At 50.2% G+C, this 222,782-nt stretch carries 246 protein-coding genes, 2 tRNA genes, 1 rRNA gene, 20 pseudogenes and 1 other annotated feature (2 of these 270 cut by a window edge); of the genes and pseudogenes, 130 read left to right on the forward strand and 139 right to left on the reverse strand.

The features are described from left to right. The 4 genes in view from JVX88_RS25100 to JVX88_RS25115 are tightly spaced (at most 53 nt apart) and all read right to left on the reverse strand, a layout consistent with a single transcriptional unit that may run on beyond the window. Positions 1 to 460, reverse strand: partial view of an S-adenosyl-l-methionine hydroxide adenosyltransferase family protein gene (locus JVX88_RS25100; protein ID WP_211621303.1) — the 5' portion only. The gene continues 329 nt to the left of window position 1, outside the view; the window shows 460 of its 789 coding nt (coding positions 1-460); it begins with the start codon at positions 458 to 460; the stop codon falls past the left edge of the window. 34 nt (positions 461 to 494) lie between these two features. After that, positions 495 to 1,280 carry a carbohydrate ABC transporter permease gene (locus tag JVX88_RS25105; protein WP_211621305.1) on the reverse strand — a complete coding sequence of 262 codons (786 nt, stop codon included), beginning with the start codon at positions 1,278 to 1,280 and terminating at the stop codon, positions 495 to 497. A 45-nt stretch (positions 1,281 to 1,325) separates the two neighbouring features. After that, complete coding sequence (locus JVX88_RS25110) at positions 1,326 to 2,246, reverse strand: carbohydrate ABC transporter permease (protein WP_211621306.1); 921 nt, start codon at positions 2,244 to 2,246, stop codon at positions 1,326 to 1,328. Positions 2,247 to 2,299: 53 nt separating this feature from the next. After that, complete coding sequence (locus JVX88_RS25115; protein WP_211621308.1) at positions 2,300 to 2,584, reverse strand: hypothetical protein; 285 nt, start codon at positions 2,582 to 2,584, stop codon at positions 2,300 to 2,302. Positions 2,585 to 3,786: 1,202 nt separating this feature from the next. On the opposite strand from JVX88_RS25115, the gene JVX88_RS25120 reads away from it, so the two are divergent. Further along, positions 3,787 to 4,227: a sigma-70 factor domain-containing protein gene (locus tag JVX88_RS25120; RefSeq protein WP_211621310.1), complete on the forward strand. Its 441-nt coding sequence runs from the start codon at positions 3,787 to 3,789 to the stop codon at positions 4,225 to 4,227. On the opposite strand, the gene JVX88_RS25125 is transcribed toward JVX88_RS25120, so the two are convergent. Together JVX88_RS25125 and JVX88_RS25130 are read right to left on the reverse strand one after the other, a co-directional pair. Beyond that, complete coding sequence (locus tag JVX88_RS25125; protein WP_211621312.1) at positions 4,160 to 4,633, reverse strand: DUF937 domain-containing protein; 474 nt, start codon at positions 4,631 to 4,633, stop codon at positions 4,160 to 4,162. The two genes, JVX88_RS25120 and JVX88_RS25125, sit on opposite strands and share 68 nt — an antisense overlap. Positions 4,634 to 4,952: 319 nt before the next feature. Further along, complete coding sequence (locus JVX88_RS25130) at positions 4,953 to 5,213, reverse strand: hypothetical protein (RefSeq protein WP_211621314.1); 261 nt, start codon at positions 5,211 to 5,213, stop codon at positions 4,953 to 4,955. A gap of 819 nt (positions 5,214 to 6,032) precedes the next feature. On the opposite strand from JVX88_RS25130, the gene JVX88_RS25135 reads away from it, so the two are divergent. Then, a complete protein-coding gene (locus JVX88_RS25135) occupies positions 6,033 to 7,151 on the forward strand; it encodes a GNAT family N-acetyltransferase (protein ID WP_225931718.1) in 1,119 nt (372 codons plus the stop codon). Positions 7,152 to 7,305: 154 nt separating this feature from the next. Beyond that, the gene (locus tag JVX88_RS25140; RefSeq protein ID WP_211621319.1) at positions 7,306 to 7,863 is read left to right on the forward strand and encodes a hypothetical protein; all 558 of its coding nucleotides are present in this window, start codon (positions 7,306 to 7,308) and stop codon (positions 7,861 to 7,863) included. Between the two features lie 17 nt (positions 7,864 to 7,880). Here the strand turns inward: JVX88_RS25140 and JVX88_RS25145 are convergent, their stop codons facing one another. Further along, positions 7,881 to 8,087 (reverse strand): hypothetical protein, encoded by a 207-nt coding sequence (locus tag JVX88_RS25145; RefSeq protein ID WP_211621320.1) that lies wholly within the window; start codon positions 8,085 to 8,087, stop codon positions 7,881 to 7,883. 298 nt (positions 8,088 to 8,385) lie between these two features. On the opposite strand from JVX88_RS25145, the gene JVX88_RS25150 reads away from it, so the two are divergent. The 3 genes and pseudogenes from JVX88_RS25150 to JVX88_RS39065 all read left to right on the forward strand — a co-directional run. Continuing rightward, entirely contained in the window at positions 8,386 to 9,759 is a 1,374-nt protein-coding gene (locus tag JVX88_RS25150; protein WP_211621322.1) for a hypothetical protein, read from the forward strand. Further along, positions 9,710 to 11,662, forward strand: a complete 1,953-nt coding sequence (locus JVX88_RS25155) for an ATP-binding protein (protein WP_225931170.1) — start codon at positions 9,710 to 9,712, stop codon at positions 11,660 to 11,662. Before JVX88_RS25150 ends, JVX88_RS25155 begins: the two co-directional genes overlap by 50 nt. After that, a pseudogene (locus JVX88_RS39065) lies at positions 11,610 to 13,262 on the forward strand (pentapeptide repeat-containing protein); the annotation flags it as partial. The gene JVX88_RS25155 and the pseudogene JVX88_RS39065, both read left to right, overlap by 53 nt. Here the strand turns inward: JVX88_RS39065 and lipB are convergent. Beyond that, complete coding sequence (lipB, locus tag JVX88_RS25175; protein WP_211621324.1) at positions 13,242 to 14,003, reverse strand: lipoyl(octanoyl) transferase LipB; 762 nt, start codon at positions 14,001 to 14,003, stop codon at positions 13,242 to 13,244. The pseudogene JVX88_RS39065 and the gene lipB overlap by 21 nt on opposite strands. 200 nt (positions 14,004 to 14,203) lie before the next feature. Between lipB and hpf the strand changes: the two genes are divergently transcribed. Both hpf and JVX88_RS25185 read left to right on the forward strand, forming a co-directional pair. Further along, complete coding sequence (hpf, locus tag JVX88_RS25180) at positions 14,204 to 14,851, forward strand: ribosome hibernation-promoting factor, HPF/YfiA family (RefSeq protein WP_035997412.1); 648 nt, start codon at positions 14,204 to 14,206, stop codon at positions 14,849 to 14,851. A 225-nt stretch (positions 14,852 to 15,076) separates the two neighbouring features. Continuing rightward, positions 15,077 to 17,032 (forward strand): NACHT domain-containing protein, encoded by a 1,956-nt coding sequence (locus tag JVX88_RS25185; protein WP_211621326.1) that lies wholly within the window; start codon positions 15,077 to 15,079, stop codon positions 17,030 to 17,032. Here the strand turns inward: JVX88_RS25185 and JVX88_RS44395 are convergent. From JVX88_RS44395 to JVX88_RS41040, 3 genes are all read right to left on the reverse strand, one after another. Beyond that, positions 16,964 to 17,158 (reverse strand): Arc family DNA-binding protein, encoded by a 195-nt coding sequence (locus JVX88_RS44395; RefSeq protein ID WP_225931719.1) that lies wholly within the window; start codon positions 17,156 to 17,158, stop codon positions 16,964 to 16,966. The two genes, JVX88_RS25185 and JVX88_RS44395, sit on opposite strands and share 69 nt — an antisense overlap. A gap of 169 nt (positions 17,159 to 17,327) precedes the next feature. Continuing rightward, the gene (locus tag JVX88_RS25195) at positions 17,328 to 17,534 is read right to left on the reverse strand and encodes a hypothetical protein (protein WP_211621330.1); all 207 of its coding nucleotides are present in this window, start codon (positions 17,532 to 17,534) and stop codon (positions 17,328 to 17,330) included. Next, positions 17,535 to 17,663 (reverse strand): hypothetical protein, encoded by a 129-nt coding sequence (locus JVX88_RS41040; RefSeq protein WP_263975242.1) that lies wholly within the window; start codon positions 17,661 to 17,663, stop codon positions 17,535 to 17,537. It abuts the gene before it with no gap. 78 nt (positions 17,664 to 17,741) lie between these two features. Here JVX88_RS41040 and JVX88_RS25200 point away from each other — a divergent pair, with 78 nt between their 5' ends. The 3 genes from JVX88_RS25200 to JVX88_RS25210 are packed head-to-tail and all read left to right on the forward strand — an operon-like array spanning position 17,742 to position 18,682. Then, a complete protein-coding gene (locus JVX88_RS25200; RefSeq protein ID WP_211621332.1) occupies positions 17,742 to 17,960 on the forward strand; it encodes a hypothetical protein in 219 nt (72 codons plus the stop codon). A 21-nt stretch (positions 17,961 to 17,981) separates the two neighbouring features. Further along, positions 17,982 to 18,317 carry a DUF5674 family protein gene (locus tag JVX88_RS25205; protein WP_211621334.1) on the forward strand — a complete coding sequence of 112 codons (336 nt, stop codon included), beginning with the start codon at positions 17,982 to 17,984 and terminating at the stop codon, positions 18,315 to 18,317. Beyond that, complete coding sequence (locus JVX88_RS25210) at positions 18,317 to 18,682, forward strand: hypothetical protein (protein ID WP_211621337.1); 366 nt, start codon at positions 18,317 to 18,319, stop codon at positions 18,680 to 18,682. Before JVX88_RS25205 ends, JVX88_RS25210 begins: the two co-directional genes overlap by 1 nt. 83 nt (positions 18,683 to 18,765) lie before the next feature. Here the strand turns inward: JVX88_RS25210 and JVX88_RS25215 are convergent, their stop codons facing one another. The 3 genes from JVX88_RS25215 to JVX88_RS25225 form a co-directional block, all read right to left on the reverse strand. After that, the gene (locus JVX88_RS25215; protein WP_211621339.1) at positions 18,766 to 20,649 is read right to left on the reverse strand and encodes a DUF1156 domain-containing protein; all 1,884 of its coding nucleotides are present in this window, start codon (positions 20,647 to 20,649) and stop codon (positions 18,766 to 18,768) included. A gap of 201 nt (positions 20,650 to 20,850) precedes the next feature. Continuing rightward, entirely contained in the window at positions 20,851 to 21,921 is a 1,071-nt protein-coding gene (locus JVX88_RS25220) for a putative bifunctional diguanylate cyclase/phosphodiesterase (protein WP_211621341.1), read from the reverse strand. Positions 21,922 to 22,314: 393 nt separating this feature from the next. Beyond that, complete coding sequence (locus tag JVX88_RS25225) at positions 22,315 to 22,527, reverse strand: hypothetical protein (protein ID WP_211621343.1); 213 nt, start codon at positions 22,525 to 22,527, stop codon at positions 22,315 to 22,317. A gap of 36 nt (positions 22,528 to 22,563) precedes the next feature. Between JVX88_RS25225 and JVX88_RS25230 the strand changes: the two genes are divergently transcribed. Further along, positions 22,564 to 23,802, forward strand: a complete 1,239-nt coding sequence (locus JVX88_RS25230; RefSeq protein WP_211621345.1) for an ABC transporter permease — start codon at positions 22,564 to 22,566, stop codon at positions 23,800 to 23,802. 17 nt (positions 23,803 to 23,819) lie between these two features. Here JVX88_RS25230 and JVX88_RS41045 read toward each other — a convergent pair whose 3' ends face one another. Continuing rightward, the gene (locus tag JVX88_RS41045; RefSeq protein WP_211629104.1) at positions 23,820 to 24,044 is read right to left on the reverse strand and encodes a hypothetical protein; all 225 of its coding nucleotides are present in this window, start codon (positions 24,042 to 24,044) and stop codon (positions 23,820 to 23,822) included. On the opposite strand from JVX88_RS41045, the pseudogene JVX88_RS44400 reads away from it, so the two are divergent. Continuing rightward, positions 23,962 to 24,171 (forward strand): annotated as a pseudogene (locus JVX88_RS44400) (hypothetical protein); the annotation flags it as partial. The gene JVX88_RS41045 and the pseudogene JVX88_RS44400 sit on opposite strands and share 83 nt — an antisense overlap. A gap of 63 nt (positions 24,172 to 24,234) precedes the next feature. Here JVX88_RS44400 and JVX88_RS25240 read toward each other — a convergent pair. After that, a complete protein-coding gene (locus tag JVX88_RS25240; RefSeq protein ID WP_211621347.1) occupies positions 24,235 to 24,972 on the reverse strand; it encodes a M20 family metallopeptidase in 738 nt (245 codons plus the stop codon). Positions 24,973 to 25,131: 159 nt separating this feature from the next. On the opposite strand from JVX88_RS25240, the gene JVX88_RS25245 reads away from it, so the two are divergent. After that, entirely contained in the window at positions 25,132 to 25,800 is a 669-nt protein-coding gene (locus JVX88_RS25245; RefSeq protein ID WP_211621348.1) for a GNAT family N-acetyltransferase, read from the forward strand. Positions 25,801 to 26,068: 268 nt separating this feature from the next. On the opposite strand, the gene JVX88_RS25250 is transcribed toward JVX88_RS25245, so the two are convergent. After that, positions 26,069 to 27,883, reverse strand: coding sequence for an ABC transporter ATP-binding protein (locus JVX88_RS25250; protein ID WP_211621350.1), 1,815 nt, complete (start codon positions 27,881 to 27,883; stop codon positions 26,069 to 26,071). Position 27,884: 1 nt separating this feature from the next. Next, entirely contained in the window at positions 27,885 to 28,853 is a 969-nt protein-coding gene (locus tag JVX88_RS25255) for a metal ABC transporter solute-binding protein, Zn/Mn family (protein WP_211621352.1), read from the reverse strand. 133 nt (positions 28,854 to 28,986) lie between these two features. On the opposite strand from JVX88_RS25255, the gene JVX88_RS25260 reads away from it, so the two are divergent. Genes JVX88_RS25260 through JVX88_RS25270 form a run of 3 tightly spaced genes read left to right on the forward strand, consistent with a single transcriptional unit; the run spans position 28,987 to position 31,553 of the window. Continuing rightward, positions 28,987 to 29,727: a metal ABC transporter ATP-binding protein gene (locus JVX88_RS25260; RefSeq protein WP_211621354.1), complete on the forward strand. Its 741-nt coding sequence runs from the start codon at positions 28,987 to 28,989 to the stop codon at positions 29,725 to 29,727. Between the two features lie 30 nt (positions 29,728 to 29,757). Then, positions 29,758 to 30,081 carry a hypothetical protein gene (locus tag JVX88_RS25265; protein ID WP_211621355.1) on the forward strand — a complete coding sequence of 108 codons (324 nt, stop codon included), beginning with the start codon at positions 29,758 to 29,760 and terminating at the stop codon, positions 30,079 to 30,081. Between the two features lie 47 nt (positions 30,082 to 30,128). Continuing rightward, entirely contained in the window at positions 30,129 to 31,553 is a 1,425-nt protein-coding gene (locus JVX88_RS25270; RefSeq protein ID WP_211621357.1) for an S-layer family protein, read from the forward strand. Here the strand turns inward: JVX88_RS25270 and JVX88_RS25275 are convergent. Continuing rightward, positions 31,550 to 32,119 carry a thioredoxin family protein gene (locus tag JVX88_RS25275; RefSeq protein WP_211621358.1) on the reverse strand — a complete coding sequence of 190 codons (570 nt, stop codon included), beginning with the start codon at positions 32,117 to 32,119 and terminating at the stop codon, positions 31,550 to 31,552. The two genes, JVX88_RS25270 and JVX88_RS25275, sit on opposite strands and share 4 nt — an antisense overlap. Positions 32,120 to 32,288: 169 nt before the next feature. On the opposite strand from JVX88_RS25275, the gene JVX88_RS25280 reads away from it, so the two are divergent. The 7 genes from JVX88_RS25280 (at position 32,289) to JVX88_RS25310 (ending at position 36,919) form a co-directional block, all read left to right on the forward strand. Beyond that, positions 32,289 to 32,513, forward strand: a complete 225-nt coding sequence (locus tag JVX88_RS25280; protein WP_211621360.1) for a TPR end-of-group domain-containing protein — start codon at positions 32,289 to 32,291, stop codon at positions 32,511 to 32,513. A gap of 39 nt (positions 32,514 to 32,552) precedes the next feature. After that, positions 32,553 to 32,783 (forward strand): type II toxin-antitoxin system Phd/YefM family antitoxin, encoded by a 231-nt coding sequence (locus JVX88_RS25285; RefSeq protein ID WP_211621362.1) that lies wholly within the window; start codon positions 32,553 to 32,555, stop codon positions 32,781 to 32,783. Continuing rightward, positions 32,770 to 33,132, forward strand: coding sequence for a type II toxin-antitoxin system VapC family toxin (locus JVX88_RS25290; protein ID WP_211621364.1), 363 nt, complete (start codon positions 32,770 to 32,772; stop codon positions 33,130 to 33,132). Before JVX88_RS25285 ends, JVX88_RS25290 begins: the two co-directional genes overlap by 14 nt. Positions 33,133 to 33,136: 4 nt before the next feature. After that, positions 33,137 to 33,475: a hypothetical protein gene (locus JVX88_RS25295; RefSeq protein WP_211621366.1), complete on the forward strand. Its 339-nt coding sequence runs from the start codon at positions 33,137 to 33,139 to the stop codon at positions 33,473 to 33,475. A gap of 41 nt (positions 33,476 to 33,516) precedes the next feature. Continuing rightward, positions 33,517 to 33,849 carry a hypothetical protein gene (locus JVX88_RS25300; RefSeq protein WP_263975243.1) on the forward strand — a complete coding sequence of 111 codons (333 nt, stop codon included), beginning with the start codon at positions 33,517 to 33,519 and terminating at the stop codon, positions 33,847 to 33,849. Next, entirely contained in the window at positions 33,828 to 35,129 is a 1,302-nt protein-coding gene (locus JVX88_RS25305; protein ID WP_211621368.1) for a glutamate-5-semialdehyde dehydrogenase, read from the forward strand. The genes JVX88_RS25300 and JVX88_RS25305 overlap by 22 nt, the downstream gene beginning before the upstream one ends. 323 nt (positions 35,130 to 35,452) lie before the next feature. Beyond that, positions 35,453 to 36,919, forward strand: coding sequence for an NAD(P)/FAD-dependent oxidoreductase (locus JVX88_RS25310; protein WP_263975244.1), 1,467 nt, complete (start codon positions 35,453 to 35,455; stop codon positions 36,917 to 36,919). A gap of 34 nt (positions 36,920 to 36,953) precedes the next feature. Here JVX88_RS25310 and JVX88_RS25315 read toward each other — a convergent pair whose 3' ends face one another. Continuing rightward, the gene (locus JVX88_RS25315) at positions 36,954 to 38,441 is read right to left on the reverse strand and encodes a protoporphyrinogen/coproporphyrinogen oxidase (protein WP_211621370.1); all 1,488 of its coding nucleotides are present in this window, start codon (positions 38,439 to 38,441) and stop codon (positions 36,954 to 36,956) included. Between the two features lie 382 nt (positions 38,442 to 38,823). After that, positions 38,824 to 39,240: pseudogene (locus JVX88_RS25320) on the reverse strand (DNA recombination/repair protein RecA); the annotation flags it as partial. Positions 39,241 to 39,611: 371 nt separating this feature from the next. Between JVX88_RS25320 and xseA the strand changes: the two are divergent. The 3 genes from xseA to lysC all read left to right on the forward strand — a co-directional run bounded on the left by xseA (position 39,612) and on the right by lysC (position 42,362). Further along, entirely contained in the window at positions 39,612 to 40,649 is a 1,038-nt protein-coding gene (xseA, locus tag JVX88_RS25325) for an exodeoxyribonuclease VII large subunit (protein WP_211621372.1), read from the forward strand. A 4-nt stretch (positions 40,650 to 40,653) separates the two neighbouring features. Further along, positions 40,654 to 40,902: an SDR family NAD(P)-dependent oxidoreductase gene (locus tag JVX88_RS25330; protein WP_211621373.1), complete on the forward strand. Its 249-nt coding sequence runs from the start codon at positions 40,654 to 40,656 to the stop codon at positions 40,900 to 40,902. 71 nt (positions 40,903 to 40,973) lie between these two features. Then, positions 40,974 to 42,362 (forward strand): lysine-sensitive aspartokinase 3, encoded by a 1,389-nt coding sequence (gene lysC / locus JVX88_RS25335; RefSeq protein ID WP_211621375.1) that lies wholly within the window; start codon positions 40,974 to 40,976, stop codon positions 42,360 to 42,362. 98 nt (positions 42,363 to 42,460) lie between these two features. On the opposite strand, the gene JVX88_RS41050 is transcribed toward lysC, so the two are convergent. Then, positions 42,461 to 42,982 carry a SulP family inorganic anion transporter gene (locus JVX88_RS41050; RefSeq protein WP_211621377.1) on the reverse strand — a complete coding sequence of 174 codons (522 nt, stop codon included), beginning with the start codon at positions 42,980 to 42,982 and terminating at the stop codon, positions 42,461 to 42,463. 4 nt (positions 42,983 to 42,986) lie between these two features. Next, positions 42,987 to 43,889, reverse strand: coding sequence for a SulP family inorganic anion transporter (locus JVX88_RS41055; protein ID WP_211621379.1), 903 nt, complete (start codon positions 43,887 to 43,889; stop codon positions 42,987 to 42,989). A 534-nt stretch (positions 43,890 to 44,423) separates the two neighbouring features. On the opposite strand from JVX88_RS41055, the gene JVX88_RS25350 reads away from it, so the two are divergent. The 4 genes from JVX88_RS25350 to JVX88_RS25365 all read left to right on the forward strand — a co-directional run bounded on the left by JVX88_RS25350 (position 44,424) and on the right by JVX88_RS25365 (position 45,995). Further along, positions 44,424 to 45,089 carry a hypothetical protein gene (locus JVX88_RS25350; RefSeq protein WP_211621381.1) on the forward strand — a complete coding sequence of 222 codons (666 nt, stop codon included), beginning with the start codon at positions 44,424 to 44,426 and terminating at the stop codon, positions 45,087 to 45,089. Positions 45,090 to 45,160: 71 nt separating this feature from the next. Next, positions 45,161 to 45,259, forward strand: a complete 99-nt coding sequence (locus JVX88_RS44405) for an SHOCT domain-containing protein (protein ID WP_225931722.1) — start codon at positions 45,161 to 45,163, stop codon at positions 45,257 to 45,259. Positions 45,260 to 45,354: 95 nt separating this feature from the next. After that, on the forward strand, positions 45,355 to 45,630 hold the full coding sequence (locus JVX88_RS25360; RefSeq protein ID WP_211621385.1) for a hypothetical protein: 276 nt from the start codon (positions 45,355 to 45,357) through the stop codon (positions 45,628 to 45,630). Continuing rightward, a complete protein-coding gene (locus JVX88_RS25365; RefSeq protein ID WP_211621387.1) occupies positions 45,627 to 45,995 on the forward strand; it encodes a clan AA aspartic protease in 369 nt (122 codons plus the stop codon). Before JVX88_RS25360 ends, JVX88_RS25365 begins: the two co-directional genes overlap by 4 nt. A 53-nt stretch (positions 45,996 to 46,048) precedes the next feature. Here JVX88_RS25365 and JVX88_RS25370 read toward each other — a convergent pair whose 3' ends face one another. The 3 genes from JVX88_RS25370 to JVX88_RS25380 form a co-directional block, all read right to left on the reverse strand. After that, complete coding sequence (locus JVX88_RS25370) at positions 46,049 to 47,812, reverse strand: ATP-binding protein (protein WP_225931171.1); 1,764 nt, start codon at positions 47,810 to 47,812, stop codon at positions 46,049 to 46,051. A gap of 181 nt (positions 47,813 to 47,993) precedes the next feature. Continuing rightward, complete coding sequence (locus tag JVX88_RS25375) at positions 47,994 to 48,398, reverse strand: hypothetical protein (protein ID WP_211621392.1); 405 nt, start codon at positions 48,396 to 48,398, stop codon at positions 47,994 to 47,996. An 11-nt stretch (positions 48,399 to 48,409) separates the two neighbouring features. After that, on the reverse strand, positions 48,410 to 49,639 hold the full coding sequence (locus JVX88_RS25380; protein WP_225931172.1) for an ammonium transporter: 1,230 nt from the start codon (positions 49,637 to 49,639) through the stop codon (positions 48,410 to 48,412). 68 nt (positions 49,640 to 49,707) lie between these two features. Here JVX88_RS25380 and JVX88_RS25385 point away from each other — a divergent pair. Together JVX88_RS25385 and JVX88_RS25390 are read left to right on the forward strand one after the other, a co-directional pair. After that, positions 49,708 to 50,763 (forward strand): annotated as a pseudogene (locus JVX88_RS25385) (TonB-dependent receptor domain-containing protein); the annotation flags it as partial. A gap of 4 nt (positions 50,764 to 50,767) precedes the next feature. Next, complete coding sequence (locus JVX88_RS25390; protein ID WP_211621394.1) at positions 50,768 to 51,487, forward strand: aspartate/glutamate racemase family protein; 720 nt, start codon at positions 50,768 to 50,770, stop codon at positions 51,485 to 51,487. Positions 51,488 to 51,578: 91 nt separating this feature from the next. Here the strand turns inward: JVX88_RS25390 and JVX88_RS25395 are convergent, their stop codons facing one another. Both JVX88_RS25395 and JVX88_RS25400 read right to left on the reverse strand, forming a co-directional pair. After that, a complete protein-coding gene (locus JVX88_RS25395; RefSeq protein ID WP_211621396.1) occupies positions 51,579 to 53,279 on the reverse strand; it encodes a histidine kinase in 1,701 nt (566 codons plus the stop codon). Then, positions 53,200 to 53,985, reverse strand: coding sequence for a CHASE3 domain-containing protein (locus JVX88_RS25400; RefSeq protein ID WP_211621398.1), 786 nt, complete (start codon positions 53,983 to 53,985; stop codon positions 53,200 to 53,202). The genes JVX88_RS25395 and JVX88_RS25400 overlap by 80 nt, the downstream gene beginning before the upstream one ends. A 176-nt stretch (positions 53,986 to 54,161) precedes the next feature. Here JVX88_RS25400 and JVX88_RS25405 point away from each other — a divergent pair, with 176 nt between their 5' ends. Then, on the forward strand, positions 54,162 to 54,836 hold the full coding sequence (locus JVX88_RS25405; protein ID WP_211621400.1) for a response regulator transcription factor: 675 nt from the start codon (positions 54,162 to 54,164) through the stop codon (positions 54,834 to 54,836). Between the two features lie 182 nt (positions 54,837 to 55,018). Beyond that, positions 55,019 to 56,305, forward strand: coding sequence for a threonine--tRNA ligase (thrS, locus tag JVX88_RS25410; RefSeq protein WP_263975245.1), 1,287 nt, complete (start codon positions 55,019 to 55,021; stop codon positions 56,303 to 56,305). 189 nt (positions 56,306 to 56,494) lie between these two features. Here the strand turns inward: thrS and JVX88_RS25415 are convergent. Both JVX88_RS25415 and JVX88_RS25420 read right to left on the reverse strand, forming a co-directional pair. After that, positions 56,495 to 56,833: pseudogene (locus JVX88_RS25415) on the reverse strand (hypothetical protein); the annotation flags it as partial. Between the two features lie 59 nt (positions 56,834 to 56,892). Then, entirely contained in the window at positions 56,893 to 57,693 is an 801-nt protein-coding gene (locus JVX88_RS25420) for an FkbM family methyltransferase (protein WP_211621404.1), read from the reverse strand. Positions 57,694 to 58,115: 422 nt separating this feature from the next. On the opposite strand from JVX88_RS25420, the gene JVX88_RS25425 reads away from it, so the two are divergent. After that, positions 58,116 to 58,670 carry a DEAD/DEAH box helicase gene (locus JVX88_RS25425; protein WP_317134440.1) on the forward strand — a complete coding sequence of 185 codons (555 nt, stop codon included), beginning with the start codon at positions 58,116 to 58,118 and terminating at the stop codon, positions 58,668 to 58,670. Here the strand turns inward: JVX88_RS25425 and JVX88_RS25430 are convergent. Beyond that, on the reverse strand, positions 58,561 to 59,202 hold the full coding sequence (locus tag JVX88_RS25430) for a phosphate signaling complex PhoU family protein (protein WP_225931174.1): 642 nt from the start codon (positions 59,200 to 59,202) through the stop codon (positions 58,561 to 58,563). The genes JVX88_RS25425 and JVX88_RS25430 overlap by 110 nt on opposite strands. Positions 59,203 to 59,621: 419 nt before the next feature. On the opposite strand from JVX88_RS25430, the gene psaM reads away from it, so the two are divergent. Continuing rightward, a complete protein-coding gene (gene psaM, locus JVX88_RS25435; RefSeq protein ID WP_072009690.1) occupies positions 59,622 to 59,717 on the forward strand; it encodes a photosystem I reaction center subunit XII in 96 nt (31 codons plus the stop codon). An 839-nt stretch (positions 59,718 to 60,556) separates the two neighbouring features. Here the strand turns inward: psaM and mltG are convergent. Together mltG and JVX88_RS25445 are read right to left on the reverse strand one after the other, a co-directional pair. After that, entirely contained in the window at positions 60,557 to 61,678 is a 1,122-nt protein-coding gene (mltG, locus tag JVX88_RS25440) for an endolytic transglycosylase MltG (protein WP_211621406.1), read from the reverse strand. Positions 61,679 to 61,727: 49 nt separating this feature from the next. Next, entirely contained in the window at positions 61,728 to 62,228 is a 501-nt protein-coding gene (locus JVX88_RS25445) for a DUF3727 domain-containing protein (protein WP_211621408.1), read from the reverse strand. Position 62,229: 1 nt separating this feature from the next. On the opposite strand from JVX88_RS25445, the gene JVX88_RS25450 reads away from it, so the two are divergent. Beyond that, the gene (locus JVX88_RS25450) at positions 62,230 to 62,925 is read left to right on the forward strand and encodes a hypothetical protein (RefSeq protein ID WP_225931175.1); all 696 of its coding nucleotides are present in this window, start codon (positions 62,230 to 62,232) and stop codon (positions 62,923 to 62,925) included. A gap of 37 nt (positions 62,926 to 62,962) precedes the next feature. Continuing rightward, positions 62,963 to 63,379 (forward strand): cytochrome P450, encoded by a 417-nt coding sequence (locus tag JVX88_RS25455; RefSeq protein WP_211621411.1) that lies wholly within the window; start codon positions 62,963 to 62,965, stop codon positions 63,377 to 63,379. Between the two features lie 639 nt (positions 63,380 to 64,018). Here JVX88_RS25455 and JVX88_RS25460 read toward each other — a convergent pair. Beyond that, a complete protein-coding gene (locus tag JVX88_RS25460; protein WP_225931724.1) occupies positions 64,019 to 65,014 on the reverse strand; it encodes a DUF58 domain-containing protein in 996 nt (331 codons plus the stop codon). A 37-nt stretch (positions 65,015 to 65,051) separates the two neighbouring features. Further along, positions 65,052 to 65,807: an AAA family ATPase gene (locus JVX88_RS25465; protein ID WP_225931725.1), complete on the reverse strand. Its 756-nt coding sequence runs from the start codon at positions 65,805 to 65,807 to the stop codon at positions 65,052 to 65,054. Here JVX88_RS25465 and JVX88_RS25470 point away from each other — a divergent pair. From JVX88_RS25470 to JVX88_RS25485, 4 genes are all read left to right on the forward strand, one after another. After that, positions 65,788 to 66,423: an SDR family NAD(P)-dependent oxidoreductase gene (locus tag JVX88_RS25470; protein WP_263975246.1), complete on the forward strand. Its 636-nt coding sequence runs from the start codon at positions 65,788 to 65,790 to the stop codon at positions 66,421 to 66,423. The two genes, JVX88_RS25465 and JVX88_RS25470, sit on opposite strands and share 20 nt — an antisense overlap. A 55-nt stretch (positions 66,424 to 66,478) precedes the next feature. Beyond that, the gene (locus JVX88_RS25475; RefSeq protein ID WP_211621418.1) at positions 66,479 to 67,174 is read left to right on the forward strand and encodes an SRPBCC family protein; all 696 of its coding nucleotides are present in this window, start codon (positions 66,479 to 66,481) and stop codon (positions 67,172 to 67,174) included. A gap of 44 nt (positions 67,175 to 67,218) precedes the next feature. Continuing rightward, positions 67,219 to 67,998, forward strand: coding sequence for an alcohol dehydrogenase catalytic domain-containing protein (locus JVX88_RS43290; protein WP_211621420.1), 780 nt, complete (start codon positions 67,219 to 67,221; stop codon positions 67,996 to 67,998). Positions 67,999 to 68,146: 148 nt separating this feature from the next. Beyond that, positions 68,147 to 68,353, forward strand: a complete 207-nt coding sequence (locus tag JVX88_RS25485) for a hypothetical protein (RefSeq protein ID WP_211621422.1) — start codon at positions 68,147 to 68,149, stop codon at positions 68,351 to 68,353. 868 nt (positions 68,354 to 69,221) lie between these two features. Here JVX88_RS25485 and JVX88_RS25490 read toward each other — a convergent pair. Together JVX88_RS25490 and JVX88_RS25495 are read right to left on the reverse strand one after the other, a co-directional pair. Further along, positions 69,222 to 70,838 (reverse strand): 2-oxoacid:acceptor oxidoreductase family protein, encoded by a 1,617-nt coding sequence (locus tag JVX88_RS25490; RefSeq protein ID WP_211621424.1) that lies wholly within the window; start codon positions 70,836 to 70,838, stop codon positions 69,222 to 69,224. A gap of 18 nt (positions 70,839 to 70,856) precedes the next feature. Further along, on the reverse strand, positions 70,857 to 71,363 hold the full coding sequence (locus JVX88_RS25495; RefSeq protein ID WP_211621426.1) for a DUF2200 family protein: 507 nt from the start codon (positions 71,361 to 71,363) through the stop codon (positions 70,857 to 70,859). A gap of 519 nt (positions 71,364 to 71,882) precedes the next feature. Here JVX88_RS25495 and JVX88_RS25500 point away from each other — a divergent pair. Next, positions 71,883 to 73,064 carry a GAF domain-containing protein gene (locus JVX88_RS25500; RefSeq protein WP_211621428.1) on the forward strand — a complete coding sequence of 394 codons (1,182 nt, stop codon included), beginning with the start codon at positions 71,883 to 71,885 and terminating at the stop codon, positions 73,062 to 73,064. Here JVX88_RS25500 and JVX88_RS25505 read toward each other — a convergent pair. Next, entirely contained in the window at positions 72,954 to 74,753 is a 1,800-nt protein-coding gene (locus JVX88_RS25505; protein ID WP_211621430.1) for a Calx-beta domain-containing protein, read from the reverse strand. The two genes, JVX88_RS25500 and JVX88_RS25505, sit on opposite strands and share 111 nt — an antisense overlap. 26 nt (positions 74,754 to 74,779) lie before the next feature. Between JVX88_RS25505 and JVX88_RS25510 the strand changes: the two genes are divergently transcribed. Then, positions 74,780 to 75,334, forward strand: a complete 555-nt coding sequence (locus JVX88_RS25510; RefSeq protein ID WP_211621432.1) for a nitroreductase family protein — start codon at positions 74,780 to 74,782, stop codon at positions 75,332 to 75,334. A 14-nt stretch (positions 75,335 to 75,348) separates the two neighbouring features. Here JVX88_RS25510 and JVX88_RS25515 read toward each other — a convergent pair whose 3' ends face one another. Both JVX88_RS25515 and JVX88_RS25520 read right to left on the reverse strand, forming a co-directional pair. Further along, the gene (locus JVX88_RS25515; RefSeq protein WP_211621434.1) at positions 75,349 to 75,531 is read right to left on the reverse strand and encodes a hypothetical protein; all 183 of its coding nucleotides are present in this window, start codon (positions 75,529 to 75,531) and stop codon (positions 75,349 to 75,351) included. Positions 75,532 to 75,564: 33 nt separating this feature from the next. Then, entirely contained in the window at positions 75,565 to 75,777 is a 213-nt protein-coding gene (locus tag JVX88_RS25520; protein ID WP_211621436.1) for a hypothetical protein, read from the reverse strand. 204 nt (positions 75,778 to 75,981) lie between these two features. On the opposite strand from JVX88_RS25520, the pseudogene JVX88_RS25525 reads away from it, so the two are divergent. Continuing rightward, positions 75,982 to 76,560, forward strand: a pseudogene (locus tag JVX88_RS25525) (phosphate ABC transporter ATP-binding protein); the annotation flags it as partial. Here JVX88_RS25525 and JVX88_RS25530 read toward each other — a convergent pair. Beyond that, the gene (locus JVX88_RS25530) at positions 76,520 to 77,515 is read right to left on the reverse strand and encodes a hypothetical protein (RefSeq protein WP_211621441.1); all 996 of its coding nucleotides are present in this window, start codon (positions 77,513 to 77,515) and stop codon (positions 76,520 to 76,522) included. The pseudogene JVX88_RS25525 and the gene JVX88_RS25530 overlap by 41 nt on opposite strands. Before the next feature lie 91 nt (positions 77,516 to 77,606). Further along, the gene (locus JVX88_RS25535) at positions 77,607 to 78,449 is read right to left on the reverse strand and encodes a VWA domain-containing protein (RefSeq protein WP_211621443.1); all 843 of its coding nucleotides are present in this window, start codon (positions 78,447 to 78,449) and stop codon (positions 77,607 to 77,609) included. Between JVX88_RS25535 and JVX88_RS25540 the strand changes: the two genes are divergently transcribed. Then, the gene (locus tag JVX88_RS25540) at positions 78,436 to 79,467 is read left to right on the forward strand and encodes a VWA domain-containing protein (protein WP_211621445.1); all 1,032 of its coding nucleotides are present in this window, start codon (positions 78,436 to 78,438) and stop codon (positions 79,465 to 79,467) included. The genes JVX88_RS25535 and JVX88_RS25540 overlap by 14 nt on opposite strands. A gap of 55 nt (positions 79,468 to 79,522) precedes the next feature. On the opposite strand, the gene JVX88_RS25545 is transcribed toward JVX88_RS25540, so the two are convergent. Beyond that, the gene (locus JVX88_RS25545; protein WP_211621447.1) at positions 79,523 to 79,846 is read right to left on the reverse strand and encodes a BMC domain-containing protein; all 324 of its coding nucleotides are present in this window, start codon (positions 79,844 to 79,846) and stop codon (positions 79,523 to 79,525) included. A gap of 91 nt (positions 79,847 to 79,937) precedes the next feature. Then, positions 79,938 to 80,117, reverse strand: a complete 180-nt coding sequence (locus tag JVX88_RS25550) for a hypothetical protein (RefSeq protein ID WP_211629105.1) — start codon at positions 80,115 to 80,117, stop codon at positions 79,938 to 79,940. Between the two features lie 2 nt (positions 80,118 to 80,119). Here JVX88_RS25550 and JVX88_RS25555 point away from each other — a divergent pair, with 2 nt between their 5' ends. Next, a complete protein-coding gene (locus JVX88_RS25555; RefSeq protein ID WP_317134441.1) occupies positions 80,120 to 80,848 on the forward strand; it encodes a GTP-binding protein in 729 nt (242 codons plus the stop codon). Between the two features lie 41 nt (positions 80,849 to 80,889). Here the strand turns inward: JVX88_RS25555 and JVX88_RS43295 are convergent, their stop codons facing one another. Then, entirely contained in the window at positions 80,890 to 82,230 is a 1,341-nt protein-coding gene (locus JVX88_RS43295; protein WP_211621451.1) for a tetratricopeptide repeat protein, read from the reverse strand. Between the two features lie 368 nt (positions 82,231 to 82,598). Between JVX88_RS43295 and JVX88_RS25565 the strand changes: the two genes are divergently transcribed. From JVX88_RS25565 to JVX88_RS44410, 5 genes and pseudogenes are all read left to right on the forward strand, one after another. After that, entirely contained in the window at positions 82,599 to 83,705 is a 1,107-nt protein-coding gene (locus JVX88_RS25565; protein WP_211621453.1) for a PepSY-associated TM helix domain-containing protein, read from the forward strand. Next, entirely contained in the window at positions 83,686 to 84,708 is a 1,023-nt protein-coding gene (locus tag JVX88_RS25570; protein WP_211621455.1) for a hypothetical protein, read from the forward strand. The genes JVX88_RS25565 and JVX88_RS25570 overlap by 20 nt, the downstream gene beginning before the upstream one ends. 155 nt (positions 84,709 to 84,863) lie before the next feature. Beyond that, entirely contained in the window at positions 84,864 to 85,508 is a 645-nt protein-coding gene (locus JVX88_RS25575; protein WP_211621456.1) for a WD40 repeat domain-containing protein, read from the forward strand. Between the two features lie 206 nt (positions 85,509 to 85,714). Further along, positions 85,715 to 87,376, forward strand: a complete 1,662-nt coding sequence (locus tag JVX88_RS25580; protein ID WP_211621457.1) for a TonB-dependent receptor plug domain-containing protein — start codon at positions 85,715 to 85,717, stop codon at positions 87,374 to 87,376. Positions 87,377 to 88,556: 1,180 nt separating this feature from the next. Next, a pseudogene (locus JVX88_RS44410) lies at positions 88,557 to 89,024 on the forward strand (condensation domain-containing protein); the annotation flags it as partial. Between the two features lie 31 nt (positions 89,025 to 89,055). On the opposite strand, the gene JVX88_RS25585 reads toward JVX88_RS44410, so the two are convergent. From JVX88_RS25585 to JVX88_RS25610, 7 genes and pseudogenes are all read right to left on the reverse strand, one after another. Next, positions 89,056 to 89,583 carry a chemotaxis protein CheW gene (locus JVX88_RS25585; RefSeq protein ID WP_211621458.1) on the reverse strand — a complete coding sequence of 176 codons (528 nt, stop codon included), beginning with the start codon at positions 89,581 to 89,583 and terminating at the stop codon, positions 89,056 to 89,058. Between the two features lie 121 nt (positions 89,584 to 89,704). Beyond that, entirely contained in the window at positions 89,705 to 90,070 is a 366-nt protein-coding gene (locus JVX88_RS25590; protein WP_211621459.1) for a response regulator transcription factor, read from the reverse strand. A gap of 180 nt (positions 90,071 to 90,250) precedes the next feature. Beyond that, positions 90,251 to 90,670 (reverse strand): response regulator, encoded by a 420-nt coding sequence (locus JVX88_RS25595; protein ID WP_317134442.1) that lies wholly within the window; start codon positions 90,668 to 90,670, stop codon positions 90,251 to 90,253. Beyond that, positions 90,655 to 91,749, reverse strand: coding sequence for a hypothetical protein (locus JVX88_RS43300; RefSeq protein WP_263975247.1), 1,095 nt, complete (start codon positions 91,747 to 91,749; stop codon positions 90,655 to 90,657). The genes JVX88_RS25595 and JVX88_RS43300 overlap by 16 nt, the downstream gene beginning before the upstream one ends. Before the next feature lie 862 nt (positions 91,750 to 92,611). Continuing rightward, positions 92,612 to 93,523 (reverse strand): annotated as a pseudogene (locus JVX88_RS25600) (NAD(P)H-quinone oxidoreductase subunit H); the annotation flags it as partial. Between the two features lie 396 nt (positions 93,524 to 93,919). Continuing rightward, positions 93,920 to 94,300, reverse strand: coding sequence for a hypothetical protein (locus JVX88_RS25605; protein WP_211621460.1), 381 nt, complete (start codon positions 94,298 to 94,300; stop codon positions 93,920 to 93,922). 68 nt (positions 94,301 to 94,368) lie between these two features. After that, on the reverse strand, positions 94,369 to 94,929 hold the full coding sequence (locus tag JVX88_RS25610) for a phosphoenolpyruvate carboxylase (protein WP_211621461.1): 561 nt from the start codon (positions 94,927 to 94,929) through the stop codon (positions 94,369 to 94,371). A 599-nt stretch (positions 94,930 to 95,528) separates the two neighbouring features. On the opposite strand from JVX88_RS25610, the gene JVX88_RS25615 reads away from it, so the two are divergent. Beyond that, positions 95,529 to 96,482: a DegT/DnrJ/EryC1/StrS family aminotransferase gene (locus tag JVX88_RS25615; protein WP_211621462.1), complete on the forward strand. Its 954-nt coding sequence runs from the start codon at positions 95,529 to 95,531 to the stop codon at positions 96,480 to 96,482. A gap of 134 nt (positions 96,483 to 96,616) precedes the next feature. Here JVX88_RS25615 and JVX88_RS25620 read toward each other — a convergent pair whose 3' ends face one another. Further along, positions 96,617 to 97,009, reverse strand: a complete 393-nt coding sequence (locus tag JVX88_RS25620) for a hypothetical protein (protein ID WP_211621463.1) — start codon at positions 97,007 to 97,009, stop codon at positions 96,617 to 96,619. Between the two features lie 190 nt (positions 97,010 to 97,199). Here JVX88_RS25620 and JVX88_RS25625 point away from each other — a divergent pair, with 190 nt between their 5' ends. The 5 genes from JVX88_RS25625 to JVX88_RS25645 all read left to right on the forward strand — a co-directional run bounded on the left by JVX88_RS25625 (position 97,200) and on the right by JVX88_RS25645 (position 101,430). Continuing rightward, on the forward strand, positions 97,200 to 97,349 hold the full coding sequence (locus tag JVX88_RS25625; RefSeq protein ID WP_211621464.1) for a hypothetical protein: 150 nt from the start codon (positions 97,200 to 97,202) through the stop codon (positions 97,347 to 97,349). A gap of 164 nt (positions 97,350 to 97,513) precedes the next feature. After that, positions 97,514 to 98,068 (forward strand): hypothetical protein, encoded by a 555-nt coding sequence (locus JVX88_RS25630; RefSeq protein WP_211621465.1) that lies wholly within the window; start codon positions 97,514 to 97,516, stop codon positions 98,066 to 98,068. Then, positions 98,059 to 98,135: transfer RNA gene (locus JVX88_RS25635), tRNA-Ile, on the forward strand. The genes JVX88_RS25630 and JVX88_RS25635 overlap by 10 nt, the downstream gene beginning before the upstream one ends. 14 nt (positions 98,136 to 98,149) lie before the next feature. After that, positions 98,150 to 98,225, forward strand: a tRNA-Ala gene (locus JVX88_RS25640). 271 nt (positions 98,226 to 98,496) lie between these two features. Continuing rightward, positions 98,497 to 99,837 (forward strand) — a sequence feature (23S ribosomal RNA rRNA prediction is too short). An 87-nt stretch (positions 99,838 to 99,924) separates the two neighbouring features. Then, on the forward strand, positions 99,925 to 101,430 hold the full coding sequence (locus JVX88_RS25645; protein ID WP_211621466.1) for an ATP-binding protein: 1,506 nt from the start codon (positions 99,925 to 99,927) through the stop codon (positions 101,428 to 101,430). Positions 101,431 to 101,447: 17 nt separating this feature from the next. On the opposite strand, the gene JVX88_RS25650 is transcribed toward JVX88_RS25645, so the two are convergent. Together JVX88_RS25650 and rpmB are read right to left on the reverse strand one after the other, a co-directional pair. Beyond that, the gene (locus tag JVX88_RS25650) at positions 101,448 to 101,717 is read right to left on the reverse strand and encodes a hypothetical protein (RefSeq protein ID WP_211621467.1); all 270 of its coding nucleotides are present in this window, start codon (positions 101,715 to 101,717) and stop codon (positions 101,448 to 101,450) included. A 712-nt stretch (positions 101,718 to 102,429) separates the two neighbouring features. Continuing rightward, a complete protein-coding gene (gene rpmB / locus JVX88_RS25655; protein ID WP_036003890.1) occupies positions 102,430 to 102,666 on the reverse strand; it encodes a 50S ribosomal protein L28 in 237 nt (78 codons plus the stop codon). A 605-nt stretch (positions 102,667 to 103,271) separates the two neighbouring features. Here rpmB and JVX88_RS25660 point away from each other — a divergent pair. From JVX88_RS25660 to JVX88_RS25690, 7 genes are all read left to right on the forward strand, one after another. Beyond that, a complete protein-coding gene (locus JVX88_RS25660; protein WP_211621468.1) occupies positions 103,272 to 103,463 on the forward strand; it encodes a hypothetical protein in 192 nt (63 codons plus the stop codon). Between the two features lie 39 nt (positions 103,464 to 103,502). Continuing rightward, entirely contained in the window at positions 103,503 to 105,143 is a 1,641-nt protein-coding gene (locus tag JVX88_RS25665) for a UbiD family decarboxylase (protein WP_410503731.1), read from the forward strand. A gap of 462 nt (positions 105,144 to 105,605) precedes the next feature. Further along, positions 105,606 to 106,265, forward strand: a complete 660-nt coding sequence (locus JVX88_RS25670) for an NAD(P)H-dependent oxidoreductase (RefSeq protein WP_211621469.1) — start codon at positions 105,606 to 105,608, stop codon at positions 106,263 to 106,265. After that, positions 106,255 to 106,824, forward strand: coding sequence for a cation:proton antiporter (locus tag JVX88_RS25675; RefSeq protein ID WP_211621470.1), 570 nt, complete (start codon positions 106,255 to 106,257; stop codon positions 106,822 to 106,824). Before JVX88_RS25670 ends, JVX88_RS25675 begins: the two co-directional genes overlap by 11 nt. After that, positions 106,805 to 108,304 carry an ABC transporter ATP-binding protein/permease gene (locus tag JVX88_RS25680; RefSeq protein WP_211621471.1) on the forward strand — a complete coding sequence of 500 codons (1,500 nt, stop codon included), beginning with the start codon at positions 106,805 to 106,807 and terminating at the stop codon, positions 108,302 to 108,304. The genes JVX88_RS25675 and JVX88_RS25680 overlap by 20 nt, the downstream gene beginning before the upstream one ends. Before the next feature lie 27 nt (positions 108,305 to 108,331). After that, a complete protein-coding gene (locus JVX88_RS25685) occupies positions 108,332 to 108,655 on the forward strand; it encodes a hypothetical protein (RefSeq protein ID WP_211621472.1) in 324 nt (107 codons plus the stop codon). Positions 108,656 to 108,658: 3 nt separating this feature from the next. Further along, positions 108,659 to 109,093: a hypothetical protein gene (locus tag JVX88_RS25690; RefSeq protein WP_225931176.1), complete on the forward strand. Its 435-nt coding sequence runs from the start codon at positions 108,659 to 108,661 to the stop codon at positions 109,091 to 109,093. Here JVX88_RS25690 and JVX88_RS25695 read toward each other — a convergent pair. From JVX88_RS25695 to JVX88_RS25715, 5 genes are all read right to left on the reverse strand, one after another. Continuing rightward, on the reverse strand, positions 109,083 to 109,682 hold the full coding sequence (locus JVX88_RS25695; protein WP_211621473.1) for a TetR family transcriptional regulator: 600 nt from the start codon (positions 109,680 to 109,682) through the stop codon (positions 109,083 to 109,085). The genes JVX88_RS25690 and JVX88_RS25695 overlap by 11 nt on opposite strands. A 12-nt stretch (positions 109,683 to 109,694) precedes the next feature. Continuing rightward, positions 109,695 to 110,300 carry an aldo/keto reductase gene (locus tag JVX88_RS25700; protein ID WP_211621474.1) on the reverse strand — a complete coding sequence of 202 codons (606 nt, stop codon included), beginning with the start codon at positions 110,298 to 110,300 and terminating at the stop codon, positions 109,695 to 109,697. Then, on the reverse strand, positions 110,290 to 110,772 hold the full coding sequence (locus JVX88_RS25705) for a hypothetical protein (RefSeq protein WP_211621475.1): 483 nt from the start codon (positions 110,770 to 110,772) through the stop codon (positions 110,290 to 110,292). The genes JVX88_RS25700 and JVX88_RS25705 overlap by 11 nt, the downstream gene beginning before the upstream one ends. 64 nt (positions 110,773 to 110,836) lie before the next feature. Beyond that, entirely contained in the window at positions 110,837 to 111,811 is a 975-nt protein-coding gene (locus JVX88_RS25710; RefSeq protein ID WP_211621476.1) for a hypothetical protein, read from the reverse strand. Positions 111,812 to 112,061: 250 nt separating this feature from the next. Beyond that, positions 112,062 to 113,261 (reverse strand): hypothetical protein, encoded by a 1,200-nt coding sequence (locus JVX88_RS25715; RefSeq protein ID WP_211621477.1) that lies wholly within the window; start codon positions 113,259 to 113,261, stop codon positions 112,062 to 112,064. 822 nt (positions 113,262 to 114,083) lie between these two features. On the opposite strand from JVX88_RS25715, the gene JVX88_RS25720 reads away from it, so the two are divergent. Together JVX88_RS25720 and JVX88_RS25725 are read left to right on the forward strand one after the other, a co-directional pair. Next, on the forward strand, positions 114,084 to 115,163 hold the full coding sequence (locus JVX88_RS25720; protein WP_211621478.1) for a succinate dehydrogenase/fumarate reductase iron-sulfur subunit: 1,080 nt from the start codon (positions 114,084 to 114,086) through the stop codon (positions 115,161 to 115,163). Between the two features lie 114 nt (positions 115,164 to 115,277). After that, entirely contained in the window at positions 115,278 to 115,682 is a 405-nt protein-coding gene (locus JVX88_RS25725; RefSeq protein ID WP_211621479.1) for a hypothetical protein, read from the forward strand. A gap of 68 nt (positions 115,683 to 115,750) precedes the next feature. Here JVX88_RS25725 and JVX88_RS25730 read toward each other — a convergent pair whose 3' ends face one another. Next, a complete protein-coding gene (locus tag JVX88_RS25730) occupies positions 115,751 to 116,941 on the reverse strand; it encodes a hybrid sensor histidine kinase/response regulator (protein ID WP_211621480.1) in 1,191 nt (396 codons plus the stop codon). Next, positions 116,938 to 117,309, reverse strand: a complete 372-nt coding sequence (locus JVX88_RS25735; RefSeq protein ID WP_263975701.1) for a hypothetical protein — start codon at positions 117,307 to 117,309, stop codon at positions 116,938 to 116,940. Before JVX88_RS25735 ends, JVX88_RS25730 begins: the two co-directional genes overlap by 4 nt. A gap of 43 nt (positions 117,310 to 117,352) precedes the next feature. Between JVX88_RS25735 and JVX88_RS25740 the strand changes: the two genes are divergently transcribed. Continuing rightward, entirely contained in the window at positions 117,353 to 117,640 is a 288-nt protein-coding gene (locus JVX88_RS25740; protein ID WP_263975632.1) for a hypothetical protein, read from the forward strand. A gap of 40 nt (positions 117,641 to 117,680) precedes the next feature. Here JVX88_RS25740 and JVX88_RS25745 read toward each other — a convergent pair whose 3' ends face one another. After that, positions 117,681 to 118,082 carry a hypothetical protein gene (locus tag JVX88_RS25745; RefSeq protein ID WP_211621482.1) on the reverse strand — a complete coding sequence of 134 codons (402 nt, stop codon included), beginning with the start codon at positions 118,080 to 118,082 and terminating at the stop codon, positions 117,681 to 117,683. A gap of 759 nt (positions 118,083 to 118,841) precedes the next feature. Then, positions 118,842 to 119,174: pseudogene (locus tag JVX88_RS25750) on the reverse strand (elongation factor 4); the annotation flags it as partial. Positions 119,175 to 119,375: 201 nt separating this feature from the next. On the opposite strand from JVX88_RS25750, the gene JVX88_RS25755 reads away from it, so the two are divergent. The 8 genes and pseudogenes from JVX88_RS25755 to JVX88_RS25790 all read left to right on the forward strand — a co-directional run bounded on the left by JVX88_RS25755 (position 119,376) and on the right by JVX88_RS25790 (position 125,000). Continuing rightward, complete coding sequence (locus JVX88_RS25755; RefSeq protein WP_211621483.1) at positions 119,376 to 119,726, forward strand: hypothetical protein; 351 nt, start codon at positions 119,376 to 119,378, stop codon at positions 119,724 to 119,726. After that, positions 119,695 to 120,567 (forward strand): TonB-dependent siderophore receptor, encoded by an 873-nt coding sequence (locus tag JVX88_RS25760; RefSeq protein ID WP_211621484.1) that lies wholly within the window; start codon positions 119,695 to 119,697, stop codon positions 120,565 to 120,567. The genes JVX88_RS25755 and JVX88_RS25760 overlap by 32 nt, the downstream gene beginning before the upstream one ends. Before the next feature lie 146 nt (positions 120,568 to 120,713). Then, entirely contained in the window at positions 120,714 to 120,956 is a 243-nt protein-coding gene (locus JVX88_RS43305) for a TonB-dependent receptor domain-containing protein (protein ID WP_211628866.1), read from the forward strand. Positions 120,957 to 121,092: 136 nt separating this feature from the next. Next, positions 121,093 to 121,683, forward strand: coding sequence for a Uma2 family endonuclease (locus JVX88_RS25770; protein WP_211621485.1), 591 nt, complete (start codon positions 121,093 to 121,095; stop codon positions 121,681 to 121,683). Positions 121,684 to 121,856: 173 nt separating this feature from the next. After that, positions 121,857 to 122,834: a phosphodiester glycosidase family protein gene (locus JVX88_RS25775; protein WP_211621486.1), complete on the forward strand. Its 978-nt coding sequence runs from the start codon at positions 121,857 to 121,859 to the stop codon at positions 122,832 to 122,834. A gap of 293 nt (positions 122,835 to 123,127) precedes the next feature. Further along, a complete protein-coding gene (locus tag JVX88_RS25780; RefSeq protein WP_035998455.1) occupies positions 123,128 to 123,697 on the forward strand; it encodes a Fur family transcriptional regulator in 570 nt (189 codons plus the stop codon). Positions 123,698 to 124,126: 429 nt separating this feature from the next. Beyond that, positions 124,127 to 124,471: pseudogene (locus JVX88_RS25785) on the forward strand (chlorophyll a/b binding light-harvesting protein); the annotation flags it as partial. 130 nt (positions 124,472 to 124,601) lie between these two features. Beyond that, positions 124,602 to 125,000: a hypothetical protein gene (locus JVX88_RS25790; RefSeq protein ID WP_211621487.1), complete on the forward strand. Its 399-nt coding sequence runs from the start codon at positions 124,602 to 124,604 to the stop codon at positions 124,998 to 125,000. A 38-nt stretch (positions 125,001 to 125,038) separates the two neighbouring features. On the opposite strand, the gene JVX88_RS25795 is transcribed toward JVX88_RS25790, so the two are convergent. Continuing rightward, positions 125,039 to 126,374 (reverse strand): 16S ribosomal RNA (locus JVX88_RS25795). 669 nt (positions 126,375 to 127,043) lie between these two features. Between JVX88_RS25795 and JVX88_RS25800 the strand changes: the two genes are divergently transcribed. The 6 genes from JVX88_RS25800 to JVX88_RS25825 all read left to right on the forward strand — a co-directional run bounded on the left by JVX88_RS25800 (position 127,044) and on the right by JVX88_RS25825 (position 132,406). Beyond that, positions 127,044 to 127,754 carry a hypothetical protein gene (locus JVX88_RS25800; protein ID WP_211621488.1) on the forward strand — a complete coding sequence of 237 codons (711 nt, stop codon included), beginning with the start codon at positions 127,044 to 127,046 and terminating at the stop codon, positions 127,752 to 127,754. 284 nt (positions 127,755 to 128,038) lie between these two features. After that, positions 128,039 to 128,668, forward strand: coding sequence for a DUF928 domain-containing protein (locus JVX88_RS25805; protein ID WP_211621489.1), 630 nt, complete (start codon positions 128,039 to 128,041; stop codon positions 128,666 to 128,668). A gap of 352 nt (positions 128,669 to 129,020) precedes the next feature. Beyond that, the gene (locus tag JVX88_RS25810) at positions 129,021 to 129,809 is read left to right on the forward strand and encodes a filamentous hemagglutinin N-terminal domain-containing protein (protein WP_211621490.1); all 789 of its coding nucleotides are present in this window, start codon (positions 129,021 to 129,023) and stop codon (positions 129,807 to 129,809) included. Continuing rightward, a complete protein-coding gene (locus tag JVX88_RS25815; RefSeq protein WP_211621491.1) occupies positions 129,736 to 130,848 on the forward strand; it encodes a TonB-dependent siderophore receptor in 1,113 nt (370 codons plus the stop codon). Before JVX88_RS25810 ends, JVX88_RS25815 begins: the two co-directional genes overlap by 74 nt. A 94-nt stretch (positions 130,849 to 130,942) precedes the next feature. Then, positions 130,943 to 131,845, forward strand: coding sequence for a response regulator (locus JVX88_RS43310; protein ID WP_263975248.1), 903 nt, complete (start codon positions 130,943 to 130,945; stop codon positions 131,843 to 131,845). Positions 131,846 to 131,929: 84 nt separating this feature from the next. Then, positions 131,930 to 132,406 carry a chemotaxis protein CheW gene (locus JVX88_RS25825; RefSeq protein ID WP_211621492.1) on the forward strand — a complete coding sequence of 159 codons (477 nt, stop codon included), beginning with the start codon at positions 131,930 to 131,932 and terminating at the stop codon, positions 132,404 to 132,406. Between the two features lie 86 nt (positions 132,407 to 132,492). Here the strand turns inward: JVX88_RS25825 and JVX88_RS25830 are convergent, their stop codons facing one another. From JVX88_RS25830 to JVX88_RS25845, 4 genes and pseudogenes are all read right to left on the reverse strand, one after another. Next, on the reverse strand, positions 132,493 to 133,305 hold the full coding sequence (locus JVX88_RS25830; RefSeq protein ID WP_211628868.1) for a DUF3370 family protein: 813 nt from the start codon (positions 133,303 to 133,305) through the stop codon (positions 132,493 to 132,495). Between the two features lie 149 nt (positions 133,306 to 133,454). Then, the gene (locus tag JVX88_RS25835) at positions 133,455 to 133,823 is read right to left on the reverse strand and encodes a hypothetical protein (RefSeq protein ID WP_211621493.1); all 369 of its coding nucleotides are present in this window, start codon (positions 133,821 to 133,823) and stop codon (positions 133,455 to 133,457) included. Then, positions 133,778 to 134,270, reverse strand: a pseudogene (locus JVX88_RS25840) (transposase). The gene JVX88_RS25835 and the pseudogene JVX88_RS25840 overlap by 46 nt, the downstream one beginning before the upstream one ends. 49 nt (positions 134,271 to 134,319) lie before the next feature. Continuing rightward, positions 134,320 to 134,907 carry a DNA methyltransferase gene (locus JVX88_RS25845; RefSeq protein ID WP_211621494.1) on the reverse strand — a complete coding sequence of 196 codons (588 nt, stop codon included), beginning with the start codon at positions 134,905 to 134,907 and terminating at the stop codon, positions 134,320 to 134,322. A 20-nt stretch (positions 134,908 to 134,927) separates the two neighbouring features. On the opposite strand from JVX88_RS25845, the gene JVX88_RS25850 reads away from it, so the two are divergent. Genes JVX88_RS25850 through nifW form a run of 5 tightly spaced genes read left to right on the forward strand, consistent with a single transcriptional unit; the run spans position 134,928 to position 136,896 of the window. Beyond that, on the forward strand, positions 134,928 to 135,404 hold the full coding sequence (locus tag JVX88_RS25850) for a nitrogenase component 1 (RefSeq protein ID WP_263975249.1): 477 nt from the start codon (positions 134,928 to 134,930) through the stop codon (positions 135,402 to 135,404). 23 nt (positions 135,405 to 135,427) lie between these two features. Next, positions 135,428 to 135,838, forward strand: coding sequence for a nitrogen fixation protein NifX (nifX, locus tag JVX88_RS25855; RefSeq protein ID WP_211621495.1), 411 nt, complete (start codon positions 135,428 to 135,430; stop codon positions 135,836 to 135,838). Beyond that, the gene (locus JVX88_RS25860) at positions 135,835 to 136,320 is read left to right on the forward strand and encodes a NifX-associated nitrogen fixation protein (protein ID WP_211621496.1); all 486 of its coding nucleotides are present in this window, start codon (positions 135,835 to 135,837) and stop codon (positions 136,318 to 136,320) included. Before nifX ends, JVX88_RS25860 begins: the two co-directional genes overlap by 4 nt. Positions 136,321 to 136,330: 10 nt before the next feature. Beyond that, complete coding sequence (locus JVX88_RS25865) at positions 136,331 to 136,552, forward strand: CCE_0567 family metalloprotein (RefSeq protein ID WP_211621497.1); 222 nt, start codon at positions 136,331 to 136,333, stop codon at positions 136,550 to 136,552. Continuing rightward, on the forward strand, positions 136,549 to 136,896 hold the full coding sequence (nifW, locus tag JVX88_RS25870; RefSeq protein ID WP_211621498.1) for a nitrogenase-stabilizing/protective protein NifW: 348 nt from the start codon (positions 136,549 to 136,551) through the stop codon (positions 136,894 to 136,896). Before JVX88_RS25865 ends, nifW begins: the two co-directional genes overlap by 4 nt. Before the next feature lie 112 nt (positions 136,897 to 137,008). On the opposite strand, the gene JVX88_RS25875 is transcribed toward nifW, so the two are convergent. Then, positions 137,009 to 137,926: a LysR family transcriptional regulator gene (locus tag JVX88_RS25875; protein ID WP_211621499.1), complete on the reverse strand. Its 918-nt coding sequence runs from the start codon at positions 137,924 to 137,926 to the stop codon at positions 137,009 to 137,011. Between the two features lie 249 nt (positions 137,927 to 138,175). Here JVX88_RS25875 and JVX88_RS44415 point away from each other — a divergent pair, with 249 nt between their 5' ends. Then, on the forward strand, positions 138,176 to 138,628 hold the full coding sequence (locus tag JVX88_RS44415) for a BadF/BadG/BcrA/BcrD ATPase family protein (RefSeq protein ID WP_225931729.1): 453 nt from the start codon (positions 138,176 to 138,178) through the stop codon (positions 138,626 to 138,628). 617 nt (positions 138,629 to 139,245) lie between these two features. Here JVX88_RS44415 and JVX88_RS25885 read toward each other — a convergent pair. From JVX88_RS25885 to JVX88_RS25900, 4 genes are all read right to left on the reverse strand, one after another. After that, a complete protein-coding gene (locus JVX88_RS25885; protein ID WP_211621501.1) occupies positions 139,246 to 139,914 on the reverse strand; it encodes a hypothetical protein in 669 nt (222 codons plus the stop codon). Between the two features lie 57 nt (positions 139,915 to 139,971). After that, positions 139,972 to 140,277 carry a hypothetical protein gene (locus tag JVX88_RS25890; RefSeq protein WP_211628869.1) on the reverse strand — a complete coding sequence of 102 codons (306 nt, stop codon included), beginning with the start codon at positions 140,275 to 140,277 and terminating at the stop codon, positions 139,972 to 139,974. After that, positions 140,235 to 140,426: a hypothetical protein gene (locus tag JVX88_RS25895; protein ID WP_211629107.1), complete on the reverse strand. Its 192-nt coding sequence runs from the start codon at positions 140,424 to 140,426 to the stop codon at positions 140,235 to 140,237. The genes JVX88_RS25890 and JVX88_RS25895 overlap by 43 nt, the downstream gene beginning before the upstream one ends. A gap of 100 nt (positions 140,427 to 140,526) precedes the next feature. After that, positions 140,527 to 141,066, reverse strand: coding sequence for a GNAT family N-acetyltransferase (locus tag JVX88_RS25900; protein ID WP_211621502.1), 540 nt, complete (start codon positions 141,064 to 141,066; stop codon positions 140,527 to 140,529). Between the two features lie 188 nt (positions 141,067 to 141,254). Between JVX88_RS25900 and JVX88_RS25905 the strand changes: the two genes are divergently transcribed. The 3 genes from JVX88_RS25905 to JVX88_RS25915 all read left to right on the forward strand — a co-directional run bounded on the left by JVX88_RS25905 (position 141,255) and on the right by JVX88_RS25915 (position 143,854). Continuing rightward, on the forward strand, positions 141,255 to 141,437 hold the full coding sequence (locus JVX88_RS25905) for a PTPA-CTERM sorting domain-containing protein (protein ID WP_211621503.1): 183 nt from the start codon (positions 141,255 to 141,257) through the stop codon (positions 141,435 to 141,437). A 639-nt stretch (positions 141,438 to 142,076) separates the two neighbouring features. Then, the gene (locus JVX88_RS25910; protein WP_211621504.1) at positions 142,077 to 142,349 is read left to right on the forward strand and encodes a glycosyltransferase; all 273 of its coding nucleotides are present in this window, start codon (positions 142,077 to 142,079) and stop codon (positions 142,347 to 142,349) included. 173 nt (positions 142,350 to 142,522) lie between these two features. Then, the gene (locus JVX88_RS25915; protein WP_211621505.1) at positions 142,523 to 143,854 is read left to right on the forward strand and encodes an ABC transporter transmembrane domain-containing protein; all 1,332 of its coding nucleotides are present in this window, start codon (positions 142,523 to 142,525) and stop codon (positions 143,852 to 143,854) included. Here JVX88_RS25915 and JVX88_RS25920 read toward each other — a convergent pair. After that, positions 143,829 to 145,334 carry a sensor histidine kinase gene (locus JVX88_RS25920; RefSeq protein ID WP_317134444.1) on the reverse strand — a complete coding sequence of 502 codons (1,506 nt, stop codon included), beginning with the start codon at positions 145,332 to 145,334 and terminating at the stop codon, positions 143,829 to 143,831. The genes JVX88_RS25915 and JVX88_RS25920 overlap by 26 nt on opposite strands. A 182-nt stretch (positions 145,335 to 145,516) precedes the next feature. Continuing rightward, a complete protein-coding gene (locus JVX88_RS25925; RefSeq protein WP_211621506.1) occupies positions 145,517 to 145,699 on the reverse strand; it encodes a hypothetical protein in 183 nt (60 codons plus the stop codon). 506 nt (positions 145,700 to 146,205) lie between these two features. Between JVX88_RS25925 and JVX88_RS25930 the strand changes: the two genes are divergently transcribed. Beyond that, positions 146,206 to 146,655, forward strand: a complete 450-nt coding sequence (locus tag JVX88_RS25930; RefSeq protein WP_211621507.1) for a DUF29 domain-containing protein — start codon at positions 146,206 to 146,208, stop codon at positions 146,653 to 146,655. 67 nt (positions 146,656 to 146,722) lie between these two features. On the opposite strand, the gene JVX88_RS25935 is transcribed toward JVX88_RS25930, so the two are convergent. The 7 genes from JVX88_RS25935 to JVX88_RS25965 form a co-directional block, all read right to left on the reverse strand. Then, complete coding sequence (locus JVX88_RS25935) at positions 146,723 to 147,229, reverse strand: hypothetical protein (RefSeq protein ID WP_211621508.1); 507 nt, start codon at positions 147,227 to 147,229, stop codon at positions 146,723 to 146,725. A 95-nt stretch (positions 147,230 to 147,324) separates the two neighbouring features. Then, the gene (locus JVX88_RS25940) at positions 147,325 to 147,540 is read right to left on the reverse strand and encodes a DUF1995 family protein (RefSeq protein ID WP_211621509.1); all 216 of its coding nucleotides are present in this window, start codon (positions 147,538 to 147,540) and stop codon (positions 147,325 to 147,327) included. Positions 147,541 to 147,620: 80 nt separating this feature from the next. Then, positions 147,621 to 148,136 (reverse strand): hypothetical protein, encoded by a 516-nt coding sequence (locus JVX88_RS25945; RefSeq protein WP_211621510.1) that lies wholly within the window; start codon positions 148,134 to 148,136, stop codon positions 147,621 to 147,623. Between the two features lie 231 nt (positions 148,137 to 148,367). Then, positions 148,368 to 149,525 (reverse strand): RQC domain-containing protein, encoded by a 1,158-nt coding sequence (locus JVX88_RS42320; RefSeq protein WP_211621511.1) that lies wholly within the window; start codon positions 149,523 to 149,525, stop codon positions 148,368 to 148,370. Between the two features lie 103 nt (positions 149,526 to 149,628). Further along, positions 149,629 to 150,144, reverse strand: a complete 516-nt coding sequence (locus JVX88_RS25955) for a DNA methyltransferase (protein WP_211621512.1) — start codon at positions 150,142 to 150,144, stop codon at positions 149,629 to 149,631. Positions 150,145 to 150,291: 147 nt separating this feature from the next. Next, on the reverse strand, positions 150,292 to 150,504 hold the full coding sequence (locus JVX88_RS25960) for a DUF2283 domain-containing protein (RefSeq protein WP_211621513.1): 213 nt from the start codon (positions 150,502 to 150,504) through the stop codon (positions 150,292 to 150,294). Then, on the reverse strand, positions 150,492 to 150,842 hold the full coding sequence (locus JVX88_RS25965; protein ID WP_263975251.1) for a DUF4258 domain-containing protein: 351 nt from the start codon (positions 150,840 to 150,842) through the stop codon (positions 150,492 to 150,494). Before JVX88_RS25965 ends, JVX88_RS25960 begins: the two co-directional genes overlap by 13 nt. Before the next feature lie 128 nt (positions 150,843 to 150,970). On the opposite strand from JVX88_RS25965, the gene JVX88_RS25970 reads away from it, so the two are divergent. Continuing rightward, entirely contained in the window at positions 150,971 to 151,222 is a 252-nt protein-coding gene (locus tag JVX88_RS25970; protein ID WP_211621514.1) for a hypothetical protein, read from the forward strand. Positions 151,223 to 151,342: 120 nt separating this feature from the next. Then, positions 151,343 to 151,870, forward strand: a complete 528-nt coding sequence (locus tag JVX88_RS25975) for a hypothetical protein (RefSeq protein ID WP_211621515.1) — start codon at positions 151,343 to 151,345, stop codon at positions 151,868 to 151,870. Positions 151,871 to 152,039: 169 nt separating this feature from the next. Here the strand turns inward: JVX88_RS25975 and JVX88_RS25980 are convergent, their stop codons facing one another. The 5 genes from JVX88_RS25980 to JVX88_RS26000 all read right to left on the reverse strand — a co-directional run bounded on the left by JVX88_RS25980 (position 152,040) and on the right by JVX88_RS26000 (position 154,231). Further along, positions 152,040 to 152,225: a hypothetical protein gene (locus JVX88_RS25980; protein WP_211621516.1), complete on the reverse strand. Its 186-nt coding sequence runs from the start codon at positions 152,223 to 152,225 to the stop codon at positions 152,040 to 152,042. A gap of 22 nt (positions 152,226 to 152,247) precedes the next feature. Next, positions 152,248 to 152,676, reverse strand: a complete 429-nt coding sequence (locus JVX88_RS44420; protein WP_410503801.1) for a phage tail protein — start codon at positions 152,674 to 152,676, stop codon at positions 152,248 to 152,250. Next, positions 152,568 to 153,098: an NYN domain-containing protein gene (locus JVX88_RS25990; RefSeq protein WP_211621518.1), complete on the reverse strand. Its 531-nt coding sequence runs from the start codon at positions 153,096 to 153,098 to the stop codon at positions 152,568 to 152,570. The genes JVX88_RS44420 and JVX88_RS25990 overlap by 109 nt, the downstream gene beginning before the upstream one ends. A gap of 129 nt (positions 153,099 to 153,227) precedes the next feature. Then, on the reverse strand, positions 153,228 to 153,896 hold the full coding sequence (locus tag JVX88_RS25995) for an energy-coupling factor ABC transporter ATP-binding protein (protein ID WP_211621519.1): 669 nt from the start codon (positions 153,894 to 153,896) through the stop codon (positions 153,228 to 153,230). Between the two features lie 62 nt (positions 153,897 to 153,958). Continuing rightward, positions 153,959 to 154,231 carry a hypothetical protein gene (locus tag JVX88_RS26000; protein WP_211621520.1) on the reverse strand — a complete coding sequence of 91 codons (273 nt, stop codon included), beginning with the start codon at positions 154,229 to 154,231 and terminating at the stop codon, positions 153,959 to 153,961. Between the two features lie 152 nt (positions 154,232 to 154,383). Between JVX88_RS26000 and JVX88_RS26005 the strand changes: the two genes are divergently transcribed. Next, on the forward strand, positions 154,384 to 154,527 hold the full coding sequence (locus JVX88_RS26005; protein ID WP_317134445.1) for a hypothetical protein: 144 nt from the start codon (positions 154,384 to 154,386) through the stop codon (positions 154,525 to 154,527). An 80-nt stretch (positions 154,528 to 154,607) separates the two neighbouring features. Beyond that, a complete protein-coding gene (locus JVX88_RS26010; RefSeq protein WP_211621521.1) occupies positions 154,608 to 155,903 on the forward strand; it encodes an exonuclease SbcCD subunit D in 1,296 nt (431 codons plus the stop codon). A gap of 13 nt (positions 155,904 to 155,916) precedes the next feature. On the opposite strand, the gene JVX88_RS43315 is transcribed toward JVX88_RS26010, so the two are convergent. The 4 genes from JVX88_RS43315 to uvsE form a co-directional block, all read right to left on the reverse strand. Continuing rightward, positions 155,917 to 156,258 (reverse strand): hypothetical protein, encoded by a 342-nt coding sequence (locus tag JVX88_RS43315; RefSeq protein WP_211621522.1) that lies wholly within the window; start codon positions 156,256 to 156,258, stop codon positions 155,917 to 155,919. A 15-nt stretch (positions 156,259 to 156,273) separates the two neighbouring features. Further along, a complete protein-coding gene (locus JVX88_RS26020) occupies positions 156,274 to 157,404 on the reverse strand; it encodes a DNA methyltransferase (RefSeq protein WP_410503732.1) in 1,131 nt (376 codons plus the stop codon). A gap of 182 nt (positions 157,405 to 157,586) precedes the next feature. Beyond that, positions 157,587 to 157,955 (reverse strand): carboxymuconolactone decarboxylase family protein, encoded by a 369-nt coding sequence (locus tag JVX88_RS26025; RefSeq protein ID WP_211621524.1) that lies wholly within the window; start codon positions 157,953 to 157,955, stop codon positions 157,587 to 157,589. Between the two features lie 39 nt (positions 157,956 to 157,994). After that, entirely contained in the window at positions 157,995 to 160,595 is a 2,601-nt protein-coding gene (gene uvsE, locus JVX88_RS41090) for a UV DNA damage repair endonuclease UvsE (RefSeq protein ID WP_263975252.1), read from the reverse strand. A gap of 170 nt (positions 160,596 to 160,765) precedes the next feature. On the opposite strand from uvsE, the gene JVX88_RS26045 reads away from it, so the two are divergent. Both JVX88_RS26045 and JVX88_RS26050 read left to right on the forward strand, forming a co-directional pair. Then, complete coding sequence (locus tag JVX88_RS26045; protein WP_211621525.1) at positions 160,766 to 161,059, forward strand: hypothetical protein; 294 nt, start codon at positions 160,766 to 160,768, stop codon at positions 161,057 to 161,059. After that, positions 161,059 to 161,379: a DUF4258 domain-containing protein gene (locus tag JVX88_RS26050; protein WP_211621526.1), complete on the forward strand. Its 321-nt coding sequence runs from the start codon at positions 161,059 to 161,061 to the stop codon at positions 161,377 to 161,379. Before JVX88_RS26045 ends, JVX88_RS26050 begins: the two co-directional genes overlap by 1 nt. Positions 161,380 to 161,789: 410 nt before the next feature. On the opposite strand, the gene JVX88_RS26055 is transcribed toward JVX88_RS26050, so the two are convergent. Both JVX88_RS26055 and JVX88_RS26060 read right to left on the reverse strand, forming a co-directional pair. Further along, positions 161,790 to 163,013, reverse strand: coding sequence for a DUF790 family protein (locus JVX88_RS26055; RefSeq protein WP_211621527.1), 1,224 nt, complete (start codon positions 163,011 to 163,013; stop codon positions 161,790 to 161,792). 76 nt (positions 163,014 to 163,089) lie between these two features. Further along, positions 163,090 to 163,836 (reverse strand): glutathione S-transferase family protein, encoded by a 747-nt coding sequence (locus JVX88_RS26060; protein WP_211621528.1) that lies wholly within the window; start codon positions 163,834 to 163,836, stop codon positions 163,090 to 163,092. Positions 163,837 to 164,125: 289 nt separating this feature from the next. On the opposite strand from JVX88_RS26060, the gene JVX88_RS26065 reads away from it, so the two are divergent. Then, positions 164,126 to 164,833, forward strand: a complete 708-nt coding sequence (locus tag JVX88_RS26065) for a fasciclin domain-containing protein (RefSeq protein WP_225931177.1) — start codon at positions 164,126 to 164,128, stop codon at positions 164,831 to 164,833. A 33-nt stretch (positions 164,834 to 164,866) separates the two neighbouring features. On the opposite strand, the gene JVX88_RS26070 is transcribed toward JVX88_RS26065, so the two are convergent. Then, complete coding sequence (locus JVX88_RS26070; protein WP_225931178.1) at positions 164,867 to 166,561, reverse strand: transglycosylase domain-containing protein; 1,695 nt, start codon at positions 166,559 to 166,561, stop codon at positions 164,867 to 164,869. Here JVX88_RS26070 and JVX88_RS26075 point away from each other — a divergent pair. From JVX88_RS26075 to JVX88_RS26095, 5 genes and pseudogenes are all read left to right on the forward strand, one after another. After that, complete coding sequence (locus JVX88_RS26075; RefSeq protein ID WP_211621529.1) at positions 166,516 to 168,396, forward strand: pre-peptidase C-terminal domain-containing protein; 1,881 nt, start codon at positions 166,516 to 166,518, stop codon at positions 168,394 to 168,396. The two genes, JVX88_RS26070 and JVX88_RS26075, sit on opposite strands and share 46 nt — an antisense overlap. Before the next feature lie 93 nt (positions 168,397 to 168,489). Further along, positions 168,490 to 168,951 carry a 50S ribosomal protein L9 gene (gene rplI / locus JVX88_RS26080; RefSeq protein WP_036003376.1) on the forward strand — a complete coding sequence of 154 codons (462 nt, stop codon included), beginning with the start codon at positions 168,490 to 168,492 and terminating at the stop codon, positions 168,949 to 168,951. A gap of 126 nt (positions 168,952 to 169,077) precedes the next feature. Beyond that, positions 169,078 to 170,151, forward strand: coding sequence for a replicative DNA helicase (gene dnaB / locus JVX88_RS26085; RefSeq protein WP_225931179.1), 1,074 nt, complete (start codon positions 169,078 to 169,080; stop codon positions 170,149 to 170,151). Then, on the forward strand, positions 170,135 to 170,851 hold the full coding sequence (locus JVX88_RS26090) for a TatD family hydrolase (protein WP_317134446.1): 717 nt from the start codon (positions 170,135 to 170,137) through the stop codon (positions 170,849 to 170,851). Before dnaB ends, JVX88_RS26090 begins: the two co-directional genes overlap by 17 nt. Before the next feature lie 444 nt (positions 170,852 to 171,295). Beyond that, positions 171,296 to 171,844, forward strand: a pseudogene (locus tag JVX88_RS26095) (DNA-directed RNA polymerase subunit beta); the annotation flags it as partial. A 171-nt stretch (positions 171,845 to 172,015) separates the two neighbouring features. Here the strand turns inward: JVX88_RS26095 and JVX88_RS26100 are convergent. The 5 genes from JVX88_RS26100 to JVX88_RS26120 all read right to left on the reverse strand — a co-directional run bounded on the left by JVX88_RS26100 (position 172,016) and on the right by JVX88_RS26120 (position 177,049). Beyond that, positions 172,016 to 172,774: a hypothetical protein gene (locus JVX88_RS26100; RefSeq protein WP_211621531.1), complete on the reverse strand. Its 759-nt coding sequence runs from the start codon at positions 172,772 to 172,774 to the stop codon at positions 172,016 to 172,018. Between the two features lie 784 nt (positions 172,775 to 173,558). Continuing rightward, the gene (locus JVX88_RS26105) at positions 173,559 to 174,635 is read right to left on the reverse strand and encodes an AarF/ABC1/UbiB kinase family protein (RefSeq protein ID WP_317134447.1); all 1,077 of its coding nucleotides are present in this window, start codon (positions 174,633 to 174,635) and stop codon (positions 173,559 to 173,561) included. Positions 174,636 to 174,699: 64 nt separating this feature from the next. Next, positions 174,700 to 175,035, reverse strand: coding sequence for a DUF6825 family protein (locus JVX88_RS26110; RefSeq protein ID WP_036003571.1), 336 nt, complete (start codon positions 175,033 to 175,035; stop codon positions 174,700 to 174,702). A 333-nt stretch (positions 175,036 to 175,368) separates the two neighbouring features. After that, a complete protein-coding gene (locus JVX88_RS26115) occupies positions 175,369 to 176,601 on the reverse strand; it encodes a glycosyltransferase (protein WP_263975253.1) in 1,233 nt (410 codons plus the stop codon). Between the two features lie 88 nt (positions 176,602 to 176,689). Beyond that, complete coding sequence (locus tag JVX88_RS26120) at positions 176,690 to 177,049, reverse strand: hypothetical protein (RefSeq protein ID WP_211621533.1); 360 nt, start codon at positions 177,047 to 177,049, stop codon at positions 176,690 to 176,692. A gap of 31 nt (positions 177,050 to 177,080) precedes the next feature. Here JVX88_RS26120 and JVX88_RS26125 point away from each other — a divergent pair, with 31 nt between their 5' ends. The 6 genes from JVX88_RS26125 to JVX88_RS26150 all read left to right on the forward strand — a co-directional run bounded on the left by JVX88_RS26125 (position 177,081) and on the right by JVX88_RS26150 (position 182,336). After that, entirely contained in the window at positions 177,081 to 177,419 is a 339-nt protein-coding gene (locus JVX88_RS26125; protein ID WP_211621534.1) for a tetratricopeptide repeat protein, read from the forward strand. A 147-nt stretch (positions 177,420 to 177,566) separates the two neighbouring features. Beyond that, a complete protein-coding gene (locus JVX88_RS26130; RefSeq protein ID WP_225931180.1) occupies positions 177,567 to 178,127 on the forward strand; it encodes a class I SAM-dependent methyltransferase in 561 nt (186 codons plus the stop codon). A gap of 35 nt (positions 178,128 to 178,162) precedes the next feature. After that, positions 178,163 to 180,082 (forward strand): UDP-N-acetylmuramoyl-tripeptide--D-alanyl-D-alanine ligase, encoded by a 1,920-nt coding sequence (locus JVX88_RS26135; RefSeq protein ID WP_211621535.1) that lies wholly within the window; start codon positions 178,163 to 178,165, stop codon positions 180,080 to 180,082. Between the two features lie 51 nt (positions 180,083 to 180,133). Beyond that, positions 180,134 to 180,592 carry a hypothetical protein gene (locus JVX88_RS26140; protein ID WP_211621536.1) on the forward strand — a complete coding sequence of 153 codons (459 nt, stop codon included), beginning with the start codon at positions 180,134 to 180,136 and terminating at the stop codon, positions 180,590 to 180,592. A gap of 14 nt (positions 180,593 to 180,606) precedes the next feature. Next, on the forward strand, positions 180,607 to 181,323 hold the full coding sequence (locus JVX88_RS26145) for a hypothetical protein (RefSeq protein ID WP_211621537.1): 717 nt from the start codon (positions 180,607 to 180,609) through the stop codon (positions 181,321 to 181,323). A 347-nt stretch (positions 181,324 to 181,670) separates the two neighbouring features. Next, positions 181,671 to 182,336, forward strand: a complete 666-nt coding sequence (locus JVX88_RS26150; protein ID WP_211621538.1) for a BTAD domain-containing putative transcriptional regulator — start codon at positions 181,671 to 181,673, stop codon at positions 182,334 to 182,336. Here the strand turns inward: JVX88_RS26150 and JVX88_RS26155 are convergent. The 4 genes from JVX88_RS26155 to JVX88_RS26170 are packed head-to-tail and all read right to left on the reverse strand — an operon-like array spanning position 182,235 to position 184,187. Beyond that, positions 182,235 to 183,086 (reverse strand): archaemetzincin, encoded by an 852-nt coding sequence (locus JVX88_RS26155; RefSeq protein ID WP_211621539.1) that lies wholly within the window; start codon positions 183,084 to 183,086, stop codon positions 182,235 to 182,237. The two genes, JVX88_RS26150 and JVX88_RS26155, sit on opposite strands and share 102 nt — an antisense overlap. Positions 183,087 to 183,089: 3 nt before the next feature. Next, the gene (gene tsaE, locus JVX88_RS26160; protein WP_211621540.1) at positions 183,090 to 183,524 is read right to left on the reverse strand and encodes a tRNA (adenosine(37)-N6)-threonylcarbamoyltransferase complex ATPase subunit type 1 TsaE; all 435 of its coding nucleotides are present in this window, start codon (positions 183,522 to 183,524) and stop codon (positions 183,090 to 183,092) included. Between the two features lie 34 nt (positions 183,525 to 183,558). Then, positions 183,559 to 183,975 carry an NAD(P)H-hydrate dehydratase gene (locus tag JVX88_RS26165; RefSeq protein ID WP_225931732.1) on the reverse strand — a complete coding sequence of 139 codons (417 nt, stop codon included), beginning with the start codon at positions 183,973 to 183,975 and terminating at the stop codon, positions 183,559 to 183,561. A 14-nt stretch (positions 183,976 to 183,989) separates the two neighbouring features. Further along, a complete protein-coding gene (locus tag JVX88_RS26170) occupies positions 183,990 to 184,187 on the reverse strand; it encodes a hypothetical protein (protein ID WP_211621542.1) in 198 nt (65 codons plus the stop codon). 48 nt (positions 184,188 to 184,235) lie between these two features. Between JVX88_RS26170 and JVX88_RS26175 the strand changes: the two genes are divergently transcribed. Together JVX88_RS26175 and JVX88_RS41095 are read left to right on the forward strand one after the other, a co-directional pair. Beyond that, on the forward strand, positions 184,236 to 184,394 hold the full coding sequence (locus tag JVX88_RS26175) for a hypothetical protein (protein ID WP_211621543.1): 159 nt from the start codon (positions 184,236 to 184,238) through the stop codon (positions 184,392 to 184,394). Positions 184,395 to 184,466: 72 nt separating this feature from the next. Next, positions 184,467 to 185,930: a DNA repair protein RecN gene (locus JVX88_RS41095; RefSeq protein ID WP_263975254.1), complete on the forward strand. Its 1,464-nt coding sequence runs from the start codon at positions 184,467 to 184,469 to the stop codon at positions 185,928 to 185,930. Here JVX88_RS41095 and nei read toward each other — a convergent pair. Further along, positions 185,823 to 186,521 (reverse strand): annotated as a pseudogene (gene nei / locus JVX88_RS26180) (endonuclease VIII); the annotation flags it as partial. The gene JVX88_RS41095 and the pseudogene nei sit on opposite strands and share 108 nt — an antisense overlap. Positions 186,522 to 186,887: 366 nt before the next feature. Between nei and JVX88_RS26185 the strand changes: the two are divergent. Next, complete coding sequence (locus tag JVX88_RS26185; RefSeq protein WP_211621544.1) at positions 186,888 to 187,523, forward strand: cation:proton antiporter; 636 nt, start codon at positions 186,888 to 186,890, stop codon at positions 187,521 to 187,523. Positions 187,524 to 187,744: 221 nt separating this feature from the next. Here the strand turns inward: JVX88_RS26185 and JVX88_RS26190 are convergent, their stop codons facing one another. From JVX88_RS26190 to JVX88_RS26210, 5 genes and pseudogenes are all read right to left on the reverse strand, one after another. Then, positions 187,745 to 188,644 carry a hypothetical protein gene (locus JVX88_RS26190; RefSeq protein WP_211621545.1) on the reverse strand — a complete coding sequence of 300 codons (900 nt, stop codon included), beginning with the start codon at positions 188,642 to 188,644 and terminating at the stop codon, positions 187,745 to 187,747. A 67-nt stretch (positions 188,645 to 188,711) separates the two neighbouring features. Beyond that, a complete protein-coding gene (locus tag JVX88_RS26195; protein WP_211621546.1) occupies positions 188,712 to 188,966 on the reverse strand; it encodes a hypothetical protein in 255 nt (84 codons plus the stop codon). A gap of 271 nt (positions 188,967 to 189,237) precedes the next feature. Next, positions 189,238 to 189,531, reverse strand: coding sequence for an RNA recognition motif domain-containing protein (locus tag JVX88_RS26200; RefSeq protein ID WP_211621547.1), 294 nt, complete (start codon positions 189,529 to 189,531; stop codon positions 189,238 to 189,240). 203 nt (positions 189,532 to 189,734) lie between these two features. Next, positions 189,735 to 190,223, reverse strand: a complete 489-nt coding sequence (locus JVX88_RS26205; RefSeq protein ID WP_211621548.1) for a hypothetical protein — start codon at positions 190,221 to 190,223, stop codon at positions 189,735 to 189,737. Positions 190,224 to 190,302: 79 nt separating this feature from the next. Then, a pseudogene (locus JVX88_RS26210) lies at positions 190,303 to 190,953 on the reverse strand (neutral zinc metallopeptidase); the annotation flags it as partial. A 34-nt stretch (positions 190,954 to 190,987) separates the two neighbouring features. Here JVX88_RS26210 and JVX88_RS26215 point away from each other — a divergent pair. Then, entirely contained in the window at positions 190,988 to 191,578 is a 591-nt protein-coding gene (locus JVX88_RS26215; protein ID WP_211621550.1) for a glycosyltransferase family protein, read from the forward strand. A 56-nt stretch (positions 191,579 to 191,634) separates the two neighbouring features. On the opposite strand, the gene JVX88_RS41100 is transcribed toward JVX88_RS26215, so the two are convergent. Further along, entirely contained in the window at positions 191,635 to 191,826 is a 192-nt protein-coding gene (locus JVX88_RS41100) for a hypothetical protein (RefSeq protein WP_263975255.1), read from the reverse strand. A 360-nt stretch (positions 191,827 to 192,186) separates the two neighbouring features. On the opposite strand from JVX88_RS41100, the pseudogene JVX88_RS41105 reads away from it, so the two are divergent. Further along, positions 192,187 to 192,627: pseudogene (locus JVX88_RS41105) on the forward strand (glycosyltransferase); the annotation flags it as partial. Here JVX88_RS41105 and JVX88_RS26225 read toward each other — a convergent pair. Then, positions 192,515 to 193,393, reverse strand: a complete 879-nt coding sequence (locus JVX88_RS26225) for a deoxyribodipyrimidine photo-lyase (protein WP_263975256.1) — start codon at positions 193,391 to 193,393, stop codon at positions 192,515 to 192,517. The pseudogene JVX88_RS41105 and the gene JVX88_RS26225 overlap by 113 nt on opposite strands. On the opposite strand from JVX88_RS26225, the gene JVX88_RS26230 reads away from it, so the two are divergent. Then, positions 193,392 to 193,559, forward strand: a complete 168-nt coding sequence (locus JVX88_RS26230; protein ID WP_211621551.1) for a hypothetical protein — start codon at positions 193,392 to 193,394, stop codon at positions 193,557 to 193,559. The genes JVX88_RS26225 and JVX88_RS26230 overlap by 2 nt on opposite strands. A 31-nt stretch (positions 193,560 to 193,590) precedes the next feature. Further along, entirely contained in the window at positions 193,591 to 194,496 is a 906-nt protein-coding gene (locus JVX88_RS26235) for a cache domain-containing protein (protein ID WP_211621552.1), read from the forward strand. Positions 194,497 to 194,516: 20 nt separating this feature from the next. Here the strand turns inward: JVX88_RS26235 and JVX88_RS26240 are convergent. From JVX88_RS26240 to JVX88_RS26250, 3 genes and pseudogenes are all read right to left on the reverse strand, one after another. Next, positions 194,517 to 195,095 (reverse strand): annotated as a pseudogene (locus JVX88_RS26240) (segregation/condensation protein A); the annotation flags it as partial. A gap of 143 nt (positions 195,096 to 195,238) precedes the next feature. Beyond that, positions 195,239 to 195,451, reverse strand: coding sequence for a hypothetical protein (locus JVX88_RS26245; RefSeq protein WP_211621553.1), 213 nt, complete (start codon positions 195,449 to 195,451; stop codon positions 195,239 to 195,241). Positions 195,452 to 195,849: 398 nt separating this feature from the next. Next, positions 195,850 to 196,227: a carbohydrate ABC transporter permease gene (locus JVX88_RS26250; protein ID WP_211621554.1), complete on the reverse strand. Its 378-nt coding sequence runs from the start codon at positions 196,225 to 196,227 to the stop codon at positions 195,850 to 195,852. Between JVX88_RS26250 and JVX88_RS26255 the strand changes: the two genes are divergently transcribed. Continuing rightward, entirely contained in the window at positions 196,195 to 197,346 is a 1,152-nt protein-coding gene (locus JVX88_RS26255; RefSeq protein ID WP_211621555.1) for a CHASE2 domain-containing protein, read from the forward strand. The two genes, JVX88_RS26250 and JVX88_RS26255, sit on opposite strands and share 33 nt — an antisense overlap. A gap of 35 nt (positions 197,347 to 197,381) precedes the next feature. After that, complete coding sequence (locus JVX88_RS26260; protein ID WP_211621556.1) at positions 197,382 to 197,915, forward strand: DUF928 domain-containing protein; 534 nt, start codon at positions 197,382 to 197,384, stop codon at positions 197,913 to 197,915. Here the strand turns inward: JVX88_RS26260 and JVX88_RS26265 are convergent. The 5 genes and pseudogenes from JVX88_RS26265 to JVX88_RS26285 form a co-directional block, all read right to left on the reverse strand. Next, positions 197,903 to 199,276 (reverse strand): calcium-binding protein, encoded by a 1,374-nt coding sequence (locus JVX88_RS26265; protein ID WP_211621557.1) that lies wholly within the window; start codon positions 199,274 to 199,276, stop codon positions 197,903 to 197,905. The two genes, JVX88_RS26260 and JVX88_RS26265, sit on opposite strands and share 13 nt — an antisense overlap. Positions 199,277 to 199,474: 198 nt before the next feature. Then, positions 199,475 to 200,560, reverse strand: a complete 1,086-nt coding sequence (locus JVX88_RS26270) for an MSMEG_0568 family radical SAM protein (protein ID WP_211621558.1) — start codon at positions 200,558 to 200,560, stop codon at positions 199,475 to 199,477. 39 nt (positions 200,561 to 200,599) lie between these two features. Beyond that, a pseudogene (locus JVX88_RS26275) lies at positions 200,600 to 201,358 on the reverse strand (nitrilase-related carbon-nitrogen hydrolase); the annotation flags it as partial. A 54-nt stretch (positions 201,359 to 201,412) separates the two neighbouring features. Beyond that, positions 201,413 to 201,640 (reverse strand): hypothetical protein, encoded by a 228-nt coding sequence (locus tag JVX88_RS26280; protein WP_211621559.1) that lies wholly within the window; start codon positions 201,638 to 201,640, stop codon positions 201,413 to 201,415. A 246-nt stretch (positions 201,641 to 201,886) separates the two neighbouring features. Then, positions 201,887 to 202,660 carry a GUN4 domain-containing protein gene (locus JVX88_RS26285; protein ID WP_211621560.1) on the reverse strand — a complete coding sequence of 258 codons (774 nt, stop codon included), beginning with the start codon at positions 202,658 to 202,660 and terminating at the stop codon, positions 201,887 to 201,889. Positions 202,661 to 202,790: 130 nt separating this feature from the next. Here JVX88_RS26285 and JVX88_RS26290 point away from each other — a divergent pair, with 130 nt between their 5' ends. Beyond that, positions 202,791 to 202,991 (forward strand): hypothetical protein, encoded by a 201-nt coding sequence (locus tag JVX88_RS26290; RefSeq protein ID WP_211621561.1) that lies wholly within the window; start codon positions 202,791 to 202,793, stop codon positions 202,989 to 202,991. Between the two features lie 102 nt (positions 202,992 to 203,093). Here JVX88_RS26290 and JVX88_RS26295 read toward each other — a convergent pair whose 3' ends face one another. The 4 genes from JVX88_RS26295 to JVX88_RS26310 all read right to left on the reverse strand — a co-directional run bounded on the left by JVX88_RS26295 (position 203,094) and on the right by JVX88_RS26310 (position 205,163). Further along, positions 203,094 to 203,903, reverse strand: coding sequence for a glycosyltransferase family 2 protein (locus tag JVX88_RS26295; RefSeq protein WP_211621562.1), 810 nt, complete (start codon positions 203,901 to 203,903; stop codon positions 203,094 to 203,096). 149 nt (positions 203,904 to 204,052) lie between these two features. Next, positions 204,053 to 204,289 carry a Uma2 family endonuclease gene (locus JVX88_RS26300; protein WP_211621563.1) on the reverse strand — a complete coding sequence of 79 codons (237 nt, stop codon included), beginning with the start codon at positions 204,287 to 204,289 and terminating at the stop codon, positions 204,053 to 204,055. Positions 204,290 to 204,406: 117 nt separating this feature from the next. Beyond that, positions 204,407 to 204,763: a hypothetical protein gene (locus JVX88_RS26305; RefSeq protein ID WP_263975257.1), complete on the reverse strand. Its 357-nt coding sequence runs from the start codon at positions 204,761 to 204,763 to the stop codon at positions 204,407 to 204,409. After that, positions 204,723 to 205,163 carry a glycosyltransferase family 2 protein gene (locus JVX88_RS26310; protein ID WP_211621565.1) on the reverse strand — a complete coding sequence of 147 codons (441 nt, stop codon included), beginning with the start codon at positions 205,161 to 205,163 and terminating at the stop codon, positions 204,723 to 204,725. The genes JVX88_RS26305 and JVX88_RS26310 overlap by 41 nt, the downstream gene beginning before the upstream one ends. Before the next feature lie 1,097 nt (positions 205,164 to 206,260). Here JVX88_RS26310 and JVX88_RS26315 point away from each other — a divergent pair. Together JVX88_RS26315 and JVX88_RS26320 are read left to right on the forward strand one after the other, a co-directional pair. Continuing rightward, on the forward strand, positions 206,261 to 206,596 hold the full coding sequence (locus tag JVX88_RS26315; RefSeq protein ID WP_211621566.1) for a hypothetical protein: 336 nt from the start codon (positions 206,261 to 206,263) through the stop codon (positions 206,594 to 206,596). A 270-nt stretch (positions 206,597 to 206,866) separates the two neighbouring features. Continuing rightward, positions 206,867 to 207,070 (forward strand): DUF2949 domain-containing protein, encoded by a 204-nt coding sequence (locus JVX88_RS26320; RefSeq protein ID WP_036003425.1) that lies wholly within the window; start codon positions 206,867 to 206,869, stop codon positions 207,068 to 207,070. 229 nt (positions 207,071 to 207,299) lie between these two features. Here the strand turns inward: JVX88_RS26320 and JVX88_RS26325 are convergent, their stop codons facing one another. Next, positions 207,300 to 208,259 carry a CoA transferase gene (locus JVX88_RS26325; RefSeq protein ID WP_211621567.1) on the reverse strand — a complete coding sequence of 320 codons (960 nt, stop codon included), beginning with the start codon at positions 208,257 to 208,259 and terminating at the stop codon, positions 207,300 to 207,302. Positions 208,260 to 208,725: 466 nt separating this feature from the next. On the opposite strand from JVX88_RS26325, the gene JVX88_RS26330 reads away from it, so the two are divergent. Together JVX88_RS26330 and JVX88_RS26335 are read left to right on the forward strand one after the other, a co-directional pair. Then, positions 208,726 to 209,091 carry a rhodanese-like domain-containing protein gene (locus JVX88_RS26330; protein ID WP_211621568.1) on the forward strand — a complete coding sequence of 122 codons (366 nt, stop codon included), beginning with the start codon at positions 208,726 to 208,728 and terminating at the stop codon, positions 209,089 to 209,091. A gap of 33 nt (positions 209,092 to 209,124) precedes the next feature. Continuing rightward, positions 209,125 to 210,021, forward strand: a complete 897-nt coding sequence (locus JVX88_RS26335; RefSeq protein ID WP_211621569.1) for an ABC transporter substrate-binding protein — start codon at positions 209,125 to 209,127, stop codon at positions 210,019 to 210,021. 92 nt (positions 210,022 to 210,113) lie between these two features. Here JVX88_RS26335 and JVX88_RS26340 read toward each other — a convergent pair whose 3' ends face one another. The 7 genes and pseudogenes from JVX88_RS26340 to JVX88_RS43320 form a co-directional block, all read right to left on the reverse strand. Further along, complete coding sequence (locus tag JVX88_RS26340) at positions 210,114 to 210,806, reverse strand: HAD family hydrolase (protein ID WP_211621570.1); 693 nt, start codon at positions 210,804 to 210,806, stop codon at positions 210,114 to 210,116. After that, positions 210,803 to 211,753: an FAD-binding oxidoreductase gene (locus tag JVX88_RS26345; protein ID WP_211621571.1), complete on the reverse strand. Its 951-nt coding sequence runs from the start codon at positions 211,751 to 211,753 to the stop codon at positions 210,803 to 210,805. Before JVX88_RS26345 ends, JVX88_RS26340 begins: the two co-directional genes overlap by 4 nt. Before the next feature lie 126 nt (positions 211,754 to 211,879). Next, positions 211,880 to 212,140 carry a DUF6887 family protein gene (locus tag JVX88_RS26350; protein WP_211621572.1) on the reverse strand — a complete coding sequence of 87 codons (261 nt, stop codon included), beginning with the start codon at positions 212,138 to 212,140 and terminating at the stop codon, positions 211,880 to 211,882. Continuing rightward, on the reverse strand, positions 212,137 to 212,313 hold the full coding sequence (locus JVX88_RS44425; RefSeq protein WP_410503802.1) for a DUF6888 family protein: 177 nt from the start codon (positions 212,311 to 212,313) through the stop codon (positions 212,137 to 212,139). The genes JVX88_RS26350 and JVX88_RS44425 overlap by 4 nt, the downstream gene beginning before the upstream one ends. 166 nt (positions 212,314 to 212,479) lie before the next feature. Further along, a complete protein-coding gene (locus tag JVX88_RS26355; protein ID WP_211621573.1) occupies positions 212,480 to 212,728 on the reverse strand; it encodes a hypothetical protein in 249 nt (82 codons plus the stop codon). Positions 212,729 to 212,821: 93 nt separating this feature from the next. Then, positions 212,822 to 213,295 (reverse strand): 6-carboxytetrahydropterin synthase, encoded by a 474-nt coding sequence (locus tag JVX88_RS26360; RefSeq protein WP_317134668.1) that lies wholly within the window; start codon positions 213,293 to 213,295, stop codon positions 212,822 to 212,824. Between the two features lie 18 nt (positions 213,296 to 213,313). Further along, positions 213,314 to 213,454, reverse strand: a pseudogene (locus JVX88_RS43320) (6-pyruvoyl trahydropterin synthase family protein); the annotation flags it as partial. A gap of 19 nt (positions 213,455 to 213,473) precedes the next feature. On the opposite strand from JVX88_RS43320, the gene JVX88_RS26365 reads away from it, so the two are divergent. From JVX88_RS26365 to JVX88_RS26375, 3 genes are all read left to right on the forward strand, one after another. Beyond that, entirely contained in the window at positions 213,474 to 213,917 is a 444-nt protein-coding gene (locus JVX88_RS26365; RefSeq protein ID WP_211621574.1) for a sporulation protein, read from the forward strand. After that, on the forward strand, positions 213,910 to 214,137 hold the full coding sequence (locus JVX88_RS41110) for a sporulation protein (RefSeq protein WP_211621575.1): 228 nt from the start codon (positions 213,910 to 213,912) through the stop codon (positions 214,135 to 214,137). The genes JVX88_RS26365 and JVX88_RS41110 overlap by 8 nt, the downstream gene beginning before the upstream one ends. 264 nt (positions 214,138 to 214,401) lie before the next feature. Continuing rightward, entirely contained in the window at positions 214,402 to 215,208 is an 807-nt protein-coding gene (locus tag JVX88_RS26375) for a tetratricopeptide repeat protein (protein ID WP_211621576.1), read from the forward strand. On the opposite strand, the gene carB is transcribed toward JVX88_RS26375, so the two are convergent. The 6 genes and pseudogenes from carB to JVX88_RS26400 all read right to left on the reverse strand — a co-directional run bounded on the left by carB (position 215,165) and on the right by JVX88_RS26400 (position 218,925). Then, complete coding sequence (gene carB, locus JVX88_RS26380; protein ID WP_317134448.1) at positions 215,165 to 216,253, reverse strand: carbamoyl-phosphate synthase large subunit; 1,089 nt, start codon at positions 216,251 to 216,253, stop codon at positions 215,165 to 215,167. The genes JVX88_RS26375 and carB overlap by 44 nt on opposite strands. Before the next feature lie 460 nt (positions 216,254 to 216,713). Beyond that, complete coding sequence (locus JVX88_RS26385; protein WP_211621577.1) at positions 216,714 to 216,866, reverse strand: hypothetical protein; 153 nt, start codon at positions 216,864 to 216,866, stop codon at positions 216,714 to 216,716. Continuing rightward, on the reverse strand, positions 216,835 to 217,479 hold the full coding sequence (locus JVX88_RS26390; protein ID WP_263975258.1) for an aminotransferase class V-fold PLP-dependent enzyme: 645 nt from the start codon (positions 217,477 to 217,479) through the stop codon (positions 216,835 to 216,837). Before JVX88_RS26390 ends, JVX88_RS26385 begins: the two co-directional genes overlap by 32 nt. Before the next feature lie 121 nt (positions 217,480 to 217,600). Continuing rightward, positions 217,601 to 217,735 (reverse strand): hypothetical protein, encoded by a 135-nt coding sequence (locus JVX88_RS41115; protein ID WP_263975702.1) that lies wholly within the window; start codon positions 217,733 to 217,735, stop codon positions 217,601 to 217,603. A gap of 22 nt (positions 217,736 to 217,757) precedes the next feature. Beyond that, positions 217,758 to 217,868, reverse strand: a pseudogene (locus JVX88_RS39120) (4Fe-4S binding protein); the annotation flags it as partial. Between the two features lie 70 nt (positions 217,869 to 217,938). Then, positions 217,939 to 218,925, reverse strand: a complete 987-nt coding sequence (locus tag JVX88_RS26400; RefSeq protein WP_263975259.1) for a NifB/NifX family molybdenum-iron cluster-binding protein — start codon at positions 218,923 to 218,925, stop codon at positions 217,939 to 217,941. A 647-nt stretch (positions 218,926 to 219,572) separates the two neighbouring features. On the opposite strand from JVX88_RS26400, the pseudogene acsF reads away from it, so the two are divergent. Both acsF and JVX88_RS26415 read left to right on the forward strand, forming a co-directional pair. Further along, positions 219,573 to 220,352 (forward strand): annotated as a pseudogene (acsF, locus tag JVX88_RS26410) (magnesium-protoporphyrin IX monomethyl ester (oxidative) cyclase); the annotation flags it as partial. Positions 220,353 to 220,413: 61 nt separating this feature from the next. Further along, complete coding sequence (locus JVX88_RS26415; protein WP_211621579.1) at positions 220,414 to 222,105, forward strand: WD40 repeat domain-containing protein; 1,692 nt, start codon at positions 220,414 to 220,416, stop codon at positions 222,103 to 222,105. Here the strand turns inward: JVX88_RS26415 and JVX88_RS26420 are convergent. Beyond that, on the reverse strand, positions 222,062 to 222,782 hold the end of the coding sequence (locus JVX88_RS26420; RefSeq protein ID WP_211621580.1) for a cysteine peptidase family C39 domain-containing protein. 803 nt of this gene lie beyond the right edge of the window; only the last 721 of its 1,524 coding nucleotides appear in the window; its start codon lies off the right edge, out of view — the gene reads right to left on this strand; the stop codon is at positions 222,062 to 222,064. The genes JVX88_RS26415 and JVX88_RS26420 overlap by 44 nt on opposite strands.

Genomic DNA, 222,782 nt, shown 5'->3' on the forward strand with positions numbered 1-222,782 from the left:
GTTCAATCGGATTACCTAGCAGAGACAAATCGTTATGGGCAATAGCGGCGGCGGCTGGAGGAAAAACATCCCGAGAGCGGAACTGGGAACCACCACGCGAGACGTTAACTGTATAGATTTCTTTGGCGTAGTTTTTGATAAAGGAAAGCGTATATCCAGCGTTAACGCCGACCACCTTGATGCCGTTAGTGAGGAGCGCATAGGTCAACCCTTCTCCCTCATTGTTGCGTCGAGCTTCTGGATCATCCTGTCGAGGAGCGCAATTGTGATAAATCAGACGCTCTGCTGGACCTGGATTCAACCCTAGCTGCGCAATCCAGAAACCAGTAGCCAAGGTACTGAAGGGCGGCACAGAGAGTTCATGAATCTGGGCTTGAGGGATGCCCAACAGCAATTGCTGTTTCACTTCCGCAAAGGCGGGATCTCCGATACCGTAGTCCGCAATCAACGAAATGAACATGGAATAAGCTCAAGAGAAAAAATGTGCAAACATGCTAGCGGCAGCCTAACCTATTTTGATGGGTTTCGCTAGCGGCTAGCAGTGTGGATGCAGCGGACAATTTTGCCCAGAATAAGCCCTGGGGACTGGAGAAGGAAGCAATAAAGGCTGTGAGTGGAGCGGCATCAAATGTGGTCAAGTTGAGGCTCCAGAAGGCTTCATTCCAGGACAAAATGATCGACAGCAGGGCAGTAGAAGCAATGCCTGGCAGCGCGAGGGGTAGCAAGACATGACGCAGTTCTTGTTGGGTACTGGCACCATCCATCCGATCGGCTTCCAAAATCTCTTTGGGAACTTCTTTGAAAAAGCTGTAGATCATCCAAACGACAATTGGTAGGTTGATCAGCGTATAGATAATAATCAGACCAATGCGAGAATCCAATAACCCCGCTTCCCGACACAAAATATAGACCGGAACCAACACCCCAACCGAGGGCAGCATTTTGGTGGACAGCATCCACATCAACGTTCCCTTCGTGCGTTTAGTTGGAAAGAATGCCATTGCATAGGCGGCAGGGATGGCAAGCAGCAGTGCCAGGAAGGTTGATCCTAGCGAAACAGCAATACTATTCAGCGCATAGTTGAAATAGTTCGCCCGGTCTTGAATTGCCACATAGTTCTCCAACGTGGGCCGGAAAAATAACTGCGGGGGTGTGGCAACCGCCGCGACTTCCGTTTTAAAACTGGTGAGAAACATCCAGAAAATCGGGAAAAACAGGAGGACAGCTACTAACCAGCCCAGCACTGCCCATAGCCATTGACGAGAGTTTTTACGTGCCATTTCAAGTGTCCTTTAAGTCCCTATTAAGTCCCTATTGAGTTCCCGTTAAGTATCCAAATTACGAGCTACACTCCGCATCAAAAAGATTGCGACGATGTTTGCTAAAATTACGGCAATCAAACCACCGGCTGAAGCACCACCCACATCAAATTCCAGCAGCGCTTTCAGGAAGATGTAATAGGCAAGGTTTGTGGTTGCCAATCCAGGGCCACCTCCGGTCGTAACAAAAATCTCCGCAAAAATGGTGAGGAAGAAGATCGTTTCAATCATCGCCACCACGGCGATCGCGCGGCTAAGGTGGGGCAGCATTACAAACCGGAACAAGGCGATGGGCTTGGCTCCATCCATGCGAGCTGCTTCGATCTGTTCGTGATCTAGCGATTGAATGGCTGTCAACAAAATCAGCAGCGCAAAGGGCAGCCATTCCCACGACACAATGATGATGATCGCCAGTAGCGGCAAATTAGCGAACCAGTCAATTGCCCCTAGACCCAAGCCTCTTGTAATTTGAGCAATCAACCCGTTCACCGGGTGCATCAGCATGTTTTTCCAGATCAGCGCACTGACGGTAGGCATGACAAAGAAAGGAGAAATTGCCAGCACTCGCGCAATTCCTTGACCGGGAAACTCCTGATCGAACAGAATAGCAAGTAATGTACCCAGTCCAATCGTGATCACTAGAACTGAGACAACCAGAATGATGGTGATGCCAATCGAAATCCAAAAGCCCGGATCACTCAGGATGAACGTGAAATTACCCAGCCCGATGAATTCTCGCGCATCTGGATTCAGTAAGTTATACCGCTGAAACGAAAACCCGATTGTCATTGCCAGTGGCACAATCATCCACAACAGCAAGGCAATCACCGAAGGAGCCACCAGCGGCAACGTTGAAACCTGACGGCGAGTGCGTCGCTCAGGCGGTCGAGTTTCAGGATGACGGTCTACAGCTAATGAAGAGGACATAATTTAATAACTGTAAATGGAATTGCCTCGGAATTCTATTTGCAAGGGTGCAGTCAGGCAGGTATTTCTAATGGATGTGAAGATTGTTCACCGAATATGTCTCTACCTGATATACCCCGTGTGTGTAACTGATCGATCCAGCGAATCGCAATTGCGCCAACCTGTTGCACCCCAAACGGCACACTCAAGACATCACCTGCTTGCACTGGCAGATCCGGCGGTACCGAGTAGGTGTATAACCCCTGCGCGCCCGGACAATCGACCAAGACTTCGATCCACCGTTGCGGCAGGGATGTATCAGAGTAACTTAAGTGGGACTCAGCTACGGCGAATATCATAGCAGTGCAGGCAGCGTGTTTAAGTACATTTATACTACTATTAAACCGGAATCAAACCGAATCAGAACTGAGGAAGGATTAAAGCATATCCGATTGCCTGAATAATGACTGAGATAAAACTTGGCAATTTTATACTTAAGTTGATCTTTTGTTTCATTCATTTAAGGACTTTAAATTTCTTAAGCTGAACAAGCTGAAGTGGGCGAGGCAGCGATGGCCCTAAACGCTAGACAAGCCAATGGCCCATCCCAGATTGATTTCACAAATTATTAGATTACTGTTTTATTACAAAAAGCGTTGCAGTCACTGAGTTGCACGGATTGCACTGCCCGACTCAACCGATTTTTTGCAAAAAATTTGGGTTGGGTACTTGATATCAGACGAGAGACTGCTATATTAGACTCACCTTCAGCCAAGTTCTAAGGTTGGGGTGCTTCAAGCAGTTAGGGGCGTTTTCCGAAGTTGCAAAGATGCTGTTACACAGCAGTTTGCCAATGTTGGTTAATCCATTTGCATTTAGGAGCGGAATCCATTACCCTGTAGCTGTATTTTTTGGAGGGCTGAGTTCTTAGCAAATAGCAGCGTTGATTTAAATCTCTCTGAAGTTAGGCTTGACACTGGGGAAAAGTCCTGTAGATTAGCCTTAAGTTGAAATCATTAGTTGGGCAGACATTATTTCGTTTCTGGTAATCAGTTCGATAGAGTCTTCAGAAAGTTTTTTGCCGCTGTTTCGCTAGGCGATTGTTGTTCTTGCAGCTATCTCTCAATAGCTTCTCAAAACCTTGAATTTAGGTGATTGCTCAACAGCGAGTTGCACTGTTGGAGTTTATTCCTAGGTTTATTGTCCCGATTTGGTTTACCTAGTTTGGTGATTGGATCGATTCAAGTAATTGATTTAGTTATACCGAACGAAATCGAATGAAATCGAACGAATTTGGCTTATGGAGAATGGGGTTGCGTTTGCTAATGGCAGGCTAATGCCAAGGAAATGAATAACCGATGAGAACCGCTTTATTTAATTGGTTTGATTGAAATTGGTTGCATCTGACAGCAGGCATTTTCTCACGAGGTTTAGCTACTGCTGCATTCCTTGATTAGGTTGATCAAACTTGGTTACGCACCGTTACCCTGTTGGCCCCAATCGACCCAAACAGTTGACCCACAAAACTACGACGGCGTTATTCAATTACAACTTACAGATAATGAGCAATTCCATTCTTAATTCAACGGATCCATTACGGCTAGCTGATTTGGGCGATGCCTATTTAAGTGAGACAGAAACAGATATAGTTCAGTCTATGGACATTTCTGAAGCTGCGCGTGCTGTCGAAGGCAGTGAAATGGCCGCCATCATTGGTTTTGGTTCAGAAGAAGACCTCGAAGATCTGATGGCTAGCCGCGCTTCGGGATATCGCAAAACCATCTCGGACGATGCAGTCGGAGCGTTCTTCAAAGAAATGGCTCGCTATCCGCTGCTGAAGCCCAACGAAGAGGTAGAACTGGCTCGCCGCGTTAAGTTTTTAGGCGAAGTCGAAGAGTTGCGGCAACAATTGCAAGATGAACTAGGGCGGATGCCTACCAAAGCAGATGTCGCAGCCAAATTAGAGCTAACCGAACGCCGCCACCCGTTCCAGTCGTTTTAGCTCCCATACCGAGGAGACTTAGCACAGCTGGAATCAGAAGCGGCAGAATACTCCGTAGAATATTGGGGCTTATGCCAGTTTTCTGGGCAATGGTTTGAATCATTTGCTGCTGCATCTGGGGTGGAAACAAAGCTGAGACAGTAGATGCACTAGCCGTGGTTGTGCCAGTGCCAAAGCGACCGAGTAACGTTTCTAGTTGATTTTTTCCCATCATAGATTGCTGTTGTTGCAGGGCCGGTTGGAGAAAGCTGCCCAATGCCGATACCAGAGATTGGGTTGTGCCTGCATCGATGCCTTGATTACTTGTCGCTTGCTGAACTGAGCGAGTAATGGATTCAAGTTGCGAAACGCTTCCTTGCTGATTAGGATTATTGATTGCCTGCAAAACATCAAAGAATAGTCCCATCGGTTTACCTCATGATTATCAGTGAATTAAAATCAGGTAAAGATTGAGTTAGGTCAGATCGATTTAAGGCACTACGAATCAACAAATTCCTGAACTAATCAATGAATGAATGTAGGAGTTTAACCTCAACTCTTTCTACCTGTAACGCCGAACCTCGTATGCCGTAGCAACTGTTGGTAACAGCTCAGAGTTTAGAACTGCCCCCTTGCAACTTACAGCATCTGGCCATGTAACTCAGGCATTCAGTTTAGACAAAACAGAAAATGTACGCGTGCTCATAGCTAGGTAACCAGGGCATATGGGCCGCTTGTGTCTCCGCTTAGCGATTCACTAGCTTATAACCATCTCTATATCCACGAGCATACTGCGCTTCGAGTGCTTTCCGATCAGTCACCTGCAAATTTGGCTGAAAGTCCTTGAGAGCCATCGCATCCGCCTTACCTTGCTGATAGCCTTGAATGTAATAACGATGGGCTGTCTTCTGCAAAGAATCTGATCTGGCCGACCATTCGGGTAACAGTCCGAAAATTGCAGCGGATATGGTCAGCACTAAGAAAATTACCAACCTGTTCAACTTCACAGGAATCACCTTCTTAAGCACCCTACAATTCAGCTGGAAATACTTTTGGAAGCTTTGAGTAGTTTAGGGAACCTGCTCCCTCAGAATCACCAAACGGTGAAGCGGAGGGAACAGGAATACAGTTCTGACTTGGTTCTGTCTGATTAGGCTTCCTCGCTTCAAAGCATAGGGGGAATTCATAAAGCAGAACATCCGCCATGCTAGTGATCTAGCTCAAACTAAAAATTTGCAAAAATTCAGCCATTTTTTGCCATGAGATTGCAAGTTATGGCGCTTGACAGGAAAAGGAAGTCATGCATTGAAAAGACGAATGAATGGAATGAATCGGCAGGTGCTTGAGTTTTAGTACTCATCTATGATGTTCTAACCGCTAGCTGAGTTCCCAGGCTGGTTCTCAGGCTGGTTCCTGGCCTGATTTATAAATCAGTTTCTGAATCGGTTTCTGAGTGAGTTTCTGGGCAGGTTGCCAAGCGAGTATCAGCCTCAATTTAGCCTCAGCCGGTGCTTTGCCCCAAGCTTGGCTACTATTTGACTAATAGCGAATCGGCATTTACTGAATCTACTTGATCGTTGTTTTCCTAATTCAGCGGACCTGAAGTAAAACTTAATTTTGTAATTTCCTAAAATGCGGATTGACTCCTGCGAAATGTGAAAGCACAATGTGGAGTGGCTGTAACTTGACTGTAACTTTGAGGTGCATCCTCTTATTCAACATACATTCGGCATAACAATCCTAATTAAATGATGAAATTTCAGGTTGTAGAGCGATCAAAGTTCTATAATTCTGAATTCACAACCTGAATTTACAGCCAATTTGGAATTCCCCAAGCCGAATGGGATGCCTTAGCTCTGCCGCTGAAGATGCCGTTCCTGGAATGGGAGTGGCTCAACAACATGGAAACCTCCGGTAGTGTCAGCGCCAAAGCAGGCTGGTTGCCCAATCACCTGACGGTCTGGCAAGATCGGACCTTAATAGCGGCGGCTCCTCTGTACCTCAAAGGCCATAGCTACGGCGAGTTTGTGTTTGATCATCAGTGGGCGGATCTGGCTCACCGGCTCGGGATTCAGTACTATCCCAAACTGCTGGGCATGTCGCCTTTCACGCCTGCCGAAGGCTATCGCTTTTTGATCGCGCCGGGCGAAGATGAAGATGAACTGACCGACCTGATGATTGGGGCCATCGATCACTTTTGCGTGCGCCATCGAATTTCAGGCTGTAATTTCCTCTATGCGGATCCGGACTGGCGATTGTTGATGGAGCGGCACGGCTTTATCAGCTGGCTGCACCATAGCTACATTTGGTCGAATCAGGGCTTTCAAAGTTTCGATGATTACTTAGCGGCCTTTAATGCTAATCAGCGGCGTAACATTAAGCGAGAGCGCAAAGCGGTGACTCAAGCTGGGTTGCAGCTCCAATCCTTAACTGGCGAAGCAATTTCCAAATCCCTGCTCTCTCGCATGTATGACTTCTATAGCGATACGTGCGACAAGTTTGGTTGGTGGGGCAGCAAGTACCTTACCCGCAGATTTTTTGAGCAGCTTTATCCCAACTACTGCGACCGAGTCGGACTGTTTGCCGTTTATGCTGAGCAGAATCCCCATCCGATTGGCATGTCGTTTTGCCTGACCAAGGGCGATCAGCTCTATGGACGCTACTGGGGCGCAACGCAAGATTTTGACAATCTGCACTTTGATACCTGCTACTACACGCCTATCGAGTGGGCAATTCAGCACCAGATTCAAACCTTTGATCCGGGAGCAGGGGGTCGGCACAAGAAGCGGCGGGGGTTTCCGGCCACTCCCAACTATTCGCTACACCGCTTCTACGATGCTCGGTTTGCTAAAATCCTGCGCTCCTATATTAGTGAAGTCAACGCGATGGAGCAGCAAGAGATCGAAGCAATCAACCAAGATCTGCCGTTTAAGCAGCAAGGTTGAGGCGAACCCATAGAGGCGAAATCATGGAGGCGAAAATCAGCCTCAATTAGCAATCAATTGATAATCGATACAGAGCCAGGGATATCTCGCTGCCACTCTTGTCGATAATAAGAGGGCAATAAGAGGGCATTTGCGCTGGAGTAGCACCCCCGCTATGGTTCGGTCAATTCAATCTGCGTTTCGATCTAGGCTGATCTACATTCTCAAGCGTCTACCGCTGCGAGTCGTTCTCAGTATTCCATTTATTGTGCAAATTGTCGTAATTGTGGGATTGGTGGGTTACCTTTCCCATATCAACGGACAGCAGGCCGTGAATAACCTGGCACAACAGCTAATGAGCGAAGTGCAGAACCGAGTCCAGCAGCATTTGCAAGCCTATACAGGACTGCCGCAACAAATCGTCAAACTGGTGGCCGATGATATTGAGTTGGGGCTAATCAACTTAGAGACCCAGAATTTGCAAGCGCTGGATGCCTATTTTCTGGACCGGATCCAGACCTTTGATACGGTCAGCTTTATTTACGTGGGTGACCAGCAGGGTAAGTTTATTGGTGCGGGACCTGTCCACAAAAACGGTGAGGTTTCGTACCTGATTGAAGTGACTGATGGCACCACTGACCGGCACTACATTTCCTATGCCGTGAATAAATCTGGCCAACGCACTCGCCCCTTGAATGCAGTGCCTAATTACGATCCACGCCAGCGCCCTTAGTTCGACTGACCCCAATCCTACGGGCGAGGCATGGTAAAAAAGTTGACGAATTCGCTGGCTTCCCGCTTAATTTTGCCGCTATAAATTGCTTGATGAAGTTCTTCTAGCACAGATAAATCAGCTGTTTGATAGCCACGCACGGCAATTACCTGGCGAATCAAACCTTCAGACTCAACACTGAGGTAGCCAGTCTGGAAAGCGGATTGAACAAGGCGGTTGATCATGGAGGGCGACATGGCAATGATGAACCCTGAGCAACATCTACTCCTCAATTGTTGTTGATCGGTTTGCGGCCTAGATTGATTGAGATCGATCGAATGATGTGATCTAGAATTTCTCCTCATGTGAGAAAGGTCACTGGCCTAGTCCTACAAGTGGCATTTTTCCATTGATTCAAGCTGCATTTTTCTTTGAGTAAGCCAAAATGAATTGCTTGGGTTATCTTTGACAAATGATTTTTGGCTTAGAACATAGAAGCCTTATTTAAGCAGAGCAGCTTGTGAGCCGAGAGGAGTGAAGTGAATGACCAATTTAGACAGTACCTGGCAAGCTTCTGTAATCAAACTGGCCCAGTCAGGCAATTCCCGCGCCATTGCGTTTTGGCTGAATCGCTACCTGGTTCCCCAGGGAATTTGTGCTCAGGTGGAGACCCATCCATCCGACGGTCTGATGCTGCGGGTGGTCTGTCGTCAGGTTCCTGATGGAGATCGGTTGGTGCGTTTTATTTGCCACCGGCTCTGTAAGCTGGATTCTCCAGCAATTCAGAGGGTGCAGATTACGGCTCAAATGGTGGGATCTCCCCAAATTCTTTGGCAAAAGTCGGCCCGGATTATTCCCCCCTCAGAGCGGCAAAATCGACAGCAATCAACTGGGAATGTCTATGCGTTTCCCCAATCGGCTCAGGCCCCTACAACAACATCTACGCTTCCTACTGCTCCTACTGTAAGTCCTGAGCACACCTCCCAACCTGCTCGCTCAGATCGCAATTCCCAATTCGGCGTGCCGTTCCGCTGCCTACCCACCGATTGGGCCAACATTTCCCGCTTTTGGCAAAAATCTGGGCAAAAATCTGGGCAACCAGCGACGTCGATCAAATTCAGCTTCAGCAACCTACAAACCACCGCGCTGGACCTGACCGACCGCTCGATTCATTGGTTTATCCAGCAGAAATCGACAACTCGTGCTTTGATGCTAGGGGGTTCCGCCGTTGCGGCTTTCTTGTTGGGCTGTAGCTTTGAGCTAGCCGGATACTATGCCAACCCCAGCGCCTTCCAGCAGTCGAAAGCAACCTTAACCCGGATGCTACGTTCTAGCGCGGTGCTAACTGGGTCGGTAAAAACCTCCTCCGAGCGGATTCCGGTGATTCAACAACCTGTATTGAATCCCGATGACCCAACCGTGAGCTTGATTTTTACCAACAGCGCCACCCTGACTCGTGTCCCCACCAGTCAACTCACCCCCGCTCCAGGTAGCCCCAGCCCAGTCCCGCTCGTGACAACGATCGAAAGCTATCGGTTAGCCGACATGATTGTGACAAATTTGAATAATCCGCTTGGCCCAACTGCATCAGAGCAGCAGCCTGCTGAGCAAAAAAGTCAGACTGGAGGACAAACCAGCCAAACCGAGTCGCAACCGAAAGCTACTGAAGAGAGTGAGGCATTGTCTGCTGATGCTGAGCCTAACATGAGAGCCAATCCAGAGGATGATGGCCTTGCCCCGACCGACGAAATGGTACTAACGGGTTTACCAGAAGACGACACGACAGATGGTTTGACCGGCAGCGATAGCGAAATTGAGCGAGCCAAGTACGCAACCGAAAATTCCGACCGTAACCCTAAGAGCAGAATTGGGAGCAGAATCTCAGAACTTGACCGCCGAACCTCAGAACTTGGCTGACGAATCTCAGAACGTGGCTGGCGAGCCTCAGAGTTTGACCGCCGAATCTCAGACTTTGGCTCCTGAAGCTCAAGCATTCACTTCTGAATCTCAGACTTTGGCTGCCGAACTTAAAACGTCAGGCTCAGAACCTGAGAGTGCGATCTTCGCTCCTCAGCGCTTGACATCACAACCTCATGTCATTTTCGAAATCCGCGATACCGGAACGGGAATTGCTCCCGAACACCTGCCCCATCTGTTTGAGCGGTTCTATCAAGTGCGAGGCACCCAGGCACGAACTCATGAAGGATCAGGAATCGGTCTTGCCTTGGTCCATGAACTAGTGCGACTGCAGGGTGGCACTCTCGATGTGAGCAGCACGGTAGGACAAGGAACCTGCTTTACGATAAGCCTGCCATTTGGAACAGAACACTTGCCTTACGATCGCCTTCAAGATGAAGGCGATCGTATTCTACCCACCCGCACTTTAGCATCCACTGCAATGAGTGCCACCGCTTATGTGGAAGAAGCTGAGCGATGGCTTCCCACCAATCCCCCCCAGATCTCCTTGATAGGGGGGGAGAATTCCGGCAAAGTCCCCCTCATTAAGGAGCATTTAGGCGGATCTCCGGAATCACAAACAGAAATCATTCTGCGTTCTTCTAAAGTTCTCATTGTTGATGACAATGCCGATATGCGAGAGTATTTGACCCATGTCTTAGGCGAACATGTTCAAGTCGAAGCTGTGCCAGATGGAGTAACGGCTCTGGCAGTCGCTCAAGAACAGGTGCCCGATCTCATTCTGAGTGATGTCATGATGCCGGGGCTAGATGGATTTGAATTGCTGGGGGCATTGCGAGCCGACTCGCGTACTAAAGAAGTGCCGATCATCCTGCTCTCGGCTCGTGCTGGCGAAGAAGCGATCGTGGAAGGGCTGGAATCGGGTGCAGATGATTACTTGATCAAACCCTTCTCAGCGCAAGAACTCGTCTCTCGTGTCATTGCCCATCTCCAGATGGCACAGCTACGGGGAGAAGCCCTTCAACAGGCACGAACGATGAATCGTCAAAAAGATGAATTTATCTCGGTTGTCTCCCATGAACTGAATACCCCGCTGGTATCTATTCTCGGCTGGACGCGCATGTTACGGAGTAGTCTGCCCAATCCAGTGATGCTGAACAAAGCCTTGGGCCCGATCGAGCGTAATGCCACACTGCAAGCCAAACTGGTGCAAGATCTCCTTGATCTCTCCCGCATTACCGCAGGCAAATTCCGTCTGAATCCTCAGCCAATCAAACTCAAGCCTGGGATTCAAACCACGATCGCAACGGTAACTCAAACCGCAGCAGACAAAGGCATTCATTTAACCTGGCAGGAAAATGTTACAGAACCCGTTGTCGTGATGGCAGACAGCGATCGCCTCAGTCAAGTTTTCACCAACCTCCTGACTAATGCGATTAAGTTTACTCCAACAGCTGGCAGTGTTACCCTTGAGCTGTCGGTGACGAACAGTGATCATGCTTCAGATCCTGCCAATGCCGAAGTTCGGGTTACGGATACAGGAAGTGGGATCGCGGCTGATTTTCTTCCCTATGTTTTCGATCGCTTCCGCCAAGCTGAAGGGGTACATTCCGCCAAGGGACTGGGGCTGGGATTAGCGATCGCCCGTCACATTGTTGAACTTCATCACGGCACCATTCATGCTGAAAGTGCAGGAGAAGGGCAAGGGGCAACCTTTACCGTCAGATTACCGCTTTTCCGAGGTGGCGATGACCTCATGTGTTTCGCCCGTGCCGCCCGCTTCGCTGCTGCAATCCCATGCCCTGATCAAAGCTCAAGACAAAGATTACATTCGAGAGAGTCAAATTCGGGTGATTTTGCTGCCGCTGATTGCCCGCCTGCTCAGTCAGTTGGGTTCCAATAAGGAGATTGAATATCAGCTCAAGCAGATCCTATCTCGGCTGCAAACGGAGTTTCCCAATCAGGCTGGCTATGCAGGTGGCAACATTATTAATCTATTGCGCCAGCTTCAGGTCGATTTGAGCGACTATGACTTCTCGTATCTCAGCCTCTGGCAAGCCGATCTGCAAAATATTAATTTGCATCGAGTCAATTTTTACAAGTCCGATCTGAGTAAATCTGTATTTACGCAACCGTTGGAATGTGCTTTGTCGGTTACATTTAGTCCAGAGGGCAAATGCTTGGCTCGCTCCGACACGAATGGTCAAGTCTATCTTTGGGATATTGCTCAGGAACAGCCGCTTTTAACCTTGAGAGGGCATCGTAACTGGGTCTGGTCAGTGGTTTTTAGTCCAGATGGGCTAATTTTAGCGAGCGGTAGCGAAGACCAAACGATTCGCTTATGGGAGCGAGCCACAGGAGCCTGTTTGCATGTTCTGCAAGGGCACAGCGATTGGGTCAGGTCAGTAGTTTTTAGCCCAAACAGAAACCTGCTGGCTAGTTGCAGTGATGATTGCACCGTGCGACTCTGGAATCCAATTACGGGTGCGCTGATCACGACGCTACAGGGACACCAAAGCCGTGTGTTCTGTCTCTGCTTTAGCCCAGATGGTGAATACTTGGCGAGCGGTAGTGCCGATCAAACCATCCGCTTATGGAATGTAGAAACGGGCAAATGTTTGACAGTTTTGCAAGGGCATACACAGGCAGTATCTTCAGTCGCTTTTAGCCCAGATGGTCAACTCTTAGCCAGTGGTAGCCATGACGCAACTATTCATCTTTGGAGTCTCCTTACCGGGGAATTGATGCATAGCCTGCAAGGGCATACCAATCGAGTTCTGTCGGTTGCTTTTGCCTCTCAGCAATTAACTGAAGTTTTCACAGAATCATCAACTAGGACAGCAACTCAAACATCTGCCACTCAAGAAACTGGATATATCTTAGCCAGCAGCAGCGAAGATCAAACGATTCGTCTGTGGAGCAGCACGGGACAACTGTTGCGTACTTTATCAGATCACACTAAACCTGTCACTTCTATTGCCTTCAGCCCCGATCACCAAACGCTCGCCAGCGGCAGTTTCGACCGCACCGTGCGACTCTGGAATGTCACCAGCGGACAAGTCACCAAAATTCTGCGTGGCTATACGGGTGGAGTACAAGCCGTAGCCTGTGCGCCTTCATCCAGCAGCAGATTTAATTTGGCCAGCGGTGGGTTGGATCATCTGGTGCGGCTCTGGGATGTCAGTACAGGTCGCGTTTCACGCCTGTTTTCAGGCCATACTGATTGGGTACGAGGCATCGCCTTTAGTCCGGAAGGGCAAAAGTTGGTAACCGGTAGCTATGACCGCACCGTGCGGATATGGGATGTGAACACAGGTCAACTGCTGCATCTGCTGCGCGGGCATAGCGATCGGGTGCGGGCTGTGGCTTTTAGCTCAGATGGCCGGCTGATTGCCAGTAGTGGAGACGATAACCTTATCTGTCTTTGGGATGCAGTAACAGGTCGATTGCTCCATACGCTACAGGGACACCACAGAGACGTGTCAACGGTGGTTTTCAGCCCCGATCAGCAAATCCTGGCCAACAGCAGCGACGACAATACGATTCGGCTCTGGAATGTGGCAACAGGAGAACTGTGGATGGTTTCCATAAGCCAAAGATTCTTCAACCAACTCCACCTGAAACACTTCAGCAAAGCAGCTTGCCACCTGCTGGCGCACTTGCTCGATGACAACATCCGGCACAAACTGCGCTAGACTGCCTACTGGTTTATCGGCAATGCCACAGGGCACAATTTGCTCGAAGCCGCTCAGATCAGGGCAAACATTCAGCGCAAAGCCATGCATCGTGATCCAACGGCTGACCTTGATGCCAATCGCCGCCACCTTGCATCCTTCCACCCAAACACCAGTCAGACCCGGAATTCGCTCGCCAGTTAGCCCATAGAAGGCCAAAACCCGAATTAGCACTTCTTCTAGCTGCCGCAAGTACCAGTGCAAATCTTGCCGGTAGTGACGTAAATTCAGAATTGGATAGCCAACTAGCTGCCCCGGACAATGGTAGGTGACTTCTCCACCGCGTTCGGTGCGGTAGAGCAAATGTAACGTTTTGTCTAGATCAAATTTTAAGAAATCTAAACTCGCACCCTGCCCTAGCGTGTAAACAGGTGGATGTTCTAATAGCAGCAATACATCATCCAAGTCAGCAGTCTGGCGACGTTCGGCTACAAAGGATTGCTGCCAGTTCCAGGCCGTTTCATAGGGCACTAATCCGTAGTGATAAAATAAACAGCGACGAGTAGACATAGCAAACTGTACCTAACCTAGAAGACAGGACTGACGCTGGATTGGCGGGATCAAGCGTGGGATAACCTAACTTTTTCAGCGACATTAGAGTTCTAATCAAGAAATATCAACGGATGCAAAAGATCTTTAACGAGTCTGTTGTCCAGAATACAAGGTGCTAGGGTGTAGATATGACCCAACTCTACAAGGGAGGAAGCTTTATGAAGCTTGTTATCCAGGGCAAAAACATTGAGATCACCGATGCGATTCATGAGTATGTACATCAAAAGATTGAAAAGGCGGTCAGTCACTATCAAACCCTAACGACGGAAGTTGATGTACACCTGTCGGTTGCTCGTAATCCCCGGATTAATCCCAAACAAACGGCTGAGGTCACGATTTATGCCAACGGTACCGTTGTGCGAGCTGAAGAAAGCAGTGAAAACCTCTATGCCAGCATTGATTTAGTTGCCAACAAAATTGCCCGTCAACTGCGCAAATACAAGGAGAAACGCCACGAGAAGAAACATGCTCCGGTGAAAACCGTCGAAGCCCTGAGTCAACAGCCCGTTGCACCATCCCTGATCAACGATCAACGCTCGCCTAGCCTGCCAGAACAAGTGGTGCGGATGAAGTATTTTGCTATGCCTCCCATGACGGTTGAGCAGGCGCTAGAGCAGCTAGAACTGGTTGATCACGATTTCTATATGTTCCGCAATGCGGAAACCGGTGAAATTAACGTGATTTACGAGCGCAATCATGGCGGCTATGGGGTTATTCAGCCCCGCAATGGCAATGGCCACACCAACGGCAAGTTCGCTGAAATTGCCCATGCGGCTAAGGCCACCGAAGCAGCTCGTCAGCGCTAGGTTGCCAGTCCGAGCCAACTGAAACTCATATTAAGCCACAATTCGGTGCTTAATGTTTGGTGCTCCTGAATACTCGCCTTGCTCAGCCTTTTGCCAGTCAAGCTCAGGCTGGGCATTTTGTTCTTTTTGACTGTGATTTTGTCTTCAGCTTGCTAGTTGCACTAGCGAATATGTAACAATTTCTAACGAGGGTCACAGGTCTTCCTATACGGACTTTAGCGGTCGATGTATACCTATGCCTTTCTGTTGAATGGGGATCGCCCCTTAGAGCTGCCCGAAGGAATTTGGGGGCCGCTGGAGCTTGTTAGCCTTGCCGAATTTGTCGATGCTCTGCTCGCTGCTCATGGTGGTAAACCTCTATCCCCCTTGCAAATTGCGCTCTTGCAGTCGGCTTGGTCAACTCAGCGGCAAGACTATCGTCAGATCGCCAAGCGCTTCGGCTATTCGGAAAACTATTTGAAGTTTGATGCCGCCCCCAAACTGTGGCGATTGCTCTCTGAGTTGTTTCAAGAAAAAGTACGGAAAGCCAACCTCCAGACCGTGGTGGAGCGGCAATATCGACAGCAAGCAATCTTGCCACCAGTCGCATCCAAACCTTGCATCCAACCAGAACAACCCGATTTCAATGGTGCAGCTTTTCCCAGCTCTCGGTTCAATCAGTTCGATCAATTTATTGATGTACCCATTGATGTATCCCTCTTTTACGGACGGGTGGAAGAGTTAACCCAACTTCAGGCTTGGATCGAGCAGCACTGCCGGATCTTGGTACTAGTTGGGATGGGAGGAATTGGCAAAACGGCTTTGGCGGCAAAACTAACGCAACGGCTAACGCAGCAGGATCGGTTTGAGGTCATCCTCTGGCGCTCGCTGGCCCATGCGCCCCAACTCAATGACTGCCTGAGGGATCTGATTAATGCGATCGAACCAGCTTCGGTCGAAGTTAGAGATATCACCACGCAACTGCTGGTTTGTCTAAAACAGAAACGCTGTCTTATTGTTTTAGATGGCGTTGATCATCTATTTCAGGACAGCGCTCCCGATGGGGCCAGATTTGATGGGGCTGGTCACTACCGCGATGGCTACCATAATTACGGCCAATGGCTGCGGCACATGAGCGAGACGTTGCATCAAAGCTGCTTACTGCTCACAAGTCGTGAAACTCCGCGGGAAATAGCTCAGCTTGAAGGAACAAGCGTGCGGATTCTACCCTTAGCTGGCTTAGGATTCGCTGATATGCAATCCAGTCCGGCGATCAAAGGCACGCTTGTTGGTAGCGATCAGGATTGGCAAGAGTTGCATCGCCGCTGTGCGGGCAATCCTTTGGTAATCAAATACGCCGTATCTGCAATCCAACGCTTATTTGCAGGCAATCTTCGCTTGTGTTTACAGGGAACGCTGGTGTTTGGCGCGGTGCGAGACTTACTCGATCAACAGTTCAATCGCTTATCTCCACTAGAGACAGAGTTAATTTATTGGCTAGCAATCCATATCGAGCCAGTGTCTCTGCCAGAATTACAAACTGATTTACTCTCTAGTGTTCCACAATCGGCATTACTAGAAGCCATAGATTCCCTACTGCGTCGCTCGTTGATTGAACTGGCGTTTCCAGCATTAGTCGCTAAGCAATCGCCCTTATTCACGTTGTCAGCCTTGATGATGGAGTATTTGGGCGAGCAGTTGGTGAGGCAAATCTATCAGGAAATTATTAATCAATCGCTGCAAGTATTTCACAGCCATTCTCTGATCAAAGCTCAAACCAAAGACTACATTCGGGAAATGCAAACACAACGGTTTTTGCGACCCTTGGTTGATTTACTCCACCATCATTTTCAGACTAAACCGCGTCTAGAGCACCATTTGCGCCAATTAATTCCCCTGCTGCATCAGGAGGCTAAACCAGGCTATGCAGCGGGAAATCTGCTCAATATCTTGACTTATTTACAAATTGATTTGACCGGGTCCGATTTTTCCAATCTCACTATCTGGCAAGCTGATCTTCAGGGCGTTCATCTTCAAGAAATTAACTTTAGCAGAGCCGATTTGTCTCGCTCGACCTTCACCAAACCATTAGGAGGTGCATTATCTGTAGCATTCAGTCCTGATGGTAAACAGTTAGCAACGAGTGATATCAATGGCACGATTCGGCTCTTCGGCCAGTTCAGCGGAATTTTGAACGAGTGAAGCAAGCAGCAGGGCGACAATCTCACTACTAACGGACTGTCCGTGTATCTGTGCCCGTTGAGCAATCGCTTGGTATAGCTCGATCGGTAAGGCGATTTGAGTATTAATTGTTTCAGCAGTATTCATAACCTGATCAGGACGATTAGCCACATTATGGTGCGAGATTGTCTGACAGCCCCACGCTTCACAAACTCTAATCAGCTATTAAGATTCTAGTGCGGTTTTCCAATGAAATCCCATGCCAACGAACAAACGACCCGCAAACTGAGGCAGATACCTTTCACAGTCGTAGCAGCTAGCTTAAATTTCTCAGCTCTCTGACAATCTCCTGCGCTAGATTTCTAGACCACAACGAATCAAAAGGACAGAGAATTTGCCGATTCTCTGGAGACAGCCACAGCAAGGCGTCTTCTACGTCGGCTAATCGATAGGTTTCGTTTAGCAGAATGCAGGTGAGCAAGCGATGCACCACAATCGCCTGTTCGTCGGTGAGCACAATCATTCAATTTCCTCCTCGGTCGCTCTTGGACAGAATTACTAACGCTTTGTCGATGTCGCGAACCTTGATCGCCCGGAGAGCAGTCAGCAGGGAGCGGAGCAGGACAACTTCGTCATCAGAGAGGGTAATCATAGAGCAAAATCCTAAATCTGCGTTCTCATCATATACCTATAGTCACTTAAGCACAAGTGCCTAAATCTGTGTGGGATTATGAGTAGGTATGCCTTTATGCTTCTTATGCCTGCCGACAAGAAGAGCCTCAGAATCTATCTAACTTCAGACATTGAGAAAATTCTGAGGGTTCTTAGTGCTATCAAGAATCAGAGTATTAGTGAAACGGTGCAGATTGCATTAGAAGAGCATTTTGCTAAACCTGACAATCAAGATTTGATCGATCGTCACAAAATTGATGAAATCGAGGAAAATTGAGTCTTTGCGATTATTCCTCTGATGATCCACATTATTCACAAACGAGCGACACCAGAGCAGATGCAACAAATGCTAGAAGTTTTGGGGATCTACATTAAACTAGCAGTAGATATACAGCGAGGCATTCTAGCAGGAGGAGGGGAATTGCATTCTGACTGTGAACAGGTCTTACTGGAAGACGGCAGTGAGCAAGCCCATATTTGGGGAGCAGATTGGTATCCCCTTCAACAGAAAGTAGGTTATGAATCTTTAATCAACCTTCGTCCCAGTGTTGGCAATCGCTCAATGGAAATCCAAGATTCTGCAGTTCGTGAACAGATTAACCGCATTGTTCAGAATCTTTTAGGAGGTGTGTAATGGCAATAAATTTGGATATTCTCAAGGCTCAGTATCTGCAACACGACACTTCAACTCAGATTGAGCGGTTAGCTGCAAATCTGGCTCAAATTAAAGCCTTAGCTCAAACAGGTATGGAAGAGCAGCTTGCCCAAGAGTTGATTCGAGAAAGTCAATTTTTGATTGAGTGGGCAGTGCCTAGCCTGAACCTGGAGACAAAATTAGAGTTAGCGACTGAACTAGTTGAATTGCAACGCCAGCTTAGTCGATGGAAACTCCACTGGTCAACGCTGTGGTCAAATTCAAACGATCGCTTACAAATTGCCAAACACGCTAAGGAATGGAGCGACCGTCTGCTTACTTTTTCTGGATTGCTGGCAAGTTAGCCGCTCCAAACCAAAATCTCCAATTCTGAAACAACAGGTGAACAAGCAGCATTCTCTCGAAGGAGTCTACCTAGAATTTTGTGTCAGTCTAACCTACCGCTTCGTGTTTCTCTCACCCGTAGATCAATCGCGGGCTGGTGATCGGCCTTGCTAGCGACCGCGGCCAGAACTTTGGACGCGCCTGTGTCGCCCTCGGTCTGGTAGGCCCGGATGAGTTGATGCAGCGCCTCCCATACCGGAAGGCGGCTGTCGGATCGAGCGTCCCAGTCGGTGGGATAGTCTCTCCAGCGGAGCAGGCGGACGTTGCCACCGCCGGCCTCGACCACCCCGGACTGTTTCACGCCATCGACGCTCGTGCCTTTTGCACGAGCGAGCGTGTCGGCCTCTCCAAACTTCCCGGTTTCCCATCCGTGCTGATCGAACCAGTGCAAACAGAACTGCGTGTCGGCGTCGAAGTCATCCTCGGCAAGGAATCGGTTGATGAGCTGCAGCGCGGTCTTCACGGACATCGGCGTGCCATCGGCTTCGAGCACTGCTTCGTACCGGCTAAAGATCGCCATACCCGGCCCGATGATTGCCTGCGAGAGGTCGACTGGGGCAACAGGGGAATGCTCGCCTTCACTCTCTCGCGTCATTGCATCCAGCGCGAGCGGGAGTGACTCGTTGAGCATCCGAACAAACTGGCGTCGTGAGACAGTGCCTGCTTTGGTGCCGCGAGGGCGACAGACCAGCACGATCGAGGACGCGAGTGCGTTGGCACCCATTCCGACTTGGCGGATTGCCTGCTCGCTTCGAAGCGGCCAGGTTCCCGAGATGCAAAACCCAGCCCGCAGCACAGCAGCCAGAAACGTCTCCCATCCTGCACTATTGGTACCGGCTTCACCGGTCTCAGACTGTTTGAAAGCGTAATAAATCGTAACCGGCGCGGATGGGTTAGCCATCTCCGCCAGCCCTTTCATGGCTCGCGTCATGCCCTCCAGAAAAAACTGCTCTGCAGCATCGCTGCTTCCGTGGCGGGTTGGAGTGGCGACCAATTCTTCAGCCTTTGGAACGGCGATAGTCGCCAATAGCTCCGGGTAGACCGTTCGCAGCGACCTGCGCAGCCACACGTAGAAGAAGTCGGAGAGATCTGCATACCCAATGTTGTCGTAGTAGGGAGGGTCAGTCGAAACGATCTTCTGATCAGACAACCGCTGCGACTGTGCATCGGCCTGAACGCTTGCCCCCACTCCCTCAGCGGGGACCAGCGTCAAGCACTCTGACTGATATTCGCAGACTGTAACGAAGCCACCCACTGTGTCCAGCAACAAGTTCGCTTCGGGGAAATCCCAGACCATGCCGATCGCCTGCTTGGCGAATAGATTCATCACCTTCTGGTTTCCCGGGACCCACCGCGTAACCGCATTTGAAAAGTCTGCGGTGCGGTCCACTGCGAACGCCAAGTAGAGGCTGACAGCCTCTGCATATGCACGAGAGCCGATCCCACCCGCGTGCAGCGAGACGTCCTTGCCGTCGAAGCTCAAGGCGGCAGCATCCTGCCGAATCCGTTCTCTCGCCTCGCCGATCAGATCGCAAAGCGTGTCGAGGGCGACCAACTGTCGATCAGTGAAAATGTCGCCGACATTATTCATGCCATAGACGGGAGGTTGAAAATTGCGGTGCTTCTTGGGCAACTCACAGTCAGGTCGCCAGTTGGGCCGTGCTGAACGGGCGATTTGCTCATGCGACTCAACTGGCGGAAGGTACACGCGTCCGCGAGCGCCCTCGGCAACGATTGCCATCAGCCTCTGTCCCATCCTGCCAGCTTTGCCTTCAGCCCGCAGGTAGTCGTAGCCCATCGGAGCGTCGGATAGCAGGCAGCGGAAACCTTGTCGCTTTCCTGCAGATGTGCCGAGTTTTGCTTCCTCGGGCGGCTTTCCAAGCCGAATCGTGAACTCGAACCGGTCCTTTCGGATGACCGGTTGCACTCCTAGCTTTGGGAGAGGAGGGCTGGGGAGGTGAGGGCAAATATAGTTGCACATAACGTAATAAAACGCTAATACTAAACGCCAATACTAAGCGCTAATACTAAGCGCCTACTAATGATACCTGTTAATAATATCTAAAGATGATAGCTGAAATAGTATCAAATTCGATGGCGTCCAAAATATCTTAAATCAATCTCAATTTCAAGATAATTGAACTGGTAAATTGCAAATTAAACCAGGCACTGTGCTGCCATCTAGGGGTCTAGCAAAAAAGTACCCTTGGCCTCGTTGGCAGCCGAGCGACTGTAGCTTCAGAGCCTGTTCCTCGGTTTCAACGCCTTCGGCAATCACGTCAATGCCCAGGCTATGGGCTAAATTGGTAATTGCTTTGACCAGGGATTCGCCCCGTTCGCACGAAAGCTGCTGCACGAATGACCGATCAATCTTCAGAACATCGAGCGGCAATTCCAACAAACGGCTCAGCGACGAATAGCCCGTACCAAAGTCGTCGATATAAAGCTGAACGCCCAATACTTTTAATTGGCTTAGCACCAGTTCAATCACTTCTGTATCGCTCATGATTGAGCTTTCGGTAATTTCCAACTTTAGGCTCTGAGCAGCCAAACCCGTATCTTGCAGAATTTGCTCAATTTGTTGTGGCAGATTGGCACAGGCGATTTGTTGGCAGGACAGATTGACGCTGATTGTTAATGGTTTGAACTGGTCTGGAAATTGCTGTTGCCAAGATTGGAGCTGGTGGCAAGCTTCCCGGATCACCCATGCGCCAATGTCGATAATCGATCCGGTTTTTTCGGCAATAGGAATAAATTGGATCGGGGAAATGGTGCCTAGGGTTGGGTGATGCCAGCGCGAGAGCACCTCAAAGCCTGTAATTGTGCCATTATCTAGGGTGACAATTGGCTGATATTGCAATCGCAGTTGTTGATACGGGAGGGCAAGCTGCAAATCTCGCTCCATCCGCAGTCGGGCCAACTCTTCCGCAGATACCAGGCTAATCAGCCCTTCCGATTCCTGCTCGATGGCCGTAGTCAACCGCATCAATCGCTCCACATTATTGGCCGCTATTTTGACCATCCGCTGGCCTTTAGCCGACAGTACGCCCAATCTGCCACTATCTAATAGATCGAGAGCGCCCTGAATTACCGTTAGAGGAGTGCGCAACTCATGGCTGATATCGAGGGTTCTTTCAGTGGGTGAAACGCCATAGCAGGAACCCAGTGTGTTATGAGTAAAAAGCTTGTTCGTCGTCATGCCTAATGCACTACTACTGACCTACAGTCAGAGAAATCAGGGTCGATGGCTGAGTGACCCACTCTAGTGAAGCAGCTTGTTAATTGTAAGTGCCCTACCCGATTTTTCTAACCCTAATCAATGCGCTGTCCTGCTGAGAGCGCTCTTTCAGCCTCATGAAGTTCAAATAGCCGTTGGGAGTCCAGGTAGCGGTCTGTCTTTTCTGACACAGGTCAGTCGTTCAAACAGCGATGGAAAAATCAAACAGCCAGATAGAACTCAAGCAACCATCAGCAATCATAGATTGAAATGGTGAAAAAGTCGGGCAAACAGGCGAAAGTAGCATAGTAAAGCTAAAAGCTAAAAAATACAGCTAAAGATTTAACAATTTGTGGAAGGTTAGAAGCGTCAGCACTAGGAATTCCAGCCTAAGACTTCTAGAAGTTGGTGGGCCAATTTGGCGGGTTTAAAGGGTTTAGCAATCATTGCTTTCACCCCTAATTCGGCAAATCGACGCTGGTCGGACATTTGAACTTTAGCGGTCAGTAAGATGACTGGAATATGACGAGTCTTTATAAGATCGCGACGAACAAGACCAATTGAGCTGACATCTAACTTTTTTGCCACCTATCACGTATCATATACGAGAACTTTAGGATTCGAATGAACATTGCCGAAACCCTGAAATTAGCCTTTGCCTCGATAATGGCCCATAAGCTCCGGTCATTCCTTACGTTGCTTGGAATGATCATAGGAATGACGGCGTTTATGGTGGTATTGTCGTTGTTGCAGGGTTTTAACGGCTACGTTGATGAAAAGATCGCAGGCATTGGCTCAAATTCATTCACGGTTCAACGCTTCAACCCGTTCGAAGACTTCAAAGACACCGACACAATCGCCGCGGCTCAACGACGAAATAAAGAATTAAGCTTTGACGAACTGGATTTTATAAAGGAGCGAGCATTCTTGATCGATAAAATCGGAGCTCGTGCCGGGAACACGACCCGCAGCATCCGCGTTGGGAGCGAATCGCTCGAAGATGTCTCGATAACCGGCGTCGAACCGATCATTGGCGAGATAGAGAACGTAGATGTTGCCTACGGCCGATATTTTACGGAAGCAGAGAATAACAATTCAATGCGCGTTGCTTACATAGGTGCGGACATTGCTTCAAAGCTCTTTCCGGCCGGGAACGCGCTTGGCGGAGAGATCTCGATGTCCGGAATACCTTACCGCATCATTGGTATCGCTGCCGTAAAAGGCACGGTTTTTGGAATTCCGCAGGACAACTTCGTTCAGATACCTATTAAAACGTTCGCCGCTAACTTCGGGGGCTTACGCTGGAATCGTGCACCGGTTTTTGTTGTTACCGCTCGCGACGGCGTGAAAATGGCCGATGCAGTCGAAGAGGTCCGAATGCTGATGCGGATAAAACGAAAGCTTCCACCCGGTGAAAAAGACAATTTCGGCATTGTTACACCGGATGCCATCAGCGGCCTTCGCGAAAGTCTATTCGGTACGATCTCTGTGGTGATCCTATTTGTCCCAGCCATAGCACTTGTTGTTGGAGCGATCGTCATTATGAACATAATGCTTGTCGCGGTTACAGAACGGACGAAAGAGATCGGTATTCGAAAATCTATTGGAGCGAAGCAAACAGACATACTAAGGCAATTCCTCTTTGAATCAGGGATGCTTGCTGCTATAGGTGGGATCATCGGCCTGATACTCGCTTTGATCATTGGCCAGATCATAACGGCAATGGTCTTTCCGACGCGCATCCCGTGGTGGGCAGCAGTAATTGCGATCGGAGTTTCCGCGGGCGTAGGGATTCTCGCGGGTCTTTTCCCTGCATGGAAAGCAGCAAGGCTCGATCCTATAGAGGCCTTACGAGCAGATTGATCGGTCCGCATAGAGGCCTAATTTTTATATTGGTAACTGATGAAGGTTGCAACAGCGAGATTTCTTGAGAATCTAAAGATGGCTTTCGACACGCTCCGAAGCCATAAACTGCGCTCTTTCCTAACGGTGATCGGTGTGGTGGTCGGCGTTATCACCGTAATGCTCATCTCATCGATCATTTCCGGTATTGGAATGGCCGTCGAGGAACAGGTCAAATCATTCGGCACGCGGTCGATATTCATTTATAAGATGGATATCGGCATAAGATTCGGGCGTCCCTCGAGCGAGGAAAGGATGCGGCCTCCGCTTACATATGATGATGCCATTGCTCTACGTTCCCTTCCCGACGTTGATACCGCTGTACCTTTTCTCAATGTCTCAAGCGGATTTTTCGGCAATCGCACGATAGTTTCTGCCAAGGGAAAACAGACCTCAAACATTCAGCTGAGCGGTACCCTTCCCGAGATCGAACGCGCCGAAACAGAAGTCCACCTGCGCACCGATGACAATCACATCTATGGTCTGGTGCGGCATCGCTCCGTGGCCGCCTCTGCCCTGTATTACCAGATCAAAAACTTCGACTGCTGCCATTAGCGCCCCGTCTCGGATACCAACCGTACCCAACGGCAAGTTGTTCCACAGATGCAGGCCAATAATCGCGTCTACCTCTGGATGGTGTAGCACCTCCGCCTCGATCATTGGTTTAGCGCCGCCCGGCCCTTCCTCTGCGGGTTGAAAGATAATTTTTACCGTGCCGCTAAAACAGTCGGGATGGTGAGCCAAGTAGTAAGCGGTCCCCAGCGCAATCGTGGTGTGTCCATCGTGACCACAGGCATGCATCCGCCCCTCGTGCAGGGAACGGTAAGGGACTGGGTTCGCTTCCTGGATCGGCAGCGCATCCATATCGGCCCGAATAGCCAAAACCGGACCGGGCTGCTTACCTGCAATCACAGCAACAACGCCTGTGCCGGCAATGCCGGTTTGATGTTTGATGCCCCACGCTTGCAGTTTGTGCGCTACAAATTCAGCCGTCAGATGCTCCTGAAATCCCAATTCTGGACGTTGATGCAGATAGCGTCGCCACTCCACTAACTGCGATTGCAGCGCCTGGATCTCTGCTCGAATGCGGGAATGGTCAATTGAGAACGGCGCCAGAGACGTTGAAACCATGATGATCAGTCGCTATAGAAAGGGTAAGGACAGGTGTTTGAAACATCAAACTCAGTCGAATCAAACAGTCCTATAACTTAAAGTGCTTCTTTACCTAAGGTAGCGGATTGTCTGCCCGAATCGCTCCTGATCGGATGATGTGATATACGATTCAACTCCATGACTAATCACACTGTCCCACGGCTAGCAAAACCAGAGGCGTTTTGGCAGCACCATTTTCGTCCGGCGTTACCCCGTGATCGACGACAAATCCGCGTGTTGCTGCGTAGCTACGACGACCAAGCGGCCAACCTAGCTCGCGGCTGGCAATTGGGGCACTATTTGGGTTTGGGTTTGGTACTGGCCTTGATACTGCACGGGCTAATAGCGGTGGGCGGGATCCAGCTTCTGCTGTATGGGACGCTGGGTTTGGGCACGGTGATGCTGGTCGGCTGGCTGAATTCCTGGCTGTTTGCAGATTGGCAAAATTATTGGGTGATCGAACAGAACCAGCAGTTGATTGCCTGCGCTAGACGGACTGGCTACAACTCCTACGCGATGCTGTGTGATGTGGTTGTAGCACCAGAATATCGCCATCACGGTGTGGGAACCCTGCTGATTGCCGCAATGACGCGCATGGAAACTCAACCGCTCTACCTAGCTTGCTGCCCCAAGCTGATTCCGTTCTACCGGCGCTTTCAGTTTATGGTGATCAATCCGCGTTCGCTGACGGCTTACCTAAAACGAGAACTAGGACTAGAGCAAAATCCAGCGTTGGTGGTACTGTGCTACAGCCCCTCCAATGTGAAGGATCAACCGATCGGGTGCTACACACCAGACGACACTTAAAATCTTGTAGAAAACAAATCGTTTGCTTCTATTGGCTGTTAGTGATTGAACTAGAAATACGCCATGTGCAACTATATTTGCCCTCACCTCCCCAGCCCTCCTCTCCCAAAGCTAGGAGAGGAGGGAGTTTGAGCAAATTCTTACCCCCTTCTCCAAGGTTGGGAGAAGGGCAGGGGATGAGGGCGATGCAGCACCGATCGGGGTTTTAAGTAAGTTGCACATCGCGTTATATAGCTGTCCTAGATGAGGAGTGAAATTGATTGAGGAGTCAGGAGTCAGAAGCCAGGAGCATGTTTTCTATGGGATTGCTTAGAAGACTCTGGTGAGTTCCTTCTTCAACAATTTGACCATTTTTTAGAACTAGAATCCGATCTGCCATACTCACTGAGGCAAGACGATGAGTAATAATAAGCGTAATTTTATTCTGAGCTAATTCTACAAACTTCTGATAGATTTCAAACTCACTTCGAGGATCAAGAGCGGCAGTAGGTTCATCCAGGATCAGTAGCTCAGAATCTCCTCGCGTAAAAGAGCGCGCAAGTGCTATTTTTTGCCACTGTCCGCCCGAAAGCTCTGTACCACCAAACTGTTTACTTAAAAGGGTGTGATATCCGTTTGGCAAACTATCAGCTAATTCTGTTAAGCCAGCTTTTCGTCCTGCTTCTTTAATTGGCTCAAGCTGATCCAACAGATTAAGATTACCTAGCGCAATGTTTTCATGTAATGTAAGGGAATAATGTCCAAAATCTTGAAATACTACGGCGATTTGTTGTCGCCACGATTCTAGATCTAAGCTTTTAAGATCCCTATCATCAACCTTAATTACCCCCGCTGTCGGATCATATAGTCGCGTAAGCAGTTTTACTATCGTGCTTTTACCAGCTCCATTTTCCCCAACCAGTGCTACCGTCTCTCCAGGACGTAAAGAGAAAGAAATATTTTTCAAAGCAGGACGCCCATCTGAATAATAGAAGAATACCTCATTGAACGTAATTCCTGATTGAATAGGTTTTGGTGTAGATACAGTAGGATAATGGTTTATCAACTCTGGTTTTTTTTCGAGAAAATTCAGAAGACGTTCTAAATAAAGTAGACTTTGATAACAATGTCCAGTATAGTTGACAAGCTGAGGAATAGATTGTTGGATAAAAGCCAATGCCTGTACAACCAGCAAAATACTACCTAGGCTAAGATTTCCCCGAAATGCTTGTTGAACTACCCAATAAAATGTAAAAGTAATTCCTACAACATCCAGCAAAGCTAAACCAGTAGATAAGAAAGTCTCTCTGTTGCGAAAGCGTCGCAAGGTTTTGTGTAATTCTTGAAAAACTTTTTGGTACCGCTCTATAAAAAAAGGTTGTAGATGAAATAGGCGAACTTCCTTTGCATAAGTGTCAGTGAGCATTACGGATGTGCAATACTGCATCCATCTAGACTGCATGCTTCTCCCAAGAGCAATTTCTAGTGCTTTCTCTTCCATACGAAGAGTAGCTAGCGCCTGAGGTAGAGTCGTTACTAACAACAAGATTGGAATCCAGAAGCCTATAGGCACTAATAATGCTAATAAGGGAATCACAGTGAAAAGTTGACGTCCCACGGCGGATAGAGAAGTGAGTAAGTTAAAAGGTTGAAAGCTAGCTTGCTCTTGAATCAGCTTCAATTCATCATAAAATTGAGGGTCTTCAAACTGGCTTAAATCCGGAAAGCTTCCTGCCTTACGCATTAGGAGAACATTGAGATGAGCAGTTAGCTTTTCGTTAAGATTACTTTGAGTAGCTTTGATCCAGGGAGCCAAAAGACTATCTACTAAGATAGCCCCAACCCACAGCAGAACTAGTGTAGTTAAAAAGTGAGAACCTGCTGTATTTCCTGAATTCAGTGCAATTGCTACAGTATCAACTACTTGCTTAGATAGCCAGACAGTTATTGCTGGGATACATCCTTGTACCAACAGAGCAACTATAAGAAAGAAAGTTTCTTTTGCTGCCGATTCCCATAAGAACGACAAAGAATGAAGAAAAACAGCTCCATAGTGGCCGATCAGATTTAGCGCTCTTTCGACTTTAGGCTTTAATCTAAGCATCTTAGTACCGGACAAAAGCTTGCAAAAGGAGTAGGAATGAGGGTTTCTTCGTGGTGGTTTCCACGAATATGGTAGGGACTTCGGCGGCCTTGAGTTGCTCCACTAGGCTAGTAATCCGGGCTGCGGAGGGTTTTTCCTCGGTGCTAAAGCCCTCAATCGCGCCTTCCAGCTCAAAGCCGTAGGCATCGGCGTAGTAACCTAGCGCTTCGTGGGTCGTCACCAGCTTGCGGTTAGTTTCTGGAATGGTGGCGACCTGAGCTTTGATCCAGCTGTCAATCTCGTTTAGCTGTTGCGAAATGGTGGTGGCATTTTGCTGATACAGTTCGGCCTGCTCAGGAACTAGCTTGGCTAAATTTTCCTGAACCGTTGCGACAATCTGCACTCCGTTCTGGGCGTTATGCCAAACATGGGGATCGGGAGCTAACTCGGCGGATGCTTCCTCACCGTGGTCGTGGCCGTGGTCGTGGCCAGCAGCTTCCTCACCGTGGTCGTGGTCGTGATCTTCTTCTACGGTAGCCCCGGTTGCTTCGGTTGATTCAGCGGTGCCTTCCTCGTGATGATGGTGTTCTCCCATCAGAGGCTTGGGAACGGCTGCTTCATAAACGGCTACTTTAGGGGCGTTGGTTGTGGTTGCTTTGATGATCCTGATTAAGGTTGGCTCATAGTCGTAGCCGCCATAGAGCACCAGATCGGCGTCTTCGATAGCTTTGCGGTCCGAAGGAGTGGGCGTGTAGACATGGGGGTCCTGATCGGGCGACATCAAACAAGTGACGTTTGCCGTCTCTTGGGCAATTTGCTTGGTGAGGTCACACAGCACAGTAGAGGTTGCCACGACTTGTGGTAAATCGGCAGTAGGAACAGCTTCATTGGTTCCTTCACTCTGCTGAGTTGCGGTTTGGGTACAGCCCACAATGCCGAGGCTGATCGCTAAGGCGGCACCGTAGCAGGAAACTCGTTGAGAAAAAATCATCAGGAACCTCCTGGTTTGCTCAAAAAACCTTTTTATTGGAATGCCGTGGAGAAGATATGAAAACGATTATCATTTATAGCATGCCGAAGCGGTAAATTGAAAACGATTATCATTATAAAACTGCAACTCGTCGATGCTAAAAGTAGACCAGCTCTCGGTAGATTACCGAGGTATTTCAGCGCTGGACAATGTCAGTTTCACCGTCGCTCCTGGTGAGCTGGTGGGGCTAATTGGACCGAATGGCGCTGGCAAAAGCACCCTAATCAAGGCATTGTTGGGCCTGCTGCCGATGCACGGACAGGTCGCCCTGTATGGCATGCCTGTCCGGCGACAGCGGCATCGGATTGCCTATGTGCCGCAGCGTTCCCAGATTGATTGGGATTATCCAATTACGGCTTGGAATGTGGTGATGATGGCTCAAACGGCCAGAATCGGCTGGTTTCGTCGTCCTGATCGGCAGGCCAATCGCTATGTGGAGGAAGCCCTACAGCGCGTAGATTTGTTTGATCTGCGGCGGCGGCAAATTGGGCAACTGTCGGGAGGGCAACAGCAACGAGTGTTTCTGGCCCGTGCTTTGGCCCAACAGGCCGATTTATTCTTATTTGACGAACCCTTTACCGGCATTGATAAAAAAACTGAAGCAATTATGCTCGGCGTTTTTGCTGAACTGCGAGCCGCTGGCAAAACCCTGCTGATCTGCAGCCACGAATGGGGAGAAGCTCTGGACCGCTATGACCGGCTGCTGTTGCTGAACCGTACTTTATTGGCTAACGATACGCCAAAAGCGGTGATGACTTTGGATAATATTCAGCGTGCCTATGGCGAAAATCTTCAGCTCAGCAATGGCCATCTCGAAACGCTGTTTTTTTGTTAACTGATTGACCTGTTAACTTGTTGGTTGGCCTTGAGCTACGATAACATCCGCAACTTTGGCCGCATTCGTTTGGCAGCCGAAGCATCGGTTGATGCCAGCGGAGTTCGGGGCGGTGCAGTTCAGGTGCAAGGCGGACAAATCAGTTTAAGTAATGGCTCTCAGATTGTTGCTTTTACGCATGGGGCACAGCGGGGAAGACCAATCCGAATTGCAGCCTCAGATTCGCTCACAGTGCAGGATATCCTCAGCAGCATCAGAACTGAAACTGATGGTCCTGGAACTGCCGGAACTGTAGCGGTTTCGACGCGGCGTTTAACGATTCGCAACGGTGGCCGCATTGGCTCGATACCCTAAATCAAGGGCAGGGTGGAGATGTACGGATTAGAGCGTCTGAGTCTGTCGTGCTAGAAGGAATAGCAACTTCTTTAAATGGAATTGATGTTCTCAGCCTGCTCTATGCAATTTCAATCGGGCAGGGGCCATCCGGCCAGTTGACGATTAGCACCAATCGACTGCAAGTGTTGGAAGGCGGCAACATCAATTCAACAACCAGTGGTGGCGGCGCTGCGGGCAATATGGTGATTTGGGCCAGAGAGGTCGAACTGGTTGGAATTGCGCTAGACAAGGCTGGAAATCCGGTTCAGTTGCGGATTCCGACCGAAGGTAGTACCGTTCCCTATTCCAGTGGCATCTTTGTCGGCACGGCTCCCGGTTCTCAAGGCCGAGGCGGCAGTTTAGAAATGCGAACGCAGCGACTGCGGTTACGAGATGGCACATTGCTACAAGCCAACACCTATGGCATCGGCAGAGCTGGTGATCTCGATATTCGCGCGACCGAATCTGTAGAGGTGATAGGTCGTTCTGAAAATGGTCGCTTTCGTACCAGTATTGCGGCTAGCTCTGGTGGCTTACCTAACGTGGGGTCGGGTGTAGTGGCAAGGGCATCTGGTCAGGGTGGCAATGTGGAGATTCAAACCGGAAATCTGATGGTGCGGGATGGGGCCGTTGTAGCTGTGAACAGTCGCAACCCGGTATCCCTGGGAGCTGGAAGATTGAACATCCGGGCCAATCGCATCACGTTGGACAATCAAGCCGACCTGAATGCGCAAACCGAGTCAGGCCGGAACGCCAGAATCGATCTGCGGGGAGTGGATTTGCTTGTGTTGCGGCGCGGCAGTCGGATTTCGACCGAAGCTGGGTCCAGCACAGGCGGAGGCAATGCTGGCCGAATCGACATTGATGCCAACTTTGTTTTGGATGCCCCTGCTGAGAATAGCGACATTGTAGCCGATGCCGATCGAGAAGATGCAGGCCGAATTGAGATCAAGGCACAAGGCATTCTAGGCATTGCCCAACGCGACCAGCGCACACCCCAAAGTGACATTACGGCCAACTCTAGAGCGGGTGTAGACGGCGAAATCAGCATCAGTACGCCAACGGTTGATCCGACGCGGGGCTTAGTTGAGCTGCCAAGCACGGTTGTGGATGCATCCCAGCTAATCGCACGAGGCTGCCGAGCTGAGGATCGTCCGGTGGCTGAGCAAAGCGGCGAATTTGTGATTACCGGACGGGGTGGCGTGCCGCCTAGCCCCACGGACCTGCGCAGCAGTGAAGCGATTGTTACAGGTTGGGTCTCCTTCGACCCGGAAGCAGCATCAGTTCGATCTAGCACTCCGCCCATAGAGGCATCCTCCGCTCCTTCCGCCCCAATTGTTGAAGCTCAAACCTGGATTCTCGGAACCGATGGTCGAGTAAAGCTGGTTGCTCCAACAGCTGCTGCCTCGCCTTCTCCTCCCATGTCTGTCGCTTGTGGACGTGGGAACTAAGTGCGCCGGTTCCCTTTCCATTTAATATTACAGCCGAGGCTTGGCCTCTGATCGCTGCTAACTGGCCGGCCAGCGAGGATATTGTCCAGGGCCGCGCGAATATCTCGGCCATCGTTAGTTACGTTGTTGCCCGGACGCGAGCCGTCCAGTTGGCCGCGGTAAACGCACAGCAGATCTTTATCGAAAATGCTGAAATCCGGCGTGCAGGCCGCGTGATAGGCCCGGGCGAGGTCCTGCGTCTCGTCAAACAAATAGGGAAACGGATAGCCGAGGCGTTCGGCCCACATCTTCATGTTCTCGGGCGAATCTTCGGGATAATTTTCAATGTCATTCGAATTGATCGCGATGAAAGATACGCCTTTCGGCATGTAGTCATTTGCGAGCCGCACTAGCTCGGCGTTGACATGCTTAACGAATGGACAATGGTTGCAGATGAACATCACCACTGTCGCGTTTTCACCTTTCAACTCATTCAAAGACATTTCACGGCCCGAGACCGCATCGGGAAGCGTGAAATTCGGTGCCCTAAATCCCAAAGGTATCTGTGTTGTTTCTGTTGCTGCCATAGCGTCTATGTTTACAGAAGAATCGCGGCATCGCAACAAATCCGGTGACTGCACTGTTGGTCTGATCGTCGAGTGATATCGGGTCTGCGTGGAAATATTATAGCTGTAATAGGCTTTATCCTTTATACTGACCCAGAATTTCTTCAGTTTTCGATTTCGCCCCAATTCTATGAAACGATGCCCTGAATGCAGGCGGGATTATTACGACGATACGCTGCTGAATCGGATCGCGGTTATTTATGGAGAGCTAGGCGAGAAGGACAAGGCCTTCGCCAAACCCGAAAAAGCGTATCAAAGGCATGACCGGTTTTTGACGACGATGAAGGTTGATCCATTTATGGATTCTCTCCGCGACGACCCGCGATTCAAGGGCCTGCTGAGTCGGCCTTTATAACTGGTCATCTGACTGGTCATTTGATAAGATCGAGTTGGTATGAAACAGAAAACAAAAACCATAAGTGCGAGCGAGTTCAAGGCCAAATGTTTACAGATATTCGATACGCTGGGCGCGGAGGGCATCGTTGTCGAGAAGCGGGGCAAGCCGATCGCAAAGGTCATTCCGATCAGGCCGAACAACTCAGATTGGATCGGTTCGATGAAGGGCGAGATCAAAATACTCGGTGACATTATGTCAACAGGGATCAAATGGGATGCTGAATCTTGATACGAACATTATCATCGAAGGCCTAAATGGCGGGCTTACGAAGCGCGAGATCGATCTGCTCGAAAACGAGAGCATTGCGATCTCGGACATTGTGCTTTGGGAGATCTCGAAGCTAATTCAGCTCAAGCGCGTCATTTTGGATATGGAAAGCACCGCGTTTCGCCGACTGCTGGCGCAATTAACGGTGTATCCGATAACCCCGGAGATCGCCCGAAAGAGCACCGCCTTAGATTTTCGGTCCGATCCGGCTGACGAACTGATCGCCGCAACCAGCATCGTTGAAAAGATACCGCTGCTGACCAGAGATAAGAAGATCCTGAGATCGCGGATCGTGCCGTTGGCCAAATAACATTATGAAACGATGCCCTGAATGCAGGCGAGATTATTACGACGATACGCTGTTGTATTGTCTCGACGATGGCAATGCGCTGCTCGAAGGGCCTGCTGTGTCGGTACCGCCTGCGTCAGCGGGCGGCCAGTTCGACGACGAACCGCAGACGGCGATCCTGCACACTACGGATGCTGTCGGGGAGGCCCCGACGCGCGCTCAGATACACTCGACTGAAGCTGAGTCGAAAACGGCTATCCTTCAATCAACCGTAGATTTAAGAGTAAGAGTTCGATCACGCCTTAACAAACCTCATTTTGCGTTGCGCCTGTGCATTCCCAAAAAGTTCAAAAAATTGACTTAAACAACGACTATCCCTGCCCCTGTCGTCGTCGAGGCCGTCTGGTGCCCATCACTCTGACGGAAGCGTTCGGCTGCAATCGTTGTCAGCAAATTTTTGTGGTTCAGGAGAATGGTTACGTGATCGAGCAGTTGTCCACGACCTACCCCTACAAGCGGGCTTGGCGCTGGACCGGGCATCAGTGGAACATCGCTCATTCCTCCCTAGCGAGCGGCTACTTTCCCCTGACGCTGGCGATCATTTTTGGCCTGCTATTTCTGTTACTACTGACTACCTTAAACGCTCCATTCAGCTCCAGCGTTACGTTTCGGGTAATTGCAGCATTGGTACTGTCGATGATGCTAGTCTTGATGCTATGGCTAGCTTGCAGACGTTAGACCAAGGCAGTAGTTCCTTGAACGCATCATCACCTGATCTCACCACGATTGCTCAACAGGCTCAACAGTCTTCTTTGGCGCTATCCGCCTTGCGGGGCATGGATCGGAGCCGTGCCCTACAGTTCATGGCCGAAGCGTTGCTAGACCGCCAGAATGACATTTTGGAGGCCAACACGCTGGATCTGGAAGCCAGCCGCGAGATGGCAATTCCAGAGTTGATGCTGGAGTGGCTAAAACTAACCCCAGAGCGCCTGCAAACCGCAGGGCAAATTTTGCAGCGATTATCCGAGCTGTCGGACCCGATTCAGCCGATTCTCAACACGCCCTCCTACCAGGTCGATCAGTGCCAGACCTACTGCCAGTTGATGCCGCTGGGAGTGATTGCCCTGATCTACGAAGCGCTGCCGGAATTGGGAGCCATTGCCGCCGGTATGTGTCTGCGCTCAGCCAATAGTCTGATTCTACGGGGCGGGGCCGAAGCCAGCCACTCGAATCAAATCATTGCCGAAACGCTGAAGCTAGCGATTGAAGATGCGGGGTTGCCGGGGGATTGTTTGCAGTTTTTGCCCGCCGAACAGGGCGATGTGATTCGGGAATTAGTCACACTGGACCGCTACATTAATCTGGTAATTCCCTACGGACGCTCTAGCTTGGTGCAGCAGGTGATCCGACAGGCAACGGCTCCCGTATTGCGGACCGCAATTGGCAACTGCTATCTCTACTGGTCGCCTACGGGCAGTCTCGATATCGCCCGCTGGATGATTTTAGACAGCCATCAGACCGAACCGGACCCGGTAAATGCGATTGAAAAGGTGCTGATTCACCGGCAACACAGCTCTACGGCCCTGACCATGCTGTGGAACAGCTTGAAGGATAAGGGCTTTCATCTGCGTGGCGATGCGGAACTGGCCAGCGAATTTCCCGATATCTTTTCAGTGATAGCCGACGCGGCGGAATGGAACCGGGCCTATCTCAGCAATACCATTGCCTTCAAAGTAGTGGACAGCTTGGAAAACGCGATTGACTGGATCAATCAGCACAGTAGCGGCCATGCAGACTGTCTAGCCACCGAGTCCTATCAAGAAAGCCGCCAATTTGCCACCAGCATCAACAGCGCCATTGCCTATATCAACGCCTCTCCTCGCTTCCACCGCAACCCCAAACGCGGCACCCCGATCGCGCTAGGCATGTCGAATCAAAAAGGGCACCGCCGTGGGTTGATTAGTCTGGAATCCTTGACAACCGTGAAGTATATCGTTCAAGGGAACGGGATTAATTGATGCCTAGCCTGAGCCAACCTAGACTGGCAAAACCGTGGCTACAACCTGAGACGCGAAAAAGGCAATCCTGGCTCTATTTCTTATACAGTGGGCTGGCTTTCGCAATCGGCACAATTCACTATCACGGATTTGTCAAGCACAGAATCTCAAAACCTAAACTAATGCATATTTCTGACCCTTAAATTGATAGTTCGGTCGAAATCGATCGCAATCTAGCGAAACCAATTGGTGCATTCTGATTAACTCGCTCTGCTCTAATGAGCACGAGTTGATTTCAGATAGTGTTGTTGAATTTTTGCAATCTTAGAGGAGATTTTGGAATAGTGCGTTACCCTGTCGCAATCATCGGTGCGGGTCCAGCTGGATTAACCGCCGCTTACGAGCTTGTTAAACGCGGAGTTCTGCCAATTGTTTTGGAAAAAGCCAATTTGGTGGGAGGTATTTCCCGCACCGAAACTTACAAAGGCTATCGGTTCGATATTGGCGGACATCGCTTTTTTACTAAAGTGCCGCAGGTACAGCAATTTTGGTATGAGATTCTACAGGATGAATTTATTCAGGTGCCTCGCTTATCTCGCATCTATTATCAGGGTAAGTTCTATAGCTATCCCCTTTCCCTGTTCAATGCATTATCTAATTTAGGGGCAGTCAACAGCGTTTTGATTCTTTTGAGCTACCTCAAAGCCAAAGTCAGGGACAAATTAAATTTAACCCCAGAGCCGGAAACCTTTGAAGAATGGGTGATTGACTGCTTTGGTGAACGCCTTTACCGCATATTCTTCAAAACCTATACAGAGAAGGTATGGGGAATTCCTTGCAATAAAATTCAAGCCGATTGGGCTGCTCAACGCATCCAGGGTATGTCGCTGAAGCGGGCCGTACTGAATGCCGTATTTGGCAGCCAAAATGCCAAGAGTTTGATCAAAAAATTTGACTATCCGGTGCTGGGTCCAGGCATGATGTGGGAGCGGTGCAAGGAACTAATTGAACAACAAGGCGGCATAGTTCAACTAGATACAGCGATTACGCGCATTGAGCGGCAAGGGAATCGAGTTAAAAGCATCACAGCTCAACAGGGTGATCAAACAACGCAGATTTTTGCAGATCACTTTATTTCTAGTATGCCAATCACGGCTTTGCTGAACTGCCTTGATCCGCTACCGCCGCCTGAAGTTTTGCAAGCAGCGCGTGGCTTAAAGTATCGGGATTTCCTGATCGTGGCTTTAGTAGTCAAGCGTGAGCATCTTTTCCCAGATAACTGGATTTACATCCACAGTCCAGAGTTTAAAGTAGGACGCATTCAGAACTTTAAGAACTGGAGCATGGCAATGGTCCCTGATCCGAGCAAAACCTGCCTGGGAATGGAATATTTTTGCAGTGAAGGCGACGAACTGTGGCAGAAATCGGATGCCGAGTTGATCGAGATAGCAACCCAAGAGGCAATCAGCTTAAAGCTGGGCATTCAGCCTGGAGACGTGGAAGATGGAGTTGTGATTCGGCAACATAAAGCCTATCCGGTCTATGACGGCGAATATCGCCAGCATCTCCAGGTGATTCAAGATTACCTATCAACCTTTGAGAATTTGCAAACGGTGGGACGGAATGGGATGCACCGCTATAATAACCAAGACCATTCGATGCTAACCGCTATGCTGGCCGTCCAGAATATCTTGGGTGAAAAGCATGATCTATGGGCAGTAAATACAGAGCGCTCGTATCACGAGGAGTTTACTAAAGAGCAATGGACAACTGTTAAACAACAGCTCGCTGAAAGCCAGGTTGCAGTTTGAAAAACAAAAATTCTCTAGTCCACAGCCAAACTAGTTATATCTGAGCTAAGATTATGACCACGCCACAAGTTACCATTGTTGTTACGCCTCGCGCGTGCTGCATGCCGTCGTCGGTGACTTTGTAGACGATGCCGATGGTGTGCTCGGGCTGGCCCAGGAGGAGGCGGTTGACGAGCTCGACGCCCTGCATGAGGGAGTGGTCGGTGTTGGAGACCTCGTACTTCCACATGCCGAACCGTCCTCTGGAGTAGATGCTGTGCCGCTCGAGCCAGGGGATGACGTCGGCGAGGATGTCGTCCCGTTCGACGGAGGGGACTGGGTAGCTGTAGTCGGCGTGGTAGTGCCAGGTGGAGACGATGGCGTCGCGGTCGGCGGGCTCGAGGAGTCCGGCGTTGATGAGGCCCTGGATGGTGTCCTCGACGATGGTGGCGGGGTTGACGGGCTTGTGGGCGCTGGCGCTGGTCTCGCAGAGGAGGGAGAAGTAACGGTCCCTGTCGGGGGTCATGTGGGGGCTGTAGTTGGAGAGGTAGGTGACACGGTAGAAGGGGCAGTTGGACTCGGGGAAGTACATCCAGCACTTGCTGCTGGGGGTGCCGCCGTCGCGCCTCAGGCCGATGCCGACCATGTGGCCGGAGGAGTGCAGGAGCCTGGCGGCCTGGTGTCGGACGAGGTCGGGGACGTGGCCGACGAGGAGGGAGTTGACGAGCCAATCAACGGGGACGGTGGAAATGAGGATGTCGTAGGGTTCGATGGATCCGTCGGAGAAGCGGATCTTCTTCTCGGATATGTGGATGGCGACGGCGTTTCGGTTGAGGTTGTAAGAGCCCTTGAGGACGGGTCCGAAGCGGTTGTAAAACTCGCCGGTGCCCCCTGTAAGGGGGAACTTGAACTTGTTGTTGGGTCCCCAGCCGTAGTCGTCAAGGCCGAGGACGAGGTTTCGCAGGGCGCGGTCGATGTCGATGACGGCGACGCGTTCGCCGATCCAGGTTTTGTTCATGGACTCGAGAGGGTGGGCCCAGACCTTGAAGTTGTAGGGGTCCATGAAGTGGCGGCAGATGCCCGGGCCGAAGACGGCGCGGCAGAACTCGGCAAAGTTGGCGGCGCGTGCGATGGCGTCCTTGACGCCGCCGGCGACGGTCTGGGCCTTGATGACGCCGGCGATGCACTCGTAGGCGAGGTCCTTGGGGAGGTAGCGGATGTTGTTCTGGAAGGGGTAGGGGACCCAGGTGCCGGCGATTCGGACCCAGGACTCGCGATTGTTGAGGGTGAAGTGGTCGCCCATGAGGCGATCGAAGACGCGGTCGTAGTAGTCGTAGTGGGAGAACATGACGTGGCCGCCGATGTCCCAGGTGAAGCCTTGGGGATCGGTGAAGGAGTGGGCGAGCCCCCCGAGGTAGGGGTGTCGATCGACCATGAGGAGGTTGGTGTAGCCCAGTTCGCGGAGGCGGTAGGCGGCGCCGAGTCCGGTCGGTCCGGCGCCGAGGATGAGGATTCGCGGATTGTGGTTGTGGTGATGGTTCATGATCTGGTGCGGCCACGAGGCAATGGAAGAATCAATCCCTCGTTTGCGTTGCGGTGTCACAAATGCGCACTGGTTGGATGGTGTCCGACACAGGATTGAGGGATGCGATTGGGGTGCGCACCCGATTGGTGAATCCCCCTACAGGAATCGGGCATCGTGTCGAGAGCGAAGCGACGAAAATAGCGGACATATCCGGTGCGTCATTCGGTCCCCGGATCTCGTGGTTGGTGCTCCGCGTCATGCCTGATTCTTGGCAGGCTTCACCTGGAGGAAGACCGATGTCGTCTGCGTCTCCCTTGGGAATCGAGGCCCTTCTGCGGGCCAGTGGGGTGTCGGCTGAGCTGTGCGCGCTGCCAGCGGTGCCGACGATCGACTGGTGCTTGGACCGCACCAACTGATCGACGATTTCTAGCGCCTGCTCTCCCGTATCGGGCTGGGAAATCAGCAAATTGCCAATATCGACCCCCAGGGCTGCCGAATAGGTAGGGTCGAGGGCATGTTCTGCGTCTACATAGGCCGCCACACCGCCGCCTTTCTGAACCTCGGCTACCGCGTGCAGAGCCAGCGTGGTTTTACCAGAGCTTTCTGGACCATAGATTTCGATAATCCGGCCCTTGGGCAATCCGCCGCCTAGGGCTAGATCTAGGGTGAGTGCCCCACTGGGAATGGTTTCAACCCGCATCCGGGTCGCATCTCCCAGCCGCATGATAGTGCCCTTGCCAAAGGTGCGATCAATTTGGGTCAAAACTAAATTTAAGGCTTTATCGCGCTCAGACGTTTCATTACTGGTTTTAGCCATTCCTACCTCAAAACAGAATGCTGTAAATATGCTGTAAATCTCAAAGACGTAGCTTGTTTGGGGGGCAGATTGCTTTCAGTCTACTCGCAGACTTTTGGTTTGGAGCAACTGGTTTGGAGCAACTGGTTTGGAGCAACTGTTTGACCACAAGCGGTGTTTCATCCAAACTGCCCTGCAAGGCGAAGTTCGCGTAATGCAATCCAGTGTACTGTTCGGTTTTAGCCAAGTTCGTTACTCTATAAGCAGACTGTTTGATCTCCTACTTCCATCCTACTTGGTTGATCTTCTATCCATACAAATGTACTAAATAAAATTAGAATTAACCATAGCCGTTAAAAAATGGTCACGAAAAAATAGTTTGCTTGTGTCCAATGACCTCTAATCTTCCGAGCCTGCTGATTCCAGATACCGCGCTTTCCGTGGCTGGTTTGACTGCCTATATTCAGGCCCTGCTCGAACAGGATAATCAGTTGCGTCAGGTGTGGGTGACGGGTGAGGTTTCTAGCGCCACCCGCTACCGCAGTGGTCTTTTCTTTACCCTACAGGATCCAGACGCTGAAGCGGCAATTAGCTGTGTCGTCTGGAATAACCAGTTGAATCGTTTAGCAACTCTGCCCGCTCCGGGAGAGCAGTTGATTATTCTGGGACGGGTGCATGTACATCCCCAACGCGGCAGCTACCAGCTAATTGTGTGGCAAGCCCTGCCCGCTGGGGAAGGATTGCGAGCACTCCGCTATCGTCAGCTTCGTAAACGCCTGGAAACCGAAGGTCTATTTGATCTAGACCGCAAACGCTCACTCCCCCCCTATCCCCAAACCATTGCCGTTGTTACTTCGCCGCAGGCTGCTGCTTGGGGAGACATTAAGCGCACCCTGAAGCGACGCCATCCCGGTTTGCAGGTGCTATTCTCTCCAGCCTTGGTGCAGGGAGAGCAGGCTCCCAGCTCGATTGTGCAGGCGATTCATCGAGTTGTGCGAGACGGGCGAGCCGAAGTGCTGATTTTGTCACGCGGTGGTGGAGCTACCGAGGATATGGTTTGCTTCAACGACGAGCGGGTTGTGCGGGCAATTGCTACCTGTCCGATTCCAGTCGTAGCCGGGATTGGGCATCAGCGCGATGAGTCTCTGGCAGATCTGGTGGCCGATGTCTGTGCCCACACGCCGACTGCCGCCGCTGAACAAGCGGTTCCTCTGTTAGCCGATCTATATGCCGAGCATCGCCAGCGCATTGCCCAACTCAGCCAGGTTGTGACAGAGTATTTGGAAGATGCCTCTGAGCAGCTTTATCGCCTGAAGGGACGGGTGCATCGGCTTCACCTCGATCGCCAGATTCGGCAAGAAGCTCAGGCGATCGCCTGGAAACGCCAGCAGTTGATTCAATCCACTAGCCGGGCAGATAAGTTTTACTAAAGCCTTGGCAAGCGAGCTTTGCCCGAAGATCCGCGTCAATTGTGTCGCACCGGGCTGGATAGAGACGGCGATGGTCCGGCCCGTCTTTGAAGACAAGGCGTATGAACAGAGCGTGATCAATTCGATTCCGATGAAACGCATCGCGACGACTGATGATATAGCGTTGTCGATCTGCTTTCTGCTCTCGCCGTGGGCACGGCACATTACAGGTGAGATCCTCAACGTGAACGGCGGTGCCGTCCTCTGCGGATAGACAAAGGCCACAATATAAATCGATAAGTCCAATAAGAAATAGTTTTGCATTCGTGCGATTCGTCAGAAATCGTGGCAAAATCCTCTTTTGTGTATCCTGAGAATAGACCGACAGTAATGAAGTTCGGCGGCACGTCAGTTGGCGATGTCGCGGCTTTTGAGCGCGTGGTCAACGTGGTATCTGGCCAGGCTGAACGGCTTCCGATAGTGGTCGTGTCAGCAATGACAAAGGTAACAGACGCATTGCTGGCAGCGTTCGAGATGGCAAAGAGCGGCGACCTTTCCGGCGCGGTCGCCTCGCTTGAACCGCATTGGGAAAGGCATCTTGAGGTAGAGCGGCACTTCATTCCGCTTGAAGGGTCGAACTTATTTTTGGCGGAGCTTGACCTTGCCCGCGGTGAGATATCAGACCTGTTGCTTCGCACATCACGGCGTTCGCTGCCGCTCTCGATGCTGAAAGATGCGATTGTCTCTTACGGGGAACAGTTGTCATCGAGACTCTTGACCGAAGTTTTGAAAGCGAAAGGTGTGAACGCAAGGCATTTCGATTCGCGGAGGCTTATTGTGACGGACGATGAGTTCGGCTCCGCGACACCGATAATGCAAGAAACGACCGAACTTGTCCGGCTTGAGCTGACACCCGCTGTAGAGACGGGAGAAGTGCCCGTGATGGGAGGATTCATTGCCGGAAACCGTGCGGGTGAGACAACTACGCTTGGTCGCGGGGGATCAGATTATTCGGCGGCCATTGTGGCTGCTGCGTTGAATGCGGGTGAGCTTCAAATCTGGACCGACGTTACCGGAGTAATGACCTGCGACCCGCGTATTTGCAGTGATGCGCGGACAATACCAGTGCTTTCGTACGAAGAAGCGGCAGAGCTTGCTTATTTTGGTGCCAAGGTTTTGCATCCTAAAACCATAAAACCCGCCGTGGACCACGGCATCCCCGTCCGCGTCTGCAATACATTCGAACCTGAGGCGGTCGGTACGATGGTGGTCGCCGAGTCCGGCGAAACACCAAACAAGATAAAATCGATCGCCCACAAAAAGGGCATCACTATATTGCGGATAACCTCGGCCAGAATGCTTGGTAGCTACGGCTTTATGAGCGCGGTGTTTCAGGTCTTCGACCGGTACCGGACGGTGATCGATGTGATATCGACCTCGGAGGTCTCGATCGCTCTGACGCTTGATAACACAGAGGCTGTTGATAAGATCGTTGAAGAGCTTAGAAGGCTGGGTGATGTTGAGGTGGATCCGGGTTATGCCGTTGTCTGTGTCGTCGGCGAAGGGCTAAGAGCCTCGACCGGCCTCGCGTCAAAGATATTCTCCACCATCGACGACGTAAATATCGCACTGGTTTCGCACGGGGCCTCGGCGGTGAATCTGACTTTCGTTGTCAGCGAAGGTGATGCCGCTTTGGTGATCAGAAAGCTTCATAAGGAGTTCTTCGATTCTTGAAGATGTGCTTTAGGAATTCAAAAAACTCTCGTTGTGAGATCTCCAACATATAAACAGGCTCTCTATTATATGTATTCAGCCATTCTCCCGCTTTTACGTTATGGAGTACGCATCAAGTGACTTAGTACCATCAAAGTGATAAAGCTTCCTAGACTTACCAGGACGATAAAGGTAAATCTGGCAACAGGGCGACTGCGAGTCGTAACATACAGCAGAACGACCGCAATCCAACCCACTAAAATTCCGCATAGAAAACCAACAGAAGCTGTTATGCCCAGAATCAGAACTACAATGCCATAGTCTAGTCTAGATAACCTCGATCGCGCCTCAACCAGCCACTCGACCAGCATCGAAATTCCCAGATACAGCAGCAATCCCCCCAAAACGGCCTTTGGGAAATAGGATAATAGCGTTGGACCTAAACCAAGTGCAGCTAGGCAAACGACGGCGCTAATCACTCCCATCAGGCGAGTTCTGCCTCCCATCTTATGGGCCAGCATAGAATCACTTAAGGTATGGAAACAGACAATGCCGCTACTAAGGCCGACAACCAGATTCGCCAATCCAGACGCTTTTAGTTCACGGTTTAGATCAAGTGTTTTCTGCGTAGCTAATGCCAAGCCTCTAGAGGCTAACAGTACGGGACAGGGCACTAATAATTGCAATTGTGATCATGCTGCTCAACTGATCTGCAACTACTGACCAGTGAATTTGAGGCAGATGGGACAGATTCAGCGGTTGCCAAGATCCTTTCATAGAAAAAGGTCCAAGCAGTAGACCTTGGCTACTTGCTTCGACAACAGGCAGATTGATAATCGATAAAAAACCATAAAAAACAGCAATGCCGCCCAACAAATTGATGGGTATGACCAGGAAATGAGTATAGCGCTGCGAAATAATTAATAGATGAATGGCAAACAGTAATCCAGGTAGCCATCGAATCCATTCTGAGGAATGAAAAAGCGAAACTATATGGGGGATAGTGAGAGAATTATCGGTCATCAGTTCAAATGCGCCCTGCACCAACAGCCAACCGGTACTGGCCAGAAAGCCGCCGACTACAGAACAAGGCACTCGCTTTACCCATTCTCCAACCCTCAGCAGTCCTAAACCTAGCAGAAAAACCCCTGTTATCAAAGACGTGAGCGCAATCGTGGCAATAATGGTAATTAAAATCTCTGTATCGGGTGTGGAAGCAGGCAGCCGTTTGACAATCACTCCAGCACTCCAGCCCAGAATCGCTGCAGGAACTGGGTCTAGGTCAGCAATGATGCCTGGAAAAGAACTGGTCAAAGCTACCAGAGTCCGAGTGGTTGCACTACTAAACAATGCCATGCCAATCCCGACCGGCAGATAGCTGGAAAGACTACCAGAAAAAATCAAGCTGGTAAATGAGATATTTAGCAATACTCCGATTGTTCCGGTGACAATACCTGTGGTGAGGCTAGGCATTAACCGATGGGGCTGAACTACTTGCTGCAATAGCTGCCGTTGAAATTGGGTTCGAGTTCTTGGGGAATGGGGCATAATTCCTCGATTGGCGGCTGGAAATTAGCTAAGTAGGTGAGCATAATTAAACATAAAACCCAAAACGCTGCGCGGGCGCTGCAGGGTTTTGAATCTGGTTTTTAATTATGCCGAGGTACTTATTAGTGAATGAAGCGATTGAACAGCAGATCAGCAATCCCTTCTCAGATTGCTGTCCGATGACTTTGTTGTTTGAGAACTGCCTGAAGAAGACCTGCCTAAACAGTAATCAGCGGTTTTATGGATTGGGGAAGCTGCTCGATTTCGTTCAGAAATTGATCGATCGCTGCATGGGGATTGGGGCTGCGGGTAATTTGTAATAGATGAAACTTAATCTGACAGAAGGGACTTGGGTGAGGAGGTAAAGTTCAAGACAGCAGGGGCAGTCGGTGCGGCTCTCAGTTAACAACGCTGTTGCAACGGATTGTCAGTTTTTGCTAGTGGAGAGGCAAAGTCAGTCTGCACCGCTGAACAGCACCGTTAGACCGAGTATACTCAAGCGATCACAGAACCATCCAAAAAAGTTGAATTACTATGTCACAGACTCTTCTCACTGCCGAAGAAATAGCGAATAGTTGTACAGCAATTTACCTAAGCGGTCTTCCTGGACTCACACAAAGTGGATCTGCCAAGCCTGAAGTGCCTGTTAGGATCATAGTGACCAAAGGCTTGGTCAAAGTTGCCACAGCAAGGTCAATATGGCGTCCTACAGAAAATTGGGAAATTTCCGCTCAAATAAATGTGAATGAAATTGTAGATGTGCAAGTTTTCAACAGTACTGAGCTGATTCCTAAGGAAAAAGCTGAACGGAGTGTAATTGGTCGGGCACTTATAGGTGGTCTGCTTTTCGGTCAAACCGGAGCCTACATCGGTGCAGCGAGTGGTTTTAAGGAGAAGGCGCAAAAGGTCGGGGATTGGTTTGTTGCTGTGGCCTTTGTCCGGAGCAACATATCCAATATTGCGCTCTTCCGCGCTTGGGACGACAGATATTGGGGAATCAAGCACACCTTCCGCACTTTGGACGAAAATATGCGGGATCTCAAGCACGATCCGAATCCAAGGAGGGCGGCTAGCGCTCTCTACAACGCCTTCCGCGCTTTAGACGAAGGGCTTAAGCACATTCCAGATCCACAAAGGGCAGCTAACATTCTCTACAACATGATTATTACAGGTAGGCAAGAATTGCAGACCATTCCTTGAGAGTAACTAACCCTGTTGCTGCTTTAATTGAGAGTGACAACATTGGTCATGATCTTGCTGGGGATACTATCATGACCAAATTAGCCGATCTAAAAAAGTTATTAGATGCAGGGCTAATTACGCATCAGGAGTACGACTCAAAGAAGTCAGAACTACTGTCGAGGTTTTGAATGCTTTGAGTTAACTCACCCGCAAGTGTTGCGACTCGGCATCTTCATTGCTCAGGATAAAATGGTGGGGTAATGTTGAAACCGAGGACAAACCTATGACAGTGCGACAACGGCGTTACCCTAAAGAAGAGATAGCGCGACGGGGGCAAGACCTCTATGAATCTGGGATTCGGCAGCAAGTTGAAGCTGGGAACGAGGGTAAAATTGTGGCGATCGACATCGAAACCGGAGATTTTGAAGTCGATGAAACTGTCGTACCTGCTACCAACAGGCTGTTTGAAAGACATCCCGAAGCTCAACCCTGGATAATTCGGATCGGGCATCGTGCTGTTTATCATTTTGGGGCACGGAGTCTGAAGCAAAATCCATGATGCAGGGAGTTGTGAATTTACGGCGTGAAGCAACGCTGACTGTTGCAGTCGGTAACTCCCAGCGACAATTGCAAGCGATCGACACTGTGGTTGATACGGGGTTCAATGGATTTCTATCTTTGCCCTCTGCAATCATAACCAACTTGAATTTACCTTGGAGTGGCTCTGATTTTGTCACTTTAGGTGATGGAAGTGAAACTTTCTTCGATTTGTATACTGCAATGGTGATTTGGGATGGGCAGTACCGTGAGATTGATATTGCAGAATCGGAAACGGAACCTTTGCTGGGGATAGCGCTGCTTTACGGGTATCGGTTGCAGGTTGATAATGTTGAGGGCGGCATAGTTAAGATTGAAGCCTTATGACTTGATGTGAGAGCGATCGGTGAGGTACGGTCTAACATAGCCTCTGCATCCACTCAATGCTGCTGCAACGCCGGCACGGTGAAAAAGAAAGTACTGCCCTCACCGAGTTTGCTTTCTGCCCAAATTCTGCCATCATGTTGTTCGATAATTTTGCGGCAGATGGTTAGTCCCAGCCCGGTGCCGCCCTTGCGCCGCGAGTCCGACGAATCCACCTGCTGAAATCGCTCAAAGATACTTTCGAGTTTATCAGCCGGAATTCCCTGTCCCTGATCGCGTACTTGAAACAGAACTTCGGCGGGAGTGGGTTGGGATTTGGCCGACTTGCGCCCCTTCCGCCGCGCAGCAGGAGTCACCGACCGAGCACCTGATGATTTAGCAGATTGGGCTAAATCGATATACTCGACCGACAACCAAACCGTGTCACCCGGTGCCGAAAACTTGATGGCATTGCTGAGCAGATTGGTTAGCGCCTGCACAATATAGTCAGAGTCGGCCCAGATCAGGATATCTACCGGATGGTTAGACAGAATTACCTCATGCTGTTGGGCCATCGGCTGCATCGATTCGATTGCCTGGATCATCAAATCTGCCGCATTACAGGACTGTTTTTCCATCCGGACTTCGCCCGACTCGATCCGCTGCAAGTCCAGCACGTTGTTCACCAAGCGCACCAATCGGTCAGTATTCTCATCGGCAATTTCCAGCATCTGCTGCCCGTCGGTGGAAAGGGTACCCAAGCGGCCCGTGGTTAAAATCTTCAGGGCGCTATGCAGCGAGGTGAGCGGCGTTCGCAGCTCATGGCTGACGACTGAAATAAATTCATCTTTCATGCGTTCAATTGCCTTGCGCTCGCTAATATCGCTCGTGAGTGCAAAGAACCCCTTCACCGTTTGCTGCTCGTCCAGATGGGGAATGTAGGTGACATTAACCGAACGGATTGCTCCCGTTTTGATTTTGATTTCCGTTTCGTAAATCACGGCTCGACCGGAAAGCGCCTCTTCTACATAGGGAGACATGCGTTGGTAGCAGTCTTCGCCCCAGACAGTTTGCAGATGGCAGCCGCAGATCTGACTTGGCGGTTGGCCCAACCAATCAGCATAGGCTTGATTATTAAAGCGGTACCGCTGCTGGTCATCCACATAGGCAATCAACACCGGCAGAGCATTGGTAATCAAACGGAGCTGTTCCTCACTTTGCCGTAAAGCAGATTCTGCCTGCATCCGGTCGTTGATCTCCTGCTGAAGGCTGTGATTTGCTTCTCGCAGTTCTGCCGTGCGCATTTCTACTAGTTCTTCGAGGTGGCCAAGCAACTGGGCTTGCGCTAAAGCAATACTGATCTGATCAGCCAATTGCTGCATCAGCTCTAGCTCAAAGTCATCCCAGCGGCGGGGCTGGCTGCACTGATGGGCAATCAACAGACCCCATAGTTGGTTCTCGGGAATTGATGCATTGATCTGGGGCGAGTTCAAGTTTTGCAGAATCGGCACAATTAGCTTGGCCCTGATATCAAACTGCTCGATAAACTCCACCAAACATTCCGCCAATCCCGCCGCCGGATCCCGCACATCTGCAATCGCCCGCACCCGACCTTGGGCATAGAGCTGCTGATATTCTTTGGGAAACACCTCTTCTGGAAACTCCATCCCCAGAATCTCTGGATAGGCATGTAACACGGCTTCGCTGATCGGTTTGCCAGTACCATCGGGCAGCACCTGATAGATCAGCACCCGATCGGCCTGCAAAATCCGCTGCACTTCGGTGACGGTGGCTCGCAAAATCTCCTTGAGCTGCAAGGATTGGCGAATTTTCAGCGTCACCTCGGCAAACAACTCAACCCGCTGCCGCTGCCGTGTTCTGACTTGTTATAATAACTCGAGCTAAAGCAGAAAAATGTATCTGGAACTACGGAGACATTACCAATAAAAATACCAATAAAAATACCAATAAAAAAGGGAAAGCAATTGCTTTCCCAAATGGACGTTTAGCTGTCAAGGAGATTTACCTAGAACGATAGCGACTAGAAAACCGAGATGAACGTTTTGCAGAACGATGGCGCGATTTGAATGCTTTAGCTCCAACGCCAATCATGCCGAGTAAGGCCAAAGGTCTCAGTGATAGCTCCGATGTGGGTTGTCGTTGAGCGGTCTCGGGCGTTTGCTTTGGGGACTGAGAATGGGACAAGCCAGCTAGGGAAAGGGCACCGGCCAGAATAATCGCCCCTAATGCTGCTGGGCTTTTTGCCGCTGAATCTTGCTTCATCGCATAGGCCATGTAAATGAAGTACAGCAAGATCAGTGCAGTCAAGATAATTAAGAACCCAATCATAGCCGAATTACTAGCAAAGGTGTAGATTGGGCCTTCTGCTTCGCTAAATTCTTGGAAGGTTTTAAACGGGCTGGTCATATCCTGTCTCCCTATTCAGTTGCTAGTTCAGTCGAACTTATTGGTGTAGTCGCGGTTGCTGGCCTGGTCTGTGTTACGAACGTCATCGTGGCATATTCGGGATAGCCTTCCACCCCTAAATCGGCAATATCTAATCCTTCAATTTCTTCCTGACGCGACACTCGCAGTAGGTTTAGCTTTTTCAACACCCAGCTCGTGCCATAGCCTGGAATGAATCCCAGCAGCACAACGCAGATCAACGCTCCCAGAATTTGACCAAACAGATTGATCGAGGGAACGCTCTCCCCCTGAGGGAACCCAGCCGCCGCAATTCCAACCACCACACAGCCAAACAACCCACAGAATCCGTGCACCCCGACAGCCCCCACCGCATCATCAATCCCGATTCGCTCGATCATTAGAGCAACTTTGGGCATGAGATAGGCGCCAATAAAGGCGATCACAATCGCGAGAGCCGGATGGTAAATATCCATGCCACCGCCCGCAGAAATGATTCCCGCTAGACCACCAGAAATGGTGAAGAACGGATCGGCCTTTGAGGAAATGTAGGCAGCAACTAATCCAGACGCTAACGCCAACGTAGTCGTTACTCCAATCGAAGCGAGAGTCATGGGAGTACCGTAAATAGTTGTCTCTTTCTCATAGCCGGGTAGAAAGATCATGCAGGCGGCCAAGAACGCATAGAAGCCAACAAAAATCAGCATTAGCCCTACCATTGTCAAAGGTAGATTATGGGGTAGGATTGGCCTCGGCTTGCCGTTTTCGTCAAACTTACCGATGCGGGGACCCAGATTGAGCAGCACTCCTAGTGTAAAAAATCCCGATACGCCATGCACCACAGCCGCGCAGCCAAAATCGTGATAACCAAACTGTGTAAACAGCCAACCAAATGCACTCCATCCCCAAGCGGCAGCAACCACCCAAGTGAAGCCACCTAGCACAATCGACATGATCAGGTAAGCGCCGATCTTGACCCGCTCGATCAAGGCCCCGGAAAGAATGGAAGCCGTTGTCATGGCGAATAGGGCAAAGGCAAACCAAAACACACCCGTTAAGTGATCAGCCGTGTTGGGGCCAAGCGCTGGTGACCATGGGTAGGACGCCTCTACATAGGGCATGGCCGCCTTGACGGTTTCATTCACTTCAGGATTGGTCCAGGGTCCTAGAATGCCGCCTGTGAGGGGAAATAGCGGGAAGGCATTGTAGACCCACCAGCCGAAGAGGAAAAAGGCTAACCCCACGCTAGCAAGACCAGTTCGACACCAACGTTTATGCCGCGTTCGGATCGTTCGAGTATCAGGTCAGCCCGCAGTTCACCGCGGGCGTGGCACTGCGTTACGACATCGAGGACCGGACGACCGAATCGCTGGTGCCCGACGTCGACGATCCCTTCACCGGCGGGCCGATCAACCCGGGCCAGGCGTTCGGCGCGCTGGTGCCGCAGGATGCGACCTTCAAGCAGCTCCAGCCCAAGGTCAGCCTCAGCTACAAGCCGACGCCCGACCTCAACATCTATGCCAACTGGGGCATCGGCTTCAAATCGGGCGGATTCAACAACCAGGGCTCGCAGGCGATCATCGACGCCTCGTTCAACGATGGCGTCACGCCCGGCACGATCGACGCCGACGTGCTGATCACCGACCGGTACCGCAAGGAGAAAAGCTCGGCCTTCGAGGTCGGTGTGAAGGGTTCGTTGTTCGACAACCGCGTGACCTTCGACCTCGCGGGTTACTACACCAAGATCGACGACATGCAGTTCTTCGAATTCTTCGTCGGCGGCTTCGGCCTGCTGCGCGTGGTCTCGAACATCGACGAGGTCGAGGTGAAAGGCGCCGAGTTGAACCTCACCGGCCGCGTGGTCGACGGGTGGACGCTCTACGGCGCGTTCAACGTGACCGACAGCGAGATAAAGGAGAACGCCTCGCGCCCCTACACCGTCGGCAACAAGTCTCCCTATACCGCCGACTGGACGGTCAACCTCGGCAGCGAGATCCAGGCGCCGCTGACCGAGACGATCGACCTGCTGTTCCGCATGGATTATCGGATCACCGGCCCGACCTGGTTCCACTCGGTGCAGGACCAGACCCGCCCGACGATCTTTTCCGCATTGCTGCCGATCTCGGCGCTGGGCCTGCCCGCCTTCGTCGGGGATGCGGACTATTCGATCGCGCGGCGCGATACCTTCGGCGTGCTCAATGTACGCGCGGGGATCGAGACCGGGAATTTCTCTGCCCACGTCTTCGCCGATAACGTCCTCAACGAAAAATACATCGCCGAGGCCATCCCCGCGATCGAGTTCGGCGGATCGTTCATCTCGCCCGGCGCGCGGCGGCTGGTCGGGGTCGAGCTGGGTTACAAGTTCTGACGCCATGAGCGGGAACAAGCGCATCAAGGTCATCGTGCCCATCCCGATGGACGAGGCGGGCGTGGCAGCGCGCGCGGCCCAGCTCCCCGCGGGGTTTGTCGCCCCCGGCTTCGCCCCGGAGTTCGCGGCGGTGCCGTGGGGCGCGGCGCTGGGCGACAGCTGCCACGACATGCTGCTGATGGACTGGACCGTGTTCCAGGCAGGCATTTCGGCAGAGGAGGAGGGCTATTCCGGAGTCCTGATCGACACCGTTTCCGACAGCGGGCTGCGCGCCTTGCGTTCGCGCCTGTCGATCCCGGTGGTCGGCCCGGGCGAGGCGGCGTTCGCGACGGCGATGATGCTGGGGAAGAAGTTCACAGTGCTGACCATGTGGCCGCAGTGGTTCCCGCTCTACGAGAAGACCCTGACCGAATACGGCTGGTGGAGCCGCGTCGCCTCGCTGCGCTCGATCGACACGCGGCCGGATGTGACCGAACTGCTGGCGGGCAAGGAAGAGGTGATCTTCGCCAAGCTGAAGGCCGAGGCCACCCGCGCGATCGAGGAGGATGGCGCGGATACGATCGTGCTCGGCTCCACCACCATGCACCAGTCCGCGGCCTATCTCGCGGGCGAACTGCCGGTGCCGGTGATCAACCCCGGGCAGGTCGCCTTCAAGCAGCTGGAGCTGCTGATCGGCCTTGACCTCCGGCTTCTGCCACGACCGTCATATCGGCTTGGTGGCTGAGAATGCCAACGATGCCATCGCGTACCAGGGTATGGTCTTCTGCCACCAAAATTCGGATTGATGCAACTTGGTTCATGCTGCCCTCCTTTGGCTAAACGATCGGGATTGTGACCTGAATGGTGGTGCCTTGCCCAGTCTGGCTAGTGAGGGTGAATTCGCCGCCAATTTGCTGAGTGCGCTGCTGCATACAGGTGATGCCAAAACCCTGTCTGGGCTGCTGGGGGTCAAACCCCTGTCCATCATCTCTGATTTTAAGTTGAACGAAGGCTGGCGTAAATTGCAGGTGCAGTTGAATCTGTTGGGCTTGGGCGTATTTGAGGGCGTTGGTCAGCGATTCCTGTCCAATCCGCAGCAGATGCGATTCGATTTCGTGGGGCAGAGCAATTGGGGTGCCATCGACGATGATTTCAGTGGCGATCGCGGTGTGATCGGTCATTTGTCCTACCAGTCTGAGCAGAGCAGTCTGGAGGTTACTGGCTTCCAGGGCTTCCGGACGCAGTGACCAGACCGATCGGCGAGCCTCTTGCAATCCCTGTCGCGCCAGCAAGCCTGCATGGGCGAGACGTTTTTGCACAGAGGCGGGCGCTGTGGCGATTGTTTCCTGGGCGGCTTCGAGTTGCATAATCACTCCGGTGAAGGTTTGCGCCAGAGTATCGTGAAGTTCTTGGGCAATCCGGTTGCGTTCTGTGAGCAGCGTGGCTTGCTGCGCTTCAGCTTTGGCGGCTTCGGCTAATCGCGTCAGTTGAATTGCTAACGTTGCCTGCTGAGCAAGAGCTTGGGCGAGCTCCAATTCCTCTGGAGTGAAGCTACGTTTTGTAGAAGCTAATGCCAGTAATCCGATCGGCTCATCTCTCAGCGTCAGCAGTAAATTAATGCCTGCTTGATGGTCTTGCTGTTGCACTTGCCATTCTAGAGTTCCACGAAATACATACTGTGCTGCATTGTCACGAGTAATCAAAAATGGTTTTCGAGTTTGAAGTAGAGTACCCCAGATCGGTAAATTTTTAATCGGAACTGGGTTTAAAAATGGATCAATCTCTTCAAGTTCGTGATTCAACTGAGCTGCCTCTGGAGTGACACGCATCTGTAACGTTAAGGTTTGATCATTTGGATCGTAGAAGAAGAGGTAGCCTAAATCAATCTGAAGCTGTTGGGAAATTTCGAGCAAAACATGACCCAAAAAAGCATTAAGGTCAGGATCAGCAGCGAGGCGATCGAGCGAGTTTTTCAACGCCTGATTCGTTTTCGCCAGTTCTGCCACGCGATCCTGTTCGGCTTGTAGGAGAGCTTGTTGGGCTTCTCGCAACTCAGTAATGTCAACCTGGCTAATCCAGGTACTTGTCACACAATCATTCTCGATCGTACTGACCGCACTGTTGAGAAAATATCGCTTGCGTCCGCGACGATCGAATTCTACTGTTTCTAGCTGATGGCAAGTATAACCATTCTCAATATACGCTCGCATTGCAGCTTGGGTTACTTCGGAATAACGATCGTGGAAATCATTTGGGGTTAAGCCAATCAGAACTTCCGACTTCTCAAACTCATACATTCTGGCAAGTGCAGCGTTGGCTTCAGCAATATAAATCGACTGATAACATAGTTCTAGTTGTTTATCCACAGGTAGAGTCAGCGGAATAGGTTGTTTGTATCCCCAGCGGAGAATTCCTTCACTGCTCAATTCAAACAGAGTGCGATAGCGTTTTTCAGATTCAGTCAATCGATCGAGTGCCTGTTGCAGTTCGGCATTGAGACGTTCGATGGGCCATGATGCGTCGCTGCATTTCGGCAAACTCTCGCCGCCGCTTCTGTCGGTAAAGCAAGAGATAGATGCCCGAAAAGATCAGCAGCGTTAGGGCCGCCCCTAGGGTCTCAATCAACAGACGCGACTGCAACTCTGTCTGAGCGCGCTCGACCTGAGATTGTAAAGTTTGTTCAATCACAGTTCGGAGGGCAATAATTTGCTGCCGCACTTGGCGCTGCTTCTGCCGGATTTGGATGATAATTGAATCTTGAGCCGTGAGGGGCGCTTGAGTTTGCTGAAACTGGGCAATTGCCTGTTCACTCAGCGTCAAATATTCAGCCACGAGCGGTTCGAGTTGCTCCAATTGCTCTAGCTGATCGGGAAAGGGACGTAGAGACTGGTGCAGTTGGTCCAGCAGCGGCTTGATGGGTTCTACGGCAGTTTGATAGGTCTCCAGTTCTGTAGCATCGCTGTAGAGGTAGTAGCCCCTGCGGCTGTAGTCAGCTTCGGAAAGAGCAAGCAACAGATCGTTGAGGTTTTGAACCGCCGCCTGAGTTTGGTTGACCTGTCGAGCACTTTGCCTGAGTTGGCTCGTATTGAGGTGCGAAATCAGTCCCAATCCTCCGAGCAGCATCAGCGCTACGGCATAACCCACGGTGACTCGCTTTCCACCTAGAGAATAGCGCTGATAGATTCTTAATAGTCTGGGTGGCAGTTTAGCTTTAAGACGTTCAATTGGGCCGTAAGTAGACATAGGATTGCTGCATCAGGATTTAGAATATAGGCTCTGTACACAGGAAATCGACAAAATAACCGGCAGAATAGATCAAAGACTGATGATCAGTAGGCCAATATCAAAAAAGAATTCATTAGATTTCATTAGATTAAAGATCTATCCTGACCAACCCCGATCCGGAACCCCAATTTGCCATGCGTATTTTGGTCGTTGAAGATGATGTCCAAATTGCCGATATGCTGTCGGAAGCGCTGACCAGCCGTCAGTATGCAGTCGATGTGGCTCAAGATGGTGAAGAAGCATGGGATTGGGTTAGGGCCTTTGAGTATGATCTGGTTTTGCTGGATGTCACCCTGCCGAAGCTGAATGGGATTCAGTTGTGTCACCGTCTGCGCGAGCGTAATTCTGCAATTCCTGTTCTGATGCTAACCGCCCGCGATACGATTGCCGACAAAATTGTCGGCCTCGATGCTGGAGCGGATGACTATGTGGTCAAACCGTTCGATTTGGAAGAGCTAATGGCGCGAGTGCGGGCACTGCTGCGACGCGGCGGCTCAATTCAACCCAACCTCAAATGGGGCAGTTTGCGTCTCAACCCCAGCACCTATGAAGTCACCTATGACGATCAGCCCGTGACGCTAACGCCGAAAGAATTTACCCTGCTGGAACTGCTGATTACTAGCGGTCGGCGGGTGTTAAGTCGTCCCGGTATTATTGAGCGCATCTGGTCTTCAGAGGATCCGCCCACCGAGGAAGCTGTTAAAACCCATATCAGAACACTGCGTCAAAAACTCCGATCTGCTGGTGCCCCCAATGATTTCATCGAAACCGTTCACGGTTTGGGCTACCGCATGAAGCAGCTTGATTAAATCTAGGTTCTGGGTCTAGAGTCTGAGTCTAGATGCGCAGGCCCATCCCCCCGAAATCCTTCCACTTCGCCCCCAAATTCCTAACCTCGACTCGATACCTTGAGAATAAAGGAATTCGCAGGGAGTGTTTCAGTGTCAATCATTCTCGTCGTTGAGGACAATCCGCTCGTGCAGGATCTGCTGTGCGACATGTTGGAAGGCTACGGATTTCATGGGAGACTCCTGAACAGCTACAGGCGTATTTGACTCAAAAAGAGGAAGCGAAACGGCGCGATCATCGCAAACTGGGGCAAGATTTGGATCTCTTCAGTATCCAGGAGGATGCAGGTGGGGGATTGGTCTTCTGGCATCCGAAAGGGGCGCGGATGCGACTATTGATTGAAGACTACTGGCGCAAAGCGCATTTAGACGCAGGGTATGAACTGCTTTATACGCCGCATATTGCCAACCTTGAGCTATGGAAAACATCGGGGCACTTCGACTTCTATCGCGAGAATATGTTCGACCAGATGGAAATTGAAGCGCAGCAGTATCAACTGAAGCCGATGAACTGTCCGTTCCATGTGCTGACCTATCAGACTCATTTGCATTCTTATCGAGAGTTACCCATTCGTTGGGCAGAGTTGGGCACCGTCTATCGCTATGAGCGATCGGGCGTGTTGCATGGGTTGATGCGAGTGCGCGGCTTTACTCAGGATGATGCTCATATTTTCTGTTTACCGGAACAGGTGGCGAATGAGATTTTGGGTGTGTTGAATTTGACCGAGCAGATTCTGTCAGATTTTGGCTTTACCGAGTACGAGGTGTACCTTTCCACTCGTCCTAGCAAATCGGTGGGTACGGATAATATCTGGGAATTAGCGACGGATGCACTCGTGCAGGCCTTAAATATAAAGGGATGGAATTATGTGACTGACGAGGGCGGCGGTGCCTTTTATGGTCCCAAAATCGATATCAAGATCAAAGATGCGATCGGGCGTTTGTGGCAGTGTTCTACGATTCAAGTCGATTTCAACTTGCCGGAACGATTTGATATGGAATATGTTGCCGTCGATGGTTCACGCCAGCGTCCGATTATGATTCACCGTGCTATCTTTGGATCATTAGAACGGTTTTTCGGAATTCTGGTAGAAAACTATGCGGGGGATTTTCCCCTGTGGTTGGCACCAGTGCAGGTGCGGTTGTTGCCCGTCAGCGATGATCAGCGCAATTATGCAGACGCGATTGCCTTACAACTCAAACAACTAAGCTATCGGGTTGAGGTCGATCAGAGTGGCGATCGCCTGAGTAAACAGATTCGCACCGCAGAACTAGAAAAAGTTCCCGTCGTTGCAGTCATCGGGAAACGGGAAGTGGAAAATCAAACCTTGAGTATCCGAACCCGCCAATCAGGAGAACTCGGATCGTTAAAGCTTTCAGAACTTCAGGAAAGAATGCAGAAAGCAATTGAAAATAGACAACAGATTTAGATTAAGAGGAACATAAAAGTATCTCTCCTATCCTTACATGTTTAGGACTACCCTTCCTTAATTTTCATCTCTTTGAGAATGTCCATTTTTTTAGGGGAAGGTCACTCGATAAGAAAAGAGGCACTTAAACGTGCCCCCTGAGCGTGAAGATGGAGAAGGTGAGTCAGAATGGGTGAAGAGACGAAGGATTCAGAGTATTGTGGGGTCAACCGTGGTGAAGTCGCGCTGACGCAGGCTCACGCTCACGCCCCGCAAAAAGGCTAATGCATCATCGCCCAAGCTAATCCGCGTACCGCCATTGATTTGCTCGATCGTCAGACGATTAAATCTCATGCCTTCCATCAAACCTAGTTTGTCTTCACCTTGGCGGAAGCCACGGATTTGATCAACCCCCTTGCCGATTTCTAAGACAAACAGGTCTTCACCCTCACCACCGATGACGATATCGCTGCCTGCTCCACTCATAAGGATATCATCACCCTCAAAGCCTCTGAGCGTATCAATGCCCTTGCCACCCATTAGCAGGTCATCCCCCTTTCCGCAATGCTGAGTGAATCAGTGTTTAGTAAATCGATTGCGCAACCGCTTTACCAGTTGGATACCGACCAATGGCGGGTAGGAGCATGGAGGTAGGCAATCGTGTCCACTGCTACTTTGGCCAAGCTGTAGCCTTGTTTCGCTAAAAACTGAAAACATGCTTGCTGGTCGGCAGGGCTGAGAAAACTATGCTCAAAGTGAATAATTGCAGGCTTGATGTGATCAAACGGCATCATCTTGAGAATCTCAAAATCAAATCCCATTGTGTCGAGGACCAGCAAATCCACCTGTGCGACCTGGTGTTTGGCCAGCAGCGATTGAATGGTTAGAGCTGGTAGGGGAGTCTCTTGAATCATGGAATCAAGGTCTTCTGGAATGGCGTCCAATCGCTTGACATTGCGCCAGTAGTAGAGAGCACCCCACACAGCATCTCTGCTCAAGCTGGCCGACTGAGACAGCCAAAATGGTAGATCGGTTATGCCCTGTCGAATTGTGTAAAACGTTGCCGTACCATCGTGGTCGCTGATTACCGCATTTTCAAAAATTAGCTGCGGCTGGTCCTGATAATTGGCTTGCAGTGTTTTGAAGGTATAAGGCTGCGGTTCGACTAGAATGCCGCGCCAGTGGTACTTACGAATCAGTTGAGAGACGGGATCAGCGGAGGAGCCATCATGGGCACCAATTTGGACGACGAAAAGTTCGGGTTGGTGTTGGCGATAATCCTGCACGATCAGGTGCAGCAGGTCGATGAAGGGAAGTTCAATAGCAGGAAAACCAGAAGCCGAGGAGGACTGTTTAATAATTTGGTAGCCCAACCGATGAGCAATCTCTGAGATGAATCGTAACGGCATGAGGAACGTTGTAAGGATAAAGGGGTAGCGCGAAGGATTCGATTAACCGAAATGGGTTACCAGATGGAACCATTGAATTTGGCTAAATTGGCAACTCTAGATCATAAGATTGCAAAATCTGATCGCAAAAGTGGGAGAGAGGCTCAAATCCCATCTCGCTCACCTTCTATAGCTATGATGCTTCCTTCCTAGAGAGGTTGGGTGAATTTTCAATAAAACAGTGCTGGTCATTGGTGATTATTAGGAAAACCTTAATTTCTTTCGTTTTATTCAGCTTTATGGAGATATTTCTCGCTTTATCTGTTTGAGGTATTCCAAATTTTGGTAACAACATACAGGTTGTCCATCACAGTGCTAGTTCTCTATGGCAATGGGAAATCTGAGGGCAGTTGTTTTGAACTCCCCTACTTTGAAATACAACCATGCAGCAGTTGGATCAGGACCAGTGGCAACGAATGGATCAGGACCAGTGGCAACGAATTTGCGCTGAACTACAGCGAATTTGGGGCTATGCGGCGTTTCGGCCTCCCCAAGGCGAAATTGTCCGTGCCTTACTGGCCAAACAGGATGCCCTAGTGGTGATGCCAACTGGCGGCGGCAAGTCGATTTGCTTTCAGCTGCCGGCTCTGCTAGAAACGGGCTTGACTCTCGTGGTTTCTCCCTTGGTGGCGTTGATGGAGAATCAGGTTCACGAATTACAAAAGCGCCATTTGCCGGTGGCCTTGCTGCACAGTGAATTGCCAACTCACCAGCGCCGTAAAATTCTGGGGTCGCTAGAACGGCAGCAACTGCGGCTTTTATACCTCTCTCCAGAAACCTTGTTGAGTTTGCCGGTTTGGCAGCGCTTGAGTCAACCCGATTTAGCGATCAATGGGTTGATTTTGGATGAAGCGCATTGCTTAGTGCAGTGGGGAGACACGTTTCGGCCTGCCTATCGGCGCTTGGGAGCGGCACTGTCGGTTCAATTGTGTCGGTGATATCCGTGTGGTGAACCAGCAAGTTGTAGAGCGACTCGTAATCTGAATCAACCGCATCGTCCTTGAGCTTGATGTCCAGTCCCGATTCGGCATCCAGATCGGAAAGAGCCGCTAACCCCATGGCCAGCATCGCCCGACAGCGATCCAGCATGATTTGCACCCGTTCCATACAGGGCTGCACTGGGTAAGGAAACAGCTTGACGGCAATTTCTCCGATGTCTTCGGCGTAGTCGCCAATTCGTTCTAAATCGCGAATTAGCTGCATCAAGGCGCTCAACAGGCGCAGGTCTTGGGTGACAGGAGCTTGCAACGCCATTAGATTGACACAATCGACCTCAATCTGGCGGTAAAGCTGGTCAATTTGCTTGTCCTGCACTGAAATTTGATAAGCAGCTTCCAAATCACGCTCACAAAGAGCCTTCCGTGCCAACCAGCAAGAATGTTCCACCAAAGCACCCATGCGCAGCACATCGCGCTGGACACGCCTGAGCTGCCGTTCAAACTGAAGCCGGGTAGGTCGTTTATCTTCCAACGAGTGGCTCTCCCTACTGAGGATGAAGAACAAAAATCGAGAAGCCTAAAGCCGGATCAGACTTTGAACCTGACTCCAGCAAAGGGGTTAAATCATGAGGCTGCACATCCAGGATCAACACCATATTGCTGAAATCTCCGTTTTCCCAGGATAACCCTTGATTCTAGTTTTCGATGTCTACAGCGTTGCAATAGGCAGTTACATCCCAGTGACACAGAATCTAGAAAGCAACAACTGTGATCCAAAACTGTGATCCAACCGCGTTCTAGAACGTCCGTTCTTTGTTACATCATGTGACAAAGGGTTCCACAATGCCCAGATTTATCTGACATTTAATGACGTTAGCCCATGCTTACTTCATCCAGAAGTGGGCAAGGTCGCTTGCCATATATCACATGACCTTAGGAGTTTTCTAAATCATGTCTATATCAGATACTCAAGTCTATGTTGCGCTAGTCATTGCCCTGATCCCGGCTGTGTTGGCGTTCCGGCTCTCCACCGAGCTGTATAAATAGAGCTATCAGAGCTATCAGCGAAGGGATCGACTACCGCTGGTTTGACGAAATGCGCTCTAGATTGCAAAGCAAGCTTTAGAGGCAGTAACGAACAGCCAGCGGGATATTCCGCCTATTCAAAACGGGGAGTCAGTCTCTGGATCGCGCCTAGTGTTCGAATTGGGCACTTTAGGTCGATGCAGCGATTCGTACTCCCTGTTCTATTTAAAGCAGCATAAAGAAATTGTAAAGTTCAGTCATGAGTCAAGAAAATTTTGGCTTCTATTTTTCATGCTCACCACTGGTATAAGCTTGCTGTAGCCCGCCTCTAGCGCCTGAACTGTCTTTTGATGACTGACTCACAGGACTGCCAAAAGTAAGTCAGTTATGCAAAAATACTTTCTCAAGTTGAAACAAAGTCTCAGAACTGTGTTAGTACTGAGCTAGAAATTTCTTGAGCGAATAAAATAGGCGTGCAGCTCAAAAAATAAGCTTGCAAATTAAAAATTTTGCGTTAATCTCTTGTTTGCAAGCAGTTCCTGAAGCCTAGAACCAACGGGCTAACGGCGCATCCTTTAGCGCTTGCGATTTATTTCTTTGCAAAATTGCCCCTCTTGAGAGCAGGGTTTGACGACTATGAACGCATTGCAACCTCAACATGATCCATCTCCCTCGCCAAATCCCTCTCGTCGGCATCGAGTTCGCAGACAGCCCCGTCGGCCTCCTCAGCGTTCGCCCCACCATTAAATATTTTTGGATGCTTCTTAATGCCTTTGGGATACTTTGCTCATTATCCCCAGAGGAAACGCGGTTTTCTCAATTTTGCAATAATTCGGCTGAGATGAACTGACCTCAGGCGTCTAGTTTGCATTTTTTGCATCAGGTTTAGGCTCAGATTGCGCAGCCTCTCGTCCGTCATGAATCGCATCTTGGGCGGCCTCGTGCTCTGCCAGAGTCTTGCTGAAGACATGAGTGCCGTCGTAACGGGCAACAAAGTACAGATATTCGGTGTCGCTCGGATTTAGCGAGGCTTCTAGACTAGCAATCCCAGGGCTGGAAATGGGAGTTGGAGGTAGGCCAGTATTCTCGTAGGTGTTGTAAGGCGAAGGGGTGCGGACTTGATCCCAAGTCAGAGGCTGATCGGGTGTTTGCCGGATGCCGAGGGCATACTCCACTGTTGGATCTGCGCCCAGAGGCATGCCTTCTCGCAGCCGACGCGCAAAAACGCTGGCAATCTGAGGCCGTTCCGAGCCAACGACAGCTTCTCGTTCCACAATGCTAGCTAGAGTCGTCCATTCTAGCAGGCTGTAGGGCGTCGTGCCCTTACCCTGCTCATAGACCGGCAGCGCCAGCTCTTGAAAGCGACTCAGCATTTGATTGACCACCAGTTGGGGCGTCAGTTCGCCGGTGAATTTGTAGGTGTCGGGATAGAGGAACCCTTCCAAATGAGGAATATTGGCTGGTAACCAGGGGAATTTGTCGCGGGGAATTTGTTTGGCTGCTTCTAGAAACGCTTCTTTGGTGAAGTAGCCTTGTCCGGCAAAGTAGTCGGCCATTTGCTGCATCGACCAACCCTCAGGGATGGTGAAGCTGCGCTGCATGACTTCGCCGTTCCAGATCTTGTTAGCGATGTTCTCCATCGGCTCGGTAGGCGACAGTTCGTAAATCCCGGCCTGAAAGCTGCCATCCCGATTTTGCAGCGTTTGTAGCTTTGTCCAAAGATTCCAAGCCGGAAGCGAGCGAATTAGTCCGGCGGACTTTAGATCTTCACCAATTTGCTGAGCGGTCGTGCCTTCTGGAATTTCGATCTGAATAGCCTGGCTTTCGTTGGAATTTGCTGAATTCGCTGCATCGGCTTTAGCAATCGGCGGTGCACTCGCCCAACTCCACCAAGCCCAACCTTGCCAGCCGCTGATACCCAACACCACCGGCAGCAACAGCAGGTAGAAAAACCACCTAGAAATTCGAGAGAGCGTTTTCATGGCTGTTTCGAGATCATTCAGATTTCGAGGGATTTCAAGAGGTTTCGAGCTAATCGTCTATATCTTCAAAGAGCTGGGCTTGGGATTCTAGCTGTGACCGCAACTCTTTGAATTCTTCTAGTTCGAGTAGGGTCTGTAGCTCTTCTAGGGAAACGAGCTGAGGCTGCCCCTTTTCATCGAGCTGGGCAAAAAACAACAGCGGATCGAGCGGGCTGCAAACCACATATTCCTGCTCCTCATGGAAAAAGGCGGCTAGCTGCTGAAACTGCTCGTAGCTGGGTTCGCTATCAGACTCAATATCGAGGGTAATCAACTCGTCTTCGGTCACGTCTGGGAGGTCGCCGCTGGCTGTTAGGGTCAAGGCCGTGCGGTGCAAGATCAGGTCTTGTTCGGCCAAAACGGCTCTGGCGGTGGAAAACACTTCATCGAGTTCGTCGTCGTCGATGTCGATCAACATTTCTTCGTCATCGTTTTCTTCGTCCGCTGCCCAGGCGAAGATTTCAATTGGCGAGTCCACTGGCATCAGCAACACATAGTCTGTCCCTTTCACGGTGAGCGTGTTGTTACCCAGCTACACACCTCAGTATGCAGGCTATGTGGGTTATCGTGGCTTAGTCAATGAGTGGGACTTAGACCCAGAAACGGCCGCCATCTTTACTGAGCGATTTGTGTTCTATCAGTTTCCCAATTCACACATCCTGCAATACGTCATTCCAGGTGAGAATGAGTCACTGGTGCCAGGAGAACGGCGCTTTAACTGGGTGTGGTATGTCAATTACGATGAAACCACCGAGTTGCCGCAGATTCTCACCGATAAGCACGGCAAGCGTCGAGATTTCTCGGTTCCACCAGGTCTGATTGCGCCATCGGTCGAACAAGCAATGCGCTCGTATGCCAATCGAGTCTTGGTTGCTCCGTTTCAAAAGCTAATAGCAGCCACCAAAGAGCCGTTTGTGCAAGCCATTCTGGATTTAGGTGTGCCCCAAATGGCATTCGATCGAGTTGCCTTAGTGGGAGATGCAGCCTTTATTCCCCGCCCGCACACCGCTGCGAGTACCTCAAAAGCAGCAGCAAACGCAATCGCGCTCGTCGATGCTCTTATAGACCATCAGGATGTTTCAGAAGCACTCTCCGCTTGGGAAGGTGATCAACTGGCATTAGGAATGCGGTTATGGAAACACGGCCAAGCGTTGGGAGAACAATCTCAGTTTATCTACGGCACAGAACGCTGGGAGGGGGAGTTATGAAGTCATTAATAGACAAGAACAATAATAGACAAGAACATTGATCCCACCTGTTGTTCGCAGTAGTTTGCGTCGAGTCTTAGCAGCTTGCGAATTCAGTGGATATGTGATTCCGCAGGGTTGGGATATCTATTATCAAATTCCTGAAACTCATCAAGATCCACAGATCTATAAAAATCCAGAGCGATTTGACCCTGACCGATTCTCTTTAGAGCGGACGGAGGACAAACAAAAAGTTTTCAGTTACATTCCATTTGGCGGTGGCATTAGAGAATGCTTAGGAAAAGAGTTTGCCCGATTGGAAATGAAGATATTTGCTGCTTTGTTAGTGCGCAGCTACCAATGGGAACTCCTGCCTAACCAAAATCTCGAACGGACTATATTACCTTTCTCGCGTCCTCGCGATGGCTTGAAGGTGAAGTTCTGGCCGTATGAAGGCGAGAGCAGCGAATCATAGTTTTGTACATCCAAACGTTTCAACGCTGAAAGCAGAATGGCGTTTTAGATCAAGTCGGAGGACAAAGTATTTGCATCAAAAGCTCTGTAGCGATGCCTAGGATTCATTTCGACAATGCTTCCCAGAAATTTTATTTTACAAAATATAGAACATATAAACGAAACAATTAATACACGACTGAAATCTGTAACAAAACATACAAAGAGTGGCACGAATAGATAAGTCATCAAACGTAGGGCAAACAGACTGCAATGGATCACATGTCTGCGATGCAGGTTTACCGAATGAGCGGATTGATCTATCTCTGTAGTTTTTGAGTCTTTTGAGTTAGATGTAATAGGTTATTGGCACTTGAGCCAGCTGTCTGATCGTAGACAATCTTGAAAAAGAGTAAAGAAAAGCTCGGTTTCATCCAATCCCAGGAATAATTGACCATAGACACATGAAATTTTGTCAATTCGCCCGTTGAACACATCCATTAGTGATATATTTATCGTGCATTCTGTAGGAGCATTAAGGAACCTAGCGTACTGGATATGTCCATACCGCTGCTGATTTTGGAAGAGAGTTTGGCAGGTGCCAATCTGCTAGCAAAAATGCTAGAGAGTGCAGATGGTCAGTCGTGGCAGATTACTCACGTCAACTGTTTAGAACGATCAGGTCGCCAACTTTTGCGGTACTCTTCCAATCAACGCGGCGTATATCGTCATTAACATGATAATCACGAAGAGCGAGCAGCTCGTGTCCGCTACCGCGCCGCAGCAAATTCATCTGCCCCGAACCTGAAGGAGCCGTTCCCAGTCTCGGTATCTGCTCATCAATTTTCGGTAACACGACCAATTCGGTTTCCTTCGCCGAAAGACGCCGTCTGTGCCGAAAAAATGAGAATGGGTATTTTGTGGTTACCTCAAAATCCTTGATAAGGAACTTTCCCCGACGTGGAAACACATGCAGCGACATAGATTCGACGGAAGAATTCCTGGGAAGACGAACAAAATAATCAAGCGTCCGGGTAACTATCGGCGGTTTTACAAGCCTTTTGGCAATTAGGCTTGGAAGTATCTGCTCCAACTCATCAGCGGCAATAGACCGCTCCCTCTCCGTCCCTCTGACTTCGACCACTACGGAATTGCTTGCCATCAACCGTTTTCGATTGGCTACGGAAACATATACCGGTGTTTTCTCGCCTGCAAAGATCATTTCGGGAAAACGCATCCTGACGTCAAGCTTCTTGAGCGTTAGGCGTCCCGCTATAAAGCCTACCAATATCGACGCGATCAGGAACGAAAGAACAAGGAAAAGGAGATTATTACCGGTATTCCATGCAGAAAACCCTACGATTGCAATAAGTGCAAGCATTATCGCTCCGCCAAGAGTAAGGTCAAAAGGCAGATTTAGCTGTGAAGCTTCGCGGCTGGCTCCTCTAGCAAGAGGAGGCACCACAAAGATCAGGATCAGCAATACGAAGATAAGGGAGAGTCCGGCAGCGATACCGGCAAGACGCGGCTGGCCTGTGCGGTGGGCAACCAGAGTCAGCCCAGCAAGGAGAAGACCGCCGACCACCACCACGCCGCCCATCGCGGCATTTCTGATGTCGCGGACACTAAAAAGCTGTTTTATATCGGAGAGGTGCATCAATGGGGGCGCTTTAGACCAAATCGGCTTTGCGGGATCAGATCGGCACGACGACGCTCTCTGCGATCTCGGTTAACGCCCTCTCGGCTTCGCGGTTTCGATTCCTGAGCCCTGCTGCTCTTGAACTCACTATAACCCGATGCCCAAAACAGGGTATCAAAAGCCGCTTTATGTCATCAGCAATACAGAAGTCGCGTCCCTCGATCAATGCCAATGCCTGTGCCGATCGAAACAGGGCAAGAGAACCCCGCGGGCTGATGCCAAGCTCAAGCGATTCGCTTTTTCGTGTTGCTTCAACAAGTTTCAAGAGATAATCAACAAGAGCAGTATCAATACGTACGCCCGTAACCCTTTCCTGAATCTCTTCAACGTCCGTTCTTGAAAGTACCGGTTTTACCGCATCTAGCGGATCGACCTTTGTTCGGTCCAAGAGTATCTGGCGCTCTTCGGAAAATTCCGGATAGCCCATGTGAACGCGAAGCATAAAGCGGTCAAGCTGCGATTCGGGAAGCGGATACGTGCCATGATGTTCGGCCGGATTCTGTGTTGCCACCACCATGAAAGGTAACGGCAAAAGTCTCGAAACTCCCTCAACGGTAACTTGTTCCTCGGCCATGGCTTCAAGCAGTGCTGATTGTGTCTTCGGCGTAGCTCGGTTTATCTCATCAGCGACGACTATATTCGAGAAGATTGGGCCCGGTCGCCATTCGAATGAACCGGTCCTTTGATCAAAGACAGAAAGGCCGATCACATCCGAAGGCATTAGATCAGATGTGAACTGTATTCGTTGGATCGCAAGATCGAGCGCACGGTCCTCGGTTGAAGCGAGGCGATCGCTACCGTTACAAAGTCCCTATTCGGCATCAAAGCACGGCATCGAAGGCTTTCTGGATTCGCTGCGGGTAGAACTACAGCATGACAATATTCCAGTTAGCGTTACTAACGTAATGCCCGCTACTATCAATACGCCATTCTACAATAAAGGCTTAACCAAGCTAGGGGTAAAGCCCACTGGCGTTCCTCCTTATTATCAACCCGATTTAGTAGCTAAAGCAATTCTGCATGTAGCCGAGCATCCTACCCGCGACATTATCGTCGGAGATGTAGGTCGGGTGCTGGATGTGATGCAAAAAATTTCGCCCCACCTGCTTGATTGGGTATTGCAAACCATCGCAATTGAAGGGCAGCAAACCCAGACTCCTAAGCAGGAAACCGATCCCAACAACCTATACAGACCCATCGAAGACCCAGGCTATAACCGTGCAGAAGGCGACTACAGCAATCTAGCCATTCCCAGCTTCCTCGATTGGTTTGATTGGCATCCCACTGCTAAATGGGGTGTAGCGGCGGGTCTAGGCGCACTGCTGCTGTTGACAACCCAAGCCTTCAAAGATAACGACACTGCCTAGAATGCCAAACCCACAGGCGTTCAAATTATTAGATCAATAGACCAGGAGAAGAATCATGGAAGAAACCGTTCATTCAAACCCAGAGCAGCCCCAATCGCCCGGTGATGCAGAACGTTGGAGCTCGCTGATTACCGGCGGCGCAATGGTGCTGCTGGGACTACGGCAACGTTCGCTGAGGGGTGCATTGATGGCGCTAGCGGGCGGTGGTCTGGTGTATCACGGCGCGAAAGGGCAGCAGGGGTTAGTCGAAAAAGTGGCGGAAACCGCTGGGCTAGACCAGAGCGTTCGGGTAGAGAAGACCGTAACAATTGCCAACAAAACCCCGGAAGAGCTGTACCGCTTCTGGCGCAATTTTGAAAACTTGCCCACGTTTATGAGACACCTGAAATCGGTGATGGTGATTAACCACACTCGCTCCCACTGGATTGCGAATGCGCCAATGGGCAACTCGGTGGAGTGGGATGCCGAAATTATCACCGAACAAGAAAACCGTTTGATTGCCTGGACTTCGGTAGAAGGAGCCGATGTGGACAACTCCGGGTTTGTGCGGTTTCAACCGGGTCCGCAGGGGCGTGGCACGGAAGTCAAGGTCGTGATGGAATATAAACCACCGGCTGGAATTGTTGGCGCTACGCTAGCAAAACTATTTGGCGAAGAGCCAGAACAGCAAATTGGCGATGATCTGCATCGATTCAAAATGCTGATGGAGGCCGGTGAAATTGCCACAACAGACGGGCAACCAATGGGTTGAACCGTTCAGGATCTATAAAATTTAAGACCGAAGGAGAATCATTAATGAAAGCAGTATGCTGGCATGGCGCAATGGATATGCGGGTCGAAACCGTTCCCGATCCAAAGTTGCTCAATTCTCGCGATGCAATTGTCAAAATTACATCTACGGCCATTTGTGGCTCAGATATTCATATCTATGATGGCTTTATTCCCACCATGAAGCCCGGCGATATTGTCGGACATGAGTTCATGGGTGAGGTCGTGGAAGTGGGCCGCGACGTGAAGCGGCTGAAAGTAGGCGACCGGGTTGTGGTACCGTTTCCGATTTCCTGCGGTCAGTGTTTCTTCTGCAAATCTGATTTATGGTCCCTGTGCGACAATTCTAATCCCAATGCCTGGATGGCTGAGAAACTTTACGGCCATTCTCCAGCGGCTCTGTTCGGCTATTCCCATTTGTTCGGCGGAGCCGTATTGCGTCCTAGAGGCATTTGGCAGAACTTGATGGCAACTCGCTGTGGATTTGGTGAAGCTGTGGCCGTGGCTGGTGATTGGGTCTTAGTTTCAGGAGTCGATTCCAGCACATCTCCCCACCTGTTCAAGCGTCATTCAAGTACAGGACAGTGGCAGTACGAAGTTACGCTTTCAGTTGACCCGAATCAAGTGAATCGTTCTGGTCGTGATGAATTGGCTCGCCGCCTTGGGCTTGCTGCTCCGTTGGCAGTTGGCAGCATTGGCCTTTCACATCGTGTTGCCGTTGTAGGGCATCCGTGGCTTGCTGAAAACGAACCCACTTCAGATCGTGCGGGTGCATTCTCAGTCTTTGATTTGCAAAACTCAGATTAGAGATCTTAATTGACCTAAATACATCAGATCAGCCGTGTAAATTGGCTTAGTTTGGCCTGCTTCAACACAGGAATTGAAGCGCTTCTAACAACCCCTTTTCTAAAAGCTAACGCAAGTAAGAGTGAACATAAATAGGAGGTAATAGATAATGCCAGAGAACACAGACTTTGTTGGCTTTGGTCAACCCTTGACTGTTGAACTGCCTCCCGATCTTGGTTCACCCGTCTTCATAAGTTTTGAGGATCAAGATCTTTATAGGCGTACTATAAGATTGAATCGGATTGAGGAGTCCGAAGATACTTCTCCTATTCCAATTAGTTTGCCTGAGCCAAAACAACAAAATTTCTCAGTGTGAACCACTGGTTTGTTTCAGGTGTTTCAAATGCTGTTTCAGATGTTTCAGAGACAAAGCTGAGAAGTTTCGGTTCTCCAGAGCAGCGATAGTCAGTAACAGCAGGAGATGCTACAGCAATCTACTGTAAATGTTGCAAAAAACACTTGAAACAACAGGAGCTAACCGATGAAAGCCGTAGTAGAGTTACTGGAAGCTTATCGTCGATCCCACAGAAGGGTAAATGCACGCGAATTTTTACGCTTAATTGTGCCCGATCCAGATGCCCACGCAGTGACGCTAAACCAATATCGGTTCAATGAGGCAGCGAGCTGCACAGAGCTAGCAACCCTGATTCAGCAACTCGATGGACAACCGCCAGAGCTAGTGCGAGATCTCGCCCAGCATTTGGCTGAGGAAGCACAACATGCCGCATGGCTGACTGAGCTATTGGTTGAGCTAGACTTCAGCGTCGAGAATCCGCCCCGACTGTCCTATCTGAGCGAATTCAATCATTTGCTCGATCCACAGGTAAAGCAGCCTCACCACCACGAGGATTTTGTAATTGCGTCCTTAGCGGCTATCAATGCCAGCGAAAAACGCGGTTGTGAAAATTTTGCCGCTCACATTTATGTACTGAAACAGCAGCCCCAAACCGCAGAGGTGAGCAAAATTTGCCAGACGATCGAGCGGATTTGGGTTGAGGAAGTGGAACATATTCACTGGGGCAATCGCTGGTTGGCTCAGATCGCGGCTCAAAGTCCTGCCCATCGTCGCCAAGTAGAAGTTGCCAAACTGCAATATAGCTTAATCGAACAAGCCGCCTACAAAGCCACGATGGATCTAACCTTTGGTACCGAATGGCGGCGAGTTCAAGACTTAGTCTCGATTGCTAGAACCATGCCGCTGTGGACGGGAATTCAGTATTTTGTGACTCGGCTGCCTCGCACTGTGCTCGCCCCTGATCTGCAAATGACCCGCATCTACTACATTCGGCAGCATCGGCAGTACCGCTAGTCCATGCCTTAGTGGATGGGCCTGCAGATCTGACTGACTCTCTCGCCGCACAAATGCTGGCTGCTCGCGTCGGGTTCGTACCGGCGATTGTGCGATAAGGGATGCCGTCGCCGTCAATGTCTAGGTAGCGCCCCCATTTGCTGTTGAACTGCTCGAGAAAATCACCGGCGTGCTCGGCTTCTTGATCAGGCTGAGCCTCGACGTTATTGCCGTTGCCATTGCCGTTGGACATCGCGTGATATATCTTATCGAGCTGCGCCGAAGTCAGCACTTTCCCTCGATCATAGACACGCGAATCGTCCCAAGTGAGCGGCTCGGAAATGTGGTCGTTCATGCCGAGGTCTAAGTCGGTCATGATGATGACAGGCGTTTGAAGCCGCTCGGTTAGGTCGAACGCATCGACGGTCATCTCGAAACATTCCTTTGGGCTTGCCGGAAACAGCAACGGATGCTTTGTATCTCCGTGCGAAGCGTACGCCGCGAGCAAGATATCTGACTGCTGCGTCCTCGTTGGCATTCCTGTCGAAGGGCCCGTGCGCTGAACGTCGATCAGCACTGTGGGAACCTCAGCAAAATAGCCGAGGCCGAGGAATTCGTTCATCAGCGAAACGCCCGGGCCGCTGGTCGCTGTGAACGCACGCGCGCCGTTCCACATCGCTCCCATGACCATGCCGATCGCGGCAAGCTCGTCTTCGGCTTGGACGATGGCGTAGTTATTCTTGCCGGTCTCAGGATCGACGCGGTATTTTGAGCAGTATTTTGCAAAAGCGTCGACCACGCTCGTCGAAGGCGTGATTGGATACCAAGCGGCGACCGTTGCACCTGCATAGACCGCACCAAGCGCGCACGCAGAATTGCCGCTATAGAGAATCTTGTCGCTGAGAAGGTCGCGGCGTTCGACGCGGAGCGAGAAAGGATGATCGAAATTCTCTTTCACGTAATCGACGCCGAGATTCAGAGCCTTTATGTTCGGTTCGATGAGTTTCTCCTTGCCCTTGAACTGTTCGCCGATCAGGCCCTCGAGAACTGAGAATTCGATGTCAAACAGCGTCGCAAGTGCACCAATGTAAACGATATTCTTGAAAAGCTGCCGCTGACGGGCGTCAGTGTAATTCGCGTTGCAGAGCTCCGTCATCGGAATGCCGAGATGTGTCAGGTCGGTTCGGTCGTAGTTTGGAGGCAGCGGTTTGGTACTGTCATAGACAAAGTAGCCGCCCGGTTTCACGTCCGCGTAATCTCGCTTCATCGACTGCGGGTTGACTGCGACAATCAGATCGACGCCCTCGCGCCGGCCCAAATAACCCTTCTCGCTGACGCGCACCTCGTACCAAGTCGGCAGGCCCTGAATGTTCGATGGGAAAATGTTCTTCGGCGTTACCGGCACGCCCATCCTAAACACCGCCTTTGTAAACAAAGCATTAGCCGACGCCGACCCCGTCCCATTCACATTCGCAAACCTGACTACAAAATCATTTATCTTGCTCTCTTGCATTCGCCTTCTATTGTAACGCTATTCCGCCGTCCTCAGTATCTTCTCCATCTTCTTTCCCTTCGCAAGCTCGTCCACGAGCTTGTCGAGCCAGCGGATCTTTTGCATTAGCGGGTCTTCGATTGTCTCGACGCGGATGCCGCAGACCACGCCTTTGATCAGCGGCGCGTTTGGATTGAGCTTCGGAGCTTTTTCAAAGAACTCGCGAAAGCTGATCTTCTTCTCGATCACCTTCTCAAGGCCCTTTTGCGTATAACCCGTCAGCCAGCGAATGCACTCATCAACCTCGGCCTTCGTCCGGCCCTTTCGCTCTGCCTTAGCCACATAATGCGGATAAACCCCCGCAAAACTCATCGCGAATACTTGATCCTTGGAGTGGAAGTGATTATAAAGCGACATTTTGGCAACACCTGAATGAGCCACAATCTCATCGACCCCAACGTTGTGAATGCCCTTTTGATAGAACAATTCCAATGCGGCATCCAGAATGCGATCGCGAGCAGATTGTTTAGGGGAAGCTGATTTCATGGACCCTGTTTTAGATAGACCTGTCTGTCTATTTTGGGATATAGCACAAGTCTGTATAGTTTTTGCATCATTACTCCTTAGTAATAAATGGCTGCAATTCTTGAATTGCTTTTGATATCACTAGACTAAGGTAAGGGGAACGATCGCGTTACTGATGGAGAGGTGTTATTTATCTCCCAACAATTTGTTAGCTGCTTGACTCACGCCTGGGTGAGGGAATTACCTCAACTTTCGATCAGGTGCAATAGCGCATCAGCCTATAGGCTGCGTCAGGGAATAAATTCTGTTTCCCCTGGTACTGCATCAAAACCTTCAAACCTGACCTTTCCAAAGAAGCATGGTTTCTCTTCTGTAGAATAAGAGTAGATTGGGAGGGTGAGACCATGCAGCACCAATTTTTTGCAACGGGTTCAGTGTTGCTGCCTCGAAGAGGGTCGCAACACTGCAATAACCTGCATGAAGTGCTAAAAATTTTCAACATTTGGAACAGCTAATACTGCATCAGAACCGATTCGACCTATGTCTAATCAATCCTTGGCTCAACTTCAAGAGGAAAACTATCGCCTGGTTTCGGAGCGGAATCAAGTTACGGCAGAGTGTGAACGCCTGCAAGCTGAACTGACGGATTTACAATCGCGACTTCAAATTTGTGAGCAGTCCGCTACAAATTTGCACGACGATCGCTCCTCCGCTTTAGAGCATCGCCTTTTGGAAGCGACTGCGATCGCCGCTAACTCGCTACTCACAATCGCCAACTTCGATCAGGTAGTCAATACGGCTTTACAAATTCTGGGCGAGGTATTGGAGACCGATCGAGTCAAAATTCTAGAATGTGTGTTCGAGGACCCATCGCATGGATCTCCTACGTATTACACCATGAGCTATGAATGGATTACTGAGGGAACCATTTCACAAATTTCTCATCCCAGTTCATCCTGCATTAGCATTCGCGGAGCAGAAATGTTCATGGAAAATCTCTATCAGAACGATGGATTTGGCGGGTTATTGAATGAATGGCCCGAATTGTTCTGGAATGCGTTTGAAGCGGTGCAAGCCAAAGCCACATATTGTGTGCCGATTCGAGTTGAGGGTCAGCTTTGGGGTGCTTTAGTGTTTGATGACTGCCGTGAGGCAAAACATCGCAACTTGTCTCAACTGGCGGTGCTAAAAATTGCAGCCAACTGTATTGGCAGTGCTATTGAACGCCAGCGAACCCAGCAAGCTCTACAAGCCGAACAAGCGCGATCGCAAGAACTGGAACGCCTCAACACTGAACTGCAACAAACGCTCGATCGCCTCGCTGAATCGGAACGTCGCTATCGCACTTTGTTTGAGTTAAGCAGTGAGGGCATTGTGCGCTTTGGCTATAGACAACCAATTCCGCTCACACTATCTGTCGATGAACAATTAAATCTGTGTTATCAATCCATTTATATTGCTGAGGCAAACGATGCATATGCCAAGATGCTTGAATGCGAGAAAGCAGAAGACTTGATTGGCACGACGCTAAATGATTTTCACGATCGTAACTCCGAAGTCACACAAGCAACAATGCGTAGCTGGATCGAGAATCGATACTTTTGTCGGCAGCTAGAAACCGTGGAGTTCGATCGGCAGGGACGCAACCGTCAACCCCCCTTCGGGTGGTGTAGCACTGAGGCTGAACCTGTGAACCGACACGGTTTTCTCCGATTCGATTAACACCGCTGGCTCGGTAGTCAGACCCACCTGAATCTGAGAATCAGCTGTATCAGAAACCAGCAGTTTAACAGCATCTTTGCCCTTAGCAACTGTGTATCCTGGGCCAGGCTGAATCGCAAAACTCAGCTCTTCAATCCCCTCTTGTTCACCATCATTAAACGCTCCCAGTGTAATGCTGGCATTCTGTTCGGTGATCTTGAAGTAGAAGCCGCTGGATTGGAAGTTGGCCGGAGGGAAGACACCGCCCTTACCTTTGGAATTCAGCACGTCGAATTCGCCCAGTACACCCCGCTGAGGACTCAAGACATAGACTAATACCCCCTCTGCGGGTGGTGGTTCGCTCAAGCTAAAGTTCAGCGTCACCGCAGTGCCACCAGCTTCTACCAATTCGGTCTTGTCTACCGAGAAGCCCACTTCAGGCACCACTTTTGGCTGGGGAACCTGAGCAATCGTGTCGTAGAAGCTCACCGTTGAACTGACTGCACCCGGCTTCACCTGATAGGTCGAGCCAGTATCCAGCGTAAAGGTCGCCTGCCGCACCCCTTCCAGATTGCCATCATCGGCAACATTTAGATTGATCAAAGCATTAGGGGCATCCATGCGGAACTTCAAACCCGTAGTTCTACCTTGCTCGTTGTAGAGCACCTCCACAATTTCGCCGCCTGGTGTAAACGGTACTCGACCTAACCGACCGAAGTAATCTTTTAGGTCTACCGTGGTGTTGATGGTGACAACCAGCCCTTCACTGGGGATTTCGCCCTCCGCTTTTAGAACAAGGCTCAGTACGGAAGTCCCCGTTTCAAATGGAACAAGTCCATCGACCAGTGCAGGAGCCAACACTTTATCATCGACTCCAAAGGCACCCGTCACAGTCTGAAGCGAAACGAGGGGTTGGGCTTCAGCCGCAGCACCATCAATGATTGTCACCGTTGCTGAATTTGCCCCTGGGTCAACCTGATAAGTTTCCCCATTCTTCAGCGTAAAGGTAAACGATTCTGCCCCTTCCAGAATACCGTCGCCGAATACAGGCACGTTGATTGTAGCCGTCTGCTCAAGGATCCGGAAGAAGAAGCCACTAGCAAACTCATTGGTGCCGACAATCCGACCGCCCGTCACAATCAAGCCAGTGGGATTGAGCGTATCTTCTGGATTGCGCGGGTTGCCAGCCACAATAGCAAACTCTGAGAGTGCTCTTGGTACACCGCTGTCAACAAACACAACCACACCTTCTGGAGGCGGAGCTGAATCCAGAGTGAAGGTCAGCGTCACAGCCGTCTGTTCCGATTCATTCAGGGCGGTAGGTGTTGCTGAGAAACTAACTGTCGGACCCACACCAGCAGGTACACCATCTGTCAATTTGAAACTAGCTGATCTCGCCGCCGGATTGACTTTGTAACCTTTGCCTTCCACTAATGTGTAAGTAAAGGTCTTATCTGGCTCTTCTAAGACGTCATTGAGAACAGGTAGCTTAATGGTAGCTGTGGGTTCCTTGATGGTGAAGGTGAAGCTGCTTAGATCGCTCTCCAATGCCAGCAGTTCCAGCGTACCGCCAGTCACCCCACGCTCTACTACGGGCCGATCGAAGCGATAGAGCAGCTCACTGCTAGTGTAGTCTTGAGGGTTCCTGAAGCGCACTTGGGCTGCCGTGAATTGCCGCAGAATTTCGGGAACGTCACCTTGCAGCCGCACTTTGATGCCTTCAGCCGGAATTTCTCGTGAAACTGACGGTGGCGGCTCCGAGTAGCTTTAACTTACAGGATTGGCGAATTATTTTAGTGCAGGATCAGGATCAGAAGCAAGCGTTGTCGGAAGCCGCATGGGGCCAACCGCAGATTGTTCAGGCTCCAGTAACCTTTGTGTTTGCTGCCGATACTGAAGGCTGGCGAGACCGCACCGCGATCTACGAAACGGCACTCGCAAAAGGAGCTTGGACGGAACAAACCGTGGCATATTTTGATCAAGCCATCCCTTCGTTTCAGGAAGCGTTAGGGGAAAAGCGGCGGGAATATGCGGTTAAGGATGCTACGATTGCGGCAACCCATCTGATGCTGGCAGCTCAGAGCTTCGGGTTGTCAACTTGTCCCATGAATGGCTGGATAGAAGACAAGGTGAAGGCAGTAATTGGTGCTGCCGATCAACCCAATCTTGCAATTGCGCTGCTGGTGCCAGTGGGTTATGCAGCTGAACCACGTCAAGATGCCGGTCGTTTGCCGTTGTCGGCGAATGTGTTTGTGGATCGGCTGGGCCAAACCTACACTGAATCACTTTGACGATTTTAAGTAATTCAACCAAATAAAACGTATGCAATTGCGGAAGGACTGGAGAACAGAGGCAGGAATGGAAAATATACCGTGCCAAATCCGGCGCTACTGCCGTTGGGGTTAAAGAACAGCGAGCCTCTGTCGCGGCTGTAGACAATCCGGGCACCGCTGGTCTTTGCGGTGAATGACGCTGCCGCAAAGACCAATCAGTCGCCGGGTCGAAATTGAAATCAAACAGCTCAATCTGGTCTTGCCCCAGCGCGAAGTCGGGGAAGATAAGCCACCCAGCGTGTCATTGCCCTCGTCACTATCCTCGTCGCTATCAAGGAGGGAATCACATCAAAGATGCTATCTGCGTCGCCATTGAGGGCATCGTTGCCTGCCTCGCCGGTGATTTCTGAGAACTCGGTGCCGATCAGGTCATCGTTCGGGGTACCAGAAATGATCGCCATAGTTGTATCTCCTTAAATTAGGCTGTTGAAAGTTGCGGTTGCGGTTGAGCTGTCACAGGACCGCTAGCTTGAACGAAGTCCCCTGATTCATAAGTACCTCGGCATAATTAAAAACCAGATTCAAAACCATGCAGCGCCCGCTGCGCAGGGTTTTGGGTTTTATGTTTAATTATGCTCACCTACTTAGACGTTCATCGAAAGCCTATGACTTCCTCAATTCAGCCAACGTTACCAACTCACTCAGACACGATTCTACGGGCCGAGCGAGTCAGTGTCTACTATGGCAAAACTCCAGCCATCCAAGATATTTTCTTGGACATTCCTCAGCAAAAAGTGACCGCTTTTATCGGCCCATCCGGCTGCGGCAAAAGTACGCTGCTCCGCTGCTTCAATCGCATGAACGATCTGATTCCTAACGCTCGTGTCACTGGTCGTCTTACCTTACATGATCAAGACTTGTATGCCCAACAGGTTGATCCGGTCGAAGTGCGCCGACGCATTGGCATGATCTTTCAAAAGCCCAATCCGTTCCCAAAATCGATCTACAATAACATTGCCTTTGGTGCTCGCATCAACGGCTATCGAGGTGATTTGGATGAACTGGTCGAGCAGTCGTTACGGAAAGTTGCTCTGTGGGGTGAGGTTAAAGATCGGCTCAAGCAGAGTGGTTTAGCGCTTTCGGGTGGGCAGCAGCAGCGCCTATGCATTGCACGAGCAATCGCGGTTCAGCCGGAAGTGATTCTCATGGACGAACCTTGTTCAGCGCTCGATCCAATTTCAACCTTTCTTTCAATGCCGCCTGACGATGCGGCGGGATATCCCACTTCGCGGATTCAAAATTTATTATCAATATATTGAGGGCCGCAACAAGCTGATCGGCCGTAAACGGATCCGGGAGGTCATCCAAAGCTTTGTTGTAACAGCGTTCGGCCTTGTCCTCTTCGCCGATCCCGATATTGGAGCAATCTTCTCCCTGTTTAACAGGAGCCGGCCTGCACTTGGCGACAACCTCAACGACGATGCCGGATTTTCCGTCAACGGTGATCGGATCGCATATGTGCGTCGGATGCACGATGGTAACCACCCTACTCCCTGCCTTTAACGGAAATAGGCGCTTTGAGTCATTTGCATCCGGCAGGCCCCAGGATTCATTATCAACGCGCAGTTCGCTTCCCGGAGGGGCTCCCTTTACGACGATCTCAAAGCTGGTATCACGAGTAACAAAATAGAGGACAACTGCAAGGACGACGATCGCAAAGAAAAACATCAATAAGAGTCCGGCCAGAGCCCAAACCCACATTGGTATGCCGCCTTTCTCACGTTTTTTCTCTTCTTCACGCTTTGCCTGTTCAGCCGGTGTCGGAGGAAGATTTTGATACTTGGCCCTTTCGGCTTCGGGAAGCTGGAAGTAAGGGGTCGTTTTATCGCTGGCGGGGCCAAAATCGTTGGGTGATGAACCAAAGTCGGGATCCATCGAATGTTCGCGTGTTACGCTCCAATCCACCTCGGCGGCCTTTTTGGCTCCGGGATACATCGTTTTCCCGTAGTCTGAGCCTGAGGTATCGATGGGTTTTATGTTGGTTACGGTCTTTCCCCATTCATCGGAGGAAGGCTGTTTTGGGATACGATAATTCGTTTTGTCCCAATCGGCGGGGCCAATATCGTCCGACGGCACTCGAATATTAGGTGTCGTTTTCGAAAAATCGTCGGGCGGCGGATTGTTTTTTGGATCGCTCACAGAATGGTCCCGTGCTGAAGAAACTTCCTAGCCACGAGTGTAACACATTCCGACTGTCAGCGACGAAGGAAGACAGGTTGGAAGGATGCGGTCACTTTATATTCGGCGGCTGGGCTTTTTTGGTGCGGACGGCAATGCCGCGATCGGCCACAAGAAAGACCGTGCGGGCATCATAGGAAGAGGTATTGATAGGCAGATAAGAAAGCTGGTAGCGGTTCTTTCTAAGTTCGTCGCAAATGGCCTTTGCCGCCTCGGCCGCTTTCTCGAACGGGAAGGCCAGTCCGCCTGTACCTTCGACCAGCTGGTTTATTACCGCTCCTGCCTTGGGCTGATTTCGCCTATACGCACCGCCGGTGCGGTCAGGAAGTTGAAGTGCATAGACCGTAATATCATGGTTCTGCAATTCGGCAAGGATCTTATCGAATTCGGTTCGGCTTCCGCGGTCAAGCCCATCGCCAATGATGACGATGGCAGTCTTCCGGTTTCCGGGCATTAGCGGGACGAGTATCTCACGTGCAGTTACTTCAAGCGCATCGAACAGATGCGGATTATTCTGTTTTCGGAACGTAGCGAGCGAGGCAGAGAGCTTATCCGCATCATCGGTCCATTCTTGAATTATCTCCGCGGTCTCATCATACGCTACAACGAAAAGTTGGTCGCCATCGTAGATCTCGTATGCAAATTCCATCGTTGCCTTTTTTAGGCGTTCGATGTCGGCACCGATGGTCTTGGAATTATCTACAAGCAAAACTATCCGCGAAGGCGATGGGTCGAAGGTAAAATTCCGGATACGCTGTTCGAAACCATTCTCATAAAGAAAAAGATTCTCGATGCGGGGAGCAGGGACGGATATTACGCGACACCAAACACTCCGTATAGATGAATCAATGGAACTAATTCGAAAATGGAGCTTCTTGATCTTGGGGGTCATCATCGCTTGCGGTGTATTTTCGCAATCGAACGGTCGTGTGGTAAATGCCCAATCTCAAACGTCCGGAAGCCCGTCTCCAACACCGACTCCACGTATCTCGGAAGACGATACGGTAATTAAGATCGAAACCGAGTTAGTAAATCTTAACGTTCGGGTTGTTGACCGTTTCAGCAGGCCGATCAGTAATCTGAAGCAATCAGAATTCGCGATCTATGAAGATAACGTTCTTCAACAGATCGAATTTTTCTCGCAATCTGAAGTCCCGACCAACTATACGATGCTTGTGGACAATTCGGGTTCGATGCGATCACAGATCGAGAAGGTGATCGAAGCAAGCAAAATACTGATCAACTCAAATCGCCCGGCTGATGAAACCAGCGTTATTCGTTTCGTGGGTCGCGACAAGATAGAGATCCTTCAAGATTTTACTTCTAACCGTGACGATCTGGAATATGCACTTGAGAATCTGCATATTGATGGAGGCCAAACAGCACTCCGTGACGCGATCTACCTAGCCGCTGACCGCGTTTCACAGTATGAAAAAGGAACAGACGACCAGGACGGAAAACGTCGAGCATTGATCCTGATCACGGACGGCGAAGACCGGGCGAGTTATTACAGCGAGAAGCAATTGTTTCAGCTTTTGAATGAATCGGATGTTCAGATCTATGCTATTGGATTTATCAAAGACCTCGATGCCAGGGGAAATTTTATTCAGAAAAGCGAACAGGCAAAAGCGAAAGCATTTTTAGAGAAACTTGCGACCGAGACCGGCGGCCGCGCATATTTTCCAAACAATGTCAGCGAACTCAATACAATAGCCCAGGAGATATCTAACGAACTACGAACGCAATATTCTATAGGATATCTTCCATCTAATGACCGAGAAGATGGAAGCTTTCGCAATATCCGTGTAGTAGTTAAAGATGGGCCGAACAAGGAGAGACGCATTGCGATAACCAGAAGCGGGCGTATCGCCGGCAAGCCTGATGGCCAGCCTGTATTGCAAAGATCCAACTAAGTTCGGATCGGTCAGACTGCTAGATCGAATACGGAGCAATAATTGTCCCAGGGGTTCATTTTTTTTCAGGAACTGATCCTGAGATCTTTTTCCTGTTTGTGTCGCCAGTTACCAGGACCGGGATCCCATGATCAACCTCTGAATGAGGACTCGGTATCACGTGAACAGCGGTTACTGTGCCAACTTTTCGCGCAGCGGCAGCTCCGGCTTCGACAGCAGCCTTTACCGCTCCTACCTCTCCGCGAACTATAGCAGTTACAAGTCCGGCGTCAACCTTTTCGTAGCCTATTAGCTTAACATTGGCCGCTTTGACCATTGCATCAGCCGCTTCGATCATTGCTACCAAACCGAAACATTCCACCATTCCAAGAGCCTGCATTAGTTAATCTCCTCAAGGTCGCGACCGATCGAAATGGATGCCGAAACAGATCCGTAATACCACCGAAGCACGAAACATCTCACCCAAAGTTTCATCTAAGATAAAGTCCGAGCGCCAATACACCCACTGTAAGCAATATCAAAATGATCGCCGTTATCATGAATCCGAAGCCCAATCCGGCTGGCTGTTCCCAAACCACCTCGCGTGGCTGACTTGTTTTGCGTCTAGGGCGTTTTGGCCGAACAGTACTTGTTTCTTTTATCTCGGCCAAATTTGACGCAGATTCGTTCGAAACCCCTAGTGCAAGCCTTTCGTTGGCCTGAAATCCGTACCCAAGCGACTGTTGATGGGGTAATTACAGTCGTAGACTGCGAGGCATTGGCCAAAGGTCAGTTGGTTGGTGATTTGGCGGCTTTGGAATCTCAGCGACAGGCCGATCCCAATCTGGAACATGAGACTCCAATCGAAGAGCTGTTTGAGGATCAGTTAGCCTGTGCCGATTTGGTGTTGCTGACTAAGGTGGATCGAGTGAATCCACAAGAGCGCCATCAGGTTGAACAGTGGCTGAAGCAAGAACTTCCTGCTGGTGTCAAGGTTGTAGCCTGTCATCGTGGTGAGATTAATCCTGAGCTGCTGTTAGGGTTTAATGCTGCCGTTGAAGACCACCTAGACCAGCGTCCCAGCCATCACGATCACGAGGCTGAGCACGACCACGATGACGAGATCCAGTCAGTTTGGCTAGGCATTGAGCGCGACTATGACCCAGCCCAATTGATTCGCCAACTCCAAGCCCTAGTACAAGAGCAAGAAATCTATCGTATCAAGGGATTTGTAGCCGTGCCTAACAAGGCTATGCGCCTAGTTCTACAAGGCGTTGGTGAACGATTTGATTACTTCTACGACCGACCCTGGCGGCCTGATGAGCCTCGTCAAACTAAGCTGGTATTGATTGGTCGCGCCCTGCAGCCTGACCAAATCGAGGCGGTGATGCAGCAAGGCTAATTTTGGCAGAGCAATTGGCCGACTCAGCGGTAGCCGCGTAACTACAACCGAGGCAGAATCTCTGGCAGCAGGTAGCTGGGAATCTGCGATAGAGCTTGATTCTGCCCAGCCAGACCGAGCTGGTTATAGAATGCCCGCACAGTTTGCAACAGGCAAGATAAGGCTGTTTGGCGTAGATTCTCGTTCTGCTCCCAACCTTGTAGGGCTAACAAATGCTGCTGCAAAGCGGCAGTTAAATGATGAGTTTGCTCAGTACCATCAGCAGCAAGAGTAGGGTTAGCATGACAATCCATGGCGATCTGATAGTGCGCCAAACCCAAGTTGTTTTGCGTAGATGACAGATCGAAATTGAGCATGGTAGTAGCTTCGTGGTTCTGGATCTGGTCAGCAGCCTTGAGTGCTGCTTCGTAGGCGGTAATTGCTTGTTGTAGGTAGGTGATCCGCTGATTGCCCAGGGAAGACTGGTTCGCTAGATGCCAATAAGCCGTGCCGAGATTATTTTGGGTAGCGGCAAAACCGGCAGGGGTGCTGTCAAGACTGCGGTACTGCAAAGCTGAGCGATAGGCCGCAATGGCCTGGTGCAAATAGTCTTGCGCCTGTTCGTACTGGGCCAGATTCCAGTAGGCGGTGCCGAGGTTGTTTTGGATCATGGCGTAGGTGAGTGGCTCTTGGTCTGGGTTGTAATGGCAGAGCGCTTGACCATAGGACTGAATTGCCTGCTTCAAGTTGAGTTCAGGCTGCTGGTGCTGGGCTAAATTCCAGTAGGTGGTACCCAAGTTATTTTGAGTGGATGCATAGCGCCAGGGATCGACCTCGGCTGGCCGATAGAGTAAAGCCTGCTGGTAAGCTTCTACTGATAATTGAAGGTTTATCACTGCTTCCTGGTAGCGAGCCAGATCGGCATAGGCGGCTCCCAGATTATTCTGCACCATGGCATAGGTCTGGGAATGCGCCTGAGGTTGAAGCGGATTGAGCGCTAGCTGATAAATTTGGACCGTTTGTTCTAAATAAAGCCTGGTGGCCTCAGGGTTGGCCTGGTTCTGGGCCATGATCCAATAGAGGCTACCCAAATCCTGCCACACAATGGCGTTGTGAATCGGGTGCCCAGTACTGCGGTCCCAAAGGACGGTGGTTTCCCGCTGATTGGTAATACCAATGGCGGCAATGTCGCGGGCTGAAATGCCAAGCCGGGCTAGGGCTTCGTTCGCTACCCCAATCTGCGAAGACCAGATCTCTTCGGCATCATGCTCGACCCAACCCGACTGGGGAAAGATTTGCGGAAATTCCTTCTGGGCCAGGGAAAGCAGATTGCCTTGGCGGTCAAACACAATGGCGCGGGAACTGGTTGTCCCTTGATCAAAGGCGAGGATGTATTGCGTCATAGAGTTGTCCTGAATTTTGACCTGATTTTCACCACGGCATGGGTTTGCCATCCCAACAGAAAACCGCCTGCGAGTCCATTATCCGGCAACATGGTTACCTAGACTACATTGGCTGCTCTCATCTGCAACCCAACGCCATCGCTTGGACAAATTCAAGCAAAGATTTGTAAATGTTTGACGCCCTGTCTTTTGACAGTGCTTGGGCTGTAGGAGATAGTTTTTTCGCTCCTAGTTTTCGTTTTCTAAGTACCTCGGCATAATTAAAAACCAGATTAAAACCCTGCAGCGCCCGCTGCGCGGGCGGCGCAGGGTTTTGGGTTTTATGTTTAATTATGCTCACCTACTTGGTTCTCATTAACAGCACGCATATGGGTAAATCTCCAACCGCTCCTAAAGCAACATCAGCCACCGAATCTCCAGGCAATCGCTTTTATCGTACCGTTTGGCGTTGGCACTTCTATGCTGGATTGTTTGTAATTCCCTTCATGCTAATTCTGGCTGCAACGGGGATTATCTATCTGTTCAAGCCTCAGCTAGACGCTATGATGTATCACAATCTGGTGGTTGTACAGCCTAACGGTACAGCTCTCGCGTTTACAGAGCAGGTCGAGCGCGCCCAGGCGGCGTTTCCCACTGCAACCGTCACTCAAATTACACCCAATATTGCGCCAGATCGCAGTACAGAAGTGCTGTTGACCACCGCAGACGAGCGCAATCTCATGGTGTTTGTCAATCCCTACACCGGTCAAGTGTTGGGTCAGCGCGATGAAGACCATAACCTGCAGGCGATTGCTCGCAAAATTCACGGTGATTTACTGATTGGTCAGACGGGTGATTATCTCGTGGAGCTAGCTGCCTGTTGGGGGCTGGTGCTGTTAATTACGGGGCTGTACCTGTGGTGGCCGCGCCATCGGTTTGCTGTACTAGGAACACTGATTCCGCGTCTATGGAGTTCAAACCAGCGCATATTCTGGCGCGATTTACATGCGGTACCCGGTTTCTATGGTCTGCTCCTGATTGGATTTCTGATCCTCACCGGCTTGCCCTGGACTGGCTTTTGGGGAGATACCTTTGCTCAGGTTTGGGGCCGATTTCCAGCTCAGATGTGGGATGAGATTCCTGAATCTACTGTCTTGACTGGCTCACTCAATCAGCGGGGTCAGGTTGTACCCTGGGCCGTAGAACAATTCCCCATGCCGCAATCCCATCTGTCTGGAGCAAATCACGCCGGCCATGATCACGGCAGTTCTGCTGCAACCAACGAAGCGGCACCTGCACCTCAGGTCAATCTCGATTTTGTGATCGCCCTTGCCCAGGCCAAAGGTGCGCCTCCCGGTTTTAGCGTCACCCTTCCAGAAGGAAAAACAGGGGTATACACAGTTTCTGCGTTCCCCAACGATCCGACGCAGGAAGTAACGATGCACATTGACCAGTACAGTGGTGAAGTATTGGCAGATGTGCGCTGGAACGACTGATGACAATATTAGCGGTGGATCTGGCAATGACGTATTAAATGGCGGTGAAGGCAACGACTTCGTCTCAGGGAATACGGGCGATGACCGCATGATCGGTGGAGCCGGTGATGATACGCTCGACTGGGATGACGGTGACGGCAACGATGTTATGAGCGGTAACGAAGGCCGAGATATCATCGAAGTCGATGGAGCGGTTACCGCCGGAGATAATTTTGTGTTAGGTAAAGCCCCCGACGGACGAGCCTTCTTTGAACGAGTTGGTTTAGATAATCCGCCAGTTGGTCAATTTAATTTGCTAGTTGATACGGCGGAAGTGTTTGATGTTAGCGGGGATGGCGGCAACGATACCTTTGTGATTAATGACCTGTCGGGTACAGGCGTTGAGCTGATCCAGTTTGATGGCGGTGAAGGTAACGATAGCATTGATGCTAGAGCTAGCAGCACCCGCATCGAAGCACTCGGCGGCGAAGGGGATGATATTCTCACAGGGGGTACTGGCACCCTTACATCCATCAATCCCAATACGAACCAACCTGTAACCCTGGGTGATTCCCTCACGGGCGGTGGCGATGCTGACAAGTTCCAGTTCTTCACCGATCCGTTCGCGAATGGCAACCCTGCTCAGAACCTAAATCAGCCTGACGTGATTACGGATTATGAACAGGGCATAGACCAAGTCGTGTTTAGCAAGCAGTTCTATGGCGATCTCAAGTTTACCCAAGGTAAAGCCAGCGAGCTGTCAGGAGACGGTAACCTGATTGTGCTCACGGGTGAGACCTTCGCTAACGCAGGACTGGCCGCTGCTGCTATTGCTGCCAATGACAACATCACGGCTGGTAAGGGTGTGTTTGTTTACTACAACAGTACCCTCAACATCAGCCGAGCCGTATACTCTTCCGACTTAGGCAAAGGCGGGCCATTCAGCGTGCAGGCCAATTACGCCAACCTAAACAGTGTGAAGTTCCAAGATACGTTCTCGGCAGCAGACTTCGCTGTGGCTTAATCAGGTTGCTGAAGCAGGTCTTGTCGATGAATCCCATTTAATTTACAAGACAAGATCTGCTTTGGCCTACCGCGTGTACACAGATTGACAATTCCCCTAATCCAATTTTCAACTTTCATGTCAGGGGGAGGACCAGTTACTGAGAGGTTTTAGCAATGAAGCAGCAGCCCCCAGATCCCAAATCACGCTCTAAGCGTCGTGCCCAAAGTGAAACAACAATTATTGCATTTAGACAACTTTCTTTTTTCCGTCATGCCGCTATAACACTGGCCCTACTCGCCGGTGGGTTCATTTTAGGCAGTCTGTTTGGTTCCTCGTATTCCACTTTGCTACAGCGGGAGGCAACCAACCTACAGACCCAACCGACTGACCCAACCCAGACCTCAGCTCCAACTGCTCCAACCGGATCCCCAGCTTGCAGTATTAGCGTCCCCACCACACCTAGCTCCACTAAAACCGTAACAAAACAAGCCGTAATCGCTGAGGTCTCCCCTGCGGACTGTGCAGCGCCAGACTGGCAGCAAACCAAAGTCCAGGTTTTATCGGGACGGTTCGGAGCCGCTTGGTGGGTAGACATATCTCCTGATGGGACACTCTTGGCTTCGGTCAGCGGTAATACCGTCGAAGTGCGAGACACGCAAACCAAAGAAACCCTGTACGTGCTGAAGGGTCATAAAGACGTAATTCACGCCATTGCCATCAGTCCCGATGGTCAAACTCTAGCAACCGGCAGTGCTGATAAAACCATCAAACTTTGGGATCTGGAAACAGGAACGCCGATGCAGCCTCACATCAACTAGGCAAACTGGGAGAGCAACCAAGTGCTGACTTTGCCATGATTGGTTTGGCGACTGCACCGAAACGCTTCCTCCGTACCATATCCAAAAGTTCTGCTCCGTCTAGCGTTCAAAAAAAGTTCCGGCTGGCGTTCTTTTTGCTTTTCTGAAATACCGCAAACCTGATATACCTCTTGAGACTGGTTCTCAAAAGCGGTGTGAAGGCAGTGATGAAACGTTGGCAATGGCTTGGATGGGCAGTCGTGGTTTCGATCGTAGGAGGCGCGGGCACGAGCGCCACCGCGATCGCAGGGGAAGTATCGACCTCACCCCAACCCTCTCCTTGGCAAGGAGAGGGAGTAGAAACAGGCGAGGGAGCGGCTTCTGGCTTCCCCCCTTACCTTACGCCGCAGGCGCATCCCCGCAGGGGCTTAGGGGGGACAGTAGAGCGAAGCGCTTCTCGCAGAGTGGGGGGTGAAAGACCTCAACTCAGCACCAATATTCCCCAACTCACTGACCTCGACCAGTCTGTAACAACTGTCGAAGAGTGGGTCGCCCAAATCGAAGCCTCGAATGGCTCCGCCACGCCAGAGGCGATCGTTCAAATTACTGGGGTGCGAGTCGAAGCCACCGAAGCAGGCTTGCAGGTGATTCTGGAAACGGCAGATGGTGTTTTGGCAGTGCCCGAAACTCGCTCGGTCGGAAATGCCCTGATTGCCGATATTACCAACGCCACGATTGCCGAGGAGTTTTCTCAGGCAACTCCGATCGAAGGGATTGCGCTGGTGAGCGTGACAAGTTTACCCGGTGACAGAGTGAGAGTTGCCATCACGGGAACCGATGCGCCGCCTGTGGCAGAAATCACTTCAGCGGCTGAAGGCTTGGCGTTTGCAGTAATGACGGGGACAGCGACTGCCGCAGAGGAAGAAGAACTTCAGGTGGTGGTGACGGGGGAGCAAGAGGAAGGTTATTATGTGCCAAATACTTCGCTAGGAACCAGAACAGACACGCCATTGCGGGACATTCCCCAATCGATCCAAATTGTGCCACGACAGGTGCTAGAAGATCGTCAGGTCAGAACCATCATCGAGGGATTGGAAAACGTTAGCGGTGTGTACTCAGCTAGCAACTTTGCTGGAGGTAGGGACTATTTCACGATTCGAGGATTTGATGCTTTTAATGTTCTCGTAAATGGACTTCCCGATCCACAAATAACGAATGATGGTGGCTTTCTCAATGTAGAACGGCTAGAGGTCTTGAGAGGTCCAGCCTCCGTTTTGTATGGAGACAGTGGATTAAGTTCGATTGGTGGAACCGTTAACTATGTGACTCGACAGCCCCTAAGCGAACCGTTTTATGAAGTGAGCGCCACGATTGGGAGTTATAACGACTATCAAGGGACGATCGATCTCTCCGGCCCGTTAAATGATTCGAGAACGGCCCTCTACAGGTTCATTGCGGGTTATCGAAGTAGTGAGACTTTCATTGACTTTAACGACAATAGAGAGCTTTCCATTGCTCCCAGTTTGAGCTTGAGCCTGGATCAAAACACCGACCTTGTTATCGAGGGTGATGTCAGTATTCAGGAAAGAAATGGACAGCAACCTGAACCAATTCCAGCAGTGGGGACTGTACTATCAAATCCTAATGGAGAAATACGCCGCAGCTTTAACGCAGTAGGACCTGTAGAAGACAAAGTCATCAATGGTAGGGTTGGATATCGCTTCGAGCACCGATTTAATGAGAACTTGAGGCTGCGAAATGCCTTCCGCTATACGTTTCGATCCTGTTTCTTAAATCCCATAAACCGCATCATCCAGACTAATGGCATACCATCTGGAACCACAATATCTGCATTTTGCAGAACAGAATTCATTTCTAGGTGCCAATGAGCTTCCATCAGCATGTGTACATTAGCCACGCAGATGATCTTGCTCAATCGCTCCTCAGCCCAGCTTGAAATTACCTCAAGTTGAGCGCTGAATGGCAAGGCGGTCACAGGACAACCAATGACCCTGACAATAGGTAAACTCACGTTTGCGACTCCCGTGCAGTAATTGCGGCTTTACACGTAAGTAGGGAGCTACTTATCACACGTAAGTAGGGGGCTACTTAACAGAGTAATACTAGCGAGAAGGTGTCTAAGATCACGTATAGAAAAAATGGAAGATACTGTATGGGTTGTATAATTTATTTTGAGTCACCTTTAGATGAGCAGTTTTGTAAATCTGTTAGGTTGCTTAACCCTGTACAGTTAAACTCAAGGTGATTTAGATTTTGCAGTTGAACAAGCCTTTTTCTACAGTGAAGCTGAATTAACAAACTTGTAGTGGCAAAACTTCCGTGTATGATATTGCAATTTGTTGCAATTTTTCTGGTGACGGTGCTCTGGACTGGGAGCAACCAAGCTGCGTGTAGTGATGCAATTGTAATCAAAATAGGTTCGCTCAGCTAGCAGCACAAGCATGAGATGTAGGCACTGCTTGCAATGATTGTTGAATTTAGTGGTTTAATTGAAGAACTTATACAACTTATACCCATCAACTGAAGTTAAATCAAACATGATTTGAAACATCGGTTGGTTACTATACAGCAAGCTTTATATTCCAGTTTTGGCTAATTCGTTTTTGGCTAATTGTTTTTGGCTGATTTGAAATCATGGCATATGTATTTGAGATAACTTGCTGGTTGAAGTGATACAAATATAGATCTGATACCCAATTGAATTGAGTAGTTATCTAGTGTCTGCGTTTTCTCGTGGTCACCTGGTTTGCTTCATATATTTTATGGTTGCTCTTTAGGTTTTACGCTACTCTCGTTTTTGTGTTTGAAATTATCAACGGCCCAACTCGCTTAGCTTTAGCTAAATTGGTTCCTTAAATATTTGATGAAGATTGCTGTTTTGTTATCGGTATCGAGCAATCTAACGTTTATTTTCAGTATCAAGGATATTAGTGTTAAGGATATCTTTTCTAGCCTCAGTTTTTCTGCAGGTCGTGTGATATGTTAGCCAGTCCTCAAAATTCCGATTGTCTAGAATCTAATCCTGGCCAGAGGGGGCAATTATCTTCGATGGAATCCTTCTGGCAGGAATGGTTGCGGGGATTTATTGCTCCAACGCCGTTAGCGGTTGCTGATGCAGTACCGCAGCAGATCTTACCCCAACAGGGAGCAAGGACGGCAATATGTCGATGTCATACCTTTCGGATTCCAGAATTGGGTACTGGCCTAGACTTACTCAGTCAATCTCACCTGAGTCTACAGTCGCTTCTACTGGGAGCTTGGGGAATTCTGCTCAGTCGTTATAGTGGGGAGACGGATGTTGTCTTTGGGGTGCAGGTTATTGATTCAATCAACGGGCAGGAGTACCTATCTCATTTGTCTGGTAACCCATTGCCTTTGCGCCTCCAAGTTGTATCAGACGTGCCTTTGATTGATTGGTTACCAATGGTTCAAAATCGTTGGAACTTGATGCAGTCGCACGGGCAAGTTTCTCTGACCCAAGTGCAAGCTTGGAGTGAGATTCCATCTACCGAGCAATTATTTGCAAGTGTTCTGTATTCTTCAATGTTTACGCTGCCCATCGTGCCGACCGCAAAATTGCTACCTGATCTAGTAAACGGAGCGACTGGTTGTTCTCCTTTGCGAACCATTCTCCTCTCAAAAACGGGGCCATGCCGTCTGGAACATTAGTTGGCATCTGAATTTCATCGATATCTAACCAGTCCATGCCAACAATTCGCTCAACGGCCAGCCCCAACATCATGTCTTGATCTTCAACTGCAATCACCGAAATCTCTGCTCGATCGGTACTTAGAGGGATAGCTCCACCCAAAAACTGGCCCAAATCAGCCACCCAAATCACTCGGCCTCGGATATTCAGCGTCCCTAGCAGTAGGGGGGAGACGTTGGGAATGGGAGTGATGCGATCAGGAGGAGCCGAAATCACTTCGCGGATGCCAGAAGCAGGCAGGGCAAATTCATCGCCGGAAGCCACAAAGAACCTCAGGTGCAGTTCGCCTTCTGGGCTTTCTAACTGCTGAAGCTCTGGAGCTTGGTCTTGGCCTCTACCTGCTAAAAAATCCGGACTTCCAATCATGCTCGACCTAACTCGCTACTGAAAATGACTTCCTACCACCTTTAACCTACCCTCAACAAAATTTTTCGTATCATTTAGTTTATGCCTTTTGTCTAACAAATTTTGCCACTATTCTACTGAACTAACCTCGCAAAAGTTGCTTTACAGTTCCAATTAGTTCAGTGGGCTGGAAGGGTTTAGCAATGTAAGCATCTGCACCTTGTTTCATACCCCAATAGCGATCGAACTCTTCGCCTTTTGAAGAACACATGACGATGGGCACATGTTGTGTCTTTGGATCGGCTTTGAGTCGGCGGCAAACTTCATAGCCATTCATGCGCGGCATGACAATATCGAGTACCACAAGATCCGGGCGATGTCCTTGAATTTTTTCTAAGGCATCCACACCATCACTGGCCACAGTGACATTCAAGCCGCTGCCCTTGAGCAGATCGGTGATCATTTTTTGTTGGGCAACACTATCTTCTACGACTAAAACAGTACTCATATGGTTCTACCTGCTCGATGCAAGAATTAACGGGCAAGGTTGATGCAGTTTCTGGATCTGCTCTTCTATCATTAAAACTTGTTCTCTTTACCCTGAGTTAACTTGACTCGCGGCATTTCAGTTCTTTCTAATTTGAATTAGCGACTGTTTGAAACGATAATCCGGATAAAGCAAATTGGGTCAGGGAACTGAGGAAATCGAGGTAGAACCCTCGCTATCAATTTCTAGCTCATCTGCCAGCGCTTTTGCTAATAATTTGTCAGGCGTAGGACGATCTGGACACCCCAAGCCGACGTATTTTTCCAGCAGCATCAGCAGTTCTCCTTCGCCAAAGGGTTTGGTCAAGTAATCCGTTGCACCGACCATGCGAGCCTTGACCCGATCAATAAACCCATCTTTCCCAGTCAGCATGATGATTGGTGTTTCCCGAAAGGCAGTGGAGGTTCGCAGCATGGCGCAAATTTCGTAGCCGTCGAGTTCGGGCATCGCAATATCGCACAGGATCAAGTCAGGTTTGAGCTGGAACACTAAGCTGAGAGCCTTGAGCGGGTTGCTGATGCTGGCGGCTTCATAGCCATGCTGGTTCAAAATTTGCTCCACTGTGGCTCGAACGGTTGCTCCATCATCAATACAAACAATGCGCGGTACTTTACCTCCTGCAGCAGCGGTTTGGGTTGTCTGCAATTGTCCTGTGTCTGAAACTTCAGGAGCCAGCAACTGTACAGTGCCTTGCCGCACATGAGGATAGATTGCTTCGGATAGTTGGGTACCGATGCCGCCAGATACAGCTCGTTTACCTCTAGGCCATCGTCACCCGATTCGCTGAAAATCTCACCTTCGGTAAAGTCGAGGCTACCGCCCACCTGCAACTCTGGCAAAATCGGATACACGCCCGTCACCCGCAGGCGAGCTGAGTCTTCATCGCCTTGAAATAAATAAACCCCTTGCAGTTGCAATGAAGGGGGAGTCAGCGCACGACGAGATTCTGTATCTGCTAATTCAGCAGCTGTTTGAGATTCAGTGGGTGGGGTCTGAGCAACAGGTGGTATGACAGGCTCAGGAGTTTCAGGGCTAGGGGTTACACCAGGAGTTCCAGGACTAGAGCTAGGTGGCGGCGGCACTTCGCCTGCCGTTCCCCTCGGATAGGTAGGGACAGGAAGGGGCGTGCGTGCTACATCGGGACGAGGATAGGCCGAGCGGGGCGGAATTGCAATGTCGGGTACAGGTGGGTTGAAGTCAAACTGCTCGGTGGGATTGCAGTCTGCTAAACACTCCTCTGAGCTGACCGTTATGGGCGCTATAGTTTGGCTCTCAGGCGTAGCTTGCCCAACTCGATCAGATGCTTCAGTTGACCGAGCTGTTACCTCCTCCGAGATTGCTCCTGGCTGGTGCGGAAGCGGAGCCCCAGTTGCAGTCTGATTAACAGCGCTTTCAGGAGGTACCGATTCAGATCTGGCTAACCGGTTCAGTTCAGAGGATGAAGCAGGAGTATCTTGGGTGGCTTTAGCATCAGGTGAAATGCTGCTCACCAATTCAGCAAAACCTGCGGTTTCTACATCGGTTGCAGGGTTCGCGTCTGCTGGCAAAGAGATGGCTACTACAGTAAATCCCAGGTAAACAACCCAGGAACTGATAGTCATCCAACCGTTGCAGAAAACGGTTTTAGACAGACTAGGCATGATTACTTTACAAAGTAGTAAGGTTAGAGCTTTGCGTCGGAATTGCTAGCAAACATAAATCGGCTTTGCAACCCGAAGGAAAATCAAAAGGCAAACTAAATGCGTTTACACGTAGAGCGCTACTGTCCCGATAACCGAATCTAGTGGCTGAAACAGTGCTTGAGCATTGCATCGCCATTAGCAAAGAGTTCAAGCTAGGCTTAAAGCTGGTGCATGGGCCACCCCACCCCGTCTGCGGGTAGGTGATTAAAAAACATTCAGGTCAACCAACTTGCCACCCGTATAACCCTCAATATCTATGTCGTTCAATCATCTTTTTTCTCAATTCACGCTGCCTTTAACTCAGCTACGGCAGCTAATGTTGCTGATCGGACTGATGCTGACCCTGATGGCTAGTAGTGGCTGCACTGCACTCAACCGCCTCAATCCCAGATTGTCTGCTCCGCCCCTCGAACTGTCGATTGTGCAAATTGAACCTAGAGGTGGGGGCAGCTATAGCGTTTCAGGAAACACAACCCTACCCGACCAGACCCGAATCACGGTTTCAGCCATTCGGTTGTTTAAGACCACAGCAGCTGGCAGTTCCAACTATGCGATCCTGGATCGGCAGATTGCAGTAGTAAACCAAGGCAGTTGGGAAACTCGACTTAACCTCTGGCAAGCGTCGCAGAACGGGCAATTTCAAGAAAGCTGGCAGGCAACCCGTGAACTCGTCCGACGCAGCGATCCCGAACCTAGCGTGACCTTTCTGGCAACTCTAGAGCCAGCCAATCAAGCAGCGACTCTACAGCAACAGGTTGAAGCCCTTGACCCATCGACACAAACCGCTATTACGCGCTTTACCACTGATGGAATTCTTGGCCCAATCCGACTTTGGTCCTTCGGCAATCCGCTTGGCTTCCAGGTTTTCGTAGGGACCGCCGGGTAAACCTTTGAGGGCTTGGCGAATGATCTTCACCGACTCCCGCATTTCTCGAATCCGCACTACATAGCGAGCGAAGCAGTCGCCTGCGGTTTCCCAATGCACATCCCAATCGAAGTCGTCGTAGCACTCGTAGTGGTCCACCCTGCGCAGGTCCCACTTGACGCCAGAGGCCCGCAGCATTGGACCAGACAGACCCCAGTTGATCGCCTCATCGCGCGTGATCGTACCCACACCTTCTACCCGTCGCCGGAAGATCGGGTTGTTGGTAATCAGCTTCTCGTACTCGTCCACTTTGGGCATAAAGTAGTCGCAGAAGTCGGCACACTTATCGACCCAGCCATAGGGCAAATCGACCGCTACGCCACCAATGCGCCAGTAGTTGTTGTTGACCATGCGGTAGCCGGTAGCTGCTTCCCACAGGTCATAGATCATTTCGCGTTCCCGGAAGATATAGAAGAAGGGGGTTTGGGCACCACAGTCAGCTAGGAAGGGGCCGAGCCAGAGCAGGTGGTTGGCAATCCGGTTCAGCTCTAGCATAATCACCCGGATGTAGCTGGCCCGTCGGGGCACCGGCACATCGGCCAACTTTTCTACCGCGTTTACGACTACAGCTTCGTTGAACATGCCCGCCGCGTAGTCCCAACGGCTGACATAGGGCACATACATGACTGGGGTGCGGTTCTCCGCGATCTTTTCCATGCCCCGATGCAAATAGCCAATCACCGGCTCACAGTCAACGACATCTTCACCGTCCAGGGTGACAATCAGGCGCAACACCCCGTGCATCGAAGGATGGTGCGGACCCATATTGAGCACCATTGGCTCGGTTTTGGTTTCAATCATGGTCATAGGTGTTTCTCTCCCCGTTCGATTGGCGCATCAGCAGGTGGGTGGGCATAGACAGCAGAGCTGGTTTGGTCTAAAACTCTAGGTCTAAAACCCTATAGTTTTGTTACGTCTCTCTGAATCATTATACGAAGGGGAAGGCTATCTAAGCAGAGCATCCCACCCAGAATGGCTACGGATTTTTAATGAAACACTGATAATTTCGCTTATAGGGAAGGTTTTAAGTACCTCGGCATAATTAAAAACCAGATTCAAAACCCTGCGCAGCAGGCGGCGCAGGGTTTTGGGTTTTATGTTTAATTATGCTCACCTACCTAGTAGGAGTCAGGAGCCAGAAGTCAGAAGAAGGTTGGGGTGGCGCAATTCAATGGCGATTTATCCGGCTGGTTCACTGGTGCATCAGTAGGCCGGGGCCGGGGTTAGTAAGATTAACTGCTGCTGCTGAAGTGCTCGCACGGTATCGAGACTCAGTTCAACTTCCTGCAAAATTTCCCCAACCGTGCGGGTTTGATTGCCGTCGCAGGCTTTGAGAAACTGCCATTCAGCCTCGCTGAGATTGACCAGCTGGTAGTCGTAGTTGAACAGGGTGCGGCTGTCCCATCCCTCCATGCAGGGGCTACGGTCTGGAATGGCCGCCAGTAGAGCGGCGTCAGAAGACCAGTCGCATCGAGGCAATGGCGGACGGGCGAGGAAAAATTCGTAGTGGGCGATGGTTTCCGGATCAAGCAGTTCGATCAAGCGGTAGCGCTGGCGATCGGTGAGGGTAGCAGCTCGTTCCATCAGATCAGGAGCTTTGGCCAGCAGGCGTTCGAGCTGCCAGACCTTGGGATTGGAGAAACCAACAAACTCTAAACCAGAAGGGATTGCAGCGTTGCCGGCTTTTCACGTCGGGCGGGAGATTCTTGTAGGTTTTTTTCTAGCAGCTCGGCCTGGGGAGAACCAGATTCTTCGCCTTCTCCAATCAAGGACGGATCGGTCGTGAAGATCGACTCTTCGTAACCTGTAGCCTGTTCGTAGGCGGCTCGATATTGTTGCTGTTGTTCTCGCTGCTCATAGTGCTGTTCCACAATATTGATCAGCTGGAAATAGAGCGCAAAAGCACGGGCAGCTCGAATGGCTTCATTTAAATCCAGATTCTCGATCAGTCTCAGCACTTCGGCAGCGGCAGCTTCTGCTGCTTCACTTTCAGAAGAATGGATCGAGCGCAACTGGCGCAGTAAATCTACCAAGGTTTGTCCACATTCCTGCTGAAGAACCAGTTCCCACAGATCCTCAACAATCCTGAGGCGATGGCGCAAAAACAGATCCGAAGTCGAGTCAGGGGTCAACGCTGGGATAGTTTTCTCCTCAATTACTGTATTAGCACTAGAGCGAAAAGCATCGTCTGAGGATTGGAGGGTTGAACTCATAGTTTATCCTGGCAAGATCATTCGATAATTCTATGGTGTTTGCTAGAGCAAATCTAGATGTTTGCGTTCATTGCAAAATTCTGTTGCATCCTAAAAAACAAAGCTTTAGAAGCATAAAATTGCGCTGGTTCTCTTCTAAAACCAACCAATAACCATTTAGAATTGGTGGTCCATTTCTTTAGCTAATTCTTCGGCTAAAACTGCATATTTGGCAATTAATTGACAATCAAATATAGGCTTAAATGGCCTTAGAGCGAAAGCCATAGCAGCACGCATACGATAGAATGAATTTGTTTTTTGTATCAAAAACTACGTGATTGTAATTGTTTGAGTTTAGAGTCATAGTAATCGCTGCATTGCATCATTTAAACTGATGGAGCCACACTGATAAAGTTACTAGTTTCTCAGCGGGTTTCCATGAAACAGGACCTAACTCAATTAAGCGCTTACCTTAAGTTAAGTGCCTGCAAAAGAGCAGCCGAGTAGAGGATCTACTCTCTAAACCTGCCACCAACTGATTTAGGGTGGGTTGAGATTTTGCTTGTCAATTGGCTGCCTACTCATCTTCTGCCGCATTTCTGCCAGTTGCATCATCGCCTATGCCACCTGCTTTGGGTCAAGTTTTTGCCTATACATACAGCGATCCCCTGCTAGAAGTTGTGCCTGATGCATCCATTTGGGGATGGGAAGTGGACCGGGTGTACCAAGACCAAGGCACGCGACAGCAGTTACAGCAGCTCTTGCAAGATTGTCGCACTGAATCTGTCGCTTATCTACTGGTGCGGCATCTCAACGAGTTGGGCGACTCCCTGACTGCTATTCGGGCCATCTTAGCCAAGCTAGAGGCGCTACAAATCCAGCTGATCACAACCGAAGATGCGATTGGCCTCGCTGAACCATCGATCTGCCCTTCGGATCTAATGCAATTGTTTCAGACGATCCAAACCCAGCAGCAGCGTCAACAACTCCGCCGGGGCCATGCCCGCAACCGCCTCAAAGCCCTACCTCCACCAGGCAGAGCACCCTATGGCTACCGCCGTGGCAAAGACCGCTATGCGTTAGATCGGAGTACGGCTCCCGTGGTGAAGGATTTTTTCGATCACTTTTTGCTGTACGGCTCACTCAGGGGCAGCGTTCGCTATTTGCAGAAAAAATATAGCAAGAAAATCTCAGTTTCGACTGGCAAGCGCTGGTTGACTAGCCCGGTGTATCGGGGTGACTTAGCGGAACAGCAGGGAATTGTCCGTCGTCCGATTATTCCGGCTGACTGTCAGCACAATGCTCATATCTACTACCTGCTGGTGGAAAACCTGGAGGTCCGCACAGCCCTGATTGCCCATCTCAAGCGCAAAGGCATCCAATCGACCTTCCACTATGTACCGCTACACAGTGCCCCCGCTGGCCTCAAGTACGGTCGAGCAACTGGAGAGTTGTCTGTCACGGACGACTTAAGCGATCGCTTGATTCGGTTGCCATTAGGGGCAGGTATGACCTTAACCGAAGCTAAATACGTCAGCGAAGAAGTGCTGGCATTTTTTAACCAGCAAAGCTAAAAGCCAAGGTCGCTAAGCTGATTCTAAGCGCTTAGGTGACGACTCTTGACACCGCGACGATCAATCTGGAAAGGATGGGTCGTCGTTTTTGATTTGAGAGGTTTAAAACGAGATAATTCAGTTTCTTACCCTTGCTAACCTCTGCCAAACAGGCGCTTCAGTGGGTTTGACGCAATTTGCCCTATCCCTCGCGATTGATGGCGTTGAGCCGCTTGCACCGGGTCTGGATCGGTGAGAATCTGAATCGCACGGTCGCGAAGTTTAGCACTGCGATCTTGATTGGTGGAAACGAGGGTTGCTTCCTGTTCGCCTTCGCTTTGAGTATCTGATAGAGCGACCTGGTAGGCTTGATTTAAACTAGGTAGGCTGGCTGCGATTACAGGAAGTTCGACAATCCGGGTTTCCAAGTTTTGACTAATGGCCTGGAGCTGGTTCTGTAATCCTGCTGGCAAGGATTCTTCTTGCTGAGCCAAGGCGGTCACAAACGCTGTAAGGATTTTTTCTTGTTGAGGGTTTAAGGAAGACATGATTGTAAAAAGATTTCAGTGCGAAAAAACAGTTAGAAAGGACCGTTTATTTGATAGTAAAAAACTTTGTGAGTTTTGATCTCAGAGGCTAACATAAATCCAACTTTTGAAAGGTTCAGCACCCATCAACAGAACGGTTCCACCCCAGAGGCACAATCGAGCGATACCTCTATCGAGAGAGGCATTGGCAATGATTTGTTTCACTCTCGGTAATCGGAGAAGTTGCAACGTTACGGCTCAGCTTCAGCAGTGGTTATGTGACACAAAGTCGTCAAAGAAGAACGAGGAATATCTTCGCGACGAGTATTTTGGGTCAGAGGCTTGGACGCAGCAGTACTGATTCCAAGCCTCAAATCGCAATCTTGCTCAGGGTCGAACCTCTTTCTTCCGATAGGTTGCAACAACTGAACGATTACGGAAGATTAAAACATCAGACCTGCCACGTGTGCATTAGTAATGGCATTCCAGCATTAATCAGAGCCTTTTTAATATCAGGAGTGGAATATGACAAGCCCACTAGAAGAAAAACAAACTCATCAGCAAATTGAGCAAATTAAAACAGATCTACGCAAAGCGCAGCAAGAAGGCCAGTTAAGAACCGAGCGAATTCGCGAAATTGTACGGGATGCAGTGGCGCAGGTAGCAGGCGAAGTTAAACAAGGGTCGGGTGAAATTCAAGTGCTGGCAAAGGAAGCCCTAAATGTTGTAATTGAAACGCTTCAGGGGCGAGGGAAGGAACTCCGAGATGATTTGGCCGCCTCGATCGAAGGCATCATTGATGGCATTAGCCATGCACGTCGTGATGCCATCAATCAATCTCAAGCTGAAGTTAATCAACTCCAGGCTCAAATTCAGCAGCAGGAAGAGCAGCTTAATGCCGAAATTGAAGGAACCCTAACCGAGCTTGAAACTGATGCTCTCCAAAGAACATTGCCGTCGTCCTCATGTCCTTTCATCAATCGGATACAGCCAGCGGGCTTTCGCTCGCCGGTTGTGCGCCTGAGCTGGCTTCTGCCGCCCGCGGCCTCTTGGCCCGCAAGGGCTGGGATGGGCCGGTAGCTCAGTTGGTTAGAGCGCACCCCTGATAAGGGTGAGGTCGGAGGTTCGAATCCTCCTCGGCCCACCATCTTGTCTGGTTAAGGGGCCTTAGCTCAGCTGGGAGAGCGGTTGCTTTGCAAGCATCAGGTCATCGGTTCGATCCCGATAGGCTCCACCAGGCACGTCATGCGCGGCACCGCGCGGGCAGATATCCGATTGTATGAAAACACGAGATCCGGCTCGGCCGGTAGTGGGGGATTTGCCCCCGCGCTCTTTGACATTGTGAATGGGTTTTTAAATCGATGCCGTGGCGGCATTGTGCGTTGGCTTTCGGGCCGGTGTGCGATGTCATCACAAGATCAACCAACAAGTTGATTATCTGGCTGAGATATTCCTCCATGCCTATCACAGCGCAGTCTTTATGCAGGGCTGTCGTTGATGGTGTGGATTCTCAAGCGTGAGGTAAGAGCATTTGGTGGATGCCTTGGCATGTACAGGCGAAGAAGGACGTGGCACGCTGCGATAAGCGTCGGGGAGTTGTGAGCAAACTTTGATCCGGCGATTTCCGAATGGGGAAACCCACCCTCACCATTTCCTCTGTTGTTCCTTCTGGAACCGCAGAAGAGGTGGATAGGGTATCACCTTAGTGAATATATAGCTTTGGTGAAGCGAACCCGGGGAACTGAAACATCTCAGTACCCGGAGGAAAAGACATCAACCGAGATTCCGTTAGTAGTGGCGAGCGAACGCGGACCAGGCCAGTGCCTTCATTTCAACTAGCAGAACACTCTGGAAAGTGTGGCCGTAGCGGGTGACAGCCCCGTATGCGAAAGTGATGATGAAGGACTCGAGTAGGGCGGGACACGTGAAATCCTGTCTGAACATGGGGGGACCACCCTCCAAGCCTAAATACTCGTACATGACCGATAGCGAACACAGTACCGTGAGGGAAAGGTGAAAAGCACCCCGATTAGGGGAGTGAAACAGTACCTGAAACCGAATGCTTACAAGCAGTGGGAGCTCCTTTAGGGAGTGACCGCGTACCTCTTGCATAATGGGTCAGTGACTTAGTGTATCATGCAAGCTTAAGCCGTTAGGTGTAGGCGCAGCGAAAGCGAGTCTGAATAGGGCGACTGAGTATGATGCATTAGACCCGAACCCCGGCGATCTAGGCATGGCCAGGTTGAAGGTGCGGTAACACGCACTGGAGGACCGAACCGGTGAATGTTGAAAAATTCTCGGATGAGCTGTGTTTAGGGGTGAAAGGCCAATCAAGCCGGGAAATAGCTGGTTCTCCGCGAAATCTATTGAGGTAGAGCGTCGGACGTATGCCGATGGGGGTAGAGCACTGGATGGGCTAGGGCTGCGCGAGCGGTACCAAACCTAACCAAACTCCGAATACCATCGAGTCTTATCCGGCAGACAGACGGCGGGTGCTAAGGTCCGTCGTCAAAAGGGAAACAGCCCTAACCTACAGCTAAGGTCCCCAAGTCATCACTAAGTGGGAAAGCATGTGGGAATCCCAAAACAACCAGGAGGTTGGCTTAGAAGCAGCCATCCTTTAAAGAAAGCGTAACAGCTCACTGGTCTAAATAAGGGTTCCTGCGGCGAAGATGTAACGGGGCTAAAGTGATGCACCGAAGCTTAGGGTATCCTGGTATTTGACCACACTCAACCCCTTACGCGATCGGACGGGCAGGATCTATCGCATTGTTGGCACGGCCTTCGATATCACCGACCGTAAACGGGCCGAAGCCGCACTGCAACAGGCCAACCTGGAGCTAGAAAGCCGCGTCGAAGCCCGCACAGCTGAACTGAGGCAGGCCAAAGAAGCCGCGGAAGCCGCCAGCCTTGCTAAAAGCACCTTTCTAGCCAACATGAGTCACGAGTTGCGCACGCCACTCAATGCCATCCTGGGCTTCAGCCAATTGATGACGAGGGATCCGTCTCTCACGCTGGAACAGCAGCAGCAGCTTGGCATCATCAACCGCAATGGTGAACATCTGCTCACCCTGATCAACGATATTTTAGAGATGTCTAAGATCGAGGCAGGGTGGACTGTTCTAAACCCGAACAATCTCGACCTCTATCGATTGCTCCATAGCGTAGAAGAAATGTTTCGCCTTAAAGCCAGTTCTAAGGGCTTGAATCTGGTAGTTGAGCGGGCCATTGATGTTCCCCAGTTCATCTACACCGATGAAGGAAAACTGCGTCAAGTTCTGATCAACTTACTGGGAAATGCGATTAAGTTCACGTCATCTGGCTGTGTGATGCTACGAGTCTTCTGGCATTCTCAAACCCAATCAACGAATCAATTAGAAAATCAGCCTGAAGATATTGACGCTAATAATTCTCAATCGATATCGGAACTTGCTGCATTTACCTCATCTCTTTGGTTTGAAGTGGAAGATACCGGTCCAGGCATCAATCCACCCGAACTTGATCGCCTGTTTGAACCCTTTGTGCAGACCGAGTCGGGTCGCCGCTCACAGGAAGGTACAGGATTGGGTTTACCGATCAGCCGCCAGTTTGTTCATTTAATGGGCGGGGAATTAACTGTGCAGAGTCAACTGGGGAAAGGCAGTATTTTTCGCTTTCATATTCCCACTCAGCAGGTAGAGGAGGCAACCCCTCAGCTTGAATTAGCCGATCGGCGTGTAATTGGCTTAGCTCCTGGTCAACCGCAATATCGCATTCTGGTGGTAGAAGATAACTGGGCTAACCGTCAGCTTCTAGTTGATTTGCTGGTGCTGATTGGCTTTGAGGTGCAAACTGCCACAAACGGTCAGGAAGCGATTGAGATGTGGCGGACCTGGCTACCGCATCTGATCTGGATGGATATCCGCATGCCGCTGCTAGATGGTTATGAAGCAACCCAACGAATTCGAGCCGAGATTGCCAATCGACCGTCTCCTCAGCCCAGCACGGTAATTATTGCCCTCACCGCAAGCGCTTTTGAGGAAGACCGGCTAGCTATTCTTGGGGCTGGCTGTGATGATTTTGTGCGTAAGCCCGTACCTGAACGCATGCTTTTAGAAAAAATAGCCCAATATTTGAACGTGCAGTACATCTATGCCAACCCTGCCTTTGGTGCAATCACCCATCTACCGAACAAGCCGACTGCACTCACTGATGTGGCCCTTGAGCCGATGTCGGACCAGCTATCTAAGATGCCCATTACTTGGATCGAACAACTGCATCGAGCTGCTCAAATTGCCGATGAAGAAATGATTTTGCAGCTAATCGAAGAGATTCCAGCTGCTCAGGGTCAAATGGCTAATACGCTGCGAGAGCTAGTGCATCACTTCCGCTTAGAGCAAATCATTCAAATTACCCAAGCGAAGGTAGATAGGGAAGCTGATCCGGAAGACTTTAATATATAACGCGGTGTGCAACTTACTTAAAACCCCGATCGGTGCTGCTCCGAAATCGTCTGCTGAGTTCGCGTGAAGGTGCGATAGCTAATCGCCCCAACCGTCAGCACAACCACTAGCAGCAGCAGAACTGTAGTTGGCAGCACAAATCCAGCCTTAGCTCGGCGAGGGCGGCTACGGGTAATGAGTAATCCACGCAAGAGCCAACTCACAAGTCCCTTGATCAGCCTATGAGTCGTGCGATTCATTTGCCGGAGAAGCGTTTGGGCGGCCCTGATTACCTTTCGAGTTGACATAGGTGTTTTCTGTCAAATGGATACTGAGACGGCAGATACCAGGATTTGATGTTAGAAATTTAATGCAAGAATCGATAGAAACTTAAACTGATTGCACACCAAATATAGGGATATACGCAGGATGCTCAGACATGGGTTGCCAATTCACCTAAAAGTTTACAGGCTGCCCCTCCCCTGAACGATCACTGCCCTAATCATTCAACGCTGCACCATCAGATGACATCAACAGAGAATCCACGATAATTAAAACAAGCTGAAACTACCAATAGCGCCAACTAGCTCATGGTAGGAGTACGGGGTAAACAGAAACTAGAGAACACCCCAACCTTCAAGGCTTCATGATTCCCACTCACAGGAGAGAAACGATCATCTTGCCTGGAAAAAATGCTGCTAATTTTTAGCACTTTTTCCCAGCCTGATTACTAGCGTTCCAAACGCTTTCCAAGCTAATTTTTGCGGCTGTCTAATCACCCGATCCGATCGTTTGTAATTCCTTATACAGCTCGATTGCTTCTACGACCAAGGGACTTAGATTCGTCCAGGCAACACAGGTAAACACTTGTAAGAGATTATACCAAAGTTATTTTTGTAGGCTTTTACGCAGAAATAACTAGTCACACAAAAATAAAAAGACAGCCTTGGATCAGCTGTCTTTGAAACTATATAGAACAAAGTTGAACAAACAGCACAAAAACCTGTGCTCCTATAGCTCTTACAACTTACTGAGATCAATTCCAGCCTCTTTTGCCATCGCATACAACCCCTTCCGTTCCAATGTTTTGATGGCTCTAGTTGAGAGGCGCAATTTAACCCAACGCTTCTCTTGAGGAAACCACACCCGCTTTTCCTGCAAATTGGCTTCTTGCAGCTTTTTGGTCCGGCGGTGCGAGTGAGAAATCGCAAAAGCGTTGTTCGCTTGCTTACCCGTGAGTGTACATTTACGCGCCATAATTTGATTGCAAAAAATGAATAAACACAATCCTCCATTATACAGGCTACTATAGCGAGATAGTAAAGTCTATTAATGAAATGTGTCGAATGACGTTAACCCACTGTATTTCAGACTACCTGAATTACAATGGGGAGTTGAGCAAATAGAGTCTAGTCAGGCAGCTTGGAAGTCTCAAATGTGAGAGCCTCAAACAAAAGCAAAAAGACCAAGACTGGATTAGCTTGTTTGGGACCTAGCAAACTTGGTTTTGTTTATCGGATTCGGTCTTCAAGTTTGAATATCTGCGCTGCCTCATTTGGCACTAGGAGAAATTTTGCAATGTTGGAACTCTGGTCGAGAGTCATCCACTTTTTTAAGCCGATCTTTCTGCCCGTAGGGCAGTTACAGCTACCATCCCTTGCTGGAACCTACGAGGTTTTAAGTTCAGCTTCCGTAGACGAGCTGTGGAGCAAAGTGGTCAACCTCGCTGATGTATCCTGGCATCCCTTACTTGCCAAAACCAATGTACCTTACGGGCTAATTCCCAAACCAGGCTTAATTTACCAAGCCGTGAGCCGCTTTTTTCCCATCCGACTCAGGCTATTGCCCCCGGTACCGTGTTTATGCCGATGCACTGGGGTTCGCTCTGGGCCGATGACGCCGAGGTGAATGCCCTCACCCATCCGGAATCGTGCCCTGCTTCTCGCCAGCCTGAGCTAAAAGCCTGCGCCGTTCAGGTCAAACCAATTGCGATTGCCGAAGCTGCCGATCAAGAGTGCTTGCCCCAAACCACGTCGATTGGCTCCTCGGTGTAGTCTCGTGGGTTGCTACCGCCCCATCTCCGCCATAATAGAATGAGAAGCAGTTTACATTCCTTCATCATGGCGAAAGACCTGCGGGACTATCTGAACTACATCGAACAGCGGGGGCAGTTGCGGCGCATCCAGGCGCTGGTAGATCCCAATCTAGAAATTGCCGAAATTGCCAATCGGATGCTGCAACAAGGCGGACCGGCCCTGCTGTTTGAGAATGTCAAGGGATCCCCCTATCCAGTCGCGGTCAATGTCATGGGCACAGTGGAACGAGTCTGCTGGGGCCTAGGTATGGAGCACCCGGCAGAATTAGAGGAACTGGGCAAAAAGCTAGCAATTCTCTACCAGCCGCGTCCGCCCAAAAAGCTTTCCCAGGCGATTGAGCTAGGGAAGGTGCTGTTTGATGTAGTAAAGGCCAAACCGGGCCGGGATTTTCTGCCGAGTTGTCAGCAGGTGGTGCTCAAGGACGAGGCCGTTGATTTAACCCAACTGCCGCTGCTGCGGGTGTATCCCGGCGATGCCGACAAGGTGATTACGCTAGGATTGATGATCACTAAAGATCCAGAAAACAAGATTGTGAACGTTGGCGTATATCGTCTTCAGCTCCAGTCGAAGAACACGATGACGGTACAGTGGCTCTCGGTGCGGGGTGCGACTCGTCACTTACGCAAAGCTGCCGAGCGGAGACAAAAGCTAGAGGTGGCGGTGGCAATCGGGGTGCATCCGTTGATCATCTTAGCGGCAGCCACGCCTTTGCCGGTTGATTTGTCCGAGTGGCTGTTTGCTGGCATCTACGGCGGTTCAGGTGTGCCGTTAGCCAAATGTAAGACCGTAGATTTGGAAGTTCCAGCCGATTCAGAATTTGTCCTAGAAGGCACGATCACACCAGGAGAGACAGGAATCGATGGTCCAGCTGGCGATCACATGGGTTATTACGGTGGCGTCAACGAAAAAGCGCCTTTAATTCACTTCCACTGCATGACTCACCGCAAGAATCCGATCTACCTGACGACGTTTAGCGGTCGTCCGCCGAAAGAAGATGCCATGATGGCGATTGCACTCAACCGCATCTATACGCCGATTCTGCGTCAGCAAGTTCCAGAAATTGTCGATTTCTTTTTGCCGATGGAAGCCTTGAGCTACAAAGCGGCGGTAATCTCAATTGACAAAGCCTATCCCGGTCAGGCGCGGCGGGCGGCATTGGCATTTTGGAGTGCCTTGCCCCAGTTCAGCTACACCAAATTTGTGATCGTGGTGGACAAAGACATCAACATCCGCGATCCGCGTCAGGTGGTCTGGGCCATTACCTCCAAGGTAGACCCAGCCAGAGATGTGTTCATTTTGCCCGATAACCCATTTGACTCACTCGACTTTGCCACCGAAAAGCGGGGCCTAGGCAGCAAAATGGGCATCGATGCCACCACGAAAATCTATCCTGAAACTGATCGTCCTTGGGCCGACATGTTACTGCCCGATCCCGATACGGCTGCGATGGTGGAGCGCCGCTGGGTTGAGTATGGTTTGGCCGATTTGCAGCTTCGCGAGGTCGATAATTCGATTAGACGATCAATGGGGTGTGGGTATGTTGCCCACCGCAAGCGTCTCGCTTGCACTACAAATCATTCAAAAATCATTCAAAAATCATTCAAAAATTGTTCAAACAATTTAGATGGACTGATTTAATGCGGCGATTGCGTTGATTAAGGTGTTTCTATGCTGTTGCTTGTAATGTTCTAAATTGGATTTCGTGGTGGGTAATTGACCATGATCTTTAAGCCCCTAAGTTGTCTCATGAAGTATCTTGTCGCTGTGTAAGCAGACTGGTGTAAGCAGACCGGTGTAAGCAGACCGGTGTAAGCAGACTGGTGTAAGCAGACCGACAAACTGAAAGACTGTAAACCAAAATGATTTTGCAATTGAATTGAAGCCAAGCGGCATCTGTTCTGCCTTCGCTGAGTCGGTTACAGATGGGCTGCTGCCCTGCTTTCTGCCTGCTCCTGGTTTGATTTCTGTTTGCTGCTGCCTTCTGCTTCCTCACTCTATTGCTCTTCCGAGACCAATCTGTTACTGTGCCAATTGAGGATTTACTCGGCAAACTTGCTAAAACTGAGCTGTACACCACGTTGGGATGACTGGATGAAAGCAATGGGCCAGCCAAATCGAATTCTGATTCTCTTTGCCCATCCTGCCTTGGAGAAGTCACGTATTAATCGGCAGTTGATTAGGGCAGCTCGCGAAACGGATTCGATTACCATTCACGATCTATATGAGCACTATCCCAATTTCCACATCAATGTGAAGCGGGAGCAGGAGTTGCTGCTGGCCCATGACATTATTGTGTTTCAACATCCCTTCTATTGGTACAGCAGTCCAGCGATCTTGAAGGAATGGCAAGATCTGGTTTTGGAGTATGGCTTTGCCTACGGTCATAACGGCACGGCCCTGCAGGGAAAAAAAGTGCTTTCGGCCATTACCACCGGCGGCAGCAAACAAGCTTATTGCCGACAGGGACACAACTACTTTACTGTCCGCGAACTGTTGACGCCCTTTGAGCAAACGGCTCGCCTCTGTGGCATGGAGTATCTACCGCCGTTTGTGATTCATGGCACCCATCAACTGCGGGAAGCCGATCAAATTGCTTTGTGTGTGGAGGAGTATCGCACCGCAATCGCGGCTTTGCGCGACGATGTAGTTGATTGGCAGCAATTGCCGCGACATCTATACCTGAATCATTATTTGTATGCGAACAAGCTAACGAATAATCCAGTGAATCATCCAGTGGAGCCATCCCTGCATGTCCAATGAGAATTTGTTTTTTCAGGCGTTTGTGTATCTGACGGCTGCCGTGATCACAGTGCCCATCTCTAAACGCTTGGGGTTGGGGTCAGTGCTGGGATATCTGATTGCCGGGGTGATCATCGGTCCGTTTGGCTTGCGCTTGGTGGGGCAAGAAGGTCAGGATGTGATGCGCTTCGCTGAGTTTGGTGTGGTGATGATGCTGTTTCTGGTGGGCCTACAGCTTCAGCCGGATTTGCTGTGGCGAATGCGAATGCCGATTGTGGGCCTAGGCGGGTTGCAGATGATCGCCAATGTTGTGCTGCTATCGGGGGTGGGTCTGCTGCTGGGACTGTCGTGGCAAACGGCTCTAGCCATCTCCCTGATCCTGCCGCTCTCTTCCACGGCGATTGGTGTCCAAACCCTGACCGAACGGGGACTGATGCGAACGCCGGGAGGCCAGTCTGCTTTTTCGGTATTGCTGTTTCAGGCAGTGGCGGTGATTCCGATTCTGGCGCTGCTGCCCCTACTGGCGGCAAATCCGGCCTGTCAAAGCGATCGGGATATTTTTGGGGATTATTGCGGCTAGTGTGCCGCTGCTGTCGTTCAAAAGCTATGTTCAGGACCGGCTAGGTTTGCAGTGGCGTTACTGGTTGACAGAACGATTCATGCATCAGTATTTCGCCAATCAAACCTTTTATCAGCTATCTGCCCAAACCAAAATTGATAATCCCGATCAGCGCATTAGTGAAGATGTTCGCAGTTTTACACAGCAATCATTATCACTACTCGTGATTGGCTTTGATTCTATCGTTCAACTAATTGGTTTCGCCGGTGTGCTCTGGATAATTTCTAAATCATTACTAGTAATATTGCTCACCTATGCGATTGTGGGGACGGGCATCGCCACATTTCTGTTTGGTCGGATCCTTGTGCGTATCAATGCAGAACAGCTTAAACGCGAGGCTGATTTCCGCTTTGGCTTGATCCGGATTCGAGAAAATGCCGAGTCGATTGCCCTCTACCGAGGACAGCACCGCGAGCTAAATGCAATGCAGCAGCAGTTTCTCCAGGTTATTCAAAACTTTAACCGTTTGATTCGCTGGCAGTTTAATTTAACCATTTTTCAAAATAGCTATCAGTACGTTACCTTTATCCTTCCTTTTATCGTTTTAGCTCCGCGTATCTTTTCTGGAGAATTGGAGATCGGCGTTGTTAGCCAGTCGCAGGCTGCCTTTGAGCGCATTGGCCTAGCCCTTGGACTGGTGATTACCCAGTTTGATCAACTTACCGCTCTGGCTGCTAGTGTTGACCGTTTAGACCATCTCCAAACGGCAATTCAGACTCCACGACCCATCACCCAGCAGATTCAGATACTGGAAGGCACACCGCTGGCCTTTCAGCAGGTCACGCTCTACGTGCCAGATGGTTCCAGAAGGCTGATCGAAGACTTGTCAACTGCGGTTTTGCCCGGTTCTGCTCTGTTGATTATGGGCGAAAGTGGGGTCGGAAAAAGTTCGCTGCTGCGAGCCGTAGCTGGACTGTGGTCTACGGGTTCGGGATGCATTATCCGCCCCGCTACGCAAAACCTGCTATTCTTGCCCCAGCGCCCCTATATGATTTGGGGTTCGCTCCGCCAACAGTTGCTTTATCCTCGCCTGTCGCCCCACTCTGATCAGCAATTGATGCAGATCTTACAGCAGGTCAACTTATCCCACTTGATTAATAACGGTCTCAATAACGGTCTCAATAACGGTCTCAGTAACGGTCTCAATAACGGTACAACCAGCACTGGTTTAGACAGCATTACAGACTGGGCAAAACGGCTCTCCTTGGGAGAACAGCAGCGGCTAGCCTTTGCCCGTTTGCTGCTGGCCCAACCCCTCTACGCCCTGCTCGATGAAGCGACTAGTGCCCTCGATGTGGCTCAGGAAACACACCTCTATACGCTACTGCAAACGACCTCTATTTCTTTCATTAGCGTCGGGCATCGATCGACGTTGCTGAATTACCATCAGCAGGTGCTATACCTCAAGCGAGATCAAACCTGGCAGTTGCGCAGAATATAACCATTTGAAAGTACTGTATGCATTAATATGAACATTGCTCGAAATAGGTCTATCCCTGCTTGGTTGAATCTATGGCGTCCCTTTTGGCGGGTTGCTGCCCCCTACTGGCAGTCATCGGAAAAGTGGGGAGCGGTGGTCTTGTTGCTGCTGTTGTTCGGGTTGGGGCTGATTAGTGCTGGGCTGCTCGTCTTAGTCAGTTTGTTTCTAGGAGAAGTAACGTCGGCATTGGCAGCGCAGGAGCGCGAGCGCATTAGATTAATGAAATCGTCTCTGATCTCACGTCCACCACGAGTGGGATTTCCAGCGATTGGTAACAGAATAGGATGCGGGGATACCACAATTCCATCTTGACCGATGAAAAATCAGATGGCGCGAAACCATCAGCAAAACCATCAGCAAAACCATCAGCAAAACCATCAACAATGGTGGCAGGGGCTGGGCACAGACTTTTGGCTGACTTTACCCGTCTTAGCCATCTTGTTCTGGTTCGGCTGTAGTTGGATGACGGCTCAGGTGCTGAGTCGGCCCTACGATACAAAAGAGAAATTAGAAGCTGACACTCAGCTAGAGGTGCGGGTAGCGGCCAACGTAGCCACGATTAAGGCTCTGATCAACCGGGCTGAAGGCATCACTCAGGTCGAGGTCCAAACCAGCGACTCCACATTGAGAAAACTAGAGTTCGAATTTCCTGTGACTGAGCCAAATCAGCTAGAAGCCACGATTGCGCAAGAGTTGGGCCTCTCTCGTGCTGATGTTCGCAAGCTAGTGCGCTACCAAATTATGGACTAGCCGAATCTCCCATCACCAAACCCGTCAGCAGCAACTGCCAAACCTGGTCAAAGTCTGCGTCGATCTCTGGCTCACTCCATGTTCCAGCATGAGCTGGATGATGAAACCGAATCGTGGCGTTGAACACCGCTCTGGCGGCCTGGTCAGCATCTGCAACCCGAAACTCCTGACTGGCGATCCCACTGCGAATAATTTGGGCTACCTGTTGCACCAGCTCGTCTACATGGGCTTGAACGACGTTTCGAGCTGCTTCGGCAATGGCGGAATAGGTGGCAAATAGCTCCGGATCTTCCAGCACTTTCTGTCGTTTCAGAGTCATGAGTTGCTTGAACCAAGCATGCAGCCGTGCTACCGCAGGCCCTTCGGCTGCCGCAATCTGGGCTAAAGGAGTGGAAACCCGATGCAGCCAGCGTTCAGCCACCGCATCCCGCAGGGCTGCCTTACTGGAGAAATGGCGGTAGATCGAGCCGTGACTGATATCCAAGAAGCGGGCCACATCTACTACCGATGCCTTGGTGGGGCCATACCGCCGCAACACTTCTTCCGCTGCATCGAGGATCCGCTCTGGGGTCAGCGCCGAGTCATTCATGCAATCGTTCTATTACCTCTCACTATCCAGCATCGCCATCTGTCCAGCATCATAGCGATCGCCTGCTACCGCCTCTGGGGGGATGGCCGCCTCGATCTGAGCCAGATCGGCCTGACTCAAGTGTAGCTCTAGGGCACCCAGGGCTTCGGTCAACCGCTCGCGGCGTCTCGCTCCAATCAACGGAATCAGATCGGTGCCGCGCGACAGCACCCAGGCAATCGCAACTTGGGCCACGGTGGCATTGTGAGTATGGGCAATGTGGCGCAGAGCCTCCACCAGCGATAGATTGCGCTGCAAATTTTCGCCCGAAAACCGGGGCAAATGGCTGCGAAAATCCTGCATCGTTTGTGAGCGTTCGGTAGACCAGTGGCCGCTCAGCAACCCCCGTGAAAGTACCCCATAGGCGGCCACCGCAATTCCCAATTGGCGAACCGTAGGCAAGATTTCGGCCTCGATGCCCCGACTCAGCAGCGAGTATTCAATTTGCAGCCAAGCAATCGGATGCACAGCATGGGCACGGCGAATCGTCTCCGCGCCCACTTCCGAGAGGCCAATGTGTCGCACATAGCCAGCTTGCACCATTTCGCTAATCGCCCCGATCGTGTCTTCAATCGGCACGGTGGGATCGAGGCGGGCCGGTACTCGGAGAAGCTGGAAGAGGGCTGGGTGAGGGAATAGGGGAACTGGGGCTGCCTGATTCTGGACTGCTACTTCTTGCCAACGCGTCCAGAATCAGGACTGGCATCAGCCGCTCTAGCTCCTCGTTCCATCCAGACCGGAGTGGAGGTACGGGTGTCGGTTGCGGTTGCGGAGAAGTTGCGTCAGGGGACGGATCAGGCAGATTGTCATAGGGCAGAGTTTCCCTAGGGTTTGGGGTTTGGGGAGGAGCCTCCCTGCGGAAGATATTGTCTGGCAGAATCGGACGTCGCTCAGGCGAGAGGAGACGGTTACCTAGGAGAATCAGCACTACCATCAAAGCACTGATCCCAATCAGACGGGCATTGCGGCTGAGCAAATTCACCCTGGAAAAGGCGTAGAAGATAAGAGCTATACCAGCAGCGCCGACTAATATTAACAACGGGTCAACCACAGCCGCTCCTCCCCCGATTCCTCTTTATCATCCCGTAGTTCGCTGGAAATCGAGAGGCCCTGACTCACCACAAACCCGGAATCGGCGGTTCTGGTTCCGGTTCCGGCTCAGGTTCCGGCTCAGGTTCTCTCACAACTTGATAGCGTGGTCCAGAGAAATTGCCGTTGCCAGCCCCTTGTCCTCCCAAAGGCGTGCCATCACGATTGACGATTGAGTCATCATCGATCAAATCAAGCTGAAGCGTGCCGTCTCCTGTGCCGGTTGTCACCAAAACCCGGTAGGTCGTGCCACTGCCCTGTGTCTCAATCACCCGAGCACCGATTACTCCTGTGGTGTTGAGCTGAAAATCTGCTGAATCGACACCAGTCACCGCTTGGTCAAACTGCACTTCGTACCGAACTCTTGGCTGATCAGTAGGATTCGCATCCAGCCGACTGATGGCAGTCACCAAAGGCGGCTGGACAGGAGCAGGGTCTACAGATCGCTCAACCGTATAGGGCACTCCAGAGAAATTGCCGTTGCCTGCTCCCTCTCCTCCTAGCGGGGTGCCATCACTGGTTCTAATCGAGTCATCGTCTACCAGATTGAGCTGCAGCAGACCGTTGCCGGTGCCTGTGTTAACAGAAACCGTATAGGTTCTGCCGCTGCCCTGAACTTGAGCCACTCCTGCATTGGTGAGCGTCGGATCGAGGTTAAAGTCTGCTAAATCGACGCCAGTCACATCTTGACTAAATTGCACTTCATATCTGACCGTGTCCTGATTCGTGGGAGTTGCATCCAGTGGGTTAATGGCAGTGACAGTAGGCACCGCAGGTGCAGATACCAGGCAGGCTTCGTCTTGAGAGGCGTTCAGTAAGCATCGAATCGAGCAAGCTCTGGGAGATTGACTGCACAGCCACCACAGCAACGACCCAGCAAACGCACCTGGCCCAAGCACCGCCATCAACAGCCAGCGCAACATCCCGCCCCATCTCCACCCACCTGTGACGATCAGGGCAGCGATGAGGCTGATAATTAACGGAATTGCCGGTGTTCCCATGCTTGTTGGTCTATCATTGGCCCATCATTGGCCTATAAGGCTGCTACGCTAATTTTAGCCTTGAAGAGAAAAACTCGATAGACTGCCGCTGTTCCGCCTATTAGCTCACTATTGGCTCATTCTACTGGCCTATCTACTGGCCTATCCTATTGCCCCGCCCTGTAGCCATCCTGTAACCATCCTGTACCCACCCTGTAACCGCCCTATGACCACCCTGTTGGTTCACCCCGTTCAATGACACAATAAACATCTATAGCCCGCATAGCCTGATAATTGTTAGTCTCGTTAACACCTGAAAGTTTTTGAAGCCGCCTTGAGCACTGGTATCAACCCCGTTCACTGGCTCGCTAAAGAAAACTGTATAGGTCACGAGAGCAGCGGCTGTGTCTTTAGGGGCATTGCCCTGACGCAGGATTTGTGCAGTCGGTGGAGTCCGGTTCACTGTATAGGCTTGGCCTGGGAAGTTGCCATTGTCCAGCCCTGAGCCACCTAACGGTACCGTACTGCTATTTCTAACCGAGTCGTTGTCTTTCAAATCGAGCCGGACTGTACCATTGCCCGTCCCCGTATTCACCTTGACAGTATAGGTTCGGTTGTTGACTGGAGTAACCGAAATAATTCCTTCCCCGGTAATGGTTCCGGATTTAACAACCACAAAATCGGACAGATCAACACCCGCCACGTCCTGACTGAATTGCACGGTAAAGTCTACCGTAGCCTGTGCTGTCGGATCAGGATTGGCCCGGTTAATCGACTGAACCTGGGGCGGCTCTACAATCTCGTATTTGCCTGCTCCGAAGGTATTTGGTCCTGTAGTTGCGGTGTTGTTGCTAAAGCGAGGATTGCCCTCCGCTAGAACACTGCCCGCATTGATGTAGATAGCTCCGGCTTGACTCCGGCCAGCCTGCCCTGGACTGGTACCACCCGTGCCCGGTCGGCCGGCAACGGCGCTGTTGTTGCTAAAGGACGTGTTGCTGATCCGCAGTGATCCACTATTAACGTAAATCGCTCCACCTAGACCGTCTCCCCCATTGCCACCGATGCCAGTGGTACTGTTGCCGCCTGTACCACCAATTGCACGATTGTTCTCGAAGGTTGTGTTGATCAGCGTCACCGAACCACCATCGATGAGCAAACCACCACCTAAACCGTTACCACCCTTGCCGCCCGGATTACCCACAGTCCCAGCCGTGCCGCGAGCCGTGCCGTTAGCGATCGTCAAATTTGTAAAGGTGACATTACCACCCGTAACCCGAAATACCTGACGGCTACCGGCACCACTGATAGTTGCGTTGCGTCCGGCACTGGTAAAGGTCAAATCCTTATTAATGACAGGTAAGAGGGCTTCCAGTACAATCAAATCCGTCGTGATACTGATCGTGTCGCCGTTTTGGGCGTTGTTGATGGCGTCACGCAGACTTGCAAAACTGTTAACAGGGAAAATGGCCATGGTAGATCGGTCCAGGCTGGAGATTCACAGAAACGACAGGACGATATCGAGAGCAAGACTTTACTCGTCAATTTGAGAGAACGCCGCTGACAGCGCTTACCCTTATGAAATTTAACTACAACTAAAGAAAATTGGCTGAGAGAATTTGCTGAGGATCAGATCTAGAAAACTAACCTTGCACTGAATTAGCCAATCGAGTTTGTGTGATTCGGTGTTTTGCCCCGTGATTTGACGATCCGTTTCAAACTGGTTTAAGTAAGATCTGTTTAAGAACGGAGCGCAAAAGCCAAAGGCTGATAGTAATTTGACTGAGTCATTGGCTAGATCATTGGCTGCGTTGGTTACTTTAAAGTGGCCCAATCCCAAGCTAGGGTTAACATCGTATTTAGACTGCCCAAATTCTGGTGCTAAATCACTGTGCTATCAAAATCGGCTGGCTTCGGGTGTGCAGTTTCTTAGGGACTGGGCACTTTAGAGAAAGCCGCCCATTTACTTGTTTTTTTTTGTAAGCTTCATGCCCTCCCCCAAACGCTCTAGCCCTAAACTGCCGCTTCCTTGTCTGTTTGAAGCCGGTAGCCAGGCTCTTTGTTTGGAGTCGCTTGGACATGCTAGAAAAGGAGATGAATGCAGCACATCAAGACCGTTAAACATGACCGTTAAACATGCTCCAGTTGAATCCAGTTAAATTCAGTAGAGCAGTTGCTAGCACGTGAGCCAACTAAAGTAAACTAACCAGATTAAATCAACACGGCAACTCCACCTAGCCAGAAAGATTAGGACTAAACTGGAAACTAGGATTCATTTGTTCATTCGTTTCAATTTATGCAAGTTCTTTTTCAGGTGATCCGACAAGATGCTGATGCGGCACCTCGAATTCAAACCTATCAGTTGGATGTAGAGCCGGGAAACACCATTCTGGACTGCCTCAATCGCATCAAGTGGGAGCAGGATGGAACACTCGCCTTTCGCAAAAATTGCCGCAACACGATATGCGGAAGCTGCGCTATGCGGATCAACGGTCGGTCTGCCCTAGCATGCAAAGAAAACGTTGGCAGCGAATTAGCCCGGCTCCAAGAAATTGCGGCCCATTCTCCTGTGCAAAACGGCACCGCTAATGTACCTACTACCGATGTCCCTACTATCATCGTCGCGCCAATGGGCAACATGCCGGTGATTAAAGATCTGGTTGTCGATATGAAAAGCTTCTGGGATACACTGCAAGCGGTCGATCCCTTTGTCAGTACAGCAGCGCGACGGGTGCCGGAACGGGAATTTTTGCAGTCCCCCGAAGAGCGGGAGCGGCTGAATCAGGTCGGCAACTGTATCCTTTGTGGTGCGTGTTATTCGGAGTGCAATGGGCGAGAAGTCAATTCAGAATTTGTCGGTCCCCATGCCCTGGCCAAAGCCTATCGCACTATCGCTGATTCTAGAGACAGCCAGACTGAGCAGCGGCTAGAACGGTACAACGAAGGCACAAAAGGTGTCTGGGGCTGTACCCGCTGCTACTACTGCAACACGGTCTGTCCAATGGGTGTGGCACCAATGGAGCAGATCAGCAAAATCAAGCAGGAAATTTTAGACCGCCTTCCCACCGAAAGCAGTCAAGCCCAACCGGTGAGCCGTCCAATTCGTCACCGGCGAGGGTTGATTGAGTTGGTTAAGCAAGGCGGCTGGATCGATGAGCGGCGATTTGGGGTCAAGGTGGTCGGCGACTCCTTCCGCGACCTAAAAGGACTATTTAGTCTCGCACCTTTAGGCTTCCGGATGCTGGCTCGTGGTAAGTTCCCCATGAGCTTTGAACCCTCAGAAGGCACGGCTGAAGTCCGCTCGTTGATCGAAGCAGTCCAATGTCTGGAGCAGCAATCACAGCAATCTACTGTAGAAGCCAGTGACAAAAGCTAGCGACAGCAGTAAGGACCAACTTTAGCATCTGCTTCCCTCGGCTGGCGTCTGTTGCCCTGTTTTCCATTCCGGGAACTCTACACATGACCCTTGGTTCTCGGTGAAGCAACAGGCATGAGCAAAAAAGTGGTTGGCATGATTACCTCCTACGAGGGATTATCTCAAGGAGATTGGCTGTGGAAGCAAACGCCGCAGCCTTTTGGTGTTTGGAAAAATATTCAAATTCTCAGAAATGCGCCAAACCCAGATTTCTTGTTGCTGTATCAGTACAATTTCTTTCAATCTACAGCAACCTCCCGGCGCAACCGCCTGTTGAGCAACCCTTTCAGTGCTTTTAATCCTTTTCAAAAGTCTAATCAGCCGCAACCAGCCGCCGCTTTGGAGTCGTCAACTCCTGATCTACGAGGAATAGCAAAAGAACGGGCGATTTACCTGCTGCGCGAACCACCCCTGCCAGAAATTCTGCCACCAGGTGGAAATGCTCAACCTGTTTCGCTACAGCCGCTTTCAAGAAAATGACTGGATTAAGTCACCGTTTAGTTATACTCAGGCACAGGGATTGCGGTAGCAGGCGCAATCGCAGGTGATTACGTCACGTTTTGCAATTCATATACAGCATTGTTCATTTCTATGGGCAGCTGTACCCTAACTGTGGTTCCCACTCCTTCTTGGCTTTCTAGCTGAATCTGGCCTTGATGGGCATCCACACAGCGTTTTACAACTGCCAATCCTAAGCCTGTTCCTTTAATTTGTCCAACATTGCTGCAGCGATAGAATGTTTTGAATAACTGCTGTTGGTTTTCTAAAGGAATGCCAATTCCTTCATCCTTAATTTCAAACACGGCGTTTCTGGTGTCACAATGAACATTGAAGTCGATTTGACTATACTCCGGAGAATACTTGATCGCGTTTGACAACAGGTTCGTTAAAATTCGATTTAGCAATACTTGATCGATACTCACCTGCTTACAATCACCTGTATAGCTAAATTGAATTTTGTACCGATGATGGGCGCTCAATTCTAAGGACTCGTAGATCTCCCGACAGAATTTCTCTAGATCCAACAGGACTGGCTGGCACTGGGTAGTCCCAGACTCGATCCGGCCAATCATCAGCACTTCATCTAGCAAATACAGCATATGTTCAACAGCAGCGTTGATTTTGTCGAAATAGCGCTCCTGCATCTCAACCGTTAGAGTGTCCCCTCCGTAGTGCAAGAGTTCGGCAAAGCCTTGGATGCTCGTCAAAGGCGTGCGAAAGTCGTGGGAGATCATCGCCACAAATTCTGACTTAAGACGATTCAGCTCCTGCTCTTGGGCGAGTGCTCTCAATGCATCGGCCTTCGCTTGCTGCAATTCAATCTGCATCCGGCGCAACATCAAATGATTTTCGACGCGAGCCAACACTTCCTCGACCTGAAACGGTTTAGTGATGTAATCTACGCCGCCAACCTGAAAGGCTTGCACTTTATCCAATGGTTCACCCAATGCACTCAAAAAGATGACTGGAATATCGCGAGTTTGTTCGTCGGCTTTGAGCTGTTGACAAACCTCGTAGCCGTTCATTTTCGGCATGTTGATATCCAACAAAATCAAGTCGAGTGGTACGGTGCGGACAGCCATCAATGCGACCGAACCACTGATCGCGCTGCGGACCTCATAACCCTGTTTGGTCAGCATTGAAGAAAGCAAGCGCAAATTGTTAGGGGTATCGTCAACAATCAGAATTGTGCCTCTGACTCCAGGAGAATCAGTATGACTTGTGGGAACTGAACTCATTGGGGCTTAAATTTTATTAATTCAACAATTTCTTCAAACTGAAAGTGATAAACCAATTCTTTTAAACCTCTAGCCAAATCGGAATGAGCTGCCGGAATTTGCTCAATCAATTGAAGGACCTGCCGATCGCTACAGCCGCTAGCTGCTTGACAAAGACTAGCAATCCACTCTGGAGGCATCACTTCCAGATCAGAAGCGGACACCTGATAGACCAGAGATTGATTGGTTCTTTCATATAAGCCTTCATATTCATATAAGTAGTCTACCCCGCTTGGCTCAACGTCTATAGACGGATCGGCAGCCCGCAATCGGGTCGGCAGCGACAAATCTTGAGTTTTCAAATGCACCGGAATCGTAAATTCAAACACAGATCCTGCCCCAAGTATACTCTGAACCTGAAGCTTGCCCCCCATCAAATCAACAAAGCGACGGCTGATCACCAGTCCCAAACCTGTTCCCCAGCTCGATGTCTATAGCCTCAATATCAAACACTGGTGGCAAATGCTCCTGATTTTGCCAGCGATGCGCACCGGCAATCACACCTCCTGGTCATTTGTACAGCACTATCGTTGTCGAGAGGTGGAAGTATTTACCCGCAGGCGGCAGGCAATCAATACCGATGGCGAAATCACCTGCCAAACTCCGGCTCACTTCCGGGTGGTGCCCCAAGCAATTGCTGTATTTGTGCCAACTGTGTAGAGCTTGAAAATTGATATTGGAAGTTAGGAGTTAGGAGACTTTAGCGAGGATCTTCCAGCTTGTCGTGAATTGAGCAGCGCTGCCAAGCTTTGCCATCTAAATATTGCACCCCGGTCTCGCCATCTTCGATGTACCACCATACTTCAGAACCATCCTCGTTATTCAACACCAACGCGATTCTGCCTTGTCGGATTTCAACCTGCCACGCCCCGCTATGGATCTGATGGCGTTCTGTAGGTAATCCGGATCTATTCCTCGATATAGAAGCCAATACAACTTGGGCAAAGTGGAATGTAAAGTTACCATAGAGCGTGAGCTGCTGTGATTCTTTGTAGTAGCAATATCCCTGGGAGTAATCGCGAGTGAACCGATTTTCTTCCCGCCTGAGGATTGTATCTCGTAGATCCATGGTTACTTGCAATTTGGTTGAAAATGCTTGCACCTTAAACTTCTCCTATTGATACGTAAGACCACTAGCAAGACCCTATGCTTTGATGCAACGAATTGATTTCAGGGTATCGGGTGTTGCGGTTGATGTCAGTCTGAGAAAGTCAGGAAAAGTCATACCATTGGATTTTGCATTTTATAGTGGTTGACAGAAGAGATAGGACATTTTTGTGGGTACGCGAAGTACACCCACAAAAATATCTCTGCCCTAACTGTCGTAGTGACGGCTACAGATTTTGGAGGACTGGTGGCGCAATTAATTTTTGCACAGGCATCTGTGGCATCTTTCCTGAATTAGTATCAGTTGAGAGCCATTTATGGCAGTTGATTGGAGGTGGATGGGTGGGGAAGTGACAGTAAGTACCTCGGCGTAATTAAAAACCAGATTCAAAACCTTGCGCCGCCCGCTGCGCGGGCGGCGCAAGGTTTTAGGTTTAATTATGCTCACCTACTTAGCTATAGCATTTAGAAAAGATTGCTGCGGCTTGCAGAATCTGACTTGGAACTGACTTTTGACTGACCTTTATCTATTGTGTTTCATTCATGAGCTAGCTACAGTAGAAGACAACTACAGAAGACGTTAATTGCACTAACGTTTCTTCACAGCACTGTTTCTCCTTTTAATCAACAGACGACTACTTTCCTGTTCACGGAAATGGTCGTCTATTTTTATGCTAGCTTTCGCAACCTTGATTGCTTCGGCAATTGCAGCAACGTCTGCCCCCTGTGCCTGATATAAGTAGCTCAGTTAAGCCTACTGCAACTTCAGCACCGCCATAAATGCTTCCTGCGGCACATCGACCGTACCAATTGCCTTGAGGCGTTTCTTACCCTTGGCCTGCTTCTGCAACAGTTTCTTCTTACGGGAAATGTCGCCACCGTAGCACTTGGCTAAGACATCCTTCCGCAGGGCCGGAATATGCTCACTGGCAACAATTCGGGTGCCAATAGCCGCCTGAATTGGGATCTTAAACTGGTGGCGGGGAATTAGCTCCTTCAGCTTTTCCACCAGCGCTTTGCCAACGTAGTAAGCCTTGTCGCGATGCACGATGGTTGCCAACGGATCGACCTTGTCGCCGTTCTTTAAGTTCGCTTTAAGATAGGCTGACTCACCCGCAACTCTTTCGATTTATGTTTGGAGAGTCGCAATCTCGATCGATTGGCGGATTTTGGATCATCATTGGCGGGTTTTGGATAGACGAGCTTCAATTTGCTCCTCTACACTACGCTTTATTTCAATTAGGAATGATTTTCAACAAACCTGATGTTTGGTGTGTGAGGCGTTGTCATGAAAGTTGGGCTGCTGTCGTTTCAGGCTAGTTTGTGGATTGTTGTCGGGGTACTGGGCGGTATGGGCAGTGTGGCAGAAGCGTTGCCTGCGATCGCTCAGGTAGAACCGATGAGTGATGAGTTTACTGCTCAACGCGATGATTTGGCATCAGCATTGCCGATCGCCAATGCTGAGATTCCTCAACTGCATGAGTTGGAGCAACCTGCTGTCACGATCGAAGATTGGATAGCACAAATTGAAGCATCACTGGTGCAAATTACCGGAGTTCGCGTTGAGACAACCGAAACAGGCTTGCAGATCATTTTAGAAACCGCAGATGGCACGATCGCCTCCGGGGGGAACCGTTAATTTTGTTACAAAGCAGCCCTTGAGTGATCCGTACTATTTCATTGAGGAAACTGCTGGAAATTTCAACTTTTACCGTGGCGAAATCGATCTGTCGGGACCAGTAGATGAATCCGGAAGAGTTTTGTATCGGCTCAATGCCTCTTACAGAGATCAGGAGTTCTTCACCGACTTTAGTGAAACCAGAAATTTAGTCGTTGCTCCCGTTATCAGCATTGAACTTGGAGAAAATACGAACCTAACTGTTGAAGGAGCCTACAAAAGCTTATACCAGGATGATTATAATTTGGGTTTGCCAGCAACTGGAACCATATTTTCTAACCCAAATGGTGATATCCCTCGCGATCGCATCACTAATGAAGGTGAACTTGGTGTTTCGGCTACAAGAATTGGGTACAGATTAGAACATCGGTTTAATGAGAATTGGTCATTCAATAACACCTTTCGATATGGATATGTGAACTATGATGGGGGTGGAATCAATATTGGCACTGAACTGCTGCCAGACAATCGTACTTTGCTGAGAACCTTCAATGATTTACAAGATCAGTACTATGATTACAGGTTTGTAACCAATATCCTAGGTAGATTCTCAACGGGTTCGATCGATCATCAGTTATTGTTTGGAGTCGATCTGGGCAGGTTAGATAATAGCTTGAGTTTTACAGGCAAATCAGGTGCACCAATTGATTTATTTGATCCAATCTATGGTCAACCGCCAGGAGAAATTACATCTGAGATTGATAGTAATACCGTGACGGATGAGCTTGGTTTTCTAGTACAAGATCAGATCAGAATTACAGACAACTTGAATCTACTTCTACAGCGTTTTTCACTCATGTGAGGTACAGGGGGTGTGGGGGCTTCGCCCCCACGCAGGGGCACTGCCCCTGCACCCCGTTTTTCGTACTTCACTAGCCTGAAAAAGGCTGTAAGCGGACGGTTTGATTTATTTCGTCAAACCAATAGAGACTTCCTGGCACTGCCAGCCTGTGGACAACCTATGAAATTCAAGGAGGCGATTTGCAAGGTTTGGGATTTGGGCTAGGGCTTTTCTATGTGGGCGATCGTGCTGGAGATGCAGCCAATACTTTTGAAGTTCCCAGCTATTTAACAACGGATGCCGCAATTTTCTATAAACGGGACAGGTTCCGTGCCGCTCTCAATTTCAAAAACATTTTCGATGTAGGCTATTTTGAGAACGCCTTTAAGTGCAGCAACCGTAACGCCTGATTCAGCCGGGACATTTCCTAACTGCCTCAGCCAATTCCCTGGAGAAACAGAGCAACCGCCAATGGATTGAAGTTGCAAAAAATCATTAGAGTAGAATCAGTACAAACCGAGGAAGTGACTGAAAGAGGGCAGTCTCATGTCCAGCGTCATAAAACCCCGCATGACTTTTGAGGAATACCTGAGCTATGACGATGGTACAGACAACCGCTATGAATGGGTTGATGGAGTGTTAATCAAAATGCCAACGGAGTCTGAGTTCAATGCTTGGCTATCGTTAGCGCTACAGCTTTACTTCATCAATGCAGGCTTGGTAAAACCCAGACTCACGCATCGCTACAACTGTGAGATCGAAGTTCCTGTCCTCAAGCCAAAGCAACCCCGCAATCGGTTTCCCGACTTTGTGATTTTGCGGCCAGAACACATTCAACTGACCCAAAAACGGCTGACAATTCGGTTGGAAATGCCTGCTCCAGTTTTGGTCATGGAAGTTGTGGGTCCTGGACAAACTAACCGCGACCGCGACTATGAAGACAAGCGCTCCCAATATCAAGCACGAGGGATTCCAGAGTACTGGCTAGTCGATCCAGAACAGCAGACAGTGATGGTGCTGACGTTAGTAGACGGAGTGTATCAAGAAACAAGCTTTCGGAATGACGAGCGCATTTTCTCTTCTTTGTTCCCAAGGTTTGCACTAACGGCTAAGCAAGTGCTGAATCCAGAAGATTAGATAGGCTCTTAAACAAGGTTTTCGACAGGGAGCTGCCCATACCGGGTACGCATCTGCTTAAGCTACTCCTCAATCTTTTTTCTCACTGGTATCTCCTTTACCTATTATGGGAAAAGCATTTGCTTCTACTGGCATCAGAGCTGATGAAATGATGCAGATTACTTGCCAAGACAATGAATAGAATTATTCTGCTGAGTCTGATAGGTGCTGGTGTGGTTGGTTTGGAAGGCTGCGCGGTACAGTCATTGCCCTCGCCATCGGTTGCCTCTAGTCCGACAGCTTCCCGTTCTGCGGAACTGCATTACAGGGTCACTTCTCTCCCAACTAGCGAGGTGCATGTCTTGCGGATTCCGGCCAGTGCCTATCAGGTTGTACCTGCCGTGGCTCCAGAAATCGCCGATTTGGCAACATTTGCTCAACGGTACGATGCAGTTGCTGTACTCAATGGTGGCTTTTTTGATCCGCAGAACCAGAAATCGACCTCCTATGTCACGATTCAGGGACAACAGGTGGCCGATCCGAGGCAAAACGAGCGCTTGGTCAGCAACCCGGAGTTGGCTCTCTATATGGATCAGATTCTCAACCGCAGTGAGTTACGACGCTATCAGTGTGGTCAGAACTTGCGCTATGCGATTGCCTTGCATCGCGATCCGATCCCGACGGACTGTGAATTGCTCGATGCCTTAGGGGCTGGTCCTCAGTTATTGCCTGAGTTAACCTCTGAGTTGGAAGGCTTCACTGCAACTGATGCCACAGGTACTGTAATCCGAGATGCACTGGGCAGCCGCCAACCAAACGCCAGAACCGCAGTTGGTTTGACTCCGGACGGGGATATGCTCTGGGTGATGGTGGCGCAGAAACCAGGCGTTAACCCATCGGGCCTGTCGTTGCCGGCAATGGCCGAATTCCTCAAAAGCCTGGGAGTTACTGCTGCCCTGAATTTAGACGGAGGCAGTTCCTCGGCTTTGTTCTATGAGGGAACCACCGTGCACGGCAAGCTCGATGCGGAAGGCAATCCTACGGTGCCAGCTTCAATCAGTTGCCGTTGCTCATCGGGAAGGGTAGCCCCCTGGGCTGTACTGAGTTTGAGCCAGGTATCAATTACGGGTTTGAGTGTAAATGCCATAGCGTTAATCCTTTGCCGCCGATAGAGCTGGAGTTGGCCGGGGGCAGCCGTAACCAGCAGAGATGAAATGGAGAAAAACCTTGCTTGCAATATGCCCAAGTTTGGTTTCCCAGCTTCCATCTTGGAATTTTTGCTACCCGACTAGGGTGACTTCTCTCACAGGCATAAATGCAGATCAAATGATAAAAACTTGCACCAAGCCCTTTACAGAATTCCCGAAACTAATGAAAATGATTTTCATTAGATCTGGATGCAGCCCAAATCGGGTCAATCAGAATATCTAAGGACTATCCAATTTAAGACCGCCAGAGGAATTACATGTCTCCTAATACTCCGGCTTCCCTCAAAGCCTTCTTGAACGAACGTGGCTTTCGGCTGACTCCTCAGCGGCAAGTAATTCTGCATATCTTTCAGACCCTATCTCAGGGTGACCACCTCAGTGCCGAAGATCTGCATCAAATTCTGCGGCGGCAGGGAGAGCGCATCAGTTTGTCAACTGTTTATCGAACCCTGCATCTAATGACCTACATGGGAATTCTGCGGGAACTAGAGCTAGCGGAAGGGCACAAGCATTATGAACTAAACGCACCCAATCGCCATCAGCATCATCATCTGGTTTGCGTGCAGTGTAACCAAACCTTGGAGTTTGAGAGTGAGTTGATTGACCGGATTGGCTCGAAACAAGCTGAAATCGAAGGCTACCACCTGCTGGATTGTCAGCTCACAGTCTATGTCATCTGTCCAGAGGCGATGGAACAGGGTTGGAGTCACACCTTGCCCCGCGATTGGATTTGCAGTCGCTCAATGCAGAGCCGTCACGTTGCCCAATCCTTGAGTCAATTGGAGTCCCGACTGGAGAATGGCTCGGAATCGGCAGATCAGGAATGAGATGCGCTTGGCGCAGATGAGAATCGTGGCAGTAGTTACCCATTAACTTTAACAGTAGTTGCCTCTTTGTCTGGCAATGGCGCACTTGTGTTCAGGCAACCAAAATCGCTGTGATCTTTAATTAGAAGCACTTTTACTGCTTGAATATCAAGAATTTTAGTCCTAAATCTAGAGTAGATAGAAAAATATTATCTGAAATTAATGAGACTAATTCTCAAGTATGCCGAATTTTCTGATAAGCTAAGCTTGCAAGCTTCCTGAAGATACTTTGCAACAACTTACTGGCGGCTTACTGCCCTGTGAGTGTGACTGGCATCATGTCGGCATTTTCCAAATCAGGAAGTTCGTGGCTCCCTCAGACCGGTGCAGTTGTGCTTGCAGCCGCCGGTCTGTTTCTAAACTCGTTTCCAATACTGGGAGGACTGTTTAATGCAAACCTACGATAATCCGAGCGTGAAATATGATTGGTGGGCGGGTAATGCCCGGTTTGCCAATCTATCAGGCTTGTTTATTGCGGCCCATGTGGGCCAAGCGGCGTTGATTACCTTTTGGGCTGGTGCCTTTACTCTGTTTGAAATCTCCCGCTACAATCCCGCCGTTCCGATGGGAGAGCAGGGGCTGATTTTGTTGCCCCACCTAGCCTCACTGGGGCTGGGCGTCGGCAAAGGCGGTGAGGTGGTAAACACCTATCCCATGTTTGTGGTAGGCGTGGTACACCTGATTTCGTCAGCGGTGCTGGGGGCTGGGGCACTGTTCCATACCTTCAAGGCGCCATCCATCAGGGGCTTGGCGGTGGCGGCGAAGGAGATGACCAGGACAAGGATGGCGGTGGAGAGCAGGAGCAGACGCCAGAGCTCGGCGAGCAGATACCTCCAGATGGTCCACGGCAGCCGCGGCATCGAGGATGGTACGACGCCGTGAGGAGGGACGATCGGCTCGGAACGGAACTCAGGAGCCATGCGTGACCGGCAACAGCGGGAACGACATCGGGAACACGGGAGAACACCCCACCTGGGGCGGCACAGTAGGACGATCGATCAGGAGCTGGCGACAGCCGACCGAGGCCGCTTCGCGCTCGCCGAGATCCGGTGAGGAATCGCAGGAGCAAACGAGCGCTGGGAACGGGACGAGCGCGACGCCGGCGGAGAAGGGTCGGAGGGAAAAGAACAACGCCCGGGATGAACCCGGGCGTTGCGTGGATCAGAAGCAGTTGGGAACCATCGCCGACCGTCGCCGATCGGCTTTTCGCGCGGGAGCGCGAACGAGAGTGCACTCACAGCACCCGGCCAGATTGCTCTGGTGACCCGCGTGTGCGGGCCCGGGGTCTAAGGAGTCCCTTAGAAAGGAGGTGATCCAGCCGCAGGTTCCCCTACGGCTACCTTGTTACGACTTAGTCCCAGTCACCGATCTTGCCGTAGGCACCACTGAGATGTGGCGACTTCGGGCACTACCGGCTCCCATGACTTGACGGGCGGTGTGTACAAGGCTCAGGAACTTATTCACCGGAGCGTAGCTGATCTCCGATTACTAGCGATTCCGACTTCATGCAGGCGAGTTGCAGCCTACAATCCGAACTGGGGTGCGTTTTTTGCGATTTGCTCCGCCTCGCGGCCTCGCGTCGCTTTGTACGCACCATTGTAGCACGTTTGCAACCCTGGATGTAAGGGCCATGAGGACTTGACGTCATCCCCACCTTCCTCCGCTTTACAGCGGCAGTCTCGCTAGAGTACTCGGCATTACCCGTGAGCAACTAACGATAGGGGTTGCGCTCGTTAGAGGACTTAACCCGACACTTCACAGCACGAGCTGACGACAGCCATGCAGCACCTGTGACTGTTCCACCCTTGCGGGCGTGGCTCCTGTTTCCAGGAGTTAATCCAGCCATGTCAAACCCAGGTAAGGTTCTTCGCGTTGCCTCGAATTAAGCAACATGCTCCACCGCTTGTGTGAGCCCCCGTCAATTCCTTTGAGTTTTAGCCTTGCGACCGTACTCCCCAGGCGGTCTGCTTATCGCTTTTGCGTCGACCGAGCCGGCGTGAGAGCCACCTCGATCTAGCAGACATCGTTTACGGCGTGGACTACCAGGGTATCTAATCCTGTTTGCTCCCCACGCTTTCGTGCCTCAGCGTCAGGACGTGCCCAGCGGGCCGTCTTCACCATCGGCATTCCTGTAGATATCTACGCATTTCACCGCTCCACCTACAGTTCTGCCCGCCCCTACACGCCTCAAGCCCGGCCGTATGCCCCGCAGTTCCCCGGTTGAGCCGGGGGCTTTCACGAAGCACGCGCCAAGCCGCCTACGCACCCTTTAAGCCCAGTGATTCCGACTAACGCTCGTGGCCTCTGTATTACCGCGACTGCTGGCACAGAGTTAGTCGCCACTTCCTTTGGAGACAATCATTGGTTCCGTCCCCTGACAGTGGTTTACACACCAGAGATGCTTCATCCCACACGCGGCATTGCTCCGTCAGGCTTGCGCCCATTGCGGAAGATTCGTCGCTGCAGCCTCCCGTAGGAGTCCGGGCAGTGTCTCATAATCACCTGAATCGAGAGTATTATGCGGAAAAGTTTCAGTCTAATCTGCTGATATAGGCAGATATACAGAAAAGTTTCAGTATATCTAGCTTATCAGGGTGATTAGGCAGAAAAATTCAGTCTAATTAGTAGTTAGCTGACTCCGCGAACAGTTCTTCCACTCGTTCACCGAGTCATTCACCGAGTGGCAAAGCACCGCGCAGGTAGTCGGTTGAGCCAGTGGTTCGAGCCGGTTGGCAAGTAGCAAAGCACCGCGCAGTTGGTGGGTGAGGACAGTGGTTTGAGGATTGTGGATGAGGAGGTAAAGTTAAAGACAGCAGGGGCAGTCGGTGCGGCTCTCAGCTAACAATGCTGTTGCAACGGATTGTTGGTTCAAGCTCGTGGGGTGGCAAAGTTAGGTCTGCAACCGCTGAACAGCACCGTTATCCTGCTTCATTTTGGGTGCGTCGGTCATTCAAACGTAATTATATGGACGCTCAAGGTTACGGCTTCACTCTGACCGAACTTAGCAAAAAATAGTAGTTGATTTCCTGATTCTGTCTTTTCAGTGTGTATTACTTACTGTGTATTACTTACTACGGGATGTTTTAAGAGTTGCTCTTGACAGCCTGGCGGAGATTTTCTCTAAAGGCGGCAGTATTAAGTCATGCAAACTTGGAAACTAATTGGAGTTGGATTGTTAATTTCTGTTTTGATGAGGGGATGTCCCGATACAGCGAAACAGTCCATAATCCCTGCTGAGACACAACCTCTTTGATCCCCGAACACTCAAAGAGAACCTGGCTTAAGCAGCAACAGGACCCCTTCATCTTTGCTTAAGATCCCTAGCATTTCTCCTGTTTCTCCGCTGCTGCCCAAAGGTATTCAAGATTCTTCGTCTAGTCCAATAGCTAGAAATCATCCTGCTGACTCTGAGAAGGCTCAATCGACATCTTCTCAAATCTCTATCATTCCGTCTGTTGGTAGAGATGCATCAAGTCGTGTAATTCAGCAGGAGCCAGAGACTAATTTTGATATTTCTCACATTCAAGCCAATGTCCCTGTTGATGGAGAAGGTCACCAAAGCCTAATTAATCAGGGATCAGATCAGCGCGCTAAAGTACGTGTCTTAGAGTTGCCCAATGTTGAAACTGAACGACGACCAGTATTAGAGAACACATTAGAGCCTATCTCTGAAAACTCGCTTAATCCTGCACTAAGAAGCAACACCACTACATCAACTACTGAAGAAAGCGTTGCTCCACAGAATCAGCCTTTTTCTAGTCCAGTTGCTTCATCAAGTTCTGAAAGTGGTTCTGGGAGATGTGACTATCCGTGGGAATTTGACTCGGCAGGTAATCGCTGTGGAGATCGAGCAGCAAGTGAGCGACCGAATTTAAGCACAGGCACTGCAGTTGGTAGCTACTCCGCTCCAATTCGTAGTTACTCTATTCCGACTTCAAGTTACGGCTCCACTTATGTTCGAGGCTACTTTCGCAGGGACGGAACCTACGTCCGGGGGCATTTCCGTAGAAGTCGATAGAGTTAAAGCTAACTGGTGTCGCAGCTAGCATGATAACCGGAGTTTAGACTAAGCAGAAATAAGCCCAGTTAGTTCGAGCATGCTGAGCCAGAAGTGAGGAATGTTCTGGATAAACTTCAAGTAGGAGTTTGACCTTGCTTTTTGCGTTTGGAGTACCGCTTTTTGACAATGAGAGCACGAACACGAGGGGTACGGACTTGCCCTTTTGTCCAGCCAGGAGATTTTCCACGAGGTTTGGGGGGCCAGAAATTGGGTCGGAACCCTCTTCAACCAATGTTTCCGCAGTGAGAGAGCCGCTGCTGGTCGCGCAAACCGGGCGGGGACGACCCTTGCAGCGACGGGGGGGCGCAGGTCATGGCGACTGTGAGCTGGGTGGACAGACCAATGAGCTGTTGACTTCAATTGTGCCGAGGTTCTCTGGTGAGGGGTTGACGGTCGATCCTCATCCTACTTTCTGGGTCTATGTGCCTTATGCGCTCAGCGATTCGCAGTCGATGCAGTTTTTGTTGAAGGATCAGTCTGGCAAAACTATCTATCAGCCTAACTTGATGGGGGCAAGGGAACTACCTGGTATCATGAATTTACGCTTACCCGCAGATGTAACGTTAGCAGAAGATCAGCAGTATACCTGGACATTCACTGTTATATGCGGTGAGATGAAGCTAACAGTGGAAGGTGCAGTGACTCGATTGGCTCGCAGTCCTGAGTTAGAGGATGCATTGCGGGCCGCAACCACCCCTCAAGCGCAGGCGGATGTTTATCGTAACTTTGGCCTCTGGCTCGATGCGTTGACCGTATTGGCTGAGCAGCGGCAAACAAAACCGAATGATGCAGCAATTGCTTCTGCCTGGAATGAATTGCTCAATGCGATTCAACTGGACGATGTGGCTGATAAGCCAATTGTAGGCGGATAGGAGTCTAGCGACCCATCTGAAAAATTGACGAACAGCGCGAACTATAGTTAGATTCAGTACCCGTTTTGCGGAGCTGAAGCCATTGATTTAACTTCGCTGAGCCGCAATGCGCTCATATTCAGAATAAGAGCAGGGGAACCGCAGTACCTTGCCTGGAGCTAACTCAGGTAGAAGGATTTGAATCATCGCTCGCCTCCTGAATTTGTGGATATTGTAATTGCTAGCAGAGTTAACTTGCATATCTAAATATAAACAGTAATGTAGAACTACAACATTTTGTGATTAATTGAAGCCTGACTCAAGTTGCAGTTCATAAACTGCTAGAAATACTCAATCTCTGCCGGAGGTCGTGATGGAGACGGGCCTAGGTTTGCTAAGGCGGCTGCAATGGTCACTTTCACTACTTCCGTTGATTTTATTATGGTCTGGGGCAGCAGAGGCCCAGCGCATCACCCCCGCTCGTGACGGTACTGGAACGGTTGTAAACCGCCAGGGCAACCGGATTGACATTAGCGGTGGCACTCGTTCGAGAGACAACGCCAATTTATTTCACAGCTTCGAGCAGTTTGGGCTGAGCCGGGAACAGATTGCTACCTTTCTGTCTCGTCCAGATATTCGCAATATTCTGGGTCGTATAGTTGGTGGTGATGCGTCGGTAATTAACGGCTTGATTCGGGTGACGGGCGGCAACTCGAACCTCTACCTGATGAATCCAGCCGGAATTGTGTTTGGCCCAAATGCGCGGTTGAATGTGCCTGCGAGCTTTACCGCTACGACGGCGAACGGCATCCAGTTTGGCTCGGAATGGTTTAGCGCGTTGGGAACGAACGATTACGCGAATTTAGTCGGTGAGCCGAGCGGATTTGGCTTCACGCTGGGACAGCCGGGAGCAATCCTGAATGCCGGTGATTTGGCTGTAGGCACGGGTGAGAGCCTGAATCTATTGGGCGGAACAGTCATCAATACAGGTAGCCTCACAGCTCCAGAGGGGCAAATTTTGGTAACGGCGGTACCAGGAAGTCGTTTTGTGCGCCTCAGCATACCGGGACAATTATTGAGTTTGGAAATTGACCCTTCGATGTTGCGCAACCTACACAAACAACAGCTACTTTGGACAGTTAGACTTACTTGGGCGATTTAATACTGGAACAATTTCACATCAACTTTTAGTCGGCTTTGATGTCAACCGTGTGGTTGAGAATTTTCAAGGCTTCAGCAATACAACGGATCTACCTGATCTAGATATTTTTGATCCAGACTACGATATCCCAGTAATTGAATTGATTGCAGATTCTCGATTCCGGGAAACTTTGCAATCCTATGGAGTTTATATTCAGGATCAAATTGTACTAAGTGACAGCCTGAAACTTCTGATTGGTGGTCGCTATGATTGGATTTCCTATAGAAATGAACGCTTTGACTTTGGATTGCTCGGAAATACAACTGAGGAACCATACCAGAACAATGGTGCCTTCAGTCCTCGGATTGGTTTGGTGTATCAACCCAGTGATACTGTTTCTCTGTATGCTAGCTACAGTCGTTCATTTCTTCAGACAACAGGATTCAACCCTGACGGCAGAAGATTTGAGCCAACCAGAGGAACCCAGTATGAAATTGGGATTAAAACTGACTTCCTAGATGGCGCACTTTCGACAACGCTAGCAGCCTACCACCTCACTAAAACAAACATTACAACCTCCGATCCAAACAATCCTCTATTTTCCATTCAGACCGGAGAACAGCGAAGTCAAGGAGTAGAGTTAAATGTGACGGGCGAAGTTTTACCCGGTTGGAACATCATTGCTTCCTATGCCTACACCGATGCAGAATTTACCGAAGATAACATAATTCCCGAAGGTAATCGACTAGCAAATGTACCAGAGAACCAAGCTAGCCTTTGGACAACTTATACGATTCAAGAAGGAGATTTGAGAGGTTTGGGATTTGGCTTGGGATTGTTTTATGTAGGTGAGCGACAGGGCGATCTAGCCAATTCATTTCAGCTAGATAACTATTTGCGTACCGATGCAGCAGTTTACTACCGAAGAGGACATTTTAGGGGTGCAATTAATATCAAAAATCTATTTGATATAGAGTATGCTAATTCATCATTTAACAGAACTTTTGCTGAAAGAGGTGAGCCTTTCACTGTTGTTGGCTCTATTAGTTGGGAGTTTTAGCACATGGCTTTTATTTAAACTAAACTGCTGCATCCCATGAAACAGTATTTACTGGAAAAAACTTGCTGAATCTTAGCCAAGGAAAGAGTATCCTGTGATTAGCAATGAAGTTATCAGGAAAAAAGCACTTTTGCTCCTGATTCTAGTAGCTCTAGCTAGTCTGACCGTTGTTTTTTTCAACAGTAAAGATGATAACGATGGCGGGAAGTTGGCTTTTGAGCAAGCACCATTACCTTGCCATACGGTAAAACATGCGATGGGCGAAACTTGTATTTCTCTCAATCCACAACGAATTTTAACTCTCGATTCATTTGTTTTAGGTGATGTCCTTGCTTTGCTAGATACCAAACCTATTGCCACGGTGATAAACAGGGAACAAAATCTTCTCTACCTTAAAGAAGCAGCAGAAGGCATCCAGGTGATTCCTAGAGTTAATAGTCAGCTCAATTTGGAAAAAGTCCTGTTACTTAATCCTGACTTGATCGTTGGTCTTTCTATATATCCTCAGAGCGTTTATCAACAATTATCAAAGATTGCTCCCACAATATTTGTACCTTGGAGGGAAATTTCATACGACTGGAAGCAAAGATTTAAAGACGTTGCTGTCATGCTTGATAAAACAGAAGTAGCCAATCGGTATATGGCTGATTACCAGCGCAGAGTTGAAGCGTTGTTGGCACTGACGCTAGAGAAAAGTGGCTATCGGGTTCTGCAAGCCCGTGATGGTCAAGAAGCCCTATCCCACCTCCAGCAACGTTCATCGGTGCAGTTGGTAATTTGTGATATTGAAATGCCTAATATGAACGGTTTCGAGTTTCTGAGCCAACGACGCCAAGATCCGAATCTAACTGCTATTCCAGTTGTTATTCTTACGTCTCGCAATAACGAAAAGCACCGCCATCTAGCCATGCATCTAGGAGCAACCGCCTATTTCAGCAAACCTTACATCGAGCATGAACTACTGGATGCCCTCAAACATCTTCTAGTGCAGATTTAGATCGGTTGAGAAAGCTGCTGAGCAGTCATTCGTTATTATTTCTATTTTCTATTGTCTAGTGGGTACCATCATTTACTGTTTGCGATGTCACAAACTTCTATACCTTCTCAGTCTTCATCAATCGTTCATCCTAACGCTAAATTAGTTGCATTCTCTGTCGGTCAACTGACGCTGGCCGTTCGGATTGAGCAGGTGGACAAAGTTGTGAACTTACCAACCGTGTATGGGAGTGGCCTCAAGCCGGTAGGGCTAGCGCAAGTAGATGAGCACGACATTACGGTGATTGATCTACAGCGGCGGCTGTTTGACATCACAGCTCAATCGATGCCAACGCCCTATCTAATTCTGCTGCAAACCCGCAGTGGTGAAGGCATCGGGATTCCGGTCAGCGATATGCCCATGCTGATAGAAGTACCAACCAACCTAATCCGCAGCTTACCAGCGTCCTACCGTCGGGCCGATACCCTAGAGATCGCTAGTCACATTGCGATTGTTTCTGAAGCCGAGCAAACCCGGACGCTGTTTCTCCTCGATGTGGAACGGTTGCGCCATTCAATTTGAATCAGTCTGGATATATTAATCAGCTTTCGGGTTGCGTCGGCAACGGGCTAGTTGCTCATTTTTAACTGGTTGAATACCCTCGTATGTCAAGGTGCGTTTGCGATTGTTCTCTCTATCTCAAGGTTACTTTCGGATCGGGCAGGAGCGTTGGGTTCCTGCACAATGCCGTTATAGGATTGGGTTTCTATCGTTAGCACTTGGGGTGGAGTAGAATCGGGCGGATAGAGGAACTGCACTTCAACCTGACGAGTCTGTCCTTTGGGTAAGGTTAGCCGAATCAGGGGTTGCCCCTGCTGGCCACGGCGCTGAACTAGGTGCATGTAGCGAGTTTGCCGGATGCCCAGATCATCGGTATAGCGCAGGCGTATTGTGCCGCGAAAGAAAATTTGATCATAGGGTGGATTGCGAAACCGTAGAGCTTCCCCTTTCAATCGTTCATCTTGCAGCGGTGTTTGTAGCATAATGGCTACTCGCTGGGGCGAATCTGTATCATTGCGTAGGGGCAAGGTGATGTTATAGAGAATGCCATAGTTACCGTGGGCACGATAGGCAGTATCAGGATAACGAACAAGCATAGGTGCACTTTGAATTTGTCCAGTGCCGAATGTATTGCGATCAACGCTGCTAATTACATAGGAAATGGCTTCACCCGGTTGTGGGATGCTGAGATAATCCACATCGGGTTTATCAGTGACTCTAGCGGTCCACTGAGAGCCTTGCGCTACTCCAGCCACCCGGCCATAGTAGAACCGTGGCACAAATCGCGTATCCGGCGGCGTTGGCTGTCGGTCTCGCGGACCAGACACATCAGAGGTTCGCAGCAGTTGAACCCACTCCGACAAACTGGGAACCCGCTCATCACCTGTTGGCGTGCGCGCGGGGAGACGTCCGGCCTTGATTCATCCCGCAGCCACCGCGTCCGAACGCTAGGGCACCGGACCGCCAAGTTCAGCACTGACGGATCCGACGGAAGTTGCTTCGTGACCAAGCACGAATGATCACGCATGGTTCGGAAGCGAAGGCGAACCAAGCGGCAATCAGTCGGCAATCACTCGGCAATGTTCTTCGCAAGACCACGCCCGGCCAGCGTCAGCCGTGCGCCGCTCCGATCGCCCTCGGGTCGCTCGGCAAGGCGAAGTTGAATACATCTCTGCACTAACGGGCCGATCGTTCGAGGGGAGAATCGCTCCGAGGGCTCCATGCGCTCCGCGATGCCTTTGGTAGACACCAGCTCCAACGCACCAAACCCGTCCATGGTCCGCGGCACCAGCGACTGATTCGGGGTCAACGCCGGGCCGACGGCTACGGACGCATCAGCGGGAGACGCCTGGGATTCGTGGGATACGCACGGCTCGCTTTCTCTAAGAGCCTCTAACAGAATAGCGGATCGAGGGTCCTGTAGCAGATCAGGATGCACCCCAGCGTGAGGAAGGCCTGATGGATATCCGCGCGGCGTTCGTGTCGGACTCGAAGCCTGCGGAACTGGTGCAGCCACGCGATCGCGCGCTCCACCACCCAGCGCACACGCCCCAGGCCCTGGCCCAACGCATCCGCGTCCGGCCCGCCGCGCCGCGGCAGCACCGGCTCCACGCCGCCGCGCGAGCAGCGTCTGGTGGATCTTCTGCCACACGCCCTCGCGTTGCCACTCGGCGAGGCGTCGCCAGCACGTCATGCCGCAGCCGCAGCCCATCTCTCGCGGCAGCCGCTCCCACTGGATGCCGGTGAGCAGCACGAAGAGGATGCCCGTCAAACATGCACGATCCGGCACCCTCTTGCGCCCCGGGTACTTGAACCGGCGCGGCTTGACCGGGATGAGCGGCTCGATGATCCCCCACAACGCGTCGTCCAGCAGCGGCTTGGCCATGGCGTGCCTCCTTGCACGACCACCTCACCGCAACGGGCGTGCCATTCTGTTAGAGGCTCTTGAGAGCCTCCTGCTGCCACCACTGCCGCTCGTAGCGGCCCAGGTTGTAGACATCGAAGGCGCGGTAGGGCTTGCCCTCGGCGCTGAGCGAGCGCTGCACCTCGATGAGGCGCTTGCGGGTGGTGTGGATGGCGAAGCGGCCCAGGTCGGCCACGATCCAGCGGCGGCCGAGTTTCTCGGCGACGGCCCCGGTCGTCCCCGAGCCGCAGAAGAAGTCGGCGACGAGGCCGCCGGGCGGCGCAGCCCATGAGACTACCCGGCCCAATAATCCCTCGGGCTTCTGAGTCGCGTACCCTATGCCTAATTCATCCTTCGAGCAATGTCGAAGCGGGCGAACATCCCAATCGTCCCATAGGGTGTCAACGGGCTGATCCTTGTACCACAGACCATCCTCCCCCTTTCGAAGGAAGTACTTGATGTAGATCTTTCCGGTCTCACTGTCGTAGACTCGGCCAACTTTGCGGAGCATCATGATGCTCTCGTCCGTGTAGTCGCCACGAGGTGCCGTGGTGAAGTAGAGCTTCCTGTCTGCATCCCATTTGGCCCCTTTCGGATTTCCTGCTTTGTCAAGTTCCACAGCCTCGCTTCGGTAAGGTGTTGTCCCTCGAAAAAGAGCGCCTTGCCGTGACGAGTATACAAAGATGGATTCCACAACTCTACCTAGCTGACTTGCGGCGGCCTGCCTGCCCAAGTTCGGAGCCCGTCGCCAAATTAGAACCCGATCTGCTGTGGTTAACCGTACATTTTTTGCAAAGCATGGGAGCCGATGTGCGGGCCGCTGTCACAACTACCAAATCACCCCTGCTGGAACAGCTCCCCGTCGAAACCGTAACCATTGGCGATCTAGAAGATTTTGAGCAGCTCGCAGTTGGGTCAGATTTATTGATTGGCAATTCCCATCTAGCAGCAGTCAGTCAGCGGCTCCAGGTTCCGCTCTATCGTCTCGGATTTCCGATTTTCGATCGCCTTGGTAACGGCCAGCGCTGCACCGTCGGTTATCGCGGCGTCATGCAAATGTTGTTTGACCTCGGCAACTTGTTTTTAGAACAGGAGGAAGCACAAACAAAACACTAACTAATATCGAGGAGGAACATCAAATGAAAATTGCCTTCACAACCAGTGACAACATTCACATCAATGCCCACTTTGGTTCAGCTAGAAAGATCGATGTCTATGAAGTCGATCAAGCCGGATACAGCTTTGTAGAAACTCTGCGATTCGACGGCAACCTCAACGAAGATGGCAACGAAGACAAGCTACTGCCCAAAATCGAAGCCCTGCATGATTGCACGATTGTCTATGTTTCAACGATTGGCGGCAGCGCAGCCGCCCGATTGATTAAACAGCGCATTACTCCCATCAAAGCCCAATCAGAAGAACAAGAGATTACCGACATATTAACCAAACTGGTGCAAACCCTGAACAGTAGTCCTCCCCCCTGGCTGAGAAAAGCCCTGCTACAACGTAACCCCAACTTTGATCAAACCGAGGAAGAAGTACCTGTATGACTACAACTCAAACGACCAATCCGGCAACCACTGAACTAGCAACCGAACCAGTAATCAGCCCCTTCCTGAAGGCAATTGTGCAGCAGGTTCGCGCCAATGACCCCTACGGTACCTACCGCAACTGGTCCGATGAACTGTTGCTCAAGCCCTATGTGGTCAGCAAAGCCCAGAAACGCGAAATCTCGGTTGAAGGCGAGGTAGATCCCATCACCAAAGGACGTATCCTGGCCTTTTATCGAGCTATTGCCCACCAGATCGAATCAGAAACCGGCCTATTGTGTCAGGTCGTGATCGACTTGAGCCACGAAGGATTCGGCTGGGCACTCGTGTTCTCTGGCCGTCTGCTGCTAGTGGCCCGCACCCTACGAGATGCCCAACGGTTTGGCTTCGACTCACTCGAAAAGTTAGAAATCGAAGGCGACAGGCTGATTCAAACGGCAGTCGGTTTAGCCAATCGTTTTCCTGAAGTCGGCAAGCTCTAATGGAGGGTTCATGACACAAGCAGCTCAAACGACCAATATCGAGGAGCTTAAAACTCAAATCAAGCGGCTAACCAGCAAAGCTGGACAAATGAAGATGGATCTACATGATCTGGCCGAAGGACTACCCACCGACTACGAACGCTTAGTTGATGCCGCCACCGAGACGTACCAGATTTATCGACAAATTGGTCAACTCAAAACTCAGCTAAAGCAATTGGAGCAGAAAACATGACTGGAACCCTAGCTGAATTTCAGCAATTAGTGAACGCAGAAGACTACCTAGAATTCTTTGGTCTTCCCTACGATCCAAAGTTCGTCAATGTAAATCGCCTGCATATCCTGCAAAAATTCTCCACCTTGATCAAAACCATTGATGCAGAATTCCCAGTTCTGAACGACGCCGAAAAACTAGAACGTTATCAAGCAGCACTTCAGCAAGCCTACAACACCTTCACCACCTCTTCACCCCTAACCGAAAAGCAACGATCTGCTCTATCTGGTCGAGCTTCGCCGCGTTCATCCCGACCGACGCAGGCGTCGCGACCGGTAATCCCTGTCCTGCCGCAAAAACGTTAAACGCACAGACGTAAACGAACAACGCCGAAAGGTGATTAACCCCAGATGCGAACATCATTGATCTGAACAACTTCATAAAACGAACTCGGCAAGCTTGGGTTAAATCCCGACCTCATCTTTTTGCTCTTAGTTCTTTTTCTCTCTCAACGAAGCTTTCCTTACAAAGCCGGGCAAACTCTTTTCCAATTGGCGAGAAGTGGCCGCCGCGAAGCCTTGCCAATCCCTGTTCCCATTTGATCTCTGCCCCTTCGATCATCCAGGAGACCAAACGTCCTTCTCGAATCTCTGGCGCAACAGATTTCACGCCTGCCATCCCGATGCCAAGATTGTGTTCGACCATACGATTTACGGCTTCTTGGCGTGATAGTTCCATTATTATATTCGGTCGGACGTTCGCCGAATTAAAGAATTCATCGATCATCCTTCGTGTGTTTCCGCCTCGTTCGCCTAGGATCAGATCCTCACCAGCTAGGGTTGCGGCGCTTAGAAATTTTTCCTTGGCCAGCGGATGCCTAGGATGTCCAATTGCTACAAGTTCATCTGAAAAGAGAGATTCAGTAGTTATATTCAGGTTCTCTACCGGAAGTGATACAAATGCCATATCGATCTCTCCGTGCATAAGCAGGTCAACCAGCCGTTCACTTGTGCCCGATACAACTCTGATCTCGGCTTTCGGAAAACTTTCTCGGACCCGATCAAGAATTAGAGGGAGTTGGTTCATTGCAAACGTGCCGGAGGCAGTACCTACACGAAGTCGACCATGTTCTGCGCCGGCAACTTCTGCGATCTCTGCCAAAGCAGAATCGTGCTCACGTAATATTCTTCTGGCTCTCTGGAGGAGGTGTTCTCCTGCTTCCGTGAGGATCACCCTCCGTGGCGTTCTCGTAAAAAGAGGTAGGCCTACCTCTTCCTCAAGTTGACGGATCTGCATTGAGATCGCGGCTTGTGTGATATTGACCCGGCGGGCGCCGGCGGTAAAAGTTTTTGTCTCAGCTATTGCAAGAAAAGCTTTTAATTGTCGGATCTCCATAGCACTTGGCCGTCTTCATCTCGGCTCTAAACTTTGCAAGATTGGCATATAGGTCGCACTGAGTAGCACAATGACATCATTTCAATAAACATCACTCTATCTTATTGATCACATAAAATCTACTTTGTTTGATTATATGTCAAGTTTGCAAAACAATTATATCTTGTGAATCGACCTGGTCATCGTTTGAAAAAAGCCAAGAGATCTCGATCGTCGGTGATTCTCTCTCCAAACGAATATTTTCTTGGTGTGGATGGCGGCGGCACAAAAACGCAGGCGCTCTTGATTGACCGCAAGCAACAGCTTATTGGCGAGGGAACCGCCGGGCCGTCTAATCCTCTGCGCGTCGGCGTAGAAACTGCCGTCTCAAACATTCTTAAAGCTGTAAACCAGGCTTGTGATAATGCTGCGATCTCCCGGGCAGACATAGTCAGCGGCACACTGGGACTTGCAGGTGTGAGACGTTCTGACATGAAGCAAAGGGTTCGAGCAAGTTTTCAAGAGCAAAGCAGGATCAAACACACCAATGTTCTTACCGATGCTGAGATCGCTCTCTTCGCCACTACCCTCGGCAAGCCGGGAGTTGTTGTTATCGCAGGCACCGGTTCTGTTTGTTTGGGTATGAGTGGCGAAGGTATGGACAAGCACGGGCTGAGCAGGATTCGTGACATTTATTATCTTGATGGTCTTGACCGAAAGTGAATTCGAATTCTCGATAAGATAGGTCGCTCCATTCTGCTCATGGATCATTATCTCGTGAATAGTGTTATGGCCGCCGCCATTGGTCGAGTTCACTATGCCGAGCATCTGAGGATTTGACGGATTTGTGAGGTCAACGATATGCACGCCGCCAGTGTTGCCGGTGCCGAAATAACCACGGTTTCCAACCACGATCGCTTCGAGAAACTGCAGATTAGCACCCGGGTTATACCACGAACGCAGAACAGGAGCATCCGGATTCGAAATGTCGAATATAAAAACGCCTCGGCAATTGTAGCTGCCCATCACGGCTATATTCCCGTCTGCATAAATATCCGCGTATTTAAGAGAGGAACTGGTTGCGCATCCCGGGTTGATGTTGGCCCGGAGTCGATAGTCTTTTACACCCAAAGCAGTTACCGCCAACATCGCGGTCAATACGAAGACGAGTCCAATTACGCCAAGTTTGTTCATATATGCGTACAATTTGACCTCGTTCCGATAAACCCATTTAGAACGGACGGTCATTTTACTCCCGGGATCAAAAGAAATGGTCAGACCAAAACGCAGAGTATACAGCCAAAAAGAAATTTTGTCGATTACGGGGACTCTTAATGACCCTAAGACGCAACCCGCGAAACTTCTCGGAATGCTAAATTGAAAGTTCCGGGTTCAACCTTTACAAACCGCCGATTTCTATTGAGCGAAACAGCGATAGAGATAGTTGGATTATTGCCTTTGAACTCCATGCCTCCCGCAACCAGAAGATTGTATAGTTCGTTTACGTGAAGCGGATGTCCCGCCTCACGAAGCAGGAGCGTACACGCCTGGGTAATGGTGAGATCCGAGAATCGATGACTGATCGCCTCGATATTACTAGAGCGAGATGGAACTAAGGACCGACCAGCGTCAATATACGCAACATTCCCTATATCCTTAGGCTCATTGGTCAGACCATATCGCTTGGGAACGGTCTTTTTCGGTCTTCGCAATGGCGTATTTCCAAGATCTGTTCCTTGACCAGTTTCGGTGGAAATCCTTGATGGTAATTTGATCTCCGGCGAATTTAGGTCTGGGGCGAGCGCCCGGCTGGTCGATCGCATTGCAAATAGAAGACCGTCGATCGCGGATTCCGTTTGCGAAGCTCCGTTTTCCAACGCTTGTATCTCTTCACGAAGACGTTCGGCTTCGATCTCAACCTCTCGGAGCCGCGAGATCAACCGACTTTGGGCTTTGCGCGTTTCCTGAAGGCTTTTTTCAAGCGTTGTTATAAGATTTGGGTCTAACATTCTGAAATATCGAAGCTTACATTGTCAGTGCGGAAACCTGGTTTGCGTATTTTTGGTTTAGCTTCCCCGATGAACCACATATTCGGGAATCTCACCTAATGCTTGAAGATACTCGGTTTTTGGCAATATTTCAAGACTTTTTCTGGCAGCGTTGGCATATGAGTTGGCGAGCTCGCGGGCTTCGCCTAGAGCCCCCGATCGTAACATCTCTTCGGAAATTTGTTCGCGTTCGCCCACTTTATAGGTCCCGCGAAGCATTATTCTTTCAAAAGTCGATCTCATCGATGGCATTTTTTCGCGGAGAATTATTAGCGGAAGTGTCAATTTACCTTCCAATAGATCCGCACCTGCAGGTTTGCCAATCGCCTTTTCATCGCCAGTAAGATCAAGGACATCATCCGCAAGCCTCGCACAAACCCATCCAGCGCCGCCACAATTTTGTCGGAAAAGCCCACAATGTCCGCCTGAGGTGTACCCGTGTACATCTCAACTTCAAAACCCTTTGTCAGCATTGCGGTTCTCCAGTAAACGATTGAATAAAACTGAATAAAACAGTTGGGTGTCCTTTCATTAGTATCGGGGAAAAGCGGTCGGCTGCATCCTCCTGACGGTTTAGCCTGAATGCTCTACTGGAGTCTCGTTCGGATCAAATTCTAGGCAAGAGATGGTGTAATAGAGCGCTGCTGTCCCGTTGTATTGCATGGTTTTCTCGTACTTCATGCCCAATTTCTGCATCACGCGCTGAGAAGCAATATTGCTGGGTCCGGTGACGGCCACGATTTGCGCAAGTCCTAACGTTTCAAATCCCCACTGCAAAACAGCTCGTCCGGCTTCGGTTGCCAATCCCTGTCGCCAATAGGCTGGATTGAGCGTGTAGGTCAGCTCCACGTCCGGTGTGTCGGCCAAATAATGCAGACCACAGTGACCAATCAACTGCTGATCTTGCTTGTGAATCAGTGCCCAAGCTCCAAATCCATGCCTTTGCCAATGCTGAAGGCGACGAGCGAGCAAGGATGCCGTTTGCTGAAGTGATATGGTTCCAGTTGGGGACATCACTCTTGCCACCTCTGGATGGCTGTAGATCTCACGGTAGAGCTGATCGAGGTCAGCTGGGGTGAACTGCCTGAACAGTAGACGGGGCGTTGACAGCATGGGTGAGCTGCTAGTTAATGGCTACAGCACCTTTATAGCTGCCCTATTTTGAGATCAACTCACTCTCCAACAGTTCTGCAAAATTATGAACTTATAGTAAACACCGAGAACATCCCTAGATTGTTCCGTGTGAAAAAGATAAAAATACCTTTGCCACAGCCGGAACCTATACGCTGGGGTTAGGAGTAGTGGATATTGATCTTTTTTCCGATCCGTCTCTTATACCCGGTGCTGTTAGTTCTGGTTTATTCCTTTCCAATGGCAACATCACGCCTATCCCCACTCCAGCGCTCCTACCCGGTCTGATTGGTATGGGACTTGCAGCCCTGCGGAAGAAAAATCAGGAAGAGAGGGTTGAGCAAGAAGCGTAGGTTTGATTGTTGCGATTTTCCCTGTTGAATAGGTCATAAAATCAGCGGTCAGAGGGCAATGCTCTCTGGCTTTTTCATGCAGTGGGATCAGGCGGCGGCTGAGAGTTACCACCAACCCGCGAGTCAACACTATCTATTACCAACAGTCGATGAAAAGGGCGATGGGGCCAAAGGGGACTCTCGCAACCGATTCTGCGGCTCAAACTCGCACCGCAACCCACTGCGCCGTTGTCAAACTGTGGTGTCTTGCACTAAGAGCACGACTGGGTAGTTAAAGTGCAAAGGAATAAAGCTCTCTAGAAGAAGAGAATTTCTGAAGGAACTAGTATAAAGTAAAGTTTACCTGACGTGAATTTAGATCGGGCAGAAGAATATCGCGATTGATAGCTTCTTTTGCTGGTAGGGTAAGCATTCGTCTTTTTATCATTAATATTGAAAATTTATAAAATATCTCCGAGTTAAAAGTATTCTTCAGGTAAGATTTTCCTATTGCTTGGTCGTAGATCTCGGCATTTTTAGAATTCGAAAAGAGGAAAAGTGAAGGGGAAAGGCGCAGTTAGCCTTTAAATCCTCTATCTCCGGCAGCTTGAGATCTTCATATTGTAGGTATTTTTCAGCTACGATTCGTTGATTGGGCTGATGACGGACGGTATGGCGATGGCAAAACCCGTGCTGGCTACCCGAGTCGGAGATATCCCAACCATTTTGGCCGACACTGGCTACTTAGTTGAACCCGAATCGCCCGACCAGTTGGCTGCCGGAATTCAAGCCATCTTTACCAATCCAGAAGCTGCTGCTGCTAAAGGTCGTCAGGCCAGAGCTAGATGCATTCAGCACTACAGCATTGATGCCATGGCTGTACAAATGGCAGAGGTTTTAGCACAGGTCTATGCCAATCAGAACCGAAATTAAGGAACAGTTGCGTCCATGCGAGTTGCCTCTCCAGGTATGAGAGTGGATCAACTGGATTCGTTATTCGTTATAGCCTTTAACTGCTGTCTTCTGCCTCTTGCCTTCTGACTTCTGTGCATCCATTCAGTTTCACGGGAACCCTACAGTTGGAGTTCTTTAGAGTGAACGCCTCCATGTCTTCTCATCATCTGTTGCTTAATCTAGCCCGACGCTATCCTGGTTTAATTTGCCTCAATATTCTGTTTGGTTTTTCGGGTGCTTTATTTAACGGCATCAGCACAGCGCTAATTATTCCAGTATTGCTGAACTTTCTGGGGCAGCCCGTTGCTACCAAAGGCGCACCGCCAATCATTCAATCCCTATTGACTCCATTTCAAGGCGTGGCAGGCGACTACAATCTGTTGCTAATGACAGCAGCAATTGTGTTGATGATTGTGCTCAAAAACCTAGCGCTGTACTGCAATACATTAGTGGCTGGAGTGTTGAAACGAACAACCGCCAATGACTTGCGAGATCAAGGCTTACGGCTACTGCTAGAAGTCGATATGAGCTATTACGTCACAACCGGAATTGGTGACATCATCAATCGGCTTAACAATGAGATCTCTAGAGCGGCCAGTGCGGTCAGCATTATTACTCGCACGGTTACAATTACAATCACAGCGTTGGTATTTATTGGCATTCTGCTATCGCTTACCTGGCAGCTCACAATTATCTCAACTGGTTTATTAGCAGTGGTTGCATTAGTCAATCAGTACAGCATCATTCGATCCAAACTATTTGGCAAACAGCTCTCTGAAATTTCTAAAAACTATTCCACCAGCGTGCTTGATTTATTATCTGGGATGCGGTTAGTACGTTCTACGGCCAATGAACAACGTGAGTACCAAAAAATTAGACAGCAAATCTTAAATCGAGAACAGGCCGAGTTTAGATCGCAGGCTACATCTGCACTGATTGAGCCTGTCAGCGAAGTAACCGGCATCATTGCGCTGTTATGTATTGTCTTTATCGGTCGGGCCTTTCTAATGGAGCAGGTCGAGTCGTTTTCAGCGATTCTCCTTACCTATTTATTTGTGCTGTTTCGCACCTTGCCGCTGATTGCGATGCTGAATGCAGCCCGGAGCCAACTTGCCAACATTTCACCTAGCCTGGAGATTGCTCAAGACTTTTTGCGCCGGAATAACAAGTCTTTTATGGTGAATGGCTCTATCCCGTTTGAATCGCTTCGTGAAGGTATTCATTTTAAGCAGCTTTTCTTTGCCTATCCAGGTCAACAAAAGCAAGTGTTGAAAGGCGTAGATCTGTACCTGCCGCGTAATACTACCCTAGCGCTGGTTGGTGCATCGGGAGCTGGTAAATCGACGCTGGCTGACCTTCTGCCTCGCTTCTATGACCCCACCGCAGGCTGCATCACCATTGACGGCGAAGATTTGCGCAACCTCGACTTCCGCACTTTACGACGTGCAATGGGCATCGTTAGCCAGGCTCGATCGGCTGAATGATGTCAACTGCATCGAACTGATAGCGCTTATTCGATTCCAGCCGCGACAGATCCAGCACATCGTTAACTAGGCGAGTTAGGCGATCGGTTTCGCGATTGGCCGTTTCTAGAAATTCCCGTTTCTCTGGCTCGCTGAGGCTGTCGCCGTACTCGTGCAGGGTCTCAATGAACGACTTGATGTTAAACAAGGGCGTGCGCAGTTCGTGGGACACATTGCTAATGAACTGGCTTTTGGCTTCATTCAGCTCAACCTCACGGGTGATGTCCTGCACCGTAATCGCAATTCCCTTCACCGTTTCCCGATACTGATCCAACACCGTGGTGAGCAAAATGCGTACCGTGCGGCTGGTCGGTTCTGGAATTGTGATCCGAAATTCGGCTCCGTCTTTGATATCTTCGGGCGGATGTCCAGAGACCAACTGATAGAGCGGGCGGGTCAGCTCGACTTTCACTGCGTCGGGCAAGATGTATAGCACGTTTTCGCCGTTGACTGATTTACCATCCCAGCCAAAAATGTGCTCGGCAGTAGGGTTGGTCAGGATGACGCACATATTGGTATCAAGCAAAACGGCACCGTCGGCAATCGTGGCGACCAGCGTCTCTAGCTTGGCTTTTTCGGCAGTCAGCTCTTCGATATTTTGCTCTTCGTAGCGTTCTAGCCGCTCGGCCATTTCGTTGAAGTTGAGGATCAGCTCGCCCAACTCGCCACCCAGCGGTAGATCAATCCGCTGCTTGAAGTTGCCTGCCGCGATATTTTTCACACCCACCAGCAGTTCTTTGATTGGTTTGGTGATCATCAGGGCATTGAAGACGGCTCCCAGAATCACCATGGCCCAAATCGAGATAAACACCGCAATCGTGACATCCCGCGTCAGATGGGATGAGGTGACGACTGTGGCGTTGGGGTTGATGCCAATTGCCAGCACACCCAGATATTTTCCGTCATGGTTGATCGGCACAAACACATCGGTAACTTCGCCATCGGGAGCCAAATGCTGGCGCACCATCGGCACGTCGGATTTCTCCGAGAAGTTGTCGGGAAGCTGCATGCGTCGCCGGATCGTCAGCGAATTTTGCACCTCCGACTCAGAAAAGGGAATACCCAGAAAAATATCACCCTCTTCGTCGGCATAGAGAATGTAGCGAATGCTCGACGTGCTGCTGTAAAAACTGTGAGAAAATCGGGCCAGTTCAGTACGGTTGTCTTCACTAATCAGGGGAGCCACATTGGCCGCCAGCAGCAGTCCCAGATCACGACCGAAGCGGGTGTCGTTGAGGCGAACGTCCTGCTGGATCGTGTTGACCGCCCAAAAAGTTAAGCCGCTCATGATCAAGGAGACCACCAGCGTGGCAGCCGCCATTAGTCGGGTTTGTAGGGTAAACTCCGACCACCAGCGGGCAATGAGTTCGCGCATTTGGTTCAGCAGAGCTAGCAAAGCAGGTTCAGCACGAGAGGACGTTGAATTACATTCATCTTGCATGAAGTTTTAATATTCTATCAATCTCGTTGCTAGCGTCTATCCTTACAGCAGCTTTGATGGCGAAATCGGCAGATTTACCAAGCCGGTCAAATTCAATCGGGTTCGGTCAGCCGACACCATCAAACGCCTCCACCTCGACGAGGAGCTTAGCAGCAGACCCATTCAACCCAGAGATTAAGAGATTAAAAGAAGGACATGTACTGCAACGCCTGCAGCGCGAATCCAGCTAAGCCGCTCAGCACATTCAGGATATTGCCGCCCCACGCTGACTCTAGCAGAACTAGCACAACAGCCGATTTGGCAAGAGAAACTGATTCCCAAACTCTGGCAAGACCTACAAACCGCCGAGCTAATTCCTGCCCCAACTGCAACCGATGATCCGCTGCAAGTAATTGGCGATTGGACTATACAGCTTCTGGAACTCACAGGTGATCAAACGCCAGAAGCCATTCTAACGATTGAACCCGCTACGACAGATCCACCCCGGACGGTGATCTTTTCTGGCTCATCGATCATCTACAGCGATCTGCATAATCCTGAGCGGTTTTTGGTCGCAATTGTTGAACATACTAATAACAAACAAGAAACATTAATAGTGATGAATGCAGATAAGTTAAATTTACAAAAATGGTCAAGTCAACGGCAGCAATTTGACTAAGATTTCCAGAATGGTTCAAAAGATGGTGCAGAATCGATGAGACAAGGGTTGAACGATTACTAGTAGAGCAGCTGCTGCTGAAGTAGCTTCTTGTTTGCAGGCAGAACGCCTACACTTTAATTTAATTGGGCTGAATCACTTGATTGGCTATGGTCAACTACTTGAAACATTGCTAACTCGTCTTTGGTTTATTTAGTCTGAGGGAGACTCACTATGTCGCTCGAAACCAATCCCCAGTCACTCTACGAAACCGACTATCTACGCTGGATCGAGTCCACGCTAGAAAAACTACGGCAGCGAGACTATGCCCATGTGGACTGGGACAACCTGATCGACGAAATCGAAGACATGAGCAAAAGCGAGCGGCGTGCTTTGAAGAATAATCTGATCATAGTGCTGGTGCATCTGCTCAAATGGCAGTTTCAACCTGAATGCAGAAGCGGCAGTTGGGCGGGCAGCATTGTAGAACATCGGAGACGAGTACAGGACGCACTCGCTGACTCACCTAGCCTTCAGCCCTATCTAGAAAAGATCTTTGCCGAAGCCTATCGGGCTGCCATTAAGCAGGCCAAAGCCGAAACCGGACTACCGCTAGAAACCTTTCCTATCGAGTATCCCTATTCGGTGGCTGAGGTTCTAGAGGACGACTTTTTGCCTGCCTAGTTTTAGCAACACTCCAATATCAGTTTTCAGCCCCTACTTGATATGACTCTTAACTTCTGCCTTCTGATCACTGCTGCAACGACAGCCCCAACCACTCGCTCAAGATTTCCGCTAGCCAATCAGCTTCTCGTTCGGTCAGTCCTTTTAGTTCAAAGGTTTTATGCCGAGTTCGTAACACCACTGCTGGTTCAATAGCGCTAATGAAAGGCTCTCCTGTGGCCTTTTTAGCTTGCACTGTGTGGGACTGAATTCGTTCTAGCCGCACCAACTCGCGCCGAGGGGCAGATCCCAAAAACTCGACTCGCACGCCCAACAGTTCGTGAATCAGAGAAATTTCGTATTGATCGATATAGAGGCGTAATTGTCTCAGTTCTGGGAAGCGATATTCTTGCCAAATCCGACTCAAGGCCGCCAGCAGTTGGTGCCGATAGCCAAACAACAGGAACCAGCCCAAAATCGGCACTTGCAGCAGCAGAGACACGAGAAGCACAATCGGCAGTGTTTTCAGCATCCGCAGCGCCGTTGTGCCAGACAGGTAGCGCACCGCCGTAAAAAAATTGTGTTTGGGCGGCACCACTACCTGAAGTTGGTCGGGGCTAATGCTGAGGGAAATGCAGCTGTTATCAAGCTGACGATGCAGGCCAGCCGGAGCATCAATCTTACAGGCCCTCAGAGCCGTGAGAGCCGCTTGCGCCGAAAGTAGACCCGCAACTGACTACCCAAGTCTTCAAATGCAGGAATGAATTGCTGGGCAATCGGCATCATCTTCAGTTCGGGAAACAGTAGCTCCACCTGTAAGCGGGTATAGCCAGCGTCTAGAGCAGCCTTGGTCGCCACTTTAGCTTGCTCAACGGCTTCTTCCAGGGTTTGAGGGAGATTGGGCATGATAAATCTTAAAAAACTAGAAAAATCAGAGCTTTAGCTAAATTCTTAAATCAATTTCTGTGTCTTTCAGTGGATCGGCATCAGATGGCAGTAGGGTCAATGTAACCTTGCAGGTTCAATGGATTCAGTTGGCGCAAAATTCGGGTCGCTTTGTTAGTGACATTTGGAGCACCGCTGACCACTACAATATATTTACCTTCTTTAAGAAAATTGCGGTACGGTAGTGCGTCACCACTGCCTACACTCAGGCCAATTCCACCACCGACAAAAAAGCTGCCCATCGCGCCAGCCACCGCCCCCAGTAATCCCCCAATCACATGGTTGCCTAAAGTTCCAACCGCCGGAACAAGCTGATATTGGGTGGAGACGTTAAACAGCCATCCACCAATAAATCCAAAGGGAACCAGCCACATGGCCATTAGTTTGGCCTGCTTACGGGCAGGCTTTTTGGGATCGATAAAGCCAAATTCATCGGCAGTTTTATAGCCATCTCCAATGATGCTGACTTGGGACATGGGCATGCCCTCTTGCTCCAGTTGGGAGTAGGCAGCCTCTGCTTCAATTCGATTGGCGAGAACAGCAATCACATAGTTCATACTAACCACTGCATCGGAAACTGCATTTGAAACAGCTAACCGACTCAATATCTAGGCTCAATTTATATTTCCACCATACCAGTTCACGTGCTCCCGCAGGCTCCGCTGTCAGAACTGTGTACTATGCCTAACGCAGGGGTTTCTTAGCAGTGGACAAGAGACCCCGCCTTCTATTTGTCATTCCCACACAAACGCAGTTTAATTCAACGCTCAAAACTCAACACTCACAGCTTAAATCTCCTCCTGCTCTTGGCAAAACTTGCGAATCGTTTCCACAAAGCGAGGACCATAGCGAGCCAGCTTGTGGCTACCCACCCCAGAAATTTGCGAGAAGTCATCGATAGTTTGGGGCTGAAGTTGGGCCATCAGGCGCAGGCTAGAGTCAGCGAATACTACATAGGGCGGCACAGCCTGTTCGTCAGCAATCTGCTTGCGCAGCTTACGCAGCAGGTCGAATAGCATTTCGGCATTGGCTTTGGCTTCGGTAGACGCGCTTTGGACTACGGTTGGACGGTTGGGTAAGGAGATGTACACCGTTCGCTGCTTGCGCAAAACTTCCCAACTCAATGCGTTTAGCTTCAGGACTGAATACCCATCAGTGGTTTCATCCATCAACCCCTGATGCAGCAGGGAGCGTCCCAGCGTACGCCATTCATCTGCTGTGTGGTCTTTACCAATCCCGTAGGTGGAAAGCTGGTCATGCCGATTGGCGAGAATCCGCTTTTCTTTAGAACCGCGCAGCACCTCAATAATGTAGGTCATGCCATAGCGCTCTTTGCAGCGAGCCACACAAGACAAAAACTTCTGAGCTTCGATTGTCCAATCTTGCAGGGAGCGGGGTTGCAGACAGTTATCGCAGTTGCCGCAGTTGCCAGCAAACCGTTCGCCAAAATAGCCCAACTGAATCGTGCGGCGGCACTCAATTCCTTCTGCGTAGTCGATCACCTGGCGTAACTGCTGACGGGCAATTTGGATGGCAAACCGCCCCAAGTAACACATGAGCCACCTGCGCCCCAACCGCTCGGCAACTGCCCCGGTGGTGCCACTGCCACAAAAGAAATCGGCAACCAGATCGCCTTCATTGGAAGAAGCTTGGATGATTCGTTCTAAAAGGGTTTCGGGTTTTTGGGTGTTATAGCCAAGTTTTTCGTGTGACCAACCCCGAACCATACTAATATCATCCCACCAAGTTCCTACCTGAACTCCTTTGGATTGATCTAAATATTTCTTCTCCATTGGCACAGTGCCAGGTTTTGTTTGTACAACCAAACCATCATCAATCAATTTTTGCATTCGCTCTTTTGAGTAGCGCCATGCCCTAGTTACACCCATTACTTCATAAATTGGATTACCTTTAGCTGCTCCCCCAGGACCAAGCATATTTTCCATGTCACCCTTTGCATCTGAGCGTTTCTATACAATTTCATTCACGAAGTTCTCATTGCCAAAAAGATCCTCAAGTATTGCACGAAGGTAAGCATTAACTCTGTAGTCACAATTGAATATACAGACTTCCACTTTCAGACAAGAGTTCTTTAATTAATGAAAGACGCTCATACATCATGAAAAGATAAGAATCAGTTCCCTTGCCCCAGGTATCTCGATACGCAACCATTTCTAAAGTTGACTGTTCTTTTTGAACTGAATCCTTCTCGTCTCCAATCTGAACCTGCATCGAAAAATCCGCACCCACATCAAACGGCGGGTCGATATAAATCAGATCCACCTTGCCCTTAAACTCCTGCAACAGTGAAGCCATTACCAGCTTGTTGTCGCCCCAGAATGGCTTCGCCACGCAAGCGAACAGCCGATTTCTAAAGTCATCCTGCTTGGGGTTTTGCTGTTCAAATAGCTCCAACTGCCCCGTTGCCGCCGCTGCCCGTCGCGGTTCATCAATGCTTTCAATCTTCTGCAACCGCAAGCGGAACGCTGACGCGAACGGCATGGCACACCCAGCACTATCCACCTCGCGCCGCTGCCCATACTCGTCATACTTGCCCTCCCACACCAGTTCCGTTCATAGCGTCGATAGCGGATGCGGGTTGTGGGGGCCGTAGGTGGGTTGAGACATGATTAGGGCAAAAGTAAAAAGTAAAAAGTTTGTAGTGACGACTTTAGTCGTTTCTAAATGCTCACTGAAGTGAACACTACGAACTCAGAGGGCTACTGTTTCAAAGGCAATGCGGACAGGGCGATCGGAAGGAGGCAAGAAGTTGAGCTTTTCAAAGCCGATCACCTGACCATGCTGATCTTTCATCAGAATCACTTCATCGCCTGTTTCTTCTGCTTCTACCTCATCTTGAGGATTACCAAACCAAACCACCAGCGTATTGCCTGTGCGATCATAAAACACTTTTACTTCTGCCATACTAAATCCCCTTCTTTAATTGCACTCGTTCGATAGGCTGTGATCAAAAAACCTTCTCCATCTAAACGTCTGGTCACGGCACAAACCCACCGCTTCGCACCATCATCACGATAAAACAAGTAAACCTGAGAATCGGTTTTGCTCAGACGAATTTCGTCTGGATTACTTAAGGTAGCTTGAACATCGGCTAGACGGTTGAGCATGATCGGGTGCTTTATTGTGACAATGAATTGCCAATACTCAATCGTTGTGCGAACGGAAAAGCTGATCGGTGTAGTGACCTCAAACAAAATTTCAGAGTTAGAGGGCAAATCATTCTGCATTGATTGCTTCTTCAATCGCCACGCTCATCGAAAAATCGGAAGGGGGGAAAGCGATCGACGGATAATCAATAGTATGAAGGCAGAGGTTGGTGCCCTCTGCTCCATCATCCCAAGTAACGACACTACTTAGGAGTTAACTCATTATGACGAACTCAAATGACCAGGACGCTGAGCTAAGGCAGGTTTCCCAGCAGCTTGGAGAGCTACAAACACAAATCTCTACTCGGTTAGATAGTATTGAGCGACAGCTAGAATCTGAAACCGAGCGGAGAGAGCGGTTTGATGAAAAGTTCTCTAATTACCAGCAAGCCATTCAGTGGGTCGTACAGCTTAGCTTTACGTTGATTGCCTCTGCAACCATCACGGTTATCATCACAGCCGTTCTAAAAAAGTGACAGTGCAGCTCAAGCCACAGAGTTGCTTTCAACTAAAACTCTCAAATCTGAATCGGGAATTCTGAAAGTAAGCCCTGTCCATAGAGGCAGGGCTGCTGTCTCTTAGTACTCAGGATTCCCATGCTAAAGTTATTTCCTTCTTTCCGTAGCTGGATACAAGCTTTCAGACTGGCAATTCCAACATTCTTAGGCACGATTGTCTTTAGCGTTTACTTCTGGGCGTTTTTAATAGGACCTCTAGTATTAACAGTTGTCTCTCTTGAACCTGAAGGACTTGTGATATCTCTACTATCCCTCGTCTCTTTAGCGATTGGCTTTCTTTGGTATTTAGCAATCAAAATTCTTTATTTCTTTTTGCTGCGATTACTTTGGTCATCACCTCCAAAATGGCTTAGACCTAAACTGAACTGGAAGCACAGCTTAAAGAATTTTTGTATTTCAGTATTGGCAACAATACCAATTGCAATTCAGTTCCTAATTCCTCTTTTGGTTAAAGCACATCTAGAAGTAAACTACAGTTTAATATTCAGGCTACGATTCAACATCGAAGAAATTATTTTACGTAATGCTTGGCTGTGGTTTATCTGTGCTGCTCTCTTATTACATCTCACTGACACAGGCAACCGCAAAAAAGTCAGCAAACCATAGTCACAGCATTTTCTTGATCTACCCAATAGTTCGATCACCTGCGTCAGACAGCAGACAGTCAGCCCTAAAACCCTGATTGTTCCGTAAAAGGCCCTCACTGTTGGCAACGAAAGAATCAGGGTTCCAGACTATAACCAGTGAGCGATATAGGCCAAAATTAGGCCACCCTCTACAGGTGGCGATCCTCAAGGTAGACATTCACCAGCACCAAGTAAGCACCAGCGACCAATCCAGCCGATAGAGCCGAGACGTTAGCGGATTGCCGGTGACGCTGGCATAGAGCATACAGCTCAGAAAGGAACAACTCTTGGGGGGAAGTGAGAATCACGGAGCTGGAGAGAAGAGAAGGAACCACAGACCTACTTCAGTATACAGAGCTAGGCGATTTCACCAGTAGAAATCAGGAAGGATAGGACGATTGACGGCTGCATATTGTTGTGTGCCTGCCCTCCGCCTTGATTGCTGGTGTTGAGAGTCGTGTTGTGCATTGCTCCAGACTGGCTAGTCAGAGTGAACGCACCGCCACTACCGGGAGAGACAAAGAAGGCACCTACAGACGGCTGATGATTATGCGAGGGAATTTGAGCCAGTGTGAGGGTATGCATCTCAGCGCCGATCAACTGCCCTAGCGTGCGACTGGTCAAGCCGGCCCCTTGACCAAAGCCGATAATGGTTCTGCCTCTAGCGTCAGGCAGGGTTAGGCGTTTATTAGCGTTCCAGTCAGACAGGGAACTGCTGCCACGACCGAGGCGTGTTTCTGCTTGCGCAAGCTTTGCTGTTTGCGTCGGACTCGTTGGGTTGCTAATTCTACCTCCACCCAGAGACGCTGAGCTGAGATCCATTCAGCCCCATAGCCCATAACCGTCAGCTGCTGAGCACGATCCGACGTCGCCACAATTAGTCTTTGCGAGTATTTGCGCAGATCTTTACGATAGGCCGCACAGGCTTTTTCAATAAACGTATCCGCAGTTTGGCGATAATCGGTATAGCAGATCGAAAGATAGCTAGTTACAATCTCACGATTACCCGGAGAGTCGCGCAATTGGGAATCAAACACAACTTGGGTTTCGTAATCCTGCGCAGCACTGTAGCTCAGCAACACCTCAATCAATTCTCGTCGGGCCGTTTCCAACCCTTGTTGCTCGCGCAGGCGAGTCAGATGCTGCCAGGCACCAATAACGTTATAGCCGTCCACGAGTAAAAGGGCTTGGGGGGTTGAAGATGGCATGATCTAGCACATTGGATTTACAAACCAAGATGATTAGGCAAAATTTATCAGTTAAAAAGATTGCTTCTTCTTAATTATTGCCCTTCTTTGTTGCATTATGTAAATCTTATGTGAATTTCGCTGCTAGCTTCACCCCACTTGCTGCATCAACCGTTGCTTTAAGCGGGTTGGCTCTCCTCGGTCAACCACCTGTCCAGCTTCCAACAGGAATGCGCCATCGCAATAGTCCAACTCCTCCAAGCGATGAGTGACCCACAGGGCAGTAATCCCCCGTTGTTTGACAAGCTGCCTGACTTGCGCCACCAAGCTAAGCTGACTGTCGGCATCAAGTAATGCTGTAGGCTCATCTAGCAACAGCACTTCACAATGCCGAGCAATGGCTCCTGCAATCGCCACTCGCTGTTTTTGCCCACCGCTGAGTGCGTAGATTGGACGCCGTTGCAGGTGGCTCAAGTTAACAGCCCTGAGCGATTCCTCAACCCGCTGCTGAATCTGGTCAAACGACAACTGTTCAGCTACTAGTCCAAAGGCAACATCAGCTCCAACCGTTGGCATCACCAACTGATGATCTGGGTTTTGAAATACAAAGCCAACTGGATCCCCGACCTCAATCTGCCCTGCCTGAGCAGACAGCAGACCTGCCAACACTCGCAGCAAAGTTGATTTGCCACTGCCATTGGTTCCCAGCAGCATCCAGAATTCGCCTTTAGGAACTTCCAAACTACAGTCCTCTAAAACCGCAGCCTCCTTTGACCAGCGAAACTGTACATCCTGAACCACAATTGCCGCATTTGCCATCTTTACATCCAACTATGCAGGGGTGACCCACTCTACCGCTACTCTGCTCCTAACTGTTACTCCTACTGGGCGAGCGTCGTGAAAAATCCGGGCGGCTTACCTGATGCCGTTGCCGTTGCTGTTTTTTCTGCCATTTGCACAGCAGCAATTTCACTCACCAATACCCCAATTGCTTTACCCACCTGCTGCTCACAGGTTAACTCCAAAGTCACTGGATTTCCCGTCCGCACTGCATCCAAAACTTGCTGATATACAGCTTTCGCATCTGCTTCTGCTTTGCGCTGCACCGAGAGCGTGATGGGCGAATTCTTCAAGGTTAGATCAATTACAAACATATCGAGTCCAATGTTTAAATTCCATTACCTATACCAATGTACGCTTTCCCTGCACCAACCGTGGGTGAGAGTGAAACCAACCCAACCTCCGAAGCTTTTGTAAAGTTCTAGGATGAAAAATCAGAAGACCCTCAGTATACAAAGATAATCGCGTGACCGACCACCGCTTGGGGCAGAACTTCACGTTGAACCCGGTGTTGGAAGGCGATTTAGAATCGGTGATTCAGTCTTGTATTTCTCAAGATCAGCAAGAGCGATTGGAAGAACTGGCAGCATCCACTACAGCTGCGGTTTGATTTTGCAAACATTTGGGTTAACCCCTGGACGCTAGCCCGATTCGAGCATAGAATGAGTCAGTTCATCTGTACTTATATCTATGCCTCGCTTTCTCCATCTGGCTGACGTTCATCTGGGCTTTGACCGCTACGATTGCAAAGAGCGGACGCAGGATTTTTTCTATGCCTTCAACGACGCGATCGAGAAATACGCGATTGCAGAGCGGGTAGACTTTGTCCTAATCGCCGGTGACTTGTTTGAGCATCGCAACATTCAGCCCGCTACCTTAAACCAAGCTCAGTACTGTTTGCAGGAGTTGCAGAAAGCCGGTATTCCTGTGCTGGCGATTGAGGGGAATCACGACAACCGTCCCTACGGGACCAAAACAAATTGGTTGCGCTATCTGGCAGACTGGGGATTGCTGATTCTGCTGGAACCGGGTGATGCCACTGCTGAGGAATCGTTTTATAGTCCGTGGAATGGGCGCTCTGGTGCCTACATCGATCTAGATTGCGGAGTGCGAGTCTTGGGATCGAGCTGGTACGGAACTTCGGCACCCAAGGCAATTGAGCAGATTGTCGCCGCAATGGCTAAACTACCTCCGAGTGCTGGGCCAACGATTCTGATGTTCCACCACGGCCTAGAAGGACAGATCGCGCGCTACCAAGGTGCGCTCAGATATGCTGATGTCTTGCCCCTGAAACAAGCGGGGGTTGATTATTTAGCATTGGGGCATATTCACAAGAGCTATAGCTTAGAAAACTGGATCTTCAACCCTGGCTCCATCGAAGCCAACAGCGTGGAGGAAGCCAGCTACCAGCGAGGAGTTTATCTGGTAGAAATCAACGAAACTGGCATCCAGGCCGAGCTGAAACAGGATTATTACCAGCGGAACGTTGTGCGGTTAAAGCTCTCAACCAATGGACAAGAATCAGTCGAAGAACTAGAGCAGCAGGCGATTGCCCAAGTCCAGCAGGCGATTCAGCAAAACCGCTTGTGTCCAGCCGATGCTCCAATTGTGGAACTGCGCATTGACGGTCAGGTCGGCTTTGATCGGTTAGAACTCGATACCCGCCGATTGCAGCAACAACTCCAGCAGCTCAGCAATGCCCTGATCTTTCTGCTCAAATACGAAGTCGATTCGCTTGCCTATGCCTCTCACCTAACCGAAGATGCCAGCCGTCTTCAGATCGAGCGGGAGGTGTTTTTGGATCTGCTGGGGGCGAACAACTCCTACAAAAAACGAGCTGCCGAGTTAGCAGATGGACTAATCGCCCTCAAGGAGCAGCAGCTCGAAGGGCGATCGGAAGCAGAGCTATATCGATTTGTGCGGGATATGGTCCTACCAGAGCGGTTGTACTCAGTTGATACCCTGGAGAGTGAGGAGCTGAGCTGAGCGTGAGGTTGAATTAAGATCCCCGCTGGATCTCAGTAAAGATTGCCTCCAGGATTTCCGTCGCTCCTTGCTGGCGGAGATTATGAGCGAGTTGTATCCCGAGTGCCTCCGCTTCGGTTGCTGCTCCAGAGATACTATCTTTGACCATCTGCTGTCCATCCAGGCTAGCGACCATGCCGGTCAGCGTCAGTGTATTGCCTTCGATGGTTGTGTTGATACTGCGAGGTTGAATTCGTCTAACTTGATCTCGCAGTGGTCTGATTTCTTCTCGCAGCTCATCTAATAAACGCCGATCTTCAGCAATTCGACGTGCAATTTCTTCACTAAGCTTTTTGTGGCTGTCAGGATCAATCATTTTCTCCGCCTTTTACTAATCCAATTGAATGAAATAGTCCATTTCTTGCAGAGGGGTAGATTGAACACGAGCGCCCATATGCTCAGCTTGCCGACGCCCTTTTTCAGCCAATTCAACTTTTCTGCGACAATATATCTTCCAAGGAGCTATAGATTTTCTAAGAGAATCTAATAGAATTTCGTCGTAATCTATTGACCTTGACGCCAACGCTCCAAAGCGTATGACCATTTTTATTTGGTCTTGAGAAACGCTATAAATATTGTCCCAAACCTGGGCTAACGATGTACTAAAATCATTTGCTGAAGCATGGGAAACCTGTGGAGTTCGTTCGTAATTTACTTCGCTTGATCCACCAAGAAACCAATGTCTAAGCCATTGATCCTGAACGTAGGTCGTCATTCCATAGTAAGGTGGTGAAGTAATTACTAGGCTCACACTTTTACTGAGTTTTTTGAATGTTGCTCTGTGGCGGCTATCGCCCAGAAAAATATTCTTTGTAGAAGATATGTCATTAAGTCTATTGTTTAGGACTCTAGATGCCTTCTTATAAAGGGGGCCTCGTATATCAATCTTCAATGGTTTGAGATCACGTTCCTTCCAATACCGAACAGAATAATCTGGCTTAGATGAAAACGTCCTTGGCATTTGATTAGAAAAATAGGACGAATTGTTAATATCTTTCTGTTGAGGACCATGTAAACAGCCAAGCATGAGCGCCCGCAACATCACGGATTCATCGGTTTCTTTGGTTTTTAGTAAACCAGTACGTAATTTACAAATCTGGTCTAAAGTATCAGGATGATATGCCCAATCCCAGAATTCACCTTTAGGAACCTCACAGGTTTCCGCTCTTTCCAGCAACCGCTCGATTAGTGCTAGTACTTTCTCAAGGGATGTGGTAGCTAGTTTTGCTTTGGCTATTGCAACTGCGATGGGAGAGGTATCAATGCCAAAAGACTGAATCCCTTTAGCTCTAGCTGCATAGTTAGTGGTACCTCGGCCACAAAATGGATCAAGCACAACAGTATCCTTTGCAGTTCTATTCAAAATCCGAATAGGAAACTCCAAAGGAAACATTGTGTAATATGGACAGATTGTATTGAGCCTGTGACGCGGATCTGAAGACAGCTTTTTCCCGGTAACCACACTTCCTTGCCCAATTGACTTGCCTATGAAGATTTCTGCTTAACAATAGCAGACGCAAACAATATTTTCAGTGCATTCTGTTCCCAGGTTAAGAAATTTTATACAGCTTTATCTAATTTTTTGAAAAAGAATCACACATTGCATAATTCTAGTGTCTCCTAAGGTCCCAGTTTAACTCTTAGTCAACTCAACCCTTCTTCATCCCGTTCTGCAAATACTTGCTTTGCTATTAGCATTGCATTCAAAGCTGCCGGAAACCCTGCATACACGACTAGTTGCAAAATCACTTCCACCACCTCGGTTCGCGTACAGCCCACGTTCAGCGCCCCCTGGATGTGAGCCTTGAGCTGCGGTTGGGCATTGCCCAGCGTGGTCAGAGCCGTGATCGTGACGAGCTGTCGCGTTTTTGCATCTAAACCAGGTCGCGAATAGATTTCGCCAAACGCAAATTCCAGAATATAGCGGTCCAGGCTCCAGCGTGACTTGAGCCACTGCCGCGTAGGGACTTTGGGAAAAGCCAACTTCTGGGTCGGTGGCTCCACTGGCAACATACCCCAACTCTAATCTGATCTCATCCGTGAGTTCATAGGTCAATCCGATCCCAGGAACCCCGCCTTGGCGTCGGATTGGGTTCTCACGCCCAAAGGTGGAAATGGCTCCATCGCCACTACCGCTAAACAGGGGATTAACAGTACTGACATAATCCCCCAAACCGCCGCCGACCGTATCTGTTGTATTAGTTCACCCTGCGGACGGGGACCCAGCAGTTGCACATGGTCTTGCAGACCCAAACGTTGATGCTCGGCTGGAATCACGCTGTCGTGAAAGATATCTTTGGCATGAGTGGTAAATGAATAGGGAATTTCGGCAAATGCAATGATGTCTTGAAAATATCCATCTAGGGGTGGATGCAACGCAAAGATATCCATCGGTAATCCAGCCGCTTCATGCGCTAGAATCTCAGACACTACAAAAGTTTCAGAATAACGGGGATAGCGCTTCAGCACGTATCCCACCTTGGTAATCGCAGCAGGACTGATGCAATCGGGATGTAACACATCAATCCAACCGAGTTCATGCAGCCGTTTCGCCCGAATCCATTGCTCCAATCGTGGCGTCACACGCGGCGCAATCAACGATCGTTTCCCAAATGAGAGCAATTCACAGGTCGTGTTGTAGCCTCCCATTGATACCACACAGTCTGCGTGGTTTAAGAGTTGCGTTGATTCTTCTAGATAGTCCAAAATCCGTAAGCGAGGATGGGCGGCGGTGCGCTCGTGAAGCTGCTGCCGTTGTTTCAGCGACATAAACGGTCCGGTTAGAATCACGCCGTTTGTGTCAGGCGGTAACGTCGCTTGTGCAAACATCTGAGCTAAATTGGCACCGTCCTGGCCACCTCCCACCAAACACAGGGCCAGCTTACCGGGCGGTAGATGCAAGTTTTCTAAAATATTTTCAGTAGATGCTAAATATTGCAATCGCTGACGCTGATCGAAATAGCCAGCATAGCGAATCTTGGCTGCCACCTCTGGTGATAACCGATATTCTTGAACTAGATCAAACACATTCGGATCGCCATACACCCAAACCGCATCATAGTACTGGGCAATTGCTTCCTCATTGCGAGCACGCAGCCATTCTCGTTGTACGACTCTGGGTTCATCTAACACATCCCGCAATCCTAGTACACAGTGCGTTTGTCCTTGTGCCCGCAGGTAGTCCAACGTTGGATTGAGCTCTCGCACTGCACCGCGCGGCACATTATCTACAAGAAATAGATCGGGGGAAAAGGTTTTCATTGCTGCCTGAATTACCTGCGATCGAATCGCAATCAGCTCTTGCAGCGGCATATCTAGACGGCGGGGCTGATACTGTCCATTGATCTCTTTGCGCAATACTGGCAAAGACAGGTAATCAATATTGGCAGGTAAATTAACAGTATGTCCCTCTTCCATGCCGCTGATTAGCAAAATCGAAGCTTGCGGAAGCACCCGAACCAAGGTTTGAGCAATCAGCAAATTGCGTCGCTTGTGGCCCAACCCCATCGTGTCGTGGGAATAGAGAGCAATGCGAATAGAACTGATTTGATTGGATAGTTGCGACTGCAACCGTTGCCTGGTGTTAATCGATTCACAATTGGCTTCTTCCGGTTGATGGGGAAGCCCCTTGCTGCACCGGATGGCTCTGTTGCTTTTAACGAGCAGTTTCATCACGCTAGGCCGGATTTGGGGCGGCTGAATTGCAGTTGCAATCAGCGGTGTGGTTGCTGCCTCAGCCAGAGAGGACAACCAGGTTTGGCGCAGATGGGCAATCGCATTTTCTTTTTGGCGCGCTTCGATTTCGATCCATTTAACGTTGTGATAGGCGCTGGGCATCTGGGTAATGTAGTCGCTGTGGCGCGGATCATGCAAAAACTCGCGGCCATTGGAAATATGCACCAACTGCCATTCGGGGAGCGGCCAAGTTTGGCGAGCTGCTGCTACTAAATTGGCCACACTTCCATCTTCGTAGCTCTCCAGGCGGTCGTGGATCAGGTGGTGATGGGCATCAAACACCATTGGCACTGATGCCGCTTCGCAAATGGCTAGCATATCGGTCGCACCATAGGTATATTCATCGTTTTCGAGGGTCAAACGTAAACGAATTCCATCGGGCAAATCTCGAATCACCTGTACTAATCGTTCAACCCGATCGCCTTTGCCGCCGTGGATATTCATGGCTGCCAAGGCCGAACGCGGTAGTCCCATCCAGTCAAACAGGCGGGCGTGGGCACTGAGAATCTTAATACTATTGGCGATCACCTCAGGACGATCAGAGTTCAGCACTACAAATTGATCCGGATGAAGCACCAGCCGGATCCCTGCTGTCATGGCTCGCTCCCCGATCTGCCGTAGGTCGGTAGCCAATTCCGCCAGCACTGCCTCGCCCGTCGGTTCATCGGAAAAGGGAAACACCGCCGAACTAAGCCGGTAGAGCCGAATCGCTTCGCTCTGACAAAAACTGATTGCACCGCTGAGCCGTTCTAAATTCTGGGCATATAAGGCTCGTAACGCCTGCTTCTGTTCGGGCAGGGAAAGTTGCAGCAGTCGTTTGCGCGTCATGGCGCGAAACCGCACCCGGTCTGAGACGGTAATACAAACCAGGCCGAGTTCGGGTAGCTGAAAATCGGCTGGTTGAAGCGCTGAATCCATTACAAATCGTTTCCTAAGGTAGGGATTGATTAATCTCTATCTCGGTAACGGCTAACTCGAAAACTGGCTTTGGGCAGAACTCGAATCTCGAATTCTATTGCTTTAATTTCTTAGGAATCCCTACCATTGCCCATCTCTCAGGAAGTTCGAATTTGGCGGCATTTGGGGCAGTGACTATAATTGGTGGCAGACGTTGCACCTTAGTGCTTTTCTATGCCTTAGCAGCCCACCTACGGCCCCACAACTTCTGGGCGCTCGACTTTAACTGGCAACCAGGCAAACCCTCCACCCACGATTGGCAAGACTATCGAACGCGCAAGGATCGCTCGCTCAAAACCGTCAGCGATGAGGTCTACACCTACCCGGCACTGGACAAATATACTGCCTGCCTCAAAGTCGTCCATACCTCCGGCTGCAACACCTCGATTACTCTCGATTACTGTGGAGGTGGAGGTGTAGCCTGATGCCCATCCTTCTCGACCATCAGAACCGAGAAGTGCGTTTGACTGAAGAACGGTTGACGCATATTCTGTCTCACCCTGAAATGGTCGAAATGGAAGCACAAATCGCTGACACCTTGAAGCATCCACAACTGGTGCGGCAATCTCGCAGTGATGAAAGCGTCGCATTGTGTTATCGGTTTTATACCCAACTGGCAATCGGAGATAAATGGCTTTGTGTAGTGGTTAAGTATCTTCCTGATGACGCATTTATTGTTACCGCTTATTTCACAGATAAACCCAAAAAAGGAGAAACCCTATGGCAGAGCGCTCCTAACTCCTGACTCCTGACTCCTGACTCCTATCGGCATCCCTTCGGATCTGTCAATCACCTGTTCAGGAGCGAAGTTGGGTTCAACAATCCTGAATTGAGCGACCGCAGATTGAGCGACCGCAACCTCAGTGAACTTGAAACTCATCCCTAACCAAACTGGAACAATTAGCAACCACTTCCCCACAGCCTTGTTTGGACCTCCGCCTGAATCAACCCTGTCAGCACTTTATCTGTCAGCACTTTGTCTGTTTGCTGTATTATCTTGCCTTGCAGTGGCAATATGTGCACCAAAGGCACCTAAACTTAGCAAGCTCCAGTGAAGACGAGATGAAGTGAAGATGAGAACCTTTTCATGATCGAGTTAGGTATGCCAATCCGCCTAATCGGAGCTAGTCGTGTTGATATCATGCATCAACAGTATTAGACTGATTCCAGTACGTCCAGCACCGCCTTGGGCGACAGTTTGTCCTTAAACCAGATCACATGGGCTGGAGTGTGGTTAAAGTTGACACCAGCCTTTTCCAGATTTAACCGCTCTGAAATTGCCAGGATCAAATCATTCCGCCCAGATTGCCGCACTTGCAGAAACTTTTTGCGCAGATATTCGGGCCGCCAGTAGCCGACAATTTCTAGCAAAAACGAGTGTCCGTCGGGATGGACCAACCGAAAATCGGGAATCATCACGCTACCAGGAATCGGAATCAAATCCACCTCTCGTTCTAGTCGCCATTCACTGTTGAGGCTGTCCCAACGGTCGGCAAAGGAAAGTTCCAAAAAACTATCGTAGGGCTTACCGGGCGGGTAATGGCTCACTAGCCCACAGCCCGAATCGAGCGTAAACCGCTTGGCTTGTTCCTGTTTGCTGTAGGAATCGCGCCAGTGCAGGTCAGCCGCCAGGCTCCATTTAGTTACATGCAGCAGGGCCGGAATCAGTTTGGCAATGTCGAGGCCGTAGCGAGTGCTGGGCTTAAACAAACTGGTGGGACCATCGATGCTGATCGTAAACCCGTGATCTGCGTCGCCTTCGATGTAAGCCATCAGGCCAAACAGCTTCAGGTAGCGAAACAGCAGCTTATATTCACCCGGATCGTTACGGTGCGCCTGAATTCGGATTTGGCTGGCCTTATAGAAAATGCCCTGTACCTGAGACAGGTTATAGCGATGCAGCAACGCTTCTGGTGTGGGCGGATCAAACTGGGTCAAAATCCGGTTTTCGGCCAGATCAGCATAGAGGCCAGTTCGGATTTGTTCAGAGTAGATTTCATGGCCCAATTCCTGACTGAGCTGTTCAGCCAAAGCAGCAAAGGTATGGGCCGCTGTTTGGGGTAAGGGAGCCGCTTGCGCTGCCCAGGCAAAAACTCGCTGCCGCAACTGTTGAGGTTCTAACGGACTCACCACCTCGAACTGGCTAAAGGTATCGCTTCTAAGCAAATGGGCCAAGCCGCGCTTGATGCGGTAATCGGTACTGTCGCCTTCGAGTTCTAGAAGCTGCCGATCCAGTTCATGCTGGGGGTTGCCCTGCGCCTGCTGAAAGATGCCAATCAGCGTTGTTGCCATCTCCAAATTGCGCGGGTTGATCGGCAGCCGTTTGGGAACGATTTCTTCCCCATTGTGCCGCTGGATTAGGAGATCGGTGGGAAGCATAGATTTGCTACTAAGGCGCAGTCACTCAGACTCGTTACTCCCTCACCTTCCACGCTAAGCAATAATCAAGAAATCGTTAGCATTTAGCGTGAGTGCAGCATGCATAGAGCCGGTCGCGCCATACCCAAAACAAATCATAAGCTGGGTTGTCGGCTAATCCTGGCACCCCCATACCCTTCAAAGCTTCGGGTAGCTTGAGATAAGCCCCCGCGGGGAATTTGACATACATGGTCAACGCCGCCACGGCAAAGTCAGCCAAGGTTGGTTCCTCTCCCAATAAATAGGAACTATCCTGTAACAGCACGCACAGCGATTCTAAATTCTGCTGCATTGTCTGACGGGCCGCTTTGACCGCATCCGGCCCAAAACCCGCACCCATGCCCAAGACTTCTAGCGCTTCGGGGGGCACCGAGTCCACCACGGTTCTAAGGAAATCTGGCGTTGAGGATGGTAGGAAGGCTCTACGGAAGGCCGCACTTTGGCTAAAGGCTCCAATCATAACTTTGCGAGCGTTCAAGCCAATCGACTCATCAGCCCACTCTTCCATGACAAAACATAGCGCTCGTTGCTTTGGATCAGTAGGAATAATCGGTCGTTCTGGATAGCGCTGATCAAGGTATTTGGCGATTGCGGTTGAATCTGCAATTACCTCGGCCCCATCTTTGAGGACAGGAACCTGGCGTTGCCCAGATAGACGATAGAGATCTAGCTGCCCAATGCCGGGCGTCACTTCCACTTTGCGGTAGGGCAACCCTTTATAGTCCAGAATCAACCGAACTTTTTCACAGTAATGCGATAACTCGAATTGGTATAGCTCTAGCATGGCTGCCTCCTAGCAAACAAGAAAATCCTGTCCCATTGCATATTCCCATTGCATATTCCAAGTTACAGCAGATCTCTCAGGAACAGGAGCATCGTTAGAGACAGGAGCCTGCTAACCCAGACATAAATCAGCAATTAAGAGACAACTGATTCAGAATTCAAACCAAAGTGCCTGCTAATCATATAAAGTTCCTATGGCAAGGCAGGGAACCCGGTCTTAACCAAAACGTCATAAACCGCAAAGGAAGTTAACACTTTCTTGATGGTGCAGTAAGTAAGGACGAAATTCCATGAACTCACTGAATAATGTGAACTTGGTTAAGCGAACAGTTGGTTTGGTTGGTTTTCTGGCCAGTGCAGCGATTGTGCTGCCTGTAGCTGCTCAAGTAAAGCCCGCCACCGAATCACCTGCGCCAGATGCCCAGATGCCCGCGGTTGAATCCCAAACTCCTGAAGTCCAAACTCCGGCATCCGGTGACCCTCAAGCTCCGACATTAAGTGTTCCTGCTCAACCTCAAAGTGCTCCATCTGAAGCTGAGGCTCCCACATCCAATACGCCGGCTCCCGCACCGGCAGTGGCTGCCACCAGTGGCACGATTGTTGACATTGCTTCAGCCAGCGACTCTTTCCAAACCTTAGTTGCTGCTTTGACCGAAGCTGAATTGGCCGAAGTCCTCGCTGGGGAAGGTCCGTTTACGGTGTTTGCTCCAACGGACGAGGCATTTGCCGCTCTCCCAGACGGTACGGTCGAAGAACTGCTCAAGCCCGAGAATCGGGAGCGACTAGTTACTATTCTGAAGTACCACGTGGTTTCTGGTGCTTATCCCTCTAGCAGCTTGTCTTCGGGAGAAGTTCCTACCGTTGCAGGCAGCCCGGTGACGGTGGATGTTAGTGAAGGTCAGGTTACCGTCAATGGCGCTAATGTGATCCAGCCGGATATCACAGCCACCAATGGTGTGATCCACGTAATCGACCGTGTGATTCTGCCTCCTCAGTAGCTCCGCTAGCTCTGGTTTAATCAATTCAATCGCTTACTGAGCGACTCGTCGCATATAGTCTCCCCAGAGTTGAGCCGCATCTCCACTACTCGCCGAGGTCGGCGTATTGTCATCATTTCCAAACCAAATGCCGGTGGTTAAGCCCTGATTTGGAATGTAGCCGACAAACCACAAATCGACATAATCGTTTGTTGTGCCGGTCTTACCTGCTTCTCCTAAACCAAGGAAAGCACCCCGCCCCGTTCCGGCTTGCACCACGCCTTGTAGAAGAGAAGTCATTGTATTGGCGATGTCGGGCTGCAAAACAGGCAAATTGGTCTCAGCGTTCTGTTTATAGTCGTAGATAACGCGACAGGTGCGATGGTCGTTGAGATCTTCGCAGTCGCTGCTGTCTAGGATGCGATTGATCGTGTGGGGCCGGTTTCGTACCCCCTGATTGGCCAGAACGCCATAAGCTCCAGTTAATTCTAGCAGCGTCACCTCGTTTTGACCCAGCACCATACCCGGTACGGCCTCTAGGTTAGCGGTGATCCCCAGACGCTGGGCGGTTCTCACCACTGTATTCAGCCCAACGTCTTCGGCAATGCGCAGCGCTACCACGTTTTCAGATCGGGCCAAGCCGGTGTACATATCCTGGCTGCCTTCGCCCGACCGACAGCCTTCAAAATATTGTCCCTGCCAGTTGAGCGGAGCACAAGAATAGAGCGTGCCGGGAGAACTGCCTTGTTCTAGCGCCGCCGTATAGGCAAAGACTTTGAACGTCGAGCCGGGCTGGCGATAGGCTTGTGTAGCGCGATTAAACTGACTTTGGCGAAAATCAACGCCACCCACCATCGCCAGCACTTCGCCCGTTCCCGCATCCATGGTCACTAACGCCCCCTGGGAAAAGCCTTTAGCAGCTCCGGTCGTAGCCACCGCATTTTGCAGCGAAGCCTCGGCCTCGGTTTGAATTTGCAGATCTAGGCTGCTCTCGACAATGAAATTACCTTCTTGAGCTAGCTGTTCCCCCAGCAGCGTTTCTAACTCGGCAAACACTTCGCTATAGAAATAGGGGGCAATCGTACTTTCCAGTTCCTTAATCGCCTTGGGGTTGATTTCAATCCGCGAGCGGCGTGCCCGTTGGGCTTCCTCCTGGCTCACCATGCCCAGCACCACCATGCGGTTGAGGACGCGATCGCGCAATTCCACGGCAGTTTCGTAGTCCCGCACCGGGTTAAAGGCATTGGGAGCCGGCAAAATTCCCACCAAGGTGGCCGCTTCTGACAGGGTTAGATCCTTAGCTGATTTGCCGAAATAGAACTGGGCCGCGTCTTCAAAGCCATAGTTGCCGTTGCCCAAGTAGACGCGGTTCAGGTAGGTGAGCATAAGGAAATCCTTGCTATAGAAGGTTTCCAGTTTTAAGGCCACCACCGCTTCCCGCAATTTTCGCCCAGCCGAATCAGCCGTACCCACATAATCGCGGAAGATGCTGCGAGCCAACTGTTGCGTCACTGTGCTACCACCTTCGCGGATCTCGCCACCTCGGACGTTGGTGACCAACGCCCGAAAGATACCAATCGGATCAACGCCCAAATGCCAGTTGAAGCGGGAATCTTCGGAGGCAATCACCGCATTCGGCAGATAGGGCGAGAAGTCGGATAGCCGCTTTAGCTCCAGATGGGCGCGGGTTTCGATGGCTCTCAATGGCGTCTCTTCATCGCGGGCATACACCACTACCGGACCCTGCACCGAAGCCGGTAACGGACGTACAGCAAACCGCTGCCATTCGATCCCAAGCCACCGGCCAGTCGGGTGAACCAGCTCAAAGTGGCACGATTCACTCGGTTTGGTGGAAGTGGACGGCTCCGAACTCTGGCGGTACGCTTACCCTAGATACATTCGGCAGTAATTTTAATACTTTTCTATCTGTCTTTAGCGGCACCAGTGTGAGCAGTCTGACGCCACTAGCTAGAAATGATGATACGGATGGTTGGCCACAAAGCCAGGTACAGCTTACTGTACAACCCAATCAGACTTACTACATTGCCGTTGATGGTCACAATACGGCAACTGGACAGATCAAATTAAACTACAGATTTGGTCAGCCCCCAGCCAATGATAGATTCGCCACTGCCACAACGCTGACTGGCACATCGGGTTCGATTTCTGGTAACAATACACATGCGCTGGGAGAACCCGGTGAACCGGCTCAAAGCGGCACGCTAAACTCACTCTGGTGGAAGTGGACCGCACCGAGAAATGGTGTTTTAACGGTTGATACGCTTAACAGTCAGGTAGACGCTTACCTGTCCTTGTTTAGCAGCACTAGCAGCACACCTAGTTTCGCAACTCTAACTACACTGGCCCAAGATGATTACAGCGCCGGTTGGTCTCAAGGCCGAGTGCAAGTTGAAGTGCAATCTGGCAAAACCTACTACATCGCGGTGGATGGCTATGTGTACCTGACTGGTGCTATTAAACTAAACTACAGCTTTGCTGAATCGCCTAAAAATGACAGATTTGCGAATGCGGATCTTCTAGAAGGCACAGCGAATCAGGTGACCGGCACCAATATCAATGCCTTAGGGGAAAGCGGCGAACCCGCTCAAGATGGCGTAATTAATTCAGTCTGGTGGAAGTGGACGGCACCGCGTAGTGGGGTTTTCACCGTCGATACGTTTGCCAGCGACTTCAGCACCTATGTTTCAGTCTATAGCGGCACTAGCAACGCCAGCCTCAATACCCTCACTTGGCTGCCGCGAAATGGGGAAGGCTGGGGAATGGAGCCATATCGCTGGCAAGCTGAAGTACAAGCTGGAACCACCTATTACATTGCCGTAGACGGTGCTGGTGATCTGACTGGAAACATTATCCTAAAGTACAACCTGGCTGATCCACCGGCCAATGACAAGTTTAGTCGGGCGACTGCACTGACAGAAAGGAGTGGTCGTGTCGTTGGGTCGAATGTCAATGCCCTGTCAGAAGCGGGTGAACCGGAACAAAGCTGGACCGCTCACTCAGTGTGGTGGAAGTGGACCGCTCCCAAGGATGGAGTGTTGAGTGTTGATACAATCGGCAGCCAGTTTGATACCTATCTTTCGTTGTTCAGTGGCAGCAGTCTCAACAGCTTGAGCGTGTTGGCCCAAAATGACAATATCAGTGGCACCAATCGCCAAAGTCGGATTCAAGCGCCAGTGCGCGCAGGCACCACCTACTACATTGCCGTTGATGGTGCTGTACATGAGACCGGAGCGATTACACTCAATTACCAGCTTTTTGCCCCGCCCGCAAACGACCACTTTGCCAATGCCAAGTTGTTGCCGGGGACATCGGGACAAGATAGCGGCAGCACCATTGATGCCAGCGCTGAACCCGGAGAACCGATTCAAGATGGCGTGATTCATTCGGTGTGGTGGAAGTGGACGGCACCCAGCAACGGCGTGTTCACCGTAGAGACCAGTGATGACCGCTCTATCGGCACTTACCTGTCGCTGTTTCGGGGCAGTAGTCTCAGTAATTTGGTGCGATTGGCCCAAGATGGTGGGAATATTGCGGGAGTAAAGTTGAGCAGCCGGATAGGTTGAAGCCTGATCTGGGTTGGATTGGCCTGCAACAGGAGATCCACCCGGTAGGACCGGCTTTGAACTGTGCAGTTTAAGTTCTAGGATTAGGGAAACATGGCTAAGCGGGTTCAGTTAGTTTTAAATCAAGATATCAGCAAGCTCGGTCGGGCCGGGGATTTGGTAGAAGTCGCACCGGGCTACGCACGCAATTATTTGCTGCCGCGTGGGTTAGCGGTTCACACGACACCAGGCATCCTCAAACAGGTAGAGCGCCGTCGGGAGGCCGAGCGCCAGCGTCTGCTGGAACTGAAGAAAGAAGCAGAAGCCCAGAAGGCCGCACTAGAAAAGGCTAGCCGTTTGGCAATTTCTAAACAGGTGGGCGAAAACGAAGCAATTTTTGGTACCGTAACCAACCAGGATGTGGCCGACGCTATCCAGTCTGCGGCTGGTATCGAACTCGATCGCCGCACCATTGCCGTACCTGAGATCCACAAGCTGGGAGCCTACAAAGTTGAAATCAAGCTGCATCCAGAAGTGACGGCCACGGTTGATATCCAGGTGGTGCCGCTGAAGTAAGCATGCCTTCCTTTGAACCACTGAAGGCAAAAAAATCTTTGCTACCCGGCTGACTTAGCCAAAAGGCAGGTTACAATACACAGCACTGAGCGATACCCGGTACATTAGTACCAGCGGCAGGTACTGGTGGAATGGCATCGTTCAGGCTTTGATCCGGCATTGCTGCGCCGGAATTCATTCTATTGGCCTGCCTGGGCACTGGGTTTTATGGTTCAAGAACTTAGCTTTCACGGTTATAGCGATCGGCTTCCCCCGCAAAACATCGATGCTGAGGAAGCCATTTTGGGCGGGATTTTGCTCGATCCAGAGGCGCTCAGCCGCGTGCTGGAAACTCTGCGACCCGAAGCTTTCTACATCAGCGCCCACCAGGAGATCTACCGAGCTGCCATCGCCCTTCATGCCCAAGGCCGCCCCACCGATTTGATGAGCCTGACGAGCTGGCTGCGGGACCATAACGTCCTGGAAAAAATTGGTGGTCAGGTCCGGTTAGCTGAATTGGTCGATCGCACGATCAGCGCCGTGAACATCGACCAGTACGCCCAGTTGGTGATGGAGAAATACCTGCGCCGCAAGCTGATCCAGGTGGGAACCGAGGTGGCCCAATTGGGCTACGAAACCAATTTACCGCTGGAGCAGGTGCTCGACCAGTCCGAGCAGAAAATTTTTAACGTCACGCAAGCCCGCCCCCAGCAAAGCTTGATGGCCACCGCCGATATTTTGACCACCACTTTCTCAGATATCGAAAGTCGCTCGCTGGGGTTGGTCCTACCGGGTATTTCCTGTGGCTTTTACGATCTGGATGCGATGACGCAGGGGTTTCAGCGCTCGGACTTAATTATTGCAGCGGGCCGCCCTTCGATGGGTAAAACCAGCTTTGTGCTCAACATTGCCCGCAACATTGCCGCCTATCACAAACTGCCAATTGCCGTCTTTAGCTTAGAAATGTCGAAAGAGCAGCTCGTCTACCGGCTATTGTCAAGCGAGGCGCAGGTAGAAAGTGGACGGTTGCGCTCAGGGCGGATCAGCCAAACCGAGTGGGAGCCGCTGGGGCACGCGATTAGCGTTTTATCCCAACTGCCGATTTTTATTGACGATACGCCCAATATTTCCGTGGCCGAGATGCGCTCCAAGTCCCGCCGCCTGCAGGGCAGAGGATTGGCGTGCGGCTGGGGTTGTGCGTTTGGTGCATTCCTGCGTTGAGCCGTCTGAATTTCAGGACATTCAAAGCATTGCCGATCGGTTTCCTGAACTCTACTTTGCTGTCGGTCTGCATCCGTTAGACGCCGACAAATGGACGGCAGATTCAGCGGAGCAGATCCTCACCTTAGCCCAGTCCGATGCGCGGGTGGTGGCGATTGGTGAGATGGGTTTAGATTTCTACAAAGCCGACAACCAAGCCTTGCAAGAGCAAGTTTTTCAGGCCCAGTTGCAAATTGCGCGTCAGCTCGATCTGCCGGTGATTATTCACTGTCGAGATGCGGCTACGCGGATGGCGGACCTGTTGCGCTCGTTTTGGGCTGAGCAGGGAGCCGTTCGGGGCGTAATGCACTGCTGGGGCGGCACTCCAGAAGAAACTCACTGGTTTCTCGATCTGGGGTTTTACATTAGCTTTAGCGGCATTGTCACGTTCAAGAATGCGCGGCAAGTGCAGGAGTCGGCCAAGCTTGTACCTGCCGACCGGGTGTTGATCGAAACCGACTGTCCGTTTCTATCGCCGGTGCCAAAGCGAGGCGAGCGCCGTAATCAACCAGCCTATGTTCGCTATGTGGCTGAGCAAATGGCCCAACTGCGGCAGGTGCCCCTAGAAACCCTCGCCGTTCAAACCACGAGCAATGCCTGTCGTTTGTTCAAGCTGCCCTTGCCTGAGTCCCTTCCCTCACTGGCTGTCAGCCACGCTTAAACCCGAAAATGGGCCGAAGCTGGGCCAGTAAAAGTTTGACCCACAAAATCACTAGTCTACGCCATAATGAAGGTTGGAAGATGTAAAAATTTTTGAGGTGACTGATGCAGAGCAGTAGTTCAGGTCTAAGGCTCTGATGTTTGGTGTGATCGCAATCTTTTATTTTTCTTTGTAACTTTGAAGCAGTTGACGAAGTCCATTGTTTAAGCTATACTCTCCGTGCTCTGTCCGCCCGCACCCTGACTTTCACGATTGGAACTTCTTCTGGAATCCGATTCAACTCAATATCTTAAACGTCTTGTATTTTTAGACGGATGGGTTTCAGTCTTCCTTGGTTGAGGACTGGACTTTTTGCCGTCGTTGTAGTTTTTATTGCCCAACTACATTGCCCAACTACCGCAGCGTTAGGGGCATGCCCACAGCAATAGCCATACGAGGAGACGCATGAGTAACCTAACCAAATCGCCATCGATGTTTACCCTGCCTGATCTCGTAGAAATTCAGCGGGCTAGTTTCCGTTGGTTTTTAGAGGAAGGTTTGATCGAGGAGCTAGACAGTTTTTCACCCATTACCGACTACACCGGAAAGCTAGAGCTGCATTTTCTCGGCAAAGACTATAAACTCAGGCGACCCAAATATGACGTGGACGAGGCCAAGCGGCGGGATAGTACCTACGCGGTTCAGATGTATGTGCCGACCCGCTTAATTAACAAAGAAACCGGCGAAATCAAAGAGCAGGAAGTCTTTATTGGTGACCTACCGCTGATGACCGACCGTGGTACCTTCATTATCAACGGTGCGGAGCGGGTGATTGTCAACCAGATTGTCCGTAGCCCCGGCGTCTATTACAAAAAAGAAATCGACAAAAACGGGCGCAGCACCTTCAACGCCAGTCTAATTCCCAACCGCGGCGCGTGGCTAAAGTTTGAAACCGACAAAAACGACCTGGTTTGGGTGCGGATCGACAAAACTCGCAAACTCTCGGCCCAGGTATACTGCTCCTGAAAATCCGTTGAATTCATGTCACATGGGGTTATTGCTTGTTGTTATCTTTGTTTATTCGAATTCACAATTATTTTCTATTTTTCGTACATAGCGTTCTTCTACAGATTGCATTCAACTGTCGCATTCCCAAGAAGTGCTATCAGCATCACTCGGTTCCTATCAGGAGGAAACTAGCTCTAGTTCAGTGACTGGCTGCCAAATCCAAACGGCATACTGGTGTTCTACAGGTGTTACAACCACAGGATGTGCTCTGCAACTCAATTGCCGAGCTGTTTCTAGGGCCGCTTCTTTGGTGGAGAGTAGGCGAAAGAAACTGTAGTATTGGCCTGCAACCTGAATGGCAAATTGACGTCGGTGTTCATGCTTTACTCGAATGCGGCAGGTTGCATATTCTTCGGCTAGTTCTGTAATCAGCCCACAACTTTGCCCAACCCCTTCTCCAATATCTGGATCGGTAGCAAGCAACTCGGTCATACTTCCTGAAATTGGCTCTACTAGATCAAGCCGGGGCTGCGCCGCAATAGCAGCCAATAATTCTGGTTCAAACGTCACCTCGGTTAGCAATGGCAATTCGGATGCAAGCTCACTACCCCAATCAGCAGCCACAATTGGCTCAGCAGCGGGAACTGAAGGAACCGCAGCGGGTATCGCCACTCGATCTTTCTGCCGCCTCCATATCTCCACTGTAGCCATGCCCGTTACTACACTCGTAACTAATGCACCACCAATGTAGCGAATCGTTAAATCCCGATTTTGGCTGGCAATAATGGGTTGCAGTTCCCGCCCTAGTGGCAAACTGTCAACTACTGCTTCCGGTTGGGAATGATAGAAGAAGAATGGCAGCGTTAGTAACGAAAAGACTGCACTAGACGCGACGATAGCGGGCAAAATAGCACTCGAAACGTGACGACTACTCATGACTCACCGCTCTAAAAACCTCAAAATAGCAGGGAACGTATCCGTGAAACACTTGTACTTGAACCTATCCGATTTTTCTGACTACAAGTCAGTAAACTCGTCGGAATTTTTGAATTCCTACCCCAGAGGGGGCCTTGAATAAGCTGTTAGAAACTTGAGGACGGTAGTGCACCAGAAAAACCGCGTTGGCAACTCTTAATATTTAGTTAAGGTAAAATTTGTTCCTTCATTATAAAAAGCTTGGCTTATCTGTGCTAATACATCTAACGAAAGACTTTTTCTTCTCAGCAAGCAAGCGAAGTATGAGTCGAGTGATTGGATCAACTGAGGCTGATTCCTACTTAACCTACTTTACTTTCTTCTTAACCTAGACTACGGGTGCAGCGCTAGATGATCCGGTGGAAATTAGCAAAATTTGAATGAACCCTGACCAATTTTTTTAAACCTACGATTGAGCAACTTCAATTTGCCCATCCGCTGGGAGTTGAGTTCAAGAATCCCTGAATTTGCTAAGAGTCACAATTATGCCGAATCCTTTATGGAATAATGCAATAGGCGTTCTGATCCTAACTTCTGGATCTGACAACCGACGCGAACTGGTTACAAGCGGATGGGGATTTGCAATGCGAACTTAATACGAACTTAATACGAACTTGAAATACGGACTCAAAACATGATCCGGATCTCCCTCTCTGCTGGCCGGATGTAACGAGTGAAGCCTGATAAAACGCAACGCTAAAACAATGCAACGCTAAAAAATATCTGTTCCCCTGCTGACAGCGTGTCATAACTGGGCAACTGCGATAGTCATGACAGCAATGTTCCCCGGATGCGGATCGGCATGAAAAAAACCATCGTTTAAAAGCTGCTGCAAATAGGCTTGGGCACCTAGCTTCGCCAAGTTCTTCCGATCTAGTCCAGCGGCTTCCAGCGCTTCATAATGACTGATCTTGATTCCTGGCAAATATTCCAGCGTCAGTGCCCGCGGCGAGCTGTAGCGCCAGTAGACTCGCGGCACGCGCACCCAATCTTCGTCTTTAAAGTTGCGGCGAAAGGTATCGGCGTTGCGGCCTTCATTCAGGTATTCAATCTCTTCCCAAAGAATGCGGCAACACTCCTCGTAGATACCTATCCAATCACGGCCCCGGCCCCAACGAGGATGGTTTTGAAAATAGCGAGCGATGCCTTTGAGAATTTGTAAATCGATTGTAAACAACTTTTTTAAGCCGGGACGCTGCACCTTCACCACGACCTCAGCACCAGAATGGAGCTGGGCACGATGGACCTGGCCTAAGCTAGCTGCCGCAATCGGAATCGGGTCAAAACTGCGATAGAGTTCTGGAATGGTTCGACCAAAGTCTTGTTCAATGATTCTTTCAACCTGCTCGTAGCTAAAGGCTGGCACCTTATCTTGCAGCTTCGAGAGTTCTTCAACATACTCGATTGGGAACAAATCAGCCCGCGTCGAGAACATCTGCCCCACTTTGATAAAGGTTGGTCCCAAATCCAATAGCGTCTCCCGAATCCAAACCGCGAGCTTGCGTCGCCGTTGCGCTTGGCTTTCTTCAGTCAGGCCGTTGGGATAGGTCCAGGCTTTGTTGTAGGCCCACTGAGCTGCCATCAGCTTCAGGACGAAGGCCCAGATGTCAATGTAGCGACGTTGGCGTGAGTAGTTCTCACGGTTCCAGCGATAGGATTTATCGCCATAGGATCGGATTCGATACTGTGCTTGGGCGTCGTCCATGTCAGTCAATTCAAGGGTACTCATCTGAGCCGGGGCAGCAGAACCCGTCGGTACTATGTCTGACTCAGATTCGGTCTCAGCTAGAGCAGGTATGGGGCGGTCGGAAAAAGCAGCCACGCAACTCCTTCAAACATCAGGTGAACCAAGCCAATTCGTGTTCGTAACTGTTCTAAAAGTGCCCTTAGGAGGAAAGGCGATTGCGATAGCGCTGTAGTTCCGCCCGCAGTTGGGCCGTTTCAGCCCGCAGATCATCAATCACTGCCTGGAGGTCTTCTGGTTTCCCGGTCGTCGTCAACCCTGTACTACTGGTCGGTGTGCGCCCTTGCATCGCTAGCTCGGCTTCCCGATTGGCCCGCTCCATCACCTGAGTGGTAAATTGCCGTAACCGTTCGCGTTGCTCGGCGTCGAACTTACCTAATTCACCCAGGGCATTCGTGACTACGTTCTCAACTTCCTCGCCAATCGCTTCTGCGAAAGCTCGACCGACAAAAAAGGCATGAACTAGAGGGTTATTCATATGAAAGAAATTTGAAGAATCTTATACAAGCTCAGCAAAGATTATAGCTTGCCTGTCCTTATCATGTTTGCTGGGATTGGGATAGACCCGCCCCAAAGCCGGGCAGACTGAAAACCGAATCAGCCAGTTGCTAGATTAACCAGTTGCTAGATTAAACTGACAGGCGCGGCTATTTCCCTGATCGTGACAATGAAACTCTTGGATCGCTTCACTCGTTGGTTAGAAACCCATTGGGTTAATCCAGCCTATAGTGGTTGGCTGCTGGGCGGGTTGGCCCTCTTCTTTTTTGCTTCATCGAAGGTCATTTCGCTCATTTGCTGACATCATCCCGACCTAATTGCTGTGACCACCGTTGCCATTTATAGCGGCAATCTTCCGGGCTTCCGCTATTCGGATCGATTCACGATATGCATCATATACTCCTTCGAAGATCGATTCCCACGAACGAGACATTGCTGAATCCCTAGCTGCTTTTCTCATTCTTCCCAGTCTGGCGGGGTCATTGATCAGCATTGAGGCATAGTCGGTGAAATCACTGATATTTTTTGCTATGAATCCGGTAACGTCGTGTTCAATTAGATATTTGGGCCCACCTTTGTCCGAAACTATCGGAACAACGCCGGACGCTGCTGCCTCCTGAGCGACATTTCCAAAGGCATCCGTTTCCGAAGGAAAGAGAAATATATCCATATTCGCATATGCTTCAGAAAGTTCTTCCCCTTCAAGGAAACCGGTAAAGACCGCCTTTTTCATTCGTCTCTCAAGATACTCGTGCTCAGAGCCTTCACCTACAATGAGAAACTCATAATTTGAAACTCCTTCAGCGATCAACCCATCTTCGATCTCGATCAACTTTCGGACATTCTTCTCAGCGCGCAACCTTCCAACGAATCCTAGTCTGATCGTGTCGTCAGATACAGTCCGATGTGTCGGCGAGAACTTTTCCGGATCAACGCCGCGTCCCATTAGGAATGCGGAACGCTCGGTCCCTTTGCCGAGCAGATCAACTAGTTCCTGATTCGGTGCAAGCACTACCTTTGGCATCTTGTAATAGAGGACAGCTCCATCCAATATTTTCTGTTCGGCGAAACCGGAAACCTTCTTAGAAATGTTTTCGGGCAAAAATCTAAAGAGATTACTTAGCCTTTGAGCTGCAAACTCGTGCACGTTCGTATGCCATGAGCCAACAAGCGGTATCTGAAGTTTCCAGGCAAGGTACGCCCCAATGATGCTCACATCATTTACACCGGTGATATGGATCACATCCGGTTTGAATTCAAGTATCTGTTTCAATACCCGTTTCGTGTGACGTTGGAACAAAGGATCATATGCAAGTTCTTCGTCGAGAGGAAAAGACAATGATGATCGCTTCAATGACTGGTAAATTGCCGAGCCTTCCTGTTTACGTTCGGTCTTTCGGCAGGCATAGATCACTAGGTATGGATAATTCCGGGAACGGGCAAAGTCTGCCAGGCGACGACACGTCATCGCCGCCCCATTTATTTCGACAAATGAGTCAGGGAAAAAGGCTACTCTTGGTACGCTCTGCAACTGATCCAAATCCACTAAAATTATTTGGCGGCCATAAAAGACCGCCAGATGCTTGCATCCAAACTTGTACTAATGTCGAGACGAGATCGATCGCGGCCTGCGTTCACGCGATAGGATCTGACCGCAGATCCATAATGATGTCATCGATCTCAGGGATCTCAAACCGTGCCGTTTCCACACTTTTTGGGACGCGATCCTTTTTCTTACGTACAGCACGAAATACGGGCCGAACTGCCGGGCTTCCTAGGAACCCCATTGTCTTTATTGCCCACCGCAGCCATAGCGGACCTCCGCGCTTCCAGCCGTGGGCTGACAGTGCCCGGAGTCCATTCCCGTCGCCCGTATCGAAGAAGACACGGTCGAACCACCTCTGCCGTCCTTCACGAAAGTGCGGATAGTGCGAAAGTATCTCAGCAAACGACTGCATTTGTCGCGAATGCAGTGGCTGTTCGTAGGCCGGCATTAGGACTACCTCGCTCCGTCTGGCCTTGCAAATGCGCCCCGACTACCCAATTGCCTACTTCTATCGCGGTATGACCCAGCAGAAGCTAGAGAACTATAGCGAGGCGATTGCCGACTATAGCGCAGCGATTCGACTGTCGCCCGATTCAGCCGTGGCCTACTACTATCGCGCTGTAGCTCAGCAAAAGCTCGAAAACATCTCAGAAGCAATTGCCGATTTTGAATTGGCGGCTCAGTTCTTCTGGGTGCGCGGCAGCAAAACAAACGCCCAAAAGGCGCTCAAAAACGTGGCTAAACTGCGGCAAGAAATGGCTCTGACACTGCATCAAACCGATCCAGACCGAGCATCGGAGGCACTTTACCAGTCATAAATCTCAAGTCGGCATGCCTTTTTCCTCACCAGCGAACCTCACCTCATGCTGGCTACAAAGAAAGAGCAACTTGATATAAGCTATTGCAAAGGCTGAATCGCAGATTCCATTGGGCGAGCGGCTAGGCAACTGTGAGGAGTAGAAGCATTGGCACGTGAAGTTTTGCTTGAGCCACTGCTGCGGTGGTTTCGATTTCGCAAGGTGATGCCCCATATTCCGTCAGGGGCACGGGTGCTGGATGTGGGCTGTGGCCGTTCGGCGGCATTTCTCCGGACTATTGCTCCCCGGATTGACTATGGCGTGGGTGTAGACTTCAAAGTCAAAGAAATGCAGTTGGAAAATATTCAAACTGTTCAGCTCAAACTGGCCTATGAACTGCCCTTTGCCGATGCGGGCTTTGATGTTGTCACAATGCTGGCCGTGCTAGAACACATCGAACACGAAAAGCCGATTTTGCAGGAAATCTATCGGGTGCTGAAACCGGACGGCAAGCTCGTACTGACCGTACCCTCGGTTTGGTCACAGCCGGTTCTAGAGTTTCTTTCCTATCGGCTCAAAATTGTTGATGAGGCCGAAATCCGCGATCACAAGCGCTATTACAATCGGGCCAGGTTACAGCAGGTATTGGTGGCAGAGACCGGATTCAGAAACTTCAAGCATCACTATTTTCAGCTGGGCATGAATAATTTTTGTACGGTTGTGAAGTAATCTGAATTGTTAGCCTCTATTCCGGTTTCAGCATCATGCCTTCAGAAGATACCTACTGGCTCAGCGTCAAAGATTTTATTAAAACCCACCTCAAACCGGAAGAAAAAATCTTAGCACCTGCCTCGTTCAAGCAGAGTTTGCCGAATGTTGCCACCTATCAATGCACAGCTCAGCGCTCGGTGCAGAAATTTCAGTGGGTGCTGGTCCATAAAGGCTCTGTCGATAAAATTCATCCGGCTTTCCTGAAGCAGACGATCGAGTCGATGCAGCCAGTGTTTGCCAATGAAGTATTTGTGCTATTCAGCAATCGGGCCGATCTGATACCCCTTACGGATCAAACCCATCTGCAACCGCTCCTCAAACAAGCTGGGCTGCTGCCTGCAACCGGTTGGAAACAGCGGCTGAGATCTGTACTGGGTTCTGCCCAATTTCCATTCATCGACCTGCGGCTGAATCAAATCGCACAGCAAATCAACTGGGTGCTGAGCCGGTTGCAATCGCTAGAGCAGCGGTTCGAGCAAATGGATCAAAACCACCAGCGAGCACAGCACGAGATTCAGCAAGCGCAGCGGGAACTGAAGCAGCAAAGACTTCCAGTACTGCGCTATGGCATCACAGCTACCTCTCTGGAGGAAATTCGCTACCTGAGCCGCACCGCTTGTCAGATTGCCTACCTGGGCGCGGATGCATTTGAGAGCGGAGCCGCTGCGGGTGTTGTTAGGTACGATCGTTTTGAGGAACATCGGAATGTTCTCGAAGGTTTCAAAGAACGAATCTTTCTGGTTGATGACGTCATTACCGCACTTCAGAAACTGGCAAATGGAGTTTATCAGGAGTGGAGCCGTCCGATTGTCGCCATAACAGGAAGCGCCGGTAAAACAACGGCGAAAGAGCTAACGGCCCACGTTCTTGAACATTCGGGCAAGAAAGTTCTGAAGAACAAGAAGAACTATAACAATGGTTTGGGCCATCCGCTTACCGTGCTCGAATTGGTGAAAGATCCGGCATATGATATCGCGGTCCTTGAAATGGGTATGTCAACACCCATGCACGAGATCGAGAGGCTCTGCCGGATCACGCCACCGGATGTGTCTGTGGTCTTGAACGTCTTGCCTGTCCACATTGAGCATTTGGGAACTATTGAGCGGATCAGACAGGCAAAAGCAGAGATCGTGGAAGGAATGAAAGTCGGGGGCACAGCGGTATTAAATGCCGATGATGAACGCGTCATTTCAATGACTGAATTAGGGAAAGGTAAAACGGTATCATTTGGGACCATAAGCCCTGCAGACGTTTCTGCTTCAGATATTCGTGAACGCGGTTTCAGTGGATCGACATTCGATCTTTTGACGCCGAAGGGGGCCGCATCTGTGGAGTTTCCCCTAACTGGTCGTCACAACATAATGAATGCACTTGCGGCAGCAGCGGTTGGGGTTACATTTGAAATGACCGTGGACAAGATCTCTGAGGCATTGGCGTCGGTCGAATCGCCGCCGCAGCGTGGCGAAGTTATTAGGTTCCGCGAAGGATTTACGGTCATCAATGATTCCTATAATTCGAACCCCGATGCGCTTCTATCAATGGTGGAAACGCTTGTAGCCGGCGGGAGTAGATCGAAGCGCAGGATAGTAGTTGCCGGCGAGATGCTTGAGCTTGGCAATGATGCTGCTGCGATCCATCATACGACCGGAAGAAAGATCGCTGAGATGGGGGTTGATATTATGATCGGTGTTCGCGGCTATGCTGCAAGCCTGATAGACGGTGCAAAAATTGCCGGGTTAGACGAGGCTCTCTTCGCCAATGATTCAGAATTGGCAGGCCAGATGCTATCTGAAATTATAGCGCCCGGGGATGTCGTGTTGATTAAAGGTTCGAGAGGGGTTCGAACGGAAAAGGTTTTGGAAAAGATGTTAGAGAAATTTGAAGTAGAGGTTAAGAACGTAGAAGAAAGATAAATCAGTATAGGCAATATCAATTGTCCCTGATCGCAGATCGGAGATCGAAAAATGCTCTATCACCTCTTATACCAGCTTCTGTTTCGGCAATACGGTGCCACCAGCGAATCCTATTTTTACAAAGGACTGAACGTATTCCAGTATGTGACGTTTCGCACAGCGTGGGCGACAATCACAGCTCTCCTGATCTCTCTCTTCCTCGGCAAATGGGTGATCCGAAAGTTACAAGCGTTGAAGGTCGGGCAGGAGATTCGCGAGGAGCTTTCAGAGGAACACCAGGCAAAGAAAGGCACGCCGACGATGGGCGGTGTTTTGATTCTTGGGGCAGTTTTCATATCTACCTTGCTTTGGGCTCGGCTCGACAATCTTTTTCTGTGGCTTGCACTTGGTGCGACAACTCTTTTCGGCGTGATCGGTTTCGCCGATGACTATATAAAGATCGTAAAGAAGCGAAGTCTCGGCCTGCCTCAGCTACAGCCACGCCCTGGGGCAAAATTGGCTCCACCTTAACTAAAATCACCGACGTGGTAGGTGGCGGAGATGATGCCGATTGGTATAGCTTCAGCATTGGGGAACCTGGATTCTCCAGCAACCGCCTGAATCTAGCCCTCAAGGGTGATGCTGGAGTGTATGCCCGAGTTTATAGCGCTGGCAACTTCTCGAATCCCGTCGCCAATGTTGTTGCTTACAATAGTCACAGCAATCCGCTAGCCAATACCAACCTTGGACTCGCTCCTGGCAACTATTTTGTCAAAGTGGGAGCGGTCAATCCTAACAGCAAAGCCAACTATAATCTCGATCTCTCTGCCACCCCCATCGCCGATAATGCCGGCCACACCAAAGAAACGGCCCTGGTTATCAATAACCTCCAACCCTTGAATACAAGTGGGCAATCCTTCTCGTTTACTGACTATGTTGGTCACGGGGACATTGCTGATAACTACACCTTCAAGACCTCGGCCAAAACAACCTTGACGATTAAATTTGAGCGGTTGGGAACTGGCAACGTTGACAAAGCGCGGATTCACCACCAGTTGAGCAAGATCGATGGCTTGGCCCCCCAAAGCCTGTTCTGGAAGAATTCGGCTGGTGCTTCTATCAGTGCTGGTATCGATGCCTTGGCCCAACCAACCTATGAGCTATCAGGCGAGTTGGAACCCGGAACCTATATGCTGAACCTGAAATCCTACTTCGCTGATGGCGACAACAGCTACCGGGTTACGCTTTCTACTTCGCCTTGATAATTCGAGAGTAAGAATCAGGAGTCAGGAGTCAGGAGAGATTCTGGCTTCTGGCTTTTTGGTTGTAGAGGTTGGGATTTAAATTTTGTAGAGGTTGGGATTTAAATTAATTTCTGTCTTCTTGATGCTTAGGAGAAGGCCGGATGAATTTGAAAAGTGCTGCTGTCAGGGTAGAGGTAGGATTGGAAGCTGGTTTGTTGGTGATAGTGTTACACAAATGTAATATTAATTTACATCAGTGGTAAACATCTAGGCATACAAAATTAATATGAATCAACCACTGCCTCTGTTCATCGATTGGTCATGTAAGCTTGATTTATGACTTGCGTTCAAGTTAGCGGGGAGGAATGAGTACGGTGCTCTTCATTGAGTTGCTCGGATCCCCACGGATAGTACGCGATGCTGTAGAGTTGCAGCCTCGGGGCCGTAAGAGTTGGGGGTTGCTTGCCTACCTACTGTTGGCAAACCGACCATCACGCCAGCGGTTGGCCGAATTGCTGTTTCCTGAGGCTGATGATCCGCTGGGTGCTCTGCGCTGGAGCATGTCCGATCTGCGCCGTGTGCTGGGTCCAGACTGCCAACTCTATGGAGATCCGGTCGTCATCGAGTTGCCGTCTACTGCAGTTGTTGATGTCAATTTGGTGTTTCGAGGGCACTGGGACGAAGCGCTTGAGCTGCGTGGCCTGGACCGGGAATTGCTGGAAGGCGTCAGTGTATCGGGCAGTGCTACCTACGATCTTTGGCTAGCTAGTGAGAGACGGCGTCTCAGCGGTGCGGCGGAAGCAGTGTTGCACGAGGCTACTCTCGCTTGTTTGGCAGCAGGACGGATCAGCGATGCCGTTGGTTACGCTTGGCGGCTGGTGGACCTCAACCCCCTCGACGAGGCCCACCATGTTCTGCTCGTGCAGTGCTTACGATCGGCTGGCGACCATGCTGGAGCGGCTGACCATGTGGCGCGATGCCGCCATACATTCCGGGCAGTTATCAAGCGGACGCCTGTCCGTTTCCGCTAGATGGTTGGTGCCGGACATCAGACATTCATATTTTGTGCAATGCTTCATAGAGAACATATGACCTGTCTCGTGCATAGCGATCTTCAGAGATCTTTCGAGCATCAATTTCGGATCATATCTTCCCGTTTTGGGGTCAGCGAATTGGTAAAAAGACCAAACTCCGGTACGTTTGGTCAGCGACGCCTGTCCAAAGACAAATGCCCGGGTAGGTTCGGGATAAAGATCGTAGTTTGTAAAAGCTATTAATGCGGCGGCATCATTTGGCAGCAATTTTGGTAAAAGGTCATCAAGAAAATAACTGGTATTGATCTGAAGATTGTTCCTGTACTTGATCAGTCTTTTCTTATCGAACGGAACCTCACCAAGTGGTTTGGCTGAATTCAGCCTGACCGGAAGCGAATAAAAGGCCCGCATATATTCGGCCACTTTATCAATGACCGCAAGCTGCTCACTGTTGAATCTTCCGATGGGTTGAATGTAGATCGTCCAGCGATCATCGATTGGGAGTGTGGGGTTTGCGGAGATATACTCCTCGAAAGTCTCTCCTTGCTCGCGTTGTGTATCTAACCAGTCGCCCGGCCGGACTCTCATCGGCTCGAAAAACTTTACTACGGCGTCACGCTGCTTACGTAAACTTTCGAGCTTTTCTTCTTGGCCCGTATCTGCAGCTGTGTTTTTCGGGGGCTCCACAGCGGTACAGCCCGTAATAATTACGGTAAGGACAACTGCCGCAGAGATCGCTTTTAGCATCTTTCAATTTTCTTCAATGGAGATTTTTCTCGGGTCTTCTCCTTCACCTTCGATGACAATCTTCAGGACGCGTCCGGGAAAATCGAACTCCCCGAGCCGCTCGGCCCATTCGATCATGACGATCACATTCTCTTGTTCGACGATCTCCTGAAGTCCGATGCTAAATGCCGCATCGCCGCCATCCTCTATACGCCAAAGGTCAATGTGATAGACATCATAAGTTTCTGCGTGGTAAAGATTGACGAGCGTGAAGCTAGGACTAGTAACTTCATCTACGTCAAAACCGAGTGCGTCAAGCATTCCTTTTGTTAGCAGTGTCTTTCCGGCGCCGAGCTCGCCGCTCAGCAAAACGGCATCACCTGCCCTCAGCCCGGAGCCGATGCATTTTCCAAGTTCGTAGGTCTTCTCCGGTGTTTCGCAGATCATCTTCTTAGCCATTTCCCATAAGATGAGCAAGAGCTTATAGCTTGATTTAAACTGATTCGAATTCCCGAAACACGTCCGACAGACACTCTCTAACATCAGATGCCGTCATCACACGTTTGCCGAATCTCTTTTCCGCAACGTCTCCTGCCATTCCGGCAACGTAAACCCCGGCGACGACCGTTTCAAATATGTCGGTATTCATTTTCACGGCCTGTGCGACAAAGCCCGTTAGAATTCCCGTTAGCGTATCTCCGTTTCCTGCCTTCCCGAGGCCGGAGTTCCCGGTCGGGTTAACGACGACCCGGCCGTCCGGCGAACCGATCAGAACACGCTCGCCTTTCAAAACAAGTGTCACTCCGTTTTGAGTCGAAAAGTCGCGCACCGCCGAAACCCGATCCTTTATCGCCTCCCTATCATCTGTCCCGAGCAGCCGCATAAACTCGCCCTCATGCGGCGTTAGGATAAGGTCGGAACCGCCTACGTTAGCGGGCGGCCAGTTCGTTTCGAACGGGCGGACGGATAGTTGACATCATCTTCAGAAATGCGACGATCATCGATCCCGCCAAACCCGAGCAGCCGACGATCGGCGACATAGCATTGGTGCGCGAACGGCGCCGAGAAGAATTCAATACCCCGACCAATATCAGGCGTATAGGCGACCTTGGAACGCTTCACAGCTTAGACGAATACGACGCCTCCGGTTTCAACATCGTTGGAAGATTTATGCCGGCGAAGACCGGAAATCAAGGTGAGCTTCTGTTCTACAAAAAGGGCCGCACGGTCGATTGGAGGTCACCGGAGCTTGAAAAGGCATTTCCGCCGGATGCGATATTTTCTGTTGGCCGCTGGGTGGTTGGCGAAGGCAGTGTCCCGAAACGCTAGTTTGACCATTTCTCAAATAGACACATCGGCAACGGCGCGATTATCCTATCTGAAACCTACTGTTGCCGGCTTATGCTTTCCTATTTGCAGATCAATAATATCGCTTTGATCGACGAACTCACCGTCGAATTCGGTCCGGGACTCAACCTTCTCACAGGCGAGACCGGCTCAGGAAAATCGATCATTGTCGATAGCCTGGGGGCACTAACCGGCGATCGTGTAAGTTCGGATCTGATAAAGGAAGGCTATGACACCGCAAGAATAGAAGGTCTGTTCGCGCTTCCGTTGGAAAAGGACCTGCATTCTGTCTTGGAAAGCGGCGGCATCGATATTGACCCGGCCGATACCATCGAGCTGATCGTTCGCCGCGAACTTACACTTTCCGGAAGAAACCGTATTTTTATCAATAACCAGCTTGCCACAGCCGCTCTGCTCAAACGCATCGGCCCATTCCTTGTTGATATACATGGACAGGGCGACCAGTCTTCCCTTTTCGATCCCACGTCGCACCTTGAATTGCTGGACACTTTCGCAGGCAGCAATGAAGAGATATCAACGACATCCAAGGCGTTCGAAGAATGGCGTGCAGTTCGTGATGAGCTCGCGGACCTGAAACGGGACGAAGCTGCAAAATTACAGTTGGTCGATGTTCTGAGATTTCAGGTGGATGAACTTTCGCAGGCCGCATTACAGATAGGCGAATCGGAAGAGCTTGGCTCCGAAAAGCGGAGGCTGAATAATATCGAGAAACTCTCAGCACTCTCCTCTGAAGCCTTTTCACTTTTGTATGAAATGGACGGTTCGGCCACCTCAACTCTAGATCAGGGACTCGACCGCCTACGTCAGCTCGCAGAATACGATGAGCGATTCCGCGAATACATAGAACCGCTTGAATCGGCCGCTGCCGTAATTTCGGACGCGGCTTTCGCCCTGCGTGATTTTCGTAGCGGGCTTGAGTTTTCACCTTCTCGGCTCGAAGAGATAGAAGAGCGTTTGGCAGAGATCTCACGGCTCGAGCGGAAATACGGCGGCAGCACAGTAACGGCTCTCGAACACCTAGCGGCTTCGGAAAAACGGCTGGCCAATATCGAAACTTCCGAACTTCGTGAAAAGGAACTGACTGCCCTGCTTGCTGCCAAACACAAAGAGTATATTGCATCGGCCACGCTCTTGAGCGAGAAACGGAAAGCAGCGGCAAAACAATTTGAGCTCGCGGTAAAGAACGGTATGAACCAGGTCGCTCTTGAAAAAGCCCGATTTGAGATCCGTTTTGATAGTCGTCCTGCCGAGGATTACTTCACTGAAACTGGTTTTGACCGCATCGAATTCTTTTTCTCGGCAAACCCTGGTGAATCGCCAAAACCTTTTCAGCGTGCCGCAGATATAGCACGGGCGGTGCTGACGGCCAAACACATAATGGCGATATTCGCTGCGCCGTTTGCCTGCTGCTTTCAGGGATTGGGCCAACTGCAAATCGTTCGTGATTCCCTTGTAGCGATAAGACTGATGAGTAACTTGAATGGACGCCTCAGCTAATCCTAGAATTTGTTTTGTGGAACAATCGCTTGGACGTAGAAGTGGATGAATTCGAGCTACAAATAGTACTTCGCTGCGTAAATAATTGCCTAAACCACAGAGAAACTGTTGGTCTAACAGCAGTGATGCCAACCGCCGTCGGTAAAAGCGCTTGTCCAGATATCGTTCTGCTACCTGCTCTACCGTAGTAGCTGTATCCAACAGGTCCGGTCCCAATTTGCTCAAGAACGGATGGTGGACTATCGCAATCTCATCGAGCACTTCAATCTCAGAGGCGCTGTAGAGCAGAGCAGATTTCCTTTCATTATGAATCGCCAACCGCAGTTGACGTGTGGTTTGCGGATAATCATGCACGCGGCGGATCATCCATTTACCGTAAAGCTGATTGTGGCTGTAGATCGTGAGCTGATTATCAAATCGGATCAGCATGGCTTTACCTCGACTCTGTACCGCAGTGACTTCTCGGCCTTGCAGAATTGCTTCATAGGCTTTGAGATGGGCAAACGCAAAAAAGACACTGGTAGTAGGACGAGACTGAATCGCTTTGGCGATTTCGTCCGCCGCTCGTTTAATTTCCGGTCCTTCTGGCATGGTTGATCCGCACGCTACAGGTCATGCCTACCAGCCTATCAGCTCAAGTGGTCTGTAAACTTGACTCAGTCAATCTAGTTGGCTGACAAATCGTTTGTTTGTAGCGGTTTAAACCGCTGCTACACAGATTAAGTCGGCAACTTGGCTGAGCTTCGTCGAACACCCTGCGCCGACTCTGGGCAGGATGATGAACCCTCGTAGGTGCCTGTGTAGCGTGGCTTCGAGCCGCCAGTATCCGTCAGTGAATTTGGCTACAACAAAGCTGTATCTGGTGATAGACGTGTTTTTGACCCAGTTTTGCTAGCCTTGCGACTGGGCGATTTCAAAGTTGTTTATTCAACCTCTTCAAAGTAACGGGATATTCAAATGTCGATTGATTCACATATTTGGGATTTTCTAGTTATTGGGCTCCTATTGCTGGGCGTAACGTTGGGATCGAGCTGGATTACTCGACTGCCGCTTTCTTACGCGCTGATTTACCTGATTGCTGGCATATTTTTGGGTCCCTACGGGTTTGGCATCATTGACCTGTCGCCAGATGCGGAATTCTTAGAGCGGCTGACTGAAATTGTGGTAATCGTGTCGCTGTTCGCTTGCGGCATTAAAATGAACCGGCCATTGAATCTATGGGCTTGGCATTCCACGGTGCGTTTGATTGGATTGCTGATGCCGCTGACAATTGGCGCAATTGCCCTGCTGGCCCATTTTGGCCTGGGATATGACTGGGGCGCGGCCATTTTACTCGGGGCAATTTTGGCTCCTACCGATCCGGTTTTGGCATCCGAAGTGCAGCTGACCGACACGGACGATCACAACGAACTGCGCTTTGGGTTAACGTCGGAGGGAGGCTTGAATGATGCTCTGGCCTTTCCCTTCGTTTACTTTGGTTTGTACTGGTTGAAGGATAACCAATGGGACAATTGGTTTAAGAGTTGGGTGGCTGTGGACTTGATTTGGGCAATTGCGGCTGGAATTGTCAGGAGTTTGAACGTTGCAACATAGTCGTAGGGAATTTCCTTGATGCTCGGCTCAGCCTTGCTCGGCATTGAGGTTTCCGATGAGACTCGATTCATCGATCTCATTGCTGTTGGTGATTGTTGGAATTGCATATTCCTGACCTTATTTCATCAACTGGATTTCATCAACTGGATTTCATCAACTGTTCAGTGAGCTAAATTAGATGTGGTAGGAAGTACATCTGCTTGGTTGATCAGGACTTGTTCCTACCACGGTGCCTTCCAAATTTCTGGCGTCTGACTCGGTGGATTAAACCAACGAGTTGTGGGCGCTTGCTGAGGCTCATACTTCTCCAACCCACTCATGTCATTCTGCCGAATATAGCCTTCCATCCCCTGCATTTCATCTTCCTCACCATACCCTTGCAAGTCCTCATCCTCCGCCAATCCATCTAACTCTTCTTCCCCATACCCCTGTAGGTCTTCTTCCGCGAATCCCTGTAGATCCTCATCTTCTCCGTAACCATAGAGTGCTTCGTCGTCAGCCAGTCCCTGCATCTGATACAAGGTTCCATCAGGAGCTTGATACAAGGCTCCCAAACCATCATGGCCAGCAATTCCCGCCTGTTTTAGAAATGGGGTCGCGGCTGTCAAAACTGCCGCTCCGCCGGGAACAAACGGCGCGATTTTTTGGGCTAACGGCAATGTTTTCTGCACAAATCCGCGCAGTTTCTTCTTCCATTTCTTCCAGAAGCCAATCGGATTCCCTAAACCATCTACACCCTGCACCCATTGGTAGACGTTGCCATCTGGCCCCATGCGAGTTTCCCCCAGAAAGCTACCGAAACCCATGACTTGCGTCAAATCATCGGCTCCCATGCCCTCATCTCCACTCAGCCCCTGCATTTGGTATAGACTACCATCCGCAGCTTGATATAGAGATCCCAGCCCATCGTAGCCCGAAGCGCCGACTAGTTTCAGGGCCTGTGCAGGTGGATAATAGCGGGCAGCCGTCCGAACGGCCCTTTTCCCTAGTTGCTTCAATTTGCTCCAAAAGCCAATCGGATTACCCAATCCATCAATGCCTTCTACCCACTGATACAGATTGCCATCCGGCCCCATTCTTGTCTCACCCAGATAGCCAGTGCCCATCATGCGGTTCATCATGTTTTCTCCCGGATAATTCTTCGTTGTGTTCCTACTGCGTTGTCTACTGCGTTGTCTACTACACTGTCTACTGCACATCCCGCGTTAGGTAGCCATCCAAAACAACCCAGATTCTAAATACACCTTCCACTTGCGATAACGCTTTTGGCACTCCCTGGGGAAATAACATCTCAACTCGGAAGTTTTGTTGCGGTTCAATGATAACGGGTTCAGCGAAGCGAAACGTGGCCATCGGATCAGGCTCCCCATGATTGGAGATGACGCTGCTGCCTGAATGAACACCGGCCCCCGATGGGAAGAAATACGTGGGCATTTCAATCATTGTTTTCTCGCCGACTAGCAGTGTAGTGACTGAGTTATAAATCAACTCAGACAAAATTAAGCTACAACCTGAACAGACTCGACTACACTCAGTTTGGATTAGATCGATGAATTGATTTTCAGCCGTTTGATCCTTAGCTGAACCGCTGTAAGTTCTAGCCATTTCTAAAAGTTTCTGGCGATTCAGTTGGTTTGCGGTTGAGCAAATCGCTGAAACCACTACCCGCATCGCCCGCGCTTCAAATGTATTCAGGCTAGGTAAAACACCCGAACTAGCGCTGAGCGCCACCCCGATTCCAATTACTACGCGAACCACCACTTTCCCCACGCGGTCTAGCTTTGTTGACTTTTAGATCCCGTCCCATCCACTCTGCGCCGTCGAGTCCCTCAATAGCGGCTGTTTCTTCAGATTCTGTATCCATTTCCACAAACGCAAACCCCCGCGAGCGGCCTGTTTCTCGATCCGTGGAAATCTGAATTCGCTTAACGGTACCGTATTCCGCAAAAATCTGCGCCAAATTATCTTGGGTAGCTTCGTAGGATAAATTACCAACGTAGAGTGACATGAACATATCTCCGAAATCAATTGCAGAGAGTTAGATTCGGAGAGACGCTTGTAGTAAAACGAATTACACCGCCGAAAATAAACCTTACTAGAGACAATAACACAGAATTTTAGGATGGACTTGCTCAAGGATGCTCTGGACTAAATCAAGCTCTAGTTTTTACAAGAACTATCTCTTGAAATGCTGGGAAATTTTGGGAAAAACTACAGTCCAACTTGCGAAAAAAACAGCGGTAAACGGTCTGCAATCGGATCGCCTACAGTTTCACCTCGCTTCATAGCCCAATATTGGCTCAAAAAGTGAATTTGCCGCAGACCCACTAGCAAGTTGAGGCCGGGTACAAACAGCCACCATAGGGTCAAGGGTGCCTGGAGGCCAGCTTGCCGGTACAAAGCGTTAACTGTGCGATACAGGCGAAACTGCACAATATAAATCCAGATGATACCTGCCAGAGAAAACCAACCAAACCAGCCAGGAACATCGGGATCATAGAGACGCAGGAGCTGAGGTACAGCAATACCCAACCCGAAGGGCAACAGACAAACCGTACCCGACCAGTCTTTGCCGGTATAGTGCTTTAGCTCATCCTGAATCACCCACTTATACCAGCCGTAGTAAGCGAGTCCAGTGAGTAACGACAGCAAAATCACGCGCCAGAGTGGACGTGGAGTTCCCAGAGGTTGATCACTCATCGCTTCAGAACAAATGGCTGTTAATTAAGATTTACATTTATTAACAATCTACCATTCCTCTGAATTTTGTGCCTGAATTCTAGAGGCTAGAAGCGTTGAAGGTGTCACACTGAGCTGGGTCTCCGGTTTGCAGTCCGCGGGCAAACCAGCGAGTTCGTTGTTCCGACGTGCCGTGGTTAAACGACTCCGGGACGACATAGCCCCGCGTTTTCAATTGGATGTAATCATCTCCAACACTGCTCGCTGCTCTCAGCGCTTCTTCGACATCACCCCGCTCCAGGGCCACATTACGCTGAGTCCGCTGGGCTTGATTGGCCCAAACGCCAGCAAAACAATCGGCCTGAAGCTCCAGCATGATCGAGAGCTGGTTCGATTGGGTCTGGCTGACGCGCTGCTGCAAGCCTTGAATTTTCTGCAAAATGCCCAACTGCTTCTGGACATGGTGGCCGACTTCATGGGCGATCACGTAGGCTTGGGCTGCATCTCCGGGAGCTTGATGGCGAGAAGCCAACTCCTCGAAGAAACTCAGATCCAAGTACACTTTCTCGTCTGTTGGGCAATAGAATGGTCCTGATGCCGATTGAGCATAGCCGCAGGCTGAGCGCACCGATCCGGAGAATAATACCAGCGTTGGCTCGCGATAGTTGGCTCCCTGTCGCCGAAACAGATCGGTCCAGACATCTTCGGTATCGGCTAACACGACTTTAGAAAACTCAGCCAACCGCTCTTCTTGTGGCGAAGTTGCCTGACCAAATCAGAAGCTAGTGCTGGTGACGCCCGGAGGCGGTGCCGATGGCTACCGATTAGCCAGCACCTATCTAGCCAGCTTAGCCACATTGCCGTCTACCGACTCGCTGCAAAGTGTGATTGTCTCCGGTCCAGAAATGCCAGCCGCAGAACGGGAAGCGCTGCGCCAACAGGCCGCTAATTTTGCCACCGTCCAGCTTCTAGAGTTCACGGATGATTTGACCAGCTACATGGCGGCAGCGGATCTCGTGGTTTCGATGGGGGGCTACAACACGATCACCGAAATTTTGTCGCTGCAAAAGCGGGCCATCGTGATTCCCCGCACCCAACCCGTTGAGGAACAGTGGATTCGGGCGGAACGTATGGCCCAATCCGGCCTGTTTCGGACAATTCATCCTGATGCTCTGACACCCACAAACTTGATGGAGCTGATGCTGCAAGAGCTACAGGCTTCGCCATTCAATCCGGCTGCTGCCCAACTCGATATGAATGCCCTGCCGCGGATCACCGAATACCTGTTTGCGCTTCTCCGTCAACCCCCCCAATGTTTGCTGAAGCCGCTCTCGTCTCAAGCCCCTTTTTATCCTCTGGAGGTTGCCATTCCATGAAACGCCTGATGTTTTACTGTCAACATATTCTAGGCATTGGCCATCTCGTGCGCAGTCTAGAGATTGTACGCGGCCTGTTGCAGGATTTTGAAATTTTCTTTATCAATGGCGGTGAAGTCGTCGATGGCTTTCCCGTTCCTGATCGTGCTCCGCACGGCTTGGAGGGCCACCAGGTTCATCTGATCAATATCCCGGCCATCAAAACCGACAGCGAGTTTCGAGAACTGCAAATCCCTGATGGTTTCCAAACCGTAGAGCAGGTGCTAGCCCATCGCCGCGATCTGTTGCTGTCTATTTTTGAGCAAGTGCGGCCTAATGTTCTGATGATCGAGCTGTTTCCGTTTGGCCGCAGACGCTTTTCCGCCGAACTGATTCCCTTGCTAGAGCAGGCTAAGGCTGCCGACACCAAAGTTGTGTGCAGCCTGCGGGATATTGTAGTCACCAAACAAGACCGGGCACGCCACGAAGAGAAAATTTGCCGCTTAATGAACCAGTATTTTGATCTGCTGCTGATCCACGGCGACCCTCAGTTCATGCCATTAGAAGTCAGCTTTTCGCGAGTGCAGGATTTAAATTGTCCGGTGCACTATACCGGCTATGTCGCGCAAATGAATGGCCCCGATTCCGCTGAAGTCTCGACTCCAACCGTACCCCAGCCCCTGATTCTAACAAGCGTTGGCGGTGGCCGGTTTGGGCATGAGCTGCTCCATTGTGTAGCCCAAGCCAGTAAATTCCTCGAAGATCGCATCCCACATCAGATTCAAATGTTTACCGGACCGTTCTGTCCAGATGATGTGTATACCTCCCTGCATGATATAGCCTTACAGCGTCGCAACTTGATTGTAGAACGATTCACACCCCATCTGCTCCACTACATGCAACAAGCCGACTTATCAATTAGCATGGCCGGCTACAACACCACAATGAACGTCCTGACTACAGGTGTGCGATCGATGCTATTACCATTCCAGGGCAATGACGATCAGGAACAACGATTACGCTCCGAGCGATTAGCAGAATTAGGAATTGTGCAGGTAATCCAGCGCCAGGATCTCGAACCCGAACGATTTGCCCAAAAGGTAATCGCTTCCCTACAGCAAGCCCCCGCCCCGATCCAATTTGACATGCAGCTCCATACTCTTGAATGGCGCGGCTACAAAAGGCGTTTAGTTTTTCCTGGGCGGCGGCGGTACCAGGCGCAAGGGGCAGTTCGGTGTCCCAGAGGAAACCTAGATCCTTGGCGGTGGGTAGGGCAATTGTCTCGGCTTGGGCGGTGGAAATTTCGGACTCAGATAATCCGCTGGCTTGAGTCAGGCCGACTACTGGCTCGGCTTTGGGTTGGCTTTTCCAGTTGCGCCAGAAGGGGGTGTAGACCGTATAGGGCTGGCCGGAGCCGGTCATTACCTGCGTCGGGGCGTGCAGCAACTGGTCCCAAAACGCCTGGACTTCTACCCCTGCTTCCCGCAGAGCGGCAGCAACGGTGCGGTCGCGTTCTCGACCATAGGGTTCGACATCGCGGTTTAGGTAAACGGCTTGGGCAGAAAGCGCTTTGGCTAGGGCGGGCAATCGCTCGACGGGCTGGCCTTGCAGAATCAGCAACTGGCTGCCTGCTTGGGCGTAGCTTTCCTGAAGCTTGGCTAAACTGCCGATTAGATAGGTGACTCGTGCCGGGGCCACATCATCCCGCTGCAAGATGTTGGGATCGAGGCAAAAGACGCCAATCACTTTGGAACTACGCTGACGTGCGGCATCTAGACCGATATTGTCTACCGTGCGCAAATCACGGCGATGCCAAAATAAAATTAAATCAGTCATGGAGCAGGCAAAAAACGACTTTAATTTCAGCCTTTGTATTTCAGGCTTTATTCAGGATAAAGCGACTCGGCTGGGTTGGGATGCTGCGCCAGAGGGAGAAGGCTTGTCTTGGAACCTTTATGCTTTAGCTGCGTCACTCGCAGGTGGGGACGCTATTCTAAATTAGAGCGGTGTTTCAGCGCCCGCTCAACGCCACTATGCCCAAGCCCCCTATCCGTCATTTTCTATCCTTCTTTTCTTCGAGGCTGCCACTGCGGGCTGTACTGATTATCCCGTTTGTGCTGCAAATTCTGCTGATAGCCGGATTGATTGGGTTTCTCTCGTTTCGCAATGGGCAGAGTGCGGTGAAAACGCTGGCGATGGAGCTAGAGTCTGAGATTGGGCAGCGGATTGAACAAACCCTGGAAACCTATCTAAAAATGCCGCAGTTGGCAAACCAGGCTACGGCTGATCTCGTCTGGCAGGACCTGTTGGATGTCCAGGATATTGAAGCGCTGCGGGTGTATTTGTGGAATCAGTTCAGTCGGTTTAATAATCAATTTTTAGCTACCGAACCGGGCAATCCTTCCCCCAGCCAGCAGCCAGACGATATTTCTTTTCTGGCGATTGGCACCCAGCAGGGCAACTATGTGGATGTGGGCTATGACCCCCAGAACGGTCAGTTGACTCTGAGCATGCTAAACCGGCAGCAAGATGAAACCCTGCGTACCTGGAAGTTGAACCAGTGGGGGAGAGAGGTAGATTCCAAGCCAATCGACGAAGTTACACCTTACGATCCGCGCAGTCGCCCCTGGTACCAAGATGCTGTGAAGGCAGGTCGTTTGATTTGGGTTGGTCCTTACACCACGGTTGGCACAGAAGATTATGTGATTTCAGCCGATCAACCCCTTTACGACCGCAGGGGCAATTTAGTGGGCGTCACCGATGCCACCCTCAGCCTACTCAACATCAACAAGTTTTTAGGCAGCCTCAAGGTGGGTAAGACCGGCCAAGTTTTTGTCATGAAGCTGAATGGTGACCTGTTGGCTACGTCAATGAAGGAAACCCCAGCAGCTGACCAAAATTGCAGCAGTGATTCAAAATCTAGCCAGTCTTGTTCTTGATTGACCTGATTGAACTGTTGCCAATGCTCAGCCAAAAATGTCTCTAACACCGCCGCAATTTCCGACAGATTTTCTTCATGGGCCAGTTGGGCAATGGCTCGCATCGCTTGGGTGCGCGACTGAGGTCGGGGCCGCCGCACCGATCGCCGGGGTTTGGGATCCGCCATTGCTGTAGCGATCAGATTGAGCTGAGCAATCAACTCCTGCAAGGTGACTTGCCGCTTCTGCACTGGTGGGGCTGTCGCTCGACGCCGAATTTGCTGCTCCAATCGCATCAGAAGTGGACGGTCCAGGATGACATCTTCTAAAAACTCAGCCGGTTCTGCCTCGTTGCTATTGTCAGACTCCAAACGAGCTAAACTATCCGCCTTCAACAACAGCAAAATCGAAGCATAGAGAAATGCTTGTCCAGATTCAAACAAATCTGCCTCATAGGGTGGTCGCCCTGTTGAACCTGCTTCTATGGCTTCCGTCGGCTTTAGCTTACTCAAGAAGCGATCAATCACCTCGATCACCTGCACATCCCAAGGGTCAATCTCTCCCCGCTCTGCCAGATCGATCAGTAGAGCAATGGCGTTCTGAGCCAGGGAAAGAGTCATGGCAAGCTTGGCATAACGGCTACTACCTGATACTAACGCGAACAAAGTAAATTGCCGCCAGAAAAATTAGCCCTAGCAAACAGAGGGGGACCCAAAGACTCCAAGGGTTGAGGGGGTCAAAAAAGCCTGAGCCATTCATGTGCTTAAGTGGACCTAAACTTGGGTAGCTGCCGTTGATTTTTGACCATTGCCTGCAACCGCTCCAAGGGATATTCGGCAATGAAGCTCTCCCAGGATTTTGCATAGCCTGCAGCGTTGTAGACGTAGAGGACTCCCCCAACGGTGCGGCTAGAGGTAATCAAATCAAGTGCTCTAGCTAGGTTCAAACACTGAGTAAACTCATTTGGAGTAGTCATTTTTACAGTTTAGGTCCAAATTATTCTTTTAAGGTTAAAGCGAAGCAGCTACACTGCCAGGACAAAGTAGCGATGGCAGGTACCGCTTACATCAGCAATCCTGCAACCGAACCACAATCAGCCCTCTCTAAAGAGGCATACCGGCTGGCGTGACTCAGATTGCCCTGATCTAAAGTACTTAGATCTTGCCATGTTTGCCGTAATTTCGCCGCTAAGTTGGGGGACAGTAACATTTCTTAAGGTATTAAATGTCAGTGGGCTGCTTTGTATGAAGCTCTATTACTACCTATCCGATTCTCTGACTATCTACAAATCAGTAAACTTGTCAGAGTTTTTGAATTTCAAAATCCCGAAGGTTGTTTGAATAGGCTCTAATGGCCTCTACTAGCTTCATAGGGTCAGCTCTTGATTCCGGATGCGGCAATTCCGCGAGTGAACTGGCGCTGGCAGGCTATAAACAGCAGTACGATCGGTAGAGTCGCAATCACAACCGCTGCCATCAGCAATAACCAATTATTGGTAAACTGCTCTTGAAATTCGGCTAAGGCAAGCTGAACGGTCCGCAGTTCCGGCCTGGTAGTGAATACCAGCGGCTTAAACAAATCGTTCCACTCTCCAATGAAGGTGAAGAGAAATAAGGTCAGCATGGCGGGACGAGCCAGCGGCAGAATTACTCGAACCAAGATTTGCAGCCGAGTTGCCCCATCCAGAGCGGCAGCTTCTTCCTTCTCGTAGCAGTGGGGTTGACTGGCGTCCGCTATCTGGGTGGCCTGCAAGCACTAGAGCTAACCGCATTTGATCAACTGATGCGCCTCCGTCCTGCCGAACCGCCCGACTCCCGCCTGCTGCTAGTCACCATTACCGATCAGGATGTGCAGCAGCAAGATGCGCAAGAACGGCGAGGGGCATCCCTCTCAGATCGGGCCTTAGCCCAACTGCTAGAGAAACTGCGTCCACATCAGCCGCGAGTAGTAGGACTCGATCTCTACCGGGATTTTCCGATTGATCCAGCTTCTGGACTAGAGGCGCAACTCCAACAAGTACCGCAGTTTGTCGCCGTCTGTGAAGTGGGGGAAGGCGGTGGCACCAAACCCCTAGCCGGCATTCCCAGCGAGCGGCTCAGCTTCAGCGATCTGCCAATTGATCCCGATGGCGTGGTGCGACGGCAAATTCTGGGCATGGCGGCAGCTCCCACCTCGTTTTGCGTCACTGATACGGCCTTTAGCTTCCGGCTAGCTCAGCGTTACTTAGCCGCTCAGGGCATCCAGACGACTCGCGATGCCACAGGAACAGTTCAGATCGGCGAGACTCGCTTTCCGCAACTGCGCCCCGACAGCGGCGGCTATCACCAGCTCGATGCCCTTGGCTATCAGGTGATGCTCAACTATCGGGCCGTCCATCCACCCGCCGATCAGGTGACGCTGGGCGAAATTTTGAGCGGTGCTCTCGATCCCCAACTCGCCGATCTGGTCCGCGACCGGATTGTGCTGATCGGTACGGTCGCCTCCAGCTTCAAAGACTACTTCCTCACGCCCTACAGCCAAGCCGACCCCATGCAGAAACTGCCCGGAGTGGTGATTCAAGCCCATATGACGAGTCAACTCCTGAGTGCCGTCCTCAATCAACGACCGCTGCTGCAAAGCTTGCCCAACTGGGCCGAAATAATTTGGATTTGGGGCTGGACCACGCTGGGCGGGGCACTGGTACTCGTTTGCCGCTCGCCGTTGTCGATAGGGCTAGCTGGAGTTGGAGCCATCCTGCTCTTGGGCGGGATCAGCTATGGTGGTTTGCTGCAGGGTTTGTGGCTGCCTCTGATTCCAGCCGCAATTGGATTGGTGATCAGCAGTAGTGCAGGCACGGCTCATCGCTTAATTTATCTCATTACCTACACCTAGTCATGTATCACACAAAGTCATCCTCAAAAAAACTTTTGATTCAATTTAGTGTTCTTAGTGTTCTTCTCGCTAGCATTCCAGTAGCTACACCCATCTCAGCGCAACCAACGATTCAGCGACCTCGAATTCCTACGGTTGCCCAGGCTGCTCCAGAATTTTCCGATGTGGGTAGACCCCGCCGCCGTCAGGGAGGAGGTAGTCGTGGCTCTTGTCTGATTGCCGACAAACCACCGCTCACTGCCCTTGTGCCCGACAGCAGCACTGGCTACACGCTGGCTCAGTCACCTGCCCTCTGGTTTTACCTGCCCTATCGTCTCACCGACCAACATGCAATCGAATTTGTGCTCAAAGACAGCCAGGATAACCTGGTCTACGCCAAAACCATTGCAGGAAACGAAACGGCTCCCGGCATTGTCAATCTGCGTCTACCGGAGTCTGTAATTCTCGATACCACCCAGAGCTACGAATGGTATGTGCTGGTGCAGTGCGATGCTGAAAATCAAGAGCGGTTTGTGTTTGTGAGTGGGGCGATTCGGCGGCTAGAGCGTCCAGAACTTCAGCAGCCGTAAAGCTGGTCGTTGCCGTCTTCGCCATCCAGGTTGTCGGTTTCGCTGCCAGCAAAGATCACATCGTTGTCTGCCCCACCCAGCAGTTTGTCGAGGCCAGCCTCACCGTAAAGCTGATCGGTACCTGCATCACCGTTGAGGGTATCGTTACCTTCGCTGGCGAAAAGCTGATCCGCGCCAGCGCCACCCGATAGCTGATCATCGCCAATTTCACCGTAGAGCTGGTCATTGCCTTTGCCCCCCTCAAGAGTATCCTGCTCGGTTCCGGCGAACAGGCGATCGTCTCCTGCGCCGCCATTGAGCTGGTCATTTCCAGAGGCTCCGTAGAGTTCATCGCTGCCTGCGTCGCCGTTCAACGCATCGTTGCCGTCATTGCCAAACAGTTTGTCATTATCAGCTTCACCGGAGAGAGTGTCGTTGCCGGTCTCACCTTGCAGTTCGTCATTCCCTTCACCGCCCTGAAGACTGTCATCACCTTCGCTGCCGAAGAGTTTATCTTCACCGGCACCACCCGAAAGGCGATCGCTGCCCAGTCCACCATCGAGCGTGTCGTTACCATCATCACCGTTTAGGGTGTCATCTCCTTCGGCACCGTTGAGCAGATCGTTACCCGTGCCGCCGTTTAGGGTGTCGCCACCGCCTTCGCCAAACAAGCGATCGTCATCCTCACCGCCGAATAGGCTATCTTGCCCATCACCACCAGAGAGCTGATCCTGCCCGGCATCGCCATTCAGCGTATCGTCACCTCCTTCGCCAAACAATCGGTCGTCATTGGCTCCACCTGAGAGGATGTCGTTGTTTTCGCCGCCTAATAGCTGATCGGCTCCGGCATCACCAGACAGGGTATCATCGCCGCGTTCACCGTAGAGAATATCTTCACCGTCATTGCCATTGAGCTGATCTTGATCATCACCACCGTAGAGGGTGTCATCGCCTGCATCACCAAACAGCGCGTCATTGTTGGCTTCACCGTAGAGCTGATCGCTGCCTTCGTTGCCGTTGAGTATATCTTCGCCAGTGCTAGCGTAGAGAATATCGTTGCCTAACCCACCGCTGAGAATATCGTTTCCGGCTTCACCTAATAATTCATCATCACCAGCGTCACCAGCAGCAGTATCATTTCCTTCACTACCAAGTAGCTTATCGTTATCATCGCCACCATTGAGCGTATCATCTCCGGCTTCACCGAAGAGTTCATCGTTGCCGCTACCACCATTCAGTGTATCTGCCCCTTCGCCGCCGAAAAGCTTGTCAATTCCTGCGCCTCCGCTGAGCGAGTCTTGTCCGAGATAGCCATACAGAACGTCGTCTGCTGCGCCGCCAGTCAGAACGTCGTTGCCATTCGTTCCTTGAAAAATTGCCACGTCCGTTACCCTTTCACAACACCTTACTCCTATTGGTGTGCGCCCTGTTGCCGCCAATCGGCTGATCTCATGCTATCTCTACCGGAAAAGGTTATTGTGAAGCGCTCGCCTGTTTCGTAATTGCAGGAGTCAAGGAACTGTGAATTTTCTCAAGATGTATGTGCGATTTGTGTCACCGGAGATTGGGATGCTGAGGCGCTACAGAACAGTTTGGGTTTTGGTTGGTGAAATCATGATGCAGTCTTGAGCCTGCCAATTGAGAACAACTTCTCCAGATGGCTCAGTTCCGCTTAATTGAGTCACTGTAAAAGCGCCGATTTGAGTTTCGAGTTGGATGTGTAGGAGTTGACCGATGTAGGTCACCTTCGGCACAAACGGCACCACAAACGGATAAACACCCATCTGAATCAAGCGTTCTGCCGTTGCCACTAGCGTCGCCTGATCATCGCCCAAACCCGCCAGCAGATAGGTGCTGACCTGTCCCCAGCCGAATACCTTAACGGCGGCTTCAAAGGCTTGAAAGTAAACTGACAGTGGCACCGTCGCCTTACCGGGCATGATCGCGGCCCGCACATCGGGATCGACTGCTTCTAAATGCATCCCCAAACTATCAACGCCCGCATCCTTCATGCGTTCAAACCAAAAGAAATCTTCTGGCGGTTCGCACTGGGCCTGAATCGGTAAGTTCACCCGCTGTTTGATCGCAGCGGCGCAATCAGCTAGATAAGCCGCACCCCGGTCGCTGGTGTTGGGGGTGCCGGTGGTCATCACCATATGCGTGACGCCATCTAACCGCACGGCGGCCTCGGCTACCTCGGCCAACTGAAGCGGCGTTTTCCGCGCGATCGTCCGTTCTGCAGCTAGAGATTGACCAATCGCGCAAAACTGACAGGCCGTAGCCGCATCGCTGTAGCGCATACAGGTCTGAAGCACTGTGGTTGCCAACACATCGCGACTGTGCAGTAGGGCAATTTTCCAGTAAGGAATTCCGTCTGCTGTTTTGAGGCTGTAAAACTTGGGCTGCTGCGGAAAGCTAATCGATGCGACCGGATCAGATTCCCAGTGCAGAATTGCCTGATTCGTCTGGGCATTGATCGTAGCGCTGTAGGGCGAGCTGGCAGCAGCATCGGTGTAGATCGGCACCATTACGGTTGTTCCAGCAATCGTCACTGCCTTGTGATCTGACGGTCCAGCTCCTCCTTTGCGTCCAGAGGCCCCAGCTTCAGCATTGATGATTTTCAATCCATGAGATTGCAGCTCTGTGATTAACCGTTGCGTATTCATAGTGTGTGTTCACAAGTGAGTTAAGTGAATTGGCTTGAGCTATAGATTTTGTGGTTCTAGCGGCAACTCAGAGGAGATCTTGACCATCTGCGCCGATCCATTCTCCATCGCTTGCTCAGACACTTCACTCAGTACGGACCAAGGAGCCATATTGGACTTTAGTTGCAGCAGATCGGGACGGGCATAGTGGCCAACACAGTCCATCATCCGTTTGCGTTTGGTGATTAGGGAAAAATCGAGGTCGGCAATTGCCATGCCTTCGCCTTCAGTAATGGGCGTAGCCAGCAACACTCCCTCTGGACTCACAATCGTCGTGTAGCAGCCACCATTCAACACCGATCGCAATTTCGGATCCGGCGTGATTTGTTCGACCTGATCGGGCGAGAGCCAGCTTGTGGCGTTAACAACAAAACAACCGGCCTCCAAGGCGTGATGCCGAATCGTCACCTCAATCTGCTCGGTAAAAATCTGCCCTACCATGGAACCGGGAAACTGGGCGCAATGAATCTGCTCATGCTGAGCCATCAGAGCATACCGAGCTAGCGGATTGTAATGCTCCCAACAGGCCAAGGCTCCCAATTTACCAACCGCCGTATCCAGCACCTTCAATCCGGCTCCATCCCCCTGTCCCCACACCATCCGCTCGTGATAGGTCGGCGTGATTTTGCGTCGCTTCAACAGCAGAGTACCGTCCGCATCAAAAACAAGTTGCGTATTATACAGCGAGCCATGATCTCGTTCATTCACGCCTAGGACTACCACCAATCCATAGGACCGCGCAGCTCGGCTCACCGCATCCGTAACAGCACTGCTACTAGGTCTGTGGGCAGCGACTCTATCTTATTCCTTTGTCTAGTTTTCGGGGTACATTATAATATACCTCCAATCACTGCTCGAAGGAGAACGGTTAAGAGCAGCAGCTATGTCGATTGGTCGAGTTGGATGACCAGCATAATGCTCGTAAATAGCTTTAGGAATGCTTAACACGGCTTCAAGGCTGAATTGAGGAAAGTCAGTTTGATTGAAATTTACCCGCTTTTTCTTATCTTCTGACTCCTGACCATTGGCTGCATCAAGCATCTTGAAACTCTCCACCATTCTCCGCAGCAGGATTACTTAAAATCCCGTATTGACTTTAACTTTATATACCATGAGAGCCAAAAATGGCATTCAAAATTTGGGGAATGGATAAATCTTCAAATATCGCCACAAACTGTAACCGAAGCCAGCTAACGGCTAAAGTGAGCGGCGGCACACAACATGCAAACGAAGTACAGGATCTCTTATCCGTCCGCTCCACTGCGTTGTTATGCTGCGCCGCAACACTCATTTTTCAGGTTGTAAACGCTCGGCTAAAAGCAAAGGTTCGCAGCTCTCAAATCGAAAGAGAAGTGCATCTAAATATGAACCCCACACCAGGAATGGAAGATGTCCTGTCGGCGCGTTTAAGCTGTAGAAAAGATCGTCTAAGCAAATAAGCCACTCACCATTTTTTCTCCAACCAACTTGATCACCTAACCTACTGCAACTTTGTCCAACTTCATCATACAGAAGTTTCTGGATTGAAAAACCAAAGTGTCCTTTGCTGTACTTTAGCCAGAGTTGATCTACTGTACTTAAATCGGTACAGGAAATTTGCTCAAGAAGCTCGTAAGTGAATCCTGCTTCTTCACCTACTTCACCGACGGTTTGTAGTAGAAGCCTCTTCGTCTCATAATTAGCTATCTTCCATCTGTTTGTTGCAAGTAGATCAACCAGGTTAGTGAAGTCAATGTTCTTCTCCGTTTTAAGTTTGATCTCCTGAGGAACAACTAGTCTTTCAGGAATGCTCAAAGATAAAGACTGGTGAGAACTGTCTGAACTTGCCCGTGCCGATAGATCAGCAATCATTTTCCAGTCTTCAATATCAATAGCCTGACAGATAGCTATGAAGTTTGCACGACGGATAGGCTCTCGATCCCAAAATCGCTGCAATGTTTTGAGGGAGATGCCAGCCGCTTCAGCCCACCGCTCATCGTGCTGCTTCCAGCGTTTGCGAATTCTTGCTGGATCGATCTGGTCATCTAATGCAGATTGTGTTGCTTTCAGAGATCGTGCCATCTCAAAATTTTTTGTGATTGTCCTCTTGGTAAAAAATTTTAGTCAGTTTTAGTCAGTTTGCAACTGGGACTACAGGCTCTGTTGAAATTCCAGCATTCTAGACATGTTATCTGAAATCGAGAAAATTGCAATGACTCAAACTCAATCGAACGTAACTCACCAAACCACCTCACCAATTTCCCCAATTGACATCCAGCCAATTGTTGAACATGGCGAGTCCCCTACCGCCATTATTCTGGCAATCTCGATCCTTATCTTTGTCTTCGTTGGCTCTATTCCCAAGCTTATTCAAGTCATCATGCTCTTTTCCCAGCCAAAACGTTCGCGGTAAAACTTTCAACGCATCGCGTCTCTTTAAAGGGGTGCGATGCTGAAAGCTCTCAACAGCTAAAGAATATTTTCGCTGATAAGTAGAGCAGTATAACGACCAAGCTCACCGGACACGGGAGCGAGTCGGGTCAACCAGAAAAAACAGCAGCAGCCAGCGGATACCCAGGAGGGTGCCAAAACTGAAGGGAATAGCTCCCAACCAGGTAAAAAACCTCAGCGGCTTGTAGAGCATGAAGATCCGCAAAATCGTCATCGCGGACCGAAACACATAGGAGGGAATGTTTCTAACGAGACGGGAGCGGCGCAAATTCGGATTGGTGCGGATCGGCACCGAGGCAATCGCCATGCCTTTTTGTCCAGCTTGAATAATGGTTTCCAGCGTGTAGGTGTAGCTGTTGAACACATTGAGCTGCATGGCCGCCTGACGGCTAAAGGCCCGGAATCCACTAGGCGCGTCGGGGACGTTGGTGTTACTAGCAAGGCGGACCATCCAACTGCCAAAGTTTTGCAGCAGCTTTTTGGTCAGCGAAAAATGGCGCGTGTCCCAAATCGGGCGTGCCCCGATCACCATATCGGCTTGGCCGTGCAGGATCGGCTGAATCAGCGTAGGAATGTCATCGGCACAGTATTGATTGTCGGCGTCGGTATTGACGATAATGTCGGCTCCGGCCCGCAAACAGGCTTCCAATCCGGCCATGAAGCCCTTAGCTAAGCCCTGATTGGTAGGAAAGTGAACGATGTGATCCACCCCAAACTCTTTGGCGACTTCCACGGTGCGGTCACGACTGCCGTCATTGATAATCAGCCACTCGACCCTGTCGATACCCGGAACCTGCCGTGGTAGAGCCGAGAGCGTGATTCCTAGAGTGCGCTCCTCGTTGTAGCAGGGGATTTGAATAATCAGTTTGGTCATGGCTTCGTCGTGGCTCACACGCACACCGCATCAGCCAGATATTTATCACAAAGCGGTAGACAATACCAGAAGTTAGCCAGTTTCGGTGGCAGGTTTTTCTGCCAACGCTGACTCGCTTGCCTCAAGCTGAACTTTGCGATAGAGATCGGTCAGCTTGATTTGAAATGGCACCGTAGTCGCACATCGCTGATGAATGCTTCATAATCCTGCTGCCTCAGGCCAAAATTGAGAGCAGCATAAAGATTGCTAGCAATTCGATTGTGATTTGTTGTTCCACCTGCGATTGGAATGATTGAGCCGTCGATGTATTCACTTTTGCAGTCAGCCGTAGCTTCTAGAGCCAGATACTCGGCTGGCGTGTAGAAGAATTTTTCTGTGGCTTGCATCGGTTACTTGTATTCAGGTTACATCGCAGGTGGAGTCATAGCGCTAGCTTGCGTCCATTCTATCGAGTAGTTCAGACCTGTTTTAATTAGCTATGCTGTCCTAAACACCCCTACACCCTACTCACTCCCTGCCCACAAACTCAAATCCAGCGAACTCTCCAGACCAGGTGCGGTTTCGATAATCCCATATTGGGCCATTAAATCGGTGGTTTGCTGCCATTGTTCCGGTACAATCAAGCCGATTTGGTTGGGTTCAATGCCACGCATCACATATTCACCAACTAATTCCAAAGATTTCTGCTGGTAATCCACGTTGGTGTACTTACTACCCTTCTCCGCATAGGTTTCGGCCACTAGTTTGGCAGTGCCGGGAATGTCGGCTAAGGCGCGCTGCCATCCCTCGAAGCTAGCTTCCAAGAAGGATTTGAGCAGGTCAGGATGCTGTTGCAGTAGGGCATCGGTGGTGAAGAACACCTGAGCATAGGCTTTGTAGCCATACTGGTCCATTGGCAGCAAAATTGGCGCTTCTCCGACTCGTTGAAATGCCGATTTCCGGCTGCTGGGCAAAGCATTCAACCTGGACCGCTAACTTGTCGGGCAGCAGAACATCGTCCTGATCTAAAAACGCGATCAGCTCGCCTTGGGCTAGGGCCATACCGCGATTTCTAGCTGCTGCGACGCCTCGATTCGCCTGTTCTATATAGCGAATTCGCTCCCGATAGGGTTGCAAAACCGCGGCAGTTTGGTCGGTAGAGCCATCGTTGACCACAATAATTTCGTAGTCTGAATAGGTTTGATGCAGAATGCTATCCAGCGCCTTGGTAATGAATCGCTCGCCGTTGTAGGCCGGAATGATTAGACTGACTTGGGGCATTGACAAACTCGTGAGTAGAGCCATTGCGGGCACTGGAATGATTCATATTCTACTGCAATCAAATCTGACTGCCATCTTCAGACCAGTTTTTCTTTAGCAGCAAGACAAACATTCATACTACAGCATTTTTCACTCATGTGAGGTATAGGGGGTGTGAGGCTTTCGCCCCCACGCAGGGGCAGTGCCCCTGCACCCCGTTTTTCGTACTTCACTAGCCTGAAAAGGTTGTATTGGATGCCTTCGGATTCTCATCGCCATAATTCATCTTTTGATTCGATAATTCTAATCTAAGGATGCCTTACAACATACGCTGGCGACAGGTAAGGTGGCTGCACCCTGTCTACTTCATTAAGTCGCTTATGAGAGAGAAAAATTAATTTGTGATTCACATAACATTACAGAGTTAGCTTGTTTTATCTTTCCTGGGATAGATAGAAGAGAATCAGAGTTAATATGTAATTTAAGTACAGCCTACTTTTACATAAGCTGGCTTTTGTAGAGAAAAATGGTTTTGCGTAAAAGTAGAAGGAATGGCTTTTGGTGAATCGATTAAAGCGTTCGCTAGAACTGCTTTTCGCCAAGCCTTTGGGGGGTATTGGGTTATTTGGAATTGAATTAGTTCAAAAAATTGCCGAGCCTAGAATCTAGTAATCTCGGTGGCTGATTTTGCCTACAGTGTCTAAAAATTAATGGAGTGAATGGAGTGTTAGCTTCAAACATTTCAGAAATTCGATTTCTGCTGGCGAATCCAGGTTATATTCCCATAAATACAGTAATCCTTTGTAGGATCTGAACGGGGTGCAGGGGTGGAACCCCTGCGTGGGGGCAGCGCCCCCACCCCCCTGTTCACAACCAATTTGTGAACGCTGTAGGTTTAGAAATACATAGTGAACTATCTTAATAAGTGCTTGGTGAAGATATTGCTCACAGAGCAGTGTCTGGAACGGTTGCGCAGAAATGCTGCTCGTTAGTTATCGCGTAGGCTAATTACATAGACCAGAAAGTAACAGCATGAAGTGAAAGGTGCCCTGAAGGGTACTGTTGGAATCAGATCTAAAGGTCATACTTTGATTGAGTACTGATTCGAGGATTTAATTATGCTTGAAAATGATATTTCTAGTGTTGCACTTGAAGATGTTGCAGTCAAAGAAGTACAGCGTATCATTAGCAGTGACGTAACTTACCGTGAAGCTGTGGTAAAAGCGATGCGCCAAGTTGCAGGCCAGCATGGGTTTACTGTTGATACCCATGAGTTGATCATGGCATCCCACGAGGCTATCACCGCAGCTCTGATGCCGATCACGAAGGTTACTGTCGATCGGGTGAACACATTGCTTTCCTTGATGTTTATTTCCCAACCGTCCTATGCCTGTGCTGAAACCCTGCCTACAGGCTTCAGGAGATGGGTGTACTCGCAAGATTACACAGTCTGATTGCCCCCGGACTCAACTGGTACTTTGACCGAATTGTGGCTGAAACCCGCTCCAGTCGAGGCTGACAGCCTCCGATGAATTTTTTCTTAAGAAAGTATAAATCGGCGTCCATTGTACTAAGCCTGTGATACACTGGTGCGTCATGCGGTTTTCCCGGAGCCAACGTTAGTAGACTCACTGAATTCCGTGATCTCCATCATGGGTTTTTCACCCAGGAGATTTTAGACTCGCTAAACGAACAGACTACAATATCCTGTCAATATCCTGTCCATGCAATCCAGCCAGCAACAACGATTAATTGAATTCCTAGAGCGCGATTTGGCAATTCCTACCAGCGCCATCGCCATTGGTTTGCGCCATCAAGAACAATCGGTGCCTTTACCAGATAACTTGCTGCCCATGGTGCTGTGGCAGTACGGGTTATTGACGATTGAGCAGCTTGATCAAGTGTTTGAATGGCTAGAACATGCCTAGTCAAATGCCGCAATTGCTAATCATAGAAACTATAAAAGTTAGTATTTACCCGCACGTCTGATTGTGCGTCTATATATTCGTTTCGGCTTGCCGAGCCTAGTTTGATTAGTTTGAAGACAGAGCCAGTCAGAACTTCTGAAAGTTTCGTCGAAAGCACACTAGAAGTGCGCTTAAGCCAAGAGTCCGCAATGAAACCTGCCAGATAAAACCTGCCAGATGAACCTACTAATTAACGGGGCAGCCACTCAGGTTTGCTAGAGCCGATCGGGTAGATGATTGGATCTACCCAGTATTCCGGGGTCTTGGACATCTCGACCTGAGATCCCAATCGCGTGAACTCGCCAAACGCGGTCTGTCCAGTTTGGAGATTAGGCTGTAACGGTTGGTGCTCCGGTCCCAAATTTTCTAGATCCAACAGTAAGTTCTTATCCACTAGCCCAAGAGCCTGTTCAAACATAATGGTTTGAGAGAGGGTGACCGTCACCTTGTAACTGCCGCCTTCGGTAGCTCGACGAATTAGGGCGGCTTGCGCGCCAATGGTTCCTAAATAACCAGTCAAGAAATCACAAACTACGTTAACCCCGTGCGGTAACTGAGGTTGATCCGGACTCCCCAGATCACAAAACATTCCGGTCAGTCCTGCAGCTGTAAAGTCATATCCCATCCAGTCAGCCCATGGACCAGTAGGCGTGTTGAGTTTAACACTCACATAGATGATTCCAGGCCGAAACTCTGCCAGTTCCCCTGCGGAGTAACCCTGACTCGCGGCTAGGTGTGGACGTAGATTCTCGACGAAAATGTCAGCATCCTTAACCAGTTTGTAAATCGCCTTCCGGTTGCTGTCGATGCGGGCATCAAGGTAGGTTTGGCGGATTCCGGCATAGCACTGCCAGTATAGCGTCGGTTCCTCAATCCAGTTGAGCGTATTGAGGTTCAGGCAATCGGCACCCTGAGCAGCGAGCTGGCGCAAGATGGTTGGACCAGCGACTACATGTACCATTCCCAGTGCTCGTATGCCTGAGAGCGGTCGGTCGCCAACTGGGAAGGGTTCTGGATCGCTGTCCCCTATTTTTTCAATATGGATCAACGGAGTTGCAACATGATGACGATACTGTTCCGTTGCTTGGTATTCCTCTCGAGTCCGGCAGATGGAGAGTGGAATCGCCGCATCTTGAGCTGCCTTCTCCAAGTCCTGAGCATCCCATTTCCGGGTAGCTGACTGACGGTTGGACTGACGACTGAATTTGCAGGACCAGCTTGCGGTTGAGCTACTGTAGCTAGCGGATTTTGAACTAGATTCAGCAGCGGCAACGTCGCTACAACTAGCGCAGACCCAAGCAAAACCCGAAGATGTTTAGGCACGTCCATGATTTAGTTCAACCCAATAATCCAACCACACCGTATTTTTAATTCTATTCTGAGAAGAAAATCGTAGCGCGGTGTTAAGGAATTTTTGTGGAACGCGATCGGCAGAAGAGTGGATGGGTGGGATGTGACGAATTAGAAATGAGTACAATTGCTTATTTAATTTCACTGCAAATGTCAAGAATGCATAACTTAAGTAATCAGTAAATATTTCCTCAATAAAAATTTGCGCAACCTGAGAAATATTGTTACATTGCAAGGGAACTCCCACAGTTGCCAGTTGAATTCCTATGCTGTTTGGTATTTTGCCGCTTGCACCTCTGCGGCCCAAGTCTCGTGTTTATGATCTGAAGGCTCGTCTCGATTGGGGTAAGCCAGCCCTGACGATTATCGATGTGCGCGAGCGCCATGAATTTCAGTTCAGTCATATTCTTGGTGCCATCAATATGCCAATGCCCGAATTGACTCGCCGTGCCCGCGCCACGCTGGAACCCGATCGCGATATCTACCTCTACAGCGATACCGACGAAGACACGGCACTAGCAGCTCAACAGCTTCGTCAAGCTGGATTTTGCAACATCTCGGAACTGCAAGGCGGGCTGCCAGCCTGGAAAGCAATGGGCTATCCAATTGAAAAGGGGTTTGTGGTGGCTTAAGGTTCTTTTCCCCTATCGCGCTTTCCTAGCGATATGATCCAGAAAGCCGAACGCAGGGAGATGGCCGCTGGAATGCTGAAGCTGAAATGGAATGTGGGGTTGAGGCAAGCAATGACGTTGCTATTGGCCCTGGTATTAATCCTGCCGCTGGTGGCCTGTAATCCAAGTCAGTTTCGCACCCAGGCGGCCCAAGTGCCCCGGTTGGTGAGAACGTCGATCAGCGAACCCAAGACCTTCAATTACGTCACTAGCGATGATACCAACTCTACTGAGATTGTGGCCCTGGTGTATGATGGCCTGCTGTCTACCAATGGAGTGACGGGGGAACTAGAACCTGGGCTGGCAGAATCGTGGGAGATTTCCCCGGATCAAACGCGAATTGTCTACAAGCTGCGGCCAGGACTGAAGTGGTCGGACGGCGCTCCGATTACGGTGGATGATATTGTCTTTACCTACAACGACATAATTTTCAACGAGAAGATTCCCACCAGTACGGCAGATATTTTCCGGATTGGCGATGAAGGGGCATTTCCTACGGTACGCAAGCTAGATGAGCAGCGGGTGGAATTTGCAGCACCTGAACCCTTTGCGCCGTTGTTGCGGTTTGCGGGTGGTGCTTTTTTACCCAAACACGCGCTGGAGAAAACGGTTACAACCCTTGACTCAGAAGGGAATCCGCAGTTTTTGTCAACCTGGGGCACCGATAGCGATCCGAAGCAGATTATTGGCAGTGGCCCCTATCGGATCAAGAGCTACCAGCCAAGTGAGCGGGTGATTTTAGAGCGCAATCCCCACTACTGGCGCAAAGACGCCCTGGGCAATCAGCAGCCCTATATCGATCAATTCATTATTCAAATCGTGGCTTCTACGGATGTGTCGCTGATGCAGTTTCGGGCCGGTGGCGTCGATGTGGAAGGCGTTACAAGGTAAGCCGCCGCAGCAAGCAGATCGTTTTCTGCATTACTGCGTGAAATGAATTTTTCGCTCATAATTACTAATTAAGATGAGAAGCGTCAAAACGTTTACGCAAAGACTCGACGCATCGATTCAGGCATCCAATCATCCAGCCGGTTAGCAACGTGATCGGCGCCTGCAGAACGAAGCTCATCGGCCGAGACTGTGTTAGCGACCCCGAGCACCGGCAGATCCGCAGCCTTTCCCGCCTGAACGCCTTGTGGAGAATCTTCGATAACGAGACATTCTGAGTGGATCATCGGCAAGCCACCGTTTGCGATCCTCACAAGATCTATTTGCCGAAAACCTTCGCGGTAACACGCCGGATCGGGCTTGTGCGTCGGAATATCTTCGGCACTGAGTATCACGGAAAAATTCGGAGCAAGGCCGGTAAGGTTCAAAACCAGATCGATCTCTTCACGCTTTGCCATGCTTACAACACCGACCGCAAATTCGTTTGAACACTTCTTGATAAAGTTTTCTACGCCGTCAAAGAGCGGCACATTTTGCTGAACACGCTCGCGCCAATTGGCCGTCTTTGCTCCGAGTACCGCAATGAGTTCATCGTCATTGATCGGCTTTCCGGCTTCTCCAAAGACCGAACGCACGAACGCGCGGTCGTTCATTCCCATACGCGCGTAATACATCTCATCGGTAAGCTCGATGCCGTATGGCTTCAGCACCTCACGATAGGCTTCGCACTGCACCTGTTCGTCGTCAATAACTACACCGTTCCAGTCCATTAAAATTGCTTTGATCATAGATATTTCCCGTCAAACATATTCCCGCGGCCAAGGATCCCTTTCGGATCAAACATATTTTTTAATTCGGCCATCTCATTCAGATACCGCTCGCCCATTGCCACGTAAAGATATTTTGATTTCAGTTTGCCAATTCCGTGCTCGGCCGAGATACAGCCGCCAAGCATTATCGACTGAGCGATAAAGCGACCATAAATATGCCGAGCGCGAATCGCATCTTCTTCGGTCTTCGGGAGCAGGTTCGCATGCAGATGGCAATCACCGATATGACCGAAGATCACATATTCGATCCCGCTCGCGTCAAGCATTTCTTTTTGATATTTGAGAAATCCCGCGAAATTCTCGTCCGGCACCGCCATATCTGTCCCGATCTTCTTCTGCTTATTGCGGACGACGCGTTCGTTTACGGCCACCGGCAATGCGTGCCGAAAGGCTCGCATCTTTTCGCGGTCCGCATCGGTCGTCGTGAACCAGGAACCATCTACATCCGCGTTATGTTTTTCAAGTAATGCGCTCCATTGTTCTAGCAAAACATCCTCCGTTTCACCAGACATTTCTTGCTCAAAAAATATAGCACCAGCCATACCTTCAGGCGTTTCCGGAAATTTCTCGCGGATGAAGCCCAAAGCTCGATCATCAAAATACTCGACCAAACTGGCACTTATGTCAGACCCATAGAGAAAAGCCTCTGCATCATCTATTCTTGCCCTTGCAAAACTTTTCGCTTTTACACCTTCTACGAAAGCCATAAGGTCTTCGTGCCTCTCAAAAAACACGATCCCTGAAAAGAAACCATCCGGCCTGTTGACGAGCCGCAACTCTATCTCCGTGATGACACAGAGTGTGCCCTCACTTCCGATAAAAAGATCGATCGCATCCAGCGGCTGCTCGTTAAAATAGCCCGAGACATTTTTCCGAACTTTAGGCCGCCGATGAAAAGCCACCATCGACCCAAATGCAAACCAGACGCGGCAGGCGATGGCGTTCCGCTCTTAACGTCTCACCTTCACTGTACTGGCTGAGCAGATGGAGCGATCGTTCCCAATCGTCTCAGTCAAGGTTGCCGACGAACTTTACTCGTTCGATGATTCAGCTGATTCATCAGTCGTTTGTTTTCTCTGCATCTCCCTTTCCCGGTCTTTTTCAAGGATGGGTCTGATGATCTCTAATTGTTGCTGCCACTCTTCTTCAGTTTGGGGTAGCGCAAAGCGCAAAGTGGTTGAATCTGGGCTGTGCCGACTGAATAGAGATTCTAATGCATCTAGATCATCTCTGTGTTCGAGTACATAAGCTCGCAGTTCGGCTTTTGTCATTGCTTCAAAATTTGGTTTCATAGAAAACTCCAAGTGCCGTCACGGTAGATTTCAACTTGAAGATCATTACCTGCCAGGATGTAGATTGTGCCTGTTCTGTCATTAAACCGAAATAGCAAAATCTCTCGATAGCAGTTCGATAACATCTGGCAAACTCTGATGCAGGAAAACCCTTGTTCAACGGTCGGTAAAATAACCTTTCCTCAATTCTGACACAGCTATTTTTGTACACGGAACACGTTACGCCCTACTTCTCCCCCGCCTGCTTCGTCTTGCATTCCTTCAACCCCAACTGTTGACAAAACGCTGGATTGTAGATTGCCTGTTGCCAATTCTTGGCGGATTTTACTTGTTCAGGAGTTAGGTTGCGGACACCTCTGCGCCCTCTCCATGTCCAGAAAAATGAACGATCTGGGGCTGGATATCGAGCATGTAGCGATAAACATCTCGTACTCGAACGGCCCATTTAGAAGTCAGCGCAAACCGATCTCGATACTGTGAACGGCGCAGTCCTTCCTCGATTTCCCGCACTTCTTCCCCTAGCCGCAGTTCTGAGGTGTGCTTGGGGTTGGCAGCAAACACAAGGATTTTGCGGAAGGGCGTAGACATAACAAAACCAGGAGCAGGGGCTGTTTCCGCAGTATAGCCTCAAACTCCTGGCTGCTCATGTTTACGCTTCAAATTGTTAAATTAATCCAGCCACTAAGCTGGCGCTAAAACCGGTTCCCGCTGGTCAGCCACACTTATCGATTCTGTTTCGTAGGTGCAGTAGACCTCACAGGAATTGTTTGGACTTTCGATTAGCTTGACTTTGTGGAGCTGTGCTCCAATTTCCCGAATTGGTTGCTTCAGCACATCCCGGATATAAACCGCAATATTCTCAGCTGTGGGTACCACCTCTGCAAAGTAGGGAATATCTTTGTTCAAAAAGGTGTGATCTAACGGCTCCACGACTAAATCATCTACCGCTTTCTGAAACGCCACCAAATCGGCGATCATACCTGTACGCGGATCAATTTCGCCCTTAATTGTGACTTCGAGATGATAGTTATGCCCATGTCCGTTAACACGAGCGCACTTGCCATAGATTTCCGAGTTTTGCTCCAGCGTCAGAGATGGTAGCGCCAACCGGTGAGCAGCGCTGAAGTGTGTACTAATCGTTAAATAAGCTTCCATGCCGTTTCCTTCGTATTCTGCCCAAAGTTCAGGATGTTCAAATAGCTGAATGCGTACCAATGGCAGGTGGGGAACCAATCGCTGCCAGATCACCCGCGCTATATTTTCAGTTGTGGGCAAGGTTTGCTGAAACTCGTCCCAGGTGTCGTTCAGGTAAGCAAAATCAAGCGATACACGCTTGTATGCAGCAGATGCTGTCCCTGGTGAGACATTGGAAGGAGAAGTTCATGTTATCGGTGGAGCTGTTGCTCAAACTATTGAGCAAATCTACTTTTATGTTGCAACTAAGTATAAACGTGAACGCAACAATTCCTCCTCCCATTTCTATCAAGAGTGTAAATTGCTCAAACACCGAGTCACACAAGGATTCACAATACAACCACAAGAAGAAAAGCTTATTCCAGTTGCCATTGAAATTCCCTACCAAACTCCTCTGACCTTGGGACAACAGGAAATTTACATCCGCACTGGATTAGACATTGCAATGGCCATTAATCCTAAAGATTGGGATGACATCTTGATTCGACCACATCCTCTGATGAAGCGAGTTTTGGATGCCTTGGAACTCCTTGGCTTCTATCTTTACCAATCAGATTGCGAATATAACGTTATATTTGGGTAGAGACTATCCTTTTGTCCAAGAGCTTGAGTTTAGACCCAGAGGAAAGTATCAAAGACTTTTGGATGAGTTAGAGGTGATTTTCTACTTAGAGCCAAATCTACTGGAGGTGCTGTTAAAAATTGATCGGCGCGCACGCGGTTTAACAGGTTTAATAGAAGAAGCCCTAGATAGTGATGAGAATTATGCTCGTTTATACGTATCACTAACTGATTTAAACTAACCTTTGCAAAACTTGGCGAATAAGATTGAGAATGTAATTCGGAGACATGTTAGATGATTGAGATGTTGTAGTTCTTTAGGGTGAGAATCTGTTTAAGCCTTGCTCTAAATGCTTGCAGCTAATTCAGCGCCAATTCAGCAAAGTTGACAGTTTTGACCCACAGAAGCGTAATTTTCAAGCATATTGCTGATCTCAGGACTAAGCCTGCAATTAACGTAAGATGAAATCTAAAATGAAATATGGTGTTGATTGCAGCGATTGCCTATGACAAGCCACCCTGAAATGCAAGCAAAACTGCTGTTCGATCAAGGCGTACAGGCCTTTGAAGCGCGGGCCTTTGAGCAAGCGCTGGGGTATTTAGACCAGTCGTTAGCCTTGGATGCAGATAATACTGATACCTGGTGTTGTCGCGGTTTGGTGCTGGGCCATTTGAAACGCTATGCCGAATCGGTTGACAGTTTTGACCAAGCGCTCCGGCGTACCCCTACCGATCATACGGCGCTCTACAACAAGGGACTGGTGCTGGCAGAATGGCAGAAACATCAGGCAGCACTCGAAGCATTTACGCAACTACTAGAGTACTATCCCCACGACTACCGGGCTTGGGATGCCAAAGGCACTGCCTTCATGAATCTGGGGCAACATAATGACGCACTGAATGCCTACGATCGAGCGGTGGAGTTTAACCCAGATGGCTACATGGCCTTGGTGAACCGGGCCAGTGCCCTCACAGCCCTCAAACGTTACAAGGGCGCAATTCGCAGCCTGAATCAAGCGCTGCACATGAACCCTGACGAATCGACTGGCTGGTATAACCGGGGCTGCATCTACATGGCCCAAGAAGACCCCGATCAAGCAATTCCGGATTTTCAAAAAGCGATTGAGCTGAATCCAGAAAACACCTCGGCCTGGATTAATTTAGGCAACATGTACGGCCAGAAAGGAGAAGAAACCGAGGCGCTGCGCTGTTACCAGAAAGCAGTAGAAATCAACCCCAACGATACCCATGCCTGGAACGACCAAGGCATCACCCTGCGCCGGTTGGGACGAGGTCGTCCTTGGCGCCCTTGAACTTCTCGAACGCGAAGCGCGGGATCTTGGTCACGACGTAGTCGATGGTCGGCTCGAAACTGGCCGGGGTCGCGCCGGTGATCTCGTTGGTGATCTCGTCGAGCGTGTAGCCGACCGCCAGCTTGGCCGCGACGCGGGCAATGGGGAAGCCGGTCGCCTTCGATGCCAGCGCCGAGGAGCGCGATACGCGCGGGTTCATCTCGATCACGATCAGGCGGCCGTCCTTCGGATTGACTGCGAACTGGACGTTGCTGCCGCCCGTCTCCACCCCGATCTCGCGCAGGCAGGCGATGCTCGCGCTGCGCATGATCTGGTATTCCTTGTCGGTCAGCGTCAGCGCCGGGGCGACGGTGATCGAATCGCCGGTGTGGACGCCCATTGGATCGACGTTTTCGATCGAGCAGATGATGATGGCATTGTCGTTCCGGTCGCGGACGACTTCCATCTCGTATTCCTTCCAGCCGAGGAGCGATTCCTCGATCAGGACCTCGGTGGTGGGCGAGGCGTCGAGCCCTTCGCGCACGATCCGCTCGAACTCGGCCTTGTTGTAGGCGATGCCGCCGCCGGTGCCGCCCAAGGTAAAGGCCGGACGAATAATCAGTGGGTAGGAGCCAATCTGCTGGGCAATTTCTTTGGCCTCTGCCATTGTTTCCGCCAAGCCAGAGGGACAGACGCCGACGCCAATCCGCTCCATTGCTTCTTTGAACAGCTTGCGGTCTTCGGCCATTTCAATCGCCGGCAGTTTGGCCCCAATCAGCTCGACGCCGTATTTCTCTAGGGTGCCGTTCTTGGCCAGAGCCACGGCTAAGTTGAGCGCGGTTTGGCCGCCCATCGTTGGCAACAGGGCATCTGGGCGCTCTTTGGCGATAATTTTCTCAACGATCTCCGGCGTCAGCGGCTCAATATAGGTGCGATCGGCAGTTTCCGGATCGGTCATAATCGTGGCCGGGTTGGAGTTGACCAGCACCACCTCAAAGCCTTCATCTCGTAGCGCTTTACAGGCTTGGGTGCCGGAGTAGTCAAACTCGCAGGCTTGCCCGATCACAATCGGACCAGAGCCAATCAGCAAGATTTTGTGAATGTCAGTTCGGCGAGGCATAGATCAGAGCCAGAGTTACGCATTTAAATCCAAACTATTCTAGTTGGTATTGAGCCGATCGTTTTGCTGTCTCTGATTCAAGTTGAAATGTCAGGGTCTGCGATGATGGAATATTTCGTTACGTGGCGGGGGGATGCCAACCCGCTTTGACCCAGTTAGACCTCTACAATCGTCCTGACTTGGCCTCGAACTAACCCTTGCTCTAGGCAATGGGTGAATCAGCAGACGTCCGCACGGTGCCAATCGATAGATCTCACCCACCGCTCAGGCAGCGGTAAAAGCAGATACCTATCCGATTAGCCGGGTGGCCTATCTGGTTATGCCGCAGCAACCAGCCCTGCGGTGAAGCAATTTATTGATATGGTGCTTTCGCCACAGGGCCAGCAAATCGTTAGCAGGCTTGGGTTTACGCCTCTGCAATGATCAGGCCATTCGCAGGATAGGAGCCAAGGTCGTTAAGGTTAACCTCCACACCGCTGGAACGAATGCCGTTGTCGCGGTGATAGAGATAGTGCTTGACTTCCCGCTTATGCCGGAGGGCACGTTGGACAAACTGCAATGGGCGGCAAAGCTTTTGCAGAGTGGACTGCCGTTGCCAGCGCTGTTTTGAGGTTTAAGGGCAATTTGCCGGCCACCTGCACCGCATCGACATGGAAGGTGGCGCCATATTCTTTCGCAATTGCACCCACTTGTTCAACTGGAAATACCGTGCCGGTTTCATTGTTGGCGTACATGGTGGAAACCAGAGCAGTGTTGCCAGTCATAGCGGCTTCCAGCTCCATCAGGTCCAATTGTCCCTTGCGGTCTACTGAAAGGTAAGTGACGGTATATCCTTGCTTTTCAAGCTGCTTGAACAGATTCAATACACAGGCATGTTCGACTTGCGTGGTAATCAGATGTTTCCGATCGGGTTGAGCGGCTAGAGCTGCTCGAATCGCGGTATTGTTTCCTTCAGTGCCGCAGCTTGTAAAAATGACTTCCGACTCTTCTGCGCCTAGTAGTTCAGCGACTTGTCCATGCGCCTGTTTCAGCGCCTTACCCACCTGTCCACCAAAACTATGCATCGAAGAAGGATTGCCGTAATATTCGGTCAAATAGGGCAGCATTGCCTCCAGCACATTTGGATCAATTTTGGTGGTGGCATTGTTGTCGAGATAAATCACTGCGCTCATGCGTTAGCTCCCACAGGTGTAGGGGTTTGTAAGTGTTGAGACAATTTTTGCGAATAGTGGGAATAGGTATTGAACCAGGACTGCCAATATTCAGATTGGTGATTGGCTTTGAGCCGAGAGACTAGACAATCGTAAAGGGTAAACCAGTTTTCCCAGTAATCGTTTGAGCTGGCGGTGAGGGATTGCGGTAGAATCGCCAGATCTGGAATGCATCCGTTAGCGGTAGGACAAGCGGCCCAACATTGAGGGACAGCATAATGACCTACACAATCGTTACAGCGTTCAGGATTGATTTGATACTGGTGATTATTTTGCCTGATTGCCTGATTCGGACAAACTGATTCGCAACGATTACATCCAATACACTGATTCGTGATCATGTAGGTCATAACAACCCCCTTTAGAATGCTTTAAGTTTTAAGTTTTGAGTTGCAGAACTGGCGTGGGTTACTATACTCCTCAAAACGTTTCGACATGTTGGTCGTAGAATTCCCTAGCTACTTTTTCGATCACGTCATAGGCTTCGATGACATGCAGACCGGCTTCTCTCAGTTCGGCTTTCGGGCATTCACCGACTTTGGAAACCAATATGGCTTTGCAGTCAGCGATAGTTTTGATTACATATTCCAGTGTGGCATCTTCGCCATAACCGCCTTGGCAGTATCGGTCTACCTTGCGGTGACCGACAAACTTGGCTTCGTTAGCGTCTACTTCAAAGATCTGAAATTCCTTAGCGTGACCAAAGTGTTGATTGACAATTCCGCCTCCCTTCGTAGCTACGGCCACCAGAATTTTGGGGCTATTTTTGATGCGCTCGCTAGGTTTGACCTTGGCTTTTGCTAGCTTGATTTCTGCTTTGAACTGCTCAATTCCGGCATGCACTTCTTGACGGAGTTCTGGATCATACTGGGGTGACATTTCCATGAACTTATCTTTGGTAAATTCCTGGCTGCGATCTTCTCCCAGTAATCCAACCGCATCAGCCCGACACTGGCGGCAATGGCGCATCATTTTCATGTTGCTATCGGCGCATTGGTCCTGCAACTGTTTCAATTCTTTGGGTGTAGGACCACGCTGTCCGTTCAAACCAAAATAAGTACCATGCTCCGGAGCCGAAATCAGCGGCATGATATTGTGCAGAAATGCTCCTTTCTCCACCACAATCCGAGTGGTTTGAGCATCAAATTGGCCGATTCTGACATTCTGAATCGCGCCGCCAATCGGCTGGTTGACTGGTTCTTGGCCCAACTGCGTTTCCGGTAAGTCAATCACCAGTCGAGTTGGGTCAAACACAAGCTGCGCCCGGGGCTGCACATCTTCATCGGTTGTAAACTCTAGCCGATTTTGGTTGGAGTGAAATTGCCAGGTTGTCAGTTGCCCAGCTTGGGCTGGAGCTGCGAGGCAGAAAGCGCCGATCAAACTTGGAACTAGCCAGTGGAGTTTCAAAGCCGTTTCACCTACAAACCGTAAATTCTGGAAGCTTAAGTCTTAGTCGTTGTCCGTCATGCCAGCACCCTTGAGAGCTACTAAATCAGACAGATTTCAATCCTGCCCGACTGCTGCAATTTTTCTCGCTCACCATCGAAAAAAGCCTAGCCACTAACTCTATCCAAAATTTGAAAACATGCAATAGGTTTTGAGTTTTAAGTTTTGAGTTGGTGAGAGCTGCTGTTTTCTTGGGCGGGGGGGCTGAATTGCTGCAAGAAGTTGGATTGGTACTCTAGGCCAAACGCATAAGGTACGCACTAAAGCACTGCTACTGCCTCTGGCAACGCGACACGACACGCAGCAACAAGCTACAAACCTCGAACCTTCCCCCTACTCAAAGCTTAAAACTCAAAACTTTCTTTCATAGAGTCTTACTCTTTGTTGCAACTCTTAACGTTATGGCCTTTGAGCCAGTCCCAGAGCTTGGTAGACTAAAGGACGTAAAGCTTGAGTATTCACTGTTTGGCCGGATCTGGCTGAATTAAACCGATTCAATCTGAACGATTCAGTCAGCTCTATCAATCCAGTGGATGGCATCAGTGTTTTTATAGTTATTTAAAATTGCGGGGTTCAACCCCATCCTTGAAGCGAGAGAAACGGTACACATGGTAGATTCCCTCAAAAAACCAGAACTGGAAGAGCTGCGCCCCGGAATTAAGCGTCCTGCGCAGGATACGATTCTCACTCCTCGGTTTTACACCACGGACTTTGAGGAGATGGCGCAGATGGATATCTCCGCAAACGAGGATGAGTTGCGGGCAATTTTAGAAGAATTCCGAACTGACTACAACCGTCATCACTTTGTCCGGACTGAGGAATTCAACCAGTCCTGGGATCAGATTGACGGTGAAACGAGGCAGCTGTTTATCGAGTTTCTAGAGCGTTCCTGTACAGCTGAGTTTTCCGGCTTTTTGCTCTATAAGGAACTATCTCGCAAGCTCAAGGGCAGAAGTCCCGTTTTGGCTGAGTGTTTTCTGCTAATGTCGCGTGACGAAGCCCGCCATGCCGGTTTCTTGAACAAAGCCATGGCCGACTTTGGGCTACAGCTCGATCTTGGCTTCTTGACCGAAAGCAAGAACTACACTTTCTTCAAACCCAAGTTTATTTTCTACGCTACTTACCTCTCAGAGAAGATCGGCTACTGGCGCTACATCACGATCTATCGCCACTTGGAGGCCCATCCTGAGCATCGCATCTACCCCATCTTCCGGTTCTTTGAGAACTGGTGCCAAGACGAAAACCGGCATGGTGATTTCTTCGATGCCATCATGCGGTCTCAGCCCCAGTTCCTCAACGACTGGAAGGCACGGCTGTGGAGTCGCTTCTTCCTGCTGTCGGTGTTTGCCACCATGTACCTCAACGACATTCAGCGCTCTGGCTTCTACGCCCAATAGCGTTAGCTTCAGCCCAGATGGGCAGACAATTGCGGCTGGAACAACTGAGAATATGGTGATTTTGGCTAAACCAGATGGCACATTTAAGCTCTTGCCAGGACATGGAGCAGCCGTGGCAAGCGTTAGCTTCAGTCCAGACGGCCAACTGCTCGTAACCGGAAGCGCGGATGATTCGGTTAAGCTGTGGCAAACCAGCAATCGTCAACTGCTGCGCAACTTTCCCAATCAAGGCGGTGCAGTCACTAGTGTCCGCTTTAGTCCAGATGGCAGAATGCTTGCCGTTGCGAGTGACGATAACACCATCAAACTATGGCAGCTTGACGGTGAACCGATCACTGTCCTCAACGGCCATCAAGACAGAGTGACGCAGATTGACTTTAGCCCCAATGGTCGATTGCTAGCGTCTGCCAGTCAGGATGGAACGATCAAGCTATGGAAAATAAACGTAAATGTGAATATGGATCTAGATGTAAATATAGACACAAATGTAGATGCGAATGGCTCGGATCGTCAGCAAAGCCTTGAATCAGCAGCATCAGTGAATCGCCGAGTTTCTACTCGAACATCCACTCAAAGACCTACTCAAATATCCACTCCGGCATTTACTGAGGCCGATCAATCTACAGAGACTCAAGAGACAAAGCCCCAGGATAATTCGTTCAAAACTATCCAGGGGCACAATGGTGCTGTAACCAGCCTCAGCTTTAGTCCAGATGGTGAATCAATTGCTTCTGGTGGGGCTGATAATACTATCAAACTTTGGCAACTCGATGGGGAATTAATCCAAACCCTAGAAGGCCATGCGGAAGCAGTTACTAGCCTCAGGTTTAATCCCAAGGATGATCAAACTCTAGTTTCTGGCAGCAACGACAAAACAGTCAGAATCTGGCAACTCGGTAATAATCGGCTGCCTGCCTATTTGAAACAGCGCAGAAGCATTGTTACCCAAGTGGATTTTGTGCCAAATTCACAATGGTTGGCGTCTGTAAATGGAGATGGCACAACCAGTTTATGGCAACGAGATGGAGAATTTCTCAAGACTTGGCTGGACAGTTCAACGCACATTACCCAGATCGGTTTCAGTCCAGATGGGCAAATGCTAGTTTCTACCGGATGGGAGTTTGGACCGTTTACCTGGCAATTGAGCCTTTGGCAACAGGACGGTACATTGCTGACGAAACTTGGAGCAGATAGTGAGAAACAGCACAGTGATCGAATTAATTACGCCAGTTTTAGTCCAGACGGTCAGATGATTGCATCTGCTAGCCGAGATAGAACAATCAAACTATGGAAACTGGACAGTACACTAATTAGAACAATCGACGGTGATGCAGAGATGACCCGTGTAATCTTCAATCCTAAGACCGTTGATGGTGTCTTTTTAGCGTCGTTGGACATCAAGGGTAAAGTCCAATTATGGGATCGAGATGGCGCACCTTTGCGCTTTGAACCAGAAAACCGCGATGCCAGTGTGACCAGCTTCAGCTTCAGCTCCGATGGTCAACGCTTGATTGTAGGGTTATTGAATGGAGTGATCGAAATTTGGGGACTCGATGGGCAAATCCTGCAAAGCTTTAGCGGTAGACATACTAGTTACGTCAGCAGCGTCAGGTTCAGCTCCGATAATCAGTTCATTGTTTCAGCTAGCCGCGATCAAACCATCAGGCTCTGGCGTTCCAATGGGACATTGATCGATACATTTAATTGGCATCAGGCGGCAAGGCGCGACTATAGCCAAAGGTGACATTGTTTAACTCGATCTGGCCTTGCAGACGGGCAACGGCATAGGATACGGGTGGCGATGAGGTGGACAAGGAATCGGTTGGGTTCCGCAAAACATCATCTAAGCGATTCAGATCGCCTTCTAGTTCCTGCAAGGTGGTGCCCAAATTCAGCAGACTGTTCACCGGATTGAGAAAACTATTCATCAAGCTCTGAAAGGCCACCAGCATCCCAATACTCAGTTGCCCGTTGATGATGCGAAAGCCACCCAGCAGCAGCAGCACCATGGACATCAGCGCGGCAAGAAACGCAGGCAACACGCCCAGCGATTGGTTCTGGGCGCCTAGCGCCTGCTGAGCATTCATCGCTTTGGCTTGGTAGCCAGCCCAACGAGCAAAGAAGTCCGATTCTGAACCAGATGCCTTCAAGGTTTCTATACTTTGCAGTCCAGCGATTGAGAGTCCGGCAATTTTGCCATATTCCTGCATCAGACGGGTGTGGGCATCAATTCGCTGACGCGATACCCACTGCAATACCAGCACATTGGTCAGCGCAAAACCAATGCCAATCCCAGTCAAAAGTGGATCATACCAGAACATGACTAGGGCATAGAACAGGATCATGATCAGGTCAATTAATGTTGTAGCGAGTTGTCCAGAGAGGACGTTGGCTACACGATCATTAATCCCAACGCGACTG

The organism is Leptolyngbya sp. 7M (genome assembly GCF_018128485.1).

Bases quoted from the DNA above. Each gene is read 5' to 3' on its own strand.
- JVX88_RS26000 (WP_211621520.1), bottom strand. From the start codon at position 154,231: ATGTTTGTAATTGATCTAACCTTGAAGAATTCGCCCATCACGCTCTCG.
- JVX88_RS25720 (WP_211621478.1), top strand. From the start codon at position 114,084: ATGCAAGTTCTTTTTCAGGTGATCCGACAAGATGCTGATGCGGCACCT.
- JVX88_RS25105 (WP_211621305.1), bottom strand. From the start codon at position 1,280: ATGGCACGTAAAAACTCTCGTCAATGGCTATGGGCAGTGCTGGGCTGG.
- JVX88_RS26390 (WP_263975258.1), bottom strand. From the start codon at position 217,479: ATGAGCGCAGTGATTTATCTCGACAACAATGCCACCACCAAAATTGAT.
- JVX88_RS25315 (WP_211621370.1), bottom strand. From the start codon at position 38,441: ATGAACCATCACCACAACCACAATCCGCGAATCCTCATCCTCGGCGCC.
- JVX88_RS25260 (WP_211621354.1), top strand. From the start codon at position 28,987: ATGCTAAAAGTAGACCAGCTCTCGGTAGATTACCGAGGTATTTCAGCG.
- JVX88_RS25760 (WP_211621484.1), top strand. From the start codon at position 119,695: ATGGCACGATCGCCTCCGGGGGGAACCGTTAATTTTGTTACAAAGCAG.
- JVX88_RS25200 (WP_211621332.1), top strand. From the start codon at position 17,742: ATGAGTAGGTATGCCTTTATGCTTCTTATGCCTGCCGACAAGAAGAGC.
- JVX88_RS25930 (WP_211621507.1), top strand. From the start codon at position 146,206: ATGTCGCTCGAAACCAATCCCCAGTCACTCTACGAAACCGACTATCTA.
- JVX88_RS43300 (WP_263975247.1), bottom strand. From the start codon at position 91,749: ATGCCTAGTCTGTCTAAAACCGTTTTCTGCAACGGTTGGATGACTATC.
- JVX88_RS26340 (WP_211621570.1), bottom strand. From the start codon at position 210,806: ATGATCAAAGCAATTTTAATGGACTGGAACGGTGTAGTTATTGACGAC.
- JVX88_RS25305 (WP_211621368.1), top strand. From the start codon at position 33,828: ATGGCTAGCTTGCAGACGTTAGACCAAGGCAGTAGTTCCTTGAACGCA.
- JVX88_RS26315 (WP_211621566.1), top strand. From the start codon at position 206,261: ATGCTTGAAAATGATATTTCTAGTGTTGCACTTGAAGATGTTGCAGTC.
- JVX88_RS25275 (WP_211621358.1), bottom strand. From the start codon at position 32,119: ATGGCAGCAACAGAAACAACACAGATACCTTTGGGATTTAGGGCACCG.
- JVX88_RS25365 (WP_211621387.1), top strand. From the start codon at position 45,627: ATGATGCAGGGAGTTGTGAATTTACGGCGTGAAGCAACGCTGACTGTT.
- JVX88_RS26065 (WP_225931177.1), top strand. From the start codon at position 164,126: ATGAACTCACTGAATAATGTGAACTTGGTTAAGCGAACAGTTGGTTTG.
- JVX88_RS25780 (WP_035998455.1), top strand. From the start codon at position 123,128: ATGTCTCCTAATACTCCGGCTTCCCTCAAAGCCTTCTTGAACGAACGT.
- JVX88_RS25150 (WP_211621322.1), top strand. From the start codon at position 8,386: ATGACCAATTTAGACAGTACCTGGCAAGCTTCTGTAATCAAACTGGCC.
- JVX88_RS25205 (WP_211621334.1), top strand. From the start codon at position 17,982: ATGATCCACATTATTCACAAACGAGCGACACCAGAGCAGATGCAACAA.
- JVX88_RS25570 (WP_211621455.1), top strand. From the start codon at position 83,686: ATGTGCGCTGGAACGACTGATGACAATATTAGCGGTGGATCTGGCAAT.
- JVX88_RS25400 (WP_211621398.1), bottom strand. From the start codon at position 53,985: ATGTCTACTTACGGCCCAATTGAACGTCTTAAAGCTAAACTGCCACCC.
- JVX88_RS43315 (WP_211621522.1), bottom strand. From the start codon at position 156,258: ATGATTGATCCTGACAGCCACAAAAAGCTTAGTGAAGAAATTGCACGT.
- JVX88_RS25885 (WP_211621501.1), bottom strand. From the start codon at position 139,914: ATGTTAGACCCAAATCTTATAACAACGCTTGAAAAAAGCCTTCAGGAA.
- JVX88_RS25360 (WP_211621385.1), top strand. From the start codon at position 45,355: ATGACAGTGCGACAACGGCGTTACCCTAAAGAAGAGATAGCGCGACGG.
- JVX88_RS25240 (WP_211621347.1), bottom strand. From the start codon at position 24,972: ATGGTTTCAACGTCTCTGGCGCCGTTCTCAATTGACCATTCCCGCATT.
- JVX88_RS41095 (WP_263975254.1), top strand. From the start codon at position 184,467: ATGCTTTCCTATTTGCAGATCAATAATATCGCTTTGATCGACGAACTC.
- JVX88_RS43295 (WP_211621451.1), bottom strand. From the start codon at position 82,230: ATGACGCAATACATCCTCGCCTTTGATCAAGGGACAACCAGTTCCCGC.
- JVX88_RS25585 (WP_211621458.1), bottom strand. From the start codon at position 89,583: ATGATTGGAAGTCCGGATTTTTTAGCAGGTAGAGGCCAAGACCAAGCT.
- JVX88_RS25945 (WP_211621510.1), bottom strand. From the start codon at position 148,136: ATGAACTATGTGATTGCTGTTCTCGCCAATCGAATTGAAGCAGAGGCT.
- JVX88_RS25220 (WP_211621341.1), bottom strand. From the start codon at position 21,921: ATGACGACGAACAAGCTTTTTACTCATAACACACTGGGTTCCTGCTAT.
- JVX88_RS26375 (WP_211621576.1), top strand. From the start codon at position 214,402: ATGACAAGCCACCCTGAAATGCAAGCAAAACTGCTGTTCGATCAAGGC.
- JVX88_RS25115 (WP_211621308.1), bottom strand. From the start codon at position 2,584: ATGATATTCGCCGTAGCTGAGTCCCACTTAAGTTACTCTGATACATCC.
- JVX88_RS25250 (WP_211621350.1), bottom strand. From the start codon at position 27,883: ATGCTTAGATTAAAGCCTAAAGTCGAAAGAGCGCTAAATCTGATCGGC.
- nifW (WP_211621498.1), top strand. From the start codon at position 136,549: ATGACTGGAACCCTAGCTGAATTTCAGCAATTAGTGAACGCAGAAGAC.
- JVX88_RS26290 (WP_211621561.1), top strand. From the start codon at position 202,791: ATGACTCAAACTCAATCGAACGTAACTCACCAAACCACCTCACCAATT.
- JVX88_RS26335 (WP_211621569.1), top strand. From the start codon at position 209,125: ATGATCCAGAAAGCCGAACGCAGGGAGATGGCCGCTGGAATGCTGAAG.
- JVX88_RS25545 (WP_211621447.1), bottom strand. From the start codon at position 79,846: ATGCAGGCTCTTGGAATGGTGGAATGTTTCGGTTTGGTAGCAATGATC.
- JVX88_RS44395 (WP_225931719.1), bottom strand. From the start codon at position 17,158: ATGAATACTGCTGAAACAATTAATACTCAAATCGCCTTACCGATCGAG.
- JVX88_RS26055 (WP_211621527.1), bottom strand. From the start codon at position 163,013: ATGCTTCCCACCGATCTCCTAATCCAGCGGCACAATGGGGAAGAAATC.
- JVX88_RS25375 (WP_211621392.1), bottom strand. From the start codon at position 48,398: ATGACCAGCCCGTTTAAAACCTTCCAAGAATTTAGCGAAGCAGAAGGC.
- JVX88_RS26355 (WP_211621573.1), bottom strand. From the start codon at position 212,728: ATGTCTACGCCCTTCCGCAAAATCCTTGTGTTTGCTGCCAACCCCAAG.
- JVX88_RS25630 (WP_211621465.1), top strand. From the start codon at position 97,514: ATGACAAGCCCACTAGAAGAAAAACAAACTCATCAGCAAATTGAGCAA.
- JVX88_RS26185 (WP_211621544.1), top strand. From the start codon at position 186,888: ATGTCGATTGATTCACATATTTGGGATTTTCTAGTTATTGGGCTCCTA.
- JVX88_RS25710 (WP_211621476.1), bottom strand. From the start codon at position 111,811: ATGGGAACACCGGCAATTCCGTTAATTATCAGCCTCATCGCTGCCCTG.
- JVX88_RS25650 (WP_211621467.1), bottom strand. From the start codon at position 101,717: ATGTCAACTCGAAAGGTAATCAGGGCCGCCCAAACGCTTCTCCGGCAA.
- xseA (WP_211621372.1), top strand. From the start codon at position 39,612: ATGACCTCTAATCTTCCGAGCCTGCTGATTCCAGATACCGCGCTTTCC.
- JVX88_RS25940 (WP_211621509.1), bottom strand. From the start codon at position 147,540: ATGCCCAATCTCCCTCAAACCCTGGAAGAAGCCGTTGAGCAAGCTAAA.
- JVX88_RS25120 (WP_211621310.1), top strand. From the start codon at position 3,787: ATGAGCAATTCCATTCTTAATTCAACGGATCCATTACGGCTAGCTGAT.
- JVX88_RS25990 (WP_211621518.1), bottom strand. From the start codon at position 153,098: ATGCCATCTTCAACCCCCCAAGCCCTTTTACTCGTGGACGGCTATAAC.
- JVX88_RS25495 (WP_211621426.1), bottom strand. From the start codon at position 71,363: ATGAAATCAGCTTCCCCTAAACAATCTGCTCGCGATCGCATTCTGGAT.
- JVX88_RS26175 (WP_211621543.1), top strand. From the start codon at position 184,236: ATGCCGGCGAAGACCGGAAATCAAGGTGAGCTTCTGTTCTACAAAAAG.
- mltG (WP_211621406.1), bottom strand. From the start codon at position 61,678: ATGAAAACGCTCTCTCGAATTTCTAGGTGGTTTTTCTACCTGCTGTTG.
- JVX88_RS26270 (WP_211621558.1), bottom strand. From the start codon at position 200,560: ATGAATACGCAACGGTTAATCACAGAGCTGCAATCTCATGGATTGAAA.
- JVX88_RS26200 (WP_211621547.1), bottom strand. From the start codon at position 189,531: ATGTCACTCTACGTTGGTAATTTATCCTACGAAGCTACCCAAGATAAT.
- JVX88_RS25730 (WP_211621480.1), bottom strand. From the start codon at position 116,941: ATGAGTTCAGTTCCCACAAGTCATACTGATTCTCCTGGAGTCAGAGGC.
- JVX88_RS26010 (WP_211621521.1), top strand. From the start codon at position 154,608: ATGCCTCGCTTTCTCCATCTGGCTGACGTTCATCTGGGCTTTGACCGC.
- JVX88_RS26415 (WP_211621579.1), top strand. From the start codon at position 220,414: ATGGTGATTTTGGCTAAACCAGATGGCACATTTAAGCTCTTGCCAGGA.
- JVX88_RS25915 (WP_211621505.1), top strand. From the start codon at position 142,523: ATGTCTTCTCATCATCTGTTGCTTAATCTAGCCCGACGCTATCCTGGT.
- JVX88_RS25125 (WP_211621312.1), bottom strand. From the start codon at position 4,633: ATGGGACTATTCTTTGATGTTTTGCAGGCAATCAATAATCCTAATCAG.
- JVX88_RS26330 (WP_211621568.1), top strand. From the start codon at position 208,726: ATGCTGTTTGGTATTTTGCCGCTTGCACCTCTGCGGCCCAAGTCTCGT.
- JVX88_RS25580 (WP_211621457.1), top strand. From the start codon at position 85,715: ATGAAACGTTGGCAATGGCTTGGATGGGCAGTCGTGGTTTCGATCGTA.
- JVX88_RS25390 (WP_211621394.1), top strand. From the start codon at position 50,768: ATGAGCGGGAACAAGCGCATCAAGGTCATCGTGCCCATCCCGATGGAC.
- JVX88_RS25610 (WP_211621461.1), bottom strand. From the start codon at position 94,929: ATGAGTTCAACCCTCCAATCCTCAGACGATGCTTTTCGCTCTAGTGCT.
- JVX88_RS25875 (WP_211621499.1), bottom strand. From the start codon at position 137,926: ATGGAGATCCGACAATTAAAAGCTTTTCTTGCAATAGCTGAGACAAAA.
- JVX88_RS25255 (WP_211621352.1), bottom strand. From the start codon at position 28,853: ATGATTTTTTCTCAACGAGTTTCCTGCTACGGTGCCGCCTTAGCGATC.
- JVX88_RS26300 (WP_211621563.1), bottom strand. From the start codon at position 204,289: ATGCAAGCCACAGAAAAATTCTTCTACACGCCAGCCGAGTATCTGGCT.
- JVX88_RS26110 (WP_036003571.1), bottom strand. From the start codon at position 175,035: ATGAATAACCCTCTAGTTCATGCCTTTTTTGTCGGTCGAGCTTTCGCA.
- JVX88_RS25420 (WP_211621404.1), bottom strand. From the start codon at position 57,693: ATGCCGTTACGATTCATCTCAGAGATTGCTCATCGGTTGGGCTACCAA.
- JVX88_RS26225 (WP_263975256.1), bottom strand. From the start codon at position 193,393: ATGACTGATTTAATTTTATTTTGGCATCGCCGTGATTTGCGCACGGTA.
- JVX88_RS26245 (WP_211621553.1), bottom strand. From the start codon at position 195,451: ATGACTACTCCAAATGAGTTTACTCAGTGTTTGAACCTAGCTAGAGCA.
- JVX88_RS25475 (WP_211621418.1), top strand. From the start codon at position 66,479: ATGGAAGAAACCGTTCATTCAAACCCAGAGCAGCCCCAATCGCCCGGT.
- JVX88_RS25770 (WP_211621485.1), top strand. From the start codon at position 121,093: ATGTCCAGCGTCATAAAACCCCGCATGACTTTTGAGGAATACCTGAGC.
- JVX88_RS25645 (WP_211621466.1), top strand. From the start codon at position 99,925: ATGAGTCACGAGTTGCGCACGCCACTCAATGCCATCCTGGGCTTCAGC.
- JVX88_RS26230 (WP_211621551.1), top strand. From the start codon at position 193,392: ATGGAGCAGGCAAAAAACGACTTTAATTTCAGCCTTTGTATTTCAGGC.
- JVX88_RS25295 (WP_211621366.1), top strand. From the start codon at position 33,137: ATGAAACGATGCCCTGAATGCAGGCGAGATTATTACGACGATACGCTG.
- JVX88_RS25960 (WP_211621513.1), bottom strand. From the start codon at position 150,504: ATGGCAGAAGTAAAAGTGTTTTATGATCGCACAGGCAATACGCTGGTG.
- JVX88_RS43290 (WP_211621420.1), top strand. From the start codon at position 67,219: ATGAAAGCAGTATGCTGGCATGGCGCAATGGATATGCGGGTCGAAACC.
- JVX88_RS42320 (WP_211621511.1), bottom strand. From the start codon at position 149,525: ATGGAAAATATGCTTGGTCCTGGGGGAGCAGCTAAAGGTAATCCAATT.
- JVX88_RS25975 (WP_211621515.1), top strand. From the start codon at position 151,343: ATGCTAAAGTTATTTCCTTCTTTCCGTAGCTGGATACAAGCTTTCAGA.
- JVX88_RS25660 (WP_211621468.1), top strand. From the start codon at position 103,272: ATGCCGATGCACTGGGGTTCGCTCTGGGCCGATGACGCCGAGGTGAAT.
- JVX88_RS25810 (WP_211621490.1), top strand. From the start codon at position 129,021: ATGGAGACGGGCCTAGGTTTGCTAAGGCGGCTGCAATGGTCACTTTCA.
- JVX88_RS26360 (WP_317134668.1), bottom strand. From the start codon at position 213,295: ATGGAAGCTTATTTAACGATTAGTACACACTTCAGCGCTGCTCACCGG.
- JVX88_RS25895 (WP_211629107.1), bottom strand. From the start codon at position 140,426: ATGCTGACAAAGGGTTTTGAAGTTGAGATGTACACGGGTACACCTCAG.
- JVX88_RS44405 (WP_225931722.1), top strand. From the start codon at position 45,161: ATGACCAAATTAGCCGATCTAAAAAAGTTATTAGATGCAGGGCTAATT.
- JVX88_RS41045 (WP_211629104.1), bottom strand. From the start codon at position 24,044: ATGAATATCGACCGCGTGCCGAATGATTTGACCTGTTCCTCGACGGCC.
- JVX88_RS26320 (WP_036003425.1), top strand. From the start codon at position 206,867: ATGCAATCCAGCCAGCAACAACGATTAATTGAATTCCTAGAGCGCGAT.
- JVX88_RS25860 (WP_211621496.1), top strand. From the start codon at position 135,835: ATGACTACAACTCAAACGACCAATCCGGCAACCACTGAACTAGCAACC.
- JVX88_RS25485 (WP_211621422.1), top strand. From the start codon at position 68,147: ATGCCAGAGAACACAGACTTTGTTGGCTTTGGTCAACCCTTGACTGTT.
- JVX88_RS26285 (WP_211621560.1), bottom strand. From the start codon at position 202,660: ATGGCACGATCTCTGAAAGCAACACAATCTGCATTAGATGACCAGATC.
- JVX88_RS26140 (WP_211621536.1), top strand. From the start codon at position 180,134: ATGCTCTATCACCTCTTATACCAGCTTCTGTTTCGGCAATACGGTGCC.
- JVX88_RS26190 (WP_211621545.1), bottom strand. From the start codon at position 188,644: ATGATGAACCGCATGATGGGCACTGGCTATCTGGGTGAGACAAGAATG.
- JVX88_RS25695 (WP_211621473.1), bottom strand. From the start codon at position 109,682: ATGAATGACTCGGCGCTGACCCCAGAGCGGATCCTCGATGCAGCGGAA.
- JVX88_RS25290 (WP_211621364.1), top strand. From the start codon at position 32,770: ATGCTGAATCTTGATACGAACATTATCATCGAAGGCCTAAATGGCGGG.
- JVX88_RS26025 (WP_211621524.1), bottom strand. From the start codon at position 157,955: ATGTTGCCAGTGGAGCCACCGACCCAGAAGTTGGCTTTTCCCAAAGTC.
- JVX88_RS25280 (WP_211621360.1), top strand. From the start codon at position 32,289: ATGAAACGATGCCCTGAATGCAGGCGGGATTATTACGACGATACGCTG.
- JVX88_RS25405 (WP_211621400.1), top strand. From the start codon at position 54,162: ATGCGTATTTTGGTCGTTGAAGATGATGTCCAAATTGCCGATATGCTG.
- JVX88_RS25575 (WP_211621456.1), top strand. From the start codon at position 84,864: ATGAAGCAGCAGCCCCCAGATCCCAAATCACGCTCTAAGCGTCGTGCC.
- JVX88_RS25920 (WP_317134444.1), bottom strand. From the start codon at position 145,334: ATGCAAGATGAATGTAATTCAACGTCCTCTCGTGCTGAACCTGCTTTG.
- JVX88_RS26205 (WP_211621548.1), bottom strand. From the start codon at position 190,223: ATGAGTGATCAACCTCTGGGAACTCCACGTCCACTCTGGCGCGTGATT.
- JVX88_RS25625 (WP_211621464.1), top strand. From the start codon at position 97,200: ATGATTTGTTTCACTCTCGGTAATCGGAGAAGTTGCAACGTTACGGCT.
- uvsE (WP_263975252.1), bottom strand. From the start codon at position 160,595: ATGGATTCAGCGCTTCAACCAGCCGATTTTCAGCTACCCGAACTCGGC.
- psaM (WP_072009690.1), top strand. From the start codon at position 59,622: ATGTCTATATCAGATACTCAAGTCTATGTTGCGCTAGTCATTGCCCTG.
- JVX88_RS25775 (WP_211621486.1), top strand. From the start codon at position 121,857: ATGAATAGAATTATTCTGCTGAGTCTGATAGGTGCTGGTGTGGTTGGT.
- JVX88_RS25145 (WP_211621320.1), bottom strand. From the start codon at position 8,087: ATGATCAACCGCCTTGTTCAATCCGCTTTCCAGACTGGCTACCTCAGT.
- JVX88_RS25565 (WP_211621453.1), top strand. From the start codon at position 82,599: ATGGGTAAATCTCCAACCGCTCCTAAAGCAACATCAGCCACCGAATCT.
- JVX88_RS26075 (WP_211621529.1), top strand. From the start codon at position 166,516: ATGGCGTCTCTTCATCGCGGGCATACACCACTACCGGACCCTGCACCG.
- JVX88_RS25725 (WP_211621479.1), top strand. From the start codon at position 115,278: ATGAGCAAAAAAGTGGTTGGCATGATTACCTCCTACGAGGGATTATCT.
- JVX88_RS25535 (WP_211621443.1), bottom strand. From the start codon at position 78,449: ATGATGACCCCCAAGATCAAGAAGCTCCATTTTCGAATTAGTTCCATT.
- JVX88_RS26155 (WP_211621539.1), bottom strand. From the start codon at position 183,086: ATGCTAAAAGCGATCTCTGCGGCAGTTGTCCTTACCGTAATTATTACG.
- JVX88_RS26235 (WP_211621552.1), top strand. From the start codon at position 193,591: ATGCCCAAGCCCCCTATCCGTCATTTTCTATCCTTCTTTTCTTCGAGG.
- JVX88_RS26135 (WP_211621535.1), top strand. From the start codon at position 178,163: ATGCCTTCAGAAGATACCTACTGGCTCAGCGTCAAAGATTTTATTAAA.
- tsaE (WP_211621540.1), bottom strand. From the start codon at position 183,524: ATGGCTAAGAAGATGATCTGCGAAACACCGGAGAAGACCTACGAACTT.
- JVX88_RS25590 (WP_211621459.1), bottom strand. From the start codon at position 90,070: ATGAGTACTGTTTTAGTCGTAGAAGATAGTGTTGCCCAACAAAAAATG.
- JVX88_RS25825 (WP_211621492.1), top strand. From the start codon at position 131,930: ATGTCACAAACTTCTATACCTTCTCAGTCTTCATCAATCGTTCATCCT.
- JVX88_RS25230 (WP_211621345.1), top strand. From the start codon at position 22,564: ATGAACATTGCCGAAACCCTGAAATTAGCCTTTGCCTCGATAATGGCC.
- JVX88_RS26350 (WP_211621572.1), bottom strand. From the start codon at position 212,140: ATGAAACCAAATTTTGAAGCAATGACAAAAGCCGAACTGCGAGCTTAT.
- nifX (WP_211621495.1), top strand. From the start codon at position 135,428: ATGAAAATTGCCTTCACAACCAGTGACAACATTCACATCAATGCCCAC.
- rplI (WP_036003376.1), top strand. From the start codon at position 168,490: ATGGCTAAGCGGGTTCAGTTAGTTTTAAATCAAGATATCAGCAAGCTC.
- JVX88_RS25970 (WP_211621514.1), top strand. From the start codon at position 150,971: ATGACGAACTCAAATGACCAGGACGCTGAGCTAAGGCAGGTTTCCCAG.
- JVX88_RS41115 (WP_263975702.1), bottom strand. From the start codon at position 217,735: ATGCTGTCCCTCAATGTTGGGCCGCTTGTCCTACCGCTAACGGATGCA.
- JVX88_RS25670 (WP_211621469.1), top strand. From the start codon at position 105,606: ATGGGCCAGCCAAATCGAATTCTGATTCTCTTTGCCCATCCTGCCTTG.
- JVX88_RS25995 (WP_211621519.1), bottom strand. From the start codon at position 153,896: ATGGCAAATGCGGCAATTGTGGTTCAGGATGTACAGTTTCGCTGGTCA.
- JVX88_RS26310 (WP_211621565.1), bottom strand. From the start codon at position 205,163: ATGCCCCAAGTCAGTCTAATCATTCCGGCCTACAACGGCGAGCGATTC.
- JVX88_RS25620 (WP_211621463.1), bottom strand. From the start codon at position 97,009: ATGTCTTCCTTAAACCCTCAACAAGAAAAAATCCTTACAGCGTTTGTG.
- JVX88_RS26125 (WP_211621534.1), top strand. From the start codon at position 177,081: ATGCGCCCCGACTACCCAATTGCCTACTTCTATCGCGGTATGACCCAG.
- JVX88_RS25245 (WP_211621348.1), top strand. From the start codon at position 25,132: ATGACTAATCACACTGTCCCACGGCTAGCAAAACCAGAGGCGTTTTGG.
- JVX88_RS25715 (WP_211621477.1), bottom strand. From the start codon at position 113,261: ATGGCCATTTTCCCTGTTAACAGTTTTGCAAGTCTGCGTGACGCCATC.
- JVX88_RS25605 (WP_211621460.1), bottom strand. From the start codon at position 94,300: ATGGAACGAGCTGCTACCCTCACCGATCGCCAGCGCTACCGCTTGATC.
- JVX88_RS26120 (WP_211621533.1), bottom strand. From the start codon at position 177,049: ATGCCGGCCTACGAACAGCCACTGCATTCGCGACAAATGCAGTCGTTT.
- JVX88_RS26295 (WP_211621562.1), bottom strand. From the start codon at position 203,903: ATGACCAAACTGATTATTCAAATCCCCTGCTACAACGAGGAGCGCACT.
- JVX88_RS25425 (WP_317134440.1), top strand. From the start codon at position 58,116: ATGCAGCAGTTGGATCAGGACCAGTGGCAACGAATGGATCAGGACCAG.
- JVX88_RS25910 (WP_211621504.1), top strand. From the start codon at position 142,077: ATGACGGACGGTATGGCGATGGCAAAACCCGTGCTGGCTACCCGAGTC.
- JVX88_RS25185 (WP_211621326.1), top strand. From the start codon at position 15,077: ATGTATACCTATGCCTTTCTGTTGAATGGGGATCGCCCCTTAGAGCTG.
- JVX88_RS25110 (WP_211621306.1), bottom strand. From the start codon at position 2,246: ATGTCCTCTTCATTAGCTGTAGACCGTCATCCTGAAACTCGACCGCCT.
- JVX88_RS25685 (WP_211621472.1), top strand. From the start codon at position 108,332: ATGAACATTGCTCGAAATAGGTCTATCCCTGCTTGGTTGAATCTATGG.
- JVX88_RS25210 (WP_211621337.1), top strand. From the start codon at position 18,317: ATGGCAATAAATTTGGATATTCTCAAGGCTCAGTATCTGCAACACGAC.
- JVX88_RS25665 (WP_410503731.1), top strand. From the start codon at position 103,503: ATGAGAAGCAGTTTACATTCCTTCATCATGGCGAAAGACCTGCGGGAC.
- JVX88_RS26280 (WP_211621559.1), bottom strand. From the start codon at position 201,640: ATGCTTGATGCAGCCAATGGTCAGGAGTCAGAAGATAAGAAAAAGCGG.
- JVX88_RS25350 (WP_211621381.1), top strand. From the start codon at position 44,424: ATGTCACAGACTCTTCTCACTGCCGAAGAAATAGCGAATAGTTGTACA.
- JVX88_RS26050 (WP_211621526.1), top strand. From the start codon at position 161,059: ATGCCCATCCTTCTCGACCATCAGAACCGAGAAGTGCGTTTGACTGAA.
- JVX88_RS25500 (WP_211621428.1), top strand. From the start codon at position 71,883: ATGTCTAATCAATCCTTGGCTCAACTTCAAGAGGAAAACTATCGCCTG.
- JVX88_RS25900 (WP_211621502.1), bottom strand. From the start codon at position 141,066: ATGCTGTCAACGCCCCGTCTACTGTTCAGGCAGTTCACCCCAGCTGAC.
- JVX88_RS26100 (WP_211621531.1), bottom strand. From the start codon at position 172,774: ATGAGTAGTCGTCACGTTTCGAGTGCTATTTTGCCCGCTATCGTCGCG.
- JVX88_RS26195 (WP_211621546.1), bottom strand. From the start codon at position 188,966: ATGATTGAAATGCCCACGTATTTCTTCCCATCGGGGGCCGGTGTTCAT.
- JVX88_RS25520 (WP_211621436.1), bottom strand. From the start codon at position 75,777: ATGGCGATCATTTCTGGTACCCCGAACGATGACCTGATCGGCACCGAG.
- hpf (WP_035997412.1), top strand. From the start codon at position 14,204: ATGAAGCTTGTTATCCAGGGCAAAAACATTGAGATCACCGATGCGATT.
- JVX88_RS25690 (WP_225931176.1), top strand. From the start codon at position 108,659: ATGAAAAATCAGATGGCGCGAAACCATCAGCAAAACCATCAGCAAAAC.
- JVX88_RS25755 (WP_211621483.1), top strand. From the start codon at position 119,376: ATGAAAGTTGGGCTGCTGTCGTTTCAGGCTAGTTTGTGGATTGTTGTC.
- JVX88_RS25140 (WP_211621319.1), top strand. From the start codon at position 7,306: ATGGTTCGGTCAATTCAATCTGCGTTTCGATCTAGGCTGATCTACATT.
- JVX88_RS25460 (WP_225931724.1), bottom strand. From the start codon at position 65,014: ATGCACCTCTCCGATATAAAACAGCTTTTTAGTGTCCGCGACATCAGA.
- JVX88_RS25675 (WP_211621470.1), top strand. From the start codon at position 106,255: ATGTCCAATGAGAATTTGTTTTTTCAGGCGTTTGTGTATCTGACGGCT.
- JVX88_RS25195 (WP_211621330.1), bottom strand. From the start codon at position 17,534: ATGATTGTGCTCACCGACGAACAGGCGATTGTGGTGCATCGCTTGCTC.
- JVX88_RS25615 (WP_211621462.1), top strand. From the start codon at position 95,529: ATGCCACCTGCTTTGGGTCAAGTTTTTGCCTATACATACAGCGATCCC.
- JVX88_RS41040 (WP_263975242.1), bottom strand. From the start codon at position 17,663: ATGATTACCCTCTCTGATGACGAAGTTGTCCTGCTCCGCTCCCTGCTG.
- JVX88_RS26345 (WP_211621571.1), bottom strand. From the start codon at position 211,753: ATGGTGGCTTTTCATCGGCGGCCTAAAGTTCGGAAAAATGTCTCGGGC.
- lipB (WP_211621324.1), bottom strand. From the start codon at position 14,003: ATGTCTACTCGTCGCTGTTTATTTTATCACTACGGATTAGTGCCCTAT.
- JVX88_RS25790 (WP_211621487.1), top strand. From the start codon at position 124,602: ATGGTACGACGCCGTGAGGAGGGACGATCGGCTCGGAACGGAACTCAG.
- JVX88_RS26150 (WP_211621538.1), top strand. From the start codon at position 181,671: ATGAGTACGGTGCTCTTCATTGAGTTGCTCGGATCCCCACGGATAGTA.
- JVX88_RS25490 (WP_211621424.1), bottom strand. From the start codon at position 70,838: ATGCAAGAGAGCAAGATAAATGATTTTGTAGTCAGGTTTGCGAATGTG.
- rpmB (WP_036003890.1), bottom strand. From the start codon at position 102,666: ATGGCGCGTAAATGTACACTCACGGGTAAGCAAGCGAACAACGCTTTT.
- JVX88_RS41055 (WP_211621379.1), bottom strand. From the start codon at position 43,889: ATGCCCCATTCCCCAAGAACTCGAACCCAATTTCAACGGCAGCTATTG.
- JVX88_RS25285 (WP_211621362.1), top strand. From the start codon at position 32,553: ATGAAACAGAAAACAAAAACCATAAGTGCGAGCGAGTTCAAGGCCAAA.
- JVX88_RS25865 (WP_211621497.1), top strand. From the start codon at position 136,331: ATGACACAAGCAGCTCAAACGACCAATATCGAGGAGCTTAAAACTCAA.
- JVX88_RS26060 (WP_211621528.1), bottom strand. From the start codon at position 163,836: ATGCTAGAGCTATACCAATTCGAGTTATCGCATTACTGTGAAAAAGTT.